This is a genomic window from Anabaena sp. 90 (genome assembly GCF_000312705.1).
Classification (GTDB): Bacteria; Cyanobacteriota; Cyanobacteriia; order Cyanobacteriales; family Nostocaceae; genus Dolichospermum; species Dolichospermum lemmermannii.
Map to the genome: position 1 here is coordinate 3,509,014 of NC_019427.1, position 230,686 is coordinate 3,739,699.

Genomic DNA, 230,686 nt, shown 5'->3' on the forward strand with positions numbered 1-230,686 from the left:
TAACCACACTGTTCTTAACCACTACATTAGCATCTACTCCTGTTTTTGCTCAAGAAGACGCTAATAATCAAATTCGCTTTATCTGTTCTACAAGTCGTTACTCCGAAAATGGAAAGTCTGTTCCTACCACTTTTCTTTGGACACCAAATTTCCAAAAAGCAATGGTGACTTGGACATCTGTTTTAGGAGGAGTTAAACCACAACAACGTTGTAAAATAGTTTCTCAGAACTTCCAAACAGCTTTTAATAACGGCAGTCTTAATTACGTTACCAATGGTGTTCAAAATGGGAGCAAAGTAATTTGTTCTGTGAGTTCAATTGATGGTGGTTGTGATACTGTATTATTTACATTGCGACCTCAGGACAAGTCTAGGGATGTTCTCAAACAGTTAAACAAACTCTGGTTTGGCAGTGCTACGACAGTACCTATTGCACAAAGTTCTGGAGAAGATAAATTTTACATTGATATTCGCCAATTCCTCAATACACCACCAGCGAATAAAATGCAATAAAGAAGATTCTCAAAAATTGTAGGTTGGGTAGAACGAAGTGAAACCCAACTAATTTAAGGAAGTTATCAAGAAGTGTTGGGTTTCTTTCCTCAACCCAACCTACTTATATTCATCTCCTAATTTACTCAAACAAAAAAAGATCATGAAACACCTATTTTTTACCCTCATTTGCACAACTGCTTTATTAACTATTCCTCAGCAATTGTTATTGATTTCTCCTCAACCAGTTACCGCACAAGAACCTACAAAAAAACTATTAACCTCAGCAAAATTACAAGCTTTAGCCAAATCAATCACGGTGAAAATATTAACTAAAAATGGCAGTGCTTCAGGAACTTTAATTGCTAAAAATGGTAATAATTACACTATTTTAACCAATGATCATGTGATGAATCCAGGTGCATCTTATCGCATTCAAACACCAGATGGAAAAATATATCCTGCTACTGTCATTAAAGAAAAACCAGCATCTTTAAAAAATCAAGATGTGGCTTTATTCCAGTTTGAATCAACAGCAGAATATACGATAGCTACTTTAGGAATTTCCGCACCTATAGCAGTAGAACAAAAAATTGTCGCGGCTGGATTTGTGAGTGATAGTGCTAAATTGGTTTTCACAGAAGGACAAATTTCTCTATTACCAGATAAAAGTTTTCAAAGAGGTTATCGCATAGGTTACAGCAATAAAGTTCAACCAGGAATGAGTGGCGGACCCATATTAAATTATCAAGGTGAAGTTATTGGTATTAATGCCGTTCATGCTTATCCTATTTCTGATAAAATATATACTTATATTGACAATAGTAAACCCAGTGCAGCCGAACGTCAGCAAATGCGTCAATATAGTTGGGGTGTACCAATTTATAGTGTCGCTAAAGTAGTCAATGAAGTTATTGCTAAATCGCCTAAAAAGATTGATGATTCTGCTTTGATAGCGAAAAAAGGTTTGATTAATGATATTGATAAAATTGCCCAAGAAATTACGGTGTTAATTCCTAATGCTAACCCCACAGATATCGGTTCTGGGGTAATTATTGCCCAGAAAGGTAATATTTATTATGTGTTGACTGCGGATCATGTGATCTGGAATCGTGATGAAAAAAAATTAAAAGATAAGTTAGAAATAGTCGCACCCGATAATCAACGATATGCTATAAATGTTAGCAATGCGAAAAGAATGCCTGGAGTTGATTTAGCCGTTGTTCAATTTACCAGTAATCAAAAATATCAAGTTGCAACTTTAGCAAATTATAGTTTAAATACTAAAGGTCAAAAAGTGTTTGTTTCTGGTTTTCCTGGTAATAAACAACAAAATAAAAACAAACTTCACCGGATTTTAACAGCGGGAGTTTTGAGCCAACAGCAAGTCATTAAGTTAAATACTTATCTAAGTTTCAATAATCAAAGAACTGAGAAAATACAAACTGTTTTAAGTGATGGTTATGATCTACTTTATAGTAATATTACTAAGAAAGGAGTGAGTGGCGGTGCGGTTTTAGATACCCAAGGAAGATTAATTGGTATTCATGGCAGAGCGGAAGGTGAAATATCACTCGATTTTGATGGTGAAATCAATTTAGGTAGTAGTTCTGGTATTCCCATTAGGACATTTTTAAATTTGGTTGAACAAGGAGGAATAGATTCAGATTTAAAAGTCGAAACTACTGTACCAGCTACACTGAAAAAATCGGAAGAGGATGTAATTAGTGAATATTTATTACCATTGGATCAAGTTCCTAAAAACAGCGATAATGAAATATCATGGCTAAATTATGCCAATCAACTATGGCGTTCTCAAAAATATGCAGAAGCGAGAAAAGCTGTTAATAAAGCGATTGCGAAAAAACCGGATTTTTATCAAGCTTGGTATTTCAAGGGGGTGATATTTGATAGTGAGAAAAAATACCCAGAATCCATTGCTGCTTATGATAAAGCTCTTAAAATTAATCCCAACTTTGCTCAAGCTTGGAAAGATCGGGGTAGATTGCTGTTTACATTAGATAAATATTCTGAAGCCTTAACATCTTTTGACAAAGCCATTACTCTGAGTCCTAATCAATTTGATCTTTATTACTGGCGAGGTTTTACGCTTCATTACTTAAAGCGGTTTCCTGAAGCAATTGAGGCTTACAATCAATCTATTAAAATTAATCCTCTGTTCAAATTTGCTTATAATGTGCGTAGTTTTTCTTATGTAGAGTTAAAAAACTATCGCCAAGCCATAACTGATCTTACTCAAGCGATTCAACTTGACCCTAAAGACGCTGTATCTTACAACTTCAGGGGTTTGTTGTACGGACAATTAGAAGAATACAAACAAAGCATAGCTGATTCAACTCAAGCCATTCAACTTGACCCTAAAAATGCCAAATACTACAATAGCAGGGGTATTGCTTACGAGGGATTGAAAGAATACAAACAGGCAATTAATGATTATACTCAAGCCATTCAACTTGACCCTAAAAATGCCAAATACTATAATAGCAGGGGTATTGCTTACTCACAATTAAAAGACTACAAACAAGTCATAGCTGATTATACTCAAGCCATTCAACTTGACCCTAAAGATGCAACATACTATGGTATGAGGGGTGGGGCTTACTCAGAATTAAAAGACTATAAACAAGCCATAGCTGATTATACTCAAGCCATTCAACTTGACCCTAAAGATGCAATCTACTACTCCTTGCGGGGTCTTGCTTACTCAAAGTTAAAAGACTATAAACAAGCTATATCTGATTTAACAGAAACTATTCGTCGTGACCCTAAAAATGCACCATACACTATGCAAGGTCTCAGATACTCTGAATTTAAAGATATTAAAGGCTTCCTTAGTGGTTACACTGGTTTCATGAGTACAGTTTACAGAACCAGGGGAGGTATTTACTATGAGTTAAAAGAATACAAACTGGCAATTGATGATTACACTCAAGCCATTAAAATTGATTCTCAAAATGCAAATTCTTATGCCATTCGTGCTGGTATTTACTATAAGTTAAAAGAATACAAACAGGCAATTGATGATTACAATCAAGTCATTCAAATTGACCCTCAAAATGCAACATACTATGGTGCTAGGGGTTTTGCTTACTTTAAACTAAAAGAATACAAACAAGCAATTAATGATTGGAGTCAAGTCATTAAATTTGATCCTAAAGATGCAACATACTATGGTCTTAGGGGTAATACTTACTTATTATCAAAAGAATACAGACAGGCGATTAATGATTACACCCAAGCCATTAAAATTGATCCTAAAAATGCAAACTACTATAGTGGTAGGGGTATTGCTCACCATTTCTTAGAAGACTATAAACAAGCGATTGATAATTACACTGAAGCCATTAAAATTGACCCTAAAAAAATAATCAATTTAAGGGGTGCTGCTTATTTACAATTGAAAGAATACAAACTGGCAATTGATGATTATAATCAGGCCATTCAACTTGATCCTAAAAATGCAATATACTATGGTACTAGGGGTGATGCTTATTTACAATTGAAAGACTACAAACAGGCAATTAATGATTATACTCATGCCATTCAACTTGATCCTAAAAATGCAATATACTATGGTACTAGGGGTTTTGCTTACTTACAATTAAAAGACTATAAACTGGCAATTAATGATTATACTCAGGCCATTAAAATTGATCCTAAAAATGCAACATACTATAGTGCTAGGGGTGATGCTTACTTTCAATTAAAAGACCACAAACAAGCAATTGATGATTATACTCAAGCCATTAAATTAAAACCAGACTTTACCGAAGCCTACTATGTTCGGGGTATTGCTCACTATTTCTTAAAAGACTACAAACAAGCGATTGATGATTGGAATCAAGCCATTAAATTAAAACCCGACTATCCCGAAGCTTACACGAACTTAGGTATAGTTTCCTATGAAATGGGAGAAGTAGAAACAGCAATTAATTATTGGCGAAATGCGATCAAAATCAATAGCAATTTTGCAGAAGCACATTTAGCATTAGGTGTAGCTTTGTATGGGAAAGGTGATCAAGAAGCCGGTTTGAAATCGGCAGAAACGGCATTAAAATTAGATAAACGTTATGGAAAGATTGAGTTTCTCAAAGAAAATGGTTGGGGTGAAAAGTTGATAAAAGATAGTCAGGAGTTTTTGAATAATCCTCGGATAAAAGGTTTGATTTAGAACCCACCTTCCGCACCCTTAGAGGATGTTTGAAAAGTGGTATTCCGTAATTTTCATCACATTGCTACCCCCCTTTCCCCTTGTAAAGGGGGGAAACAATAAAAATCCAGTTCCCTCCCCTTTACAAGGGGAGGGTTAGGGTGGGGTAAAAAATATTTGATACATCAACCATAACTTTTCAAACACCCTCTTAGTATCACAATCGGTAATTTCGGATTTTTCAATACTTAAAAGGATGATTTTTATACAAAAATGTGAAAATTTCAGATAGCTATAGCGAAGTGCTGCTGTAAGCATTTCGCTAGTCCCAAATTTCCCAACGACCAATTTTCCTTGTGTGACAGTTTAGGGTGCGAAAGGTGGGTTATCACCAAAAAAAGCTACTTATGCTTAGGTTGAAAATTCGGTAGTTCTACAGATGCTAAAGATTTGCGTCCCTTGGGTGGTCTTTGGGGATAAATCAATGGTGAAGGCGATTTATGGTCAGATGTATTTTCATCCAATAACTTTGGCAAAACATCATTAGTGGGTAAATTTGATTCCGTTGTCGGGGAAATATCCAACCAATAATCTTCCATTTCCACAGTATTGATCTGATGGCTGAGAGCGGTGGAAATGATTGGAAATTCCTCTATTAGTGATAGTGGAAAATCTTCCTTTCCAGAATTTTCAGTAGTACCATAAGGATCAATTTCCATCTGCAAATCCTGTTGAATAATTATTTCTGGTTGTGGATGATTTTCCGAAGTAGATACTAAAGTTTCTAAAACAGATATATCACCTTGATGAATATTTACTTTTGCCTGGGTCCCCTCCTCCGTTGCTTCAGATGATGGTGTAATAAAAAACCGATGAATTATCCCTTCTAATTGCTGGTCTAGGGATAATACCCCAGAATCATCTTCAGTTGTTGATGCAGTTGTTGATTCATCAACTTGTGTAGGCTGAGAGATTACTGGTTCTGGATGATGGGGATAATTTTCAGAAGTTGTTGCTGTCGGCTTAACCCAGGAATTATTTACAGACTCATTCACAGAATCTGTCTCCCCTGTCCAAGGTCGAATAGGTTGAGCATTGGGAAACAAAGACCGGGCTTTTCTGGAGAATCGCGTTTGTTTGTGAATCACATCATGGGGATGATGGATATGATCTTCTAAATTTTCATGGCTAGGAATGGGAGTATCTAGACATTTTTCCAAAGCCGATTTAAATTGCATAGTCTGTCGTTGTTGACGCATTAGCCGAGACCGCAATTCACGACAAGTATTTTCCGAGTGTAATAACTGTTGAGACTCTTGACTGTAGTTAGCTTGCAAAAGAGAACATTCTCTTTCCAAATGCGCTAACCGCTGTTGGCTAACTTGCAAATTAGCTTGATAATTTTCAATACAAATTTCTTGTTGTTGAACTGTTTGGACAGCAGTTTCTAACTGCTGATACAGGGAATGAATTTGTTCTTGACCAGCGGAAAGTTCTTGATTTTGTTGGTTAAACATAGATTCCGTCACAGTAGACCGGGTTTTGTGCCATTGCAAAATCTTTTCGGCTTCAGCTAATTCGGTTTTTAACTGCTCTACCTGAGCATAGAGATGATTATTAGCTGTAGTTAATTCTGTATTTAACTTGAGTAATTGCTGAAATTCTAAGTTGATCTGTGCTTGTTGATCAATATTAGGTTCTGCAATCCAGTCTTGTTGGTTACTGTCTTCCAATTTTTCCATAACTACGGTTTCACATTGACAATCTATAGTTGGCCGATAGCGTGGCGTTAGCTTTATAATAGGTAAATTTGTCACGGTCATATTATTATTATCCACAAATACGTAGCCGTTATCAGTTATTTACACAATTGACACTCCCCGGTCTAAAGACACGGGGATTCTACATTCACCGTCAAAACTTGGCTTTTCCAGGTTTACACCAAGCAGAGTAGTGGCTTCAACTCCTGTAGCGTTAATTTGGGGATGCCCTCCCCTATTTTTTGCAAGATTAAGAATGTTAATTGCGGCGTTTGTATCTCTATGAAGATATGATCCACAACTACAATTATGGGTACGAGTTGATAGAGATTTTTTGACAATTACGCCACAGCTAGAACACTTTTGAGAAGTGTAATGAGGTGCTACGGCTATAGCAATCTTGTCAAATTTAACCGCAAAATATTCAATCCATTGTCGGAACAAATACCAACTAGCATCACTAATTGATTTTGCTAAACAATGATTTTTTACTATGTTTGAAACACGTAAATCTTCATAGGCCACTAAGTCGTTAGACTTGCATACGTTACGCGCTATTCTTTTAGCGTGTTCATTCCGTTGCCGTACGGGCGAAGCATTCGCGCTGTTGAGTTGTCGGTTGGTCGCATAATTTTTATAAGCGAATGCTTCGCCCCTACCTTTTAAGTGTTTTTTAGCGTAAAGTTTTCTAGCTTTTTTCCTACCGCTAGAACCTTTGACTTTTTTGTAAATCCGTTTTTGAGAATGTTTGATAGATTTTTCAGCTTTCCTCAAAAACTGAAGGTTAGGCTCATGATGTCCATTAGAATCGGTGTAAAACGACTCAATACCAACATCCAACCCGATTTCATTACCTGTTTTCGGTTGAATATCTACAACATCAATGCCGATACAAAACTGAGCATAATATCCATCTGCACGACGGATTAAACGTACTCGTTTAATATCTTTAAGTTCGTAGGATTGAATATCCCATTTACCTAATAATTTGAGTTCACCAATCCCTTTTTTATCAGTAAAAGTAATCCGTCGCTTAGTTTTGTGTAATTTCCATCCTGATGTTTTATATTCAACAGAACGGCAATCTTTTTGAAAACGTGGATATCCTTTCTTTCCAGACTTTTTACATTTACAATTGTCGTAAAACCTTGATATAGCAGACCATCCTCTTTCTGCGGCTGATTGTACTGCCATTGAGTTTAATTCAGCAGCAAAGGTAAAGTCTGAGCGTAGTTCTGTTGAATACTTGTTAAGAGCAAACTTGTCAATTTTGAGTTCCTGCGGGGCATCCATCCAATATCTTATCGCTTTGTTACGAATGAATTGGGTGGTACGAATTGCATCGTCTATGGCGTTGTATTGATCTTGTTTACCTTTAACTTTGTATTCTAGGACTAACATTGATTTAACCTTGAACAATCAACTTGATTTGGTTTCGACCTGCGTTTATTATACAATATATACAAAATGTCAGTGCAGGATAAATCCTGCAACTAGCCTTCATCCCGCAGCTGTTGCACAGGTGTGTCCTCCTGAGTCGGACACGCCTTCAAGGGTTTTCGGCATTCTCCTTATAATTAATAATTGTCAATTGTCAATTGTCAATTGTCAATTAATTAGGGTAGCCAATGGGGATGAAAGCCCATGAGAGGTAGTTGTTCTGGTTTAATGTCAATATTGGTATTATCAGCTATAGGTAGCATGGGCATTAACCAGAGACTACTACTAGCAATGGGTTCACCATCATCAGTTTTTAAGGTGTTTGCGGGTAATGGTGTGGTGTTATTGGCAATGGGAACTACTTGGTCAAATAAGAAGCCTAAACCGTCAGGTGCTAAACTGGTTTGCACATTACGTTGAGCCGGAGGCAAGATTAACAATGGTTTTTGCTTGCCTGTTTTCAAGTCAATGGATACCAAGTAAGGTTGTTCTATGTATTGTTCTTTAGAAATAAGTTGGGTAACTAAACAGTAAAGACTAGGGGAAGCCGGATCAAACTGACAGCTAAGAATTGAGCCTGTAGTTTTTAATAATTGTTTTTGTACACCTTGGTTGGTGACTAAAAACAAATCTCGCGTATAATCAGTATTAAATTTGACCATCGCTGCCTGGGAACCGTCCTTAGAGAAAGCTTGGACTAAGCCAAATTGAGGCAGAAAATCGAGAGGTTTGTTGCTATCACCGTCTAAAGATACAATTGCTGTCCCCTGTCCTTGGGAAACTGCTACGGCTTTGCTATCGGGTGTAATCAGAAAATCTCCACCAGGCTGCCCTTGTAACCGTTTTGGCGTGGGTTTTTCGGCGGAATTATCATTGCTGGTTGATAAGTACCAGAGAGCAAAATCACCGGGATTATCTCGTTTACCTCTTTGAATAACAATAATTTTGCCATCGGCTGAAAGGTCAAATTTGAGATTTTGATATTCTTTGTTATCTAAAATTAGGTCAACTTTCCCTGCGGCGGCTATTTCTGTCCCAATTTGACTAGAAATACCTGTGCTGACTGTATAAAGTTGGGCGGAAAGTAAATCAGGATTTTTAGCAGAACGAGCCGAGAAGAGGATTTTTTCACCATTGGGGAATGGTTCAAAATCCATCACAATTAAGTCTTTGGGGGTAAGAACTTTTTTTTGTTCTTGGGTTAAATTATAAAGTACCAACTGCCCTTGGACTTCTGGTGCCGAGCCAATATAAAGGATGACGCGATTGCGGGTAGAAAAGCTACCTGTAAAGGGCTGCATGACGCGGTTTTTTCCTTCCGCTTGGGAATATTTATCTTGACCTTTTTCTAGTTTGACTTGGTAGTTTGTGCCGTAGGGGGCTGGGGTAAGGAGTGTGTACACCATTCTTCTGCCAGCCCAACTGGTTTTACCGGCTAGAGGTGGATCTATTTTTAAATTCTCCTCGATGCTTTTGGAGTCCATTGGCCGACTAAAGGTGAGGGAGAAGGAGAGATCCTCAGCGCCAATTTGTTGATTTTCCCAGGTAAAGGTGCGAACCATAGGTTTGACTACATCACCTTTCCAGATGATTAACCCAATCAACACACTCAGTAGGAGCATGACGGCGATCGCAATTCCGTCTAATGGTTGAATAAGTTTATAGGATTTGTTCATCTAACAATTTTATATTTTGGATTTTAGATTTTAGATTGATCATCTTTTGTGTATTTAAGGGCAATCAGCAAAAGTTACACTTATCATCTACTCCTGACTAAGTAGGTGAACACAATAAAACCAATCTGTGTAAAGAAAAGTAAAATTGCCCAAAACTTCTTCACTCTTGCCTCTTGCCATAACGACAATTTTCAACGCCAACCTACTTAATAACTGTAAGGATTTTGCGGCTGAGGAATTTTTTTCAGGGAGTTGGCTTTGATAGTGAGTTGGCGTTTCTCTCCGACAGTTTGTGTTGTCATTTGTCCTTCTATTTCTAACCATGTATCAGGGGGGTACTGTTGACGTGATCCAGATATTTGGACTGGTAATCCCACGGGATAAGCGTCTGCGGCACAACAACTGAGAACAAATCTGGCTAAAAATATATATTCTTCACTGACGTTAGGTTGATGAATCACAAATCCCTGGACTTTTGCCTTTTGCCCTGTGTATGCGTCCGGTTCGGGATAGACATTCAATGTGCGGACCCAATCTACAAGCGATCGCTCTTCTGGGCGAACTGTAGCCCGAAATGCCTGGGGTTGAGTGCGACTAGCACCTGTTGATTCAGTCACACCCCGATCTAGGGCTGTTTGACTCGCAAAGACACGAGGTGTAATCATTAATCCTAAAATTGCCGTTGTTAGTAACAGGAAACTGCCCCAACCAGGGGGAAACAAATTAATATGCCCAGCACTAGGTATTTGGGGAATGTGACGGTGTTTCCACAGTTGCAATCCCTTAGAGAAACCAATGATTAATAAGGCTATGCCGGCGACAACTACTAACCAAAAGAAATCCGGGTGAATCAATAAGTAGAGTTTGCCCGTTAGCCAATATTTCAACATCAGAATACCCCAAGCTGTAATGGCTAATACATCTAGCCAAGGGATGAGTTTATTTGGGGCTTTAGTTTGGGAATTTAGCATTAAAGTTATTTAGGTATCATAAGGAATAGGTAAGAGGGAATAGGGAGGAGGGAAGGGGGAACAGAAATTATTTTAGAAAATTACCGACTACCTTTTTTTCAATCTCCAATTACTATATTCCCACCTTCCCAGGATTTAAACCCCATACCTCACACCCCACATTTGAGGGGGAAAAAAGAAAATTTTGCTCAAAAGAGACCCAATCTTGATTCAGATCACGTGCAGATTCAGAAATAGGGTGAATAAAAGTGTCAATTGTCCAGCTAATAAAAACAGATATATCAAGGCTTTTGGCTTAAAAATTGAGAGCATTAAACCAATACCTTTAATATCAATCATCGGTCCAAAGACTAGAAATGCTAACAATGACCCGCTAGTAAAGGTGGAAGCAAAAGACAGGGCAAAAAAGGCATCAACTGTGGAGCATATTGATACAACTGCTGCTAATACTAGCATGGCTAAAATCGAGCTAATTGGCCCAGCCCCAAGACTAATAATCAGGTCACGGGGGGCTAAAACTTGGGTAGCGGCGGCGATCGCACTGCCTAATACCATGACTCCGCCCAATTCCCGGAGTTCTTGGATAATATTATCTAATAGGGAGCGGAGTTTCTCTGATAAGGGTTTACTGAAGTTAGAAATTGCAGCGACTTCACTGTAACTATCATCTATGCGTTTCGACGCTCCCGTTGTGCCACCAAGAATATATGTTCCTGATTGCAATAAACTCGGTGTATTAGTTTGGGGTTGTACTTGAGATTGTCGTCCCCTGCGGTTTGTTTTCGGTGGTGCTGGGGGGTTAAATTTAAGATAACGGGCGATTGATGGTTGCAGAAAGGGAACTAAATCCGGTTGAAAGCTGAAGATAAAACCAATAATAGTGGCAATGGCTAGGGAAAATACCACTCTTAACACTACTATTTCTGGTTGATCGCGGAATGCAGTCCAAGTTGACCAAATCACAATGGGGTTAATTGTTGGCGCTGCTAATAAAAAGCCAATCGCTACTGGTGTGGGTACTCCCTGCATCAATAGCCGTCTGGCCACAGGCACATTACCGCACTCACAAACTGGAAACAAAAAGCCGATCATACTGCCAAATAAAGCCCCCAATAGGGGATTTCTGGGCATTTTCTCCACCAATTTACTTTCATCGACAAATAATAGTAATAGACTGGATAAAAATACACCCAGCAGTAAAAATGGCATCGCCTCCACTAGTAGACTGAGAAATATTGTAAAACCATTGTTCAGTTGATTCATGGGCGTTGTATTCAACAGCAGTTCTGAGTTTTAGAGTTTTGTGTTGTCATTTCATTTAATAGGGTAGCGAGAAATATGGCTAACACCAACCTATACTAAAGCGATACGGGGATCATTGATTAAGCAGCTAAAATTAAATCCCATTATAGTGAGGAAATTATAGCAGTCCTCAATAATTTATGAAAAAATTGCTTGTCTTTTGCCTACCATTGCTAAATTTACAACTTAAACTGGCTAGATAAGTTATTAGACATATCGGCACAAAAATATAGAGACGTTCCATGGAACGTCTCTACAAGCAAGTTTTAGGTTGATTCCGTAATCTCTAATTAGTTCAATAAGATATTAGTCTTTCGGACACTCTTTAACTTTGTTTTCTACCCAATTTTTACAAGATAAGAAACCCAAAAAGCCGCTACCTTTTTCTGCACAGTATCCTTTATCAACCTCTACTTGTTCTCTAGGAATTTCTGACACAGTAGAACTTCCACGGACAAATGAAGAAAATTGTCCCCTCTCAACTACTGAATTATCTTGTCTAATCTCGTATTCAAATTCATTGGCATCTCTCTTCACAACAAATGCACTACCACTATGCCGAGTCCCGATACTTATTTTGGTGGACTCTGAGCCTCTCCCTTTACTATAATCTCGATCAGTGTATGGGAAATTGTCAGGAGACATTCCCCGAGAAATGTTTCTGATAATTACTCTCCTGCCATTTTTTGGTGGTTCACTTGAGGATGTAAACCAAGCTTTAGTGTCACTTATATAAGTTGTAGCACTAGGACATTCACCCACATATTTAAACAAAGGCAAAACTATCTGATTAAGTTCTGATTGTCCCTCAACTTCAAACCCAATCTCAGGTGCAGCAGGAGCAGATTGTCCCCAACTCGGCAAGGATTGCATGAATACTAATGGAGTGGACAATACAACAATCTTCATCAAATAGGATATGCAGCGAGTTCTCTTTGACATTTTTCTCACCATAAAGTAAAGAATTTGTAGGTTACAGCACTTCCCGGTGTTATAAGGTACATATCTAGCGGGCAAGATGCCCGCACTACAAGAGTTTCATGATTCAACTTTGTACCTCATAAGAGCGGAAACCGCTGTATTTAGTCAATAAGCTTCAGTTAACGAAGGATATTAACTTGGATTGTTGAGTTCAATTCTTGATATTGAACCGGATTGAACTATGAGGTTAGTAAGCTTGGCTCAATTTATAGCTATATATACCCGCAGCAATTAATAAGCAATAGTTTTATGCTTTTCAAATTGTATGCAGATTCATCTAGGTATGAAATTACTTTATCTTACAACCATCAAAATACGCAATGAAATTTCCCCAAACAGGTCCATCTAAAAATGCTCTAGGGAGATATCCTTTAGGCGCATCTAAAGAGTATTTAAGCTGATTATTAGATAAATATCTACCTCGATAACGCCAACCTAAATCAGTAGCAAAATCTTCAAAATGCTCGTTAGTTGGTTCAAATTTATTACCAAATAAACTCTTCCATTTTTGTGCTTGTGCAGAAAAACCAAAGCGACCTTGGCTTTTAGTTTGCCAAATTTGATTAATAAAGCTTAATTTTCCGCAGGACAATCGAGAAATTGCCTTATCATTGAGTGATCCAGAAGCTTGGCTAATCTCCAGCATTAGAGACTTTGTTTCCTCGTCAGCCCCTTTCCAATCACCTTGAGATAATAATTGTGATAATTTGTCCATACTAGCGGGAAAGTTTCCAGTATTGCCTATTGTGGCTATTGGTTCTTGTTCTGTCTTTGGCGGAATTACACCCCTACTAGGATTAGGAGTAGGAGGTTTCTCACCAATGAGAGCAAAATAGGTATTAATAGGAATTGCCCCATTAAATCCTGTTTTTCCCTCTGGGGATGTTCCTGTTTCCTTTTTTCCAGGTACTAGTTTTTTCACAGGTATGACTGGTTTCTGTATTCTGGTGGTTTGTAACTCGCTCGGATCACTGCCATCTTCTCCACCATAATCACCTTGTCCGTGAATACCGATAACTCTACCAGAAATATCAAACACTGGTCCGCCACTATTACCAGTTTTAGTAGTGGCATCATATACTAGGGTATAACCGTTCTTCTCTTTGCGAAGTAAAGTAGTCACCTTTCCTCGTGTAACTGAATATTCTCTCTCCGTCCCCCCTTTACCAAAAATAGTAGGAAAGCCAGTAACTTTAATATCTGCCTCCCTTTCTACCTCTTGAGAATTTCCTAAAGTAGCGACAGGATAATTTTCCTGGGCTTCAAAAGTAACCACAGCCAAATCTGGGTCATTCTCATTTTGCTGTAATGCCCGACGATCTTTAATCGGATAATCTTTACCAGTGTAAGTACGAATTGTGTAACTAACGTCTGTAGTACAAGTAATTTTTTTGCGTCCCTTTATGGCATCACAGACAACATGATTAGCCGTTAGAACGGTGTAAATTTTTCCTTTTTTATTAATAATTACACCTGAACCTCCGGGAGAGTTATTACCCTCACTATTAATTTGGACTGTAGTTTGTTGGGCAGTGTCCTCAAGTTTTCCCGCTTGCACGGGAATCAAGGCTACAAAAAATACAAATATTGACACCGTAACCGAGAAAATAGCAGAATTATTTTTCAGTATTTGGTTAGATAGATTCATATTTACATACAAATGACTTAAGTGAGATGGTATCACACCTACTTGGTAGAATCAATGGGTTTAGACAGGGAATTTACTCCCTGCCCATACTTTACCTTACAAGCGTCCTCCAGTATAAGCGCTCATAGGTTCTTTGATAAACCTGATGTAAAGATGCCTAAAAGTAGACTTAATCACACGCGGCATGGCAAAATCTATGGGCATTAACTTTTCGGGTAATTGCCAATCTGTAATTTGTAATAAATCGGGTGATAAATTCGGGAAGTGAATATCACTTAATTCTGGACATATTCCCAATCTTTGGGAAGCTGCAACTGTGGGAACTTGTGCGGGTGCAACTTGGAGAATTTCTAGCATTGCTCTATCTAAAGCAAATACATTACTCCCAGCTGCTAGAATTTCTAATTTCCGAGGTTCTCCCCCACTTGGTCCATTACCTTCATGACCAATAATTCCATCTAAAATTGTTAAAGTTGGATTAATTGCTCTGGCAGTTTCTACTAACATTTCTCCAAATTTGTTAGCATCTTTGCCAGCTTCCATGTGCCACCAAGCTTTCATTTTCCCAGGAACACAACCAAAGAGATTTTTAACTCCTAAAGTTAGGGTTAATTGCATATGAGATTTAACTTTAGGCAGATTAATAATCACGTCTGCTTCCATTGCTTCTTTCGATAAAAGCAAGTGATTAAAATTGTCGTTGACGGTTTGATAACGTTTCCCGTGAAATTCCACCAGTGGTAATTTTAGTTCTTCTAAAATTGGTAATAAACCATTCGCTATGGCCACACCTTTAGCACTACCAAAAGCGGGACTATCTCCTAAAAATGGATTTCCACCCACAGCAATTACCATTTCGGCAACAGCACGCACTAATTCTGGTCTGGTGGTACATTCTTTAGTAGGACGAGAACCTGTGAGCAGGTTGGGTTTGAGTAAAACGCGGTTGCCTGGTTTGACAAAAGCAGCCATGCCCCCTAAAGGTTCTAGCAGTGTTTCTAAGGATTCTTTTAAAGCTTCCTGTTCGTAGGATTTAGCCCGAATGAGACTAACAGATGGTTTTTGTGTTGACATGGAAAATAATTGCGTTATATTACATTCAGCATTAATACTGTATCAAAAATTAAACTATAGTGGAAAAGTTCTTGCTACTTTGACAAAGATGAATCTAAAGAACAGTTATGGTAGGGAGTTTTATGAAATACTAATTTTGCTAATATTTATTTTATTTCTCAGGGTAGATGAAACAGCTAAAATCACGCTCGCAAGATTTACGCGGCCTATTTGAGAAAAGTATCACTATAGAATATGTAGCCGAACCTCTCAAGGCTGTGTCGGTTGATGCTGATGTCAAAGAAGTATTACATTGGATGCAGTTACAAGATTTTGATGTGGTAGGGGTAGAGACAGAAAATATTATTAGTGGTTATGTGGAACGTTCTCATTTAATACAATGTCAGGCTGGAAAATGTAGCGACTACCAACAGATATTTCATCCCCAAGAATTAATTGCTATTTCCACACCTTTGATGAAATTATTGCCTATCTTAGCACAAAAACCCAGATTATTTGTCTTAGATTCTAACCAAGTTAGTGGTATTATTACTTACGGTGATTTACAAAAAGCCCCTGTGCGAATGCTACTGTTTAGCTTTATCACCCTTTTAGAAATGAATTTGTTACGATTGGTTAGGCTTTATTATCCTCAAGATTCTTGGCAACAATTTCTTAAACCTGATAGACTGGAGGCGGCTCAAAAATTATGGCGTGAGAGTCGAGAAAGAAACGAAGCTACAGATTTATTAGACTATTTACAATTTTGCGATAAGCGAGAATTGATATTAAATCAATCAGAACTACTTCCGCAATTAGGATTGAATTCAAAACGCTCTGGGGAAAAGTTTCTCAAGTCTGCTGAACGTTTACGCAACCGTTTAGCACACGCTCAAAACTTAGTTAGTGGTTCTTCTTGGCAAGAGTTAATTTCTTTAGCTGAAGCTATGGAAAAACTGTTAATTTGTTGTGAACAGATTGAATAATATCAATAGTATTTATTGCTGATTTGTTGAATAGACAACGCGCAAACTTTGGACTAAGATGACCAAAGATGCAATCGCCATTAATAGCCCCCAAAACCAATAAGGTAAAAACAAATATCGCTGCATTTGTCCTGTATCTGATAGTCCTAATGGACCCGCAGTATAACTAAATAAATAATCAAGTTGGTGATAGGTACTTACACAAGCCTGCACACCTAAAAATTGAATTGCAAACCCTTGTACCCAAAGAGGTGTTTTTAAGGCAATTCCCAATATCATCAAACCTAACAGGGGAATGGCCACAAAGCCAAACCAAGAACGCACCCAAATTAATGTGGACAGCAGTAAAAATCCCCCTAAAATTTTTAAACTCAAGGAAGTTGTTTTCAAACTTCGAGAAGCAAGAATTAAGCTGGCACCGGCAATAGGTGGACCCATTGGACCGGCAGCCGCTACTAAGCCAATCCCCAGGTATCCCCAGGTGTTACTTAAAGTATAATGAGCTACGCCAGAACCGTTACCAAAAATTTCTAATTTTTGAAATTGTCCCCCCAACATCAAGGCCATTAAACCGTGACCCATTTCATGAAACCAAGTTGCTAAGATAGAAAATGGGTACAAAATATAATTACCTATGGGTATCTGCCACATAATTGCTGTGACTATAGCCGCTGCTACTAACCAGGTTAGCCCCATTTGTTCTACTTCTGTTGGTGTTTCTTGAGTAAATAAAGGTTTGAAATTTTTACTGGGTTCTCTCATTAGTGACTCTCCTGTCCATAATTACACTAATTAGCTGAATATTCTTACTTCTCTGAGAAAGTAGGAATAGCAAATAAGAGGAAATGGTAATTTATTCCCAAGTGGCTGCATTCCGTAACACAGTAGGAATTTCACCTTGTGATAAGGGAAACTCTAACATTGTTTCTTTATAACCTAAATACCCAGATTCAGTAAATGATAAAAGCATTCGTTCTAGTGCTAACCAAACTTCTGATTCGTATTCCCAATCATGATAACGTCTAGCACGTCCAGCAATGGAACGTAAAGCCCAAAAGTAGGAATTTCTAACTACAGAACCGCCTTTTTTAAATTCTGGTACGTCTTCATGGTGAATAAATAAAATGTTATTTTCAATTCTGGATCTCATAATTATGTGCTGATAACTGAAAGGGGCTGTATACCCTCATAATTCTTTACGGTGTTTGCATCTGCAAATTCTTTAATGTCCTCTGTAAAAACTTAGCCCATTCTGCTGCGAGGGGAACTTCTGTAAATGGAACACAAATTGATTTAGGAGTAGTTAATAAAAACTCTAATTCAATTTTTCGACCTTTGGGGGGGGGATTTTCTATATCTACGGCATTACCATTTACTAAAAAACGAATTTCTTGAACATCCAACAAAGAAAAAGTTTCTAATTCAATTGGTCCTTTAGTTGTGGGTTTTCCCCAAGTGATATCATCACCTTTTTGAGCTAACACTGCATAAATATCATATTTAGCCCGTTCAAATTGTTCTGCCCAAATTTGATAAGCTTGAAGTTTCTTAAATTCCTGTGAACCTTGCCACGCTAACCAGAAAAATGCTACTAACAGAGGCAACCATAAAAGACCACGTTCCATAATAATTCGTAATTCCTCTTTGAGAGGAGCGTCGTTAATTTAATTAGAAAACAGGTAAGAAGATAGAATTTTCTCTAAAATCTCCCAAATACCATTTTACAATATCCAATATAAATATAGGTCATAAGCAAAGATACAAAATTTAATGTATTATCTAATATTAGTAGATTGACTAATTTATCATCAGATTTCCCTTAACTCACGCCATCATACCCCGGAATTGATTGAATGTACCTACTAAGTAGGTGAACACAATAAAACCAAACTGTGTAAAGAGATGTAAAATCGCTGAAAACTTCTTTACTCTTGCCTCTGGTTACTGAGCGAAGTCGAAGTATTGCCTCAAGCCTAGTGCTATGACGACAATTTTCAACGCCAACCTACTTATATGAGCTATGGTAGTAAGAAAATTCCCTCTCCGTGCTGTCTTTCTTTGAAGACGGGGATATAAGAGAAAAAAATGAAAAAACTGCTATTGTTGTGCTTGTTTCTCATTGGACTGACTGCTGCTGTGTTTGGGTTTCTGAATTTTCAGGGACTGGCAGCTAAAGGTGAGTTTGAGACAATTTTGCTAGATTTTCGGGAAGATGTGGCAGAAAATGTGATTGAGAAGGATCTACAAGCGATCGCTCAAGAATATCATGTTACCCCCCAATTGGATAATAAATATTCAGCAGCGGATCATGTGTATATTATCAAAGGCGATCGCCAAAGACTCAACGATTTAAGAAAATCTTCCTTTGCCAAAGTTACAGAATTTATCGAGCCAAATTACATTTACAAAATCGTCCCCCAAGGACAAGCCACTTGGTTAGGAGAACTGTTAGCACCGCAGCAAAATGAAGAACCAAGTTCGTCTTTAATTGGTCCAAATGACCAGTATTATAGCAAACAATGGAACTTACACAAAATCGGCGTAGAAGCGGCATGGACTCGGAGTAAAGGTAGTGGTATCACTGTTGCCGTAATTGATACTGGCATTACCAAAGTCCGCGATTTATATGAAACCAAATTTGTCAAAGGCTATGATTTCGTCAACGACACAGAGGCAGCCAAAGACGACAACGGACACGGAACTCATGTCGCTGGTACAGTTGCCCAAGCCACCAATAACGCCTATGGTGTCGCTGGAGTTGCCTATGAAGCCAGCCTCATGCCCTTAAAGGTATTAAATGCTGACGGTGCAGGAACAGTAGCCGACATTGCCGAAGCCATCAAATTTGCGGCTGATAACGGCGCAGACATCATTAACATGAGCTTAGGTGGTGGTGGAGAAAGCCAACTCATGGAAGATGCGGTTAAATATGCCCATAACAAAGGTGTAACTATCATTGCTGCCGCAGGTAATGAAAACACCAACGGCGTAAGCTACCCTGCCCGTTATGATCATGTTATTGGCGTTTCCGCTTTTAGACCTGACGGTGAAAGAGCATCCTATTCTAACTATGGTGCGGGTGTGGATATTTCTGCCCCTGGAGGGAGTGAAACTGGGACAATTCTCCAAGAAACTATTAATGAACAAGGTGAAGGCGTATTTCTCGGACTTCAAGGCACAAGTATGGCTTCTCCCCACGTTGCGGGTGTAGCGGCATTAATCAAAGCCTTGGGAATCAAAGAACCCGATGAAATTTTGCAAGTTCTCCAACAGTCAGCCAGAGTCATTCAAGACGACGGTTTGAACTATTATGGGGCTGGACAACTCAACGCCGAAGCCGCAGTTAAATTAGCCAGCGACGGTATAATTAGTGTTCCTGACTTTTTCCGGTGGTTGCGAGAACAGGGTTATCTTAATCCCGGCTTTTGGATAGATGGCGGAGCGATCGCTTTAGTGCCTAAAATATTCATGGTAATAGGTTCTTATCTTCTAGCTTGGTTCTTACGGGTTTACTTCCCCTTCACTTGGAGTTGGTCTTTATTCAGCGGCTTAACTTTCGGCAGTTCTGGCTTATTCTTCCTCAAAGGATTTTATATCTTTGATCTTCCTCAATGGCCTTTCCGGGTTTTAGGTAGTTCCATTCCCGAACTAGGTAACACTTTACAGGGAACAGACGCATTAAATCCTCTTTTTGCCAGTGTTTTAATTCCTTTTGTTTTAATAGCCTTATTTTTAGGACATCCTAGTTGGAAATGGTTTGCTATTGGTGCAACTTTAGGAATAACAGCTTTTCTGACCGTTAGTGCTGTTTATGATCCTGCCGTTTGGGGTTTAGGAAATAGTAACCTAGCTCGAATTTTCCTTCTTGTTAATGCTGTACTTTGTTATGGACTAGCCCGGTTAGCATTGAAAAAAGACGGACAAACTGCTTAATTAGGTAATTGGTAATTGGTAATTGGTAATGGGTAAGATTTTTTCCTATTATCCATTGCTAACAACTGACAACTGACAACTGTACGGGCGAAGCATTTGGAGAACTATTTTTGGCAATGACCGATAATTTATCTTCCAAATGCTTCGCCCCTACTAACAACTAACAACTGTACGGGCGAAGCATTTGCAGAACTATTTTTGGCAATGACCGATAATTTATCTTCCAAATGCTTCGCCCCTACTAACAACTAACAACTGTACGGGCGAAGCATTTGCAGAACTATTTTTGGCAATGACCGATAATTTATCTTCCAAATGCTTCGCCCCTACTAACAACTAACAACTGACAAATGACTATTACAGCTACAGGTACTATTGAACGTCGGAATATTGGGCTTGGTGCTTGGGCTTTTGTGACAGAAGATGGTGTTACATACGAAATCTCAAAAAGTGCTGATAAAAACTTACTTAAATCAGGACAAAAAGCCAAAATAACCGGAAAAGTTCGAGAAGATTTAATGACAGCAGCGATGATTGGTTCTATTCTAGAAGTTCATTCTTTTGAAGTGATGACATAATTTACGCCTATAGCTATCCTAAATCAGTTATGAACAATTATATCCCCGACTTCTTAGAGAAGTCGGGGATATAACTCTTGCAATATTCACAAATTAAAGTTAATTTCGGGAATTATGCTGACTTTTACCCAACGTCAACCACCTAATGCTGATGCTATAGTGAATATCACTCTTTCACTAACTGCGGAAGAACGAACTCGTAGCCGTCATAAATTTATATTAGCAGATGGTCAGGAGGTTTTTTTGCGGTTAGCTAGAGGTACAGTATTACATGATAGCGATATTCTCACAAATGAAACCGAAAGTATTTATATGAGAATTATTGCTAAACCTGAACCTGTTTTAACTGTATTAGCAGAAATTCCTTTATTATTAAGGGCTGCATATCATTTAGGAAATCGTCATGTTCCTGTAGAAATAACTTCGACTTATTTACGCTTATCTCCAGATGCAGTTTTAGCTGCTATGTTAATCCAATTAGGGTTAGAAATTAAAGAAGAAATCTTACCTTTTCAACCAGAATTAGGGGCTTATGGAAATCACTCTCACGCATAGCCATTTTTTGACAATTTTACAATTAGCAAGTCCAGCTTTACCCGTTGGTGCTTATGGCTATTCGGAAGGGTTGGAGATGTTAATAGAAAATGGTACTATTACGAATATAGAAAATCTCAAAGATTGGCTAAAATCTGAATTAATTTATGGCTCAATTCGCCTAGATGCGGCGATAATGATGAGGGGTTTTCATGCTGTTAAATCAGGTGATAGGTCGGCTTTAAAGCGGTGGAATTTATGGTTATCTGCTGCGAGAGATACGGAAGAATTACGGGCTGCTAGTTGGCAAATGGGACGTTCTCTAATGCAATTATTAGGGAAGTTAGAACCGGAAATTTTGCCTGTGGTGAATGCTGTGGGTTATCCTGCTAATTATGCGATCGCATTTGCTATAGCTTGCGCTCATTGGGATATAAATATTCAAGCTGCTTTATTAGCTTATTTACACAGTTGGGCTAATAATTTAATTACCGCTGGTATCAAACTTATTCCGCTGGGACAAACTGCGGGACAGGAGTTATTACTGGGTTTACAACCTTTATTAATTACTACTGTGGGGGAGATTTTGACAATGGAAGATGATGATTTAGGATGTTGTAATTGGGGTTTGTCTTTAGCGAGTATGCAGCACGAAATCCAATATACTAGATTGTTTAGGAGCTAAGAATCATGACGGCTTTAAGAGTAGGCGTTGCGGGTCCTGTAGGTTCGGGGAAAACGGCTTTGGTAGATGCTTTATGTAAGGGTTTACGGGAAAAATATCAGTTAGCTGTGGTGACAAATGATATATATACTCAAGAAGATGCTCAGTTTTTAGTCCGTTCTCAGGCTTTGTCAAGCGATCGCATTTTGGGTGTAGAAACAGGTGGTTGTCCCCATACTGCTATCCGTGAAGATGCTTCTATGAATTTAGCCGCAATTGAACAATTAGAAGAAAAATTTACCAATTTAGATTTAGTCTTTTTAGAGAGTGGTGGAGATAATTTAGCTGCTACTTTTAGTCCTGAATTAGTAGATTTAACCATTTATGTCATTGATGTGGCTGCTGGTGATAAAATTCCCCGTAAAGGTGGACCGGGTATTACTAAATCCGATTTATTAGTGATTAATAAAACTGATCTTGCTCCCTATGTGGGTGCTGATTTGAATGTCATGGAAAGAGACGCAAAAAAAATGCGCGGTGATAAGCCTTTTATTTTTACAAATCTGAAAACTCAAACTGGTTTAGGAGATGTGATTCAGTTTGTGAATGCAGCTATTTGTTAATTGTCAGAAATGGCTAACGCCACGCTTCGCTATCAGGATTTACAGGATTAAAGGATTTTCAGGATGTTAGCTTGTGATTGATATTATAATGATACGATGTAACTAATATATAGTAATCACAAGTTATCTTACAAACCATGTTTGAATAATTGTCTATCTTAATGTATAATTTATGATACTCAAATTTTCAACAGGTAATAAAAACAAATTGACTACTATCGGAAGTTATCAGGTAAAAGTTTTAATTGAATCTAACACTGAAGAAATTGCTTTTATTTCTCCAGCAAGTATTAATGATCTACCCACTGACTGGACTTGTGACTGGTTGAATATATGGAATAATACCAGTTTTCACTGCCAAAATATAGTTAAGCTTGTTTATAAGGGTAAAGTTTGGGGATTGGTTAAATATAGTCTTTATCCATATTTTTATCCTGAACCCGCTCCTCCCATATTTATGGAAATAAACAATATAGAAGCACACCCTACCAATCGTGGAGATGTTACTTCAAGGTTAATTGAACCTATTGGTAAATGGTTAATTTGGTATGCAATAAAGGTTGCTTTCGAGTTTTGTCCAGTAACATCAGTAGAATCATTCGTTTCGCTGGAAGCTTTGGATGAAGCTGTGGCATACTATAGGGATAAGGTACAGATGGAATATCTTGGTTTTTTAGGTAGCACTCCTAGTGGAGAAGACTTATATGTGTTCAGATTTTCACGAACCGCAGCAGCAGAATTTTGTCAACGACATGAAACCAGATGGGGAAACCCAAAGTTATATGAATAGTAATGAAATAATGGCAGGATCAAAAGAGATAATGACTCATGCTCAAAGACAGGCTTTTTTGAAAACATCTCGTCTAGGTAAGCTACTGGGAGTTGCACATTTACTTCCTGAAGTTGAAGAAGTAAAAGAAGAAATCTCGAAAAATTTACCACACGTAAAACGAATGCGTGGACTATTTAAACCTGGGGAACAAAAAAATCAACAACTTTATTCTAAAGATACAGAAGTTGCTAAACATGGAAATTAGGAGTTAGAGCAGCACCAGTGATTAGAAGAGTTTTATTAGACGATGATATTATTCTAGATATTTTGCTAGATAGAGATCCATTTGTACAAGTTTCCGTAGAAATTTGTAATTTAATCGAATCTAAAAAAATAGAGGGTTATGTAACACCAATAACCCTTAATAAAATCTTCAATGTTGGTAAACAAAACGGAGGAGTTGAAATTGCTTGGCAAGCAATAGCCGAGATTAGAACTATACTAAAAGTCTAGTGAGGTGACAACGAAGTTATTACCGCTAAATTGGCCAGATGAAGAACTACCAGGAATTCTCTCATTTTGTCAGGCATTACCATTGCGATCGCCCATAGAAATCAGAGAAGATCTCATAGTAGAATTATTTCCCGCAGGTCATTTACCCGGTGCTGTGGCGATTCTCCTCACTTACCACACCCCCAACCGTGATTATAAATTACTTTACACAGGTGATTTTTTCCTATCCAACTCCCGTTTAGTCGAAGGGTTGCGACTAGATGAACTCCGGGGTTTAAATTTAGACGTGCTATTAATTGAAGGTAGTTATGGGACATCTCGCCATACCCATCGCCGCAATCAAGAAAATCAACTAGCAGAAAGGATTCATCGCGCCATTAGTGCCGGTAGAACAGATGAGAGTTATTCAGTAATTTTACCAACTCCGGCTTTAGGTTTAGGTCAAGAATTACTCATGCTGTTACGTTCCCATCACCACTTTACAGGTAGAGATGTAGACATTTGGGTTGATGGTGCTGTAGCTGCTGGTTGTGATGCCTATTTAGAACTTTTACCACATCTTCCCGCCGCAGTTCAAAATTTCGCCCGTCACCAACCTTTATTTTGGGATGAACGAGTAAAACCCCGTGTAAGAAGATTAAAGCCAGAAAATCTAGCAACTTTAGGGACATCACCTTGTATTGTTCTTACAGATTCTTCCTCAGATTTACGTAAATATTGTCAACCAAACACAGGCAATTGGTTAATTCTTTTACCTGAAAAAATTGATATTCCAGTTAATCCAGAATATTTAGCACCGACAAAATTTGAAAGTTATCTGTTAGCGCAACATAGTGATGGACCAGGAACAACCCAGCTAATTCATAATTTACGCCCGCAACACGTGATTTTTGTGCATGGTTCTCCAAGTTATCTGGCTGACTTAACTTGTTTAGAAGAGTTACAAAATCGCTATCATGTCCATTCACCAGCCCCAGGGACTCTAGTAGAATTACCGATTGGGGAAACATTTTTACAACCTGCTGCCCCAGAAATTAATTATGAGGGGGAGGTGACGGAGTTGGGAACTGTTATTACCATCACTCTTCCCGATACGGTGACAGCAGATCCCCGGTGGCGACAATTTGCTGATACGGGTTTAATAGAAGCGCGTTGGCAGGGTGAAGACTTGGTATTACGGGGGTTATCTCCGCGAGAACTCTTAAACCCGAATAACCTTCGCCCTAATTCTGGTGATATTGCCTGCTGTGGTAGCTGCCGACACCAAAGAGGGCAACGGTGTTGGAACCCCGCTGCCCCCTTATATAATTTCAAAGTTACCCTGGACGGATACTGTCCTGCTTTTGAACGCTTGACGTGAATTTAATTTAGGAGCGTTTAATCTGGATTTAGGTCAGTATAAGGGTTAGGAATACGCTCTGCTTCTGGACAGTCTTCAGTTGTCAGCGGATCTATGTTACCGCGTTGCACTGAAGCTAATTTTTGAGTAACAGATCCGATACTTTCGAGACGAACCATTTCCTCCCAAGAACAAACTTCATCTTCTTCGTCTGTTTCATAGCGTAAAGTCACTAAATCGCCTTCGATATCAATGATGCGGGCCCGCTCTATCCAGCGTTGCTGATCCCGCAAAAAAACACATACCTCCCGCCCGTCGCAACACAGTTGATAAATCTTGCGGTGTAGCATGTAGTGCTTCTGCCTTTTTATACAACGTAGTTAAACCTGTCAAATTCGGGTTTCATCCCCATAATATCAGCCTCTAGGAGGTGAATTTCGCGGTGAGAACCCGGTAAGTTCAGTGACTCAATTTTACCACTTATTTTTAGTCATTAGTGTTAGATGAAATTTTGGGTCTTAAGCTTTAGTTTACCGCATTAGTTGAACAGCTATAGCAACTGTTAACATCTACAGACATTTTTCTTTGATTTGGCGTTTCCACAGGGAAAGTTACTTATCCCTGGCAGGACTGCTTTAGCAATAAAATCGTCTGAACATAACATAGCTTTTTACCTTTTAACTAGACTATCTAGCCAAGTACAGACAAACCAGTGGCTGATCTCCAAAAGATTTTCGCCAGGGTTAAAATCTGTATTATAATGATAACATTGTTTCTAATTTCTTAACCGTGAATAATTTTTTTGTATAAATTTTTGAATAAAATCCCCAGGGCGTTACGGAAGCAAGATGTAAGTATTACTTGGTTTGGATAGTTTAAGTTGATCTAACTAGGGTAAAAACTGGCGGAAATCTTCATCTTGCTGGCTCAATTTGACCCAATCTAAGTTAAGGGCTTGAAATTTCTGGACTAAGCGATCGCACGCTGGGCGTTCTGTGGCATAATGTCCAGCATCAATTAATACAATACCACGATCACGGCTTTCTTGAAATTGATGAAATTTACAGTCAGACGTTAAGTAAACTTGGGCATTAGTTTTAACTACGGCTGAAATATAACCTGCACCAGAACCACCTAAAACAGCTACCCGTGAAATTTGCTGTTGTAAATCAGCCATTGGGGAGAAAATTAAATGGGGCGGATTTAATTGAGTTTGAATATTATTAATTACCTCTTGTAATGTCAAAGTAGGTTTTAGTATTCCTACACGCCCATAACCTAAACCTGCTTGGGTAGGAACAATAGGTGATACTTCTTGAAGTTCCAGAAGTTGCGCTAAAACGTCAGCAGTTCCATCTGCCACTTGGTCAAAATTAGTATGGGCGGTATAAATTCCAATATTATGGGTAAAAGCTAACCGCACCATTTCTGTTAAGGCTTCCCCAGTGCGGAAAGATTTGGGAGGGTAAAAAATGAGGGGATGATGGGCAAATATTAGGTTAGCATGGAGAGCGATCGCTTCCTGCATTACGGCTAAAGTCGGAGTTAAACACACTAAAACCCGCGCTTCTGTAGACAAAACACCGGGTTCAACCTGCCAACCGCAATTATCCCAACTTTCGCACCAAGCGGGATTTGCCCATTCTTCAAACCAGGTAATTAAATCAGCAACTTTCATTAAATTTAAATAAATCAATAGTAGATCAAACGTATTTAATTATAATCCTATTGGTGGAGATGCGCGAAAAAAATGTTTCTTGATCCAGAAAGATACACTGACTAAACTAATTAAGACTGGCACTTCTACCAATGGTCCAATCACAGCAGCAAAAGCCACACCAGATTTAATCCCAAATACAGAAATAGCTACAGCTATTGCTAATTCAAAATTATTACCAGCAGCGGTAAATGCCACACTAGCAGCTTTGGCATAGTCAGCTTTAATTTTCCATGCTAGGTAAAAACTACTCAAAAACATGAATAGGAAATAGATAATGAGGGGAATGGCAATGCGGACAACATCGAGAGGAATCTGCACAATCAAATTGCCCTTTAAACTAAACATTACCATGATTGTAAATAAAAGAGCAATTAAAGTAATCGGACTGATTTTGGGAATAAACTGCTGATGATACCACTGCTTACCTTTAGCTTTCACTAAAATAAAGCGAGTCATAAATCCAGCCAGAAAAGGAATACCTAAATAGATAAAAACGCTGTTGGCAATTTCCCCAATACTGATATTGACAATAGTTCCTTGTAAGCCAAATAAAGGCGGTAAAATCGCCAGAAAAAACCAAGCATAAACGCTGTAAAAGAGAATTTGAAAAATACTATTAAAAGCAACCAGTCCGGCTGTATATTCAGTATCTCCTTTAGCTAAGTCACTCCAGACAATTACCATAGCAATACAAGGGGCTATTCCCACCATGATTAACCCAGTCATATATTCAGGTTTATCGCGTAAAAAAAGAATAGCAAGTGTAAACATTACAATTGGGGCAATTATCCAAGTTAGCGATAATGATAGTCCGAGAATTTTTTTATTACGAAATACATCTCCTAATTCTTCATATTTTACCTTTGCTAAGGGTGGGTACATCATCAAAATTAAACCAATAGCAATGGGAATGTTGGTTGTTCCTATTTGGAAATGATTGATAAAAACTTCTATTGTGGGGAAAAAATAGCCTAAACCCACTCCAGTTGCCATTGCCAGAAATATCCACAATGTCAAAAAGCGATCCAGAAAAGAAAGGCGTTTTATAGTTGGTTGTTTAGTTACATATTCCACTTAATTAACCTCTATAAATTTAGTTTCAGATCCCCGACTTCTCTAAGAAGTCGGGGATCTTGTTGTCATTATAAAATCTGTATTTATTACAAATTAGTATTTAGGCAAGAGGCAAAAACTGTCACCAATTGCCCACTACCATATTTAAACTCAAATAAATTTTGGGGTCATCTCACTACAGTAGGATATACCTGTTTGCATAGCATATCTTTAGACTGGGAAATATTATTCTCCGTCTCCAGCTTTCCAAGCTATAGCTTTACTAGGTTGAGGATTAGGTAACTTCAGAGAAACTAAACCTGCTGCGAATACGAAAAACATTGATGTCCACAGACAACCAACTAAGCCAAATATTTGATAAACCAAACCGGATAAAACTGTACCCACAAGACGACCACCGGAGTTTGCCATATAGTAAAAACCCACATTTAAAGCGACTTTATCATCATCAGTAAATGCTAAAACCAAATAGGAATGGACAGCGGAATTGAAAGCAAATACGACACCAAAAACGAGAAGTCCAGCAATAATTACGATATTAGCGGGTAAACCTAATTGTAGTGCTAGAGCGATCGCACCGGGAACAGCCGTTAATGTAAATGTCCAGAATCGAATAGTTTGAGATTGAGGTGGACGACCAGAACCAAATCGCTGCATGAGTGTTGGTGCTAAAAATTGAATAATCCCATAACCAATCACCCAACAAGCTAAAAATCCCCCCACTTGATAAAAAGACCAGCCCAAAGTCCCACGTAAAAACACTGGTAAAGCCACAACAAACCATACATCTCTAGATCCAAATAAAAAGAATCGCGCCGCCGAGAGAATATTTATTTCTGCGCTTTTAGAGAAAAGTTGGCTAAATTTGACCTTTTTCTTGATTTTACCCATGGCTTTGGGCAGCATTAACCCAGAAAACATAATTAAAGCCAGTCCCCCAGCCATAATCCATAGGGAATGAATAAAACCCACAGAACTGAGAAGGGCGCTACCAAGAAAGAAACCAACACCCTTCAAAGCATTCTTAGAACCTGTGAGTACAGCCACCCACTTAAACAAAGAAGATTGGGCATCTTGAGGCACAACCAAGCGAATGGCGCTTTTAGAACTCATCTTCGTTAAGTCCTTAGCAATTCCCGAAAATGCCTGTGCAACCATCACATAAAGGACTGAAAGCCACTGCGCCCACCCTGGATTCAGAAAAGACAGCATAATTAAAGAAAACACCTGTAATCCAATCCCAGTATAAAGAGTTACTTTTAACCCAAACTGGGAACCAATCCAACCGCCGAGAAAGTTTGTAACAATTCCAAATACCTCGTAAAACAGGAACAGAGAGGCAATTTGAATAGGTGTATAACCAATTTTATTAAAATAGAGCAAAACCAACATTCGCAAAGCCCCATCAGTCAAAGTGAAGCCCCAGTATGCCAGTGTCACCAGAATATAATTCTTGAAATTAGAATTAGAAGCAGTAGTAGAAGCCATGATTAAAAGTTCAAAATCGTAAATACAAACTAAAATTCTCTCTCCGTCTCTGCGCCTCTGCGTGCAAAAATCCTTATGGGGTAGGACTGAAAACCCACCCCTAGAAAACCATTATTTCTGCAAACTTAACGCCACCTTTCGTGCTAATTCAGTCATGCGGTTAACATAACCCCATTCATTGTCATACCAAGCCAATATTTTCACCTGAGTTTCGTTGATAACCATTGTCGAAAGGGCATCAATAATTGCAGAATGAGGATCATCTTTATAATCAATAGAAACTAAAGGACGTTCTTCATAACCCAAAATTCCTATTAATGGTTCTTGTGCAGATGCAGTTTTCAATAAATCATTAACTTCGGCTATTGTGGTCGAACGTTCAACTTCAAATACACAATCTGTGAGAGAAGCATTTAACAAAGGTACACGCACTGCTAAACCATTTAATTTACCATTTAATTCTGGATAAATTAAACCAATAGCTGTAGCTGAACCTGTGCTAGTAGGAATTAATGACATACTTGTAGCCCTAGCCCGACGCAAATCTTTATGAGGTGCATCTACAATAGTTTGAGTATTAGTATTGTCGTGAATTGTGGTAATTACTCCATGTTTAATTCCTAAACCTTCATGAATTACTTTTACGACTGGGGCTAAACAATTAGTAGTACAAGAAGCTGCTGTTAATAAATGATGTTTATCAGGTTCATAGAGGTGATCATTTACCCCCATGACAATGTTTAAAGCCTCTTGTTTAACAGGTGCGGCAACAATTACCTTCTGCACGCCTCTTTTAAAATAGGGGTCAAGGGTAGCGGGGGTTCTAAACTTACCAGAACATTCCAAAACTATATCAACCCCAAAATCTTCCCAAGGAACTTCACCCGGTTGAGAATATTCAGTAAAACTGAGAGATTTACCATCAATAACAACTTGGTTTTCGACCGCTTCTACTTCTGGTGTCCAACGCCCATGTACAGAATCAAATTTGAGTAAATGTGCTGCGGCTTCTGTTCCACCTTTGGTTTCATTAATGTGGACAAATTCTATTTCTGGGTAATCCCAAGCAGCACGAACGGATAACCTGCCCATGCGCCCAAATCCATTGATTCCTACTCTAATTGTCATGATTTTTATTAATTACTAAAATTGCTTTTGTTTGCGTAACAATTGCCCAAGACTTAGGTTAAACTCCGATTTACCACCAAATACTGTTCCGGCTTTGCCTTTATACAAGTGGATAGAATTAAGTTTGTAAGCTTCCTCTGATAAGGGAACATAGCCAACAGAACTGACTATTTTTGCCGCATTTTTAATGTAGAAATCCGCAAGGTTATACACCAAAGTTTTGTTTTTACTAGACCGAAGATTGACATATATGAATAGAGGTCGAGAAAGTGGTTGATATTTGGCTTTTTCTACTGTTTCTGGTGATGGTAAAACGGCACCTTTACCACTATTAACTGCTAAAACTTTTAACTTATCTTTGTTTTCTTGGTAGTAGGCATAACCAAAGTAACCCAAAGCATTAGGATCTTTATTAACACCAGTAACTAAAACTTCATCATTTTCACTGGCTGTGTAATCTTTGCGACTGGCTTTGGCTTTACCGACAATTGCTTCGGTAAAATAATCATAAGTTCCAGACTTACCACCAGGACCATATAATTTAATTGGGCGGTCTGGCCAAGAATCTCGGACTTGATTCCATTTTGTAATTTTTCCTTCAGCCGCAGGTTCCCAGATTTTTTTCAATTCGGCTACTGTAATGTCTTTTGCCCAAGTGTTTTGGGGGTTAATAGCAATGGTTACGGCATCAAAAGCTATGGGTAATTCCATGTAACTTACGCCATTTTTCTTGCAAGCTGCCATTTCTGACTGGTTAATTGGTCGAGAAGCATTACTGATATCTATTTTACGAGTACAAAATTTTTCAAACCCACCGCTAGTACCGGAAATATTTACTTGTATTTGACTATTATTTTTTAGGTTGGCTTGGTATGCTTTAGCTATGGACTGGGTAATGGGATATACGGTACTAGAACCATCTACTTTGATAAGTGCGTCAGTGGCAGAGTTAGTAACTTTTGTCGCTTCATTTGGTTTTTGAATATTTTGGGCAAGACCAAGCGTATTTGTAAAACTGCTTGTCAATGCTAGTATTCCGAAAGTTAAGACTAATTGGCTTGCTGTTTTATTCACTGATTTCACCTGTATAATTAGTGAGCAGACTATTTATCCTATCTACCTGTCATTTCAAGAAAAGTTAATATGTTAACATTGACTTTATCACTAGATACAACAATTAATTAAGAAAAATTGATGTATTGTTTATACATAGCAAAAAGAATGCTTTTAGCCGCTTGCGAGTCTTCAAAATCAAAAGACGTTTGTTCACCAACCTCAATCCGAGTAGCAGGTTTTGGAGTGACGTACTCCACACACTCCCTTATGCCTTGCGGCACGCTTGCGCGAACAGGTGAGTGTGGGCTTCTCGGCGACTCTTCTATGAAGACATTGACCGAGCTTTAAGACCGTGCGCCCCACGGTTCTTGATATTTACAGCCGCATTTAGATCCCGGCACAAACTGACCTTACAGTTAGGGCAATTGTGTATTCTTTGGGATAGCGGCTTTTTAACTTTTTGACCACAACTAGAACATTCTTGACTTGTACCATTGGGATTTACAGCGATTACTTGGAGTCCAGCATTTTCGGCTTTGACTGTTAGTATTGAAATAAATTGTCCCCAACCAGCATCGTTAATACTTTTTGCCAATCTTGTTTTAGCGAGTCCTTTTATATTGAACTTTTCAACAGCTACTACATCATACTTTTTGAGTAAATCGTTTGCAGTTTTAAAGTGGAAATCTTTGCGGGTATCTGATACTTTCTTATGTTGAATACCCAGTTTTTTTATCGCTTTTTTACGACGATTAGAACCTTTCTTCCTACGAGAGACGCGGCGCTGTGCAGCTTTTAATTTGCGTTCAGCCTTGCGTAAAAACTTAGGGGCTGCAATTCTGGTATTATCAGAAGCAACAATAAAATCAATTAATCCTACATCAATACCAACAATATTATTAGCATTAAAATCAGGTTTAACCGTTGGAACTCTTTTATCATCAAGGCTTAGAGTGATATAATACCCGTCTGCTTTTTTAGTGACAGATACAGTTTTAATCTCAAATCCATCTGGAATTTGACGATGAACAATTACTCTAATATCACCTATTTTTGATAACGTAATTCTGTTATTAGTAAAGTGATGCTGCTTGAATTGGGGGTAGGTAAAAGTTTTGTATTGACCCGCACCTTTGAATCTAGGCTTGCCTGATTTTTTACCATTCACATCACCTTTTAACCATCGGTCAAAGGCTATCTCGACCTTCTTGGGGACTTCTTGTAGCACCTGAGAATGAATTGTTGTGTACCAAGGACGGTCTTTTTTAAGTTTGGTTAATGATGCTTTTTGGCTGTAATAATTCGGTTTATCCTTGAGTTCTGGTAAATGACAAACGAAAATGGAACATCTATCAATAGGAGAACGGTTTTGTTCGTACCAATGGAAGCGTTGAGCCAGTTGATAATTGTACTGATACCGTAGCATATCTAATGTTTTATCAATCTTTTCGGCTTGTTCTTTCGTTGGTTGCAAACGGTATTGATAAGATGTTCTCATGTTTTTTGTTTCCTTTCGACCTGTTTATAGCATAACATAAAGGATAGCCATTTGCCACCTCTTTATGAAAAATAAAAGATTAAGTCTGAGAATCAGCGAAAGAAGGATGCGAGTATTGCAAACTTACGCCGCAGTCAAAGATAAAACTATTACGTCCTTAGTCGAAGATTGGATAGATTCTCTCAAAGCGGAAAATGTTCATTCGTCATTGACCAACGATCTTGATTGAACTACGTTCAATTTCGCCCGTTGGGCAATTCCTCACTCGCGCGTATTGTATTCATCCCACGCTCCGGTATAGTGAGCGTGGGGCTTCTGTCGGTTAAGCTAAAGTGAGGTAAAAGCTTTTTCCTCGCGTGGAGAATCACAATTGTGAAGTTACAGCGACCGATTTTAGTGGGAGGACTAGGACTATCGTTCTCCCTGTGGATGTTAGACAGTTGGCATGATTCAATGGTGCAAGTGGGAGAATTCGGACTCCTGAGTGCTTTGGCTGTCGGTGGGGGTTTGTGGTTGTTCAATAAAAATCAGCCCCAATTAGGTGAACAGCTAAATGATATAGTTGTCAATCGGGCAGATGTGGATAAAGCGATCGCTCAAACCCAAGTAATAATTAATCAACTGGCACAAGAAGCAGTCAATCATCCTCACCTAGCAATTCTCCGCGAAAATCTCGCTAAATTGCCCTTAGAACTGGATAGAAAGGAAATTAACCTGGCCGTTACTGGTGGTAAATCTGTAGGTAAAAGTACAGTTATTGAAGTTCTAAAAACTGCCCCAACTATTCCGGGAATGTCTTTGCATTTTGCGGAAACAGCGCCTTTATTTTCCGTAGCTGGTGAAAATTCTGATGTTGTCACTTTATCGGAAATGCAGAAATCTGATTTTGTCTTATTTCTGACCAACGGTGATTTAACAGATTCAGAATTTCAGGTTTTACAACAGCTAAAAGCCACAAAACAACCAAGTTTGCTGGTTTTCAACAAACAAGATCAATATCAACCTGATGAACGCGCTACAGTTTTTCAATCATTAAAACAGCGCATTGGTGCAAATGTAGTTGCGACTGCGGCTTCTCCCGTACCTGTGAAAGTGCGGAAACATGAAGAAGATGGTTCTTGCCAAGAATGGATGGAACAACCAACGCCAGATATCCAGCAATTAACACAACAATTAGCAGCGGTTGTGGGACAGCAAGGAGAACAGCTAGTTTGTAATACCACAAATCGCAAGGTATTATTACTCAAAGCCGAAGCCAAAAATTGTTTAAATGGTGTGAGAAGAGATCAAGCCACACCTTTTATAGAACAATATCAATGGATTGCAGCGGCGGCAGCTTTTGCTAATCCCGTACCAGCTTTAGATATTCTCGCAACTGCGGCGATTACTGCTCAAATGGTGATAGATTTGGGTAATATTTATCAGCAGAAAATTTCCTGGGAACAAGCGCAACAAGTAGCGGGAACTATGGGAAGTTTGATGTTGAAATTAGGTTTAGTGGAACTTTCAACTAGGGCTGTAACGGGTATTCTGAAAACTAATGTTGCTACCTTTGTCGCTGGAGGAATGGTAGAGGGAGTTAGTGCTGCTTACCTGACAAGAGTAGCGGGATTAAGTTTAGTGGCATATTTTGAACAGCAAGAAATTGCTTTAGAATCGGGAAGTGCTTTAAATCTCGACAAACTGCGTCAAGTTTTGCAAACTGTATTCCAGCAAAATCAAAAAATGGCTGTTTTGGAAGCTTTTGTCAAGCAAGGTGTGAAGCGGTTGTTACCGGAAGCCAAACCAGTGGAAGTTGTGGCTTAATCTTCCATATCCCCGACTTCTTTAAGCAGTCGGGGATATGAATCTCTCAATTGTCAGAATCAGGATATCCAGGATTTTAGGATTTGCAGGATGTTGGTTTTAAATGTCATATTTTAAATATTCATTTAATATTTAATAATCAATTTTCAAATTGAAAATATGAGAGTTTAATAAGACAAATAAAATCACCAACTTCCCACCAAAAATCATCCAATAACATCCTGTAAATCCTTTAATCCTGAGTATCCTGATTCAGACAAATAAAAAACTATAGAACAATACAGCTTAAATCATAAAATCATATACTAAACAATAAAATCCACATCCTGGTAAAATAAGTGACTCTACTGGCACTTCTGCAATACTTCAGCCTAAGAACTTTGCTGTTCTTATCTCTATCCTTGTAGACAAGGTTATTGTTACCAAAACCTTATATACTGTACTAAGCTTTGATAAGCTGGAAAGTTGTGTTAAATGCGACACTATAAACTATGTATTCCTAGATTAAATTCTAGAGTGTCTATGGTTTTTAAGGTTTAATCAAGACTAAATCTAGTATTATTGAAAAGTCCGAAATTAGGTGTGGTGTGCAAATCAAGAGAGGAGTGAACAAAATGGATTTACGTGGAGATGCGTTGCAAATCCTTAAAGACACTAGTAGAACTTTTTATATCCCAATTAGTATTTTACCATCAGGATTACAAGAAGCAGTGGCATCAGCATACTTGTGTATGCGCGCCCTTGACCAAATTGAAGATGATCCAAATTTGGATAATGGGACTAAAAAACGCCTATTGCAGAATATTAGCCTCACATTGCAAGCGGGAATAGATGGTTTTCCGCTGGATGCCTTCTCTGTAGGATTTAAAGGTTGCGAAAATTCTTTACAAGAAGTCAGTTTACGCATTAGAGAATGGTCAATATTAGCACCTGAAAGCATTGCCCCGCGAATTTGGGATGCAACAGCCGCAATGGCTGATAGAATGGCTTATTGGGCAGATAGAAATTGGCAAATAGAAACAGAGGCGGATTTAGACCGTTATACCTTTGGGGTAGCTGGTGCTGTGGGCTTGTTGCTCTCAGATTTATGGAATTGGTATGATGGAACTCAAAGCAACCGCACTCAAGCCATAGGATTTGGTAGGGGTTTGCAAGCAGTAAATATTCTGCGAAACAATGGTGAGGATTTAACTCGTGGAGTCAATTTTTACCCAGCAGGTTGGGATAATGATCATCTCCAAAAATATGCCCGTCGCAATCTCATCTTAGCAGATGCCTATACGAACTCTTTGCCAAATGGACCGGCTTTGCAATTTTGCCAAATTCCTCTGGCTTTAGCTCATGGTACTCTAGATGCTTTAGCTAGTGGTAAGGAAAAACTCAGCCGTAGTGATGTTGTTTCCCTGATTGAAAACCTCATGGGTGTGAACGCTAAAGCTAGTTAGGAAATAGGGTATGGGGAACAAATCCGCCCGGAACTTAAGTTCCGGTCTAAAAGCTAAAGTGCGTTAAAACGCACTCTGGTTAACTCAAGATCAAAAACTATCCTATTTATGTCAAAGTAGTCGGTTTTAACCGAGTTTAGCTTTTAGACAGGGAATTCATTCCCTGGTTGGCTTAAGTTGACAACTAACAACTAACAACTAACAACTAACAACTGACAAGAAAAATATTCATGAAAACTACTTTATTTTTGAGTCCACCTTCTTTTGATGGTTTTGATGGTGGTGCGGGGGCGCGGTATCAAGCAAAACGAGAAATTACTTCTTTTTGGTATCCGACTTGGTTAGCACAACCTGCGGCTTTAGTTCCTGGCAGTAGGTTAGTTGATGCACCTCCTCATGGGCAGACAGTGGATGATGTGCTGAAAATTGCCAAGGATTACGAATTGGTGATTATGCACACCAGCACGCCTTCTTTGGCTAATGATGTGAAGTGTGCAGAAACGATCAAAGCGCAAAATCCCAATGTGCAAATTGGCTTTGTAGGGGCGCACGTTGCGGTTTTACCAGAGGCAACTTTACGGGAAAATCCGGTTATTGATTTTGTCTGCCGCAATGAATTCGATTATACCTGTAAAGAATTGGCAGAAGGGAAACCTTGGGATGAAATCAAGGGTTTGAGTTACCGGGATAAGTTGGGAAATATCCACCAAACGGAAGAACGTCCTTTAATTCATGACTGGGATGCTATGCCCAGTGTGTTGCCAGTTTATGCCCGTGATTTAGATATTAGTAAATATTTCATTGGCTATTTGCAACATCCTTACATTTCTTTTTATACTGGGCGTGGTTGTCCAGCAAAATGTACTTTTTGTTTGTGGCCGCAAACTATTGGCGGACATTTATACCGTCATAAAAGCCCCGATGCCGTAGGTAGAGAAATGGAAGAAGCCAAGGTTCTCTTTGGGGACAAGGTGCGGGAGTATATGTTTGATGATGATACTTTTACCATTGACAAACATCGAGCGATCGCTATTAGTAAACACATGAAGCGACTCAATTTAACTTGGAGTTGCAATGCCCGTGCTAATTTAGATTATGATACTCTCAAAACTTTACGGGATAACGGATTACGCTTGTTATTAGTAGGTTTTGAATCTGGTAATCAAGAAGTTCTCAATAATATCAAAAAAGGTATTAAGCTAGAAGTGGCGCGAGAATTCATGAAGAATTGCCACAAACTTGGTATTACTGTCCATGGAACTTTTATTATCGGTTTGCCGATAGAAACGAAAGAAACTGTAGAAGAAACAATTCGTTTTGCTTGTGAATTAAGTCCCCATACAATTCAAGTTTCTATTGCTGCACCTTATCCTGGTACAGAATTGTATGAACAGTCCAGAGAAAAGGGTTGGTTTGCGAATGAGTCTTTAGTAGCAACTTCTGGTATTCAAACTTCAACTTTGCAATATCCAAGTCTTTCTAGTGCGGAAATTGAAGATTCGGTTGAAAAAATGTATCGCAAATTTTACTTCCGTCCCAAAGCGATTATTCCCATTGTGCGGGAAATGCTGGCTGATAGACAAATGTTAGTGCGTCGTTTGCGGGAAGGTAAGGAGTTCTTTGGTTATTTGAATGACCGTCGGACTCAAGCTTTAGCTAGGTAAATCGTCAGAATCAGGATTTACAGGATTTAAGGATGTTCAGGATTTAATTTAATTGAATTATCTGCTGAGTATTTTTTAATTAATCCTGTTAATCCTTTAATCCTGGGTATCCTGATTCTGACATTTTTTGATTTCAATCACTTTTTACCAATGTCTTATTTAATTATTAATGCTGATGATTTCGGGTTTTCCCAGGGTGTAAATTCAGCGATTATTAAAGCCCATGCGGAAGGGATTTTAACTAGCACTAGTTTAATGGTAACTGGTGATGCTGCACAAGAAGCGATCGCACTGGCAAAAGATCATCCTCAGTTAGCAGTTGGGTTACATCTAGTTTTAGTTTGTGGTAAATCAGTTTTACCACCTTCGCAAATTCCCCATTTAGTAGACTCTCAAGGTAACTTTTCCAGTAATCCCACCCAAGCAGGATTAAGTTATCAATTTAATCAAGCTACCCGTGCAGAATTGCGGTTAGAAATATCTGCTCAATTAGAAAAATTTCGGGATTCTGGTTTAAATCTTGCTCATGTTGATGGACATTTACATCTTCATGTACATCCTGTAATTTTGAATATTTTAACAGAATTTGCCGCGGAATTTAAGATTAAATTTATTCGTCTACCTTCAGAAGAATTAAGCAAAAACATCAAAATTGATAACCGTAATTTATTCACTAAAATAATTTGGTCTATTGTTTTTGGACAATTACGTCGTTATGGAGAAGGTTTATTAAAAGCGAATCAAATTAAATTTGCTGACAGGGTTTATGGATTGTTACAAACTGGTGACATGAGCGAAGAATATTTACTCGGTTTGATACCACAAATAGAAGCGGAATTAGTAGAAATTTATTCTCATCCTGATTTAGTGAATACCGAGATAAATAACGGTGGTGAGGTAGAATTAGCGGCTTTGTTGAGTCAGCAAGTGCGAGAAATGTTGACTTTGAAAGGGTTTGAGTTGAGTAATTATCTGAAAATGACTCATTGATAATAAGGTATTAATCAAAACCTGAAAAAACAAGAGTACATTTGTTTGCCCTATGTTATTTTACTTAAAAAAAATTATTATTATAATACAAGAGATATATACTAGTTATGGTATATCTGATTTATTCCAGTTACATTTCTACTTATGGCAGACAAAATTTTACTCCCCTCTACATGGGATAATTTAAGTGATGAGGATAAAGAGTTAGCAAAAGAGTTAACACAATCCATCTTACGAGGTGAAGAATCTATTCGACTTTTATCGCAATTACTAAGCGGTGAAGAAATAGATGATGAATTTCACACAACAGCAAACAGTATTGGTAATCACAAATTTGATTTTGAAGTTACTACTCCTGACAAACAACAAACAAGTAGTCCAACTTTAATGTTAGCTACTTTGACTGCACCCTCAAGTTCAACGGCTTCAACTATAGTATTTGCTGCTTTAAAAAGGCAGTGTGATAATATTTGTCGTAATGCTAATACCCAGAGAGAAATAGAAATTTGTAAAGGATGTCGAAGACTTTTTCCATAATCAATAGATATCTAGTGAAAAATAATGTAGAGACGTTTTATAAAACGTCTTTCTTAGCATTTAAAATTTTGGCATAGTCTTAAAAAATCACGAGGATATATTTGAGCAATGAGTACAGATAAATCTAAACAACAGAATAGTTCTCAAGTGGACAAACATTTACATTTGCAAGAAATAGCAGAAGTTAAAGAATTGCGAGAAAAATTTTTGATTATTACAGAAATTTCTGATCCTTTAACTCGTGAATATCACTTTGCATTGTTAGAAAAAGAAGCAGAAAAAGTTGGGTTATCTACCGAAACTTACCGCCGTTTATATGAAACATATATTTGTAATCATAAATTCATTCCCCAATATCCACCAAAATGGTGGATTCTCAAAGAATGGGTAGAGTGGGGTTCAAAATTTCCTAAAGCAGTTTTATTTAAAAAAATCCTGATTACAGCTTTAGAAAAAGGAGTTATAATTAGTTTAATTTTTGCAGTATTTAAATATTACTGGGAAGCACCACAACGAGAAAAACAAGCAAATTTTCAAACTTTACAAGTTTGGTTAATGGTTAATTCTGCTATTGAGCAAAAAGCTACAGGTGTTAGTATAATTATTGGTTTAGAACATTTGAATAAAAATGGTGAAATGTTACGAGATTTAAAACTTGATGGATTTGATTTAAGTGGTATTAATTTGCAAAATGCTCAACTAGCTAATGCAAGTTTTAAAGGTTCAATATTAGAATGTAAACGTGAAAAAGAATGTAGTAATTTAAGGAAAGCAAATCTTTATAAAAGTAATTTTTATACTGCTTATTTATCTGAAATAGATTTTCAAGAAACGAATCTTATTGATGCTAATTTACAAAAAGCAGATCTTAAACAAGCTAAGTTCCAAAATGCTTATCTTTCTGAAGCTAATTTGGGAGAAGCAGAACTTAGAGATGCAGAATTTCAAGGAGCAGATTTAGAAAAAACAAATCTCAAAGATGCTATAATGTGCGGTGATGTTTTTGTTTTTGATCAAGCTACAAGTTCTAAAAAATATATTTGTGCTAAGTTTATTGGAGCTAAAAATCTAACTGCTGAACAAGTCAAATCTGCAAAAAATTGGGAAAAAGCCTGTTATGATCGAGAACTAAGGATAAAACTAAATTTACCACCTGAGAACCCTGATTATTGTCAAAATTAACTTAAAATAATAAAATAATAAATGTATTTCTTTTATTAAACCTAAACTTAATTGCATCTGCTATGGTACGCAAAACAAAAACAGTATCCTCCACAACAGTAATTCCCCTAGCTCTTTCTGACTTACATCTCCAGTTAGCGGGTTTAGAGAAAGAACACCAATCTCTATTAAAGCAAATTAAGAAAAAGCGGACAGAATTAAATAACTTTGTCGAAAAAATGCGTTCGTTAGCGACAGAGGTATTTCATCGAGTTAGTCCGAATATGAAAACAATGGCCGAATTAGATGCAGAAATTCATGCTTTGTTTGCCGAAATTTTAACTACGAAAAAAATGGGTAAACAAACCCAGAAAAATATCCAATCATTGTACAGAAGTTTACAAATGGGAGGAATTATTAGTTATAAACCTATTGAAGAAGAAGATGATGATGATGAAGAATTAGATGAACTATTTGAAGATAATGATTCTCAAGAAAATCATCAACGTCGTCGTCAATTTTGGGAAGCAGAACAAGATTCAGAATCTCCCACAGTAGCGAGAACAGATGAATCTAGAAAAATCCGACAGACATTTTTGCGGTTAGCGGAAATTTTTCACCCTGATAAGGTTAAAGATAATGAAACCCAAATGACTCACACGGAAATAATGAAGGAAATTAATAAAGCTTACCAAGATGGAGATTTAGCGCGACTTTTGGAAATTGAACGTAAATATGAAGTCGGAGAAACAATTGATAATAATAGCGAAGATGATTTAAGTCGCAGATGTAGAAATATAGAACAACACAATCAAATTCTCAAAAATCAATATGAGAAGTTGAAACAGGAACTCCGGTTAGCAAAAAATACCCCGGAAGGATCAATGGTTGCGGATTACAAAAAAGCAGCTAAACAAGGTGTTGATTGTATTGAATTGATGCTGGAAACCATGCAAGCTCAAACTAAGATAGTTGTGGAAATTCGTGATTTTGTTCAAGACTTTAAAGATAAAAAGATCACTATTAAAGAATTTCTCGCAGGACCAGAAAGTCTCCGTTCTATGAAAGAGGATATGATGGAAGAACTACTGGAAAGAATGATGGAAGAATTTGGGGGGATGATGGATTTTAATTAGCAAATAATTTTAAGATTTATTAAGAATAATTGACACTACTATATAGTTTCATATTAGTAATGTGTAAGTATTCACAATAATACTCAAATACTAGTGAGATTTCAATGATGTTAAACCTCTTGTCTAAAACCATCAATGTTCAAATTTGTAAAAATTTGCATGAATTTCGGTGCTTAATTTTAGCAGCGGAACTATTTTTCATCACCACTCTATTTAGTCCCAGTTTAGTGAGTGCAGAGGAATTTTTACCTTTCTTTGACAATACAAAGAATCCTGTCAAGGTTAAATTTGGTGGTGTACAAGATTTAACTCCTCCCCCTCCTGTGTTGAATAAGTTTGATATAGCAGTTAATCAACTGTGTCGAGAAGTGGGAACAGTAGTTAAACCCGCTAGTTTTAAAACCATGTTTAACAGTTTTCCCGATGTTTTCAGCAATATTAAAAATAATCTTGGGGGTTATATTTTTCCCAAAAGAACTTCTAATCAAGAATTTCTGGAAGATCTAACTAATCTTTGGTTTAATGCTAAAGGATTTGATCATGTTTTTTGTGGTGAACCAGAAAAAAATAAAATTGGTGGTTTACATTTTGCTGGACGTTATTTGGATTTACAAAATAAACGTATTGCTGGAATTTTACCCAAGTCTGTGAGTACATCTGAAGTTAAACCAGGTGCTGTTTATTCCTTTGGTGTGAGAATGAAAGTTGGTGGAAGCACTGTGAATGATCCACTAAAAGGATATGGTTACACCCTCAATGCAGAAGAGATTTTAACAATTGCAGCGAAAGCATACAAAAATAACCCCAATTCAGAACCTACATCTAAAGCTTGTTTGCTGACTGTAACTGATGACAACAAAACATTTGTTAATGTTTTTGTTGCTAAAAAAGGTGGTATTCGTACCTTTTATCCTGATGCTACTCCTGATTATCAAAAAAATCCAGAATGTCAGGTTTAGTAACTTTCAATTAATAAACCAGGAAAACTAAAATGATATACAGCACTTTGCGCGAGTGAGACAGGTTTCATCTTGATTTTGCAAATTATTCCTTTAATTATTGTATTTAAATGTTACGCAAAGTGCTGTAATCATGAAGATATAACCGGAAACTGTGATGATATAATTGATATTTAGTTTCCTTATTTGTGTGTATTTCTTGCAGAAATTCTAACCAAGTTTCCATAATTTCCGCCACATCAAAAACATCAGCCTTGATAATTTTACTAATAGCTACCGTTGACATTGGTTGAGTTTCTTCAGCAGTTAAAACCCGCAAAATATCCATCGCAACATCAGATAAACCATCACCTTGCATCTTTTGCCAATGTTGCTGATAATAACTTTCTAAATCTGGGGGAATTTGCTCAAAATTATTGACAGAATAAAAACCATCAGCCATAGCTTTTAAAACTTCCTGCACATACATAAAATTATCTTCATTTTCATTAATTAATTCAATTATATTTCTCTGCGAACTCTGCGTCTCTGCGGTTCGTTTCTTCCGAATATATGCTTTAATATCCTCCCGATTTTCCACCGGATAATCTGCTAAATCTAAAATCTGTGAAGGTGCTTCAATTAACAAGCCACTATGGGATTTTTGATAGGGACGACGAGCGAAAATAAAATAAATTTGATCCGGTAAATATCGCGGTAGATAAAATAAATTCGTGCCTACAGCTTGACTATTTATATCAATTCCATCCAAACCATCAATCACAATAATTATTTTCTGATCTGGTAAATTCTCGCTGACTTGTTGCAATAAAGTAGAAAATAACCAACTTCCCTCATGTGCATTGATAAATCCTATCTCCGTCATCGTTTGCGGGGAAGGTTGGGGAGGGGTGCTAGATAAATTCTCTAACAATAAATTTAACTGTGTACAAACCTCTGGAAAAAATGCCTCAACTCGATTTTTACCAGCAATTTGGGCATTGTAATAAATAGTATGGGGATTTTGGCGCACAAATTGGGCAAGAATGGCACTTTTACCGCTACCGGGAACACCGACAATGGTGAAATAACCCTTGGGGTAACGGTGGAGAAAATTATTAATAGCAGTGAAGACAAAATCACGACCAACAAAATTTTCACTCTTTGCTGAAGCAGAGAAAGATAAACTATTCATCTGTCACCTTTCAAAGCAATTCTAACTGTTGATGTTTAGCATTTTTTATCTTACCTTTTTCTTTACCAGGACGATTAGTAGGTATTAACAATATTGAATCTTCATATTGTTCAATTTGTCGTTCAATTATTCCTGCAAAACGAAACCAAGAAAGTAATCTGCTAGTATAATGGTCAAATTTATCCCTTTTCTGTACCTTCTTTTTAGTCTTTTTAGTAGATATTGTTAATAATGGGAGTTCAATATCTTCATATTCATCTTCATCTTGAAGAGATTCACTAGAATATAATGTTTTTAATAAGTCTTTAAGCATATCCTTTTTAAAATATTCTCCAGTCTTAATTTTATGTTTATTTTTACAGATTTCTTTAATAACTAGATGTTCTTCCAATTGTTCTCTTAAATAATCTGAGATTTCATTATCATCTTTATCTAATAAATCTTTTTTGATTTTAATTGATTTGGTTTTTGTATCATATTCAACCTGGAAAAAATGACGTAAATCGCTAATAATATTATTAACATTATCAATATTCTCAGGTTTAGTGTTATTTTTATTTCTTTTATTTCTAGATTGAGATTTATTTTCTGTTTTTATCAGATTATGTTCGAGCAGTTTATTGATTAATTGCTCCTTAGTTATTTCCGTTTCCAGTAAACGGAATACCTTTAATATAGAATCTACAGGACGTTTAGGGATGTAAGTTATACTCAAATCTGGTAATGTAATGTCCTTGTTTAAAATATACTCACGCAAAATATCATCTCTAACTATGTATTCAGTATCAGATTCAATAATCAAGTTTTTCTCTATTAAAACTTGTATTTCTTTTTCATAAGATTCCAATATATTAGACTCAAAATTGGCTATTTTCTCTAAACATTGACGTTCTCTGAGTTGTAAATTCTTCTTTAAATCACTTTCAAGCATATTAATCACCAATTTATGAATATCTTGTGTTTTTATAGGAAAATTAGAATCTAACGGAGGATTACAAAATTTAGTTAATAACCTTCTAAGTAACCATGGGAAAGCAGAATATTTATTTAAAATCCAGTCTTCTAATTGTTGTATTTTTTTTAATTCTTGAGATTTATTTCGTTTCTCTTTTAACCATTTTTTAAAAATTTCAATGCAATTTTTAGGTTCTGCATCTAAAAGCTGACTGATTGTAACTAATTCCATTTTGTCTGTTATCAATTTTTCCCACCTAAATCTTATATTTGGATCTAAACCTAAAGATGTTGCACTTGTCCAAGAAAACCCTAATACTATCAATACTGTAGCCAAAAAAAGAGGATGAAGAGAGAGGGCTGATGTAGTAGAGTTATAGTCTTCCAAAACAAAAACTCGAAAACCACATACAGCCCATGTTTGATATCCTAACACTCCTGCAATGCCTGCTACCAGAAATAAAAGTGACGACTATGCGGCAATTGAGTCAGATCATCATGGCCATGTTAGCAATGAGCGGACGAGTAACGATGTTGGGAATTTCGCGTTGGACGCTTAGTGGTGGTAGTTATCGGACGGTAATCAGATTCTTTCGGACAGTCATACCGTGGGCAACGGTGTTCTGGGTGTTTTTTCGGCGGCATTTGTTTTGCCCAAATGATGTTTATTTGTTGGCAGGAGATGAAGTAGTAATAAGCAAAGCCGGGAAAAAAACCTATGGATTAGATAGGTTCTTCTCAAGTCTAACAAGCAAACCAATATCGGGGCTATCTTTCTTTACCTTATCATTAGTAAGTGTTCAACAAAGACACTCATTTCCGATTCAGATAGAACAGGTAATCAAGAGCGATGTAGAAAAAAGTATTGTCTCACCAATTCCAGAAGTAAAACCTCAAGAAAAACCTGGACGGGGACGACCAAAAGGGAGTAAGAACAAAAATAAACAGGAGGTGATTTTTACATCTGAACTACTAAGAATTCAGAAAATGATTAATGAGCTATTTAAGTTAATAGCTAACTTTATCCCCCTCACTTACTTGGTTGTAGATGGTCACTTTGGGAACAATAATGCTTTGCAAATGGCTAGACAGGTAAAGTTACACATAATTTCCAAATTACGCCACGATTCGGCGTTATACATACCTTACCAACATCCTGACCCTAATCATCGTTCTCGTCGTAAATACGGAGATAAGCTGGACTGGCGTAATATTGCTGGGGAATATTTACGTCAAAGCAGTATTGACGAAGATATCAAAACTGATATTTATCAAATGACTCTACTGCACAAAGAATTTGCTCAATCCTTGAATGTAGTGATTTTGGTAAAAACAAATATCAAGACGAATGCTGTTAGTCATGTGATTTTATTTTCCAGTGACTTAGATTTGTCTTATGAGAAAATAATCGACTACTATAGACTCCGCTTTCAAATCGAATTTAATTTTCGTGATGCCAAGCAGTTCTGGGGATTGGAAGATTTTATGAATCGGGGTCAAACTGCGGTGACTAATGCGGCCAATCTTTCTTTTTTTATGGTCAACTTATCTCATTATCTTTTAGCTCAATTCCGTCAAGATAATCCTGGTGCTGGAATTATTGATCTTAAGGCTTACTGTCGTGGTTTTCGATATGTTCGTGAAATGTTAAAAATGCTTCCGGAACAACCAGAGCCTATTTTATTAGCCCAGATTTTTGCCAAGCTTACCTCTCTTGGTCGTGTTCACAATGCTCCTACAGCCGTTGAACCCTCGTAATTTGGCTACAGTATTGACTATACTTGTTTTATCATAGGCGAATTCATGAATTAATTGCTCGAAAAAATCAAATGTACTTTCTCTGCTTGGTTGTCTTAGTAGATGATCAAAGTGATCAAAGAATATCACAATAACCTTATCATTTTCATTTAAGTAGTTTAATACTTTTTTTATCGCTGGTTGTCGCAAGAAGAGTGAATATTCTGCTGGTTCTATTTCATCATATATAGATGGAGGTAGGTCAATGAATTTTTTATCAATTGCATTATAAATAGCTTTTTTAATTGCTACATACCCAAAATCAAAATGTTCAGTTTTTGTAATTTTTGTATCAAACTGCTCAAAAAACACATTTTTACTATTACTTTCTGATTGTAATTTCAAAATTAAAGATGATTTTCCCATACCATAATTACCTTCAAAGCAAATAAGGTGTTTTTCGGCTTTACCTTTTCTTATGTTGTCTATAAAGTCCCAAAATTTTTTTTTCTCTCTATCTCTACCAACAAAATGTTCAGGGTTACATGAATAACTATTAGTTTCAAAATTTTCATCAAATTGGACTGGTACAAGTGCATCACTATATTTTTGTTTAGATGATTCATTTACAATCTGGTTTTCTCTTGTGAGTGTTTCTTTATTGATTATCTCTTCAAGAGTTTTTTTTGTAATTTTTTTGGCTTCAATCTCTATCTTAGATTTTTGATCACTCGGACTACTGAAGAGATAGTAATATTCAGCTTCTAGAGGACGAACAAGCGAACTAGCTGCATTACACTTTGAAATAAGTTTGTCCTTAATATCATTAACTTGTGGATTGGTTATATTTGTTAAATTTTGATTTGTTAAACACTCTGATAATCTACTAAATAACCTATGTTCTACATCATTTAATCCTGGTATATCCTCTGGATCTGGAAGTTCTATTTTTTTTAATACCTTTATAATAGTTTTTTCGTCTGTTTCATTATTAAATTTATCAAGAAAAGTCTTTAAATATTTATGATGTATATCTAAATTATCTTTATCTATGTCAACCTCCCCAGCTAAAATTAATAGATATGCTAAGTTATTTTTATGGTTTGTTTTGTCATAAAATCCACAATTAGCAGCTATTATATATTTTTCAAATTTGTCAGGATTTTTTAACTCATGTTGTATAAATCTTCTAATTGATTGAATTACTTGATCATCATAACTTTTAAATGGGTATTGTTCTTTCTCTTTAGTTTTAACTTGAATACCAATACATTTACCGTTAACTTTCTGTATTAAAATATCTTCATGGTGTTCACAATATATAGCACTTATTTCAGTCTTGTCTTTTAATAATGACAAAGATAATATTGCTGCATAAGTATGTTGATAACGAAATCGTCTCGATGTGTCGTCACCTCCATCTTGACTTATAACCTCTGCTGGTGTTTTTGATTTATTCATAAACTTTAATAAACTGTAATATCAAAACTCCAAAATAACCCCAGAACAACAAAAGCAAGCTTTCAATGCGTACATTCGGCAAAGTCAGCTAGGATATAACGTTAACATTGCCATCGGTACAATATCAGCAATTTTACCATTTGCAAGCATCATTTTATTTTACAGTGGCAAAATTGAACAAACCCGTCTTAACATCGGTATGGGTGTAATTTCTAGTGTGGTTGGTTTTAAATCTGCCAGTAATAGCAAGAATGAATTAAAGGCACTGTTAGAAAGCTGTGAAATCGTCAACGGTGGTAAATAAGGGTATTAGTTTGATATCATAGCTGTAAGGGTTTAGCAATGCTAAACCCCTACCCAATTTTACAATTTTCTATTCTTTAGTCATCTTTAGATGACTTTTGCTATTAGACTGGGAATTAATTCCCAGTTGGGTTATCGGTTTTACTAATAATTATTAATTAACCATTTTCCTGATTACGAATTACCCGATGTTTTTGCAAATCTGCTAGATTACAAACTTCTAACGCCCTAGCATGGGTAGCTTCTAAAACTACGGTCGGTGCAACACCTGCTTCTAGTGCTTCTTGCCACCTTGCAGCGCATAAACACCAACAATCACCGGGTTTTAAACCAGGAAAACTAAAATAAGGTGCAGGTGTACTCAAATCATTACCCTGGGATTTAGTATATTGCAAAAATTCCTCTGTGACTTGAGCGCAAACAACGTGCATTCCTGTATCTTGTCCACCTGTGGTACAAAATCCGTCGCGGTAAAAGCCAGTCATAGGAGAGGTACAGCAAATTTCTAATTTTGTACCCAGTACGTTTTTAGCTTCTGTCATGATTAATTCCTCACAATTATTATTTATTAGGGAAAACGAACCGCAGAGGCGCAGAGGACGCAGAGAAAGAGGGTTTGAGAGATATTTTGCGTAGGTCTTGATTTTTTAAGTTTGTGGGAGTTTATCAAATTCAATTTTACCATAGTTTAATTTAATAATTCTATCGGCTAAATGAAAATAATGATCATCATGACTAATTACTAAAATTGTTTTTCCCTGTGTTTTTAATTCTGGCAGTAATTGAGTATAGAATATATCTTTGAATAAGGGATCTTGATCAGCAGCCCATTCATCAAATAGATAAATTTGCCGATTTTCTAAATATGCTGTGAGTAATGCGAGGCGTTTTCGTTGTCCTTGAGAAAGAGATGTGGTGGAAAGTTGCCCATTTTCGATTTTGACTTTATGATCAAGTTGCAATTTTTGTAAATATTTTTGGGCTTGAATATCTAAGTTATTATTTTCTAATCCTAGTAGTTCTTCAAATAAATAAAAATCAGAAAAAACTACAGAGAAATGTTGACGATACCATTCACGGTTATTTTCTGTAATCAAATTTTCATCTAAAATAATTTCGCCATTTTCAGGAATGTATAACCCTGTAATTAATTTGGCTAAAGATGATTTACCGCTACCATTGCCACCCACAATAAAAACTAATTCTTGGGGATAAAGGGTAAGATTAATTGGACCAAGAATAAAACTACTATCTTCTTTATCTGTGTAATAAGTGTGAGTAATATTTTGAAGTTGTAAACTGTGCCAATTTGTGAGAGCATGAGGTGGTGCAGTGGCAACTTCTGCACGACTGGCTAAAGATAAACCTAAAGATTCGATTTTTTGTAAAGCAACACTGGCTTTACTAATTAATGGTAAATTATTAGAAATATTATCCATGGGCAACATTAAATAAGTAAATGTGAGAATATAACCTGATAAAGTTTCGGCATCAATGGCGAATAAATGCGGTAAAATAAAGAGGACAAAACCAATGGCAAAGAAAAATATTAATTTACCCCAACTGGTAGTTGTGGCAAACAAAGTTAAACCTTGGACATTATGATTTCTAAATCTGCTGGCTGTGGCTTCTAGACGATTGCTGAGGAAAAATTGTCGGCGTTGATAGTGGAGTTTGAGTTCTTTGATTCCGGCTGTAATAGTGCTAAAGTTATTAAACAAGGCATCTTGATCTTCACGGGCTAAAGCTAATAATTTTTCTCCTCTATCTAATAACCATTTACAACTAGCAATAGCAGCAATCATTAAAACCACAACCATGATAAATACTAACCAAGATAGCCAAGTTATATATAGTAAACACCCCAAAGCCATGGACATATCAATACATAAAAAGGGAATGACATAGACAGCATTAGCTACAGCTTGGACATCTTCTGTTAAAGTTGCTAATAAGCGGGGATTTCCTAATTGTTCTAAATGACTTAATTCCGAGGCTAATATTTGCCGACTTAACCGCATTCTTAATTGCAAAACCGCATTTTGAGATAAGCGAATTAACATGATTTGGGACATTACGCCGGTAATTAAGGCCACGGTGACTAAACCGACGAAACCCCAGGCTATAGTTGTCAGAGGTGCAGCATTGCTTTTACTCGCAGCACTACTAATGAGGGCAATTAATCCCGCGCTACTACCACCACTCAAGAAACCTGTAATAATGGCTATTGCTACCATTGTCCAAGAAGAACGCAAAAGAAAGTAAATTAGATTCATTATGTCAATTGTCAGTTGTCAGTTGTCAGTTGTCAGTTGTTTTACTCCCTGATTTCCTATTCCTGATGTTAATTTTTTGTTTATCAGCCGTTTTATTTTACACCTATGGGGTTTATACAGCGATAGCGAAGCGCTCCGTAGGAATCGCTTTTTTGCGTGACTCCCCTCCCATAAACCCGAAATTTCATCCCCCTGTCACTATCCTGAAACCGCTGTGTGGTGTTGATAAGGGGACTTACACCAACTTAGCTTCATTTTGTCAACAAAATTATCCCCAATATCAAATTATTTTTAGTGTCCGCAGTTCTACAGACCCTAGTATAGAAGTAGTTGAGAAACTAATTCAACAATTCCCAGAAATAGACATTAGTTTGGTGGTGAAAGATCATATTCTGGGTGCAAATTTGAAAATTAGTAACTTAGCTAATGCTGTCACCGCTGCCAAACATGATATTTTAGTAATTGCTGATAGTGATATTCTCGTCGGTTCAGACTATTTGCAAACAGTTATTCAACCGCTAAAAGATGAAAAAGTTGGTGTTGTTACCTGTTTATATCGTTCCACAGCCCAAGGAATAGCTACTATTTTAGAAGCTATTTGTACAGCCACAGATTTTCAACCCGGTATTTTAGTTAGTAATCAATTAGAAGGGATAAAATTTGCTTTAGGTTCAACTATTGTTATTCGTAAAACTACATTAAAAAAAATTGGCGGTTTTGCGGCTGTAGCTGATTATTTAGCAGACGACTATCAACTCGGTTATTTACCAACTCAAGCCGGGGATAAAGTAGTTTTATCTAACTATATAGTAGAACACGGATTAGGACATAGTAATTTATTAGATTCTATCAATCGCCAAATTCGTTGGGCGCGTTGTATTCGTGTTTCTCGTCCTGGGGGTTATGCAGGATTAATATTTACTTTTGGCACAGTTTCTAGTTTACTATTATTAATAACTAGTGGTGGTTCTATTCTCTCTTTGTTGGTTGTATCCATAACTTTACTCATGCGATTAATTATGGCTTGGGTAATAGGGGTAAAAGTTCTTAATGATGCAGTTACTAAAAAGTATTTTTGGTTAATTCCTGTTGCTGATATAGTGAGATTTATAATTTGGTGTTGTGGCTTTTTTGGTAATACTATTGAATGGCGAGGGACAAAGTTTAAATTAGTTAAAAATGGTAAATTGGGAATGATAGAAAAAGAGAAGTCAGAAGTTCAGTAGGAGGAAGGAACAAGAAAGACGGAAATTTCTCCCCTGTACCCCTGCTAACTTTTTGACTACGGTTTTAACACATTAGCGGGAAACTGCCCTTGGACATTACCAGCGGGTGCATAATGGCAGACGACATAGAAAGCTTTGTATTTAGTACCGTTTATGGTTTTAGTGCCTTGTGCTGTACCACAACCTAATTGGGTACTACTTTTCCACACAACCTGGGTAAAATGCCCAGTAGCCGAAGAAAACCCTGGACTATTATAGTTATATAATTTGACTTCATCGTACCATGACTTAACTGCTGTGTTAGCCAGGGCGGCATAGTTTACTGAGGGTGCTGTAGTATAGGAGACATACAAGTTTTCTCCAGCATTGTTCCGTTGATTGGTTGCGCTGTGTTGAAACAATCCATTGGTTGCTAAGTATTGCGCCCAGGCTTGAGCAGTGTTGTTAGCAGAACTACTAATAGTCATGTTAGGACTACGGTGAGTAGCTCGATAACTGTTATGTTTAGATAAAGAAGTGCTACGCAAAGTCGTTAGATCAATAGATGTTTGTGCTAAAACTGGTTCGCTACTCATGGGAATTATACTGGCAAATTGAGAGGGAGCTATTCCCATTAATATGAGAGTTAAAGCTGTACCTGTTGTTAAAGTGAGAGTTGAAAAGAATTTATTCATGTTTTTATCTGTCCTGTGACTAGAATGAATTTTGGTTCTTCCGTACCTGTTATGCCAAATATGGGTTTATTTACCCCATAACCCATATAAATAAAGGGTTTCATTGTGTTTGATGCCAAATTTATGTCAAATTAACCAATGAATTAACGTAAAATCCTTATATGGCAAGGATTTTGGGATTTAAAACAATAATTTAGCATAGTAAGTACGGAAGAGCCTGAATTTTTGACAAGTTAGGTTATCGGCAAGAAGTTTATGTCAACAAAATAAAACACATAAAACGCCTAACAATATGATAGTTTTTTAAAGCCATATTTTTTAACAAAATGATTCAACCCCGTAAACAGTTTGCTCAACATTGGTTAAAAAGTGATAAAGCTCTCAACTCAATTGTCCAAGCGGCTAATTGCCAGGAAACTGATAAAGTTTTAGAAATTGGCCCCGGTACAGGAATTCTCACTCGGCGTTTATTACCGCTAGTAAAATCTTTACTGGCAGTGGAAATTGACCGGGATTTGTGCAAATTACTAGCTAAACAATTGGGTGAAAAAGAAAATTTCTTACTTCTGCAAGGCGATTTTCTGACTCTTGATTTACTATCCCAATTAACAGCATTTCCTAATTTCCAAAAGCAAAATAAAGTTGTTGCTAATATTCCCTATAATATTACTGGGCCAATTATTGAAAAGTTACTGGGGACTATTTCTCATCCCAATCCAGAACCTTTTGATTCTATCGTTTTATTGGTACAAAAAGAAGTAGCGGAAAGATTATATGCTAAACCAGGTTCGAGAACTTTTGGGGCGTTATCGGTGCGGGTACAATATTTAGCAGATTGTGAGTTAATTTGTACAGTTCCCGCTGCGGCATTTGTGCCACCACCAAAGGTAGATTCCGCTGTGGTACGGTTACTTCCTAAACAAATAGAAATTCCAGCCCATGACCCCAAGAAGCTGGAAACTCTAATTAAATTGGGATTTGGGTCAAAGCGAAAAATGTTAAGAAATAATTTACAATCGGTAATTGACCGTGATCAATTGACGCAATTACTGGAACAATTAGAAATAAATCCCCAAGTCCGCGCTGAAGACCTCGGAGTTGCCCAATGGGTATCACTGGTAAATATGATAGGAAATGCTGAATAGTTGTCTTTACTGTTCCCTATTCCCTATTCCCTGTTCCCTGCTTTTATAACCGTTATGCGTTCTTACAGTTTAATTACACCTGCCAAAATCAATTTGTATTTGGAAATTATTGGTAGTCGTCCCGACGGCTATCATGAATTAGCAATGATTCTCCAAAGTATAGATTTATCTGATCAAATTGATATTCACCCTGCCAGTACAAATAATATCCGCGTCTACTGTGATCATCCCCAAGTACCCACAGATAAAACTAACCTAGTTTATAAAGCTGCGGAATTAATGGCTAAGGAATTTCCCAATGCTTTTAGTAATTTTGGGGGTGTTGATATTACCATTAAAAAGCATATTCCTGTTGCTGCTGGTTTAGCGGGAGGTTCTACCAATGCCGCAGCGGTGTTAGTAGGAATAGATTTACTTTGGAACTTGGGATTAACTCAATCAGAACTAGAAGAATTAGGCGCAAATCTCGGTTCAGATGTGCCATTTTGTATTGCTGGAGGAACGGCAATTGCTACGGGTAGAGGTGAAAAACTCGCTCCTTTACAAAGTTTGGATAATTTACATATCGTATTAGCCAAATATCGCAGTTTAGAAGTTTCCACACCTTGGGCATATAAAACCTATCGAGAACAATTTGGGATTAATTATATTCAAGATTCAGAAGGTTTAGCGGCTCGTGCTAGTGCTTTTCATTCAGAAGGCATGGTAAAAGCTATCTTGAATAAAAATACCGAAAAAATTGTCCAAGAACTACATAATGATTTGGAGAAGATTGTCTTACCAGCTTATCCCCAAGTATTGCAACTGCGGGAATTATTCGCCAGTCAACCAGGGGTTTTAGGGACAATGATGTCAGGTTCTGGCCCTTCAGTCTTTGCCATTGTTGAATCTCAAACTCAAGCAGAAATAGTCAAGCAGCGAATACGTGCAGCTATTCCTAATGAGGATTTAGAATTGTTTGTAACGCGGACAATTAAACATGGAATTAAAATCGCCTAATTTATTATGAATCAACCAAAAGAAACGTCATCAGCAGATAGTTCTACTCAAGTACAAGCAACTCCATTACGCTGTATAACTGGAGCTACAATTTCGGGTGGATTTGCCTTTATTACCTATTCTCTCATGATAGCGATCGCTACTACTTTTGCCAATAAACCCAACCATTCTGATAACCAAACCGTCATCAATATCGCTGCCGCTGTCCGTACCCTAGTAGTAGGTATAGTCGCCTTGGGTGCGGGCATATTTGGATTAGTTGCATTAGGCTTATTAGCCTTATCAGTACAACTTTTTATCCAAAAATTAAGCAATCCTAAAAGTAGTTAGTTTTAGCTAATAGGGAATAGGAAGTTATTTTCTTCTTCCTGCTTTCTTCTCTAACTCCTCACTTAATTCCTCCCGACAGCTACAGGTTTAACTAATTGTGAGCGATTTTTGATAAATTGCAAGTTAGTATTTTTCAAACCTGAATTTAACTGATTTTTTTTGCGCCAATCTGTGGGAGATGTATGATTATATTGGCGAAACTGTCGGGAGAAATGACAAGCACTTTGATAGCCAAGATTTGTAGAAATTTCCTCAATTGTTTGATTAGTATTTTTCAGTAAAGGTAGGGCTGCTACCATTCGTCTTTTGATAATCCAAACATTTATGGGATCTCCTGTTTGTTTAGCAACTTGATTAGTTAAATATGCAGAAGAATAACCAACAGCTTCAGCAACATCCGATAAAGTAATTCCTTCTTGATAATTAGCTTCAATATAATCAAAAACCTTTTTCAAATGGGGAATATTCGGAAAAATTGACTGAGAATTTACTGGTGTATTGGGTAATTCTGCTAATGTGACTTGAGGAAAATTAGTAGCATACCAAGATCTAAAAAGATCCTGTTTTTGTAATCTAATTGCGATTGCTCGCAATAATTCATCAGTTGTTGCAGGTTTAGTTAAATAATCATCTGCTCCGAATTCCATTGCTTTTCGCAAAGATGCCTTTGTATTAATAGCAGTTAGAAAAATAAAAGGAATAATTGCCGTTAATCTATCCTCCCGTAGATTCCTTAATACAGTATAACCATCCATGTCTGGCATTACCATCTCACAAATTACTAAATCAGGTAAATATTCTTTGATTAATTGCAGTCCAATAATACCATTTTCTGCACCTATCCCATGATAGCCCTTAGCCTGAAGATAATCTAAAACAAAATTGCGATTCACAACTTCATTGTCAATGACGATAATTTTTTTTGTTGCGTACATAATTATTCCAATCACTAGATTTTGGTGTTTTTAGCCATTACTAAAATCTGTACCGATTCACGGACAAATTTTAGATATAAACTGAGCAATAGGAAAGATAAAATTATAGCGAAGAGTTAATACAATCTTGATAATTGCTATTATCTCAATTAGTAATTAATCTTGGCAGATTCGCATTTAAGATTGAATAATTTTAATTTTATCAATAAAAAGTAAATACTTTCAACTTAGTTGCATAAAACAAATAATTTTTGTTTATATTGCTTTTTAATTGAGCTACCCTAAAATCTGAACGTAGAAACATAAAATTGCGCTATTGTCAATTAATATTTGTGTATATTTGGAGGTTGCGAGATTTGATAAATAGGTAAATTGTGAGTTATTTACCTGATTTTACCAAATTTAGTCTCTTTTGCATTCAACTACGAAAGAATATACAAAGTCATCTGCCCCCAGGAATATATTTTTGTCTCAAATTGGCTACTAATCATTTAGCATCCTCCCTAGGGAAGAGAAATGAATGCAGTAAATACAGCACTTTCCGGTGTTATGTGGGATATATAGCGGGCAAGATGATATATAGCGGGCAAGATGCCCGCACTACAAGAGTTTCGGTAATAATCCTTTATTTATAGGTGTTTCAGGAGTTTTCTGCACGACCAAGCTGTTGTTATAACCTTAAGTATTGAAGTAGAGTCAAATTCAAGATTTGCTTGCAAGCTAACCAGATAAAAGCTGGGATAGTTGTCATATATCTTTTAAATAGTCTGGATGGTTCTTGAGTCAGACGATATAACCACTCCCCACCTAAATGACGAACCCAATAGGGCGCTCTTTTCTGACTCTGAGCAAAAACAGGAAATGCTCCCCCTAAACCAATCATTACAGCCTGAATTTTATCTTTATGTTGATTCATCCACAACTCTTGTTTTGGACATCCTAAAGCCAATAAAACTATGCCTGCACCACTATCGTGAATTGTTTTGATCATAGCTTCATCCTCTGTAGATGTGAGTGGACGAAATGGTAAAGGCTCCATACCAGCAATTTTCAGGTTCGGAAAAAGATCCATTAAGTTCTTTCGCATCTTCTCTAGAGTTACTGTATCAGCACCTAGGAAAAAAAGAGGAATGTCTCTGAGTGGGGCTAATTTGCATATAGATAACAGAATGTCCAAACCAGCAACGCGGTTTTGAGTACCTGCACCCATTAGTTTTAGCATCCATACTAGCGGCATACCATCGGGAGTAACAATATCTGCATTCTTTAAAACAGAGGAAAATTCAGAATGCCAATAAGATTCTACTAGCATATGAGTATTAGCTACGCAAATAACTTTGCTGACTTTGCTCATAGCCCATTCTAAAATGATGTTTATTTGTACCTCAAAAGGTAACGCAGTCACAGGAGAGCCAATTATATCAATTGTTGGAGTTTCCAGGTTGAGATATGGACTGACATCTTGAATTTGACTTTGTTTGTTTACGGTTAGCATATATTTTTGATATTATTGTGTTCACAAAAATCTGCACAGAATGTTTAAAAAATCAAGGCTATTAGACAATTATGCGAGTTACTTTCTAGTAATAGTAATTTCGCATTTTATCGAACAGAATTCAGGAGTCAGGAGTCAGAATGAATTCTGTGCGAGTGGCGGATGAATAACTGGGTTTAAGACCCCCCACCAAATCTACGATTTGGTGGTCTTTAATCAGTCGCAGGTTTGAATCCTCGACTGATTGATTCTGACTCCTGGCTACTGACTCCTGACTCCTTCTTCAACCTTATGAATCAATAGTAATTGCTCCCAAAATAGGAGTAAAAGAGAAATTTAATTGTTCTAATACTTTGGTTAAAACAGAACATTTTGTTTCACCTATTTTTACAGCTAAAATACTTACATCTGTATGTTTCATCAGGATACTAGTATCTGCAAAACCTAATAGATTTGATGTATCATAGATAATTAAGTCAAAATTTTGCTTAAATTGTTCTGTCAAATCTTGGATCTGAGGTGATGAAAGTAAAATTGTCGGATTTGTGGTAATTTGACCAGTAGTTAAGATAGACAAATTATGCTCTAAAGATAATTTTCCTGTATTTTTTACAGTTCTTTTCTTAGGGTCATAATTTTTTTCTCTGATACCGCTAATGTTTTTGTGGATAACATTTTCAAAATTTAAACCTTCAGTAATAATGTTGCTTAATCCTTCTTTATTCGGTAAGTCCAACATTTTATGAATACTAGGATTACGCAGATTTGCATCCACCAGTAACACCCGTTTACCCATAGCTGCTGCTGTCTGAGCTAAGTAAAAAGCAATTGTTGATTTGCCATCTCCAGCATCACCTGAAATAATTGCTAGAGAGCGGATATTATTATCACCATTGAGCAGAGAAATATTTGTGTAAACAGAGCGAAAAGATTCCCAAAAGTTGGAGGTATTATGGTTTTGAAAAGGCTGACCACTTTTAGCAAACTTAATATGAGGAATGTTCCCTAATATTGGTAGTTTAGTTTTATCTTTCACTTCTTCAATATTATAAAAAACGTTATTAAGCTTGTCTATAAATAAGGCAAATCCCGTACTTAATAATGACCCCAAAGCTATTCCTAAAATTAAATTTCGGATGGGACTCGGTGCAAGATTCTCCGGCTGACTAGGAGGAGTAAGTATCTGCCAAGGTATCTGCTTTTGGGCTGAATCTATGCGTAATCTTTCCCGCTCAGTTAAAAAGTGATTGAGGTTATCAACAGCAATTTTTAATTGTCTTTCTAAATCATCTTTTTCACGAATAAGAGCCGGAAACTGTCTAACCTGCTCTTGCAAAGAACTTTCAACTTGACTAAGAGATTGGATTTGGGTTTTTAATAATTGAATTTGCTTAGTCGTATCGAGGAATTTTTGAATTTCTCGCAAACGAGCCGAATTTGGTGGGGCTGAATACAAAGAATTCATAGTTGTATTTGCAAATTTTATGCCCAAAATCTGCAATCTTTCCCTGATAATTAAAGCCAATAAATTTTGTTTTTGAATGAGCAGGGTTTGAATATTTGGGCTATTTTCTGTATATTGAGATGATTTTATGGCGATTGTAGCTTCTATATCTTGAAGTTGGCTCAATAGCTTCTGATAATCAGGAGACTCACTCAAGGCTGAAATAGCCTCTGCTTCATGACTTTTTAATTGCAACTGTTCTTGCAGACTATTATAAAGTGCTTGAGTTCTAGTCAATTGTATTTCATTATCTACCCGTTTTTGGACAATTTGATCAAATTGATTAGCAAGTTGCTGTCCTTGAATTTCAGCATTAATAATGCCATATTTTTGCCGAAAGTTTTGTAGTTTTGATTGGAGGGTTTCCACATTCTGTAATAGTTGCGGCAATTGCTTTTCCACAAAATTAATTGCCAATTTAGTTTCTGTTTGGCGTTCGTCTAAACTGTATTTTAAGTATGATTCAGATGCTTGATTTAATACAAACAAAACTTTTTTAGGGTTGCTATCTTGATAACTAACTTCTAAAATTTGAGTATTGGGTAGGAGGTTGATATTGAGTTGAGGTGCGCTGCTACCTGGGTAATGCTTTTGCACTTTTTGAGTGAGAGGAGACATCAATTTAGGACTTTGTAAAATCTTCAACTTAGTTTCATCAATTTTATTAGCAGTCTCATCTCTTTTTGATCTATCGTCTCGTGCAACTTTATCTTCAGCAGTTATCGGCTCAGTTAAAAGTTCAAATTTACCGACATAAGTGGGAGTGCTAGTCAAAGCCAATCCTATCGCCGCAGCCGCAATGGTAGTTGTGCCAATGATAATTATTGGTATTCTGCGCCGAATAACTGCTAATACTTCACCTAAGTTCAATCCACCTTCATTACCTTCTTCAGATGGAACTTTATAAATCAAAGGCTTAGATTGACGTTGCTGTTCATTTATTTGAGCTAAATTTTGCAGAGAATAGCGTTTTTTTCTCATCTCAAACCTTAGATAATTTCTAATTTAATTCAATATCTTTGCCAAATTCAAAAAAGCCTTAATTTATGGGTTGAGCAAAGTAAAACCCAACCCACAAAAAAATTGCACAGGTATTGATAAAATAATCAGAATATTTGGACATGATTTGACTTCAACAACTTAAACAGTTGATTAAGTTGTAAAGTAACACTGTTTCATGGGTTAAAGTGGACAATTTGGCAAATATCTTGAAGCTTTCAATTTGGTAAATATATTATTATCGTTTTGAGCTTAACCGACAAGTATTGATTCGCAAGCCTACAAACCTTCTGCCAATTTGTCTACAATAAACCATGCAACAATGCTAATTTACAACATAGTCTAGTTTTAAAAAATGTAGGTGCAAAAAAACAGGGTTTTTAGTTCATCAACTAGATGTTAACTTTTTTGGTTATGAAACTTTTGACAAGCATGGGATACATCCTAGATCAGTTCTTTACGTAGTTGAGAAGTGATCTGACTATTAAAGTACCCTAATTTACTTATCTTCCTGAGAATAAATCCAATGATAAATCAACTTTCTGAACTTGCATATTTTGGTGGAGAGCCAAAATTTAAAGAAAAACTATTTGTAGGTCGTCCAAATATTGGAAATCGAGATATTCTTCTCAACAGGATTAATGATATGTTAGATCGCCGATGGTTATCTAACAATGGGGTATTTGTGCAAGACTTTGAACAGCGGATTGCTGATTATTTAGGAGTTAAGCACTGTATCGCTGTTTGTAACGGTACTATCGCCCTAGAGTTGGTCATTCGTGCCTTAGAGTTAAAGGGAGAGGTAATTATTCCTTCTTTTACCTTTATTGCCACAGCCCATGCTTTACAATGGCAAGAGATTACACCGATTTTTTGTGATGTTGACCCTAAAACCCATACCCTTGATCCGGAGAAAGTAGAGTCTTTAATTACACCGCATACATCAGGGATTATGGGTGTCCATGTTTGGGGACAGCCTTGTGACGTTGAATCTTTGACCGAAATTGCTGACAAGCACCAACTCAAACTAATGTTTGATGCTTCCCATGCTTTTGGCTGTTCTCATCAAGGAAAAATGATTGGTAATTTTGGTAATGCTGAGGTATTTAGCTTTCATGCTACTAAATTTATCAATACCTTTGAAGGAGGTGCAATAGTCACCAATGATGATCAGTTAAATCAAAAATTGCGGTTGATGAAAAACTTTGGTTTTTCTGATTTTGATAAGGTCATTTACTTAGGTACTAATGGTAAAATGTCCGAAGTATCAGCCGCTATGGGGTTGACTTCTTTAGAAAATATGGAAGAGTTTATTGAGGTCAATCGCCGTAATTATCATTATTATCAAGAGGGTTTAGCTAACATTCCAGAAATATCATTATTTCCAGTCAATGAATCTGAGAAGCATAACTATCAATATATTATCTTGGATATAGATGAGGAGAAGACTCAGGTTAGTCGAGACTTATTAATTAAGATTCTTCATGCTGAGAATGTGATTGCTAGGAGATATTTTTATCCTGGTTGTCATCGCATGGAACCATATCGCTCTTATTTTCCTCATGCGGGTTTGCTGCTACCTGAGACAGAGAGATTAGCGCAAAGGGTTCTGATTTTGCCGACAGGAACAGCGATTTCAGAAGATGATATTAGTAAAATATGTCAAATTATTCAAATTGTAGTTGCAAACGAAATCAAAGAGACAAATAGAGATTCTGAATAATTATGAAACTGGCAATAATGCAACCATACCTTTTTCCGTACTTTGGATATTTTCAACTTATAAACACAGTAGACAAGTTTATCATCTATGATGATGTACAGTATATAAAAGGTGGGTGGATAAATAGAAACAGAATTCTCTTAAATACGCAAGCCCATCTATTTACATTTAGCATCAAGAACGACTCTACTTTTTTGAACATCAATCAGAGATATTTTACAAATAAGTTGGATAAGGAGAAAGAAAAACTCTTCAAAATAGTTGACTCTGCTTACTCAAAAGCTCCCTTTTACTCAAATACCAAAAAATTATTAGAGTGTATACTATTGACTGACGAACTGAATATATCAGATATGATCACACAAAGCTTAATACTGATTTGCAATTATTTAGATATAGGGACACAATTTTATATTTCTTCAGAAATTGATAAAGATAATACATTGAAAGGAGAAGAACGAGTTATTGCTATAAATAAATGCTTGGACTCGAAACATTACATAAATTCAATTGGAGGAGAGACATTATACTCAAAAGATGTATTTAAAGAAAATGGTATAACATTATCTTTTATCAAACCCAAATTAGTAGAATACAAACAATTTGAAAATCAGTTTGTTCCTTGGCTTTCAATTATTGATGTTTTAATGTTTAATTCAGTTGAGAAAACAAGAGAAATGCTACAGGAGTATGAATTAATATGAATGCAATAGGTGGATATTTTGGCTTGGAACTTGATAAGAAAAATGAATATCATTCTGAAGCTATCCGTTTAAATACTGGAAGAAATGCCTTAGAATATATCTTAATCTCAGGATTTTACAAGAAAATATATTTACCTTATTACACTTGCGAGGCTCTAGTAGAGCCGGTAAGAAAATTAGGTTTATTACATGAATTCTATTTCATTAATGAAAAATTTGAACCCATATTTGACTTTTCATTAATTAAAGAAGACGAATGTTTTTTATATACTAACTACTTTGGGCTTAAAGATGACTTTATCTATACGTTAAAAATGAGGTGTGCTAATTTAATCATAGATAATGCCCAAGCCTTTTATGCAGAACCTTTAGAAGATACTGATACATTTTATTCACCTCGAAAGTTTTTTGGTGTTGCTGATGGAGCATATTTATACACTACTAAGATTATTCAAAGAGAATTGGAACAAGATATTTCTTATGAAAGGTTTGCACACCTACTTCGTAGGATTGATATGAATGCGGAAAATGGTTATTCATTCTTTATAAACAATGATAAATCATTGTCTAATATGCCTATTTTGAGGATGTCAAAGTTGACTCAAAGAATGCTGAGTTCAATAGACTATCAAGATGTTGCTGCTTGTAGGAGAGACAATTATAATTATTTATATATTGCTCTAAAAGATTTAAATAAAATAGATTTTAAACTCAATTTGGATCAAGTTCCTATGGTTTATCCATTTTATACAGATGATTTAACTATTAGGAAAATCTTGATTGAAAATAGAGTATATACAGCACAATATTGGTCTAATGTTTTGGATTGGGTTGATGAAGATAATATTGAATATAAATTTACTACTAATATAATTCATCTACCAATAGATCAAAGATATTCTGAAGATGATTTAAGCAAAATAGTAACGATTATATTTGAACAATATTAAAGGTAGAATTGAATGAACATTCACGGTGAAAAGGTTATATTAATAGCTATAGAAGCAGAAGACTTAAAACAACTTCAAGTATGGGCAAATGATCCAGAAATTCAATATATGCTTGGAGGTTGGCATTTTCCAACTAGTATGAATGATCAACAAACTTGGTATAAATCTCTTTCATGTAATTCTAACAATCAAAGATTTATCATTCTCAATGAAAATAATGTTCCAATTGGAATGGCAAATCTTATTAATATCAATTATAAGGATGGTAATGCTGAACATGGTTTATTATTGGATAAAAACTATCGGGGTAAAGGATACGGTTATAATGTAGTTGTGGCTATAATGAATTATGCCTTTAATGAATTAAGATTAAATAGATTAGAAACAACTATTATTGCCAATAATCAGCCATCTTTGAATCTATTCATGAATAAATGTAGATGGAAAAAAGAAGGTGTTTTAAGAAATTGGTACTTTAGGAATGGTGAATTTGTTGATAAAATATTTTTAGGTATTTTAAGAGAGGAATTCATGGACATATATGGAGCAAATAATCATGAACAGCCATAAAAATAGTTTACTAGAATACGGATTTACTATCATAGATTCTGTCTTCGATGATAAGTTTGTTGATAAAATTAATCTCTCTCTTGCAAGAAGTTATGATTTGTGTAGAAAGATTCAGATTAAAAATGGCATAGATGCTGTTACAGATGGAACAGTTCATCATTTAATTGCATCTCATGACATGGTTTATATAAAAGTGATTGATAAAATATGCCAATCAGAAATATTTAATTTTATTAAAGATTATTTCAATGGCAATTTTATTCTTAATAGCTATGGAGGTGTTATAAATCTACCTGAAAAGCCGTCTTATGTAGCAAATATTCATAGAGATGTCCGATTTTTTTCAGGTGAATTTCCATTGATGCTTAATTTGTTAATCATGCTGGATGATTTTACTTTGGAGAACGGAGCTACTTATCTGTTAGCTGGATCTCATAAGCAGGACGAAAAACCAACTGAAAAAGAATTTTATGATATATCGGATAGAGCTTTAGGCAAAAAAGGAGATATTTTATTTTTTAATTCAAATTTATGGCACGCAGCAGGGATTAACAAAACTGATCAGGCAAGAAGAGCAATAACTATAACTTTGACAAAACCATTTATGAAACAACAGTTAGATTACCCAAGGGCTGTAGGGTATGATAAATTAGAAAAAATGAGTTCTCGGTTACAACAATTAATAGGTTTCTTTTCTCGAACTCCATCAACACTTGATGAGTGGTATCAAAAACCGGAAAATCGTTTTTATCGTCCAGGACAAGATTAATAATCACCGGAGTTTAAAACTATGATTACAAACAGAGATTACAACCAAGAATGGAAAGACACATCTAATCACAAATATATTTATGATTTCGATTTAGATGTAATTCATCCTTTCATGATTAAGTCATTTACTCCATTTTTTCGTTTAGGCAATATAATGGAATTAGGAAGTTTTAAAGGAGATTTTAGAAGGAGATTGTTAACTCTTTTTAAAGATATTACCTGTGTTGAAGCCTCAAATGAAGCTATTGATATTTTAATTCACCGCTCTGGAATATTTTTTAAAGCACTTGCCAATTTTTAATGGGATAGATTATTAAGTACAGATATAATTTCCCCAGAATATGTGGAAGGGTGTTATCAACTGGGACAACAATATCCTGATTTATGCTCAAGTATTTTTCTAATGTGTGAAAAGGGTAAATAAGATGGACGTTCCTTTACTATCAGTTTGTTCGACAACATACAATCATGTGAATTTCATAAAACAAGCAATTGATGGGTTTCTTGTGCAAAAAGTTGATTTTGCATGGGAGATAATTATCGCAGATGATTTTTCGACAGATGGTACAAGAGAAATTTTATTAGAGTACAAGAATAAATACCCTGACTTGATAAAACTAATTTTACAAGAAAAAAATGTAGGAGCAGCACAAAATTGTATTGACTTAATTACCACTCCCAAATCTAAGTATATTGCCCTCTGTGACGGTGATGACTATTGGACAGATCCTCTTAAACTGCAAAAACAAGTTGATTTTTTGGAAGCTAACCCTGACTTTGCCATTTGCTTTCATAACGCCGCAGTTATTAATGAGTATTATCCCGAAAAAAATCGACTAAATAGTGATGATTTAACCCCAGAAGTTAGCACTTTGGATAACCTCCTTAAAGGAATCAACTATATTGCAACTGCTTCAGTTGTAATCAAGACAAATTTGATTCAAAATCTGCCTGATTGGTTTGCTTCTCTTCCTTTTGGAGATTATGGACTATACCTAATCGCAGCACAACACGGAAAGATAAGATATCTCAATGAGATAATGAGTGTTTATCGCATTCATCAAGGAGGTGTATACTCGAACTTATGCAACACGCCCAAGGGTATGACACGAATCCATCAGCAAACCTATGAGTTTTGGAAAATAATTAATAAATCTGCCACTATAAGTCAATCAAGTCTAAGACAAGCTACTTTAAGATCAATCAAGAACGTTGTTTATAGTGCAGCTAACTCAAAACAAATAAAAGTCTTCTTAATATACCACTATCTTTTGTTAATTCACAGCCATGGTGAAGATTATAGGCAAGTACCTAAAAAAATTCTTAGGCTTTGCCGTTCTGCTATCAGAGAATTGCGCGACCATTTGGTACACATATAAAAACAAAATCCTTTAGTCTGTACACGTACATAATTAAGTAGAAAGGCATATCTTTGGGTAAGTCTCCCCAATTACATCCGGTTCTGAGTTGATAGAAAATACCATCTAAGATTTTAAGATTTCTCGTTTAGTCCATGTCTGCGGACGAGTCAGCTTTTTCTTTGGCAATGGCGGTTCTATGATTAACCACTCTTCATCCGTCAAGCTACTTGAGCATATTTACCTCACCTTTTGGTTTGATTTCTCTACATCGTAAAAGATACCAAATAGGTTCTATAAATCATAAAGAAAGATTCCCCAATTTTCTGAATAACCTAATTTTAGATACCTCTTTTTATAAATCAAATTCATCAGGTATTAAGCACTAATGACTCATTTTCTCTCCAAGCTGTTATATATCACAAAAGGAAATCATAAGTCGCTGATAGCGATGCTTTTCCTATTCATCCTTGTTTCTGGCTTAGAAGTTTTTGGAACTGGAATGATTTCTCCATTTATTGCGATCGCTGTCAGTCCAGATGCAATCAAAAGTATTTACTGGTTAGATTTAATTTACAAACAGTTGCATTTTAACTCTGAGCAGCAATTTTTGATCATTCTAGGATCTGTAGTTATTATTGCCTTTTATCTAAAAGCATTCTTGGCTTTTAATGCTCAAAAAGCAGTGTTCAAATTTAGCTCTAGTTTAAAAAGAGAACTATCTTGTAAACTCCTAAAATCATATATCGAAGCTCCTTATGGCTACCACCTACAGATTAATTCAGCAACACTTATTCAGAATATCACTAACACAACAGATGCCGTTTCTATTGGTGTAGTATCTACATCTTTGACATTTATCTCTAATACTGTAATCGTCCTGGCATTAATGCTGCTTTTAATCAAAACTAATGCGATCGCTTTAATTCTTATTGCGGTGCTGCTACTTATTTCTTTTGGATTGTTGCATCCAATGAAAGACCGTTTAGCTCGTTGGAGTAAAGAGGGGTTTCATGCTTATGGGGAGATGATTCGGATTACAAATCATGGATTAGGGGGATTGAAAGAAACTCGTATTATTGGTTGCGAATCCTATTTTGAGGATCAGATGGAGGAGCAATCAAAAATTTATGCCAAAAGTAACACTTTAGCTTCATCCTATGGTAATCTTCCCCGCTTTGTACTTGAGCCATTAATGATGAGCTTCTTAATAGGCTTTACATTTTTATTTATCACCTTAAATCAAGATAAAACGCAAAATCTGACTGGGGTTTTAGGAATTTTTGCGCTCGCTTCGGTTCGTCTGCTACCAGCAGTTGGAAATTTAATCTCTGGCATTAATGTAATTAGAGGTAACAGTTATTCTCTTGATCAGCTATTCTTTGACCTTAAAGAATTGGAAAAAGAAAAGCTGATAAGTAACTTTGATTCTGCTAGAGTTTCTAACAAATTATTGCCAAAAGGGCAGCAAACATTTCGGTTTGCTGATAAAGTTATTTTAGATGGACTCACTTTTCAATATCCTAACACTGACAGAAATGTACTAGAAGATATTTCCCTATCTATTCGCAAGGGAGAGTCTATTGGACTAATTGGTAAATCTGGTGCTGGTAAAACCACTTTGGTTGATGTTATTCTCGGTCTTTTTATCCCTCAATTTGGAGATATCAAAGTTGACGGAGTTTCAGTTTATAGCGATTTACGCTCCTGGCAGAATATGCTTGGCTATGTTCCCCAATCTATATTTTTGATTGACGATACCCTTGAGCGAAATATTGCTTATGGAGTTGCTGATCATTTAATTGACAAAAATAAATTAAAGAAAGCAATTGCAATGGCTCAACTTAGCGAAGTAGTCAAACAACTTCCAGATGGAGTGAAAACTATTATTGGTGAACGGGGAGTTCTTTTATCAGGAGGACAACGCCAAAGAGTTGGCATTGCGAGGGTGCTTTATCACGAAAGAGAAATACTGGTTTTTGATGAAGCCACCGCCGCTTTAGATACTGAAACAGAACATCTGATTACTGAAGCAACAAAAGCTTTAGCTGGTAGTAAGACAATCATTATTATTGCTCACCGTCTTTCCACAATTGAGCATTGCGATTGTATTTATCAACTTGAACAGGGTCGAATTCTCAAATCAGGCAGTTACCAGGAAGTGATTGTAGAAAGATAAGAAATTATGTCATTTTTCATCCGATTTAAAAATTATCTCCGTGTCAAGTTATTTATGTGGAAGGATTTACACCTGCAAAATCCTTGTATTTAATGAGTCAATGTAAGCATTTTGTGATTGCAAACAGCACCTTTAGTTGGTGGGGTGCTTGGTTATCAGAGCATAAAGATAAGTTGATAGTTCGCCCCGAACCCTGGAATAATCAACAATCTATTTTATCTGACTTTCTTCCACCTGGTTGGATTGGATTACCTAAACATCCCATCCTTAAGTCTTCGGCAATATCTAAATCACTTTTTTCGGGCGGCTAAAAAACTCTTGGTTTTCCTTCAACAATACCTTTGCCAAACAAAATAAGACTCTATAATAAGAGGATTAAGTAATATGGAACCCCTGGTAACAATCATTGTCACTGTTTTTAAACGAGTTGAATTTATCCGAGAGGCTATTGAGAGCGTTTTAGCACAAACATTTGAGTCCTATGAAATTATTGTTACAGACGATGCAGATAGCGAAGCTGCAAAAACTATTTGCGAATCAGTTAGTAGACCTGATCGAGTTCGTTATCGGTCTAACAAGCGGAGACTTGGTGTAGCATTAAATCTCCGTGTTGCCATATTGCAAGCAAGAGGGAAATATGTGGCTATTCTCAATGATGATGATTATTGGGAACCTAATTTCTTGTTTCGACTAGTATTGCCATTAGAGCAAGATTCTGGACGCGTATTAGCATTTAGCGATCATTGGATCATGCTTCAAGATGGCAAAATTGATATGCAACAAACCGATAGAAATACAAAGATATTCAAAAGAGATAAACTTTCTGAAGGTGAGTTAAGAAACACAACCGATCTCGCGCTCAACAAAACAATTCCCCTTGTACAGGCATCTGTTTTCCGAAAAGAGTTTCTAGATACCGATTTACTCGTTACTAATGTTTCTGGAGCTTATGATTTCTGGATTACTTGTTTACTCGCAGTTAGTGGTCAGCCATTTTACTATGTTGCGGAACGTTTAACTCGTTATAGAACACATCCCCAGATGGAAACGCTTAGACTGGCTGCTGATAAATTTGAGCCAGAAGTTTTCATATACCGTAGTTTGCTGCAAGCGAATTACTTTCCTGAATGGCAAAAGTTTATTGAACAGCAGTTAGCATATATGTTGTATAGGTGTGGTAGGGCCAGATTGGAATTTAACGATATTCAAAAAGCTCGCCAATTATTTAAAGAATCATTACGCTTATTTCTGTCCTGGAAAGCTGTACTAAGGCTGAGTATTACTTACCTTCCTAAACCAATCCGTTTAGGCTTGTCCTTCACTCAAATAGTTAATTAATTTCATCACTATCTCAACTTAAAAGTAACTACTCCTCTCAAAATTCTTAGATGTTTCTCATATTCACCGCAATATTAATTAATAAGCATTACAGTTATGGATAAGAATTTGATTGTAAGTATCATCATCAACAACTACAATTATGATCGCTTTCTGTCAGAAGCAATCAATAGCGCCATTAACCAAACCTATCCTCATACTGAAATTATTGTTGTTGATGATGGTTCAACTGACAATTCCCGTAATATTATTGATGGATATGGCGATTGCATCATTCCCATCTTTCAAGAAAACGGTAAACAAGCTGCGGCTCTAAATAGTGGCTTTGCATCCAGTCATGGTGATATTATCCTTTTTCTTGATTCTGATGACTGTCTCTTGCCTAATGCAGTTGAGCAGGTTGTAGAGGCATGGAAACCGGGAGTTGGCAAAGTTCACTACCGCTTACAAGTCGTAGATACCGAAAAGCAACCATTAGGATATTACATTCCTACGACTGAAGCGAAGTTATCTTCTGGAGAGGTATGGCGACATTTGCTCCAAACCAGTGGCTATACAAGTACGCCCATGAGTGGTAATGCTTACAGTCGAACTGCTCTAACTAATGTTTTCCCAATTCCCGATGACTATAAGACCACAGCAGATGACTATTTGATGATCTCAACACCATTTTATGGTGAGGTTGTGGGCATTGAAGAACCACTTGGGTTATATCGCATTCACAACAGTAACCAATGGGCGTTGACATCAGTTTCCGGCAGCCGATTTCGCCGATTTGTGCAACATGACTTGCAAAACTTTTCTCTGCTGCTACAACGCGCTAAGGAGTTCGGTCTAGAAGTTCCTAATGACTTGGAAAAGAGATCCCTGGGTCGTTTGTGGTCACGTTTAGCATCGCTGCGTCTAGAACCTCAAGTCCATCCTGTTGTTTCAGATAATTCACTTCAACTTATTTATTGGGGGTTTCGGTCTCTCTGGAAATATTCTGACTTTAACTGGCAGAAACGATGTATTTATAGCATCTTTTTTCTCTGGGTTGGACTGATGCCAGTTCCACTAGCAAAATTGGGTTTTACCTGGTTATATGCTCCCCACCTTCGTCCAAAAACAATTGATCGGATATTAATTAAAATTCGCACATTAGTTAAATAAGCCGCCAATAATTATTGATCAAAGATTCAGATTTATGAAGACTCCATTTCGTTTAGGCGTTGTTTTTACCCATCCAACTCAACATCACGGTCCTCTATGGAAAAAGCTCAATGAACAAGCGGGTCTTTCAGTCAAAGTATTTTATCTGTGCAATGAAAACCAAGCGAGTGGTGACGTTCTACTGGGTGGAAATTCTCAACCTTGGGATGTTGACTTATTGAGTGGCTACGAGTATGATTACCTCAAAGATTTTTCTGGAAGAGTACCATCCGAACAAAAAAAGAACGCTATCAGCCCAGAGTTGTTCAATAGTCTCACTCTAGATAACTTAGATGCCATTTTTATGCAGAGTTTTGTTAATTACTCTTACCGATTAACTGCTCTGCTGTGTAAACTTCGTGGCATTCCTTTAATCATGCAGAACGATGCAACCATCATGTCCGATTGTCGCTATAGTCGCTCGCGGCAAATTATGATGGCGATTCTTTACCCCTGGATGCTTAACTTAGCAGATTATTGGCTTTCATGCGGCGACCATAATGAAATCCACCTGCGTCATTATGGTGTTGCAGACGAAAAAATTGTCCGTGGGTGTCACCCCGTAGATGGTGAACGATTTGAGCAATCAATTAGGCAAAACCAAGACGAAATTCGGAAAATTCGCCGAGACCTTAGTTGGAATGAGGATACTTTAATCTATGGTTTTGCAGGTAAATATATAGAGCGGAAAAATCCCTTTGAATTTATTGAAGCTATAGAAAAAGCACATCAACGTGATCCGCGTGTCAGAGGAATCATGATTGGTGGAGGTGACTTAGAATCCGAGATTAATCAACGTCTTAGTCAACTTCGCAATGCAGAGGTTATCAACCTTGGTTTTGTGAATCAAACCAAAATTCCGCTTTACTATGCAGCGATGGATGTTTTTGTAGTCACATCTTGGATCGATCCTCATCCCCTTGTAGTTTCAGAAGCAATGGTCTCAGGTTGTCCACCTATTTTGAGCGATCGCTGTGGTAATTGGGGGTATAACGATACAGTTCGGCATTGTTACAATGGTCTGGTCTATCCTTGTGGTAATTCTGATGTCTTAGCAGACAGGATGCTAGAAATGATTGATATTGAGACTCGCAAGCAGTACAGCACAAAGTCGAAAGAAGTCTTTTACGGACAAGATATCTACTGCGAAGTCAAAGCTTTTTTGAAAGTGATAGAACGAATCAAACAAGGCGTTGAAGATAGCTATCATTAGAATCTGTTATTTTTCAAATTTAAATTGGCATTTTTGTCAGTTAAGGAGTTTCTCTCATGGTTAAGATAGCCTACTTAGTGTTAGCTCATCATGATCCAATTCACTTGGAAAGATTAGTCAAATCTATTGATTATAATGCTCATATTTTTATCCATTTAGACCAAAAAACAAACATTGATAGCTATATACATATTGCTGAAATGAAGTCAGTAGATTTTATTTCCGAGAGAATAAAAGTCTATTGGGGAGGGATTACAATGATCAAAGCAACTTTGACTCTTATTAAAGCTGCATTGGCTGCCAAAGAAAATTTTTCACATTTGGTGCTGCTCTCTGGTTCTGATTATCCGATTAAACCTGTATCCACATTCTATGATTTTTTGCAAAGTAATCCTGATAGAGAATTTATTAAGCTTACTGACCTCAATGAATCACCATTCCCCTCAAAAGAACGACTCACTAACTACTGGTTTATGGAACCTTTCCAACCTTTTTATAATGATAGATTCTTGAGACGAGTATTACAAAAAATATTCCATTTAGGAGTGACAAAAAAGCCTCTAAACAATGTTTCAATAGTTTGGGGTAGCCAATGGTGGGCAATTACTCCTGAATGTGCAGCTTTCATTTTGCAATATCTAGAAGAAAATCCAGTTTTTATAAATTTTTATAAATATGCTCACGCACCTGATGAACATTTTTTCCATACAGTTGTAGCTAACTCTCCTTTTCTGGAAAAAGCAGGAGGGTTTCGAGATGAAATTAGGTGGCCTCACGAAGTTTCAAATATTACGCTAAACTTTGAGGGGAGAATTTTTGCTGAAGATGATTATGAGTTTCTTGAGGACTTGTCTTTAAATAGAAAACCAACCGAACAGCGAATGTCTAAAGAATTGTGCAACCTAATGGATACATCATTAATCCGCGGAGCTTTTAGTTACTATGACTTTTTCTTTGCTAGAAAATTTACAACAAACAAATCTTCTCGCTTACTTGATCTGATAGATAAGAATCTTCTTTGTTGAAAATTGAATTTAAGGACACCTCGAAAAATTCAAACTGCAAGGTTTTGAAAATTTATTGGCATCAAAAATATCGAGAAATTTGAAATCCACAAAAATAGTTGATTTATTGGAAATTTAGTAGAGGCTTAGAGATGAAGATTGCATTCATTAGCTACGATTACCCGCCAGATACTGGAGGTGGGGGGATTGCCACCTATGTGGGGCAAGCCGCCAATATGTTGCAAAACAGAGGAAATCTGGTAGAAGTTTTTACAGCAAGTCACCATCGCTCAGGTGTGGAAATTGAAGCAAGTGGTGTCAGGATTCATCGGATTCAAGTTCAGAATAGAAAGCTATTTCCTCACGAAATTGCTCCAGTTTTTGCCAAACATCATGCTTTAGTTCAATTTGATGTCTTAGAAGGACCCGACTTTGGTGCTGAAGCGGCTGGAGGAATCCACCTTGTTCCTGAGCTTCCCCTAGTCGTCAAGCTTCACACTCCTAATGGAATTTTCCGTCAGGTTCAAGCAGCGACCATAACGGAGTTTCTCCCCAAGCTCAGAGCGAAGCTTGGTGCCTGCCATCAATGGCTTAATCCCCATTCGATTGAGAACATTGAGAAGAGCCATGCTCATGATGCTGATGTAATTGCTGCCCCCTCAAATCTGATTGGTGAATTGTTGATTAAGCAATGGAAACTAGATCGCCAAAAAGTACACATCTTTCCACTTCCATATATTCCCTCTCCTGAGACGCTAAGTATTCCCATTGAACAAAAAGCCAGTCAGGTTGTCACATTTGTTGGGCGCTTGGAAATTAGAAAAGGTGTACTCGAACTTGCTCAAGCAATTCCAGATATCCTAAAACATTGCCCGGATGCAAAATTTCGTTTTGTTGGACAAGCAATGCAATCACCTAATCCTAAGCAAAATATGCAGCAGTATCTTGAAAAACTTTTACATCCTTATTGCCACTCACTCGAATTCATTGGACCCGTTCCCAACACTCAAATCCCATTCATGCTTAGTCAGACAGATGTATGCATTTTTCCCAGTTTGTTTGATAACTTCCCTTTAGTTTGCTTAGAGGCAATGGCTGCTGGTTGTGCTGTGATTGGCAGTGTTACTAGCGGTATGGTTGAAATGATCAACACTGATGCTTGCGGAAGATTAGTAACACCAAATTCCCCACAACAAATTACTCAATCTACGATCGAACTGTTGCAGAATCCAGAACTACGCTTTCAGATTGGAATAGCTGCTCGTGAGCGAATTTTACAGGAATATAATCTTGAGCGCATTGGAGATTTACAGGAGAAGAGTTATCAAGTTGCAATTGAAACTAGACAAAGATTGGGAACTCGTCGAAAATTTTCAATCTTTGCCTAATAGATAGGCATTGCTTGTGTGGAGATATCAAATCAATTTATTTGGAGATATGCAATGCGGTTAGTGATTGTTCGCAGAGAACCTGGTGTTGCTCTGAGTATGGATGTCTATGCTGACAATTTAGTTACCGAATTAAAGGCAATCCGTCCAAATTGGGAAATTGTCGAGGTTGCACCCCATCCTTGGAGCAAAAGCCAAGAAAACCTGTGGCACTCTGGCACTGGTATCCGCAAGTATTACGAACGCTATTGGCATCATCCCCAACAAGTTTGTCAGGTAGAAGGAGACATTTATCACATTATTGATCATACCAATGCTCATGTTGCCTATTGGTTGAAAAAGAAAGGCAAACCTATTATTATTACCTGTCACGACTTAGTGCAATTTGTCTATCCAGAAATTCTCAAAGGACAATCCCGTTTTCCCGCTTTCAGTATGGCATCTTGGCAATTTTCAGTTAAAGGAATGTGTTATGTTGATTGTGTCATTGCTGTTTCCTCAAATACAGCTAAGGATGCTCATGAAAGGTTGGGTATTGCATTAGATAAAATTGTGGTAGTTCCCAACGGAGTTGAAGCATCGTTTCAGCCATTACCATCAGAAGAAATAAAATATTTTCGGCAAAAATATCAGAGATTACCTGAAGAAATCTGTTTACTTAATGTTGGTTCAACTCACCAACGAAAGAACATTATTACTGTGTTGAAAGTGCTAAAAACTCTAAAACAGAGAGGAATATCAGTGCGTCTTTGGCGCTCAGGAGGCAAATTTATGGCAGAGCAAACAGCCTTTATCAAAGAACATAATCTTGATCAAGACATTCTTGATTTTGGTATTGCTGATAAAAATATTCTGCTTCAAGTTTACAATGCAGCCGATGTTCTCTTAGCACCATCTCTTTATGAAGGTTTTGGTTTGACGGTTCTAGAAGCAATGGCTTGCGGATTACCCGTAATTACTTCAAACATTTCTTCTTTACCAGAAGTTAGTAAAGGTGCGGCTATCTTAGTTAACCCGATGAACATTGAAGCAATGCTAGAAGCAGCCCAGCGAATTAAGCAAGATCCTCTCTATCACCAGCATTTAGTAGACCAAGGGCTATTAAGAGCAAGGTGTTTTAGCTGGGAAAAAACAGCCAAGCAGGTTGCCGAAATTTATGAAAATATTACACACCAAGGCTAACTAAAGAGGTTATATGCGGTTTTCACTGGTCATGGCTACGATCAATAGAGATCAAGAAATTAGCCGTTTTTTAGCAAAGCTAGACGCTCAAACCTATCAAGATTTTGAATTGATTATTGTTGATCAAAACTCAGATAATCGCTTACGTAGGGTTATAGAAACCTATCAAAATCACTTTACGATTCGTCATTTGCGTTCTTCTGTTCCTGGTGCATCGCGATCGCGAAATCTAGGTCTAAGAGAAGCAAAAGGAGATATTATCGGCTTTCCAGATGATGACTGCTGGTATCCTGAAGATTTGTTGGCACAAGTAAACAGTTATTTTAAGAATAATTCTGAATGGGATGTAGTGTCAGGTTCTTCTGCCGGAGAAAGTTATTGGGATCGACACCCAGGGACGGTAAATCAATTTAATGTTTGGAAGCGAGGAATCGAATATTCCGTATTTTTTCGCCGTGACCTAGTTCTAAAAATCGGTGAATTAGATGAATCTTTCGGACCAGGATCAGGTAGTCCATGCTGGGCTGGGGAAATCACAGATTATATGTTGCGTGCGCTGAATATTGGTTGTCATATTTACTATGATCCCAATCTGGTAATACATCATCCTGGTCCAATTTATACTAATCAAAGCAGCAAATTAGATGTAATCAAGCCCTATCATTATGCCATAGGTAAAGGCAGAGTTTTACGTAAATCAAATGCCCCACTTTGGTTTTTTGCCTATCAATGTATCAAACCTTTAACAAAATCATTATTGGGATTAATTCAGCAACGTCCAGAGCAACAACAGCTTTGTTGGGCAGTTTTTCAAGGAATTTTACAAGGATGGAAGGCAGAGGTTTAACTTCATGAAAATATACCTTTATCTAAAACATTTTCCGTCTCATGATCATAGTTTAAATGATGGCACTAGTAAGGCTGTTCATGGTCTTGCTGCTGGCTTGACAGCTTGTGGATCTGATGTAACAGTCCTTTGTGAAGGTACACGTAAGGATGATGTATGTCAAGCGCAAATGGGATATCAGATTGCATCATTTGCAAGTGAGAGTACCAAACCATCCTTCAAAGTTTCCTCCAGTTTGCAACAGTACATTTCCCTCAATTCCCAACAAAGTCTTTTTATTCTCAATGGCATTTTTCATCGCAGTGTTTATATATTATCGCGATTTCTAAAAAGACACTCTTTACCCTATGTAGTCGCACCTCATGATCCTTACCATCCGACAATTTTTCATAAAAATGCCTACATAAAGTGGGTATACTGGTATCTTCTAGAGCGTCCCATGTTGAACCAAGCTTGTGCAGTGCAGCTTTTAGATAAACGTCATGGTGAATGGCTGCATCGGCTTAATATCAAAACACCCATTATTGAAGTGCCTAACGGTTTTTCACTAGCTGATGTTCATCCAGAATCTACTCTGAGTTGGAATGCGGATGATGTGCCTAAGTTTTTGTTTTTGGGGCGTTTAGATGCCTATAACAAAGGACTTGATATCTTACTCAATGCTTTTGCCCAACTTACCGAAGTTCCAGAATGGAAACTAACAATTCAAGGACCAGACTGGGGCGATCGCGAAACTCTTAAACAGCAAGCACAGCAACTCGGCTTATCTCAGCAGATTACTTTTCTCGAACCTGATTACAATCTGTCCCCATCAGCCATTATTGCTCCCTACGATGTCTTCTGCATTGTATCCCGCTTTGAAGGATTCAGTTTATCTGCAATGGAAGCAATGTTGGCAGGTCGAGTTTTGGTGGTTTCAGATATTGCCGGCATAGCACCGTATGTTGAGGCAAGTGACTGTGGTGTTGTCGTCAAGTCAGAACCACAAGCAATCAAATCAGGAATTTTGTCATTACTTGCTCGTCGTTCTGAATGGAAAGAAATGGGATTGAGAGGAAGACAGTACATTTTAGAGAATTTGCACTGGCAAAAGATTGCTGCACGAGCAATGGAGGAATATCTTTACTTACAAAAATGAAGCGGAATATTAGTAGAGAATTAATGAAAGAAGAGTTGGCTAATGAAGTAGTTTTGAACGAGTAGATTAGATATATTTTCAAATAGGTAAATTTTCTATTGCGGAAGAGTAATATAAAAGGTTTATTTATCTATTGAATCCACATCTAAAAATTTTAGATTTGCACATGAATAAGTTGATTGGAGAAAAACAGATGACCATAGGAAGAAAAATTTTGGAAATACTTCAAGACGAGCGTCCAATACGTCGCTTAATGGCAGGTTTCATTGGCAGATCTGGGCTTGCGAGGCTATTTAGAATTAGGTTTCAGGTTCAGGACTATGAAATTTTTTTTAATCCAACTGGCCTTAGTAGTCTTTATTGGTACAAACCAACTGTTGGAAGTAAAGATTATGAGTTTATTTCCAGTTTCTTAAAAGAGGGTGACACATATATAGATATAGGAGCAAATATTGGAACTACTTTGATACCAGCAGCTAAATGTATTGGAAAAAGTGGTAAGGCAATAGCCTTTGAGCCTCATCCTAAGACATATTCATATCTTCGAGAAAATGTAGATTTAAATAAGTTGGGTGACGTGAAAATTAACAATTGTGCTGTGGGAAATAGCGATGGATATATTTACTTTACCAATAAGTTTACAGACGAAATAAACCAAGTTTCAAGTACATCTGAAAATAGCATCGAAGTTCCCATTGTATCCCTAGATAATTATTTAATGGAGATTAGTAACATTTCTCTTTTGAAGTTAGATGTTGAGGGGTATGAAAAATATGTTCTTGAAGCTGCTCAGGAAACTCTTGAAAAAGTAAACTGCATTTACTTTGAAGTGTGTCCCAAAAACTACGAGAATTTTGGATATCAATCTTCAGATGTCCTGACATTGGTTGAGAAATCTGGGTTTAGACTTTTTCAGAGAAAGGATGAAGCAAAAGAACTTGTACCTGTGAGTAATCAATATGTGCCTTTATCTGGTTTAGAAAATCTTTTTGGCATCAAAAATATAGAGGATTTTCAAAATAGAACTCAATGGAAAGTAAAGTTTGAATAATGCAGAATGTTGACAACATTTTACAAATAATACAAATAACTAGATCGCATATATTAATCTAGTTACTATTCTCTATCCCACTAAGCTTTCTTTATTGCATCAAATGGAAAAATTCTATATACATTCTCCAGTCATACAATAGGCAAATTATGTATTTGCATTCACCCACAACTAAGAAACCAAAAAAGAAAGGATGGATTGATAATACAAGCTTAATTATCCTTGCCTTTTCCGTAGTTTTCTACTCCCGAATTTTTTGTGCAATCACTCGCGCTCCTTCAATCCTGAACCTTGCTCACTTCGCAGTTGTTCCCTTTGTTTTAGGCGTTGTATTATTTACCAGTCGGGCAAAAGATCGCAAACAAATTAATATTGCCTATTCTTTTGTATTAGGACTTTTGATTTTTCTGGTCACAGTTTTAGCTAGTGCATTATGGAATAACACAGGCTTAATTAATGCCGTCGTCTCTTTCATGATGCTTTGCGAACCTTTCATTTTTCTGTTAGCGATAGTCTGTATTCCCATGTCTTTTAAATCCATTACCCGCCTTAAAAAGTGGTTGATGTGGTCTGTTTTGATTAACTTTGTTCTCGCTGCTGTTCAAAAACCCCTAATTGATGCAGGGAAACTCTATGCGAAGGGACTCAATGGAACGGACGGATGTGGTGGAGTCTTTTTCCCTACAGGGGCTGGGAATTATGTATCGGCTTCGGTATCAGTTGCCTTTGCTTTATATTTCTTCACTAATGAAAAAACTTTTCCATTATGGATGAGAATCGCGGTAATTATCGCTGCTTTTTGGCAGATTCTATTTTCTGATTCCAAACAACTTCTGCTTGCATATCTAATCGCCTGGGGTCTTTTAGTTTTAGCAAATTCCCATGATATTGGTAAAAGTATAAAATTGCTGAGTGCGATCGCTCTCTTCGGATACGGGTTCCTTTGGTGCGTACAAAACCTAGAAGCATTTGCTGGATTTACAGCTTGGGCGCGACCGGAACTTTACGGACCAGATGGTTATGCTTGGTATACCAAATTCTACTCGGTGCGTTCCATTTTATCTCATTATCAATCCCCTCTGGATTGGTTCTTGGGTCTTGGTCCAGGACATACTGTAAGCCGTTTAGGAGTATGGTTTCTTAGAGATTATTGGTCTATACTCGGACCACTAGGTGCTACCACCAATCCAATTAGTCAGGAAGCAATGGAATTTTGTGGTAATTCTTGGCTTTGTATGGGTTCTACTCTTTTCATGCCCATTTTTGGTTGGGCTGGAATATGGGGAGATTTAGGACTTTTGGGTGTAGGTACATACCTATTTTTATCCTACTTAGCTTGGCAACATTTTGGTCTAGATGATTCTTTAAAAGTTACTTTACTAACTGTTCTCGTCATGGGTTTGATTTTTACTCAAATGGAAGAACCCGGCTTCATGCTTTCTATCGCCTTTATTTTAGGACTAGCATGGCAAGAACGACAACTGAAGAAACAGATACGACAGAGGCAAGAGAGAGAAAGAATTTCCCAATTACCAATTACTAATTCCCTATGAAGATTTTAATATCTGCTTACTCCTGCGAACCTGGTATGGGTTCTGAACCTGGTGTGGGTTGGAATATTGCCCGCGAAGCTGCTAAATACCATGAAGTTTGGGTACTCACCCGACCCGATGAAAGTCAGGATATTATTAACGCAGAATTGGCACGCCACCCCATTCCCAATCTTCACTTTGTTTACTTTACTTTGCCCTTTTGGCAAGATAGCCGACGCTGGGGACAGTCTGGGGGAATGCAGTTTCACTATTACCTCTGGCAAATTCAAGCCTATTTTGTCGCCCGTGACTTACATCAGAAAATTGGCTTTGACTTGAGCCATCATGTTACCTTTGTTAAGTATTCCAGTCCTTGCTTCCTCTCACTCCTGCCCATTCCCCTAGTTTGGGGTCCTGTAGGTGGTGGAGAATCAGCACCAGCAAGCTTTTGGCAAGATTTTAGCTTAAATGGCAAAATTTACGAAATTGCTCGTAGCGGCGCTCGCTGGCTAGGAGAAAAAGACCCCTTTGTCCGTCTGACTGCTCAAAGAAGTGCTGTAGTCCGAGCCACAACTAAAGATACAGCCCAGTGTCTCTATAAAATGGGTGTGAATCATGTGCATATTTTGCCGGAATCAGGGTTATCAGCGGCAGACATAGACCATCTAAATCAATATGAAATCCCTAATGAGCCAATAGTAAAATTTATTAGCATGGGTAGACTTTTGCATTGGAAAGGCTTTCATTTAGGATTGCGTGCCTTTGCTCAAGCAAATCTACCGAATACAGAATACTGGATTGTGGGAGATGGACCCCAATGGCATCACCTGCAAACTTTGGCATCAGATTTAGGAATTGCTAAAAAAGTTAAATTTTGGGGTAGGTTGCCTCGTGAAAAGGCTTTAGATTTATTAAAAGATTGTCATGTGCTAGTTCATCCCAGCTTACATGATTCTGGTGGGTGGGTCTGTATGGAAGCAATGGCAGCAAGTCGTCCTATCATCTGTTTAGATTTAGGGGGACCTGCTGTTCAAGTTACAGATGAAACTGGTTTTAAGATTACTGCTAATGAACCATATCAAGCTGTCCGTGATTTAGCGGCCGCAATGATTCATTTAGTTCAAAACCCAGAACTAATAGTGAGTATGGGTCAGGCAGGTCGGAAACTAGTCAATGAAAACTACAGTTGGCAGATTGTGGGAGAGCGTTTGCACAAACTTTATTTAGAGATTGCCAGCAAGAAGGTATCACAAACTGACGTTATATCTCAAGTTTTTTGAACCTAAATTTAACTAATTAATTTTTCCCATTTTCATAATATGCACATATTAATTGCTGCTTTACACAGACCAACAAAACCAACGGGTGTTTGCCGACACGCTGCAAATCTAGCTCAATGTTTGGCTGATACTCCAGAGGTTAGCAAGGTGACTTTAATTGTCGGAACATGGCAGAAAGATTACTTTGAACAATTTTTTCATTCCCCAAAAATTCAATTAATTACTGTAGATATTAAAAATAGTTCCTTGGCAAGAAATATCTGGTTTTTATTTGGTTTACCAAGGTTGGTAAAGCAGTTTAGTCCTGATATTGTCCATTTATCTTTTCCTTTTCCTTTTTTACGACCACTTTTTCCTTGTCCTGTTGTTTCGACAATTCACGATTTGTATCCTTATGAAAAACCAGAGGTTTTTGGATATCCAAATGTGATCTTTAATCGCTTGTTTTTAAAACAATGTATAGAACATAGTGATGGTCTTACCTGTGTTTCTAAATCTACTTTAAGCAGTCTTAATTCCTATTTTCCCAAAACTCAAACACTCAAACCCATTGCTGTTATTTATAATTACGTGGATTTTAGTAATATTGTTGCTGAACCACCTCATAATTTAGATATTAGTGATCATGATTCTTTTCTGTTATGTGTCGCTCAACATCGAAAAAATAAAAATATAGATTTGTTAATTCAATCATTTTCTTTTTTAAAGAAAAATGGTTATTTAAAAGATGAGACTAAGCTAATAGTTGTTGGTAGTACAGGACCAGAAACAGAGAGTTTAGTTAATCAAATTCAGCATCTATCTCTTCAAGATCAAGTGCTGCTAATTCATGCAATTAAAGACCATGAATTATGTTGGTTATATCAAAAATGTGAAATTTTTGTAGCCGCTTCATCTCAAGAAGGATTTTGTTTACCATTAGCAGAAGCTCTATATTTTTCTTGTGAAGTAGTTTGCTCAGATATTCCCATATTTAGAGAAATTGGTAGTTCTAGCTGTTGTTATTTTGATGTTGAACGTGATACTGTCAAAAATCTCTCACAAGCCATTATTTCTACTTTAGAACAGCCTGTAAATAGAACTGCTAATGATCTTCAATTTTCTAAATTGGATGTAGCAAATCAATATCTAAAATTTTACTCTACATTTTCCTTTATTAGTCAGTAGGGATTTTTAACTGAAAAGTATCCCGGAGGGGCTTAGTATTTCTAAACCCCTTGCTTGCCACGCAACTGAAAAAATAAAAAAATTAACATAAAAAAAGAGAAAAATATTATATAATTATTCCCGTTAAATTTACACGTTAATTAAATGTAAAAAATAAGAGCGAAAAAATCATCAAGTTAATCAAAAAATAATTCATGTATTAGGAGGGTAATTTTCGGTAGTCTTAAAAAGAAGCCTTTGCTGATAGGTATCAGGAAAGTCTTCAAAAAAATTGGATGATTGTTGTTACCAACAGGAGTGCAGATTATGAGTCAAAATTTTAACGATTATAATTCATCTGTTCACAAAAAAATCAAGACTGAACAAATAGAGCAAATAATCAAAGCGATTATATCTGGTAAATATTCTTGGGCTTGTGTTCTAGTTTTACAATTTGCTGGTTACAACCCTATGGACTATATCCCCTATCGTACTTATATCAGATTACTTAAAACTAACTGCTTGCTTGGTAATTCTCAGCAAAATTAACCACCTATCAGCAAAGTTGACAGGTTTGATTTGAAATTAAAGTAGTTGCGTTTTAAACATGGATTTGTGAGAATTTTTTCTGAAAAATAAGAAGGAAAGGTGAAGATTCATCAATAAAAATTTATGACTATCATGCCGATTTTATGATCTACCCAACCACAAGTTATAATCATCAAATGCAAGCAATTATTCAAGAAATTGTGTGGCAGAAAAAACTAGAAGTTGCACAAATACAAAAAGATATGTCTTGGGCTTCCTTGCAACGTCAGTTAACTGCTGCTCCTACTGTCCGGGACTTTTTTACGGCTTTGCAGTTGAGTATTTATAAACCTAGTTTAATTGCAGAAGTGAAAAAAGCATCACTTTATCATAGTGTAATTAGACCAGATTTTGATCCAGTTACTATTGCTCAGGCTTATAAAAAAGGAGGAGCATCTTGTGTATCTGTTGTCACTGATCAAAAGTTTTTTCATGGTGGGTTTGATCATCTTCGTGCTATCAGATATCGCGTAGGAATACCTCTACTTTGCAAAGATTTTATCATTGATCCTTGCCAAATTTATTTAGCCCGTTCCGCTGGTGCAGATGCAATATTATTAATTGCTGCTATTCTGACAGATAAGCAATTACAAAACTTCTTACGAGTGATTCACTACTTAGGGATGAATGCTGTTATCCAAGTTCATAACTTAAATGATTTGGATAGGGTTCTCGCATTAGAAGATGTCAGGATAGTTTCCATTGATAACCAGAGTTTAAGTGATTTTAATATCAATATTAACACTACTCAGGAATTATTGGCAGCTAGGCGATCGCAACTTCAAAACCTAGGAATTTTAGTCATCAGTGAATCAGGAATAGAAACCCCTGATGATTTATCCTTTGTTGCTGAAGCTGGTGTCCAAACAGTGATTATGGGAGAATCTTTGCTTAAAGAAAATGATTTAGAAGTAGCTGTCAGAAATTTACTCCAATCCAAATTTCCTATTCATTATTAAGAAGAATTAAGGATTGGCTAGTAATTGACGAATTTCTCATAACAAAGGTTTCCACCAATCATGATTATTCAGATACCATTCTACAGTTAAACGTAACCCTTCATTAATTGTCACGGATGGAGTCCAACCAAATTCTGTTTTTAGCTTGTTGGCATTAATAGCATATCTTCGATCATGTCCAGGTCTATCCTTCACAAAAGTAATTAATTTTTCCGCTGGATATACTGGTAAATCTGGTGCTAATTCATTCATGATTTCACATAAACTTTGTACCAGACTGATATTTTCAACTTCGTTATTACCACCAATATTATAATTTTCTCCTGGTTTTCCTTGATGGATTACCACATCTAAAGCCCGACAGTGATCAACTACATATAACCAATCTCGAACATTTTTTCCATCACCATAAATAGGTAATTCTTTACCAGTTAAAATATTAATACACATCAAAGGAATTAGCTTTTCGGGAAATTGAAAAGCACCATAATTATTAGAGCAATTAGTGATAATTGTCGGTAATTTATAAGTATGATAATAAGCCCGAACTAAATGATCACTCCCAGCTTTTGAGGCTGAATAAGGACTATTGGGACTATAAGCTGTAGTTTCTGAAAACGCTGGTTCATCTGCAGTGAGACTACCATAAACTTCATCTGTAGAAACATGAAGAAATAGGTAATTATCAGGTTGTGTTTTTGCTTCCCAATGTTGACGAAAAGCTTCTAAAAGAGTAAAAGTTCCTACTACATTAGTTTGGACAAATGCAGCAGGTCCAGTAATTGACCGATCAACGTGAGATTCGGCGGCAAAATGGGCTATAGTATCTATATTTTCTGCTAAGAGTAATTTATCAACTAAAGAGCGATCGCATATATCCCCTTGGACAAACCGGAAATTCTCTCTTTCTGCAACTGATGCTAAATTATGGCGATTTCCAGCATAGGTAAGAGCATCCAATACCACTAATTTATCATTTGGATAAGCTTGACACCAATGATGGACAAAATTCGCTCCAATAAACCCAGCTCCCCCTGTCACCAATAATCGTCTATTCATGATTCCTTAATTACTTTGTAAATATTTCTTTTTAATTTTACCAAAAATTCTCTGTATAAACAATTTTGCTAACCGGATTTTTGTCAAATTGGCAATTGGATTTGAGTAATTATTTTCATGAGTAAAGAAATCATTAATTTCTGTTAAAATTACCCGCAAGCGTTGGATAATATTCTCAGTTCTATATTCTGCTAATACATTTTCAGATAAAGTCAATGATGTAGAAGATGCTAAAACTTTCAAAATTCTATCTACGTCATATTCCAAAGCATAACCAGCGATTTTATAACAATTAAATCCTGGATCTAAATAATCAGATAATCCCCCATTGACACTAGAAAACACCTGACAACCACAAGCTAATGCTTCCATTGGTTGTAAACCAAATCCTTCGCTAACTCCTTGTAATTTCCAATATTCTGCCGAATCATAAAGATAAACTTTAGTGCGATTAAATAAAGCTGGTAAATCTTCTACATAACTATCAATAACCAACACCTTACATTTTTTTTCTAAAGCTGGAATTAATGACTTAATTAAATATTCTGAGGATTTCCGCGTTTGAACTAAAACATCAATATCTCGATTTTGATGTAAATTAGTAAATTCCTGACTAATTTGATTAGGTAAATAATAAATTAGAGAATTTGGTGCTTGTTGTCCCCAATAACCTAGAGAATTTCTGCTAACTGTAATTATGGGAATACTTGATGGTAAATTAATCTTATAACCTGCACTGTGAGCATGATAAATTACATGATATTTTTGCAATTTAGATGCAAGTTTACCAACATCAAATCCCCAACTAATCACAAAAATTACATCATCTAAATTTTCCTCTCGCAATAAATCGTCTAAAAACAATTTACCTGATTCCCGCTGACGATAAGTAACTACTTCAGCAGCACAAATCTGTTGAGCTAAAGTAACCGTTTTCAACTCCGCCCAAAGACCACCACAAGCAAATTTACCATCTGTCCCCGGAACTAAAAAGTAAAGCTTTTTCATAATACTAAATATTAAATTTTCTTCCTTCTTTCTTCTTCCTTCGTGTTCTTCGTTCCTTTGTGGTTCATTAACTCCTGATTTATTAACTCCTGATTTATTAACTCCTATTTTTCCCAAGATACCTTAACAAAATGACTTTCCTTTCCCCAAAAATCACGAGCAATAGTAATATTTTCAACAGCCAAATTAAAAGGGATAGAAGTTGTAATATAACGCTGAGTGAGCATTCCTAAATCCGGTGCAATTCCCGCTGCGGCCATTGCTGCTAAACCTAAGCCAATAAGTTGTTCAATTGGTCGAAACGGCAACATAAAAGGTACAGTTACCGATAGTCCAGCAGTTAATAACATAGCCACAGATACATTTGTGCCACAACGGGGATGTATAGCTAAATCCCATTCTCCACTGGTAAGACGATGTTTAGCTAATGTTACCGCGCGGCGCAAATCATTAATATTCACATCACCATATAGAAAAAATCCCTGTTCGGTAGACAAACCACCTAATAATTCATCATCTAATTGCGTATTAGTGCTTGTTCCTGGTGGTGAATAGGGTTTTTTATTGTCCCCTAATACCCAAACCGTAGCGTGTTCTAGAGCGTGAACTTGACGTAACATGAGAATTTCTTTCAACCCAGGAATAAAAGATAGCTGTTGGAGTAAATCAGCATCTTGGCTGGGGTGAGGTGCAAGAAAGTCAAAGCTAAAGGAAGATGATTCGTCCAAATAAGCAGTATTCATAAAACCTCACGGTAATATATGTTTTTTAACCAGGACTATGGCGGGCTAGAAGCCGACCCCACAATAAATATATAACTTTTGTGGGGTGGGCATCCTGTCCGCCAATCTTATATATTGTGTCTATCTACCTATTTAATGCCTAACAATTCCACATCAAAAATTAAAGTAGAGTAGGGGGGAATCACACCACCAGCACCACGGGCACCATAACCTAATTGTTCAGGGATAATTAATTGGCGACGGCCACCTACTTTCATAGTGATTACGCCTTCGTCCCAACCTTTAATTACTTGTCCTACACCAATTTTAAAGCTAAAGGGTTTACCGCGATCGCGCGAACTATCAAATTTAGTCCCATCTTCTAAAGTACCGATATAGTGAACCTCAACGGTTTGGCCAGTTTGGGGAATTGCGCCCGTTCCCTCGACTAGTTCCACATATTTTAATCCAGAGTCGGTAGTAACAACTTTAGCTTCAGACATAGTATTGCTCTTGATTAGAGTATTGTTTTCTTGAGTGACAGTGGTGGTTGGTTGTGTTGGGGAAGAATTACCGATTGCAGTATCTTTTTGACCACTAATTTGGGTAAATACTAAAACACCAACACATACCAGCATTAACACCACGCTGAGGAAAATTCCTTTCAAAATCAGCCCTCTCTGTTTTAATTACTGATGATCAGATTACCGATAGAACACAAATTAGTTTAAATCAGAAATGACCGTTTAGCGCCACAGCTTATTTTCCAAATCCCGAACCTGACGCTCTAAACGGTCAATTCTTCCCCGTAATTCATCTACTTCTGACTGACGGGCAACTCCCAAGTCCTGCATCATATTCCGCATTTGTCGGTGCATTTGCTCATCCCAATTACCTTGTTCAGACTGTAATTGGGTAACAAGATCATCCATTACCGCCTTAGCTTGCTCAGGATTGAGTTTACCGTCTTTAACCAGTTCATCACTGACTTCTTTCAGTTTGTCTGCAACTAAAGAAGTTGTGCCAATACCCAACATCATTAACTGTTGCAACCAATTGTTACTATCCATACTCCCTTCCTCTGACTAAAAGCTTCGTAATTCTAGCCTACACATTTATTTTGTCAGTTGTCAGTTGTCAGTTGTCAGTCGGAAAAATCTTATTCCTACCTCCCCTACCTCCCCTACCTCCCCTACCTCCCCTACCTCCCCTACCTCCTCTACCTCCCCTACCTCCCCTACCTCCCCTACCTCCCCTACCTCCCCTACCTCCCCTACCTCCCCTACCTCCTCCCCCCTACATCCCCTTGCTCTACTAAACCTCTATCCAACCGTGCATTGGTGCTATGGCTTTAGTGACTGATTCAATGATGTCTGGAGGTGCTTCTGAAAGCATGACACTGGGATAAACAGCAGTTCCCCATTGAGGATGCACAAGAACATGGCATTTATTTTCAATTGCGGGATACTTGAGTAAGGCTTGGGCTACTGCTGTATCATCGTGGGGAACTAAGCCAGAATGAGACAGTAATGGATAACCTGTCCGGGGATCTATCAAGTCTGTTAAATACCCGCGGTCGCGCAAATTAAATGCCAAATCGCAACCAAAACGCATAAATTTTTCCCGCAGCTTTTCCTTTTCTATTTCTGTTTCTGTGGTCATTTCTTCTAGAGAATATTGTGATTGCTGTAAAACAACCACTACCCACAAAAACTGCTGCTGTTTCCAATCTGGTAAGATCTGTTCGCAATTGGCACAGATATATGGACTGGGAGTATGAATAGAAATCTCTACAGCTTGTCCTGTTTTGCCAACTAAATGAATAGGACAGCTAGGCTGTGAAATACAAACTGGGGGATAAGACACCACATTAATTCGGTTTATGAAAGTTTTTAAATTTATCTTTGCTAAAAATAATAACTCTTAAATCTCCAAATAAATCATCAAATTTTGCGAATAATTAGATTAGGACAATTATTTACTCTAATGGAAGCACCCAAGCAAGTTGAGAAAGTTTAAAGAGAGAAAATAAAAAACCCCCAAAGAGAGGGGGATTGTAGGTTATTCGAGTGGAGTGAACAACTAAGTAATAAATACCTAGAGTAAATACAGTAATCCGAACAAAATAATCCAAATTACATCTACAAAATGCCAGTAAATTTCCGCTGCTTCAATCCCGAATCGTTTTTCATTGCTGTAGTGTCCGGGGGTACGCGATCGCCACAACACTGCTAAAATCGCTAAAACACCGATGGTAACGTGCAAGCCGTGAAACCCAGTCAACACATAAAACGTACTAGCGAATAAATTGGTAGTCAGACTAAACTCTAAATGAGCATATTCATAAACCTGACCCGCCAAAAAAATCGCCCCCATAACTGCGGTAATTGCCAACCAAACCCGCATTCCCTTAGTATCATTCTTTTTAATAGCAGTATCAGCATTGTGCATCACAAAACTACTAGCTATCAAAATAGAAGTATTCACAGTAGGTAACAACAATTCTAAATCCGGTGTCCCTACTGGTGGCCAAACCGGAATAGTAGAACGGTAAGTCAGGTATGCACCAAACAAACCCATAAAAATCATTCCCTCAGCCACAAGGAACATAAATAGACCAGTCAAACGATGATCTGGATGTTCCTCATGATGAGAAACAGTTGTGTGGTGACTTAATTCAGTTTTCCCCGTGTCAATAATTTGACCTTGCATAAATTAGTAATTGGTAATGGGTTCAAGGCAGGGCTATTTCATTTTTATCTAGTAGTCTGTCAAATTTATTTTGACGGGTTTTTGGTAGTGCGGGCATCTTGCCCGCGTGAGCGAGACGCTCACACTACAGTCCATCATTTTTATCTTGACAGACTACTAGCCCGCCTCACAATGAATTCTGAGTCTAATAGCGAAAGTCGTCTAAAGACGACTAAAAGAAATTTCTAGTCCGTTTTAACGGACTTTAGTTATTAGCCCGGAACTTCAGTTCTGGGCGGGTCATGTCAATCCCCTAAAGTGCTGATTCAGTTTGGGGAGTTAACACAGATTCAGTTTCCACCCGTTCCTCACTCACCCCATAATCGTAGGGGCCAGTAGTCAAAACCGGAAGAGTTTCAAAATTCTCAATACTGGGAGGAGAAGAAGTCATCCATTCCAAAGTTAACGCTTGCCAAGGATTATTACCGGCTTTTTCGCCATAGAACCAAGACCAAACGGCATTGATGATAAATGGTAACGTCGAAACCGCCAATATATAAGATCCGTAGGTACAGATTTCATTCAAAGCCGTGAACTTAGGATCATATTCAGCAATCCGGCGATTCATCCCCATGAGTCCGAGTTTGTGCATGGGTAAGAAAGTCATATTTAAACCAATCATGGTTAAGGCAAAATGCACTTGACCCCAAAATTCGTTCATTTTCCGTCCCGTCATTTTCGGGAACCAGTGATAAATAGCCGCAAAAATCCCTAACACACTACCACCAAACAAAACATAGTGGAGATGTGCCACCACAAAGTAAGTATCGTGAACGTGAATATCAAAAGGAACAGCAGCCAACATTACGCCACTAATGCCACCAATCACAAAAGTTGCTAAAAAGCCGATAGCGAACAACATGGGACTATTGAGGCGAATTTTGCCACCCCAAATAGTAGCTAACCAACCGAAAATTTTAATCCCAGTGGGGACAGCGATGATCATGGTAGTGATCATGAAAAACATCCGCAACCAACCGGGAACACCGCTGGTAAACATATGGTGCGCCCAGACGATTAAGCCTAAGAAACTGATAGCTAGGGATGAAAAAGCGATCGCTTTATAGCCAAAAATCGGTTTGCGGGCATGAATTGGCAGAATTTCCGAAATTGCCCCAAAGAAAGGCAAAATCATAATATAAACCGCTGGGTGAGAATAGAACCAGAACATATGCTGATAAACAACAGGATCTCCGCCCCCAGAGGGATTAAAAAAGTTTGTTCCTGCCAACAAATCAAAACCCAACAAAATCAAAGCCGCAGCTAATACTGGTGTAGATACCAACACTAAAGCCGAAGTTGCTATCATCGCCCAACAAAACAACGGCATTTGAAAGATGCCCATACTAGGAACACGCATCTTCCAAATGGTGACGAGAAAATTCATCGCCCCCAAAATCGAAGAAGTTCCCAATAGCAAGATACTCATAATCCAAATCCCCTCACCCACCTGGCCTGTCACCAAACTCAGCGGCGGGTAAGAAGTCCAACCAGCATCCGGGGCATCACCTACCGCCAAACTAGCAACCAGTAATACACCTGCTGGGGGAACCATCCAAAAAGCTACCGCATTCAGGCGCGGAAATGCCATATCTCTCGCCCCAATCATCAGCGGGATTAAATAGTTAGCAAATCCCGCCCCTGTTGGCACAATCCACAAAAAAATCATGATTGTGGCATGGAGGGTAAACAGGCTGTTATAGACTTCTGGCGTGACAAAATCTACCTCTGGAGTCCGTAATTCTGTCCGCACTAAATCAGCCATTACGCCGCCAATGCAGTAAAAAACAAACGAAGTGACCAGATATTGAATTCCAATCACCTTATGGTCGGTACTAAAACCGAAAAAGTCTCGCCAATGCCTTTCCTGGTGTTCTTCCGTTGGTTTGGGGCTATTATCCGTTTCTTGTAACTGTGCTTGTGTCATATTTTAAAAAGGAGTCAGGAGTCAGGAGTCAGGAGTCAGGAGTCAGGAGTCAGGAGTCAGGAGTCAGGAGTCAGGAGTCAGGAGTCAGGAGTCAGGAGTCAGGAGTCAGGAGTCAGGAGTTCAGAAGGAAGGAAGAAAGAAGACAGAAAGAAGACAGAAATTTCTCCCCCTACCTCCCCTACCTCCCCCGCCTCCCCTGCCTCCCCTACCTCCCCTACCTCCCCCGCCTCCCCTACCTCCCCTACCTCCCCTACCTCCCCTACCTCCCCTACGTGAATGTATAACTTAAAGGTTCAAAATCTTTTTTTGTAACCACTGCAACTCAAGTAATTCTTAAACTACTTAATTTGATGCAGAATTTCTGAGTGAATGCCCATATTGTGAGTGTAAGGAGAGAGAAATTCATCAGCAGTCATGGCCATGGAATTCACAGCTACGGCTTGATTGGGAATATCTTTACCAGCAATTAGCTGTTCTTGCATCCAACTATCAAAAGCTTCCTGTGACTCCACAACTACTTGGCTTTTCATCACCCCGTGATATGGTCCACACAGTTCAGCACAAATAAGTTGATAATCACCCGCTTTTCTGGGAGTAAAACGCAAATTGGTTTGTCTACCAGGAATGGCATCCTGTTTCACCCGAAATTCTGGAATCCAAAAGGCGTGGATAACATCACTGGCTGTCATGTTGATTTCCACTGTTTTGCCAATGGGTAAATGCAATTCACCTGTTGTTACGTCATTATCTGGATAGGTAAATAACCAAGCATATTGCATTCCAGAGACGTTAATGGTTAATTCTGCTGGTTTTTTAACGGCATCAGCATCGGTATCTAATTGTGATACTTGTCCAGATGCTTCTGTACTGATGAGGGTGGCAGCCATTGCCGTTCCCGGCATATTCATGGCATTTTCCATCATCGGGGCAGCATGAGCCGAATGGGGATCAAAGCCACCCATGTTGTTATATACATCAAAACTGTAGAGAGAAATACCGATAACGATAATTGCGGGGATCGCTGTCCAGAGTATCTCTAGAGGCACATTACCTTCAATTGCTGGCCCATCTGCATTGTCACCAGCCCGACGACGATATCTAATAACAGCGTAAATTAAAACACCTTCAACAATCAAAAATATGCCTGTAGAAACAGTCATCATGGTGTTGAATAGACCATCTACCAAGGGGGCTTCATCGGAGGCCGCTATAGGTAACAGACCGTGATTTTGACCGTACCAGAGACTGGCGAGGGTGAGGACAATGCCAATGAGTAATGTCCAGATTGCATTTGGAATTTTCACGGCTGATTTCTTGATTAATTGACTATTTTATCTGTAAGTTACTTCACTTGTTAAAGTAACTCTACATACTAAGGTAGTGCAGGCAATGAGATATAGTATCCGCTGGTCTGAAATCTTTATTAATTTTTTCGATTAAGAACACAATTTTGAGTACAAGGGAGATAAGTTGTCTTGCCCAGGTTAGATGACAATTAGGCAAAAAATTTTCAGAAATTTCCATTAATTCCCATTAATTCCCATTGATTAATTATTTCTATCTGCAAAACAGCACGAAATCTTACAGCGGAAACTAGCTAAAGTGATCCAAAGTGTAAGGGAAAGCTGATTTCTATATTCTGACCTATAGGTTAGGGTAAGTAGAAGTCGGGACTAAATCAAAATAGAAAATTTTCAATTTCCAGCACAAGCGGTCCAAAGGTATTGTTAATGAACGAATTTGTCCTAGAACAACAAAATAAAGCGGCCACAGTAGCACAACAGCCCCAGGAGATGATTCGTCGCTTGGTGTGGAAAATATGCGTAGCCACCTTAATTTTGATGGCTATAGGCAGTGCCACCCGCGTTATGAATGCTGGACTCGCTTGCCCTGATTGGCCTTTGTGCTATGGGGAGTTAGTTCCAGCCAAGCAAATGAATCTCCAAGTGTTTTTGGAGTGGTTTCATCGCCTCGATGCAGCTTTAATTGGCTTTAGTGCGATCGCCCTTTGTGGTTTATCCTGGTGGCATCGTCAACATTTACCCAAGTGGCTACCCTGGGCTTCCACATTTGCCCTGTTTTTAATTGTCTTCCAAGGGATTCTGGGAGGACTGACTGTAACTGAATTATTGCGGTTTGATATCGTTACCGCCCATTTAGGAACAGCGTTACTATTTTTCACTACGTTGTTAATTATCGGTACAAGTTTGATTCCCTATCAAGGCACGGGAACAGTAGGAAAGTTGCCTTGGGTGGGTTTAACTGCTGCTGTTTGCGTCTACTTACAAAGTTTATTGGGTGCAATAGTAGGTTCTCGTTGGGCTTTGCACCAATGTTTGTCCGGGGAACAACTTTGTGATGTCATGTACAGCCATATTTTTGGCTTAGTACCGCCAACCATCGCTACTTTAGCAGTTGTTTTAATTTCTTGGCGCACACCAGCCCTACATCCGGCTTTGCGAAAACTGGCAAATCTGGCTGGTGGCTTGTTGATTTTACAACTTCTTTTGGGTGTGGCTACCTTCCGTTTACATTTACAAGTTGAACCCCTTACCGTTTCTCACCAAGCTATCGGTGCGACTTTACTGGGGACTTTGGTAGTATTTACAGTTTTATCACTGCGGGATGGTTTGCTTCCTCCCTCACCAACACAGTAACTCCTTCTTCCTCTTTCTTCCTCCTTCTTCCTCCTGACTCCTGACTCCTGACTCCTGACTCCTGACTCCTGCTTACAGCGGTTTGCTGACCAGTTCTTGAAAAATAAGGAAAAAGACCTAACATGATTGAGACTAATGTCTCTCGTCGTCAACACGACACATTTCTCCAAGTCGTTCAAAGTTACTACCAGCTAACCAAACCCCGGATTATTCCCCTACTATTAATTACCACTGCTGGGAGTATGTGGATAGCCGCTAAGGGTGAGGTAGATCCCTGGTTGTTAATTATTACAATGATTGGCGGAACTTTAGCAGCAGCCAGCGCCCAAACTATTAACTGTATCTATGATCGAGATATAGATTATGATATGGAGCGGACACGCAACCGCCCCATCCCTTCCGGGAAGATCCAATCCCGTGATGCTTTAATTTTTGCGATCGCTCTGGCTGTACTTTCTTTTACCCTCCTCACCGTTTTTGCCAATCTCCTGGCAGCATTTTTAGCCTTTTCTGGCATCATTTTCTATGTTTTAGTCTATACTCACTGGCTCAAACGCCATACCACTCAAAATATCGTCATTGGTGGTGCAGCAGGGGCAATTCCCACTTTAGTCGGTTGGGCAGCAGTAACGGACACTTTAAGCTGGTCTGCGTGGCTAATTTTTGCCATTGTCTTTTTGTGGACACCTCCCCATTTTTGGGCTTTGGCTTTAATGATTAGTGATGATTACGCTAAGGTGGGGATACCAATGTTACCTGTGGTAGCGGGTAATAAAGCCACCGTCCGGCAAATTTGGTTTTATACGGTGATTACTGTCACTGCGACTATCTTGCTGTTTTATCCCTTACACGCCAGCGGGATTGTCTATGCTGTTATTGCCTTGACTTTAGGGGGAGTATTTGTCCATAAGTCTTGGCGCTTATTGCAAAATCCCGAAGATAAAACCATAGCGCGGGAATTATTTTTGTATTCCATTTCCTACATGATGCTGTTGTGTTTGGCAATGGTGGTGGATAGTTTACCCATTACTCATCATTTCCTTGCTCAACTGCATTTGTAATCATGCTCAGGACATAGATCCCCGATTTCTTTGAGAAGTCGGGGATCTGATTATTTTTTTTTACAAAAAACCCAACAAAAATATACCCAGACGATTTTCTCATCATTTCTTGTATTAGTGCGTTTTGTTACGAAATTATTACAGTGGGGAATACCTCACCTCTTTGAGGGGCATACACACCAGAAAATAATTTGCAACTTCTGTTAACAATCTGTTATATTTATTTACATAAGGTTACAAAAAGTAAAAAACGAGGTTCTCGAATGGCTATTTTAATTTCTCTATTGGTTGTTGCTTGGGTAGCAGTTTCCGTTATCGGTTCTCTAGCTTATTTCATGGGTGAACAAAGCAAGCCCATTCACGAACGCAATTGGGCTTCTGACAAATTTGCAGCTTTGGCTAAATCTATTACTGGCGTAGATATAGACTATACCCAACGCACACCCGCCTATGCTATTGATGCTTACAACAGCCGCAACTTACCCAGATAGTATTTACTGGCAATTTGACAAGATGTGTATAAAAATAACCCCCAGCATTGTGACTGGGGGTTTTGCTTTTCTAGATATAGATCCCCGACTTTTTCAAAAAGTCGGGGATCTGGGAACTACTTAAAATGCTGGCCGATAAACACGATAGTTAATATTGGGGAAAATATTATCCATTGATTCGACTTTTTCCAACCAACCACTATCAACCTTACCAACTTTCACATCTTCATACAGCTTATTAAAACGCATTAAATGCGATCGCGTTCTTCTGACTGCATAGGGAACCATTGTTCCTGTCCGCATAATAAACGCCCAGTCAGAAGATTGTGCTAATAACAATTCTCGCGCAGCTTGGTTAAGTGCTTTTTCCTGTAATTCATCTTCAGCTTCAATTTGGGAAATTTCAATCATCCGTTCCGCAGCTTTGTGCAAATGTGGATAAACCCAAGCATTAGTATCATTCAACCAATATTCATGGAAACCCTTAAAGCCCCAACTCGACTGAGCAGGACGACATACTTGTTGCTGAGGATTAGCCCGTAAATAATCGGCTAAATGGGTCATTTCATAGGTTTTCTGGTCATACCATGACTTACGGAACAGATAATCAATGAACCAAGGACCCTCATACCACCAATGACCGAATAACTCCGCATCATAGGGAGATACAATAATTGGCGGCCGACCCATGATATTGTGTAAATGCCCAGCTTGCTGCTCACGATTATACATGAAGTTAGCAGCGTGTTCTGCACTTTTTTCCTTTGCCCAGTAAGGATCATAAAGAGCTTTATCGGAAAGACCTAAGCCCCGTCCGGTAATTTTATGATACTTAATACCTGTATTTTTGCGCTGACCATTGGGCATAATATAGGGCTTAATATATTCATATTCCGCTTCCCAACCCAAATCTTTATAAAATTCCCGATATTCGGCTGCACCAGGATAACCCACTTCAGAAGACCATACTTGCTGGGAAGATTCATGATCTCGACCAAAAGCCGCTACACCCGGTTCTGTAAAAATTGGGGCATAACTACCGAAGCGCGGACGGGGACGAGCGTATAAAATGCCATGACCATCAGTGAGGAAATAACGTAAACCAGCATCCGCCAGCATTCGCTCCACACCTTCATAATAGGCGCATTCTGGCAACCATATCCCTCTAGGGGCTTGGTCAAAGGTTTCCTCATAATGTTCACAGGCTACCTGAATTTGCGCCCACACAGCTTGGGGATACATTTTCATTAATGGTAAGTAGCCGTGAGTCGCACCACAGGTGATAATTTCTAAGTTATTACTATCTTGGAACTGTTTAAACGCTGTAACTAAATCACCCTGATAACGTTCCCATAACTCCCGCGCTTGATTAAATTCAGTTGCATAATGTTCTGCTAAATACCGCAGATGACCATTATGAATATTGCGCTCAGATTCTAGTTCTATAAGCTCTTCTAATTGTGATAAGTGAGCATCATAGCGTTCTTGCAGTAAAGGATCACGAAGCATAGAAATCAAAGGCGGAGTCATACTCATGGTGAGTTTGAAATCAACACCATCTCGTTTTAAGCCTTCAAATACTTTTAATAAAGGAATGTAAGTTTCAGTAATCGCTTCATATAGCCATTCTTCCTCTAGCACGTAGTCACTTCCGGGGTGACGAACGAAGGGTAAATGTGCATGAAGTACAAGCGCGACGTAGCCTATAGCCATAATAGTTTGAGGGTGGTTTGTAAATTGAAGGTCGAGAATTGGTAGAAATTAAGAATATTTTAAGATGATATCGGGATCATGAAAGAAGTTTTATCAGAACAACCAATCTAGGGCTAGATACTGATCATGACTGGGTGCAAAGTAACTTACTTGACTTTTTTTCGCTCGTTTTCACTAATATATCTTTTTTTCGCTTATTCCTAGTACCATAATATATTTTTTTTGACAAGTATTTAAATCACTAAATCTATTCAAATTATTTTAGGCAAAAAGATTTTGTATTAATTTAACTAATACATAAAGTTTATATAACCAATCAGCGATACTAATGTGTTAATCTTTGTAAAGAACTTTCATGAAATTTCATTATTTACTCACAAGCTACTAGCCAAGATGAGAAAACTTAATTTTTTGTTACTTTTTTGATTAAGGTTAAGAGTAAATCTGCTATCCAGCTAACTGGTTAGCGAAAATTATCATGTGAAGTTTCAAGTATCAATTCATCTTGGCAATTTTGTTAAAAGAAAGAACTGTTCAAGTTGAGCTATTCCAGGAAAAGCAATTTTTTCAATTCCATTTTTGCAAATATCAATAATCAGGATAAGGCATTTGAAATGAGTTTACAAAGCATATTACCAACTTCAGAAATCACAGATGAATTAGTAGTAGATACAGGAAAATTTGCTAATCAAACAGAACCAAATATTATTAAACTCACTCATGGGGAAAAGTATCTAACATCCAAGTGGTACACGGGTTCAGGGGAAATAGCACATAAAAAAGATGGGCGTTCTTTTGAGGTTACTGCTAATTTCACGCTCACCTCAGAAGTGAAGGTTGTAGAAGGGATTTTTAAACCTGAAAATGAGATATTAGCTAATATTTATAACAGTCTTGGTCGTTGTGTAGCAGTAATTGACCAAACAGTTAATGAGTTGTATGGTGAGCAGGTTCGCAAATATTTTGATGCTCATGAAATTCCTTTAGAAATGATGGCTTTTCGGGCTTGGGAAGTAGATAAAACCCCAGAAACAGTCCATCGCATTCTAGGGTATTTAGGGAAAGATGGTTGTGATGTTTCCCGCAGCGAACCTGTTCTAATTATTGGTGGTGGTGTTCTTAGTGATGTCGCTGGGTTAGCTTGTGCTTTACAACACCGACGGACTCCTTATGTTATGGTCGGGACGACTGTAGTTGCAGCTATTGATGCTGGTCCTTCACCTCGCACCTGCACCAATGGTAAGCAGTTCAAGAACAGTATTGGTGCTTATCATCCTCCTGTACTCACTTTAGTTGACCGGAGTTTCTTCCGCACTTTGGCTACTGGTCATATCCGTAATGGAATAGCGGAAATTATTAAAATGGCCATTACCGATGATGCTGTTTTGTTTGAATTGTTGGAAAAATACGGATCTCGTTTAATTGAAACTCACTTTGCAACTTTAGGAGAAAATCAGGAGTTAGCAGAAATTGCAGACGATATTATTTATCGAGCATTGTTCTCTTATATGAAGCATGAGGGAACGAATATGTTTGAGACTTATCAAGATCGTCCCCATGGTTATGGACATACTTGGAGTCCCCGATTTGAACCTGCGGTGAAAATGATGCACGGTCACGCGGTGACTACTGGTATGGCTTTTGGTGCAACTTTAGCTGTGGAAATGAATTGGTTAAAATCAGAAGACCGCGATCGCATTATTGCATTATGTCAGTCTCTAGGTTTAACTGTTTATCATCCTATTCTCGAAGACATAGACCTGATGATTGAAGGTCAAAAAAATATGCGTCGCAAGCGGGGAGAAGGTGGACTTTGGGCGCCTGTTCCTAGAGGTGGTATTGGTGCTTGTGACTATATTCAAGAAGTCTCACCCGAATTACTCGAAACTGCTGTCGCAGCCCATAAAGCCGTATGTAGCACATTACCTAATCACGGTGCAGGAATAGAAATGTATCTTAGTGATTTGGGTTTGGAATAGGAGTTGGAAATAATAAAAATGACTGAAACTTTAGTGAAATCTATTACTCCTAGACCGGTTACTCCCTTGGGTATTTTAGTTGAAGAACTAGAAACAACTTTGAAAATAGCCAAGCAGGAAAATGTTTCTGATGAACTTGCAGCTTCTCTACAAAAAGTCTATGACTTAGCATCTGGAATTGATCCTTATTTGGATAAACATACAACCAATGAATCTCCAGCTTTAGCAGTTTTAGCACAAAAAACAGCTTCTGAAGATTGGAGTCAGAGATTTGATGATGGAGAAACAGTCCGTCAGTTAGAACAAGAAATGCTTTCTGGACACATTGAAGGACAAACTTTAAAAATGTTTGTGTCCATGACTAAAGCTAAACGCATTCTAGAAATAGGAATGTTTACCGGATATTCGGCTTTAGCAATGGCGGAAGCATTACCCGCAGATGGTGATATTATTGCCTGTGAAGTGGATGATTATGTAGCTGAGTTTGCTAAAAACTGTTTTCAAACTTCTCTCCACGGTCGTAAAATCACAGTTAAAATTGCTCCCGCTTTACAAACATTACAAGAATTAGCAAATGCAGGAGAAACCTTTGATTTAGTCTTCATAGACGCTGATAAAAAAGAGTATGTTGATTACTTCAACTTACTTTTAAATACCGGACTCCTGGCTGAAAATGGTTTTATTTTTGTAGATAATACCCTACTCCAAGGACAACCTTATTTAGTCCCAGCAAAGAGAACAGCTAACGGAGAAGCTATAGCACAATTCAATCAAATTGTAGCCGCAGATCCAAGAGTTGAACAGGTCATTTTACCATTACGAGATGGTTTAACCATCATCAAACGTAAATAACACAAAATTGTAGGTTGGGTTAAGCGACAGCGCAACCCAACACTCTACAAATTTCATAAAATGTTGGGTTTTCTTCCGTCAACCCAACCTACATAATTCTATTTACCACAAAATTATGAATTCGATTATTTCTCTATTTCAAACTCTGGGAACTTTGCTTTTACTCTCTTTGATTTTACCGATTAATTTAATTATTGTCCTCATTTCCTTAATTATTAATTTCCTCACCCTTCCTTTTCAGAAAAAGATTATTTGTGAAAATCCTCAAAACATCCTCTTAACAGGAGGAAAAATGACAAAATCTTTACAACTTGCGCGTTCTTTTCATCGCGCTGGACATAAAGTATTTATGGTAGAAACTCACAAATATTGGTTATCAGGACATCAATTTTCTAACGCAGTGACAAAATTCTTTACAGTACCCGCACCAGAAAAAGATGCAAATGGCTATTTGCAAGGATTATTAAATATTGTAAAAGCAGAAAATATAGATGTATTTATTCCTGTTTCTAGTCCCGTAGCAAGTTATTATGATTCCTTAGCAAAACCCATTTTATCTCCCCATTGTGAAGTATTTCATTTTGATGCTGAGATGACCAAAATATTAGATGATAAATTTAGTTTATGTGATCAAGCGCGGAATTTAGGTTTAACAGCACCAAAAGCATTTTTGATTACTTCCCCAGCACAAATCCTCAATTTTGACTTTACAAAAGATCATAGTCGCTACTTACTCAAAAGCATTAAATATGATTCTGTAACTCGATTAGATATGACAAAATTACCATTTGAAGGAATGGAAGAATATATCAAAAGCTTACCAATTAGTGCAGAAAGACCTTGGGTAATGCAGGAATTTGTCAAGGGACAAGAATATTGTACTCACAGCACCGTTAGAAATGGAGAAATTCGTTTACATTGTTGTTCTAAATCTTCTCCTTTTCAAATTAATTATGAACAAATTGATAACCCAGAAATATTTCAATGGGTTAAACATTTTGTCAAATCATTAAACTTAACCGGACAAATTTCTTTTGATTTTATTCAAACAACAGACGGTAAAGTTTACCCGATTGAGTGTAACCCCCGCACTCACACCGCAATTACTATGTTTTATAATCATCCAGGGTTAGCAAATGCTTATTTAAGTGAAAATGAACTACATATAGAACCTTTAGCAACAAGTAAACCAACTTATTGGTTATATCATGAACTTTGGAGATTTACAGGAATTCGTTCTTTTAGTCAATTCAAAGCATGGATAAATAAAATTACTGAAGGTACAGATGCTATTTTTCAAGGAGATGATCCTTTACCATTTTTGATGGTTCATCATTGGCAAATTACTTTATTATTACTCCAAAATCTATTAAAATTGAAAGGTTGGGTAAAAATAGATTTTAATATTGGTAAGTTAGTAGAAATTGGTGGTGACTAGTAATTTTAAACAAAATTCAGGCTGAAGATCATAATTAGAGATGAGAGAGGAAAATAAATTATGTCAAAACTGCGTATTCTTCATTTAGTTGGATCAGCACACAATGATTTTTACTGTAATTTGTCGCGTCTTTACGCTCAAGATTGTTTAACAGGAATAGCAAATCAATCCCTCTATGATTTTGAAATTGCATACATTACACCTGATCTTTTGTGGAGATTTCCCCCTTCTCTAAGTTCAGAAGATATTGCTATCACAAAACCTATGTCTCTATTTAAAGCTATAGAGTTTCTAACAGCGCGAAACATTGATTTGGTATTACCACAAATGTTTTGTATCCCGGGAATGACTCACTACCGCTCCCTATTGGATTTGCTCAAAATTCCCTACATAGGTAATACTCCAGATATTATGGCCATAACAGCCCACAAAGCCAGAGCAAAAGCCATTGTTGCCGCAGCAGGGGTAAAAGTTCCTCGTGGAGAAATTCTGCGTTCTGGAGACATTCCCACCATTAAACCTCCAGCAGTCGTTAAACCTGCAAGTTCCGATAACTCTCTAGGAGTAACTTTAGTTAAAGATGCTACTGAATACGAAACTGCTTTAAAGACAGGGTTTGAATATGCAAAGGAAGTGATTGTAGAAGAATACATCGAACTTGGTCGAGAAGTCAGATGTGGTATTATTGTTAAAGATGGAGAATTAGTGGGTTTACCATTAGAAGAGTATCTAGTAAACTCTCACAAACCCATCCGCAACTATGCTGATAAACTCCAACAAGGAGATGATGGCAACTTATATTTGACCGCTAAAGATAATATAAAAGCTTGGATTGTAAATACGCATGACCCCATCACCCAAAAGGTTCAGGAAATGGCTAAAAAGTGTCATCAAGCTTTAGGTTGTCGTCATTATAGTTTATTTGATTTTCGCATTGATCCAAACGGAGAACCTTGGTTTTTAGAAGCTGGTTTATATTGTTCTTTCGCGCCTAAAAGTGTCATTTCATCTATGGCCAAAGCCGCGGGAATCCCTCTCAATGAGTTATTAATAACTGCTATTAATGAAACATTGGGTTAATCCTCACTTTCTCGATATAACTCCTGTAAGTCTTGTAATTGGGTTTTACGGGCAATTCGGCGATATTTTTTACTTTCTAGTTTTGGTTCGTACTGACTTTGACCTTTACCTTTAGATATTAATTTCAGATTTGATTCGGGGTCAGCTTGTTGGTTAAGATGGCTTTGATGGGCTAAAGCATCTTCTAAAAATTCTAAATAATGCTGATATCTTTCCCAATCACCACTAACAGCACAGTCTGGCTCATCTTTATGGATACAATCACTAAAGCGACAATGGGCAACAGCTAGGCGTTCTCTTGCTTCTGGGAAATAGTGAATTAACTCTTGGGGGCTACAATCTAAATCTGGTTGATTAAAACCGGGAGTATCTGCTAATAAACCACCTTTCGGCATTTCAAATAATTCTACATGACGGGTGGTATGACGACCACGGGCTAATTTACCGGAAACTTCACCGACGCGCAGGTTAATATCGGGAATCAAACTATTAATTAAGCTGGATTTTCCCACACCAGAAGGACCAGCAATCACAGTAATTTTATCCTGCAAATATGTGGCTATTTGGTTAATATTAATGTTGTTTTGAACGCTAATAAATAAAGGTTGATAACCCCAAGCCAGGAGACGGTCATTAATTTGCTGTTTTTCTTCTAAAGAAACTAAATCACATTTATTCAAACATAACAGCACATCAACGCCTGTAGACTCAGCCTTAATTAGAAATCTACTCAATTGAATAGGTTCTAAAGGCGGGTCAGCCACCGCAAAAACCAGGAGAATTTGATTGACATTAGCGATCGCGGGGCGATTTAATTGACTATGACGCGGTAAAACCTCACCCACAGCCCCTCGTCCCCCAGTCCAATCTGGTTCTTCCACAATCACGCGATCGCCCACCATCACCTGTTGACCAATCTTTTTTAAGCGCGTCCTTCTTGTGCAGAGAAGGATAGGGGAAGAAGGGGACAGGTGACAGGGAACAGGTGACAGCGAAGAAGGGGAAGAAGAACTTTCTATTATTTCTGAACTCCTGACTCCTGACTCCTGACTCCTGACTCCTTCTTCTTCATCCATCTGCACTCGATAAAAATTCGCCTGTACAGCTACAACCGTACCCAATAACTGTTTAGTAGAAACACTTTTCCCTGTCATGCCGCAGCAACCGGACGGCGAATAACTAGGGAAAAATAGCCAGCGCAATCTGTCACTTGTTCTATTTGATAACCAGCCATTGTCAGACTATCAGGAACTTGTTCTATCGGTTCACCTGGATCTAACCAAACTTCTAGTAAACCCCCAGGGGGCATTTTTTCCAGATATAGTTTTGTCCGCACAAAATTAATCGGGCAAGGAGTCCCACGCAAATCCAGTTGAGCGTCAGGGGTTAATATCAAAGAGCCACTCATGACTTAAATAAGTTTCCTATGAATCCGTCGAAACCACCTTTACCTGTCCTGTCTCCCTTAATCTTAGCTAGTTTCTCTAGCAATTCCCGTTCCTCTGGGATGATCTTCGTGGGGATATCAATTAACACCGTCAACAGATGATCACCGCGACTCACAGGATTACCCAGACGGGGAACACCACGATTTTCCAATTTCATCACCGTATTCGGTTGAGTTCCAGAGGGAATAATTAACTCCACAGGTCCATCTACCGTATTTACCTCCAATCGGCAACCTAAAATCGCTTGTAAGTAGCTAATTTTAATTTCCGAGTTAATATTAATGCCTTCACGATGAAATTCTTCATCTTCATTGACAAACAAGTAGACGTATAAATCACCCGGAGGACCATTGCGTTGACCCGCATCTCCTTCTTGGGAAATCCGTAGTCTCGTGCCATTGTCTACACCAGCGGGAACATTGATTTTGAGTTTCTTTGTAACCTGATTTGCGCCCTTACCATCACAAGCATCACATTTATCTTCTACAACCGTTCCTGAGCCATCACAGGTGGGACAAGTTGACACTTGGGTAAAACTACCAAATGGCGTTCTTGTTACCCTTCTAACTTGACCTGAACCACTACAAGTGCTGCAAGTCCGAGGACGAGTTCCTGATTTAGCACCAGAACCATTACAAACTTCACAAGTTTCTAAATGGGAAATGCGAATTTCCTTTTCCCCACCAAATACCGCTTCCCGAAAATCTAATTTCAGGTCTAGGCGCAGATCATCACCGCGGACTGGTCCACCACGCCGTCTTTGTTGGGGTTGTCCACCTGGAGCCCCAGCAAAGCCGCTGAAAATACTTTCAAAGATATCGGCAAAACCACCCATATCTCCCATATCTTGGAAACCAGCGCCAGCCGCAGCCGCACCGGAAACACCAGCTTCACCAAAGCGGTCGTAACGAGCGCGAACCTCCGGCTCTGATAGCACTTCGTAGGCGCGGTTAATTTCTTTGAATCGTTCCTCTGCCCCAGATTCTTTATTCACATCTGGGTGATATTTTCGGGCTAGGCGGCGATAAGCCTGTTTAATCTCTTCTTTGTCGGCGTCACGAGAGACACCCAGGGTTTCATAATAGTCTCGGGCCATATAGCAAGGTTAAGAATTATAAGGAAGCAGAAGTACGGAAAACAGTAACTAATAGGTTTAAGGTAACACTTTAACAAGAATACAGAAATTTAGGAATGCAAATAGCGTGGGGTCACGCTAAGTCATGCTCTTTAGTTTAATTTTTGTTAATAATTAATTTTACCAATATTTTTTTGCTAGTGTTTGCTATCACCGATGATTAATCTTTTATTATTGTGCTATTCAGATGTCGAAAAACCCACCTCTTGATTATAGGAACTAGCCGTACCATTAAATGTGGAAAACCCGACCTATACTTTTAGTTCTATCTGTGATATGCGCTCCTGTGTTCCCTGGTAGATGAAGAAAATATATCCTTGCTTCTCTAAATAACTACTTGAGAAACACATTTCTTTACAGTAAATTTATACAAGTATTAAATAGATTAGGAGGTCTATTCTTCGGTAAGATTTATTTGCGTGGCAGCTTCTGATTTTAAATCTTCATTATCAACCTGGTTGTAAACATTTGTACCAATAGCAAAGATAGTTTGCTGGAAATCCTCTAAAAGGGTCTTCAACTGTGTGGGGGACATATTCGGATTGTTCATTGCCCTTTGCAATTGTTCAACTTTCTGATTAGCCAAAGCTATCAACTGCTCACTGACTAAATTGGGATTATCCCGTAATGTTGAAGCATAAGTAAACAAGAGATTATTCGCTTGGTTTTTGAGTTCCACCAGTTCTTTACGTCTTTGATCTTCTCCGGAAAATAACTCAGCTTGTTGCCGCATTTGCTCAATTTCGTTGTTACTTAAACCGCCTGTACTTGTAATCCGAATACTTTGTTCTCTACCTGTACCTTTATCTTGAGCCGCAACTTTGAGAATGCCATTCACATCAATTTCAAAAGCCACTTCAATTTGGGGAATGCCGCGAGGAGCAGGAGGAATCCCACTGAGGAGAAACTGCCCTAGACTTTTGTTATCCTTGGCCATGGAGCGTTCTCCTTGGAGGACATGAACTTCTACGGATGTTTGACCATCAACGGCTGTAGAAAATATTTGAGCTTTGCTAGTGGGAATAGTGGTATTCCGGTCAATAATTTTGGTGAATACTTCTCCTAGTGTTTCAATCCCTAAAGATAGAGGTGTGACATCTAACAGTAATAGGGTATTTAATTCTCCTCCCAAAACTCCGGCTTGGATAGCTGCACCTAGTGCTACTGCTTCATCAGGGTTGACGGAATGATCTGGGATTTTGCCATTGAAAAATTTGATCAGGGCGTTTTGAACAGCAGGAATGCGGGTAGAACCTCCTACTAAAATAATCTTATCTATATTCTGCGGTTTGACTTCTGCATCTTTGAGGGCTTGCATCATTGGGGCGATAGTCTCCTTGATTAAACTCCCTGTTAGTTCTTCAAATTGAGAACGACTGAGTTCCATTTCCAGATGCTTTGGTCCAGTAGCATCAGCAGTGATAAATGGCAGGTTAATGGAGGTAATAACCATACTAGATAGTTCAACTTTGGCTTTTTCCGCGGCTTCTCGCACGCGTTGGAGTGCCATTTTGTCTTGGGTAATGTCTATTTTCTCTTCTGCTAGGAATCGCTCTACCATCCAGCAAACAATGGCATTATCAAAGTCGTCTCCGCCGAGATGATTATTACCACAGGTGGCTTTAACTTCAAAAACTCCATCTCCTAGTTGGAGAATAGATACGTCAAATGTCCCCCCTCCTAAGTCAAATACTAAAATTAATTGCTCTTGATCTTGTTTGTCTAGACCGAAGGCTAGGGCGGCGGCGGTGGGTTCGTTGATAATTCTTAATACTTCTAGTCCAGCAATAGTACCTGCATCTTTTGTGGCTTGTCTTTGGGCATCTGTAAAATATGCTGGTACGGTAATTACGGCTTTTGTCACTTCGTCACCTAAGAAATTTTCCGCGTCTTGCTTGAGTTTTTTCAAGACCATAGCGGATATTTCTTGGGGTGTGTAATTTTGTCCGCGAATTTGGACATCAACGGTATTATCTTTTCCTTTGATGCAATTATAAGGGACGCGACCGCGCTCTAATTCTGTATCTTCCCAGCGACGACCGATAAATCTTTTAATACTGTAGACTGTGTTTTCGGCATTAGTTATAGTTTGTCGCTTTGCTAATTGTCCGATGAGGCGATCTTTCCCTTTACCAAAGGCTACAATGCTAGGGGTAGTGCGTCCACCTTCGGAGTTGGCAATTACTTTTGGTCGCCCAGATTCCAAAACAGCTACACAACTATTCGTAGTCCCTAAGTCAATCCCAATAACTTTTCCCATACTTGAATTATTTTTAATAAAATACTCCACCGTAATTATTCACAAGCGGTTGTGTTTTAGCTGAATAGGTTGGCGTTAAAAATTGTCGTTATGACAAGGGAACAGGGAACACTATGGCTTACGCCACGCTTCGCTATCGACAAGCTCAGTGCATCCCAGGGAACAGGGAATTCCAGAAAAGGTTTTGAGCAACTTTACTTGTCCTTACATATTACTCTTCGAGAAGCCGCTCCACGTCTACGGTTTTTTTCCGTTCACCTACTTACAGGCAATAAATTTATGCAACCTTTATGCAAACTTTATGAAAAACACATTTATTATAGGCGATCGCACACACAGAGTCCACAGTTTTAAAAATTAGTATTACAAACAAGGGAATAGGGAACAGATACAGGGAAGAGATACAGAACTTTCCGGTGTTATGAGGTACATACCCAGCGGACATACTATGGTTAACGCCACGTCGCGCTATCGCCAAGTGTTACAGTGAGCTGGCGATGCCCTGAGCTTGTCGAAGGGTCGAACTGCTCAGTACAAGTCTTGCCCGCTATATACGTACCTCATGAAACTGGAAAGTTCTGTAAGTAAGTATCAACAACCTTATAGCGGTTATTGGTTGGGTGAAATACAAGAACCCCAACCCCCTACTTGCTTGCAGGGAGGGGGGCTTATGACTGTATCTCATTTAAGTGCATACCGCTATATGCTGTTCATGTTAACCGTTATCTTGGCTAGACAAATCTTCTGATTCTAAAGATATATATTCTCTGGGAGCAGCTACTTTCACCATGGCATGGCGGAGGACACGCTCACCAAAATAGTAGCCGCGAACTAACTCTTCTAAAACTGTTCCTTCTGGATGTTCATCTGTCGGTTCTCGCATGACGGCTTCATGCAAATTCGGGTCAAATTCTTGACCTTCAGGACGCATGGGTGCTACACCTAGACGTTTTAGACAATCTACCAACTGTTTGTAAACCCCTTGATAACTCTTATGAATTGTCATTTCACCATCACCTTGGGGTTTGAGGTGCGCTCGCGCTCGCTCAAAATTATCTACAACAGGTAGCAATTCTGTAATTGTATTTCGCTTTACCTGTAAGTCAATTTCTTCTTTTTCTTTGGCAGTTCGTTTGCGATAATTCTCAAAATCTGCGGCAATTCGCATATACTGAGTGCTACGGTCTTCTAGTTGGGTTTTGAGCGTTTCAATTTGTTGATTTAACTCTGCTAAAACAGCGATATCTACTTCAATAGGGTTGGCTGTAGCATCACCATGTTCTTCAGTGAGTATGTTATCTCCCTGTTCATTTATTTGGTTTGCTACTTGCTCATTAACCTCGCTGCTAGATTCATTGGAGTTAATTTCGGACGGGGAGTCACTTTTCATAAGAATATGTGGTATGTGGTAAATTCAGTCACTTAAGTGCTGAGAGGAATGGTTTGAGGTAAACTTAGGTGTGTTCGGTGACTTTAGCAACTGCTGGCTATATCTTGAGTTGATTAGCCTAATTCCTGGCTTATATAGTGTACCTGTTTATTTTCGTTTACTATTATTTACTCATTCCAGATGCTTTTAACAGCAGAAATTTAACGATCATTCAGCTAGTAAGCTAATTTTGGGTTTAAATCCCCCTTTTCAACAACCCGCTGACGACGGACTGCTCTTTTAATTACCAATATTTTGGCAGGAAGTGATACCACTAAGCTGTCACGCATCTAGTTTTTGAACCCAATCTGGGCTATAGGCGGGTTTCTACCTCCAAATTATACATGAATGAAATTTCATACAGAATGAGAATTATCTGCCACAGTATGGGAATACTTAAAAAAGAGGTTTCTCTACCCTAACCCAATTGCTTATGACTTACTCATCACCACAACGGCGTAGCACTGCGCTGACTACAAGAACTGAGTTTTCGCCTTTCGTTAATAAATTAGTAGCGTCTGGCTATGTCAATAATGAACAAATGAAGCAGGCTGTAATTGCCAGCCGCAAGTCCGGTAAACCACTGACAGAAGTATTAGAATCAATTACTGAGCGAAAATTATCACCTGAGTTTGTCACCGAATACAAAAAACAACATTTATTTGAACTCACAATTTTATACGGCGTTGAGTCTCTTGATCCCGCAATCTACGAAATTGATCCAACAAACGTGGGGAATTTAATTCAAACCCTCATTCCTATTGATATCTGTCGTCGGCATCAGTTAATCCCATTGTCAAGAAATGATAACCAAAGCCCACCTTATGTGTTGGTGGCTATGGTTGATCCAGATAATTTAGATGCTTATGATGATATTAATCGGATTTTGCGTTCCCAAGGCTTGTCTTTTCAACGCAGGGTAATTACCCAGAAAGATTATCAGGACATCATTAACAAATTTTTAAATGAACAAGCAGCACGCCAAAAGACATTAGAGCAGCAAAAAAATTATGATGTCAAGGGTGATTTAGACAATCTAGAAACTCTGGACATAGATGAAAGTAGTGATAATGATGTTGATTTAGATAATGCTATGAAGGGTGCTGATCAGGCACCAATCATTAAACTTGTGAATCGGATTTTGTTGAAGGCTTTAAATGAGGGTGTTTCGGATATTCACATTGAACCGCAGGAAGAATATTTACGGATTCGTTTCCGTAAGGATGGGATATTACGTGAGGCATTTGATAATATGCCGAAAAAAATTATCCCAGCGGTAACAGCCCGATTTAAAATTATTTCTAACCTGGACATTGCTGAAAGACGGTTACCTCAAGATGGCCGGATTCGCCGGATATTTGCCGGAAGAAAGGTGGATTTCCGGGTAAATACTCTACCTAGTCGCTATGGAGAAAAGGTTGTTTTACGGATTTTAGATAACACTGGAACTCAATTAGGTTTGGATAAGTTAATTACTGACCCAGAAACCTTAAATATTGTTAAGGATATGGTTAGTAAGCCATTCGGGTTGATTTTAGTGACCGGACCAACTGGTTCGGGTAAAACTACTTCGTTGTATTCGGCACTATCAGAAAAGAATGATCCGGGGATTAATATCAGTACAGTAGAAGATCCAATTGAGTATAGTTTACCGGGGATTACTCAAGTACAGGTAATTCGGGAAAAGGGGTTGGATTTCTCGACGGCCTTGCGGGCTTTCTTGCGTCAAGATCCAGATGTGTTGCTGGTGGGGGAAACACGGGATCGGGAAACTGCGAAAACGGCGATTGAGGCAGCATTAACCGGTCACTTGGTATTAACTACTTTACACACTAATGATGCGCCAGGAGCGATCGCTCGCTTGGGAGAAATGGGTATTGAACCTTTCAAGATTTCCAGTTCCTTAATTGGTGTTTTAGCACAACGTCTAGTTCGTTGTGTCTGTTCTGAATGTCGTATAGCATACACTCCGACCATTGAAGAACTAGCTCGCTATGGTCTATCCGTTTCCCAAGAAGCTCAGGTAACTTTCTACAAAGCCAATACTATCCCACCAGAAGAAATAGCCAGCCATAAAAATCTTTGTCAAAAATGTGGTGGTGTTGGCTACAACGGGCGTTGTGGGGTTTATGAAGTAATGCGGATGACTGAAGAATTACAAACTCTGATCAACAAGGAAGCACCTACAAAAAGGATTAAAGAAGTAGCTGTTGAAGAGGGGATGAAAACCTTACTAGCTTACAGTTTGGACTTAGTTCGTCAAGGAACAACTACCTTAGAAGAAGTAGAGCGAGTAACACTTACAGATGACGGTTTAGAGGCTGAATTAAAAGCTAAACGCAAAAGTGGTCTGACTTGTCTGACTTGTAGTGGGGAATTACAACCAGAATGGTTAGATTGTCCTTACTGTATGACACCTCGCTTTACAGATTAGCCGCACATTTTGAATTGAGAGTTTTAAGTTTTTTATTGTTAATTAATGGGAGCGAAATCAGACTATGGAAATGATGATTGAAGACTTGATGGAAGAACTAATTACTAGAGGTGGGTCAGACTTGCACCTATCCGCTGGATTGCCTGCCTATTTTCGGATTAGTGGACATCTGACACCTATTGGTGAACACATATTGACGGCTGATGAATGTCAAAGGCTAATTTTCAGTATGCTCAATAACACTCAGCGCAAAACTTTAGAGCAAACATGGGAATTAGATTGTTCTTACGGTGTTAAAGGATTAGCTAGGTTCCGGGTGAATGTCTATAAAGAACGTGGTGCTTATGCTGCTTGTTTACGAGCATTAAGTTCTAAAATTCCTAACTTTGAAAAATTAGGTTTGCCAGATATAGTCCGGGAAATGACGGAAAAACCTAGAGGACTAATTCTCGTCACAGGTCCAACTGGTTCTGGTAAGACTACTACCCTAGCGGCAATGATTGACTTAATTAACCGCACTAGGGCAGAACATATTTTAACAGTTGAAGACCCTGTGGAATTTGTTTATGAACCTATCAAAAGTCTAGTTCACCAACGCCAATTAGGAGAAGATACGAAGAGTTTTGCTAATGCTTTAAAAGCAGCTTTACGAGAAGATCCAAATATTATTATGGTAGGAGAAATGCGGGACTTGGAAACCATTATGTTGGCGATTTCCGCCGCAGAAACAGGTCACTTGGTACTTGGTCCACTACATACAAGTTCTGCCGCACAAACCGTTGACCGGATTATTGACGTTTTTCCCTCAGAAAAACAAACTCAGGTGCGGGTGCAGTTGTCTAACTCCTTAGTCGCAGTTTTTAGTCAGACTTTAGTACCTAAGAAAAATGTCAATTCAGGTGAATATGGGCGAGTAATGGCTCAAGAAATTATGATTATCACTCCCGCTATTTCTAACTTAATTCGGGAAGGAAAAACAGCACAAATTTACTCAGCTATTCAGACGGGTGGTAAGTTGGGAATGCAAACTCTAGAAAAAGTTTTAGCTGATTTGTACAAAGCTGGAACTATTTCTTTTGAAGCAGCAATATCTAAAACTTCTAAACCAGATGAAGTCGAACGTCTAATTGGTGCAACAGCCCCAGTAGGAGCTAAATTACGTTAACAGGCAGGGGGCATGGGGCAGGGGAATATTTCTTCCCAATGACAACTGACAACTGTACGGGCGAAGCATTTGGAGAACTATTTTTGGCAATGACCGATAATTTATCTTCCAAATGCTTCGCCCCTACTGACAACTGACAAATTCTAAAATTTTAAATAAATATTATGCCTACCTACGTTGCTCGTATTCGTGATTCTCAAGGAAAATCCAGGACTGAAAAATTTACCGCTGATTCCTTGACTGATGCCCGCAGTAATATTAGAAATCAAGGTTTTGTTATTCAAGATTTAAAAGAATCTCAAAACTTGGCTTCTCGGTTCGATATCCAAAAGATTCAGAATTCCTTTGTCAAGGTTTCTGTTAAAGATAAAGCAATTTTTTCCCGTCAATTTGCTGCTTTAGTAGATGCGGGTGTAGCCATAGTCAGAGGCTTGACTGTACTTTCTGAGCAATGTAGTAATCCTAAACTTAAAGCTGCTTTAGTAGAAATTTGTGGCGATGTTCAGACTGGAATTAACCTCTCAGATTCCATGCGTAAACATCCTGAGTGTTTTGATGGTTTGTATGTGAGTATGGTACAAGCTGGCGAAATTGGGGGTGTGTTGGATGAAGTCTTAAATCGTCTAGCTAAATTATTAGAAGATATGGCAAGATTACAGAATCAAATTAAATCAGCTATGTCTTATCCAGTGGTTGTGGGTTTTTTAGCAACTGCTATCTTTGTGGGCATGACAGTTTTTCTGATTCCAATTTTCGCAGATATTTTTGTATCCATAGGAGCAGAATTACCACCACTTACATTATTCTTAATGACCTGTAGTCAAGTCTTACGAAGCTATTGGTCTTTGTTGGTTATTGGGATTTTATTTGTATTATGGTTTCTTTATAAGCAGTATTACAAAACCCCTGTTGGTAGGTTACAGATTGATAGTATTGCCCTAAAGCTACCTTTATTTGGTGATTTGATTCAAAAATCTGCTATTGCCCGTTTTAGTCGGACTTTTGGTTCATTGACTCGCTCTGGAGTCCCGATTTTAACTTGTTTAGAAATTGTGCGAGATACATCAGGAAACCAGGTTATTGCTAATGCCATTGACGCTGCCCGTGAAGAGGTTCAACAAGGGGGGATGATTAGTGTTGCTTTGCTCACAGAAAACGTTTTTCCAGCTATGGCAATTCAGATGATGAGTATTGGTGAAGAAACGGGACAACTAGATGCAATGTTAATGAAAGTTGCCGATTTTTATGAAGATGAAGTAGAACAGGCAGTTAAATCACTCACCAGTATTTTAGAACCAGTAATGATTGTGGTAGTGGGGGGAATGGTGGGGATAATTTTGCTGGCTATGTATTTGCCGATGTTCAAAGTATATGACAATATCGGTTAAGGAAAGGTCGCCAGAAAGTATTTGAAAAGTTTCCGGCGATTATAAATCGCTACTACACAAGCAAAGTCCACCTTCGTGAACTAACACAAAATTAAGGTTTTCCAACCCACGCAGGTGGTCACTGAGCTTGTCGATAGCGTAGCGTGGCGTTAGCCATAGTGTGGGTTTCGCCTGTGTAGCCGCGACTTTTAGTCGCTAGGGGTATAATAAATTAGACTTTTCAAACACCCCCTTAGAGAAAGAAGCAGCCGCAGGGAGTAGATGGTAGATTTCTCCAACTGACAACTGACCTAAGTAGGTTGGCGTTGAAAATTGTCGTTATAGCAAGGCAATAGGCAATAGGCAAGAGTAAAGAGTAAAGAAGTTTTCAGCGATTTTACGTTTCTTTACACAGTTTGGTTTTATTGTGTTCACCTACTTATTTCACAAATTTAGGCATGATTTCCGCAGCCGTGAATAAGCCAGAAATGCCGCGTTGATGCAATTCCTGAGCGGCTTTGAGATAACCAAAGGCAGGACCACAGACATTAGCGGCCATGCTGGTTTCATCGCCTAATGTAAAGGTGTGAGTGGATATCTTCCCCTCAAAGGTACGTCCTGTAATTTTCACATTGGTACTTAGGGGCTTTTTGGAGTTGCGGGTATCAACAACACCACCAACTGTGACTCTATCCCGTGAACAAATTCCCGCGACTTCTAGCATGACATCATCGGCGTGTTCCATGTTTACCAAAGTTAACACACCATTAGTTTGATCGAGTAATGCTTCTACTTCTGCGTCTGTCATGGCTCTAGCGGCTTCTACACTATAACCTGGCATATGACCAATATCTTCCCGAACAGTGGCGCGGTAGGCTTCCCAGTTAGCAATTCCCACACCAAAGGTAATTTCCACGTTGTGAATTTCGGCGTAACTTTGGGCAGCTAAAGCGGCGGCGGCGGTTAACAGTCCAGGAGTAGCACCACAGCCAGTCATGTATGTAATTCCCGCTGCTTGCAGTTCGTCTTTCATGGCCAGGAGTTGTTCGACTGCACTGGTGCGTTTAATGGCATCTACCAGAACACCGCGCCAACCTGCTTTAATGAACTCTTTGGCTACCGAGGGAATAAAGTCATTAGGAAGGTTGGGTAAAGCCAGAAAATAACCATCTACAGGTTGACCGGTGGCGATTAAATCCTGAATACTGCTATTGCTTAATGTCCCAACTGGTTCTAAATAACCGACTGTACCTTGATTTTGGTAAGTGGTAATACAAGCTTGGGTATTTAAGCCTTGGGTGGAATAAGCGTAGCCCTTTTGGTCTGCGGCTGCAACTAAGATCATTTCTCGTTTGCTGACGAGGAGTTTTGCTGCTGCTTGTCCGAGTCCACCAAATCCCAGAACTCCGACGCGAATAGGTTGGTTTGTTGGTTGTGTGTTCATAGTTAGTTTAGTAAGGTGGCATAAACCTAAATTTTCAGATAAAACCACTATTATATCAATACCTTTACCAAATTGAAAAAAATATTGATTTATGGATTGGGTTGTGGAACGTTTACAAAGCAATAGCATGAAACCCAACACAGCAGAAAAATGGCCAAGGTATTGAGGGTTAATTATGCTTGATTTACATTTTTTCGGCAATAATTACCAATTGTGAAAGTGAGATTACGGAATGTGGGATATAGGTAGTTCACTTAGTTTCCATCCAATTATCCCCCGCATGAATATCAACGACTAAAGGAACAGATAAAGAAACAGCATTTTCCATTAGCGACTTAATTTGTGGTTGCAATTGGGACCACTCTTGGGGAGGAACTTCAAAGACTAATTCATCATGAACTTGTAACAATAACCGCGCTTGATAGTTCTTCAGAACTTCATGTAATTGCACCATTGCTATTTTGATAATATCCGCACTAGAACCTTGAATTGGTGCATTGGCAGCAGAACGGAGTAACCCAGCATCATATTGACCTAAATTCTTTAATTTCTGCAAATTAATATCTTCTAACTTACTACCTTTTAACTGCCGTAAACTATTACTAGTAAACTCAAAATAACGTCGTCTACCCAAAATAGTTTCCACATAACCATAAGCAATAGCTTCTTTTTTCACTTTCTCCAAATATGCAAAAACATTAGCGTATCTTTCATTAAATCGCTCAATAAACAATTTCGCATCTACCGGATTTATTCCCGTTTCTCTGGCAAATTTTTGCGCTCCCATACCATAAATTACCCCAAAATTAATCGTCTTCGCAAAACGTCTTTCATCTGAACTAATATCTTCTTTCTCAAAGACTAATTTTGCCGTTACAGTATGAATATCTTCATTTTGCTGATAGGCTTGAATTAATACAGGTTCTTGACTCAAATGCGCCAAAATCCTTAACTCAATTTGTGAGTAATCAGCCGCTACCATTAACCAACCTGATTCCGGTAAAAACGCCTTTCTAATTTGTCGGCTAAAAGCAGTCCGAATGGGGATATTTTGTAAATTGGGATGAGAAGAAGATAACCTACCCGTAGAAGTTGCAGTTTGGTTAAAATCAGTATGTAATCTTTGGCTTTTGGGATGTACCAAAGCTGGTAAAGCATCTACATAGGTAGATTTTAATTTTGATAAAGTCCGATTTTCAATAATCGCTTCTACAAATCCAGTATTATCAACTTCTTGAAGTTTTTCTAAAGTTGCAGCGTCTGTAGAATAACCAGTTTGAATTTTGCGAGAATATTTCGTACTTAAACCTAATTTCTCAAAGAGAATATGACTCAGTTGTTTAGGAGAACCTAAATTAAATTTTTCCCCAGCAATTTCGGTAGCTGTTATTTCTAACCTTGCTAATTCTATTTCTAACTGCTGTGAAAGTTCTTTGAGATAAGCTGAATTAATGCGAACTCCTGTATATTCAAGTTCCGCTAAAACTGCTTCTAACGGTTGTTCAACTTCATTCAACAGTTTATATAAAGTTGGCGTTTCTGCTAACTTCTCCCGTAATTTTGGTACTAAGCCAAATGTGGAATAAACATCCATTCCGCAATAATCAGCAACCGCAGAAATACTAATATCAGCAATAGTTTTCCCTTTGGGAACTAAATCTCCATAACTTTTTCCACTTAATCCCAAATATCGCAAAGATAAATCAGTTAAATTATGACTGCTATCGGGATTAATCAAATAACTGGCTAACATAGTATCAAACACCACTCCAGCCAAATTAATGCCTTGACACCGCAGAATTAACCGATCAAATTTAGCATTTTGTAAAGCTTTGGGATAATCAGCACTTTCCAAAATTGGCCGCAGTGCTGCTAATACCAAATCTCGATTTAAATTATCACCATTTTTATGACCAATGGGAATATAAGCAAGTTCATTTGGTTCTGTTCCCCAACAACAACCAATTCCTACTAAATCTGCATCTCGTGGTTCTAGTGCAGTAGTTTCTGTATCCCAAGCAACGGGATTTTCTGGATTTGTGAACTTTCTTAAAAGTTCTACCAATTCCGTTAATTTAGCTTCTGTATTAATAATGCGTGGTTGAATTGGTGAAGCATTTTGTTTTATTTCTTGTGCTGTGTCTTCTGCACTAAAAAACCATAAATCATCCTCTGTTTCGGCGATTATTTCCGATACTTTATTTTCTACAACTTCTCCACCAAACTTTAGTTGAATCTCATTAATTGTCTCTAAAAATCTTTTAAATTCTAATTTCTCTAAAATTGGGATGAGTAAGCTATTATCAAAACCTGTTAATTGACAATCTTCCCAATCAATTTCTAAAGGAACATCACAAACTATCTTGGCTAAATAGCGAGATTTTTCCGCGTCTTCTTTACCAGTAATTAGTTTTTTCTGAGTTGCACCTTTAATATCATCTATAGCTGCATAAATTTCTTCCAGGGAATTATAAGTATTTAATAGTTGTACTGCTGTCTTTTCACCAATTCCTTTTACTCCCGGAATATTATCTGATTTATCACCACATAAGGCTTTAAAATCAACAACTTGTGTCGGGAATACTCCTAATTTTTCTTTAACTTCTTCTGCTTTAAATTCAGCAATACTATTTGTAGAACGTTTTAAGGCTTCTGGAGTAAAATTTAAAACTGTAATTTCTTTATCAGCATCAATTAATTGAAATAAATCTCTATCCCCAGAAAGTATTTTAACTCGATACCCAGACGCTGCGGCTTTTTGTGCTAATGTTCCCAATACATCATCTGCTTCATAACCAGGTGCAGTAAGTATAGGCAAATTCAAGCTTTGCAGTAACTCATAGAGATTTTCTAAATCGGGAATAAAGTCTTCTGGAGTTTCTGCACGTCCAGCTTTATAAGTATCATCAGCTTGATGACGAAAAGTAGGTGAACCCAAATCAAAAGCCACAGCTACTGCTTGGGGCTGTTGTGTAGCGATTACCTCTAACAAACATTTAAAAAAACCAAAACAAACACTGGTAGGAATGCCAGCTTTTGTACGAAGTCCACCATCTCTACCTTTAGCAAAAGCAAAATAGGAACGAAAAGCTAGTGAGTGTCCATCAATTAAGATGAATGTAGGCTTGTTGATAACTGAAGAATTAAAAGTCAACTGCTTAACCGAATTGGGAAACTATAATCTATTTTAATTTTTTTTATGCGTTATGTTGAAGAAGCTAAGTCACCATTTTTTGATCCAGTTATGCTTTGTTGAAAGCTCTTCATCTCTATGTTCCAGGTATCGCTCCCCCAATCGCTTCAGAAAAACCTACCCTTCACTGCTCTTGCGCCCATGCAAGATGTGACAAACCTGTGGTTCATGAAAGTTATTGCCCACTACGGCAGTCCTGACTACTTCTTTACCGAGTATTTCCGCGTCAATGATACCTCACGGCTCAATTCTAAAATTCTGGCAGCAATTACCGAAAATGATACCGGTCGCCCTGTTTTTGCACAAATGATTGGCGAAAGTATTCCCGATTTAGTGAGAACAGCAAAGGAACTCTGCAAATATAATATCGCGGGAGTAGATTTAAACATGGGCTGTCCCGCGCCGAGAATCTATCGCAAAAATGTTGGCGGTGGATTGCTGAGAGAACCGGAAAAAGTCGAGCGGATTTTGGGAGAACTGCGTGCTGCTGTGAATGATAAACCTTTAACCGTGAAGATGCGTGTAGGCTTTGAAAATACAGATAACTTTTCCGAAATTCTCGATATAATCAATCGCCACAATATTGATTTGCTCAGTTTACATGGTCGCACGGTGAAAGATATGTATCACGGGGAAGTTAAGTATGATTTGATTGCGGAAGCGGTAAGACGGGTAGATTGTCCAGTGCTTGCCAATGGTAATATCAATTCGGCGACAACTGCCCTGGAAGTGCTTTCGCAAACCGGTGCAGCGGGTGTGATGGTGGGACGCTGGGCAATTGGCAATCCTTGGCTGTTTAATCAAATTCGCCAGGCTTTGCGAGGAGAACAGATCACACCTGTTCCTTTAGCAGATGTACGCAATTATATTGATCGTTTATGTCAAACTCCCACAGCCTCAACTATGCCAGAGCGAGCGCGGGTAGGTTACCTGAAAATGTTCCTTAACTACATTGCTTTAAGTGTTGACACTGAAGGTAATTTCCTGCGGCTGATGAGACGGGCGCAGACTGAGGTAGAACTGTTTAACCTCTGCGATCTCGTTCTCCTTGCTGATCTGACAAAAACTTTAGCCCTAGCACCCTCTTTGGGCGTGTAATTATGGCAACTATTTAGTTTGGATTTATCAGTACAGCATAGAGACAATACCTTGAGAGTGTCAACTACTCAGTTTCAACTTCAAATTCCTCACCACTGGGAAATTTAGACTTATCAATTTTTAAAGCAGCCTCTTTAATTAAATTTGCTTTTGCACGAGTTTCTAGTATTTCTTGATAATATTCTTCAGGTGTTAACCCATAATCTCTCTTGACATAGGCAATTTTATCTTTAATGCAGTCCTCAATCATTAATTTGACATCAGCGAGATAGTAATCTTCATTGAATGATTTAATATGTATCTTATGAGTTATGGAAGGAACTGCGAGTTTTTTTAGACCTCTTGCTTCTTTTAATACCCGACTCCCTAATAAATTGTCATCAACATCAGAAAAAGTAAAAATTGTTTTGCCTTTTGTATTTCTTTTTAAAGCTGGTTTAAATCCTATAAAAATATCAACTGATGGGAATACATTGGTCAAAAACGAAAAATTATCCATTGTTATTTCCTGCTGGTTTTTGGTAATTGTCTATTCTAATTTTTTTCTCCAGATTTAATATACAACATAGTGATTTAAAGGTTTTATATCCAACCGAAAATTACTCTCGCTTATCATAAAATATTCTGTATGTCAATAGTATATTTGTTCTATATAATTCTTTGGATAATTGCTGTCTAAAAATTCGTCTCGGAACTTGCTGTTAATTTGTAAAGTTTTGTATTATTTTTCGGGATTTATTTCTGTAATAACCATAAATAAAGGCTTTTCAAAATAGCCTTGTCAGTCAATTAGAAAATTGACAAGAATAACCCAATTATGAAATTCTCGATAATTGTAGCAAACTCTCAAAAGTATTGCAAGCTCGTTACTAAATAAAAATTATTCTCAATTAATTCTTAAGAAAATCTAAAGCTGAATTATCATAAGTTATGAATATTAAAACTATTATTGGGTTTCTATAAGTTTTAGTTATATTGTAATTGGAAGTCCCTTAGTTAACAAATTACATTCTTGAGGGATTTCGTTAAGGAATAAATCCTGATTCTGCGGTAATGCGAATCAGTTACTTGCGTTTATACTCAAAACGGCTTGATTGTTTGATTCTAAACGTAGGGGTTTAGCTCTTGCTTTACCCCTACACATCTGGGTTCTTTGTCATTTGGCAAAAGTTTAAATCTCACCCGTGTTTAGTATATCAATGAAATGGCTTATCTCTAGGGCAAATTTGGGATGGTGTTGGGTTAAATGAGCTATTTATACCCGTATAATTTTAAACAATACTAAAAACTGGGGAGTTTATGGATACAATGCCTTTAAATCAGAGTCAAGACGAAAAAGATATTAAACTGTTGGTTTTAGATATAGATGGGACAATTGCGGGACAATCCAATACTCTCAGTCATCCTGTCAAGGAAGTGATTGCTGCTGTACAAGCCAAGGGAATTAAGGTAGCTATAGCCACAGGAAGGATGTATTGTTCAGCTTTGCGGTTTCATCAAGAAATTGGCTCTACGCTGCCTTTAGTAGCTTATCAGGGAGCTTGGATTCAAGATCCAAATACTCAGGAAATTCACCGTCATTTATCTGTATCTAGAGAAATTGCCCTGCAACTCCTAGAATACTTTGAACAGCCAGATTTGCGATCGCTCCTCTCAGTTCATTTTTACATCAACGACCAGCTTTATGTGCGAGAAATTACCAAAGAAACGGAAAGTTATCAACAACGCTGTGGTGTGAATGCTATTCCCGTTGGTGATTTACGTCAATTATTAGATCATGAACCCACTAAAATTTTAGCTTTGTGTGATGATACGAGTCTAATTCAACAACTTTTGACTAATTTACGCCATAGATATAAACCCACAGAATTATATATGACAACATCTGTAGCCACCTTCCTAGAAGCAGCTAACACTCATGTTAATAAAGGCAATGCTGTCCGTTATCTAGCTGAAGAAATGCTAGGTTTAGAAAGTCATCATGTCATGACTATCGGTGATAATTTCAATGATGTAGAAATGCTCAGTTATGCTGGCATTAGTGTCGCTATGGGTGACGCACCAGACCAAGTGCAAGCGATCGCTGATTGGGTAGCACCTAGTGTAGAGTTAGATGGTGCAGCCATAGCAATGGAAAAATTCTTACTTAAATAAAAATCCAAAAACAAGAAAAGACACCGACGACTGGCCGTGTTTCGTCTCGGTGTCTTTCCTAATTTCGCTCCTCACACACCTGCGATTGTAGTCGGAGATATTTATTTTGTCAAGAGAATTTCTCAAAGTTTTTGTAAAATTCCGACAAGATAGAAAGATAGATCCCCGACTTCTCAAAGAAGTGGGGGATCTGAATTTTTGAATTTCACATATTAAAGTTCTACAGGTGCGACAATCCCCAATTTGTCTTCTAACACAGACCTTAAAACCAATTGAGTCGCTATCAGCAATCCTAATCTTGCTTGAGCTAATTCTGGATCATGAATTTTCACTTCCCCCCAAATCCGACAATTACACCAAAACCGCTCAAAAGCTTGACTCAAATTCTCACCTGCTTTTGACCAGTTAATGGAACTACCACTATCAGCACAAACCAAATCATCTACCACTTTGACTAATTGGTAAATCAGAAAACTCTCATCAGCGTGATTAATGCGAAGTTTTTGATCACAATTAAGCCAAGATATAGCGTTTACAGATACAAAACCTTTAATATTTGTTCTATCAAGTTCAATTAATCCTTCCTTTTCTGCTATACACAACAAAGAACAGCATCGTGAATGAGCGTATTGAATTTTAAAAATTGTTAATGAGTTGGTTAATTGGCGATTAGGAACAGAAATTTTACTTTTTGCCTGTTCACTTTGTTCTAGTGAGCATTCCTCATTTCCGCTGACAGTGAGACAGTGTAACCAAGCCGCTAAGGTAGAGTCAACGAGTTCTATATGAATCCAACCGGGGGGAACTACTTTAACGTTAAATAAACTAGCACTATTTCGGGATAAATGCTCAACAATCGCCTGAGCAATTTCCATCGCTGGTGAATTCTGAGATTTTGATATGCTCATAGCCATACCAGAGATATATAAAATTTTCTGATTATATCCTCCCTGATAGAGAGGAACTTTTTTCCCTTTTATGCTTGTAATTTCCCCACTATTGGTAAAAATACTGAAGAAAGACACTAAATATCCAGTTATTAAATGCTCAATTGCTTTATTTTGAGCTAAAAGTAGTCTATAACACACGTATTTCTTTGTAAAAAATTTATGGTGTGCATCATTTTATCCTGTTCCATCTATCTTCAGACAGAAGTTTAGTCTATGTAAGGAAAAATGAGAGTAGGATAAAATTTGATGAATAATGTATAAAAAATGGGTAATCTTTACTACCCTTGTTGTACAGTAGGAAGTATAAGAAAAAATAGAGAGCAATTTAGCTTTCTATCCCATTGGAGGGCTGACGCTGTTAGGCGTTATGCCTACCCCGTTAACACAAAGACACTCCTTGCACTTTTCTTATCACGTCTTTGTTCTCAGCCAAACACTCTTTGTTACCTATGCAATCTCAATCCTCCTTTTCCGAAGCTTCACGTCCTTTCTTAACTTGGCAGCGAATCCTTGACTGGGCCCAAGAACACTACCGCTGCCGCACCTTCAGTAAAGATGAGCGGATTCCAGCTAGACCTGGTTTGCTCTATTTAGTCCAAAGAGGTGCTATTCGCATGGTAGGAACTGCCCAAGTCAGTGCTACTGCTAGTCAGTTAACATCTAGACGGATTAACAGAACTCCAGAAGAAGCTTTCTTGGGTTTTGTGGGAGCAGGTCAACCTTTTGAAATTGTTGCTCAATCTCCATTTACACTCCAGTCCTACGCCCACGTTGACCAAACAGCAGTGCTGTGGATGTACTGGCATGACCTAGACAACTGGCCTCACTTCCGCCGTGAAGTTATGGATGCTTTTAGATATCAGCACCAGCGCAAGTTGCTATGGTTGAGTGCTTTAGGACAACGTCGGACAATTGACAGACTCTTAGGATTTCTCACCCTACTGATTGAGGAATATGGAGAGCCTTCAATGAGCGAAACTGATCCTGATGTCATTCGTGGTTATTCCTTGCCCTTCCCCCTCACCCATGCCCAAATAGGCAGCGCCATTGGTTCAACCCGTGTGACTGTCACTCGTTTAATGGGTAAATTACGTCAACGGGGCTTAATCCTGACCCAAGGAGATAATCTGATTTGCCTACCCGCTGAATCTATCAATAGAGTCAGCTAGGATCTAGTTCAAATCTTTAATGAGCAGCAAATTGATAGATGTTGACTGAGAGCTTGCCACTCTCGGACACACCAATGGCAGGTATCAGCGGATTCTAACTAGTCCAAATTGGGTAATTAGTTCTGTGAACCTGCTCCTCATAATATCTCGCGGTAAGTCGGAAACTCAGGGGCTTTAGCCCTGAGAGTGTCAATTTTACGAATCTGTTTGACCACCACAAACAGATTTTGGGTAATCGGGTATGAAATGAAGATGTCCTGGACAAAATGTTCTCTAGTGCCGCATTTATGATGAAGGCACTCATAACGCTAGATCAGCAAATTGGGGCCACCCACCTGGTTCCAATTATTGATCTCGGCTTTTGGTATCATGAAAACTCAGGCACTTTTCCAGGTTATAGATAATTCTTTTCTTTCTTTCTTCTTTCTTCCTCCTGACTCCTTTTATTTGATTCTGACAAATCCAGCTTTTTCAATCAGTTCTTGACCTTGAGATGTAACTAACCAATTTGCATACACTTCCCCGGCTTGTTGGTCTGATTGACCATTTTGTTTTATAATCACAAATAAATTGCGGGTGATTGGGTAGTTGCCACTGCGAAAGTCTTGAGAATTCAACTGGTTAGGCTTGTTGGCACATTGAGATTGAGTTATTTCTGGTTGTTGGTAAGGTGCTATTAATTGCTCACTTGTCCGTCCTATTGGTAGGGATTTGATTGTACATTGAGGGACAATCTCTGGAGCAGAACCATAATAGATAGCACCAGGAGCAATAGCTACTTTGCGGATAGCTTCTGTGGTTGTACCAATGTAATTAATATTGTTGCCAAATTTATCTTTATTGAGAACGTTTTCGACAAAAAAATCTACTGTGCCACCGGCTTCTTTGCTGCGAGATAGGGGAATAATGGGTAAATTTGTACCACTTACTTGTTGCCAGTTAGTAATTTTGCCAGTGTAAATATCTTTAAGTTGAGAAACTGTTAATCCTGGAATATTTAGGTTATGATTAACAGCGATCGCAATTCCATCAATGGCTACAGTAATTTCTTTTAAGCTAAATCCTTTGGTTTTGGCAGTTTCGTTTTCTTCTGGTTTAACGGGACGAGAAGATTGAGAAAAAGCTAGTTGATTTGCTATCAACATTTTAATCCCAGTTCCTGAACCTGGTTTTTCGTTAATGGGTTGGGTATAACGTAAATCAAACTGAGGACAACTATTTTTGAGGACTGAGTCTACATCCCGACGGATAGGAGCCCATGTTGTACTACCACTATAACTAAATATACCTTGTGGTAAATTGGGGATTTTACAATTACTGACTGGTGGCGGATTACGGTTAATAATGTTGTTACTGGGGTTCTGAGTGAGATTCTGATTAGCAGAGTTAGTGGTACTAGAATTATTGTTAATTCGTCCCCAATGTTCCATTAAAGAAAGCAACAGCAAAACCAAGCTTAATCCAGAGGTAAGAACAAGAGATAAGAGCAGTGACAGAGTTTCTTTTTTTTGAGACATGGGTGGTTTCCTTAGTGCTTTTTTTCTAAAGAATTGAAGACATTAATTTATAAATAAGTCGAAATAATGTTGTTACTGCTAATACCTTTGTCATGGATGAACTGGAGAACTGGGAGAATTTCCCTGAGTATTTTTAGGATTTTTATCTCAGAAAAATTGCCCTGTTCAACTAATTCTTCTTCTAGAGTTTGTCCAGAAATATATTCTTGAACTAAATAAAAAAACTGCTCTGACTTATTTATTTTTAGGTTAGGAACTGTAATCGTAAAAAAAGCAAATAATTTAGGTATTTGCTGATGTTCATTACCTATTTCTTCTAAAACTCCTGCTTCTTGTGTAAATAAAATTCTGGCTTTTTCTAAGGCATCTTCCGTTAAATTACCACTTGGTTGAAATTGCTTAACTACACATTGACGCATTCTCGGAGTATCACGATCAATTGCCAAAAAAGCAGCACCAAATCCTCCGGTAGCCAAAAGTTTAATTGGCAAATAGTGGTCACGTAAAATCAGGGGCATACCGCAGCTAGTACAAAATTTTTGCGGTACTGTTTTTAGTGTTTTAATATCATCTAAATCAGGAAAGTGATTTTTAGGATGTTGACAGTGGGGACGAGTGCAGCAGACTTCCATATTGTTTGTTATTCAAATGAGTCATTGGTCATTAGAAATTTGTCGTTAACTAATGACTTTTGACTGGTAACAAGGTTTTTAATTGGCATCAGAACCGTTAGATGTTGCTATATCCAATGTACTATTTATCACTTGATTGATTTGTGATAATTTTAACACCTCCTGTGTCCAGGCTGGGTTAGCAAACTGAGGTAAAATTTCCTGACTAAAAGCTTCTGCGGCTTTGGATCTATAGCGATTGGGGTTACATATTAGCCAGAGTGTCCGCTTCACCACTACTCCTTCGATGGGGGCACGATGGAGAACACCCATTTGTAACTCCTTAGCGATCGCTGAAGTAGAAACAAAGGCAGCACCTAAGCCAGATTGGACAGCGTTTTTAATAGCTTCTATGGAATTTAGTTCCATTTCAAACTTAAACCGCCTAGTGTCAATATCACAACGGGCTAAAACCTGATCAATGACTTTGCGGATAGTTGATTGGGAGTCAAGAGCAATGAATTGTAGTTTATATAGGTCTTCTTTTTGAATTGTTTCTAATTTAGCAAAGGGATGGGATGTGGGTAAAATGAGTGCCAATTCATCTTCAGCATAGGGAACAGTTTCTAAAGATTCCGCTAATTCAGTGGGAATTTCCCCACCAATAATTGCTAAATCAACCTGGCCATTAGATACACTCCAAGCCGTGCGACGGGTAGAATGGACGTGCAATTGTACGGCTACATCTGGATATTTTTGGCGAAATAAGCCGATCATTTTTGGTAACAGATAAGTGCCAGTGGTTTGGGAAGCACCAACAATCAATGTACCTCCTTGGAGATTTTGCAAATCTTCAATGGCGCGGCAGGTTTCCTGACACAAGCTGAGGATTTTGTCCCCATAGCTCAGAAGTAGATGTCCCGCTTCAGTCAATTGAGCGCGACGGCCTCCTCTGTCAAATAGGGGAACATCCAGTTGTCGTTCCAGGTTTTGAACTTGCAAACTCACAGCAGGTTGGGAGACGTAAAGGCTATCAGCAGCCCGCTTAAAACTCCCTTCTTGGGCGATCGCTTTGAGAATTCGTAACTGATCTAAAGTAAAAGGAAGGTCAGACATAAGGCTTAACCCACAACCTGGGATTCATGAGCAACTTTAAAAATAAATCAAAATGAATAGTTTGGTGACTAAGCATGATTTATGGCATTGTTAAGATTTGAACAACTAACTAAAATACTTACCACAACATCTTGACAAAAATCTTCCTGTGTATAATCAAGCATTCAGCCGTCAGCCTTCAGCTATCAGATTTTAAGACGGAAATACAGGTAATTAAAACTAATTGCCTGGGTGTAACTTCAAGAAAATGAATAATTCGTCTTCTTTACTCCTGTTCTTGGCTGACTACTGATAGCTGATAGCTAATAGCTTACACCAGTCAAGATGTTTACCAATAGTAGCTTCTTTGAATTTGAATTTTGAATTGAGTTGTATATATGATGTCCAATCCTTGGTTTACCTCCAGTCATTTTGTCATACTAGGGTTACAATTAGTTTTTGCGATCGCCCATAGCGGGGGGGCTGCTGTGCGTCCTTGGGCAGAAAAATACCTTGGACCGAGGCTTTATCGCATTATCTTTGCATTAATTAGCCTGCCTTTGGCTGTGATCTTAATTGTTTACTTTTTTAATCACCGTTACGATGGCTGGCAACTTTGGCAGGTACAAGGTATACCAGGAGTGGGGGCATTAGTTTGGGTACTATCAGCTATATCCTTTTTATTTTTATATCCTGCTACCTTCAATCTACTAGAAATTGCGGCTATTCAAAAGCCCCAAGTTCATCTTTATGAAACAGGGATTATCCGTATTACCCGTCATCCCCAAATGGTAGGACAGGTTATTTGGTGTGTAGCCCATACCCTGTGGTTAGGAACTAGTTTCACTCTTGTTACCTCAATCGGTTTAGTAATACATCACCTATTTGGAGTATGGCATGGCGATCGCCGTTTAAGTCAACGCTATGGAGAAGCTTTTGAGATGGTCAAACAACGGACTTCGATTATCCCCTTTCAAGCGATTATTGATGGACGTCAATCTTGGAACTGGGAAGAATTTCTCCGCCCTGCTTATTTAGGAGTTGCCATTTTTACTGGTCTATTATGGTGGTCGCACCCCTTGTTATTAGTGGCAACAAGTAGGATAATGTGGTAGTTTAGTCTGATCCCCAAGATCAACAAAACATATAAATCTAATAAAACTTTGTGCTGATCACTTGCTACCAAAACAATGTATGATAGACTCAAACATATATCATTAAACTGTTGAGAACTGGGATTGGGGAAAGAATTTATCCGCCAGGCTGAAGTGGGTTTTATGGACGTAGACAAAAAGTCACTATCTACCTTAGTCGAAACGGTAAATAAATATCAATGTATAGACTGCACCCAGCCGCGCTCTCAGCATTGTAAAATTTTTCAGAAGCAATAGCAATCAGGATTGGAAATGGAGAACAGCCAGCGCGACAATCACGGTGGCTTTTTTGTCAGCAGAAAAACATGAAAATCCTCAATTTAAAATTTAAACCCCAAAATGGGATAACTTACCAATTTGCTGCTGCTGACAGCTAATTTTGAGATAAAAACCTTATAATCACGAGAGGCATCATGGTGTTGTCGGTTAATGAACGGACATTTACTCAAGAAGTTTTAGAATCTTCAGTTCCTGTTTTAGTTAATTTTGAAGCACCCTGGTGTGGACTATGTCGCATCATTCACCCGCTATTATTACAATTTCAGGCTGAATGTGGTGATGAACTTAAATTGGTGGGAGTCAACGCTGACCAAAATTTTAAGTTGTCTAATACCTATAGACTGAAATCACTACCGACTTTACTATTAATTGAAAAAGGTATAGTCAAACAACGTTTAGAAGGTTTTCCCGGTAAAGACGATTTACGTCAAGCTTTAGAAGCAATTAAATTCACCTATACAAGTCACGAGAAAATAGATATAGCAGGAGTCAGGGTGCAGGGAGCAGGGGGAAAGAATTATTCCAATCACAACTGACAACTGACAACTGACAACTGACAACTGTACGGGCGAAGCATTTGGAGAACTATTTTTGGCAATGTCCGATAATTTATCTTCCAAATGCTTCGCCCCTACTAACAACTGACCAAATATAAAACCATGCTTAACACCCCACCTAAAGGGTATCAGGTGGGGTATTTTATCCTCAAGGGTGTGTGTCACAATTATTAGCAGTTCTGATTATTCAGTTAACTCAAGTTTGAAGTGGGAAAATTCAAGCTAACTTGAAAGTATTGGGCTATCAGAAGTAGCTTATTTCTTTTCAATCAGCAATCCCCAATTGAATTTTCATTTTTTGGGCATCTTCTCAATTCAATATATTTGTACAGAATTCTAAAAGTAGGCGTTAGTGATGGAAGTAATCTATCAGTATGCCTGGCTGATTCCAGTATTACCTCTCTTGGGAGCAATGCTGGTCGGTCTAGGGCTAATCTCGATAAATCAGGTGACAAACCGCCTGCGACAGTTGAATGCTGTAGTTATTATCTCCCTCATGGGAGCTTCTATGGCACTGTCGTTGGCTTTGCTGTGGAGTCAATTTCAAGGCCATGCGTCTTATCTTTGGACTGTGGAATGGGCATCAGCCGGGAATTTTCACCTGACGATGGGCTACACTATTGACCACCTGACATCTCTAATGCTGGTGATTGTCACCACAGTAGCCGTTTTGGTGATGATTTACACCGATGGCTACATGGCGCATGATCCGGGTTATGTGCGGTTTTATGCCTATCTCAGCTTGTTTGGCTCTTCCATGTTAGGTTTGGTGGTCAGTCCCAACCTAGTACAAGTTTACATTTTCTGGGAATTGGTGGGGATGTGTTCCTACCTCCTAGTGGGCTTTTGGTATGACCGCAAAGCCGCAGCAGATGCTTGTCAAAAGGCATTTGTCACCAACCGCGTCGGTGACTTCGGGTTACTATTGGGCATTTTGGGGCTGTTCTGGGCGACAGGCAGCTTTGATTTTATGGTGATGGGCGATCGCCTATCTAACCTAGTAGAAACCGGCTCTATTAGCAATTTCCTCGCCATTGTGTTGGCGATTTTAGTCTTCCTGGGACCTGTGGCTAAATCTGCCCAATTCCCCCTCCATGTCTGGCTACCAGACGCAATGGAAGGTCCTACCCCTATTTCTGCCCTAATTCATGCGGCAACAATGGTAGCGGCGGGTGTATTCCTAATTGCCCGGATGTACCCAGTATTTGAAAATGTCCCAGCCGCAATGAACGTAATTGCTTATACTGGCGCATTTACAGCGTTTTTAGGAGCAACTATCGCCATTACCCAAAACGACATCAAAAAGGGTTTGGCTTATTCCACCATTTCCCAACTTGGTTACATGGTCATGGCTATGGGTGTGGGCGCTTACAGTGCGGGATTATTCCACCTCATGACCCACGCTTATTTTAAAGCGATGCTATTCTTGGGTTCTGGTTCGGTAATTCATGGCATGGAAGCAGTTGTTGGTCATGACCCTGTATTAGCGCAGGATATGCGCTTAATGGGGGGACTGCGGAAATATATGCCCGTGACAAGTTTCACGTTTTTGATTGGTTGCTTGGCCATTGCGGGGATTCCTCCCTTTGCTGGTTTCTGGTCAAAAGATGAAATTCTCGGTGCGGCTTTTGCTGCTAACCCTTTCCTGTGGTTTATTGGTTGGGTGACAGCAGGGATTACAGCTTTTTATATGTTTAGAATGTATTTCTCAACATTTGAAGGTAAATTCCGGGGTAATGACGAGAAAATCAAGGTAAAACTCAAAAATGCGGCTGCTGCTTTGGCTGAAAAGTCAGGGACAGCAGAATTAGTGCCTAATTTTGGTCCTGGGGCGATGAAAAAGGGAGAATTGGCCAGTCACTCCCATGACTCCCACAGCCATGAGCCTCATGAGTCTCCTTGGACGATGAGTTTACCGTTGGTGGTGTTGGCTATTCCTTCGATGTTGATTGGTTTGGTGGGGACTCCCTACGCCAATTATTTTGAGCAGTTTATCTTTCCTCCTACCGAAACTTTGGCGGAAGTTATGGAAAAGGCTGCGGAATTTGACCCCCATGAGTTTTACATTATGGCTGGTAGTTCTGTGGCTGTTTCTGTGATTGGGATTACTTTGGCTGTGTTGATGTATTTAGCCCGCAAAATTGATCCTAGTGCGATCGCTAAAAACATTCAACCGCTATACGATTTATCTTTGAACAAATGGTACTTTGATGACATTTATCATCGTGTCTTTGTTCTCGGTTTGCGTCGTGTGGCTAGACAAGTTATGGAAGTTGATTTCCGCGTTGTTGACGGCGCTGTTAATCTCACGGGTTTCTTTACTCTTGTTAGTGGTGAAGGTTTGAAATACTTGGAAAATGGTCGGGTTCAATTCTATGCCTTGATCGTTTTTGGGGCTGTTTTGGGCTTGGTGATTGTTTTTGGTGTTACCTGATTTTAATGGGGGCGGTTTGTCCGCCCCTGGATTATGAAGGTTTCGCGCAAAGTCGCTAAGGAGCAAAGGCGCAGAGTTAATGAACCACGAAGGGACGAAGGAAGCGAAGGAAGAAATAGGGTGATTGCGTGATAAACTTAAATTACTAATGTTACTGAACTTTAACTTGACAAAAATATCAAAAGGGTAAAATACATAATGAAAAGTATGAAACAACTAGAAAAACATGGTTTAGATTTTGAAAAAATTAAAGCCTATCAGGTACTTTGTTTACCTGAGAATATAGAAACAGCTTCAACAGAAGAAGAATTAATAGATACTGCCCATAATGCAAACTTTTGCAAACTTTTAAGAGAAGCAGGAATTAAGTGTGCAAATTCTTATGATCTGGGGTTAGAAACGGTAGAATTGGAACGTAGAGGTATAGAATTATGGTTTGGTGTAACCTATATTTTAGATAAACTAGCCATACCAGTCTTAACTGCGGTTATATCCAGTTTATTAACACTTGAACTTCAGAAAAAGCAAAATTTTTCAACAAAAAGTATAGAAGGGGAAAATAATAATAAAATTCATATTGAATTGAGAATAATAGAAGGAAATAATATATATCGTTCTATAAACTATGATGGAAATTTTGAAGACTTTCAGAAAATTATCAATGATATTAAGAATGTCAATCCAAAGGATAATAACAACTAAAATCAATGAAGATAATTTAGATGAAGAAACTTATAAATATTTCTATAAGTGGTATAAATTAATTATAAATAAAAAATATGAAAGAGCAAAAAAATTATGCCTAAATTTTATTAATTTTTGTAAAACTACTATTGAACTTAGTTATTGGGGAGAAATAAATATTAATTATAACAAACTTCTTATTTCTGCAATTCTATTTAGAGGTTTGCAAGAATTTTCATATCTCAAACAAATAATGAGAGATAAGGAATGGAATAAGTCTCACAAAGAAGTTAATTACAATTGGATAGTATTGCAAGACTGTAAAGATAGACTTGGCTTTGTCTATCAGTACCTAAGTGAAACTGAAATAATAGATATTGTGTTAAATGATATACAATCAATAGATAAATTTTTTGAAGTTTCTTTTGGAATTGGAAAATATATAAGCCCGGAGATTTTGATGAAGAAATCAATCTGTAATATTTGTAGTCAAGACGTAAGGTCTTGTCATCATATAAGTGGAAGGATTTACAATGGAAGAATTTGTTATGGTTCACCAGTTGATCCTTTGATTAGGGCTATTTCTTTAGTTGATGTACCCAGAGATTTAAGGTGTAGAATTTGGGACTGGCAAGTAGAAGGCACAATACTAAAAGATGTATGTATAATGACATCTTTTGCCGTAGATGATTTCCTTAATCAGGATAAATATCAAAAGGTAGGAATATTTTGTTCATTAGTCATCAATAATGATGGAGTTAGTCTTATTGAAATTAATACAAAAAAATAGTTTGTAGGATGCGTTAGAAGCGCGAAAATATTATGAAATATAGATTAAATTATGAGCGCGACGTAACTCACATTAATTCATGAGATTAAATTTAATCAATTTTGGTGCATTACGCTTCGCTTAGAGGATGTTTGAAAACTTTCTCGTGTGGGATCTGACACCCGCATATCCCCCTAAATCCCCCTTAAAAAGGGGGACTTTGAGGAATTTAGCCCCCCTTTGTAAGGGGGGTTGGGGGGATCTCGATTAATTCTGATACTTTTCAAACATCCTCTTACACACCCTACTGTCTGAATCAGGATATCCAGGATTTAAGGATGTAGAGGATGTAGAAAAAACTCATCTTTAAAACCTGAAATATTCTCAGATAAATATTCATAAAAAATCCTGTAAATCCTCTAATCCTGGAAATCCTGATTCAGACAACTAAGCATTTTCAGGATGAAGAAAAAACTCATCTTAAAAACCTGAAATATTCCCAGATAAATATTCATAAAAAATCCTGTAAATCCTCTAATCCTGAGCATCCTGATATGGCTTGCGCCACGCTACGCTATCAGACAATTAAGCATTTTCAGGATGTAGAAAAAACTCATCTTTAGAATTTTATTTACTTAAATTTGGAGGAAAAGCAACATCCTCATAAACATCAGCGAGAGGACAAGAAAAATTCACACTGGTTAATTCTAATTGTTGATTTCCTCTATAGCTATAAAGAACCCATCTTTCTTCGGAATTGCGCCGGAAACAATCAATTCGTTGCCGATTTTGACTAACTGAAACATATTCTTGTAAAGTGTCTAATTCTTGATAATCACTAAATTTATCACCTCTATCTAAGGCTTCTGTAGAAGGTGATAAAACTTCAATAATTAAACTCGGATATCGTTTAAAATATTCAAACTGTGTATCTCTTGAATCACAAGTTACCATAATATCAGGATAATAGAAAATATCTAGAGATTCAATTCTTGCTTTCATGTCAGCGACGTAAAGCCGACATCCTGTACCACGAATATGATTTCTTAAAAGGGCAACTAAGTTAGCGGTAATTGTTACATGGGCATCACTAGCACCAGCCATTGCGTAAATTTGCCCTTGGATATATTCATGTTTAATAGGGCTAGATTTTTCAGCTTGTAAGTATTCTTCTATGGAAATATAGGGTTGAAATTGGCTAAGAGTCATATATTTTTACGGTTACTATGAGATAGTTGTAATTTTTCTAGTATAGCAATTATTAATATTTTTTATTTCTTGCAAAGGCAAAGGGGCAAACTAAAAATCAAACCCGAAACAAAGGTATTTTTGTCATTTACCTATTGACAAATGATAGATTTCCAGGATTTAAGGATGTACAGGATGTAGAAAAAAACTCATCTTTAAAACCCGAAATATTCCCAGATTCATAAAAAAATCCTGATGTCTATTTATGCCAAGTGTACAGACTGAAACATCTGAAACACCTACCTCATTGTCAGTTTATTTATAATTACACTTTCTCTTTTGCTGGTGGCACAATACCCAACTTATTTAAACCTGAATCAATATCTCTCAATAACTTAAAATCATCCTCCGGCAAAGAATAGCTATTGCTACTAACTAAACCCCCAACAGGCTGTTTTTCTAAAAACGCAAATGCTTGACGAAATTGTTGCGGTTCGACTTTAATCGGGGCATTAAAATGACAGGGAATAATCCATTGAAAATCCCAACTGGCAACTTTATTAGCCCAATTTATTGTTTCTGTGGGTGCGCGATTTAAAATCAAACTTTGTAAAATTGGGGCAACAAATATCCGCCCATTTCCTTGTAAAATATCAAATGAATCTTGCCAATTTTCCCGCCATTGGAAGGGGAAAAACCCGAAATAGGCTTTTCTCGAACGTTCTGGAGCTTTTTCGGCATCACGCCATACTTCACCCCATGTAGGTACTTCTAACACACTGGGACTGAAATACAAGGCAAATAATGTGATTCGCTGCCACCCTTTACGGCGGTTTGCTGAGGTATCTGCAACGATGTCAAAGGCTTTATCCTTCGCGTGGTAGAGTAAGGGATAGGGGTCAAGTTGGACAATTGCAGGTGGCTCTGCTGGTACTGAAACTATGGTATCTGTAACTAAGAGAATGTGCGATCGCTTGTGGAAAAAAACCACCTCTGCAAACTTACCCAAACCCAAATCAATCGGTCCGATGGTTGCATAATCAAAATCTTCAGCAAAAGGGGCTTCCTGGCTATTTTCAGGCAGTATATGAGTCCGTTTACCGGGTAAACCCAACCAACTCAAAGGCAGATTGATCGGAAAACTCCATTGTCCGGGAGCGACAAATACCTGTGCAGTGGGAAAGCGTCGCGCAAATGGACCAACGAATACTTTATGTTCTATTCCTGATATCGTGGGCAAAATAATATACTTAACATCACCGTGTTCTGCTACCAACTCATTCAGCAAGCGAACACATTCTCCCGTTGGTGCGACAGGTGCATAAACCAGCAAACCGCCCTGTTCCAGCTTAACTACAGTCATGCGAATTGGCACAACTACATAGAAAATTCCCTGCAATTGATCAAAGGTCCAGATGGTATCTTTGACAACTTCTTTACGGATAGTATGCCGTTGACCATAAGGGTAAATTGGCACAACAGGCCAAAACCGCCATGAAAAATCCTGGGGATAAATTTGTTCTACGTCTTCACTTTCCACCACTTTGCGAACCTCTCTCAATTCCCAATACTCAGATTTTTGTTGCCTTGACAAAATTGGAGTTTAGCAAATTATGGGGGTGATCAACATAAGATTTCTGACTTCTTAGAGAAGTTGGGTTTCTAAGCATGAGAGATTTTTATATTTATTTCATATCCCAGCTTGAGTTAATACCTCACTTAAATCAACAACTAAATCTAAATTTTCCGCCCATTCTGTTAAATAACCATAATCCAAAATTTCTGCTTGTAACTTAATTATCCCCAAAACATCGCGCCATTGTTTTTCTGATTTACTTCCCTTTCCCCAGCGAAGTTTCTGTAAAATAATATCTTCTGCTGAAGCTATCCAAAAAGCAGGTATTCCATCTAAATCAACTAATATTCTCCGCTGCATTTGAGATATTGCAAAAGGTGAATTGTCAGTAATATATATATCAGCATTAGCAATAGTTTCTGTATGGGTAATATTCAACATATTTCCCAAACCTTGTTGCAAATCTTCTACCGCACCTGCTGGACAATAATATCCAGATGCTTCTAAAGTTTTTACCAGTAAATCTATTTGATTTGGTTTAAATTCTATCACCAAATCTAAATCACGAGTAGAACGTGGTTCTCCATGAATAGAACTAGCAACACCTCCACTTACATAATAATCAATATTAATTGATTCAAAAAGTTGATGTAGTTCTCCTGCTAAAGAAATTGAATCTTGAATCCACATATTTTCCTTAATACCTTTTGGTTGAAAATCAGGAGTAAATTTTTCTCCTAACACAGCACGGGTAAATAAATTACGAATTTCCTGTATAGTTGAATTGCGATTTCGAGATTTAATTCCTATCAGACATAGTTTTTTTACTCCTCGTTCATGGCTAATAAATCTTTCTATGCGTTGTTTTAATGATAGTTGTCGCCATTTTTGAAAGAAATAAATATCAGCTTCTATTGCTGTATCTTGGCTTTGGGGTTGATACTTGGATTTGGTAAGAGTTGGGAAATATAATCTTGATTTTTCTAGCATTGCTAATTTTATAGTATTCTTGAATATTGAGTATTTAACCTGTAACTTACATTATACTCAAAATATCACGTTTTTCTGATGTAGTGCTTATGTGCGTGTGATTGATGCTTGAAAAGTTAAATTATTAAATTTTATTGAGAGAATGTTTTAAAAAATACAAAACCTGTTACACTGAAATACATAATTAGAGATTAAATTTAAATTGCATAAAGTCACATGAAATTACGAGCAATATCAGACCTCAAAAATAAAATTATTCTTGGGGATAATTTATCTGTACTCAAACAAATAGAAGATGATACTTTTGATTTAATCATTACTTCACCACCATATTTTCAGCAACGTAATTATGGAAATGGTGATTTAGGTATTGGTAATGAAACAACTGAATCAGAATATTTAAAAAATATCCTCACAGTTTTTGGGGAATGTGTGCGCGTTTTAAAAAAAACTGGAGTAATAGTTTTTAATTTAGGAGATAAATATATCAACGGAAGTTTATCTCTAATTCCTTATAAATTTGCAATTCAAGCCACCCAAAATCAAAATATTTTTCTTATTAATCAAATTACATGGTCAAAACTCAATCCTACACCACGTCAAGATAAAAGAAAATTAATACAAGCTACAGAACCTTTTTTCATATTTGCTAAATCAAAAGATTATTATTTTAATTTGGATAATTATTTACAACACTTGGATAGTTTTAACAAAAGCGTTAAAAGTAAACCCTCTGATAAATTAGGTAAAAAATATGTGGAATTAATCAAAAATTCTGATTTAAGTGAAGAACAAAAAAATAATGCTATTAAAGCATTAAATCAAGCTATTTTAGCAGTACACAATGGAGAAATTGAAGGATTTAGAATGAAAATTCATGGTGTACATAAATTAGCTTATGGTGGACAAGATGGAGGAAGAAATAACCAAATCAAGAATAATGGTTTTACTATTATTAGAATTTTAGGAAACACGATGAAAAAAGACATTATTGAAAGTCCGGTAGAGATTACTAAAAATAATCATCATCCAGCAGTTTATCCGATGTATATTATTCAAGAACTGATTAAATTATTAACTCAACAAGGTGATTTTGTCCTTGATCCTTTTTGTGGTAGTGGTACAACTTGTATCGCAGCTAGAAATTTAAATAGAAATTATTTAGGAATTGAAATCAATCCTGATTATGTAAACTTAGCTAATAACCGTATGGAAGAATCTGATTCTCAGCAGCAGGAATTATTTATATGAAAAATAAAAATAAATATAGTCAAGAAATTGCCGCATTAGAGAAATGCTATCAGCAAGCACTTGAATTAGTTAAAAATCAATCATTTACAGAATTTGATCAAGAAATAAGAACTTGTGTAGATATTTTTATTCAAAAAATAGAAACCGATAAATCTTTAATTCAGGTAATTATTACCAGTTTACTCAAGAAAATAATTAAACCAGAGCAAGATATCAGATTACATCAAAAGAAATTTCCTAATGGATATTATGCTAGAGGACTTGATAACAAAGTAACTATTCCATTCTTTAAAGAATATTTTCCAAGATATGCTAATAAGGAAACTGGTTTTTTAACTAAAGCAACACGCGCAGACATTATCTGGAATTTTGAGGAGGGATTTAAATTACCATTAAGGAGTAAAAGCTTAGTTACACCTTTTTTACAACTAATTGATAAAATTGAAAATCAAACAATTGATATTGAAAATTGTTTAGTTTATATCTTAGCACAATTATATCTTATTTCCCAATCTCAAGAAATAGTTTTTACAGAAACTTTAGAAATTGTTAATTCTGTAAATATTATCAATATTAATACAGTGCTGAAAATGGTAGAAAGACATTTTGAAGAACCTTTAAGTTCTAGATTACCAGTAATTGTAATTTTTGCTATCTATAAACAAATATTTAAAACTGTCCGCAGATTTGAAAATAAAGTATTACTACCTTTAAATGTTCATACTTCTGCTGATAAACATGGTTATGGTGATATAGAAATAAGGGATAACCATAACAATCCCTTTGAAATATTAGAGATAAAACACAATATTCCTATTGATAGAAATATGATATTAGATATAGTAAAAAAATCTGCAAATACAACAATAAAAAGGTATTATATTCTAACTACATACAAAGACTGTTTTCTTAATAAAGATGAAGAAAAATATATTAATGAATTGATTTTGAAAATTAAAAGAGAACGTGGGTTAGAAATTATTGCTAATGGTATTGTGAACACCTTAAAATATTACCTGCGTTTTATAGAAGATTATCATGAATTTATCAAAACATATACAGAAGAATTAGTAAAAGATGCTAAAAATTCAACAGAAGTTAAAGATTCTCATATTCAAGCTTGGCAAATAATTTTACAAAAATATATATAGTAGTGTGACCCACAATCAGTATTACTAATAAATAGTGGATTAGGACGCATTAACATTATTCTATTTTTTAGATATTTGTTTTTATCTCACCTTGTCTGAAAAATATTCTGCACCATTTTCTTCTCTACCCTATCAGCAGCATTATCCAACTCTACCACCTCACCATCACTCAAAACCCACCCCAAAGCCCCAATATTCTCCTTTGCTTGTTTCAAACTTTTAGCCCCAGGAATGGGAATTGTGCCTTTACTAATGCACCAATTAATAGCCACTTGAGACATAGTTTTATTTCTCGTATTTGCTATTTCTCCCAAACAGCCTAAAAGCGGCTTCATTCCTGGTAATAGCTGCTTACATAAAAAACCGCGAATACCTTTAGGAAAACTGCCATTTTCCGAAAACTTCCCGGTTAATAAACCCAACCCTAAAGGACTATAAGCAATTAATGCAATTCCCAAATCATCACAAACTTCCTTTAAACCTAATTCCGTCACAGGATAAGTAGATAAAAGCGAATATTGTACCTGCAAAGTTTTAATCGGTATACCTCTTTCCTGAAATCTTTTATGTACCCATAAAAGTCGTTTTGTACCATAATTAGATAAACCCACACCTTTAACTAAACCTTGCTCATATAAATCACCTAAACCATCTAATAAACCCACCTCTTGCCAAGGTGCATAATTAGCAGTAGACCAGTGCATTTGCACCAAATCAACATTGCGTCCTAATCTTTTTGCCGAGGCATGACAAGCTGATATAATTGAATTTCTAGTCCATCTCCAAGGGTATGCAGCTAACTTAGTAGCAATGCAAATATGCTCTTGATTTAAGCCTTGATATGCTTGGGCAAATTTTCCTAAAAGTAACTCACTGCGTCCCTTTAACTTGCCAGTACCGTAGGAATCACCCGTATCAAATAATGTAATACCATTGCCAATACAGAGATTAAAAACCTCTTGTAATTGGTTATCCATACTTTCATCGTACCCCCAGAGTAGTTGATTACCCCAAGCCCAAGTACCGCAACCCATGAGAGGGAGATTTAATAAATTGTTAGTTAGCATATTTAGGCAGTTGTTTAAAGTTGTCCCAAAACTCATTATCAAGGAATAAATAGGTCAATACTATACCACTCATGTAATATATTCTTACAGCAGTTTTCATGTATTAGACCACAATCTGAGTTAATCTCTTTCTTTGCGTCTTTGCTCCTTTGCGTCTTTGCGCGAAAATACCTTTAATTTTTTGCAGACTTTTCAAAGATAAAAAATAAATGCCCATTATTATTTGTCCGGGAATCCATGAACCAGAATTAACTAAAAGCTTTATCCAAGGGTGCTTGAATCAAAGTCATCAAAACTCCGTAGATATACTGGTTTATCCTGAACAGGGTTATTTAACTTTATCAACATTTCATATTTTACATTTTTTGCACAATCGCCTCGGTAATAAGTTAAAATCGCCTGTTATATTCTTATGTTTTAGTGCTGGTGTAATTGGAGGCATAGGTGCAGCCACAGCGTGGCAACTTTTGGGCGGTCATGTGCAAGCCTTCATTGCTATTGATGGTTGGGGAGTCCCTCTAGCGGGCAATTTCCCGATTCATCGTTTAAGTCATGATTATTACACCCATTGGACTTCAGCTTATCTCGGTATGGGAGAAAACAACTTTTATGCCGAGCCAGCAGTTGACCATTTATCAATGTGGCATTCCCCCCAATCTGTCCCAGGCCAATGGGTAAATCCATCATTGGGGTTCTCTCCCACCAAAAACTACCTCAGTGCATCTGAATTTCTCAATTTCCTCTTAGAACGCTATAAAGAGAAATAGTGACTATTTATTCCCCATTCCCAAGTATCTGATGTTTCCCACTGAACCTACTGCTGTTAATAACGGTTTTACCGGACTGCTGAAAAACCGGGGTTTTATGCTCCTGTGGATTGGTCAACTAATTTCCCAATTAGCTGATAAGGTATTCTTTGTCTTAATGATTGCCTTACTGCAACTCTATTTACCCCCGAATCAGATAGGCGGTGATGCACGCTTCTATTTGTATATGGCATTTACCGTACCCGCAATATTGTTTGGTTCTGCCGGTGGTGTGATCGTTGACCGTGTGCCAAAAAAACTGATTATGGTGGGTTCAGATGTGGTACGGGGGATATTCATGCTGTTAATTCCCTTCCTGCCACGAGAATTTGGGATACTTTTATTCTTCACCTTTTCTATCTCCACCGTTACCCAGTTTTTTGCCCCAGCAGAACAGGCTTCAATTCCCCTGTTGGTAAGAAAAGAAGGTTTAATGGCTGCCAATGCCTTATTTAGCAGCACAATGATGGCTGCATTAATTATTGGTAATGCGGTGGCTACTCCGATGTTGAATTGGTTTGAAACCTTTAATAAGGGCTTTGGTAAAGAATTGGTCGTTGGCTGCTTATATCTAATTTCTGCCGTGATTATGATGCCGATTCAGTTTCAAGAACACAAACGGATTCACGAAGAAACAGCCGCAATTAATCCCTGGGCTGAATTTTTGTTAGGACTACGCTATCTCAAACAAAATCGGCTGGTATGGAATGCTATGCTACAAATAGTTACATTATACTGCGTATTTGCCGCCCTGATAGAATTAGCCATTGGTATGGCGGCTAGGTTACATTTAGCACCAGAAGAATTTAGCTCTTTCGTAGCTGCGGCTGGGGTGGGTATGGTAATAGGTGCGGCTATTTTGGGGAATTTTGGTCATCGTCTCCATCATAAACCCTTGCCTTTAATCGGATTTTTGATGATGGCGGTTTCATTAGGTTTATTCATTTTTATTGATAACCAACCCCTAGCATTAGGACTTTGTATTTTCTTAGGCGTGGGTGCAGCTTTTGTCAACGTGCCAATGCAAACTTTGATTCAACAACAAACACCACCAGAAATGCACGGTAAGGTATTTGGCTTTCAAAATCATGCCATTAATATTGCTCTTACAGCACCCTTGTTAATTACCACAAAGCTAGTTAATGCCTTTGGATTATCAGCGGTATTGTTGGGAATGAGTATAGTTGTCGGGGCTGTTGGTGTCTGGACTTGGCAAAATACTCGGCGGGTATTGCAAGATGTGATCTAAAAATTGTACAATCATAATCCATTCTTAACGCTAATAAATCCGGCTTTCTCTGCAATTGTGAGAATTTTTACATTAAAATGAAGTTTTAAATACAGAATCTAAGCGTTAATTTTAGCTATACTTTGAGGTTAACTGTGGTTTCGTCTTCTCAAATCAGTCTCCCAAAATCTGAAAATAATCAGCAGTCTCCCGTATCTAATTCGTCAGTTCCCTCACCAAAACGGGCATCTGGCGGTTTCGCGTTGATAGATAGTCTTATCCGTCATGGTGTTGAGCATATTTTTGGTTATCCCGGTGGTGCGATTCTACCGATTTATGATGACCTCTATAAAATAGAAGCTGGGGGTAATGTTAAGCATATCTTAGTTAGACACGAACAAGGTGCTTCCCACGCCGCCGACGGTTACGCCCGTGCTACTGGTAAAGTGGGAGTATGCTTTGGTACTTCCGGTCCTGGGGCAACCAATTTAGTTACGGGTATTGCTACGGCTTACATGGATTCTATCCCCATGATTGTGGTTACGGGACAAGTACCAAGAGCTTCCATTGGTACAGATGCTTTTCAGGAAACAGATATTTATGGAATTACCTTACCCATTGTTAAGCATTCTTATGTAGTCCGTGATGCCAAAGATATGGCGCGGATTGTGGCTGAAGCTTTTCACATTGCCAGCACTGGTAGACCTGGACCTGTTTTAATTGATGTTCCCAAAGATGTAGCGTTAGAAGAATTTGATTATGTGCCTGTGGCACCGGGTTCAATTAAGTTACCTGGCTACCGTCCCACAGTCAAGGGAAATCCGCGCCAAATTAATGCGGCAATTCAATTAATTAGAGAAAGTCGTCGCCCATTGTTGTATGTTGGGGGAGGAGCGATCGCCGCTAATGCCCACGAAGAAGTCAAACAACTGGCAGAATTATTTAATCTCCCCGTCACTACTACCTTAATGGGTATCGGTGCATTTGATGAACATCATCCCCTGTCCTTGGGAATGTTGGGAATGCACGGCACAGCCTACGCTAACTTTGCCGTTACAGATTGCGATTTATTAATTTGTGTTGGGGCGAGATTTGATGACCGCGTGACAGGTAAATTAGACGAATTTGCCTCTTTAGCCAAAGTCATTCACATTGATATTGACCCCGCAGAAGTCGGTAAAAACCGCGTTCCCCAAGTTCCCATTGTGGGGGATGTCAAAAACGTCTTAAAAGACTTATTACGGCGATGTCAAGACGCAAATACCAAAGCCACACCTAACCAAAACCAAGAATGGTTAAACTTAATTAACAGTTGGAAACAAGATTATCCTCTGATTGTCCCCCATCATGCCGACAGCATTTCTCCTCAAGAGGTAATTGTTGAAGTTGGTAGTCAAGCCCCCCACGCATTTTATACTACAGATGTTGGTCAACATCAAATGTGGGCAGCCCAATTCCTCAAAAATGGTCCAAGACGCTGGATTTCTAGTGCGGGTTTAGGAACAATGGGTTTTGGTGTTCCTGCGGCTATGGGTGCAAAGGTGGCATTCCCGGACGAAGAAGTAATCTGTATCAGCGGTGATGCCAGTTTCCAAATGTGTTTGCAGGAGTTGGGAACGTTAGCACAATATGGCATTAATGTCAAGACTTTGATCTTAAATAACGGTTGGCAGGGCATGGTGCGGCAGTGGCAGGAAGCCTTCTATGGACAGCGTTATTCATCTTCTAACATGGAAGTCGGAATGCCTGATATTGAGCTTTTAGCACAGGCTTATGGCATCAAGGGGATGGTAATTACTAAGCGGGAAGAATTGGCAGATAAAATTGCCGAAATGCTGGCACACAATGGCCCTGTAATTGTGAATGTCCACATTACCAGAGATGAAAATTGCTATCCCATGGTAGCGCCTGGTAAGAATAACTCGCAAATGGTTGGTTTACCTAAGCCAACACCAAGAACCGCAGTTGAATCAATTTCTTGCAGCAATTGTGGGACTCAAAACCAACCTAACCATAATTTCTGTTCTGATTGTGGAACAAAGTTGTAGTTAGATTTTGTAGGGGTTTAGCATGATGCTTTACCCTTATACAGAATTGTAATTTATGATTTTAAGCAACATCAATTAAGTAGGTGAACGGAAAAAACCGTAGACGCGGAGCGGCTTCTCGAAGAGTAATATGTAACGAAAAGTAAAGTCCAAAAATAGAGAACCTTTTAAGGTTTTGATACTCCTGACTCTGGCTGAATTAAAATAGGTATTCCTCCCTTTTCAGAACCGATAACGACAATTTTGGAATAACATAAGGAAGAATTTACAGCATATTTCATCTGAGTTAGGTACAGAAATTAGGAGCTTAGTTTGCTTTTCCAGAAGTTTTTACAGATGATCTTCCAAGGGAAAAAACTAACACCTCAATTAACGAAGGCATCACAATTTTCCCATAAATAATGTATAATGTAATGTATACACTAAATATACTTCTAAATTGTGTCAACCAAAATTCGCAAGCAGATTTATATCCAACCACGTCAAGAACATCTACTCAAAGAGATTGCACAACAAACAGGTATAAGTGAAGCCGAGATTATCCGTCAAGCCATTGACCTTCATCTTGGTGAAATCACTGTCCCCCAAACCGATATCTCACTGTGGGAAGCCGAAAGAGAATTTATTGCACAAATCAAAACTCGACCTGTTCAAGCTGGAGGTAGAGACTGGAAGCGGGAAGACCTTTATGAACGGTAGAGTTTTTATTGATACTAATATTCTAGTGTACATCTACGATCCATTAGATACCACAAAACAGGAACAAGCGATCGCAGTTGTTGATAGGTTAATTCGTTCGGGGAAAGCAGTAATTAGTACCCAGGTGATAGGGGAGTTTTTTATGGCTACAACCCGCACTAGACGCTCGCTTTTAACTCCTGCTGAGGCATTGGTGCGAATGCGTAACTACTTAGCTATTTGCCATATTGTTGATATGACAAAATTAATCTCCCTAGAAGCGATTCGTGGACTAGAAACCCATAACTTTAGTTTTTGGGACGCGCAAATTTGGGCAACAGCAAGACTCAATCAAATTGAAGAAATTTACAGTGAAGATTTTCCATCAGGTGCAACTGTTGAGGGTGTAAAGTTTACAAATCCTTTTAAACTGAGTCAGTAACTCAGGGCTAAAGCCACTGAGCTTGTAAGAAATTGCAAGCTGTACTGACCAGACCACCCTGAGCGTAGTCGAAGGGTAGCCGTTATTTGAGTCACGACACCTCGGAATGCGTTGCTAGTTCCCCGCTCTGTCGCTGTAAGCTAAACAGTTTTAAAGTCACTGAAACAGTGCTTACAGCCTAACAAGCTCTTATAACAGGTCGAAGCTAACATTACCCAGAAATGGAGGGACTTATGTCCAAAACATTAGTATTAGACACAAACAAAAGACCATTAGATCCAATTCATCCAGCGCAAGCTAGACAACTATTAAGAAACAAAAAAGCAGCCGTATTCAGACAATTCCCATTCACAATTATCCTCAAAGAATCACGTCCAGATTCACCAGTATCACCTCTAAGATTAAAGATTGACCCTGGTGCAAAATTCACAGGAATGGCATTAGTTAACGACTCGACTGGAGAGGTTGTATTTGCAGCCGAATTAAAGCATAGAGGTTTTGTAATTCGAGATGCTTTAACTTCTAGACGACAACTAAGACGTTCTAGACGTGCCAGGAAAACCCGTTATAGACAACCAAGATTCTTGAATAGAACCCGTCCAAATGGATGGTTAGCACCAAGTTTACAAAGTCGAGTTGAGAACATCAAAACTTGGGTTAAGAAGTTACGGAAATTCGCACCAATTGAAGCTATTAGTCAAGAATTGGTACGGTTTGATATGCAGTTAATGGCTAATCCTGATATTCAAGGTAAGGAGTATCAGCAAGGTACTCTTGCTGGTTACGAAACTAAAGAATACTTACTAGAAAAGTGGAATAGACAATGTGCCTACTGTGGAGTGAAAGACGTTCCCTTCCAAGTAGAACACATTCATCCTCGTGCAAAAGGAGGTAGTAATTCAATTACAAATCTGACATTGAGTTGCGAGAAATGTAATACCAAAAAAGGAACTAAGGATATTAAAGACTTCCTCAAAAAAGACCCAACAAGATTACAGAAAATCTTGAAACAAGCTAAACGTCCTTTGGCTGATGCAGCCGCAGTAAACGCGACTAGATGGGCATTATTTAGAGTTTTGAAAGATACAGGACTACCAGTAGAAACAGGTTCAGGAGGTTTAACAAAGTTTAATCGTAGTCAACAAAATCTAGCAAAAACTCACTGGATTGATGCGGCTTGTGTTGGTCAATCAACCCCAATTCTAACCATCAAGGGGATTAAACCATTGTTGATTGCTGCTAATGGTCACGGTTCTAGACAATCTTGTAGAACAGACAAGTTTGGTTTTCCTTCTAGATACGTTCCACGGTTTAAGTTTGTTAAAGGTTTTCAAACTGGCGACATTGTAAAAGCAGTAGTAACAGCGGGCAAGAAAGTAGGTGAATATTTTGGGAGAGTTGCTATTAGAACTAGTGGAACTTTTAATATCTCGACCAATAGCGGATTAGTTCAAGGAATTAGTCACAAATATTGTTTAGCAACTCATAAAAAGGATGGATATAGTTATGCCAATTAAAAAGACCACGGCGATTAAAATCGCTCGTGTCGCTTCCCTCTCAGGTCTAAAGACGCGCTCGTTTCCCACTTACCGCGAGGTCTTATGATTAATTATCGAAAGTCCAAGTTTACCAGAACAACATTGATTTTTCCTGATCTTCCTTTGCGTCTTTGCTCCTTTGTGCCTACCCTGCGGGATCTCTAAGAGAGATTGCGCGAAATAAATCCATGAAATTACCATTAATTAAATATCCTATTTTGGGGATAATCAGTCTGTTATTATTAAGTATTAATATTCAACCCGTATTTTCCAATTCTCCCCCTACTCTAATACTGGCACAAAACTCAAATAGCAAAGCAGCTACAGAATCGTTAAATCAAGGACTACAAGCAATTCAACTAGGACAATTAGAAGCAGCAATTACCGCTTTTCGTCAAGCTATTAAACTAGATCCTAAATTAGCAGCAGCGCACTATAATTTGGGTTTAGCACTACGACAATCGGGACAGTTACAACCTGCGGCAGATGCTTTTTATCAAGCTACCCAAGCCGATCCTCAATTTGCTTTAGCTTTTGCAAATTTAGGTGGAGCGTTATTAGAAGGAAATAATTTAAAATTGGCGCAAGATTATTTAAATCAGGCTTTGAAGTTAAATCCAAATCTGGGTTTTGCCCACTATAACATGGGGTTAGTTAAGGAACAGGAAAAAAATTGGGAAAGTGCGATCGCCTCTTTTCAAAAAGCCAGAACAATGAGTCAAAATGCTCCTGAACCAGCCTATCATTTAGGGATCTGTTATTTGCAACAAAGGAAAATTGAGCAAGCAAAAGCAGCTTTTAATCAAGCAATTAAAATCAATCCTAAATACGCAGAAGCACACTATAATCTTGGTTCAATTTTATTTAACCAGGGTAAATTAAGCGAAGCTTTAGCAGCTTTCAGAAAATCAGCCGCAGCTAACCCTAATTATGCTAATGCTTATTATGGTGCAGGGTTAGTTTTTATGCAATTAAAGCAGCATAAAGAAGCTGTGCAAGTCTTCCAATATGCCAGAGATTTATATAATATTCAAGGTAATTTGCAGTGGGTGAAAAATTCCCAGCAGTTATTACAAGAAGCGCGAAAATTAAATAAGTAGCGGCATTTTGACAAAACGTCTCTACTCACAACAGAGGATTTTATCAGCTTTTAGACAGATGAATAAATCTCAGGGAATAAGTAGAAATTAATTAAATAACCAACAGAGTCGAAAAATGACTAAAACCAAAACTCAAGAACCCATTAGTAACTTAGAGTTTGATTTTATTAGTGTGCTGCATACTGAATCGGTAGCAGTTCAAGCTTGTCAGTAACCCAACCCTAAAGGGACTGGGCTTGTAAGAGAAATCAAGCAAGCCGTACTGACCAGACCACCCTGAGCCTAGTCTAAGGGTAGCCGTTATTTGAGTCACGACACCCCGGAATACGTAGCTAGTTCCCTGCTCTGTCGCTTGTGATTAAACAGTTCTAAGGTCACTGGAACAGTGTTGCAAGCTCAAGCAAGCTCTTATAACAGGTCGTTCGCGCCAGCGTGCCGGAGGCATCTAGCTAACATTACCCCAGAAATGGGAGTTGGTTTCCAGGTTCCAATCAAAAATCTGGTTTCAATTTTAATATCCACAGCGGTTAAAACCGCTCGTGTCGGAAGCTAATTCTCAACCCTGTGTAGAACTGTTCCAAAAATTACGGCAATCAGAAATTGAACAAGCACACGAAATTCGTCATCATCTGCAAGAAGTTATGCAGCAAGGCAAGATGTAGTTAATGCTGGGGGCAGGTTCATACCCACCCCTAACAATTAACGAATATACTCTTTCAGTACACTATTCCGATTAGGATGGCGTAGTTTACGGAGTGCTTTAGCTTCGATTTGGCGAATGCGTTCGCGGGTAACATTGAAAATCTGGCCGATTTCTTCCAGAGTTTTCATGCGACCATCATCTAAACCATAGCGAAGTCGGAGAACGTCTCTTTCACGGGGACTGAGACTATCTAGGACTTTTTCTAGGTCTTCCCGCAGCAGGTTCTTAGAAACTTGATCTTCTGGTGTTTCGCCATCAGATTCGATAAAATCACCTAAACGGGAATCTTCTTCTTTACCGATAGGTGTTTCTAAGGAAATTGGTAACTGGGCAGATTTGGCAATAAACCGCAGTTTCTCGATGGTCATTTCCATACGAGTTGCAATTTCTTCTTCTGTGGGTTTGCGTCCCATTTCTTGGGAGAGGAGTTTGGTAGTTTTCTTAATCCGAGAAATGGTTTCGTAGAGATGAACCGGTAAACGGATAGTGCGGGACTGATCAGCGATCGCTCTTGTAATTGCTTGACGTATCCACCATGTAGCGTAGGTAGAAAACTTATAGCCTTTTTCGTGATCAAACTTTTCAGCGGCACGAATCAAACCCAAACTACCCTCTTGAATCAAGTCTTGGAAGGACAAGCCCCGATTCATGTATTTTTTGGCAATGGAAACTACAAGCCGCAGGTTAGATTGTACCATTTTGTCCTTCGCTCTGCGGCCAACGTGCAGCCGATAACGAAAGGTCGGTAATGGTAAGGATACTTCTGCTGCCCATTCACTGTCTCTAGGATCGCGTTCTAGGCGTTCACAAAGCCTTTCCCTCGCTCGTTCTAGTTCCAGTAATTCAGCAATTTTCCGCGCTAATTCAATTTCTTCGTCTGCGCGTAACAAACGAATCCGCCCAATTTCTTGCAAATACAAACGAATGGAATCTTCGGTGTAGTGCTTTTTCTTGGCAATTGGTGTCCGACGACGCGATTTAGCGGCTTTTCCAGACTTTGCGTCGTCCTCATCAGACTGAGGCTCTAAAAAATCATCAATTTCGCCGTCATCAGTCAGCAATAAGTCCTCTTGTTCTTCTATTAAGAGTGCTTGTAATTCGATCTCAGGCGGATTTATCATTTCTAGGTCAGGCTGATAAATATTATCGAGTACGTTGTTAGCCTGGTTCATGCCGCGTTCCTCATGCTCCTTGCAGAATCAGTTACTCAAGACATTTTGATTACTTTTGGCATTAAGTAATCTCTAAAACCGAAAATTAGGGTTTGGCTGATTACCCTCAAAATATTTTCGGTGATTTTTTTCCTGTTTTATGCAGGATGGTTTAGTAAAAGTGGCAAATATCACTTTTTAGTGAATTGCTCGCTTTTTAAATTGTCATTCTTGGTAATTCCCCATGTCACTTTTGATTGAGCAAATCTATAGCCTAGATCCATTTTTTTTCAAAAAGTTTCCTGATGGAGATACAAGTATATGACATTTGGCAAATTTAACTGTAAATACTGTTCCAATTGTAGCCTGTTTCACAAAAATTGCCCTCTTTTTGTGCATTATTTATGAACTCATTTACTAAGATTAAGCCACCTTTATCAAAAAGACATTAAAAATGGTGGTGATACCATTAAATCTTGTTGAAAACTTTTTGGTTTGACAGTGGCATTCTCATTAAATTAAAAGGTAGGCACACTTTTATAAAACTTACACAAATTGTTCCCAACCGCACAAATAGTATTTATGTTCTGTTGTAACTTCACCCGAGGACGGGTAATTGTTTACAGAAATTAGTTCTGGTTGAACTAATTGGACATATTCACTTTGGCGCTAGTGATTGGTTTTTGTTTCCAGGAACTAACCCTTGTATATGCTATACCAAGAACCTGAACTAAGGAGTTAAAGTTATGGCATATTTTTAGCTGGGTAAAAGATGAATTGAGATTTCTCTCAATTTAGCCTTATTCACACATTAGCGCAGAGTTGAGATTTCTACCCTGTGCAACTTGACAAACTGTTCCTATTGTATACAACGATATTTTAATCAGGTGATAAATAATATTGTTGCTAAAGTTACCTAATGATCTATTTAAGTAATTTTGCGTATGCCAATTGTGATTCTGAATACTTCTGATTTTAAGAAAGCGGCTGTCATCTGGTTATGAAAAGTTTTGTGTATGCTTACCAATCTTTGCTTTGTAGATAATATCTAGTTGCGCTTTCTAAGCATAGCAAATGCTTTCCCTATTTGTGGAGAAAATTTGTGATTTTTAGTGAAAAAGTTATGGGAACAGGGAACAGGGAACGGGGGAGGTAGAAACTTAATTACCAATTCCCCATTACCCATTACCTTAGATATCTAAATCTGTCATATTCAGTTTAGAACCATAAGTTTCAATGAATTCCCGTCTTGGTGCGACGCGATCGCCCATTAAGATGGTAAAAATCCGATCAGCTTCGGCTGCGTCTTCAATTTCCACTCGTTTGAGGGTACGGGTTTCTGGATTCATGGTGGTTGTCCACAGTTGTTCTGGCATCATTTCTCCCAAACCTTTAAAACGTTGAATGGTATAGTTAGCATTGCTGGGAAGAGTACCTAGATGCTGTTGCAATTCCCGTTCGCTGTAACAATACTGATAATTTTTTCCTCGTTCTACTTTGTACAGTGGAGGACAAGCAATATAGATGAAACCTTGTTCAATCAATGCCCGTTGATAACGATAGAAGAAAGTCAACAACAACGTGCGGATGTGCGCTCCATCTACGTCAGCATCGGTCATCAAGACTATGTGATGATATCGTAATTGTCCAGCATTAAATTCTTCACCTTTTACACCTAAACCGAGTGCAGTAATTAACGATTGAATTTCGTTATTTTTATAGATTTTAGAGTCGTCGGTTTTTTCGATGTTGAGGATTTTACCACGCAAGGGCAGAATTGCTTGGGTGCGGCGATCGCGTCCCTGCTTGGCGCTATTGTGAACAAATACACCACTGGACAAAGCGAAGTTATGTGTTTGCGGAACTTCGATATCGTAAACGTCTACCTGTTCTGCTAAACGTTCAATACTGACAATGCGGTGATTGTAATTAGCAACAGCTTCATAAGCTAATGCTGGATTACCATCAAAGTAACGTTGACAAAAACTATCAAACCGTAATAAAGACTTGTCTTTTGTCTGTTGACGGTAAGTATTATAAGCTTCTAAATCAAGCTTACCTTGCTCAACTTCAATCTGCTTGAGGACAGTAATAGTTTTGCGATAGTAGGTTTGCTGCAAAGTAGCATGACGTTGGGCGCGAAATTCAGGTGTCCATTGTTGCTGTGTTTTTTCTCGCCGCCATGTCAATAAAGCTTCATTTTCCCATTGTTCCTTAGCCAAAACTGATTGAGTTTCACGGGCTTGGGGATTATTCGCAAAATAGGTGCTAACTCTTTGGGATTGGGCTAAACGGTTGGCTTCATCACTCCAATAGTCTTGCTGTGCTTGATTGAGGCGTTCATGGTTTTCCTGACGATAAGTTTCGTTATTGTCATAAAACTCTCTCCATTTGCCCAGCATATAGCTTTGATAAGCTTCATCTTGCCATTGTTCCTTAGCTTGTGCTGACAAAATTTGCTGCGTTTCCGGCTGCTGCATTCTTTGACTCATCTTGGCACGAAATTCTTTACCTTGACGAGTTTTCCGGCTCTTTTCAATTACATCTTGACGATGTAATGTTTTTTCAATATGAGCGCGATGCAAAGCTAAGTGGGACTCAACCGATAACCGCTGTAAATTGGTAGGATTGTTATTGCGTTTGTTGAAATCAATATGATGGCAATGTTCTCCGTCTGTTAGCTGATAAACACCTAAATAACGGTTATACCAATCCGCTAAGGTATGGGTGAACAACCAAGAATCAGAACGGGGATTCCAAACCATTTCATAACCATTAATGGTAATCCCTGGATTGTTTATATCAGATATTTGCTGATATAGGGGCATGAGGGAATCATCAGGGGTTAAAAATGCAGCTTGCTTGTAGCTGCCATCGCGTAACATGAAGCGATGATCCGGTGTGCAAACAATTGTTTCGCCATTATCTAATGTTACCTTAATGACTTCAGCATTGGCTTTAGTCATGCGGGGGTTAATAATCCGTTCTACCCCAATAGTGCCATCATTACGAATGGTGTAGCAAAAATGCTCTTTGCCGATTGCTTGTTCGGCGACGATTTCTTTAAAACTGAGCGATCGCCCATCAACTAATGCTACTAATGTATCACCATGAAAACAGCCACCAGCAGAATCGCCTTCCACGATGTATATTTCAGACTCGGCAGGGTCACGAGAGCTACAATCTGCTAATTTACCAGGTAGAGGAGAAGATTCTAATACTGATTTCCGACGGACTAATTCCCGCGCATGACGGGCAGCTTCAGCAGCTTTAAACGCTTGGATAGCTTTATCTAAAATAGCATCAGCGATCGCGGGATGAAAGTCTAGATATTCAGTGAGAACTTCACCCACGAAAGAATCAACAATCCCGCGAACTTCAGTATTTCCCAGTTTAGTTTTAGTTTGTCCTTCAAATTCAGGATCAGGGACTTTAACAGAAATTACAGCCGTTAAACCTTCACGAACGTGTTCACCACTGAGGTTAGATTCACCTTCTTTAATTTTATTGCGTTTGCGAGCGGTGGCATTTAATGTCCGAGTTAAAACTGCCTTTAAACCTTCTAAGTGCGTACCACCATCAATAGTCCGAATATTATTAGCAAAGCCGAGGACATTATCTGTGTAAGCATCCGTACACCACTGCAAAGAAACTTCTACCTGGACGTTGTTACGTTCCCCTTGCACATAGATAATTTCTTCATGAAGTGGTTGCTTTTCACGATTCATGTAGGCGATATATTCCTTAATACCGCCTTTATATTCGTAAGTTTCTATTCTCGGTGTGTCGCTTTTCAGGATTTCTAAACGATGATCCGTAAAAATAATTCTGACACCTGCATTCAAATACGCCAACTCGCGCAAACGACCTGATAAAGTAATGTAATCAAATTCTATGCTGGTGGTAAAAATTTGTGTATCTGGCTTGAAGGTAATAGAAGTACCCGTTCTATCTTCTTCATAAGGCGTTGCGACCAATTCCGTAACGGCGAAACTGCGTTCATATCGCTGGTTATGTACCTTGTGATCACGCCAAACCGTAACTTCTACAAACTCAGACAGGGCGTTAACAACGGAAATACCCACCCCGTGTAAACCACCGGAAACTTTGTAGCCACCACCACCAAACTTACCACCAGCGTGGAGAACAGTTAACACTGTTTCTAAAGCTGATTTCCCGGTTTTTGGGTGGATGTCTACGGGAATACCCCGACCATCATCTGTTACTGTCACAGAACCATCAGCATTGATATCCACTTCAACATGGGTACAGTGACCAGCTAAAGCTTCATCAACAGAGTTGTCCACTACCTCGTAAACTAAATGGTGGAGTCCTCGCGGACCTGTAGTACCAATGTACATCCCTGGTCGTTTGCGGACGGCTTCCAGACCTTCCAGAACTTGAATCTGATCGGCACTGTAACTGCTCGTCATGAAAATTCTCCTGATGCTTGGGGTTAATATCGCCAAAAGGCGAAAAAAGTTAAATCACCCCAATAGTATATCACAAAAGCCTTCCTGCCGTCTGTAGCGCAATTTAATGAGAAGTTTATATAGGGGTTATCACCCTAGTACCGCAGGGCGGAAGTCAAAAGTCAAAAGTCAAAAGTCAAAACTAATATACAGTAGGCTTTTTGGCGATTGAATATGGTTGCTTTATTTACGCCGTGATGTACTAGTGATAATTGGCAAGAAAATTCCCTATTTTTCGTTCTTTTCCCCACTGACAACGAACAACTGACAACTGTACGGGCGAAGCATTTGGAGAACTATTTTTGGCAATGACCGATAATTTATCTTCCAAATGCTTCGCCCCTACTAACAACTGACAACTGTACGGGCGAAGCATTTGGAGAACTATTTTTGGCAATGACCGATAATTTATCTTCCAAATGCTTCGCCCCTACTAACAACTGACAACGAACAACTGACAACTGACTAATGACTAAATTAATTGTAATTTGTGGGGCAACAGCGACGGGTAAATCTGGTTTGGCTTTGAGTTTAGCGAGGAGATTAAATACTGTAATTCTTAGTGCGGATTCTCGTCAAGTGTATCGTGAGTTTGATATTGGTACAGCTAAACCAAATGTGATTGAACAAAAATCAGTTCCCCATTATTTGATAGATATCTGTGAACCAACTGAAATAATGACATTAGCAGATTATCAGGAACAAGCACAAGCTTTAATTGCTAGTTTGGGAGTTGAAACACTGTTGTTAGTTGGAGGGACTGGTTTATATATTCGTTCCATTGTGCAAGGAATGAAGATTCCCCGAGTTGCACCACAGCCAGAATTGCGATCGCAATTAGAATCTCTTGGGCAAATTCAACTTTACCAGATATTGCGACAAGTTGATGCGATCGCTGCTCAAAAAATTCATGCTAACGATTTGGTGCGAACTTTAAGAGCTTTGGAGGTTTACTATACAACTGGTATTCCCATTTCTGAACAACAAGGAGAAAATCCTCCGAATTATCCAATTTTACAAATTTGTTTAGATTCTGATGCCGAACATTTAGATGTGAGAATTCGCAACCGCACTGAACAAATGATAGCTGATGGTTTAGTTGGTGAAGTTGAATATCTTTGTCAAAAATATGGTACTGATTTATCTTTATTAAATACATTAGGATATCAAGAAATCAAGCAATATTTAACTGGTGAACTTGCTTTAGATGAAGCTAAAGAATTAATTGTTTTACATACCAGACAATTCGCCAAACGTCAACGAACTTGGTTTAGACAATCTCCTGATCTTGAATATGTTGACATGAATAATCCTGATTTATTAGAAAGTGTTTGGCAAAGAATTAATCAATTTGTCTGATAGCGTAGCGTGGCGTTAGCCATATCAGGATATCCAGAATTTAAGGATTTTCAGGATGTTATTCTTTATTTTTTTGTTGATATCAGGATTTTGATAATTTAGGTATTTAGGGATTTACAAGATATTATTTTTCTTAATTTGTTATTCTTAATATCTTACTATTCTTGAATAAGATACCAATAACAATCCTGTAAATCCTTAAATCCTGGATATCCTGATATGGCTAACGCCACGCTACGCTATCAGACAAAAATTCTGTAAATTTTTGAAAAACCGCACTCTAAATAAATAAACTAGGAGACACTTTAAAATATTCTCCCAAGGCTTTAGCTTGTGCTTTACTAATTGAACGTTTACCGTTGACAACCTCTGAAACTACACCGCTGCTAGAACCAAGAATACGTACTAAGTCAGCTTGACGAATTCCGCTAGATTCCATGATATGTAGCAATATATCATGAGGTGTAGATTCATCCATTGGATAATTTTCTTCCTCATAATCTTCAATTAGTTTGACTAGCAATTTATCTAAAACTCGCTCCTCTGGAGTAAGATTCTTTTTAAAAGTTAGAAATTCTGCAACTTTTAAAAGCCGTTCATACTCTGCTTCAGTTTCAATTACTTGAGGAGCTATTTCAGCTAATAATTGACTATAAGTTTTATCGTCAAAAGTAATAGTCATTTTTCCATTTATCTTTATTGTATTCGGCGTGAGTCAACAAGTATTTGTAGTGAACCTTTTTTGTTTCATAATTAATCCCGACAATTAAACGATAATCATTACCTTTAATATTAAAAACAGTGAAATTACCAACAGCTTCAGCATCTCGGTAATTCTTGCGGACATCTTCTAAATTTTGCCATTCTGCTTTTTTAACAGTTGCATACCAACTCTCAATTTGTTTTTTGATATCAGGGTACTTTGCTGCTTCTTCGCGGAGGTTGCGAATTGAAATTAAGTGCATAATATATTTGGGGTTTGAAATAATATTGATTGGTGTACATAGCTTGACTCCTTGTTTGTGCTTGTGTATTCTTGTGTTTGTGCTTGTGTATTCTTGTGTTTGTGCTTGCCACCTGCCCTATTCTCTCAAAATGAGAGTAAATTGTCAAGTCCTAATTAGGACTTATACAAAATTTCTCTGTAATTAAAAACTCCACAAAGATGAAAAATCCTTGAGGAGCTTGAGAGAGTATTAACAGCTTTTACCGAGCCATAAAGAATTAAGCCATAACACACCAAATAGTAAATTTACTAATTATCTGGAAGTTGCTTTTTCAACGCATCTAATAAAGCCCAACGGCTATCCGTAGGTGGTTCAGAAACAGCAGTATTTAAAATACCCGGACAATTAACATTGCATAATTGACGCTGAGGTAATGCTAAACACATCTGCTGATAGAGCCATTCACTGGGATCAAAATGACCATCAGGTGCTAAAGTTTCCAGTAAATCCTCTACAGCGACTTCCATTTCTAAAGGCAAATCTTCCGTTTGATTAGCGGTTTCGTCTAACCAAATAACTTCCTGAGTATTCAGAACCAAACGATGGTTATACTGCTGCAAACAGCGGTTGCAAGTACAGGTAACAATTGTTTCTGCCTGAGATGAAACTTCTAAATAATTACCCTGATGTTTAACCTGGATAACTCCGCGAACTGGTGTCAACGTTTCTAGTCCAGGCAGAAACTCTTGAACTTGAATTTCCTCTGTCCGCTCCGGGGCTTTAGTTAGCTGCGGAATAAAAATAGCGTCCATAGGATTTGTGAAATACCCTTAAAATTGAGCATGGGTAGTTGGTAATTGGTAATGGGTAACTGGTAATATTCTTGTCTGTTCCCTGTTCCCTATTACCTAATTATGGTGTAACTGCTTGACGAACAACTAAATAACGATAAGGTTCTTTACCACGACTGAAGGTTTCTAAATCAGAAAATTCCTGCAATAACGTGTGGATTTGGCGACGTTCTGAAGAACTGAGAGATTGAAGTTCTACCTCTCTGCCCGAAAACCGGACTTCTGCGGCAGCAGTTTCGGCTAAAGTGCGGATTTCAGATTCTCGTCTCACCCGATAACCACTTAATTCAACCGTGTAAGCCGTTTGATTGTCTTCTGGTTGGTTTAAGTTGAGAACGGAATTTGCTAGATACTGAATTCCGTCTAGCACCGAACCACCAGCACCAATTAAAATCCTAATTTGTTCTGATGTTAAATTAGTTTGATCTATTGTCAACCAGTAGCTTGCTCCTGCTGGGACATCTTGCTCAGAAGATGGGGTAGTTTCTAAATTAGCCCGTACTTGGGTAGATACACCAGTCAGAAGTAGCAAATTCTGTAACCATTGTTCACTACTTTGCATAGAAATGTCGCTCATAATCAACCATTAGCCTTTTTCTTAGAACTTTTGGGTTCAAATGGCAACGCTTTTACTTCGATAGTTTGGGCTTCTTTCTCTTGTAAATCTACGATTTTTTGAATTTCTTCTGGTAGAGGTTCACGGGAGAGAATATAGGTTTGGACGGTTTGGAAAACGTTACCAATTACCATATACATGAGAACTCCAGCCGGTAGAGGAAAGAATAAAAACATCCCAGAAAACAGCACAGGGGTAATTTTATTTACTGTATCTTGCTGAGGGTTGCCACCGCTGGAATTTTGTCCAGACAGCATTTGGCTCACATAAAGGCTGATACCAAAGAAGACAATCATCCCCACAATATCCCAGTGGACTGTGTTATCGGCATCAATAGCTCCGACTCGACCCAAAGCATCAATAAAGAGAAATCCTTTCTCTGCGGCTAGTCCGGGAATTGTGCCTTGAATGGTCACGTCTCCGGGTTCTAGAGCCTCTATATTGCCTTGGGCATCAATTTTGACCCTCTCTTCCCCTTTCATGATTTTCCATTGAGGAGTTAACTTAGCTTCTGGGTGTTCTACTAAGAGGGAATCAAATGATTTACCTTCTACGGTTTGATATTGAATCTTAGTTTTTTCTCCCACTGTTAACTTATTACCGCCTGGTAAGATGGCAGAAATGGGAGTATGTTCTCCATCAGCAATATAAATATTTTGCGGAGAAGTGGCAAAGGCTTGGGGTTGAATGCGCTCAATTTGTTCTTGAGGGAAGATTTGCAGATTAACGGAATAGTTAACGCCGGAAAAAGGCGACCCCCGCAAAGTGGCAAACAGTGCTAGTAATACTGGCATCTGCAAAAGTAGAGGGAGACATCCTGCTAAGGGATTACCAAATTCATTTTGGACCTTGAGCATTTCCTCTTGTTGCTTTTGCTGATCGTCTTTATAGCGTTCTTTGATTTCTGCCATGCGCTTTTGCATCAGCGGTTGCACGACTTTCATCCGTCGCATACTACGGATAGAACCGGCACTCAGGGGATAGAGTGCAAAGCGGATAATCAATGTTAAGGCTACTATCGCCAACCCATAGCTAGGGACAAAACCATAGAAAAGGTCTATGATTGGCAACATCACGTTGTTCGAGAGAAACCCGATACCAAAATCCATTATTCTGAATTCAACCTGCGGTACTTTGACACTCCCACCCCGGTGAGGAATGGGATGCTTAGTTGAGCCTATCCTCTGACTAGAGGGGGTTCTCTCCCAAGCTTTTGCTCTATATTGTAGAGGTTTTTGTTAAGCATTGCTGTGACTATCCACAAGCTACGCCAGCGAGGGAAGCTACGGATAGCCGCACATTATCTAAAAATCTGAATGTTGCCGCTCTGGACAAATGACTTATTTAGAACTGCTATATTGGGGATTTTTAGCAGCAACTTTTTCGTTAATGTAGTCATAGACTCCCCGAAAATTGGGAACAGCCCGCATTTCGATGAGAGTACCATTTTTGAGAGTGATTGCCATATCTCCCCATAGGCCGATGGCACGGGGAACTTTGACAACTTTTACCACTTCTGAATAAATTACATCAAAGCGATCGCGTCCCATCCAACCGCCAGTTACACATATCCTTCGATCTGTGATCCGGAAGCGCAGCCATATAGCCCTGACTATTGCCCCCACAGCTAAGGGGATACCCACCACTGTCAGTCCAATCAGCAGATTGAGAATTAAATCCCCAATGTGGGGACCACCCTCATAAAAAACTTCTTCACGAATGCCCATTTAATACCTCAGTTTGTGCCAACAACTGCTCTAATTCTTGCAGAAATTTCTGAGTTTCGCACTCAGATTCTGTTGTTGTTGGTTTCACAATTAATACTAGCCGCCATCCTGGGACTAATTTAGGTAGCAATTGATGTAATGCTGCTGTCATTTGTCTTTTGATTTTGTTACGAACAACGGCGCGTTTACTGACCTTTGTACTAATGGCGATACCAATTTTTGTGGCAGGGGGGGCAGTATCCAAAGAAGGTTCTGTCAAAAGAGTAGGTTTTAAAGCTCTCAAAGTGAAATGAGAACTATGTCGCCGAATTCCTTCCCGGAAAACTGCCTGAAAATCCTGACGGGATTTGAGACGATATGCTTTGGGCAAAGCCACAACAGTTCTTAATTGCTGAATTTTACCCTACACGCTCAAACGATGCCGTCCTTTTTTTCTTCTAGCACTAATCACGTTTCTGCCGTCTGGTGTCCGCATTCTGGCGCGAAATCCAGATGTTCTTTTTCTCTTACGGCAAGTGCCGCCCAGGGTTCTTTGCATACTGTTCTCCTTTTAGGCGATTTTCATAAAAAGTCACAATCTGATATTTTACCACTTTACAGGCAACAAAAACATATTTCTGGATGGAGTTGTCAGTTGTTCGTTGTCAGTAGGGGCGAAGCATTTGGAAGATAAATTATCGGTCATTGCCAAAAATAGTTCTCCAAATGCTTCGCCCGTACAGTTGTCCGTTGTCCGTTGTTCGTTGTCAGTTGTTCGTTGTCCGTTGTCCGTTGTCAGTAGGGGCGAAGCATTTGGAAGATAAATTATCGGTCATTGCCAAAAATAGTTCTCCAAATGCTTCGCCCGTACAGTTGTCAGTTGTCAGTTGTTCGTTGTCCGTTGTCCGTTGTCCGTTGTCAGTAGGGGCGAAGCATTTGGAAGATAAATTATCGGTCATTGCCAAAAATAGTTCTCCAAATGCTTCGCCCGTACAGTTGTCCGTTGTCCGTTGTTCGTTGTCAGTTGTCAGTTGTTCGTTGTCCGTTGTCAGTTCCCTTTTTAAGTAATACTGATAATCCATGAGCCGAGGTAACGCAATAATGGCACATCTCCAGGGGAAAGCACTTGACAATTAAAATAGAAAACTCCCCCAAAAGACGGATTTTGAACGTTAGATAAGACTACCTCTACTTTTTGACCGGCTGGAACTGGTTCTTCGGGAAATATTTGAATCGCTCGGCCTTCCTTATCCCATTTCACTTCAGACAGGGGGACTTTTTTGCCTTTAACTAAGACTTCAACACTTTTGGTATCAAAACTTCCCTTGTAATAATCAGGATAGGTAATGGCAAATTGAGCTACTGCCAATTTCATTTTTTTGGCAGGAACTCTTAGTATATAACGATCAGTGCTATTGGTTTGTCCGCCAAAATCCAAGCGGTAAGGCAGTTGATTATCAGCTTTGACACCGCTAAAAAGTGTCAAACCAGGTAAGCTTTGCGCCCAAGTTGTAGCGGAAAAACTTGTTAATAAACAGCTAGTAACAGCTAAGGCAGAAAGTAAGCGTTTCATAAATTAGGTTTCCGCTAGTGGATAGTTTTTAACTAAGCGTTAGTATTTGTAACTAAACTTTACTACTATATGCTTGACAATAGACGTTAGTTAAAGGTAAAAGTGCCATTCTTGTGAAAAGTTCCATCTATAAAGCAAAATTACTGTTATTTAGCATTTAGTGTAAACATTCTTAATTTTATTATCTAAAAGAATAATTTTTGTTGCTAATTATGAATATTCAGATATATCGCAAATGATTAAAAATTCCATAATGAATCAAAAAAAGAGTGCGAATTTTCCAAAATATAAAATAATCTAAAGAACAATATCCAAAATGTAGAAATCGGCAGAGGATGTGCGATAACTAATTCTACTTATAGCTGTTTTGTGAGGATGATATCTGCATACTGTCAAGTTGAAGTTGTGACTAGAGAACGAAGATAGCAAAAACAAAATTTGGAAATTCTATCTACAAAGGTAATTCATGGTTAATCATCCCATCAGCTTAATGATACTAATTTGACATAAGAAGTATTAAAAGTTAACGGGTGATGTTAAGTATTTATATCCAGGAGATTGCATGAAAATAGCAGTTGCGAAAGAAATAGAAGTTTGTGAACGGCGTGTAGCTTTAATTCCTGACACCGTGGGAAAATTAGTCAAACAAGGTTTAGAAGTTTGGGTAGAAACAGGTGCGGGAGAAAAAGCATTTTTCAGTGATGCTGACTATGAAGCAGCAGGAGCAAAAATTAGTCATGATTCTGCCCAATTATGGAGTGAAGCAGATATTTTACTCAAAGTTAGCCCACCGCAAACCAGAGAAGACGGCCGAACAGAAATTGAATTACTTAAATCTGGCTCTGTATTAATTAGCTTCCTTAATCCCCTGGGAAATCCCGTAATTGCTCAACAATTAGCAAATCGGCAAATTACCGCTTTGAGCATGGAATTAATCCCCCGTACCACCAGGGCGCAAAGCATGGATGCCTTGTCTTCCCAGGCTTCACTGGCGGGCTATAAAGCCGTATTGATTGCGGCGGCGGCATTACCGAAATACTTCCCCATGTTAACCACCGCTGCGGGGACAATTGCTCCCGCCAAAGTATTTATTATGGGTGCAGGTGTGGCAGGATTGCAAGCCATAGCGACGGCCAGAAGGCTAGGAGCAGTAGTAGAAGCCTTTGATATCCGCCCAGCCGTTAAAGAAGAAGTGCAAAGCTTAGGGGCGAAATTCGTCGAAGTCAAACTCGAAGAAGAAACCGTAGCAGCCGGTGGTTACGCCAAAGAAATTTCAGAAGATAGTAAAAAGCGTACCCAAGAACTAGTAGCCAGCCACGTCAAAAACTCCGATATTGTCATTACCACCGCCCAAGTACCAGGGAGACAAGCCCCCAGACTGGTGACAGAAGAAATGGTGGCACAAATGAAACCCGGTTCAGTAATTGTGGATTTAGCCGCAGAACAAGGTGGAAACTGCGCTTGTACAGAAGCGGGTAAAGATATTATTTGGAACGGGGTAACAATTATCGGACCAATTAATTTACCCTCATCCATGCCAGTACACGCCAGTCAACTGTACGCAAAGAACGTTACCTCATTAATGCAATTGTTAATTAAAGACAAAGCCTTAGAAATCAACTTTGGTGACGATATCGTTGACGCAGCTTGTGTTACTCATGGTGGAGAAATTAGAAACCAACGAGTAAAAGACGCTTTGCAAGCGGTAGCGGTTTAGTTGATACAAACAAAGCCCAGGCGAATATAATTCGCGGCTACACAGGCAAAGTCCGCCTGCGCGGACTAATTACGGAATAACGAACCACAGAGGCACAGAGTTCACAGAGAAATGAGTGTTTGAGGGATATTTTCCATGATTGTTGTAAATCTTCTCTTTGCGTCTTTGCTCCTTTGTATCTTTGCGCGAAACCTCTTAAATCCAAAATTAACATGACACAAGCATTACTTCCGGCTTTATTTGTACTCGTCCTAGCCTCTTTTATTGGCTTTGAAGTGATTAACAAAATTCCCCCCACGTTACACACTCCGTTAATGTCCGGTTCAAACGCGATTTCCGGGATTTCCGTAATTGGTGCAATCCTGGCTGCGGGGGAGAAAAACACGAACTTATCAGTCATTCTCGGTTTAATCGCCGTAATTTTGGCAATGGTGAATGTTGTCGGTGGTTTTTTAGTCACTGACAGAATGCTGCAAATGTTTAAAAAAAAGGAAGTTAAAGCATGAGCGACTTTTTACCAACTGGGATTCAGCTAACTTATTTAGTCGCTGCGTCATTATTTATCTTAGGTTTGAAAAAGCTGGGTTCTCCCGCTAGTGCTAGAAATGGTAATCTTGTCGCTGCGGTGGGAATGCTATTAGCTATTGTCGCTACAATGCTAGATCAGCACGTATTAAATTACGAGATGATTTTGATAGGTTTGGCTATTGGTTCGGTAATTGGCGCTGTTATTGCTTACAAAGTGCAAATGACGGAAATGCCCCAAATGGTGGGTTTATTAAATGGTTTAGGTGGAGCATCTTCCGCATTAATTGCCGTTGCTGAATTTTGGCGGTTATTAGATAGTTCACAGCCTATCCCCCTCGATGTCAACATTTCCATGTTATTGGATGTGTTAATTGGTGGCGTGACTTTAACAGGTAGTTTTCTCGCTTTTGCCAAATTGCAAGGTCTAATTAGCGGTACTCCCATTACCTTTCCTTTGCAACAACCTTTTAACCTCTTGCTTTTGGGTTCTTATTTAGCTGGAAGTGCCTATTTAATCATGACACCAGATAGCCTCCCCGTATTTTTGGGAGTGGTGGCTGTTTCTTTGGTCTTGGGTGTGATGTTCGTCCTCCCCATTGGTGGGGGTGATATGCCTGTTGTCATCTCTCTGTTAAACTCCCTCTCCGGTGTGGCTGCGGCTGCGGCTGGGTTTGTGGTGATGAACAATATGTTAATCATCGCCGGTGCTTTGGTGGGGGCTTCTGGTCTTATCCTGACGGAAATTATGTGTAAGGCTATGAACCGTTCTTTGTTCAGTGTCTTATTTAGTGCTTTTGGTTCTGTCTCTACTTCTAGTGGTGGTGCGGCTGCTGGTGCTAGTGATCAACCTGTTCGCAGTATTGATGCGGAAGAAGGGGCGATGATGTTGGGTTATGCCCGTTCTGTGGTGATTGTCCCAGGTTACGGTATGGCGGTTGCTCAAGCACAGCATAGCGTCCGGGAGTTGGCTGATCAATTAGAGCGCATGGGTGTGGATGTGAAATATGCGATACATCCGGTTGCGGGGAGAATGCCGGGACACATGAATGTATTATTGGCGGAAGCTAATGTGGCCTATACGCAGTTGTATGATATGGAGGATATTAATCCCCAGTTTGAACAGGCTGATGTGGCGTTGGTGATTGGTGCTAATGATGTGGTCAATCCGGCGGCGCGTAGTGATAAGAATAGTCCTATTTATGGGATGCCGATTTTGGAGGTTGATCGCGCAAAGCAAACTATTGTGATTAAGCGCGGTATGAGTGCGGGTTTTGCTGGTGTTGATAATGAGTTGTTTTATAAGGCTAAAACGACGATGTTGTTTGGTAGCGCTAAGGATATGGTGGCTAAGTTGGTTAGTGAGGTGAAGCAGCTCTAGATATAGGCTAGGGGTGTAGTTTGTTGACTATGCCCTTTTTTCTCACGCAGAGGCGCAGAGACACGGAGAGTTTTGTTTCGCGCAAAGACGCTAAGGAGCAAAGGCGCAAAGAAGAGGTAAGATTAAATTCTTTCAAACCATCTACGTAAAGCTTCATAAATAAAGATATTTAAACTTCGATTTTTAGCATCTTCCTTTGCAAATTTAATACGAGTTGGATTTACTTTACCAAGTCCTCTGGAGACAGGCATAACAATAGCTGCATTCTTCCAATCTGTCCAAATTCTGAATCTAAAAATATTACCTTGTTGTTCCCATAAGAAATTGCGAGGTAGCCATAAAAATAGCACAAGTTCTTTTTTGCTATCTAGCCTTAATTCAGCACAATGTTTAGTTTTCGCGTTACCATAATAAATACCACCATCTTGGGATATTTCTTGCATACGATCATCAAATTGTAAAATTGTTTCTCGAAATGTGAGTAATTTACCTCTTTCTTGAGGTGTACATTTTTCAATTAATTGATAAAACCGTTTATGAGGACTAGGAATTTCTTTTTTAAGATGATTTTCTCGTGAATAATCAAAATCTAATTTCCAGTTGAGAGTAGTATCTACATTAATTATGTTTAGACTAAATTTTTGCTCTTGACAAATAATTTTAAACTGCAAGAAGTTAAATTTTAGTTGATGATATTTTCGATCAGTATAGTTATCTCTATGAAAATTCGGAGTAACAGCAATTAAAACTATAGGAACTTGAAAATTTATATATTCAGGAAAAGGTTTTTCATCTAAAAGAGCATCATAATAACGAGTAAGTTGTTGGACAATATATCTATCTTCAGAGTTTTTTAACTCTATGATTACAAGTTCCTTATTTTTACCAAAAGCTAAAATATCACAATATTGTCCACTGACTTGATACTGTCGCTTTAAAGGTTTATATCCAAATATCTTTTCTAAGTTGTTCCAAACCAAATTTTCTAAATCTTTTTCGCTTTCAAATTCCCATCCGCTTGCTACTTGTCTTAATTTCATCTGTATCAATCTGTAAAACTATGAGTGTGGGTATATTTAGATATTTTACCTCAACCTGTTTCATTTGATACGATACAGTAAGCTATGCGATCGCTCTTTTCTTCTCTTCTTCCTTCGTGTTCTTCGCGTCTTCGTGGTTCGTTAAAAAAGGATATTGGGGAAAAGTGCGATTCTTTGCGTCTTTGCTCCTTTGCGACTTTGCGCGAAACTCTCTGTGTCCTCTGTGTCTGGAGTGGTTCGTTAAAAAAGGATGTTGGGGAGTTGAGGGTGTGCGATAGCGAAGCGCTGCTGCAAGCAGTTCGCTTTTTGGGAGGTTGAGGGGGTGCGATAGCGAAGCGCTGCTGCAAGCAGTTCGCTGTTTGGGGGGTTGAGGGGATGCGATCTCTCTTTCTCTGTGTCCTCTGTGTCTGGAGTGGTTCGTTAAAAAAGGATGTTTGGGAAGTTGGAGGGAGTGCGATAGCGAAGCGCTGCTGCAAGCAGTTCGCTATTTGGGAAGTTGAGGGGGTGCGATAGCGAAGCGCTGCTGCAAGCAGTTCGCTGTTTGGGGATTTGAGGGGGTGCGATAGCGAAGCGCTGCTGCAAGCAGTTCGCTGTTTGGGAGGTTGAGGGGGTGCGTCGCTGTTTGGAAGGTTGAGGGGGTGCGATCGCTCTTTCTCTGTGTCCTCTGTGTCTGGAGTGGTTCGTTAAAAAAGGATGTTGGGAAGTTGGAGGGAATGCGATCGCTGTTTGGGGATTTGAGGGGGTGCGATAGCGAAGCGCTGCTGCAAGCAGTTCGCTGTTTGGGAGGTTAAAGGGAGTGCGATCTCTCTTTCTCTGTGTCCTCTGTGTCTCTGTGGTTCGTTAAAAAAAGAATGTTTGGGAAGTTGGAGGAAGTGCGATAGCGAAGCGCTGCTGCAAGCAGTTCGCTGTTTGGGAGGTTGAGGGGGTGCGATAGCGAAGCGCTGCTGCAAGCAGTTCGCTGTTTGGGAGGTTGAGGGGTGCGATAGCGAAGCGCTGCTGCAAGCAGTTCGCTGTTTGGGGGGTTGAGGGGTGCGATAGCGAAGCGCTGCTGCAAGCAGTTCGCTGTTTGGGAGGTTGAGGGGGTGCGTCGCTGTTTGGAAGGTTGAGGGGGTGCGATAGCGAAGCGCTGCTGCAAGCAGTTCGCTGTTTGGGAAGTTGAGGGGATGCGATCGCTTTTGGGAAGTTGGAGGGATGCGATAGCGAAGCGCTGCTGCAAGCAGTTCGCTGTTTGGGATGTTGAGGGATGCGATCGCTCTTCTCTTCTTCCTTCGTGTTCTTCGTGTCTTCGTGGTTCGTTAAAAAAGGATGTTGGGGAGTTGAAGGAGTGCGATCTCTCTTTCTCTGTGTCCTCTGCGTCTCTGCGGTTCGTTAAAAAAGATGTTTGGGAGTTTGAGGGAGAGCGATAGCGAAGCGCTGCTGCAAGCAGTTCGCTGTTTGGGAAGTTGGAGGGGTGCGATATTAGTATTTTACTAATTGCTTTTATCCTCAGTCATTACAACACTTTTAATCTTGCTGAGGATAGGGAATTATCACAGATAATATACTAATGACTTCAGTAACAAATTCAACTGAAACTTTTTCAATAAATTCAGCTTTTCTTGCTTTCCAATCAATGCTTTTAAGATGATCTGCTAAAACAACACCTGTAGTATTTATACCGCTAGGTATAGGAACTTCAAAAGGATAACCTTTTGTACTGTTAGTTATTGGGCAGACTAGAGCAAGACCTAAGTCATTATATATCATAGGAGAAATAATTAAAGCGGGGCGATGACCAGCTTGTTCACGCCCCTCTTGAGGGCTGAAATTTAGCCATACAATGTCGCCGCGCTCCGGCACATATACCTTACTACCAAACTTCGTTACCAATTGCTTCACCCCAGTCACTTTCACCATGAGAATTTAGAGGAGTTATTTTTACTAAGAACTCTTCCAAATTATACCTCTTACATGGTGTTTTTTTCTGCTGGCTAGGATTATTTTCAGAGGTATTAGAAACTATTTGCTCATATTTATCTATTAACTGAGGTAACCGTACACCAACATCAGAATCACTCAATACATTGAGAAGATAACTCTTGAATTGCAAAAACGAATCTTCGTGTTTTTTGCAAACAGCTTGAGAAATGCCAAGTTCAGATAAAGAATATTTTCCTTGAGCCAATAATTCTTGGATATAACCAAACAAAATCAAATCCTGAAGCTTCTCAGGAAGATAGTTCCAGTAATTCTCTACGATTCTGGAGTGAACATAATTAATTTCAGAAACTCTTTCGACAAACTTCTGAAAAGCCATGTCCAAGAATTTTTCTTCAAGCGCGTAACTACGCTTTAATTTATTTTCAGAATCAGGAGCAGGAATACGTTTAGTAAGCTCCTTGATTTGTGAACCTGTAATAACAAGCTGTTCTTGAAGCTCAAACAAAATTATAAATTCTTGAAGAGCCTCAGAGAGCTTATATTTTACCTGATCTATGTTTATGCCTTGACGTTGTGCAATATTTCCAAGAAATTCATAAAATTCAGCATTGGAAGAATCACAGGCTAAACACTGCTCTAAGAATAATTGAGCTTCTTCAAGCCGAAATTCTTCAAAATAACCAGGTTTGATAGCCTCTAGGATACCCATTTGCAACACCTAAGCTTATAAAGCGCATTATATTTTAACTCTACCTTAGCTTCTCTGACGAAAAATAACAAGACCTTTGACTATCAAGATTACTAAACTAACCAGTATAATTAATAACAGCAAGTAATAACACTAATTTTCTGAATGAGTTTGGCTTTATAGCTAACAAACTTCACCGATAGCATACTGTAATTTACTCTGTGAAGAAGTACAGTAAAAACGTAATTAGATGCGAGCAGTCTTTGCTGAAACGTAATTATTTTGGTGATGATTGCAATACACTGTGTCTCTTTGGTTCGTTAAAAAGAGAAGTTGAGGGAGTGCGATAGCGCAAGCGCTGACTTGTCAGTTCGCTGTTTGGGGAGTTGAAGGGATGCGATAGCGCAAGCGCTGACTTGTCAGTTCGCTGTTTGGGGAGTTGAAGGGATGCGATAGCGCAAGCGCTGACTTGTCAGTTCGCTGTTTGGGGAGTTGAGGGGGTGCGATAGCGCAAGCGCTGACTTGTCAGTTCGCTGTTTGGGAGTTGAGGGGATGCGATAGCGCAAGCACTGACTTGTCAGTTCGCTGTTTGGGGAGGTTGATGGAGTGCGATAGCGAAATTAATCTAAATCTTCTTCAGTTAAACCAGCATCTTTCAAAATACTTTTCAGTGTACCCATAGGTAGATCACGATTTCCATGAACAGGTATAGAAAGAATCACACTCATACCTTCCTTAACATAGATATGATGACTACCTGTAATCCTTTTTAGATTCCATCCATAGCGTTCCACAATCTTACACAGAGATTTACCAGAAACGGATTTCATAAAGATAACTCAATTAATTGTTTTTCTGGTTCAATTTCTTCTTGCTGACTAGCAACTTCTAACCAACCTTGAACAGCATCTTTCAACATTTCTAATAAATGTTCATAACTTTCACCCCAGGTATGACACCCTGGTAAAGCTGGTACAGAACCACACCATACACCATCTTCTTCCCAAATAATTGCTTTTATTTTCATAGTCAATTCCTTGAACTAAGGATATTTTACCGCAGGGGGAGTCAGACGTATCAGTTTAATAAAGATGAATAATCGCTTTTGGGGAGTTGAGGGAGTGCGATAGCGAAGCGCTGACTTGTCAGTTCGCTCAACTTAAACCCCAAAACCCAAAACCACATCCAAAGCAGTACGAATTTCTTCCCAATATTCAACTTCTAACCCACATTCCGCACTTCAATTTGTAGTACACATACAAGTATGATAAGCAGCATAGCTGGTTAAACATAAATACGCAATTAAGACAGTAAAAATATAGACCTTAATTTTCATTTGACTACTAAAGAGAAATTCATAAGGCATTGATAATAAATTCAGGAAAAAATGAGAGAATGAGACTGAATTACCAAAAAATGCCTTCATAATATGAATTACCAAAAAGAAGAAATGGAGAGTAAAAACATAGATCACTTAGGAATAATAGCAGGAATAATAGATGAGATAGGAATAGTAGAAAAAATTAATGGGATATTCCCAATAGATAGTAGATAGAAAGTAAATTATTGAGAAGTAGTTAAAGCAATTATTCTCAATGGACTAGGCTTTGTATCAAGACCACTATATTTATTTCCAGAATTCTTTAAAGACAAAGCCGTAGAACATTTAATAGGAGGAGGGATAAAAGCGGAAGATTTAAATGACGATAAAATAGGTAGAGTCATGGATAAACTTTACAAATATGGCTGAACTAAATTATTCTTAATCATTGCCTTAGAAGTAGTAAAGAAATATGGAATAGACACAAAATATTCCCATTTAGACTCAAGCTCATTACATTTACATGGAAAATATGATAATTGCCTCAATAATCCAGAAAAAGAATTAGGAATAAATCGAGAACATCCAATTATGATTACACAAGGATATTCTCGTGACCATCGCCCCGACTTAAAACAATGTATATTAGATTTAATAGTAAGTAGTGATGGAGATATACCATTATTTTTCAGAGGAGCATCAGGAAACGAATCAGATAAAGCAGTATTCGCTCACATCTTAGTAGAATATTCTAAACAAGTAGATTTTGAAAGTATCATGGTGGCTGACAGTGCATTGTATAGCGAAAGTAACTTAAAATTAATGTCGAACATGAAATGGATAACTCGAGTACCATTATCCATTAAAAAAGCGAAAAATTTAGTGAAAGCCTTCATAAATAATGACCTAAAAGCCTCTAAAATAAAGGGTTATAGCTATCTCGAAGAGAAAGTATATTATGGAGGAATAGAGCAAAGATGGTTATTAGTAGAAAGTGCAGAGAGGAAAAAAGCAGACTTAAATAAACTAGACAAAAAAATCCAAGAAGAGTTTTTGAAAGTTAACAAACAAGTAGCGAAATTAGAACAGGAAGAATTTACAGATAAATCTTTGACAGAATTAAAAATCAAAGAAATAACAACCAAATTAAAATATCATCAAATATCAGACTGGGAAATTACTGAAACCAATAAAGGGAAAACAACAGTTTATAGAGTGAAATGTAAATTAAGAGAAAATCAAGAGTTAATTACACAACAGCAAAACTCTTGTGGCAGATTTATTTTAGCCACCAATATTTTGGATACGATTGAGTTAGAGTCAGAAGAAATCCTCAAAATATATAAAGAACAACAATCTACAGAAAGAGGATTTAGATTTATCAAAGACCCGTTATTTTTCGCGGATAGTCTGTTTGTGAAAAATCCCGAAAGAGTAGAGACAATGATGATGTTAATGGCATTATGCCTTTTGGTTTATAATTTAGGACAAAGACAATTAAGAATGTCATTGAAGGCACAAAAAGCCACAGTTAAAAATCAACTGAATAGACCCACAGAATCTCCTACATTAAGATGGATATTTCAATGTTTCCAAGGTATTCATATTTTGATGACACAAGGATTTCAACGAATTCTTAATTTAACGGAGTCGCATTGTCATATCTTACAATTCCTACCTACTACTTGCCAAAAATATTATTTATTATCTTAGTTATTATCTTTATTTTTACAATTTCATCGGTTATCTTTTTGAGAACTGATTCCACACCTTGAATTAAATATTGTTGTTGAAATAGCTTTTAAACACCGATAAAAGCTCTACTTTGTGTATCCATAATTTTGTTTTACATTGATACCTAATTGTTAAAATCATAAATTTTAATTGACCGTCAATGTAGTTTACTTGTGCTACTTTTTGAAGTGCGGAATGTGGGTTATATTATGGTGCAAAAAACCAACTCTCGCTCATAATTTGATACAGAGAGAGCTGTGTTGTATCTTTTTTGACTTTTTAAACATCCTCTTAACCCGCAGAACTTATAAAAATGTAGTGGAGTTGCATTTACTTGGCTTATAGTGCTAGTTTAGCATCTAAATAGATTCAGTTAACATCGTAAATGATTCAATCTAGATGTTTTTTGTAATAAACAGTGAATTAGTTAGTAGAATATTGGTGTAAAGGAGATTCTATATAGATGCAAATGAGTAAACGATTTAGCGTTACACTTCCAGATGCTGTATTTGAAGAATTGGAGAAACTTGCTAATGAACAGGGTAGAACCACAGCTAACCTTGCAGCTTTTATAGTGGAGTCTGGTATTCGTGAAATTAAAAAAACACAACTACGCAATCCAAAGGCAAGTTAGAACGTTCTCTACTCCAAACTCTGACTTGAAAACTGAATAAAGAACCTAAGTAAAATCAGCATGGCAGATGACATCAAACGTTCTAAGGGGAAATTTGACTATCTAGCAGAAACTAGAGATTGGGGCGCAGCTACAACTGAGGGGCGTTGCAAAAAACTTGCTAGAGGGAAAGGTAAGCGATTAGTCGAAATTATCGACACTGAAACTGGAGATTTACCAATTATTTGTATTTTTGAGGATTACCCAGATGAGTGAAACAGCTACTCAAGTTCCTATCACTACTATTGTTCCTATGCTGACTGCTATTAGCGATCGCAATTGGGAGCAATTCAAAAAGTTAGAGCGTGATTTTGTTAATCAGTATGGTGTGGATGTATGGGAGGACGTTTTTAATTTTCGGCTTAAACCTGCATTAGACAAGGATTCTGACCGATGGCTACTAATTCAATGGTGTAGCAAGGGTATCAAATCAGTAAAAATCGTTGCTTAGTTAGTGAAGCAGGGGGTAGAAACAGCTAGATAATTTCTACCCATAACTATCCTTATCTTACTGTTTGTCTAAGTCTTCAATAAGTTGATCAACAAAATCCCTTAACCGTTGCGGCCAGTCAGGGACGGTTTTAATTTTCTCCCTTTGCCCTTTCCGACCTTTAAAACAAATTGGTTGAGCGTCTAACTCAGCTTTGAGGATTTTTTTAGCGCCAAGTTTATTATTTTTCTCAAATCTCATTGACATTAACCTTAATCGTTGGTATACTTACTATAATATAACATTGAAAGGTCGAATCAATGCTTTTATCATTCAAAACTGCACTAATTCCAAATAACCGACAGATTACAGCTTTTCGCAAGGCTTCTGGAGTAGCTAGACACGCCTATAACTGGGCAAATGCTCAAGTTATAGATATTTTAGCTACTCGCAAAGAAGGCGAAAAACTTAAATTACCATCAGCGATTGACCTGCATAAAAAGTTAATAGCTGAGGTCAAATCTGAACACGCTTGGTATTACGAAGTTAACAAAAATGTCCCACAAAAGGCGTTAACTGACTTACGCCAAGCATGGGACCGAGGTTTATTTCTGTCAAGTACGAGATTGAAAAACCTCCTATACTTGCAGACAGACCGACCATCGGCGTTGACGTAGGAATAAAGGAGTTAGCAGTTTGCAGTAATGGTGAAATATTCAAAAACCCCAAAGCCTACCGCCGGATGAGTAAACGCATGAAACGCTTACAGCGTAGCGTTAGCCGAAAGGTGAAGGGGTCTAATAATCGCAAGAAAGCTGTAAGAAAATTGGCTAAATTACACGCCAAAGTTTCTAATATTCGCCAGGATTCCATACACAAATTAACCTACTATCTAGCTAAAAACCACAGCGTGATAAAGATAGAGGATTTGCACGTTAAGGCATTTTTGAAGAACCACAAATTAGCGGGTGCTATCGCCGATTGTGGGATGTATGAGTTCAAACGACAGTTAGAGTATAAAACCGAGAAGTTCGGGAGTGAATTAATCCTTGTGGATAGGTTCTTCCCCAGTTCTCAAATATGCTCTAACTGTGGGAATCATCGTCATAAAATGCCATTAAAAAACCGCTTTTTAACTGTGGCTTTTTGTGCCTTCAATGACATTCTTAATTGTCTTTGTCCTAAATTATAAACCAAAAGGCATAATGCCATTAACATCATCATTGTCTCTACTCTTTCGGGATTTTTCACAAACAGACTATCCGCGAAAAATAACGGGTCTTTGATAAATCTAAATCCTCTTTCTGTAGATTGTTGTTCTTTATATATTTTGAGGATTTCTTCTGACTCTAACTCAATCGTATCCAAAATATTGGTGGCTAAAATAAATCTGCCACAAGAGTTTTGCTGTTGTGTAATTAACTCTTGATTTTCTCTTAATTTACATTTCACTCTATAAACTGTTGTTTTCCCTTTATTGGTTTCAGTAATTTCCCAGTCTGATATTTGATGATATTTTAATTTGGTTGTTATTTCTTTGATTTTTAATTCTGTCAAAGATTTATCTGTAAATTCTTCCTGTTCTAATTTCGCTACTTGTTTGTTAACTTTCAAAAACTCTTCTTGGATTTTTTTGTCTAGTTTATTTAAGTCTGCTTTTTTCCTCTCTGCACTTTCTACTAATAACCATCTTTGCTCTATTCCTCCATAATATACTTTCTCTTCGAGATAGCTATAACCCTTTATTTTAGAGGCTTTTAGGTCATTATTTATGAAGGCTTTCACTAAATTTTTCGCTTTTTTAATGGATAATGGTACTCGAGTTATCCATTTCATGTTCGACATTAATTTTAAGTTACTTTCGCTATACAATGCACTGTCAGCCACCATGATACTTTCAAAATCTACTTGTTTAGAATATTCTACTAAGATGTGAGCGAATACTGCTTTATCTGATTCGTTTCCTGATGCTCCTCTGAAAAATAATGGTATATCTCCATCACTACTTACTATTAAATCTAATATACATTGTTTTAAGTCGGGGCGATGGTCACGAGAATATCCTTGTGTAATCATAATTGGATGTTCTCGATTTATTCCTAATTCTTTTTCTGGATTATTGAGGCAATTATCATATTTTCCATGTAAATGTAATGAGCTTGAGTCTAAATGGGAATATTTTGTGTCTATTCCATATTTCTTTACTACTTCTAAGGCAATGATTAAGAATAATTTAGTTCAGCCATATTTGTAAAGTTTATCCATGACTCTACCTATTTTATCGTCATTTAAATCTTCCGCTTTTATCCCTCCTCCTATTAAATGTTCTACGGCTTTGTCTTTAAAGAATTCTGGAAATAAATATAGTGGTCTTGATACAAAGCCTAGTCCATTGAGAATAATTGCTTTAACTACTTCTCAATAATTTACTTTCTATCTACTATCTATTGGGAATATCCCATTAATTTTTTCTACTATTCCTATCTCATCTATTATTCCTGCTATTATTCCTAAGTGATCTATGTTTTTACTCTCCATTTCTTCTTTTTGGTAATTCATATTATGAAGGCATTTTTTGGTAATTCAGTCTCATTCTCTCATTTTTTCCTGAATTTATTATCAATGCCTTATGAATTTCTCTTTAGTAGTCAAATGAAAATTAAGGTCTATATTTTTACTGTCTTAATTGCGTATTTATGTTTAACCAGCTATGCTGCTTATCATACTTGTATGTGTACTACAAATTGAAGTGCGGAATGTGGGGTCCAACGAGCATAACCAGCAGGCGATTCCCCACAACGCAAGGCAATTAGTTTTGCTTCCACCTCTCCATCAATAATCGTTTGACGAGGCGGCGTTTTACTGGGTTTGCGGTTTAATGCTGACTCTATGCCTTCTTTTACCAATCGCTCTCTAAGATTTGCAACTGTGTTTCGGTGGCAACTGAAGGCGGTCGCAGCTTCTTCATCCGTCCATCCTTGTCCATTGACATCAATGTTTAACAGAATATTGGCGTGCTTAATTTTGTAAGCTGCTGCTTTGCCTGTGGATACCAAATCTTGTAGGGTCTGCCGTTCTTCTTGACTTAACCGGACAATATAGGTCTTAAACATAATCAGTTATTAGAATATCTGCTGAGGTTTACTGTAAATAGCCTTTCTATTTTCCCTCAAACTCCTCAAACTCACAACTTTTAGCTTGACAGACCACTAGTCTAATTAACTACAAAATTATCTGCGTCCATCTGCGTCCATCTGCGTTTAATTATTTCCGCTTCTAACCCGATAGAATGGGAATTATTATATTGTTAAAAAAATAAGCAATATTTCGGTTTAATAGATAAGTAAGTAAACGGAAAAAAACCATAACAAAAAGTCAAATTGCCCAAAACCTCTTCCCTGTTATCTTGTCATAACGACAATTTTCAACCCCAACCTACTTAGTAATTAAACGACTCCTACGATCATCTCATCAACTCACGGACTCTTGCGCTTCCCGATACAATCTTTTAGCTATCCGAAATAACTCTTGTCCCGTGTGTAAATAGCGATGATCATAACTTAATGGAAAGTATGCTAATTCCTCAATTCCATCTCCCACTTGACTCATACAATAGTAAATATGGGCTGCTGCTGCTGCAAAACTAGCGGGATTTGGCAAAGAACGAAATTTAATTTGTGCGTCCTTCAAATCTTCCCGACAGGATGCTAAATAATCTTGAAATTCGTCTAAAAGATCATCATCAAAAGGATCGGCTGCTAACTCCTCAATTTGTGATTCTAAAGAATTAAGAATTGTACAAAGTATCCGATTTACTGGTTTATAAACTAACCGTATCCATTCCTCAATATTCTCATCAATATCTTTTCTTGTTTTCCTAGTTGCTTTGTAATGTTGTTGAGCAGATTCTGCACGTTTTTGGCGAACATGATGAAATTGTTGCTGACTGTGACGAAGTTTTTCATCATAATCAAGACGACTTTTACTATCACTTAAAACCTCATAGGCGGCATTAACACGAATAATTTGCTCATTATCTGTAATGTCTTGATTACTATCAGGATGAAAAATTTTCACCAAGCGGCGATAAGCTTGTTTGATCTCCGCTTGACTGGCATGATTACTAACTTTGAGGGTATCGTAGTGGTTAAAATCGGACATGAATCCAATAGATTGTTAATTGGTACTAGTTGCGGTTTTCGCTTCTAGGTCTTGGAATAAAGGTGTACTTAAATATCTCTCACCGAAACTAGGCTGAATCATCACAATTAAGCGTCCCTGATTTTCAGGACGTTGGGCGACCCGAACCGCCGCACAAAGGGCTGCACCAGTGGAGATTCCAGACAATAATCCTTCCTCCCTGGCTAATTTGCGACCAAAAGCGATCGCCTCCTCATCAGTAACCGTAATTACCTCATCAATCAATTCTAACTTTAACACTTGGGGAATAAAACCCGCCCCAATGCCCTGAATTTTATGGGGACCCGGTTTACCTCCCGATAATATCGGGCTATTAGCTGGTTCGACAGCGATCGCCTGAAAACTCGGTTTCCGGTCCTTCAAAACTTCCGCCACCCCAGTAATCGTCCCCCCAGTCCCCACACCCGCCACAATCATATCCACCAATCCATCCGTATCCTCCCAAATTTCCTCCGCCGTAGTTTCCCGATGAATTTGGGCATTAGCCGGATTGCGGAACTGTTGCAACATATAAGAGTATGGTGTTCTATCCACAATCTCCTGCGCCCGCCGAATCGCCCCACTCATCCCCGCAATTCCCGGAGTGAGTTCCAATTGGGCCCCATAAGCCCTTAACATCGCCCGCCGTTCCGCACTCATCGTTTCCGGCATTGTTAAAATTAATTGATACCCCTTGGCCGCCGCCGCCATTGCCAAAGCAATGCCCGTATTTCCCGATGTTGGTTCCACCAGAATCGTCTTCCCAGGGGCAATTAATCCTTCCTTCTCAGCCGCAGTAATCATACTTACCCCAATGCGGTCTTTCACCGATGACGAAGGGTTCATACTTTCCAATTTCACGAGAATTGTAGCCACACAACCTAATTCTTGAGGAATCCGGTTTAACTTAACTAGAGGTGTCCGTCCCACCAATTCCGTAATATTTTCAACAATCCGCATGATAAATTCTTATGCCTTCAAATGTAGTACATGATATCCAACTGCTTCCGGGAATCCCGTTTTTCACAAAGATCCTGAAGCGAATAATTTTGTAATACTGAATTTGCTGCCTGACGTGCTTCTTGCCAAATTTCTGACACCACAGAATTATCTAAACTTGTGAGGTTAGTATTTTGTTCACCAGTCTGCACATCTAAACCTTCCAAACATTCTAAAATCTCAAAGATACTAATTTTCCGAGGTTCTCGCGCCAATAAATAGCCGCCTTTTGAACCCCGTTGACTTTTAACTATACCCCCCCGCCGCAAAGTTGCTAACAGTTGTTCCAAATAGCGATCAGGTATCTTTTGTTGCAGAGCGATTTGCCGAATTTGCATCGGTTCACCGTTTTCGTAATGAGTAGCCATCTCTAATAACGCCAAAATTGCGTATTCAGATTTACATGATAATTCCACAAGCAGTAGTCCAAGATCAAAATTGAAGGATGAAAATGAGCAAAACCTCACAGTTAGAGACTTCCAAGAAATAAATTATCCTAAGAAACGAACCACAGAGGCACAGAGTACACAGAGAGAGAATTTCTGCATCAGTTTTGGGACATTTTTTTATTTGGAAGTCTCTTAAGCTCTTTTCCAGTATACTCCGGTTCTTAACTGGGGTTTTTCTCTCCACAAAAAAACCCCGCCATGAGGCAGGGTCAAATCACGTTGAAACTTATCAACAAACTTTTAACTATTTAGAAGCTAAAAGTTGTTCTGAGTGTACCAACAAAGGCATCATTACTGGTATTATTTTGTCCAGGAGATGTCATCCAAATAACTCCAGGAGTTACGGATACATTTTCAGAAACGCGATACTTATAAAAGCCTTCAACTTGGTATGGAGTCTCTCTACCAGTCGCACCTAGTGAGTAAGGTTGAGCGCCACCGAAGATACCCAAGACGTTACCTTTCTTACCAAAATCAGGTAAAGCTAAACCTGCACCATAGCTCCAAGCTTCCTTATCATCATTAGCTCCAAAGCCTGTAACATCATGGTAGGAAACGAAACCACTCAAAGAGAGTTTATCGCTAGGCTTGATAGCTGCGGAAATACCGTAGGAGTTGCTGGAAGAGGCACTAGTTGATGGAGCATTGAGAATTGTTCTGTCCGCACCTAAAGAATTCGCTTGTGCTGTACCTACCAAAGCACCACCATCAAATCCTGAATCAAATAAGGTGCTACCTGCTTTTTGATAACCATGCACATAGGTTGCAGCCAAAGCAACGCGATTACCAACATTAAAGTTCAACTGACCTAAAGCCGCATAGTTACCGTCGAACAAGCCATTACTTGGGGCAGGACTAGCAGCATTTGAGACCGAGTTATTTGAAGCCAAGTAACCTAATGTGATTGAACTTGGTTTCAAGAAACTACTACCAGGTTTACCAAACGGGACATTCAAGGCAATACCAGAACCACCACCAATCCGGTAGATGGGGTTTTCAGAAGCAAAGGTACTTAAAGCCCCTTTACCACCATCTGTTTTATCAAAAAAGTAAGGATTGTTAACAGCCGCATAATCACTATGTTGCCCACCACTAGCTGAAAGATAAACTCTTGCAGGTCCTAAAGGAGCTTCATAAGTTAATTTGTCAATTTCAACGCTGTTAGCAGGACTAGTGCTACCGACTTCAAAGGTTTGCTTACCAACTCCACCAGCATTAATAGGATTACCAGTTTTATCTCGGAGACTAAAGCCTGTGGCATTACCAGCAGCCAAACGGGTTGTTAATATATCTCTACCCGTAAAGCTGGTTTCCAAGCCTAAACGGACTCTATCTTGGAATACTGCCCGGTTAGCTTTGCCTGTCTCGCTGCCAAAAGCATCAGTGACAGCAAAAATAGCTTCACCTTTTAATTTAGTGGTAGTGGAGAATTGATTGGCTTCTAATTCAGCAGTCCGTCCTTCTAAAGCATCTACCCGGCCACGTAAAGTTGCCAATTCCGCAGAAAACTCTTCTTGCAAACGCTGTAATGTTGCTAGATCCTGTTTTGTCACCATATCAGCCGTTGCTGTGGCAATCAATTCATTCACACGATCTAAACAAGCATTCAAACCAGCCGCAAATTCGTAACGGCTTAAAGCCCGATTACCACGAAATGTGCCATTGGGATAACCCGCAATACAGCCGTAGCGTTCAACCAAGGACTGCAAAGCTTGGAATGCCCAATCTGTAGGTTGCACATCAGAGAACTGGGAAACTGATGTTACCTGATTTATGGAAGTATTGTTCTCGTTGCTGTAGCGGTTGACCTGAGCTAAAACTTGAGCTTCTTTGGTTTCTGTCGCCAATACTGCTGGCTGTTGGGAAACTTCTGCTGTAGAGGAAGTTTCAATTGATGATGCTCCCTTGGTGGTACTTGGTGCGGCTATCGCTGTTGAAGATACTAACAACGCTGCTCCCAAAATTGCTGGGCTAACCACCAGGGATTTCCACAAAATATTAGACATTTTTCCTTTTCTCCTCACACCTTATATGGATAACATGAGTTCGCTATAGCTAACTGTTTACAAACGCGAAGTCTTGTTGAAACCTGTGCAATAGGTATGGCTGACACCAATTCCACAATCATAGCTTTCACAAGGCTAACAATTGATTAATTAATCGTTAAACTTCCATGCAATTAACTTATGCAAAAACTTTCTGACCATATCCTGCCATTATATTATAGTTTTTTCTAATAATCAACATAAGATTTTTTGATTAAGTAGATGTCAATTTTTCTAGTAGTATATTATCAGTTACACCAAGTAGATTTGACTTCTTTAAACTCATATCGAACTTTTCTTACACTGAAGATTAGCGAATAAGCTTCGGCATTGAAGAATTTAGATAGGTTTTGAAATATACTTTCAATCAAAACCTTTCCACATTAATTATCATTTGTTCGCAATGGGTGTTTTGTTTTCACTCCAAAAACCTGACAAATATAAATGATAGGCGATCGCTAACAAATGTTCCACAACAATAATTTACAGTATTACGTTGCAAATTGTTGTCAGCAAATATCTAAATATTGCCTTATGCTACTGGTTAAAAATTACTACTTAGTACCATAAAACAAAATCAAAAAATTAGATCAAACAAGCTTTTTCGGCTTTTTAAATAGTTAATTCACTGACTCGGTTGTGTACTGGTTTCAACCAAAAACCACCCTTAAAAACTATCCGCCCTGATTTAGATCAGATAATCTAAGTCAGGGCGGTCTAGCGGGTCTTCAAGTTGCAACCAGACTGCCGGAAGGAACTCCGATGTTAAGCCTAGTTAGTTGAGCTAACTTAGTATCTCAAGAGAACTAAAGCTAACTTTTAGAGAACAGCCCCGGCACACAGCCGGCTAACTGCAACTTGATGACCCATGGGTATACTACTTTCTATCATGGGCATCACCTCCTTGTTGCCTAAATGGTCTTAGTTTCAAAAGGGGCAAAGCAAAATGCTTTGGGTTTTTAACCTGAGACTACCATAACACAATCACAAAAATTTGCAATACCTGAATTTAAATTTCTGCCATAAAAAAACCCCTACCAATAGGTAGAGGCTAATTCAAAGATGATAAGTTCTAGAGAGCGTTACCGCGTGGTAATACTTCTTCAGGGAATACGAACTGTTCGTGGGGTTGATCTTGAGGAGCCATCCAAGCGCGGATACCCTCGTTTAGTAAAATGTTTTTGGTATAGAAAGTTTCAAACTCTGGGTCTTCTGCTGCCCGTAATTCTTGGGAAACGAAGTCATAAGCCCGCAGGTTTAATGCTAAACCAACGATACCAATGGAACTCATCCACAAGCCTGTCACAGGGACAAACAACATGAAGAAGTGTAACCAACGTTTGTTGGAGAAAGCAACTCCGAAAATCTGTGACCAGAAACGGTTTGCTGTCACCATGGAGTAGGTTTCTTCAGCTTGGGTGGGGTTGAAGGCGCGGAAGGTATTTGATCCTTCACCATCTTCAAATAGGGTGTTTTCTACTGTCGCACCATGAATGGCACAAAGTAAAGCTCCACCTAAGATTCCCGCTACACCCATCATGTGGAAGGGGTTGAGTGTCCAGTTGTGGAAACCTTGTAGGAATAGGAGGAAACGGAAAATTGCGGCTACTCCAAAGCTAGGTGCAAAGAACCAGCTAGATTGTCCCAAAGGATACATCAGGAACACGCTGACGAATACGGCGATAGGACCGGAGAAAGCAAGAGCGTTATAAGGACGCAGACCGACGAGACGGGCGACTTCAAATTGGCGTAACATGAAGCCAATCAAACCGAATGCGCCATGTAGGGCTACGAAAGGCCACAAACCACCGAGTTGAATCCAACGGGTGAAGTCACCTTGAGCTTCAGGACCCCACAGGAACAACAGGGAATGCCCCATGCTGTTGGCTGGTGTGGATACTGCTACTGTTAGAAAGTTAGCTCCTTCTAAGTAAGAAGATGCTAGTCCGTGGGTGTACCAGGAAGTGACGAATGTTGTACCGGTCAGCCAACCGCCTAATGCGAGGAAGGCACAGGGGAATAATAATATTCCTGACCAACCTACGAATACGAAGCGATCGCGCTTTAGCCAGTCGTCTAATACGTCAAACCACCCTCTACTAGGGGCGCGTCCAACTGCGATGGTCATGAGAGCAAATCTCCAAAATGTTTTATAATTACGGATTTTATGCGTTTATAGATGGCGAATATGAGCCGCCTACACAAAATTAACCAGATTGTCAATCTAGTTTACAATTTTTTACGCTCTCTATCATAATAGGTGAAAATCTCTAATTTTGCTAGTGCGCTAGAAAGAAAATTTTATTTGAGGATTGGAAGGGTAGGAAGGTAGGGAAAAATTTCTTAGCAACTGACAACCGACAACTGACAACTGACTAATGACGCTAGAATGGGTTTTAAAGTGAAAATTCATTAATTCTAAATGTTTACCATTGACTTAAGCATCAGAAATACTGCTTTCCCTATATCAGTACAACGCAAGTCTACTGAAGATGCCGAAGCTGTTTATCAGCTAATTTTGGCGGCCATGCGCTCTGGCAATCCTGATCTTGTGGAACTCAAGTGCGAAGGCAAAACAGAGAAAAAAATTGCTGTTCGTGCTAGTGAAATTTCGGGAGTCCAGATTATCCAAAAAGATAGTGCAGCTACTAGCAGTGGTAGAGCGCCTGGCTTTGCTGCTTTTAGTGCTGAGTAACCCAAGGTGTAAACATGACAGCAGTGGGCATTGAAGTTAATAATTTAAACTTCTTTTGGCCTAATGGGGAGCAAGTGATCAAATCTTGCTCTCTTCAAGTACCTAAAGGTGAGTTTTGGATGCTTTTGGGGACCAATGGCAGTGGTAAATCTACGCTTCTGAGATTAATAGCGGGTTTACTAGCTCCTCAATCTGGGGAAGTTATGGTTTCACCTCCTGTTGGTTTTGTGTTCCAAAATCCTGATCATCAATTGGTCATGCCAACGGTTGGTGCAGATGTGGCTTTTGGCTTGGTGGCGGAAAAGTTACAACCTGCTATGGTGAAGGCTAGGGTTGAGGAAGCTTTGGGGGCAGTAAATTTATTGTCTCTACAGCGACGACCTATTTACGCCCTTTCTGGGGGACAAAAACAACGGGTGGCTATTGCTGGAGCGATCGCTCGTCACTGTGATGTTTTATTATTAGATGAACCCACTGCTTTACTAGATCCAGATAGTCAACTCGATTTAGTCGCTAGTGTGCGTAATTTAGTTAAAAGTCGCGGGATTACGGCTTTGTGGGTAACTCATCGGTTAGAAGAGTTAAATTACTGTGATGGTGCTTTTTTATTGGAAAAAGGCTGTTTAGTTGATTCTGGTGCAGCAGAACGGCTCAAACAGCGATTAATTCAAGTACATCATTAGGTTGAGTAGGAGTCAGGAGTCAGGAGTCAGGAGTCAGGAGTCAGGAGTCAGGAGTCAGGAGTCAGGAGTCAGGAGTCAGGAGTCACCGAGTCAGGAGTCAGGAGTCAGGAGTCAGGAGTCAGGAGTCAGGAGTCAGGAGTCAGGAGTCAGGAGTCAGGAGTCAGGAGTCAGAAAAAAGAAGAAGAAAGAAGAAGAAAGAAGAAAGAAGAAAAAAGAAGGAAGAAGAAAAAAGAAGAAGTAAAAGCCCTAATTTTGAGAAATTTTTGACCAGATGCCAGAATACAGGATGCTGTATAGGTATCTGGTTTTTTACTATAGCGAAATATAAAATTTTGCAGATTGGGCAATACTATTGCCAAAATAAGAGCCTTGATAATTTTTGGCAAAAACGGCAAAAATAATCATATATAAGCGTTTCGATGAAAAGGTAGTTTAGAATCTAAAACCCTTATCCTACCGTCAATACATTTAAAAAATCCTTGTCGGAAACCTTTAAGGAATTTTTAGGGGTGATTGTTTTTGCCAAGCAAGAGCGAGGAACGGGAGTTCATGGTTAAAGCATTATCATCTCACCCTCGTAATTTGACTAAGGTATTGATTGGGAAAAAATATTTTTTTAGAGAAAACAACTTCAGCAAGCCTGATTTTTAGGGGTATTTCCGGAATTATGGCTTCTATCTTAGGGTCTATTTTTGATTGAAAGAAGCATTTTTTATTTTTTGTAACATGGGGTTACAAGCAATGCTTCATTTAATATGAGTCTTATGAATGATTTTTGTTAACTCTAGATAATTGTGATTAAAAACCATGTCTCGTTCCATAGTCCCGGCCGTTCTCTTAGTAGACGGTTACAATATTATAGGCGCTTGGCCTTGCTTGATAAAAACCCGTGATTATGCCGGACTCGAGGCTGCACGGGGTGAGTTGGTGGAAGCAATGACTAATTATAGTGCTTTCCAAGGTTATGACACTCAGGTGGTGTTTGATGCTCAATATCAAAACACTCCTAGCAACAGAGAAACTATTACAGATTTTTTAACAGTACATTATACGGATTTTGGCCAGACCGCAGACACATATATCGAAAAAACCTGTGCGTCTCTCCGTCACCAAATAGCCCAATCTTTACTTTCTCGCATGATTGTCGCTACATCAGATCGGGCGCAGCAGTTAACAGTTCAAGGGTATGGTGCGGAATGGTTGTCAGCGCATCAGCTATGCGGTGAAGTGGAAACTACTGTTTGTCGGATGCGCCATAGGTATCAGTCACAGAAACAACCTAAAAGTAGATTTCTGATGAATGGAATTGATGCTAAAGCCAGACAAAGACTAACGGAATTACGCATGGGATTATAGATTTTATAATTGATAAATCTCTGAATGTCGCTGCTGGAAAGGGTTTGGGGTATTAAAAGTGAGAGGTTTCAGCAGCAACCAAAAAAAATTTAAAAAATTTTGCCAAAACCACTTGCATTAATTTGGATTTCGGTTTATTATAGCTAAAGTTAAGAGCGTTCCTCAGTAGCTCAGTGGTAGAGCGATCGACTGTTAATCGATTGGTCGCTGGTTCGAATCCGGCCTGGGGAGTTTAAATAAATAAAGCATGAGGCAGAAAATAATCAGCTTCATGCTTTGTTTTTTGTCTGCAAACAAATATGACAGCTTGTCTTTTGACATTGTTGCTATTAATACGAGAAAATCATAATCAGTAATTGTTGTTACCGGGTGTGAGTTCAGAAATATGAATAAGAGTTGTTTTTTTCTGCCAGTTTCTTTACTAAGTTTACTGGTAGTTGTTCCTGTCGTGGCTGCTGATAATCAAAATAATAAAAATGCAGTAAATTCAGATATTCCTAGTTTAAATGAAATCGAATTACCCACCACAAATGCTGAATTATTAACTCAACAACCAGCAGTAAATGAAGTTAAACAAGAACCTACGTCAGAACCAGATTTAAATCCTACAAATGATCCGGATATATCTATAGAAACCATTGGCGAAAAAGATATTCTTCCCGAATCTACTCCTACTTATGTAATTGAAAAAGCAGAAATTCAAAAACAGGGTGCAACTAGCGTTGCTGATGTTTTAAAAAAAATGCCCGGTTTTGCTATCAATGATGTTGGACATGGTGCAGATATTCACACAGGTACATACTATCGAGGAGCTTCAATTAATCAGTCTGTATTTCTGATTAATGGCAGACCAATTAATAGTAATATCAATACATATCATGGTGGAACAGATTTAAATAGTATTCCTGTAGAGGCTATTGAAAGAGTTGAATTATATAGCGGTACGGCTTCTTCTTTATATGGTTCTTCAGCCTTTGGCGGAGTTGTCAATATCATTACTAAAGAAGGTTATGGTAAACCTAAATTAACTGGTAGTGCAGAATTTGGCTCATTAAATTTAAATAATCAACAGGTAACTTATGGGGGTTCAACGAATAAAGTTAAATACAACTTTAGCTTTGAAAGATTTTTTATAGATAACCGTTATCTTGTTCCTGTTGGTGCAGCAAATCGTGATACCCAGGGATATTTATTTAATGCTGATACAGCTACAAGCACTTATTTTGGTAGTGTCGGAATAGATTTAGATCCTAAAAACTCTTTGAATTTAGATGTAACTACACTTAGTAGTCGTCGGGGGTTAATTTATTTCGGTTCTCGATATTCTGGCTTACAACTACAAAAAGACCGATTAGATCATGATGGTTTAAATCTTGGCTTATCTTGGAAAACTCGACTTGGTAAGGAAGAAAATTCTAATTTAACAACTACATTGGGTTATAACCGAGACTATTTTAGCACTTATGGACCAACTGGGGCAACATTTTACAGAACCGGAATTTTAGATACTCAACAATTCAAAACTCGGATAGATCATGAATGGAAAATTACTCCAAATAATCAATTACGATGGGGGTTGGATTTAAAAAATACTGATTTAATTGGTGATGTTATTAGTACAAATCCTGACCTAATTTCTAAAAACGAAAAAGAAGATAGAAGTGTTTTAAATACGGCCTTATTTGCTGTGAATACTTGGAAAATTAGCGATGCTTTCCAAACTGATTTAGGAGTAAGACAAAACTTTGATAGCCAATTTGGGAATTATTTTCATCCTAGTTTTGGTTTAAGTTATGCTGTTAATCCAGCTATTGCATTGCGTGGAAGTTGGGCAGGGGCGCAACGCAATCCTGGGTTGGATCAATTATATGTTTTTGATACGGTTCATAATTGGAATCCTAACCCAGATTTAAAACCAGAAATTGGTTCTACTTGGACTGCGGGAGTAGATGTCAAATTCTCGGAAAAACTGTTAGGACAATTTACTTATTTTGGTAGTAGTTTAGATAATCGTTTAGCTGTTGACTCCAAGACCTCAACATGGACAAATATTGGTTTAGTTGATACCAATGGTTTAGAAGCTGCATTGCAATTAAAAATTGCCCGTGAGTGGTCAACTTTTCTCAACTACACTTATACAGATGCTCAAATCAAAACTGGCACTGAAACAGGATTACAGTTAGGGTTAATTCCCTACTCTTTGCTGCAAACTGGAATTGGTTATCAAAACAATGGATGGCAAGGCAATTTATATGCTACTTATAATAGTGGTTCTCGTCGGTCTGTTTTTAGTAGAAATCTACCGGGAGAAAGAAGTACAGATTTTGCACCGTCTTTCTTTAATTTAGATTTTAGTGGCCGGATTCCTGTCAGTAAAAATTTGGGACTAACTTTTTACCTAGAAAATATTCTGGGTGAACAATATGAACGAGTTAATCGGATTTATAGCCCTGGTTTTACTTTCCGTGTGGGTTTAAATTCTAGTTTATAATTAGTATGTTTGGGTTGAAAATTAGCCACTGAGTTTTTCGCTTACCAAGTGTTCCTATAAAAACAAAAACCCCAGAAGTAAAACTTCTGAGGTATAAAGAGTTTTAGGAACGATTGAGAACAATAGCAATCTTGTGATCAGTTGGAGTAGGCAATCTTTAGACTGATCACAAGCTGGCTTTGTCAGCATCTCAAACTAAGAACCTAAAAGCCCACAGGTCAACTACTTAAATACTCTAGCAGGGGTCTTTTTATCACAGTAGCCAAGTTGGCGTTTTTTTAAATAATTTATTTCATGCTTCATGTGGTATTAACGATTACCTAATTTAAATTTCTATTACTAATAATTAAATAACATCTATCAAAAGGTAGATATTACAAAAGGGGTATGACTAACCTGACGTTATCAGAAGAATTCCGCACTTCTGAAAATACTTGTTTAAGGGTTGAAGGAGCGACAATAGACACTACCACATTTATAGAAACTAAAATTTCGGTAGCTATCAAAGTTAGGAAAAAAGAGTGAATCCAGAAATACAGATTTTTTTATTTGAGAGTAATATTGTTAATTGCAATGGGATAAAGGTCATTTTCAATACTGTTCATCTAAGAACATTTTTGCTTTATTAAATCTAAATTAACCATTGTATTAAATGGAAAACCATCATAAATATCGACAAAAAACTGCGCTGATTACAGGATCAGCACATGGAATTGGCTACCAATTAGCTTATGTTTTTGCTAGTCATAGTTACAATCTGGTTTTAGTAGATAAAGATCAAGAAAAACTTGCGGTAATTGCTGAGGTGACAAAATCGCTAGATTTTTTAGAGGCATTAATAGATAATAGGAAAATTACTTTATCCAGTATTGTTAAAAATGTGAATTCTCTGGTGATCGCTTTAATTAGTTCCCATCAAATACGACAAAAAAGTTCAAATAATCCTGATATTTTACAAGGTTCTACAGCCCAAGCTTTTTGGTAAATATTAAGATTATTCTTGGATTAGGTAGGGAGCATCCACTTTTTGTAGATCGCCTTTTTCAACAGTGGATACTCCCAGTAAATAGGGGAATAGAGCTTTTAAAGCTGTAAGCTTTTTGAATTTCTCCTATTTTAGTCAAAGATAGCTTGATAATTTACCCATTTCCTGAAGTTGTCACTCATGATCAGAGGTATTTTGATATCAGTAGCTACTTTGGGAGTTTTTAGAATCTGCTTGACCAATTTACTAATAATTAAATAACATCTCTCTTTTCCCCGATGTTAACTAATTCGTAGAGCTTGTTTTCAAACTTTTGTGTACAAGCTGACCAATCAAATTCAAGAATTGAAGGACGAGCTTGTGCAGTCAATTGATTTTTGAGGTCAGGATTTTCCAAAATTGTGATGACTTTTTGAGCAAAGTCTTGAGGGCTATTAGGTGCAGCTAGAAAACCATTCACTCCAGAAATTACCTGTTCAGCGGTTGAAGGGGCAACAACAGCCACTACGGGAGTTCCAGAAGCTAAGGCTTCGTTGGTTGTGGTACAGAAATTTTCGGTGACAGAAGGGTTGACAAATATATCTGCTTTTGCAAACCAACCTAAAAGTTCTTTACCATGAGATTCACCCCAAATTGTGACACCATTGGGGAATTTTTCAGCCCGACGGCGAATTTCTGCATCCAAGGGACCACTACCAACAATTACTAAATGCACATTAGGAATTTTGTCAGCAATGAGCGGATAAATGTCTAAAAGTTGATTAACATTTTTTTCTGCGGTAATACGTCCTACAAATAAAATAGTTGGGCGTTTATCATCAGGAATTGGATCATAAGAAATATTGCGGGGGTGAAATTTCTCGCAATCAATTCCTTGATAGGGGAGATATTCACTCCGTTGAGCTTTTAGTTTTTGGTATTTAGTTAATTGCTCACGGGATGAAAATAAACTCAAATCGTAAGTTTCACTAAATTGTTTAACTAGAATTGGTAGGAGAGGACGCACCAAATTAAAGAACATATTACCGAAGTAATATTGGATATAGGCAATGATATCTGTGTGAAAAATGGAAATAATAGGTGTGTTTGTTTTTTTGGCATATTTCACTCCCACAGAACGTCCATAACCTTGTAAGAAACCAGAATATAAACCTCTCATTTGTGGGGCTTCTTCCACAACAATAATATCAGGTTGGAAGTGATTAAGTAATTTTGTATCACTCCAATGACGATAGCTTAATGGTTGAGGTAAGGATTTATAAAATATCAGTGGTTCTGTGGGAAATGAGTAAGAAGAAAAATTGATAAAAGATTCTAGTTCCTCTATTCCCGACATGGGACGATTACCAACTTGTTTAGGGTATTTATCATTAATTTCTGGGTGAATTAGAAAAACTTCATGCCCTTGTTTTAAAAGCCAGTGAACTCGTTGATGTACAGCAACAGAAACTCCTGTTAAAAACGGAGCGTATAATCCTGTAAATAAGGCGATACGAAGAGGTTTATTGTGCATAATGATGACCTAATATTGGTGATACTCTAGTTTCCAATGATTCTTGAAATGAGGACTTTTAGATATTGAAGCGAAAATAAAATATCTAAAAATTTCCCGATTTCCCTATAGAGAAGCTGTTAAAATAATGGGAGGTTATCAACCATTCATGAGGAGGTTTTTTGACCAAAAGAACATTCTCATACCTGAACAGAAACTCCTATTAAAAATGGAGCGTATAATCCTGTAAATAAGGCGATACGAAGAGGTTTATTGTGCATAATGATGACCTAATATTGGTGATACTCTAGTTTCCAATGATTCTTGAAATGAGGACTTTTAGATATTGAAGCGAAAATAAAATATCTAAAAATTTCCCCCATTTCCGAAAGAGAAGCTGTTGAAGCTGTAGGAACTTCTTTAGTCTTGATCAGGAGGGTATTTAAACAAAGAAACATTTTCACACCTGAACATAAACTCCTATTAAGAATGGAGCGTATAATCCTGTAAATAAGGCGATACGAAGAGGTTTATTGTGCATAATGATGACCTAATATTGGTGATACTCTAGTTTCCAATGATTCTTGAAATGAGGACTTTTAGATATTGAAGCGAAAATAAAATATCTAAAAATTTCCCCCATTTCCGAAAGAGAAGCTGTTGAAGCTGTAGGAACTTCTTTAGTCTTAACCAGGAGGGTATTTAAACAAAGAAACATTTTTACACCTGAACATAAACTCCTATTAAGAATGGAGCGTATAATCCTGTAAATACAGCACTTCCCGGTGTTATGAGGTACATATCTAGCGGGCAAGATGCCCGCACTACAAGAGTTTCATGATTCAACTTTGTACCTCATAAAAGCGGAAACCGCTGTAAGGCGATACGAAGAGGTTTATTGTGCATAATGATGACCTGATATTGGTGATACTCTAGTTTTCAGTAATTCTTGAATTGGGGAATTTTTAGATATTGAAGCGAAAATAAAATATCTAAAAATTTCCCCCATTCCCTAAAGAGAAGCTTTTGGATCAATTGGTTGATCTAGCCATTGGTAAGGACGGTATTCAATTAACCGAATATTTTCACGTCCTTTAATGCGATAAGTAATTCCCCGCCAGGTAATACTTGATGTCCACAAAGAAGATAGCATAATTAACCCATAAATCCACTGTGTTAAGGGAATTACTATCAACATTTTCAGGATAATTAAAGGCGATAGTTTAGGTATTTTTTCACCTTGATTGTGCAAGATTTGATGTATTCCTAATTCCATCAATAGCATTAGTAAGACTAAGCCAATGGTATAGGAAATATAGGTGGAGAATAGTAAAGCCGCAGCGTCCCATTGAGCCTCAAATAATAGCCGAAAAATAACGATAATGACTACATTGGGGACAATAATACTAGAATATGCTTCACTGACTATAGCTAACCACCGGGGGTGATAAAGTTTAGAACCAATTATTAAACGTTTTAATGATTCTTGTAAGTTATGTAAACTACTTTCTTCCCGATTTAGCATCAATAAAGAAGGAACAAATTTAATTTGTAACTTCTGTTGTTTGATAAGTTTATGAAGAAGCATATCATCTGTTAATACTTCTCCCCACTTATCTAAAAGTTTGATGCGGTTTAACACTTCTGTTTTGATAGCTAATGTTCCACCCCAAGGAATCTGAAAGAGAAACATTTGCACAACAGTAGAAACATTACCGGAGTAGCGAACTAATGAACCCCAATAATTACCTGTGGGAACATACCAACGATTTCCGGTTGTTAGTCCAACTTGATCATCAATGAGGGGGGTAACTAATTCTCGTAACCAATTAGGATGAGCTACGGTATCAGCATCTATAAAAGCTATAATTGGATAGGCATTATCCAAATCAGAAACAGCTTGAACTAAGGAACTGCATTTAAGGCTACAATTATGACGAACTGTTCTTAATATGCTAATTTCAACGTTGGTTGCACCTAGTTGATTGATTGTTTCGGTGGCAATTTTCAAAGCTGGATCTTCTTTACTATCAATGATCAACTTTAAATCATATTCTGGGTAATTTTGTTGTAAGAGCGATCGCAAACAATTAGGTAAAAAAGGATCAGCACCCCGTAAACAGAGAATTACTGCCGTTTTTGGTAACTGTTCATCTGGTAATGACTTGGGTTTGTGTGAACGTAAATACCATAAAAATACTAACGTTAAACAAGTTTGAATTACCAGCCAACCGAACAAAGACTTAGATAGAAATATCATAAAATCTGGCATTATTTCTATAGTCTTAGAAAGGAGTCGGGAGAAAGGAGTCAGAAGAAAGAAGGAATTAAGTATACAGCACTTTCCGGTGTTAGGAGGTACTTATGTAGCGGGCAAGATGCGCGCACTACAAGAGTTTTATAATTCAAGTTTGTACCTCATTAGAGCGAAATCTGCTGTAAATCCTAATTCCTAATTATAAATTCTCAATTAAGGATCAAGAGAATACTTTAAAAAGATATTAATGCTAGTATTCTTGTCAACTTGAAAACTGGCATTATTGAACTTAGGTGTTCCCGTGCTGATAGAAACAGGAGGATTTTTAGAAATCCCAAAACCCTCTTGAGGAATGCCAAAAAAGTCTTTATTGAGTTTGCGATCGCCATTTTGATCATCAACTACAGCTACAGCATAAGTTCCCGGTTTTAATCCAGAAAATACCCGCTTTATAGAACTACCTGTAATTTTAGTACAACCACTTTTAACTTCACTTTTAGCATTATCGGGAAATCCTTTTTCAGAGTTATAAACTCTCATACAAATTTCCCCAGTTTTGTTAGTAATACCATTAACAACCACAGTTAAAGATCCTGTTGATTCAGCATAGGCTATGTCTGTGAAGTTAACAGTTAGTAAAGTAGCAAGCAAGAAATTACTAACTTGGAATATTTTCAACATAGATCAATATTTCACCCGTAATAAGTTTAGAGGAATTTAATAGTAGTTTTTTACTACTAAAAGTGATTTGTTGTCCAATAAATTGCTAAGTAATGGGACAGAATTAATTACACAACTGATTTTTCTGTTCCCTGTTCCCTGCGATGCACTGAGCTTGTCGAAGTGTTCCCTGTTACCTCTCTCAACGAGTGAATTTAATTTTGTCCGACTAAGTAGGTGAACACAATAAAACCAAACTGTGTAAAGAAATGTAAAATCGCCCAAACCCTCTTCACTCTTGCCTCTTGCCTCTTGCCTTTTGCCTTGCCATAACGACAATTTTCAACACCAACCTACTTACTTAATATTGCTATAGTTCAGGTTTGATAACTAAACTTACGCAAAAACAACATTTTGGCAGCCATTAAGAAATCTTTCACCAATAACCATTCTGTACCTGATAGCTTTTTAGCGATGCTGATATGGCACAAAATTTGCTCATACCAATTAAGTTGACTATGATGAATAGAAACCCAATATTCCTGTAAAATTCGCCAATGAGGTAACAAAATTTTTCCCTTATTCGTTGAATCAAACCAGACTGCATAATCATAAAAATTAGGCAACATATTCAATGAATACTGGGGATTATTTTGATTAAATGACAAATAATCAGGAAAGAACATACTCAGGGATTGTTGAGGATGGATTCTGGCAAAGAATAGATATTCGGGAATTTCATAAAATTTTCCCAGCATCCCTAGCCTTAATAATAAAATTCCATCTGCATTCCCATAACCACCCATAGGAGGTATTTGTCTTAATGCACTACTGCGAATAACTCCGTAAATTTGATAACACAAATGTTTAGTTAGTAATTCATGAAATCTTTGATGAGCTTTTAGAGAATTAGTATTGAGTTTAATGTCATAATTTTGGATAAATTCTCCCTGCTCATCAATAAAATATGTGTGGGAGTGACATAAAATGTATGTTGGATCTTTTTCCAATACATCCATACATTTCTCAATAAAATCGGGGGCGTGCAAATCATCATAAGCAGCCCATTTAAAATACTCACTGTGAGATAATTCAAAAACACGATTGAAATTACAAGCACAACCAATATTAGTTTCATTACGATAGTAACGAATCCGTTGATCTTGGGCTGCATAAGTCCTACAAATAGCCTCAGTATTATCTGTAGATGCGTTATCCGAGATAATTAACTCAAAATCAGAAAATGTCTGTGCTAATAGCGAATCTAGGCATTTTTCAAGAAATTTCTCCCCATTATATACAGGTAATCCAATACTTAACTTTGCTTGAGAGTTATTCATGCACAAATTCCTAAAATCTAGGTATTATTTCATTAATTTTTGAAGGTCAGTTTTTTGCAACCATTCATGAGTGCGGCGCATTCCTTCCGCTAAATCAACCTTAGCTTGGTAATTCAAAACACTTTCTGCTTTAGCAATAGAATAGGCATAGGGACGACTCATAAAATCAACTGATTCTGGCAGAATATCTGCCTTTTTCCGAAATAGTTTTTGCCCCTGAAGACGCACTTTTAGAAATAATTTCATTTCCTCTTTAGGTAAAGACATTGGCGCTGGTAAATTTTCCAATGATGCTAAATGAATAAAATACTCCTTCCAAGAAGTTTCTTTACCATCGGTAATATTAAAAACCTCTCCATAAACCGATTTTTCTATGGCTAAAAAGATGGCATCAATTAGGTTATCTACATATAGATGATTCATCACACCCTTGCCTTCATTAGCATAGGCAAATAGTTTTTGTCGCATCATCTGAATTGGCCGCACAATCCAAGGAAGACTTCCTGGCCCATAAACATCTCCAGCCCGAATAACAATTACTCCAAATTCTGGAGCATTATTAAGTTTTAAAACTTCGATTTCCGCTTCAATTTTTGTTTGACAATAAGCATTGTTTTCACCAGAAAGCGTACCTGATTCTGTGACTTTCTCAGGGTAGTCAAACCCATATACTAAAGCAGTAGAAAGATGGACAAATGTTTTTACACCAGCTTGTTTAGCAGCCTTAGCGATATTAATAGTACCGCTAACATTTATTTCCCGAAAATGCTTAATGTCCCCGGCTTCTTCAGCAATTTGAGCATTGTGTAAAACTATATCTACTCCCTGACAAGCTTTCGAGCAAATTCCAGGATCAGTGATATTACCAACTAGAATTTCCACACCTAAATTTTGCGCTGTTTGATCCTTGACTTGGGAACTTTGTATACCTCGGACTTTCATCCCTTGAGCGATCGCTAATTCGGCTGCACGTAAGCCAATAAATTCATCAATTCCAGTAATCAGCAGAGTTTTGTTTTGGAAGTTCATGGGGATATAGATAGGTGTTTTGTGATCGTGTGGCGTTAGCCATACGGTTGAGAAAGTTATACAATCTAAGTTTAAGAATTGCGATTAAATGCAACTATGAACTGTTGTACTTGCCAGAGAATTCTACTGTTGTTAATAACATTAAACTTCTATCTTTAGTTGGTTTTAGTCTAGAGAATATTTGGCAGAATTTGATAAATTGAAATGCAACAAATTCCTAGAAACTATCAGCCGGATCAGCAGAACGGAGTTTATTAATAGCTAACGCTCCAGATGTAATGCAAATTAGAACTGTAGATACTAAAACAAGTGAGGCATTATTACTTGTCATCATGATCGGTAATTTAGTTACTTTCATGGCAAAATCATATAAACCAATCGAAACAATAAAGCCAGGAATATAACCTAACAATGCTAAGATTAATGCTTGTTGAAAAACCACATTTAATAAATATCCATTAGCATAACCAATAGCTTTTAAAGTGGCATAGGCAATAAATTGAGTGGCGATATTGCTATACAAAATTTGGTAAACAATTACCACACCCACAACAGAAGCCATAATTAGCATCAAGTTCAGAATAAAACCAATGGGGGTTCTTACTGACCAATATTGTTTTTCAAAATCAATAAATTCTTGACGAGTAAATATTTGAACATCCTTTGGTAGATTGGCTTTTAAATTGGCTAAAACCTGTTTTATATCAGCACCATCTTTGACTTTAATCAACCCCATATCTATTTTTTCAACTGGACGGTTGTTAGGATTTATTCTTAGAAAAGTTGAGTCGCTAACAATTAAATTACCATCCACACCAAAGGAAGGGCCTAAACTAAATAAACCACCAACTCTCACTCGATAACCCTTAATAGCATCAAAGGGAAAGATTTCAATTGGCTGTTTAATATTTCCCTGATTAAATAATTCGGCTATGGGTCCAAATTCTGGACGGGCATCTCTATCAAATAGCATGACATCAGGAATTTTTATTTTGTCTAAATTTTGCTCAACTTCGGCAATATCTAATACAGATTTTCCTGGGTCAAAACCAATGACATAAATTGAATATTTTTCACCACTAACGGGATTTTTTAATTTTGCAAATTGCAAATAAATTGAACTAACTGAATCAACACCATCAAACCCTAAAGTTTGGTATAACCGAGTGCGAGAAAAACTTTGAATTGCTGTCAAAGATTTGTATTGAGAACTAACTAAAAACAAATCACCATGCAATCGTTGATGTAGTGCTGTAGCGCTAGAATATAGTGCATCTTGAAAACCAAGTTGGATAAACATTAACAGCACAATAAAGCCAATTCCGGCTACAGCTATCACAAAACGAAGTTTCTGCTGGACAAGCTGTAGCCACCCCAAAGGAATTTTGAAATTCATATTAATTGTTAATTGTTAATTGTCAGTTGTCAGTTGTTAGTTGTCAGTTTTCAGTTGTCAGTTGTAGAAAATAACCAATAACCAATAACCAATAACTAATCACTAATAACCAATCACTAAATCTGGATTGCAACATCAACTTGCAAGTTAGTTAATCTCGATATCTTTTGACTATCGGTGGGATTATCAATAGATATTTTGACTTCAATTACTCTGCGGTCTGCATCAGAATTGGGATTAATACTAAAGATGCCTTGTTTATCAACTTGCCAACCAACTTCTCGGACAGTTCCTTGTAATTTGCCGGGAAATGTGGTGCTGGTAATGATAGCTTTTTGTCCAATTCGAACATTTTGAATATCAGTTTGATACACTTCTGCTAGAACTTGCATTTTTGATGTATTGCCAATTTCTGCAAGACCGGAAGTACCAATTACTTCGCCATTTCTGGCATGAATTCGCAAAACTGTACCATTTATAGTAGCAGCAATGTAAGTTAAATCATGGTCAGCTTTGGCTTGTTGCACTGCCGTTTCCGCGCTTTTGATTTCACTTTTTGCTAACTCTACATCTACGGTTCTAACTTCTTTAATACTATTAAGTTTGGATTTTCCTTCTTTGATTTGATCTTGGAAAGTATCTTGTGTCCGTTTAAGAGTAGCTTCAGCTTCTTTTAACTGCTGTTGTGTAGTTTTGAGAACTAAATTTTTACTATCAAAAACAGAAGCAGAAACAGCACCGTCTTTTGATAATTGCCGATAGCGATTACTCTCTTTTTGAGCATTTTCAACTTCAGCCCGAATGCGGTTAATTGTTGCTGCTTGAGCCGCAATGTCTCCTTTAAATTGAGAATTTAACCTGGTAATTGTGGCTTTTTGAGCATTGATATCTCCAGTTTTTGCTCCAGCTTGTACCTGTGCAAGTTTAGTTCTGGCAATTAACAATTTATCAAATGCCTGTTGGATAGCTGCTTGAGAACGAGCATAGTTTTCTAGATAAGCTAATACTTGTCCTTTTTTAACATCATCTCCTTCCTTGACCAACAGTTTTTCTACTCGTACACCATTGATAGAATTAGGAGCAGATAAATAAGTAATTTTATCTTGTGGTTGCAATCTTCCTAAGGCAGTTACGGCAACTTTAACGGGAATGGGTTGATATTTAATAATGGGAGCAATAGCAGAAGATTGAGTCTGGGAATTTATCTTTAATTGATGAAAAATGTATAAAGATACTAAACCCGTAGAGAAAGTTAGAGAAGTTGCTAGAATTATTCTCCACTTTAACGCAGTTAGGTTGAATAATTGGCGTTCTTTATTTACTGCCATATTTTTATTCCAATGGTGTTATGTCGGAAAATACTCGTAATGGTTATAGACGGATTCTCTGTTACTTTTATAAAAGAGATATGTCTAATTATTTATGTATGAATTGTTGTCAGCATTTTTAGTTGTTATAAATACCTAAATTAGCGGTGTTTTTACTTCTAATCATCCATGAGGAACGCCACGCTACGCTATCAGTTTTATCTTGAATTGGCATTTAATTAAGTAGCCTAAAATACGATATCTCTAGGGAGAAATAAAAATCTTCAATTCCCAAGTGGTGATGATGCTAATAACTTGGGGAATGAATAAACTTCTCTGCAATTATCCCAAATAACTTTGATATTGTCAACTAAATTTAGTTGCTTTAATTAATAAAATCCTTGACTAGATACTATATTTAATTACTCATAAATTAATCTAAAAATCTGTATTTTTTTTAGCAAATTCTCGTAAATAAATGCAAATTGTCCATATTTCATCACAATTGATATGGTTACAGGTTAGTGTTCAATATCCAACAAATTAATGTTTGGTTTATAAATAACCAATTGTCTAGAAAAGGTGAGTTATCTTATAAATTCATCAAAAACCAAGACTTGATTATGATAGTTTGCTCAAAAAACACCCAATTATGTGCAAATATTTCTATTGTATATTTATTGATTAGTTACTTATGAGACAATTTAGATAAAATCCCTGAATTATCAGGAAAAGATTGATGTTAAATCCGTAATTACCCAAGATATGTTATTCACAAATTCGGTTCTAGATTATACTCAGATAATTATGTTTTATTTAAAAGGAGATCAATTAACAAATATTTTCCTCCAAAAATTAGCAAAAATGAACTATTCCATTTTCATAAGCTGTGCTAGTCTTTTTATTAATTCAACATTTATGAATGAAAAATAAATTGTTGAGTTTATTTCTATAAACAGAAGAAATACTAAAATCCACTCAGCTTTGTACAGCAGAATTGCCTAAAGAAACAAAACCTATTCTTTGATAAACCGGGGTTTTGCATCTCACTAAGTTACAAACTGCTAGACTATTGAAAAGCTGTTTAAGTATTTTTTCACTATTCACAGAATTTGCCACAGAGTGCTGATTATTTTGTAACGATTTTGGCAGCTTTTATCAGTCTAATCATCTAAAATAGGTTATCCTGGACTTTAAAAACTGGCAACTGCTATATCAACATACAGAACATTATTCCTCCATAGGTAAAACATTCAATGATTAAGAGATAAAACCGTTTCTGTATTCATACATATCCTTCAGATTAAGTATGTTCTATTGCCAGTTCGCTTGGTGTTAAGGAAATGTAGCTTAGTAACACCCAAGCAAAATTATGAAATGTTGGGTTGCGTTCCTTAACCCAACCTACCTAAAGCTTCAAAAATGAATTATCAATTATTAATTGGTAAATATGCTGCGGTGCTGATGTAAATTCAAGCATTTAAACTTACCTGCGGTGATTGGGTGAATGTAGATAGTTATTCTATCTGCTAATAGCTTAATTTACTGCACAATTTACGGTACTCAAAATTAGTCTATGTCCTATGTCTTCCCCCCTTCAAAAGATAGACACGATAAATAGTTCTTTGACGGAATTAGAAGCCCAAATTAATAGTTTTGAACAGGCTGTGCTGAAGTTTATAGAGGAAGGAAAAATGAATTCAGGAAACCTAAAAAATTCGATAAATTCCATGTCAACTAAGGAAATTAATAGAAAACTACACACAACTCCCATAGCTATTATTGGTATGGCTTCCTTAATGCCTCAATCGAGAACATTAAGGGATTACTGGCAAAATATTGTTAATAAAATTGACTGTATCACTGATGTTCCTTCTACTCATTGGAGCGTAGAAGATTACTATGATCCTAATCCGAGAACAGCAGAAGATAAAACCTATTGTAAACGTGGTGGTTTTATTCCTGAAGTTGATTTTAACCCTATGGAATTTGGTATTCCTCCCAGCATTTTAGAAGTTACAGATGTTTCTCAACTATTAAGTTTAGTAGTTGCTAAAGAAACAATGGAAGATGCTGGTTATAGCGAATCCCGTGAATTTAGCCGCGAAAATATCGGCGTGATTTTGGGTGTAGCTATGGGCAAACAATTGGGAATGCCATTAACTGCCAGATTGGAATATCCGGTTTGGGAAAAAGTTCTCAAAAGCAGTGGTGTATCTGACGAAGATACTAAAAAGATTGTTGATAAAATCAAATCTGCTTATGTGAAATGGGATGAAAATGCTTTCCCTGGAATGTTAGCAAATGTGGTGGCTGGCAGAATTGCTAACCGTCTCAACTTTGGCGGTACAAACTGTGTAGTTGATGCGGCTTGTGCTAGTTCCTTTGGGGCATTAAAAATGGCCATTAGTGAATTAGTTGAACATCGTAGCAATATGATGTTAACCGGTGGAGTAGACACCGATAACACGATCATGGCTTACATCTCATTTAGCAAAACTCCAGCAGTTACTCCTAGCGAGAATGTGAAACCATTTGATGCTAAATCTGATGGGATGATGTTAGGTGAAGGGATTGGGATGATTCTCCTCAAACGCTTAGAAGATGCCCAAAAAGATGGGGATAAAATCTATGCGGTAATCAAGGGAATTGGTACTTCTAGTGATGGGCGTTATAAGAGTATTTATGCCCCTAGAAAAGAAGGACAAGTTAAAGCCTTAGAACGGGCTTATGATGATGCTGGATTTTCTCCGGCAACTGTGGGTTTAATGGAAGCACACGGTACAGGAACAATGGCAGGAGATCCCATAGAATTCAGTTCTTTAAGAGATTTCTTTGGTAAACATGACACCCAAAAACAACATATTGCTTTGGGAAGTGTAAAATCACAAATTGGACATACAAAAGCCGCCGCAGGTGCAGCCAGCCTTATTAAAACTGCCCTAGCATTGCATCATAAAGTATTGCCAGCAACCATCAATATTACCGAACCAAATCCCAAATTAGATATTGAAAATTCCTCCTTTTATCTCAATACTCAAACTAGACCTTGGATCAAGGCAGAAGGTGAAACTCCCCGACGTGCGGGGGTGAGTGCCTTTGGTTTTGGTGGCACAAATTATCACGTTGTTTTGGAAGAATACGAACCAGAACAACAAAGTTCTTATCGTTTACATGGTGCAGCCGGTGAAGTGCTATTATTTGGTGCTACTCACGCGGAATTAATTAGCAAGTTAGAAGCAACTTTAAATAATTTGCAAGCTAACGACGGCGAAAGATTCTATTCTCAATTATTGTTATATTGTCAATCTTTAGCTATTCCTACAACTGCCCTAAGAATTGGTTTTGTATCTGAGAATTTACAAGAAGCTTGTAAGTTACTGCAAGTTAGTCTTGGTTTACTCAAAAGTAAGCCTGATGCAATTTCTTGGGAACATCCTCAAGGTATTTATTACCGTTCTTCGGGAATGGATTTAGGTGGAAAAGTTGTCGCTTTATTCTCTGGACAAGGTTCTCAATACTTGGAAATGGGCAGAGAAGCGGTGATGAATTTCCCCAGCTTGCGACAGTTATATGGCAAGATGGATCATCTGTTCAAGCAAAGCAATTTACAACCAGTTTCTGAAGTTGTTTTCCCTCATTCTACCTTTGATGAAGTTGAGAAAAAAGCCCAAGTTGCAACTTTGCAAAGAACGGAATATGCACAGCCGGCAATTGGGGTTTTTAGTGCTGGGTTGTATGGAATTTTGCAACAAGCTGGGTTTAAGGCAGATTTCACCGCAGGACATAGTTTTGGTGAATTAACCGCTTTGTGGGCTGCGGGAGTATTGAGTGAGGCTGATTATTTGTTCCTAGTGAAAGCTAGAGGACAGGCAATGGCCGCACCCAAAGACCCAGATCATGACGCTGGTAGTATGTTAGCGGTGAAGGAAGATATCAGCAAAATTGAACCGGTGCTGAAGCAGTTTCCAAAAGTAAGTATTGCTAACTTTAATTCTCCTACCCAAATTGTTTTAGCCGGTCCAAAGTTAGAAATTCAAAAAGTTCAAGATGCTTGCGAAAAGTTAGGATATAGTGCAGTTTTATTGCCTGTGTCTGCGGCTTTCCATACTCCATTAATAGCATTCGCGCAAAAATCCTTTGCCATTGCTACTAAATCGGTAACTTTCCACAATCCCCAAATTCCGGTTTTTAGTAATGTCACTGGTAAACATTATCCCCAAAATGCAGCGGCAATTCAAAAGAACTTAGAAAGCCATTTGGCTAGTTCTGTATTGTTCAAACAAGAGATTGAAAATATCTATGGGGCTGGTGGTTATTGCTTCGTAGAATTTGGACCAAAACGGGTTTTGAGTAACTTGGTAAAAGATACATTAGGCGATCGCCCCCATCTTACCATATCTCTAAATCCCAGCGCCTCCAAAAACAGCGATCGCTCTTTGCGAGAAGCCGCAGTTCAGTTGCGAGTTATCGGCATGAATTTGGGCAATCTTGACCCCTACAAACTCCCTGCCGTATTGCATCCCATTTCCAGCAAAAAGACCCTCAGCGTCAAATTAACCGGGATTAACTACATTTCTGATAAAACCAAAAATGCCTTTACAGAAGCATTAGCGGACGGACATAAAATTTCCGGAATTCAGGAGTTCAGAAGTGCCTCCTCTGGAGGAGCCTCGCTAACAGAAGTTCAGGATTCCAGTAGGGGTTTAGCAATGCTAAACCCGTCTATAAATTTAGAAATAGAAACCCCTGTAATTGCCAAAATTCCCCCAACTAATGGACATAACGGCAACGGTAACGGACATAAAAAACAACCCCTCATTGAAACCCAGTTACAGCCACAGATGACTACTACTGCAACCATCATAAAAGAACCTCAAAAAGAACCCAGAGCAGAATTGTTCACGCAGCAACTCGAAGGGAAGATGCAAACACCAGATAAACTGATAAATTGCCAACAAATTCTCACCAGCTTAGGAACACTTTTGAGCCAGTTCCAGCACAACCAAAGCGAGAATTTAGAAGTTCACGGCACATATCTTAATAATCAGATAGAATACGCGAAAACCTTCTTCCAATTAATGCAGCAGCAAAACACCTTATTTGCTAATGCTAAATCTTCCGCTGAAGCTGCTCAAATTAAGCAAGTGATCATGGAAAGCTTAGAGCGGAGTATGATGCAGTTTCATTCCCAACAAGGTGAAACCCTCCGCATTCATGAACAATATCTGCGGGAACAGATAGAATATACCAAACACTTTTTCCAACTCATTCAAGAAGAATATTCTCAACTCATTTCTGATACCCAAGCAGCAGCACCAGCAAATATATATGCTGCTCCAGAAGAAGCACCTGTAGCTCCTACTGTCACCATAATTCCCCCTCAAGCATTACCAGTAATTGAGCCAAAAGTTCAATTAGCAGCACCTATTCCCCCAGTAATTGAAGTTGCAAAACCTGTAATTGCTGCACCAGTAATTGAACCTGAACCAATTATTATTCCCCAGTCCCCAGTTGCATTCATACCAGAACACGCAACTAGCAGCCTAAATCTTGATGATCTAGCTAACAATCTATTAAGTATCACCAGCGAAAAAACTGGTTATCCTATCGAAATGCTAGAACTCGATATGGACATGGAAGCCGACTTAGGTATTGACTCCATTAAACGGGTAGAAATTCTGGGAGGATTGCAAGAATTATACCCCAACTTACCTAAACCAAACCTGGAAGAACTGGCAGAAAAACGCACCATTGGTCAAGTTGTCGAATATCTGCAAGGACAACAACAGGTAACAGCAGAAATCACACCAGAACAAATTATCATTCCTCAAGTGCAAACCCAGGTAATAGAGGAAGTAATACCAGAATCAATTTCCATTCCCCAGTCCCCAGTCCCCAATCCCCAGTACCAAGATTTAGGACAAACCCTGTTAAACATCACCAGTGAAAAAACTGGTTATCCAGTGGAAATGCTGGAACTGGACATGGACATGGAAGCCGATTTAGGCATAGATTCCATCAAACGGGTAGAAATACTGGGAGCAATGCAGGAAGCGTATCCTGACTTACCCAAACCCAATATAGAAGAATTAGGCGACTTACGGACAATCGGGCAAATCGTTAACTACCTCCAATCACTGGTGGGAGGTGAAAAAAAAAAGTCGCAGTTTGATGTTAACTCGATAAACTCCCTTAATCCCCCCTTGTCAAGGGGGGAAACCACAGAGGTGGTTGATTTAACCCCACCTCCTATCGTAGACATCAATCTTCCCCGTCGTCCAGTTAAGCTAAGAACCTTACCCAGACCGGATTTTTTGGAAGCGCAGTTACCCCAAGGACACATTGGTTTAATCACTGATGATGGTTCTTTAACTACCACCAAACTAGCCCACGCACTGATAGAACAAGGTTGGAAAGTTGTAGTTTTGAGTTTCCCCCAATCATTAGTTCCCGAACAATTGCCATTACCCGCAGGTGTTACCCGCGTCACATTGGCAAACATGAGTGAACAACATCTGCAATTATTATTGCAAAGTGTGACTACTAAACATGGAGCGATTGGGGCATTCATTCACTTACATCCTCAATTTACTCCTGAAAAACCTGGACATATTTCCTATCCAGAAGCAGAAAAGGCAATTATTAAACAAGTGTTTTTAATGGCAAAACATCTGAAAACAACTTTGAATAATGCGGCATCTTTAGCAGGAAGAACAAGCTTTTGCACAGTTGCCCATCTGGACGGTGAATTTGGCTTAGGACATCAAGGTAATTTTAGTGCAATTAGTGCTGGTTTGTTTGGTTTAACGAAGAGTTTGCGCTGGGAATGGCCACAGGTATTCTTCCGAGCAATTGACCTGAATCCCACTTTAGATCCTCACGAATCTGCTGAATATATCGTTGCTGAATTGCACGATTCTAATCGCTATATTGGCGAAGTTGGTTATGGTAATCAAGGACGGGTAACGCTGGTGGCAAAAAGTGAGTAATGTCTAAACTGTGATTTGTTTGATTAGTTTGATTTTTTTGATTGAATTATTTGCTGAGTTTACTGGATTCATTTCTTGTTTATTTTCTCATCAATCAATAAATCATCCCCATCAAACAAATCACATAAATCATAGTTTAGACGAATTAATCATCCAAATCAAATAAATCCCATAAATCATAGTTATGACTGCAACTGTTCAAGTTAGCCCATCTTCTGTCTTTGTTGTCAGTGGTGGCGCAAAGGGAATCACTGCTCAATGTACTATTAAATTAGCTCAACATCAACCTTGTAAGTTTATTCTTTTAGGTCGTTCGGAAATTACCACAGAACCAGAATATGCTCATAATTGTTTAGATGATTCGGCTTTGAAAAAGCGCATTATGGAAAATTTGATTTCTCAAGGTGAGAAACCAACACCCATGATGGTACAAAAGATATTTAATCAGATTAATTCTAGTCGGGAAATTAAGAAGACTTTAGCAGCTATTGAAGCTACAGGAGGAAAGGCTGAATATATTAGTGTTGATGTCACTGATACTGTAAAATTGCAAGCCAAACTTCAAGAAATTTCTGATAAAGTTGGGCAAATTACCGGCATTATTCACGGTGCTGGTAACTTAGCAGATAAGTTAATTGAAAAAAAGACAGAAGATGATTTTGAGAAAGTTTACACTGCTAAAGTTCAGGGTTTAGAAAATCTCCTATCTTGTGTTAATCCCCAGCAATTACAACATTTAGTATTGTTTTCTTCCGTGACGGGATTTTATGGTAATATCGGTCAAAGTGATTATGCGATCGCTAATGAAATTCTCAGTAAATCAGCCCATTTGATGAAACAATATAACCCTAATTGTCATGTAGTCGCAATTAACTGGGGTGGTTGGGATAGTGGCATGGTGACACCACAATTAAAAAAAGCATTTGCAGAAAGAGGAATTAGTATTATTCCCGTAGAAGTTGGGACACAAATGTTAGTTAATGAACTACATCCAGCCTATCAAGATCATCCACAAGTTGTGATTGGTAGTCCCATGAAACTACCACCTGCTCCTTTAGGTTTAGAACTTCGTAGCTATCGCATTCGCAGAAGAATGACATTAGCAGAAAATCCATTTTTGCATGATCATACAATTGCAGGTTCACCAGTTTTACCAGCAACCTGTGCTAAATCATGGATGGTAAATGGCTGTGAAGAAATTTATCCAGGTTACACATATTTCAGTTGCCAAGACTTCAAAGTTTTAAAAGGAATCACCTTTAATTCTACCTTGGCTAAAGAACATATTCTAGAAATCCAAGAAGTTGCCAAAGTTGATGGTAATTTTGTCGAATTTCAGACCAAAATATTGAGCAAAACCCCCGAAGGTAGAACTCATTATCACTTTAGTTCTCTGATAAAACTGGTAAAAAATATGCCAGAAGCGCCCATTTATGAAGCAATGGATCTCAGAGAAGATAATATCGTCACTGATACAGCCAAAGACTTCTATCAAAATGGTGATTTATCCCTATTTCATGGACCAGCTTTCCAGAAAATTACCAAAGTTTTAAATATCAGTCCAGAAAAACTCACAGCCGAATGTTGTTGGCAAGAAATTACAGCCAAAGAACAAGGACAATTTCCCGTAAAATGGCACAACCCTTATATAATTGACTTGAGTACCCAAACATTATGGCTATGGTTAAATTATATCCATAAAGAAGTTTGTTTACCAGGACAATTAACATACTGTGAACAATATCTAGCAGTACCATTTAACGTCCCCTTTTATGTGTCCTGTGAAATTATAGGCAAAACCGACACAGGTGCAACAGTCAACTTCATTATCCATAATCGTGAAGGAAAAATCTACTCCAAAATCTTAGGAGCAAAAGCCGTAATCTGGCCAATGAAAATGTTAAATAAAAAGTAAAATAATATGAAACTCTAATTCTTTGCGCCTTTGCTCCTTTGTGCCTTTGCGCGAAACAAATTCATATTATTAATCCTTGCCGATTGGGGGAATAGCGTAAATCCTTTTCAGTCACGTCTTATGCCCCAACGAGGATTTCAAAAGTGGAAAAAATAGCAATCATCGGGTTATCTTGCCTATTTCCCGATGCTAATAATCCTGAAGAATTTTGGCAGAATCTCACCGCAGAAAAAGATTCCACATCATCTATAACTGTAGCGGATTTGGGAATAGATCCCGCTATATTCTACGATGAAACCAAAGGTAAACCGGAAAAATTCTACTTTCAAAAAGGTGGATTTATCCGCGACTTTAAATTTGATGCCAACGAGTATAACTTACCTGCGGCATTTGTTGAAAGCTTAGATAATACCTTTAAATGGTCATTGTACGCTGCCAAACAAGCCATTATTCAAAGTGGCTATCTGGGAAATCAAACTGCACTTGCAAAATGTGGCGTAGTTTTAGGAACTTTGGGATTACCAACCAAAGCTTCTAATAGTCTATTTGCTCCTATTTATCAGCAAAATATTCAACCTGCAATTAGTGAACTATTACAGGAGAAAGACTTTCGTTTAGGAGGTTCATCAACCTGCACAAAAGTCTCTCCATACAATGCTATGGTTTCCGGTTTACCCGCTGCTATAGTTTCCAAGGCCTTTTCTTTATCTGCAACTCATTTCTGTATAGATGCTGCTTGTTCGTCATCATTTTACGCCATTAAATTAGCATCCCATTATCTACAATCTGGCAAAGCAGATTTGATGTTAGCTGGTGCAATTAGTTGTGCAGATCCATTATTTGTCAGAATGTTATTTTCTGGTATTCAAGGATATCCAGATAATGGCATTAGTCGTCCTCTCGATAAGTCATCACGCGGGTTAATTACCTCCGAAGGAATTGGGATGGTAATGCTCAAAAGACACAGTGATGCTGTGAGAGATGGTGACAAAATCCTGGCAACAATTTGCGGTAATGGACTATCTAATGATGGTAAAGGTAAACACCTTCTTAGTCCTAATCCTCAAGGGCAAACTCTGGCATATCAAAGAGCTTATTCAGAGGCTAAACTTAACCCCCAAACTATTGATTATTTAGAGTGTCATGCTACTGGCACTCTATTGGGAGATCCCACAGAATGTAACTCAATTGAAGGCTTTTTTAGTCCATATCAAGCAGCACCATTAGTAGGTTCAACCAAAACAAATGTTGGTCATTTACTTGTGGCTGCGGGCATGGTAGGCATAACCAAGACAATTTTAAGTATGTCTCATGGGGTTATTCCTCCAACTATTCACGTGACTCAACCCATAGGTTCTGAAAACAATGTTGTCTCTCCAAAAAGCATTGTCAGAACGCCTACAGAATGGCCGAGTCAAGAAACTAAAAGAGTAGCTTTAAGTGCGTTTGGTTTTGGTGGAACAAACTCTCATATCATTCTAGAACAAGGGAAGTAAGCAAATGAATATTCAGCAACATAAGACTGCAAAAATGGCAATTGTGGGCATGGATGCCTTTTTTGGTGAATGTCAAGAATTAGATGCCTTTGAGAGCAGCATTTATGATGGAAAACAGCATTTTATTCCTCTACCAGAATCAAGATGGCATGGTATTAATGAACAAGAAACTTTACTGCGCGAGTATGGTTTAGAAGCAGGAAAAGTCCCCCAAGGAGCATATATTGATAATTTTGAAGTTGATACTTTAGCTTACAAAATTCCTCCTAATGAAGTTGAAAAAATCAACTCTCAACAACTTTTATTATTAAGAGTTGCTGACCGCGCCCTCAAAGATGCCGGACTTTCACCTAATAGTAATGTAGCGGTAATTATCGCCGCAGATGCAGAATTATCTGTACATCAACTCCAACAAAGATGGAATTCATCTTGGCAAATAAAAGATGGTTTGAATGGGGCAGAAATTGCCTTATCACCAGAAAAAATCAATCAACTAGAAGGCATTGTTCAAGATAGTATTCACAATCAAGTTGAATTGAGTGAATATCTGAGTTACGTTACCAATATTATGGCTAGTCGGATTTCCTCTTTATGGAATTTTTCTGGTCCATCTTTTACCATTAGTGCCGTCGAAACAGCCGCTTTTAAAGCCCTAGAACTAGCGCAAATGCTGCTAGATACTAATGAAGTAGATGCTGTAGTTGTGGGTGCTGTTGACTTAGCAGGAGGGGTAGAAAATGTCTTATTGCGAAGTCAATTTGGCACAATTAATACAGGAGTCAATACTTTAAGTTTTGACGAAAAAGCCAATGGTTGGAATGTGGGAGAAGGTGCAGGTGCAGTTGTTCTTAAACGTCATGATACGGCGTTAGCAAATAACCAACGTATCTATGCAGTAATTGATGGTATTAGCATTGGTCAATCTCCCTCAATGGCTGTAGATAGCCATACCATTAGCCAAGTATGTCAACAAGCTTTTCAACAAGCCGGAATTGAACCCACAAAAGTCAATTATTTGGAAGTCTGCGCTAGTGGTATTCCCGCAGAAGACGAAGCCGAAATTAGCGGTATCCTTCAAGCTTATCCTGCCGTTGGTGATGGTTTACACTGCGCTATAGGTAGCGTTAAAGCAAATATTGGTCATACCTTCGTTGCATCTGGAATTGCCAGTTTAATAAAAACTGCACTGAGTATTTATCACAGATATATTCCCGGAACTCCCAATTGGTCTGGTGTCAAAACACCGCAAGTATGGGAAGGTAGTCCTTTCTATGTTGCAACTGAGTCCAGACCTTGGTTTTTGCAAAAAGAGGTCAAATCTCGAATTTCCGCGATTAATAGTATTGGTTGTGACGGTTCTTTTGCCCATATCATCTTATCAGAAGAAACCGCACAACCAGAACGTACCAGCACATATTTAGAATCAAGACCTTTGCATTTATTACCCATTGCAGCAGATGATCAATCTAGCTTATTAGCAGCGTTGGATCATTTGCAAGCAACAATTGAAAATGCTGATTCTCTCAAAAATATTGCTAGTCAAACCTTTGTTAAATTTCAACAAAACTCTGAAAGCAAATATACACTTTCCCTAACTGGACGCAACCAAAAAGAATTAATTAAAGAAATTAATTCTGCCAAAAAAGGTGTAATTAATGCCTTTGCAAATGGCAAAGATTGGCAGACTCCCATAGGTAGTTATTTCACCCCCAAACCTCTGGGTAAAAATGGAGAAATTGCCTTTGTTTATCCCGCTGCTGTTAATACTTATTTAGGAATTGGTCGGAGTCTTTTCCGTTTATTTCCTAAAGTCTTAGATGATGTCATTATCAAAAGTCTTGACGAACGAGCAGCAGATGTGGAAAAATTGGTATTTCCGAGAAGTTTGAGTAAATTATCAACTCGACAATTAGAAACACTAGAAAAGAAATTGCTGGATGATTCCTTAGCAATGTTTGAAGCAGAAGTGCTTTTTACCAGATTAATCTCCACAATTATCACCGAGGATTTTAACATTAAACCTAAATATGTCTTAGGATATAGTTTAGGTGAAACTAGCATGATGGTTGCTCAAGGAGTATGGAGCAATTTTTATGAAGTTAGTCATACCTTTAATTCATCAGCTTTATTTGGAGATAGATTATCTGGTTCCAAAAACGCTGTCCGTGAGTATTGGGGACTACCAAAAACTGACACAAATCCAGAGAATAAGTTATGGGCTAACTACGTTCTTATGGCTACTCCAGCCCAAGTTAGAGAATGTTTAAAAAATGAAACCCGTGTTTACCTAACACAGATTAATACCCCAGAAGAAGTATTAATTGCTGGAGAACCAGCAGCTTGTGAGCGAGTAATTAAAACCCTGGGTTGTAATTCTTTTCCTGCTCCTTTTGATCATGTGATTCATTGTCAAGCAATGCAATCAGAATCTCAAGAACTAGAAACCTTATACACATTACCAGCACAAAAAATCCCCGGAATCAAGTTTTACTCCGCTGCTGAATATCAATCAATTGAAATTGAAAGCAACCAAATTGCTCACAATATTGCCACAGGATTATGTCAACAACTCGACTTTCCCCGCTTAGTTAATCGCGTCTATGGTGACGGAGCAAAAATCTTTATTGAAGCCGGTGCAGGTGGTATTTGTTCACGCTGGATAGATAAAAATCTGGGTAATCAAGAACATCTTACCGTATCCCTAAATAGACGGGGTACAGATGACCATAGTTCCCTAATTAAAGCATTAGCAAAACTATTGAGTCATCAAGTAAACTTAAATCTCGCTCCTTTATATAACCTATCTTCAGAAAACACCCAACAGAAAAAAGCTGCACTGAGGAAAGTTACATTAGGTGGTAATTCCATGACTTCTGCAATTTTGAATGCAGAAAATCGCCAAATATTTGCTAATAACCAAAAGCAAACAATTTCTACTCATCAAGAGTATAAAATCATCAATTCCCTACAGACATCGGAGAAAATAGCACCCACAGAAATTTACCCCAAACCACAGAAAAATACCATGAAAACGATCATGGAGAACGGTTTGGAATTGTCAAAGAAACTAAAATTCTTTGAGTCAACAAAAATCATTAAGCAAAACATAAATCAAGAATCTAGTGGAAAAATTAGCATGAATGATTTAAAAATTGCTCAGTATCAAAACCTGAGTAACAACACCGCCAAATTAACTAAAACACACACAAGTTTCTTAGCAGCTAGACAAGATTTTAGTCAACAAATGAGCGAAATCATTCAATTGCAACTAGCTTGCGCTCAAAACCTACTCAACGAAGAAAAATAACCAAAAATCGGCGTTGCTAAATTGACGTGAAAAATATGGCTACACCATGCAAAATCTCAAACTTTGCGCCTTAGCTCCTTTGCGTCTTTGCGCGAAACATATTCATATATTTGATCAGCAACGCCAATTTTTTTACTTCATTTCAAATACCCTGCTTATAAATTGAGGAATAACTACCGTGACAACAATCGAGACGGTACTAAATAAACATGATAATGGACTGGGTTTTTTTACCTGTAATCATCAAAACCAAATTTGGAAAGGTTCATTAGATTGTGTTAGCTTTGAAAAAAGTGCCATCAAAGATAAACTATTAAGATCAGATAAACCCTGCTATATTATTAAAATATCCGGGAAAATTGGTGCTACTAATGATGGTTATTTAGCACCTGCTGATCATAGTTCATCTGGACAAGCAGAACTTTTAATCTCACTCCCTACCCTACGATTACAACAACTTGGCGACCCTAGTTTTCTCGCTGCTTATGGTGTAAAATACGCCTATATGACCGGAGCAATGGCTGGGGGTATTGCTTCCGAAGAAATGGTAATTGCTCTGGGAAAAGAGAAGATTTTAAGTTCCTTTGGTGCAGGTGGTTTACTTCCAGAACGGTTAGAAAGTGCGATTAATACTATTCAACAAGCATTACCTCATGGACCCTACGCTTTCAATTTAATTCACAGTCCTAATGAACCAGCTATTGAACGTCGGGCTGTAGATTTATATTTGAAATATGGTGTCAGAATTGTAGAAGCATCAGCATTTTTAGACTTAACTGCTAACATCGTTTATTATCGAGTTGCTGGGTTAAGATTAAATGCAGCTAATCAAATTGATATCAGAAATAAAGTCATTGCTAAAGTTTCCCGTCGGGAAGTAGCAACTAAATTTTTGCAACCAGCACCAGAAAGAATTCTCAAAGAATTACTTGAACAAGGACTAATTACAGAACTGCAAGCTAATTTGGCAAGACAAGTGCCAATGGCTGATGATATTACCGTTGAGGCTGATTCTGGTGGTCATACAGATAATCGTCCTTTAGTATGTTTATTACCTTCAATTATTGCCCTCAGAGATGAAATTCAAGCCCAATATAATTACTCAGTTCCTATTAGAATTGGCGTGGCTGGAGGCATTGGTACACCAGAAGCAGCTTTAGCTGGTTTTATGATGGGTGCTGCTTATATAATGACGGGTTCAATTAATCAATCTTGTGTGGAATCTGGTGCTTGTGAACATACTAAAAAATTATTAGCACAAGCCGAAATGGCAGATATGACAATGGCTCCCGCAGCCGATATGTTTGAAATGGGAGTCAAATTACAAGTTCTTAAACGGGGGACAATGTTTCCCATGCGAGCGCAAAAATTGTATGAATTATATCGCACTTACGACTCTATTGAACAGATTCCTCAAGCAGAAAAAGATAAGCTAGAAAAACAAATTTTCCGTAAAAGTCTTGCGGAAGTTTGGGAAGGTGCAGCGGCTTATTTATCCCAAAAGAATCCTGAAAAATTGGGTAAAGCTGTTAATAATCCTAAGTTGAAAATGGCTGTAATCTTTCGCTGGTATTTAGGGTTATCTTCCCGCTGGTCTAGCACTGGTGAAAAAGGTCGGGAAGTTGATTATCAAATATGGTGTGGACCAGCTATGGGTGGCTTTAATGACTGGGTGCGTGGCTCTTATTTGTCAGAACCTAATCAGCGTCATGTTGTTGATGTTGCTGACCAAATTATGAAGGGGACAGCATTTTTATATCGTAGTCACAGTTTAAAAATGCAGGGTTTACAAATGCCTGCTTATTACAGTCAATATCAACCAATTCCTTCTACATTGGAGAAGTAAAAAATGAATTTAAAACAGTCTTATAATGCTGAAAGTATTCGAGCATTTCTAGTTTCTCATCTTGCGGAAGTTGTCGGAGTCGAAACCGCAGAAATTGACGTTGACGAAAACTTAGAAAATTATGGTTTGGATTCTGCTCAAGCCATGATGATCATTAGTAAATTAGAAGAATTACTAGGATTTAAGCCCTCTCCTATTTTACTTTGGCATTATCCTAACATTGCTGCCCTTTCTCAGCGATTAGCAGACGAATCAAGTGATGATTCTCAAGTAAAAGATGCAGGGTCTGGGACAAATTCTCCTGTTAATTTTGCTCCTCCTCTGCTAGATTTGGGTGCGGAAGCTGTTCTAGACCCCACTATTCAACCCGTAGGTACTGCTGTTTCTGTTACTAACCCTAAAAATATCTTTTTAACCGGAGGAACAGGTTATTTAGGCGCTTTCATGATCAAGGAATTACTAGAAGTATCGGACGCAACTCTTTATTGCTTAGTCCGTGCTAGTAATTTGGAAGAAGGTAAAAGCAAATTAGAAAACAATTTGCAACAATATGGCATTTGGCAAGATCATTATAGTGGCAGAATTATTCCTATAATTGGTGATTTAGCACAGCCACATTTGGGGATTAGTGCAGAACAATTTGAAAATCTAGCTGCTAACATTGATACTATTTATCATAGTGCCGCTTTACTGAATTATGTTTATCCTTACTCAGCATTAAAAACAGCGAATGTTTTGGGTACACAGGAAGTTTTGCGGTTAGCTTGTCAAACTAAAGTTAAGCCATTGCATTATGTTTCTAGTGTGGCTGTTTTTGAATCAACGGCTTATGCTGGTAAGTTAGTTAAAGAAGATGATGATTTTCATGACTGGGAAGGTATTTTCCTCGGTTATTCCCAAACTAAATGGGTAGCAGAAAAATTAGTAAAAATTGCTGGTAGTCGAGGATTACCTATTACTATTCATAGACCTCCTTTAATTTCTGGAGATAGTCAAACTGGAATTTGTAATACCCATGATTTCATCAATTTGATGATTAAAGGTTGTCTGCAAATGGGGTCTTTCCCTGATGTAGATTATATGTTGGATATGTCTCCTGTTGATTATGTCAGCAAATCTGTTGTTTATCTTTCTCGACAAGAAACATCTGTAGGTAAGGCTTTCCATTTACAACATCCTCAACCTGCTTCTTTAAAATCTTTAGTTGATTGGGTACGTTCTTTCGGATTCTCACTGAAGATGATTCCCTACGAAGAATGGCAAGCAGAATTAATTAATAATGTCACTTCTCAAGACAATCCTTTATATACTTTGCGGCCATTTTTACTAGAACGTTGGTCAGATGAACAAATCACTATTCCTGATTTGTATTTACAAGCGAGAAGACCAATTATTAGTTGTGAAGAAACTCTAGAAGCACTCAAAGGCAGTTCTATTGTTTGTCCACCTATTGATTCTCAATTGTTGATGACTTACACATCTTATTTAGTACAGACTGGTTTCCTAAGTCTTGCCTAATATCAATTTTCCATGAGGCTGCATATAATTATGAAATCCATTATTTTATCCGTATTTATCCGCGTTAATCTGCGTTTATCTGCGGTCAATTATTCTGGAAATCTTAATTATAAGCAGCTTAATTTTTATTTAGTATAATGGTGTTGGTAAGATTTATCCGTGCCAATTCCAGCTAATTCACTTTTTTGTAAAATGAACATAAAATGCCAGGGAACAGTTTTAATTACGGGTTCAGCTAATGGTATTGGTTATCAGTTAGCCCGGATTTTTGCTCATAATAATTATAATCTTGTATTAGTAGATAGAGTAGGAGAAAAACTCACAAAAATAGCTGTTGATTTTGCAGAAGAATTTGGAATTTCTGTTAAAACTATTATCAAAGATTTATCTATATCTACATCTCCTCAAGAAATTTTCTCGGAATTACAAGAAGCTGGTATTAAAGTTGATATCCTGGTAAATAATGCCGGATTTGGTACTTATGGGTTATTTAATGAAACTAATCTTAATACTGAACTAGAAATGCTGCAAGTAAATCTAGTTTGTCTGACCCATTTAACAAAATTATTTCTCAAAGACATGGTTAAACAAGGTTATGGGAAAATATTAAATGTTTCTTCTGCCGCTGCTTTTCAACCAGGTCCATTAATGGCAGTTTATTTTGCCACCAAAGCCTATATTTTATCATTCTCCGAAGCGATCGCTAATGAATTAGAAGGTACAGGTGTCACCGTCACAGTTCTTTGTCCAGGTTCAACAGCATCTGCTTTTCATGAAAGAACCGGCATGGCAGATTCTAAAATGCTCAAGGGTAAAAATATGATGGATGCGGCAACTGTAGCTCAGATGGGATATGATGCTTTAATGAAGGGGAAAATCATTATTATTCCTGGTTTTATCAACAAACTGATGTCAAAATGTGTGCGGTTTATTCCTAGGAAAATGGTGACGAAAATTGTGAGAAGTATGCAGGAAGACAAGTAATTTAGTTTTCAATGCTAACCTACTTAACTTTGACATTGGGAACAAAAATGACTAGAACGCCCACCTAACTTAATTCGCTGGATCACGTTACCACAAACCTTACAAGGTTCGCCAGTGCGATTATAAACCCACGCTTCACCGCCATAATTACCGTTAACGCCTTTAACACTCAAGAAATTACTAAAAGTTGTCCCACCTACCGCAATACTCGCTGATAAAACTTGAATAATTGCAGTTCGCAAAAGTTCGATTTTTGGAAGTTGCAATTCTGTACAAAGAGTTGTTGGTAAAATCCCACTTTTAAACAAAGCTTCATCTGCATAAATATTACCTAATCCTGCCACCATTGACTGATCTAATAATCCAGTTTTAATGGGACGACGGGATTTTTTTAATTTATCGGCTAAATACTCTACAGTGAACTCTGGGGAAAAGGGGTCAACTGCCAATTTCGCCAAACCTGTCATAATACTTTCTACAGCTACATCATCAGGAACATACCACATTTGCCCGAAGGTGCGCTGGTCAACAAAGCGTAATTCTTGCCTTTCCCCAAAAAATAACCTGACTCTGGTGTGTTTGTGTAAAGGTTGATCTGGGGTTAACCAAAGTAACTGACCGGTCATGCGGAGGTGAACTCCTAAATAACTGGGGGAAGGGGAGGAAAGTTCAGCGAGGAGATATTTACCACGACGATGCCAGGTAGCAATGGTATTGCCTTTAATTTTATTAATAAATTCATCAACAGAAACTGGGTAGGCGATGGTGCGTTGTAGCAACACATCTCCTCCCGTGATTTCTTGACTCAGGGTTAATTGATTTAAACCCCGACGGACTGTTTCAACTTCAGGCAGTTCAGGCATTCAAGCAAATAATATTTTTAGGGGCAGGTATGGTCAACGAGAGGAAATGGGCAAGATTTTCACCTTGACATCTCCTCCTATTATCCCATTAAACAATCCCCTTGATGCTTGGCTGTTTATTTTGCTGCGGCTTTGGGTTTAGGTGCTTCGACCTCAATTAACTCATCTACAGCAAAGTTGTTGGTATTGAGATCAGAATAGTTAACTTTCTCAAAGCGAACAATTACAGGGTATTTGATGGCGGTTTTGTCAACAGAAACCACTGTACCAAGATCCTGAAACCAGTAGGACTCAGGGCGGAGAATACGTACTTTAGAACCACGTTGAACCATGATGGATCTTCCCTTTTGAAGTATGAATGCCGTTAAAGTAGGGCTGATTGTTCTCACTCTACATCCTGAAGGTGTTGGCTTGTGGTTTTGTTAAGTTATTTGTCAAATTGGTGAATTTTCATGGGGAATAAGTTGTTAATCTTCTTAATTTACCCCTTGACAAAGTACCTATAATAGATTAACCTCATTCCCAAGTACCCCTTGCAAAATGTCTTATGTCTTACTTAATACAAAAACACTACCTTCGTTCCCCCTGCCAATCCGGAGATCATCATCTATATAAGTAATATCTAACCAACCTTGTTGTTCACTTTGAATGGGAAAATCAAAAGCTGTAAATTTTTGCCCCGATTCAATTTGTTGGATGAAGTTTCCTGGTGTTGTATAGCCAATTAGGCTTTGTAACCCGATGATAGAACGTTGGAATTTTACTTGTACACGCCGTTCTGAGACTGGTTCAAATTTAGCAACAACGCTAACTAATCCTGCAAATAAAGGAATGCCATAAATCTCAGCTATATTATAAATACTGTTGGTTTCTTTGCGAATACATTGGTAAATTTGACCAAGTTTACATAAGGGTAAACGATCTATGTTTAATAGAGCTTTGCTTGTGGTGTATAGTAGTCGCCAGTTGCCTTCTAGTAAATTACTAGCTGCTAATGGCCGTGGTGTAGGATTAAAATCTTCTAAGTTAGCGATCGCTGCTAGAATAGCTTGTTGTTGTGGCTGACTTGCTAATAAACCGCGATTAGTGCCAACAATTAGATCAATAAGAGTTGATTTGCCTATCATTACCCAATGCCTCAAGAGAGTTTACATGATTAAATAGCATTAATAAAATATTAATGTTCTTTGTCTATAACCAGACAATTCATGAATAATGCCTTTTTGACTACCGTTCGGTAATTAAATGAAAATTTTCTTTGATTCGGATTCAGCAGTTAAAGACCTGTATGAAGGAATAAATTAACTCGTATCAAGTCAGTATGATAGACTCTTAGTGTCTAGTTATATAAACCCTCGTGTGTGATTGTTAATATGTTAGATTCTCCCCTCCGTGAAGCCCCCCGAAACCAGCGAGCATCAGTTATTCCCTTAAAACAAGAGTCCTCTATGTTGGACTGGTTGCGGCTGAGTGGCAGACTGATAGCCCGTGATATCCATGACACCGACTCGCGGGAAGATGTAGAAGTAATATCCGATTTTCTGGGCGTGGACGACGGAATTGGTGATACTGACTATGATGATGACGATGATGTAATTGCTGAGGAGGACTAGTACCGCAGGGCGGAAGTCAAAAGTCAAAAGTCAAAAGTCAAAACTAATATACAGTAGGCTTTTTGGCGATTGAATATGGTTGCTTTATTTACGCCGTGATGTACTAGTACCGCAGGATCTTGTGAACTAGTAACCAAAACCGGGTTGGATTATTTTGTTGAGGTTTTTTAAAGTGTGGAGTGAAGGGACTTTTTTTTGTGGACGCTAAATTATCTCCTAATCAAAGTTTGAATTTTTCGGGAATTGGGTTAGCCTCCTTGCTGGCCTTGCTACTCAGTACGACAGCCTTGATTTCAGATTGGATGGGAAATAGAACCCCATGGGCTACTACTTCCCTCACCCTACCTCTTTTATTATCTGCTGTGGGTGTGGCGATTTTGGGACAGTGGGTAATCCCTCTGCTACAAACGCTCAAAACCGGGCAAATCATCCGGGAGGATGGACCCCAGGCACATCTCAAAAAGGCGGGAACACCAACTATGGGGGGTATATTTTTTATCCCTGTAGCGGTGATAATTGCTTGTATATTATCCGATTTTTCAGAAAATGTGCTGGCAGTTTCGGCTTTAACACTCAGCTACGGCTTAATTGGCTGGATAGACGACTGGCAAATTTTGCGTCGGAAGTCTAACAAAGGAATTTCTCCAAAGATGAAGTTGGCTTTGCAAGTTATCTTTGGGGCGGTATTTTGTGCGTGGTTGGTATTTAAGGGTGATTTTAGTATAACTAATATCCATGTACCTTGGGTGGGTTTATCCTTACCTTTAGGACTGTTGTTCTGGCCTGTAGCCGGATTTGTCCTAGTTGCCCAGAGCAATGCTACTAATTTAACAGATGGGATTGATGGTTTGGCGGCGGGAACAGTAGCGATCGCTATTTTCGCATTAGGTGTGATCATTGCGCCAACTTCTCCCGACTTGATGGTTTTCTGTGCTGCTGTCAGCGGTAGCTGCTTGGGCTTTTTAGCCTACAATCGCAACCCGGCTAGTGTTTTCATGGGTGACACGGGTTCTTTAGCCCTGGGTGGCGCTTTAGCTGCGGTTGCACTGTTAACTAATACTTTAGTAGCACTGTTTATCCTGAGTGGTATCTTCTTTGTCGAAACTCTCTCTGTGATGGCACAAGTTGGTTATTATAAAGCTACAAAAGGACCAGATGGCAAAGGTAAGCGATTATTTAAAATGGCTCCTTTACATCATCATTTAGAATTAACTGGTTGGTCAGAATTGCAAGTAGTGGCTGTGTTTTATATGATCGCCACTTTTCTAGCTTCCGTTTGTATTATGTCCATAAAATAATCAGTTTTGTTTTAATCATCAGATTTTTCACAAATAAAAATTCACAACCTCCAAATTTGGGGGTTGTTTTTGTTTTGAGATTGGGGGTTCTGTCCAGAACGTAAATTACCCCAATTCCCAATACTCAAATTGTCATTTACACCCTTGAATTTGGAGTTTAAGTAAGAGGTTATTTGAAAACTTTTTCCTGTGGGATCTGATCCCCCTAAATCCCCCTTGAAAAGGGGGACTTTGAGGAATTTAGCCCCCCTTTGTAAGGGGGGTTGGGGGGATCTCGATTAATTCTGATACTTTTCAAACATCCTCTTAGAGGGTGTTTGAAAAGTTATGGTTGATGTATCAAATATTTTTTACCCCACCCTAACCCTCCCCTTGTAAAGGGGAGGGAACTGGATTTTTATTGTTTCCCCCCAAAGCATAGGGGAAAGGGGGGTAGCAATGTGATGAAAATTACGGAATACCACTTTTCAAACATCCTCTTAATTACCAGATTGGATTTGTGGATTTTTCAGATGTGGATTTTTCCAGTCTAAAGGATTTAATTATGGTGTCTTCCACAGTTTTCGCAAACTCTGGATAGGATTTATCTTCAGCGCGATAGGTGAGAATATAGGCTTTTTTACCATTAACAATCCATACTTGCATTTCTTGGAAATTTACCTTGTGGATATTATCTCTGCTTTCATAAACTACTTGATAACCTTGTGTTTCACCAAGTTGTATTTGTCCAGATTTGATAATTTTCGCATTTTGTCCTAATGCTTCAATTTGTCCGATAGAAAACTTAGTATAATCTTCCAAAGACTCCGACTGAAATAACTCATCTATAGTGATAAAAAATTCTGGAGTTAGAGAAGATGAAATCGTATTTTTCGGGATAATTCGCGTTAATTTATCTGTTACTGGTGTTTCTTGCCAATTTTTAGGATATTTAAATTTAACTCCAGCTTTTGCATATTCTACTACTTTAATTGGTGGTTGCAAATAACTATTAATACCCATCACACCAATAGTTATTAAAGTTATTAAAAAAGCCGATTTTATGAGTAAAAATTTTAAATTGTGAGATGGTTTATTGATGGGCTTTGTATTATTATTATTATTGACTGAATGATCTGGTTGTGTGGTTATTTGAGATTCATTTACAGCCGTCATAACTTCTGCTGCTGATTGAAACCGGTGTCTAGGGTTAATCTTGAGCATTTTATCTAAAATATTAGCTAGAGAAGGGCTAATAATTATACTAGCTTGTTGTCGCCAATTTCGGTAATTATTGTCAAGGTAATCAACAGGAGTTGTACCTGTGAGTAACTCCAGACAAGTAACAGCTAAACTATATAAATCACTAGACGGATAAATTTCTCCTATTCTTCCTTCTTCAGGTCTTTGTTCAGGAGAAGCGTACACTTTTGTAAAAATAGGTACAGATTTTTTTATATTTGTTTCACCAGAAACAACTTGTTTAACCGCGCCAAAATCAATTAAAAATAGTTTTTGTGTTGCTGTTTCTCTAACAATATTACTGGGTTTAATATCTCGATGGATAGAATTTTGGTCATGAATAAATTGTAAAATCGGTAAAATTTGCTTTAAAAAATCTAAAATATCTGTTTCGGAAAAACGAACTTTTCTTCTGAGTTCCTGAGACAGATCTTCACCTTGGATATATTGTTGTACTGAATATTTAAACTCAAGTTCTTCTTGTTGACCAAAAGCGGGAGCGGTCAGGGAAAAATAATCATATAATGTGGGAATATTCCCGTTATTGTCACCTAAAAATTCTAAAACCTGAGCTTCTCGATCAAAAGCTGCTTTGATTGCTTCAACAATTTTGTCAGCAATTTCCGGGTTGTCATTAATATTCAATCGTTTGATTACACATTGACGCTGATTCACAGAATCTAAATCAATAGCTTGAAAAGTAGCACCAAATCCTCCTTTTCCCAGAGGTTTGATAGTTTGATAATGTCCTTTTCTCCCCTTTAATATTAGGGGCATTCCACAAGCTTGACAGAATATTTCCGAGGTAGTATTAGAATCTGGAGAGTCGGGAAAACGGTTTTCTGGACTAGGGCAGTGCGGTCTGGTACAATAGTACATGATAGATAAAATAGTACATGATATAGTTACAGTGTTGATCCATTAACCAAAAACAGGTATTTATATAAGTCTGTTCACTTCACCTATTAAACAGGATTGTATCATAAAGTTAACTTCTGGGTAAACGCCTTAATCTTTGATAAGAATTAGTATATAATCAGTTAGGGGCGTGCATATTCTTACGCCAAGTATAAAGTTTAGATAACATAAATCTAGTTAAATACTACCATAATCACCAAAGTTCAGTAATCAAAGGTCAAGCATTATGCAACTACCAGCATTAACTAGTGTCTTAGCATTCACCGCATTGACAGTTACCCTTAGTGTTAACCCTGGTTTGAGTCAAGAGATTCCCAAGCAAGAAGTTAGTTTTGCTTGTCGTTCAATTTCTTACAAAAGTAATACGGAAAGAGTTCCCACTACCATGGCCTTCGTTCCCGACAAAAAACCTGAGCCTTATGTACCCATTATTGCTTGGAAATCTGACTCTTTTCCCCGTAGCGAATGGACTCCTAAAAAACGCTGTGAACAAGTAAGTAAAAAATTCCAGCAATTTCACCAACAAGGCCGATTAGATTATTTAACTACCGGTAAGTTGAATGGTTTGGGAGTTATCTGTGCGGCTAAACCTGGTGAATGCAATAAAAACAATATTTTATTTAGTGTCAGGCCAGGTGTAAATCCCACTACAGTTTTAGCCGAACTTAATGACATCAGAGAAGGTAGAACTTCAGACCTAACTTGGCAAAATTCAGGTGAAAATACTTACTTGAATCTGGGTGAATATCTCAAAAAAATCTCTAAATAACAAAATACCCCACCCTAACCCTCCCCTTATAAAGGCTACGGTGTACACACATCTCTAGACAGGATGCTAAACGTGATCCGATCCCCCTAAATCCCCCTTAAAAAGGGGGACTTTGAAGAATTTAGCCCCCCTTATAACGGTGTACACACATCTCTAGACAGGATGCTAAACGTGATCCGATCCCCCTAAATCCCCCTTAAAAAGTGGGACTTTGAAGAATTTAGCCCCCCTTATAAAGGCTACGGTGTACACACATCTCTAGACAGGATGCTAAACGTGATCCGATCCCCCTAAATCCCCCTTAGAAAGGGGGACTTTGAAGAATTTAGCCCCCCTTATAAAGGCTACGGTGTACACACATCTCTAGACAGGATGCTAAACGTGATCCGATCCCCCTAAATCCCCCCTTAAAAAGGGGGACTTTGAAGAATTTAGCCCCCCTTGTAAAGGCTACGGTGTACACACATCTCTAGACAGGATGCTAAACGTGATCCGATCCCCCTAAATCCCCCTTAAAAAGTGGGACTTTGAAGAATTTAGCCCCCCTTATAAAGGCTACGGTGTACACACATCTCTAGACAGGATGCTAAACGTGATCCGATCCCCCTAAATCCCCCTTAAAAAGTGGGACTTTGAAGAATTTAGCCCCCCTTATAAAGGCTACGGTGTACACACATCTCTAGACAGGATGCTAAACGTGATCCGATCCCCCTAAATCCCCCTTAAAAAGTGGGACTTTGAAGAATTTAGCCCCCCTTATAAAGGCTACGGTGTACACACATCTCTAGACAGGATGCTAAACGTGATCCGATCCCCCTAAATCCCCCTTAGAAAGGGGGACTTTGAAGAATTTAGCCCCCCTTATAAAGGCTACGGTGTACACACATCTCTAGACAGGATGCTAAACGTGATCCGATCCCCCTAAATCCCCCTTAGAAAGGGGGACTTTGAAGAATTTAGCCCCCCTTTTTAAGGGGGGTTGGGGGGATCTAAACGTTTTGGGGCAACCATAGAAGACTTGTGTGTACACCGTAGCTTGTAAAGGGGGGATTAAGGGGGGTAAATCACTACTAATAAAAACACTATTTAACTAATCATGAAACGTCAAATCGCCATTATCTCCTGCTTACTGCTGCTACCTTATCCAGTGTCAGCTATAGAAACCCAAATTAAGACGACAAAACTACTTACACAGTCCTCCCAAAGGTGCAAATTACGACCAGCAAACCCAGAAAACGGTATTTATTCAGAACCACAATTACAAACCATTGCTAAACAAATTACAGTTAGAGTCAGAGACAAAGAAAGAGGCGCTTCCGGGACAATTTTCGCTAGAAAAGATAATTCTTATTTAGTAGTGACTAATTCCCACGTTGTCAGAAGAATTAATAATATCAATATTATCACAGCCGATGGTCAAAAATATGCAGGTAAAATTTTACCTAATACTAATTTTGATAAATTCGATTTAGCTATAGTAGAATTTACATCTAATCAAAAATATTGTTTACCATCAGAAATTGCTGACAGAATCGCCTCTTTTGATATTAACTTAGAAACACCAGTTATGGCCGCAGGCTATGCTGTATCTGAGGATAAATTAGTATTAACAACAGGAAAAATACAACAAATAATTTCTCAACCCAGTTTAAAATATGGTTATGAAATTGGCTATACCAGCGATATTCAACAAGGAATGAGTGGCGGTGCAATTATTAGTAATACAGGAAATTTCATAGGAATTAATGGCATTAGTTCCTATCCTTTGTCCAATTCTGCTTATACTTATACCAACGGAAAACGCCCCACAAATACAGAAATTCAAGAATTTAGAAAACTCAGTTGGGGAATACCTATTAAAACCGTTTTAGGTCAGGTCAAACTAGAAGTTCTCACCGCTTATAACTTACCTATACCAGATATTAAACAACAAATAGCAGAAGTACCATTAACAGGTTGGTTAGGAGAATTAGAAGCAAAAGCTAAACAAATTACCGTCAGAATTGATAGTAGTAGCGGTGCTAATGGTTCAGGAATTATTATCGCTAAAGAAGGTGATATTTACACCGTTTTAACTGCGGCTCATGTAGTTTGTAAACCACCAGATAAAGTAGGACCATGTGAGCCAAATACCTATAAAATCCTCACAGTAGATGGTAAACAATATCCTGTAGAACCAAGCACGATTAAATTAGAAGAGGGGGTAGATTTAGCAGTAGTTAAATTCACCAGTCGGGAAAATTATCAAGTTGCGACTTTAGCCAATTATCCCATAAAAGATGATGAATATATGTTCACGGCGGGTTATCCCAGATTAGGAGAAAAATCACCTTGGCGGTTTACATTAGGACAAATTTATAGTAAGGAAACAGGATTATTAGCTACTACCCAATCAGATTTTAACAATAACAGTTCTGGTACAGCCCAAAGTGCAATTTCTTTAACAGGAGGATATGAATTAGTTTATAGTAGTATCACCTTTGGCGGTATGAGTGGGGGACCTGTTTTAGATTCCCAAGGGCGAGTCATTGGTATTCATGGCAGAACTGAGGGACAAGCTGCTATTGATAATAATAGTAATAGTAAAGAAACTATCCAATTAGGTAATAGTTTGGGTATTCCGGTGAGTACATTTTTGGCATTAGCTACCCGACTGAATACCCAAGCCCAAAAGATAGAAACCACCCCACCACCAGAACTAAATCAACAAAAAGTTAAGTCTATTCAAACAGCGATTTTATCAGTAGATGTTTCCCAAGGCAATACTACCGCCAGTCAATGGTTAGAAAGAGGAAATCAACTGTGGCGGTTACGTCGTTATCCAGAAGCAATACAGGCTTTTGACGCAGCAATTAACCAAAAACCAAAGTTTATTCACCTGGCTTATTATGGTAAGGGTTTGGCTTTAGGTTCAAGTGGAAAATATCCAGAGGCTATAACTGCATTACAGCAAGCGGTGAAGTCTCAACCTGATTTTGTGCCGGCTTGGGATTATTTAAGTTCAGTTTATAGAGAATCAAACCAACTGGATAAAGCCTTAGCAGCCATAAATCAAGCCATTCAACTCCAGCCCAATAATCCTAATTTGTATAATCAGAAGCGGGGAGTTTTAAGTGATTTAAAAAAATATAAAGAAGCAGCAGCAGCGATAAATAAAGCCATTGAACTCAGTCCCCGTGCAGCATTTTACTACAACCAGGGAATTGTCCGTTATGAATTAGGAGATAAGCCAGGAGCAATAGATGATTACACCCAAGCTATCAAGATTAATCCTAACTATGCCAAAGCCTACAACAACCGGGGAATTGTCCGTAATGAATTAGGAGATAAGCCAGGAGCAATAGATGATTACAACCAAGCTATCAGGATCAATCCTAACTATGCCTTAGCCTACTACAACCGGGGAAATGTCCGTTATGAATTAGGAGATAAGCAAGGAGCAATAGATGATTACACCCTAGCTATCAAGATTAATCCTAACTATGCCAATGCCTACTACAACCGGGGAATTGTCCGTTATGAATTAGGAGATAAGCCAGGTGCAATAGATGATTACAACCTAGCTATCAAGTTTAATCCTAACTATGCCCAAGCCTACTACAACCGGGGAATTGTCCGTGATGATTTAGGAGATAAGCCAGGTGCAATAGATGATTACAACCAAGCTATCAAGTTTAATCCTAACGATGCCCAAGCCTACTACAACCGGGGAATTGTCCGTTATGAATTAGGAGATAAGCCAGGTGCAATAGATGATTACACCCAAGCTATCAAGTTTAATCCTAACGATGCCAATGCCTACTACGGCCGGGGAAGTGTCCGTAATGATTTAGGAGATAAGCAAGGTGCAATAGATGATTACACCCAAGCTATCAAGTTTAATCCTAACGATGCCAATGCCTACTACGGCCGGGGAAGTGTCCGTAATGATTTAGGAGATAAGCAAGGTGCAATAGATGATTACACCCAAGCTATCAAGTTTAATCCTAACGATGCCAATGCCTACTACAACCGGGGATTTGTCCGTAATGAATTAGGAGATAAGCAAGGAGCAATAGATGATTACACCCTAGCTATCAAGTATAATCCTAACTATGCCGCCTACTACAACCGGGGAATTGTCCGTAATGAATTAGGAGATAAGCAAGGAGCAATAGATGATTACACCCTAGCTATCAAGTATAATCCTAACTATGCCGCCTACTACAACCGGGGAATTGTCCGTAATGAATTAGGAGATAAGCAAGGAGCAATAGATGATTACACCCTAGCTATCAAGATTAATCCTAACTATGCTGATGCCTACTACAACCGGGGATTTGTCCGTAATGAATTAGGAGATAAGCAAGGAGCAATAGATGATTACACCCTAGCTATCAAGTATAATCCTAACTATGCCCAAGCCTACGTCAGACGGGGAAGTGTCCGTTATCAATTAGGAGATAAGCCAGGAGCCAAAGAAGACCTGCAACGAGCAGCGCAATTATTCAAAGACCAGGGAAATACTGCTGCTTATGAACAAACAATGGCTTTTTTAAAAGAGTTGTAGGGAGTTTCTTTGGTGATGTTAATCCCTCGTTCCCTGGCTCTGCCGGGGAATGCCCACAGGAGGCTCTGCCTCCATTATATTCACTGTATTTGAGGCAGAGCCTCAAACTCCCATTCCCAGCCGGAGTCTGGGAACGAGTTCAGGATTAACAGGATGTGATTTTTCCCTCGTTCCCTGGCTCTGCCGGGGAATGCCCACAGGAGGCTCTGCCTCCATTATATTCACTGTATTTGAGGCAGAGCCTCAAACTCCCATTCCCAGCCGGAGTCTGGGAACGAGTTCAGGATTAACAGGATGTGATTTTTCCCTCGTTCCCTGGCTCTGCTGGGGAATGCTCACGGGAGGCTCTGCATGACAACAATAATATTTTGTCAGAATCAGGATGTCCAGGATTTAAGGATTAACAGGATGTGATTTTTTGATTGTCTATGAACCATTGAGATTTGAGGATGAAAAATCATCTTCACATTATAAAATGAATTAGATCCCCGACTTCTCTAAGAAGTCGGGGATCTGTCACCTCACGACTAAGATCAATTTATCATTTATGTTTAATTCTGCAAATTTAATTGTTTTACCAAATGCACCAATTCCGGTAAAATCAACTTTTCCATCCCCAATCGCACAGCATTACTAGAACCAGGAAGAGAAAAAATGATTTTGCTTTGATAAACACCAGCGACAGCGCGGGAAGCCATAGCGCGAGAACCAATTTCTTGATAACTTAACAACCGAAATAATTCCCCAAATCCTGGTAAAGTCTTTTCTAATAGCTTTTCTAAAGCATCATAAGTAGTATCCCTGGGAGCAATTCCCGTTCCTCCATTAAAAATCACAGCATTGATACGAGTATCTTCGCCCAAGGCTGTCATTTGGGATTGAATTTCTTTAGGCTCATCTTTGATAATCTGATACAATGACACAGTGTGATCATCAGCTAAAAGTAGTTCTTTAATTAATTGACCACTTTTATCTGTATCCGGGGAACGGGTATCGCTAACGGTAATCACCGCACAAGTTACAGAAACTTGCTGTGTATTGGGGTGTGGTTGAAATTCCATGATAGATGTTATGTATTTTAGCCAATGACCACTGTACGGGCGAAGCATTTGGAGAACTATTTTTGGCAATGACCGATAATTTATTTTCCAAATGCTTCGCCCCTACTGACTAATGATTAATTAAGATTTACTCAATCCTAGTCCATTGTCCTCAGCATAACGATTCATGAAGCGCATAAAACGATCCCACTCATCATTAGAATTCATCACATAAATTGCTTCTAGAGATTCTGGTTTACCGTTGACAAATTTACCCTGAACGTTACGAATAACGATTTCCCCTTCTTCGTCAATCAAATATAAACCAGTAACTTCATCTGTGCCATCTTGCGCCAATATATCAGGATTGGTGAAGATAAATGTTGCCGTACCGCTTTCACCTTGTTTTGCTCTTGTCAACCGAACATCTGGAACTACTGTTTCTTCAATACCTTTAGCAAACTGAATTTTCGCCATGATGAGTCAATTTAAAGTTTTGTGATCATTTTGTAATATTCTCTCATCATAGAGCAATTTCCTAGCAGGCATTTTACCAATGGTAATTAAATCTAGTTCACAATTCCGATTTAAACGCCGTTTATTTACTACAGTGTTGATCATTGTAGTTGGTATATTCATCACTCTGACTAACCATTCTAGCCCCGCTACACCTGTCACTAAAACCAAAAACGTCATTCTGATGATTGGGGATGGTATGGGCTGGGAAATGGCTCGCGCTGGGGCTATGGCTAAAGGATATAATTATACTTCTGGTAAGGGGGAAGGACTGAGTTTTCAAACTCTGGATAATTACGCCCTTGCTACCACCTATGGTACTACCATTGCTCCTGGTAATGGAGTTTTCAGCACGGGTAACTCTGCGTTATCAAACTCTAATCCGATTACAGGCGCTAGTCCGATTCTACCAGGGTTTAAATTCCAACCTCAATTTAATCCTGGCGATAAACCATCTGGAGGGGGGAAAAATCTTAATCCTAATGCGGTAGGTAATTTAGTGGGTTATGATCCTCAACGTGGGGGAATAAATCCTTGGACACCGGGTAATGATCCTGAGTATATTAAGTATAGTTATCCTGATTCTGCCAATACGGCAACTACTTTGTACACAGGAGTCAAAAGCTATAACAATGCTATTTCCGTTGATATATTTGAAAAACCTTTAGAAACTATTCTCAAGACTGCGGCTGATCATGGTAAATCTACTGGGATTGTCACTTCTGTTCCTGTAGATCATGCTACACCTGGTGCAGCAGCAGCAAACGTGAATCGTCGCAATAAATATGATGGTGATTATCCAACTTTAGATAATATTCTCCAGCAGGAACTTCGCATATATCAACCAACTGTAATTTTAGGTGGTGGTCATCCTCTCACGGGTGCGAGTAGTCAACCTCTGCCTACGGGTGTAGAACCGCCAACTAAATTTGAATATATCACTAAAACGACCTATGCAGAATTGAGTAAAAACCCCAATCAAAACCGCTATAACTACACATTTTTAGAACGGGGAAAAGATGCGGCTGATAAGTTAGCGACTACTGCGGCTAAATTAGATCCAAATATGGGCGATCGCTTGTTAGGATTATATGGAGCTAGGG

205 protein-coding genes, 1 tRNA gene and 3 pseudogenes (2 of these 209 running past the window's edge) are annotated in these 230,686 nt (G+C 38.1%); 112 read left to right on the forward strand and 97 right to left on the reverse strand.

Translation table 11 applies throughout. The annotated features are described in order from the left end of the window. Both ANA_RS15225 and ANA_RS15230 read left to right on the forward strand, forming a co-directional pair. On the forward strand, nucleotides 1–512 hold the 3' portion of the coding sequence (locus ANA_RS15225) for a COP23 domain-containing protein (protein ID WP_015080935.1). The gene continues 19 nt to the left of window position 1, outside the view; 512 of the gene's 531 nt are visible here — the last part of the coding sequence; its start codon lies beyond the left edge, outside the window; it ends in the stop codon at nucleotides 510–512. 142 nt (nucleotides 513–654) lie between these two features. After that, a complete protein-coding gene (locus tag ANA_RS15230) occupies nucleotides 655–4,683 on the forward strand; it encodes a serine protease (protein WP_015080936.1) in 4,029 nt (1,342 codons plus the stop codon). A 380-nt stretch (nucleotides 4,684–5,063) separates the two neighbouring features. Here the strand turns inward: ANA_RS15230 and ANA_RS15235 are convergent, their stop codons facing one another. From ANA_RS15235 to ANA_RS15270, 8 genes are all read right to left on the reverse strand, one after another. After that, on the reverse strand, nucleotides 5,064–6,485 hold the full coding sequence (locus ANA_RS15235) for a hypothetical protein (RefSeq protein WP_148279063.1): 1,422 nt from the start codon (nucleotides 6,483–6,485) through the stop codon (nucleotides 5,064–5,066). A 39-nt stretch (nucleotides 6,486–6,524) separates the two neighbouring features. Beyond that, the gene (locus ANA_RS15240) at nucleotides 6,525–7,823 is read right to left on the reverse strand and encodes an RNA-guided endonuclease InsQ/TnpB family protein (RefSeq protein WP_015080937.1); all 1,299 of its coding nucleotides are present in this window, start codon (nucleotides 7,821–7,823) and stop codon (nucleotides 6,525–6,527) included. A 215-nt stretch (nucleotides 7,824–8,038) separates the two neighbouring features. Further along, nucleotides 8,039–9,538, reverse strand: a complete 1,500-nt coding sequence (locus tag ANA_RS15245) for an Ig-like domain-containing protein (RefSeq protein ID WP_015080938.1) — start codon at nucleotides 9,536–9,538, stop codon at nucleotides 8,039–8,041. A 206-nt stretch (nucleotides 9,539–9,744) separates the two neighbouring features. After that, nucleotides 9,745–10,509: a TIGR03943 family putative permease subunit gene (locus ANA_RS15250; RefSeq protein ID WP_015080939.1), complete on the reverse strand. Its 765-nt coding sequence runs from the start codon at nucleotides 10,507–10,509 to the stop codon at nucleotides 9,745–9,747. A gap of 210 nt (nucleotides 10,510–10,719) precedes the next feature. Then, nucleotides 10,720–11,772 (reverse strand): permease, encoded by a 1,053-nt coding sequence (locus tag ANA_RS15255; RefSeq protein ID WP_015080940.1) that lies wholly within the window; start codon nucleotides 11,770–11,772, stop codon nucleotides 10,720–10,722. 345 nt (nucleotides 11,773–12,117) lie between these two features. After that, nucleotides 12,118–12,684 (reverse strand): hypothetical protein, encoded by a 567-nt coding sequence (locus ANA_RS15260; protein WP_148279064.1) that lies wholly within the window; start codon nucleotides 12,682–12,684, stop codon nucleotides 12,118–12,120. A 397-nt stretch (nucleotides 12,685–13,081) separates the two neighbouring features. Then, a complete protein-coding gene (locus ANA_RS23645; RefSeq protein WP_051155196.1) occupies nucleotides 13,082–14,440 on the reverse strand; it encodes a GUN4 domain-containing protein in 1,359 nt (452 codons plus the stop codon). 96 nt (nucleotides 14,441–14,536) lie between these two features. Beyond that, nucleotides 14,537–15,514: a DUF362 domain-containing protein gene (locus ANA_RS15270; protein WP_015080943.1), complete on the reverse strand. Its 978-nt coding sequence runs from the start codon at nucleotides 15,512–15,514 to the stop codon at nucleotides 14,537–14,539. 167 nt (nucleotides 15,515–15,681) lie between these two features. Here ANA_RS15270 and ANA_RS15275 point away from each other — a divergent pair, with 167 nt between their 5' ends. After that, nucleotides 15,682–16,479 carry a hypothetical protein gene (locus ANA_RS15275; RefSeq protein ID WP_015080944.1) on the forward strand — a complete coding sequence of 266 codons (798 nt, stop codon included), beginning with the start codon at nucleotides 15,682–15,684 and terminating at the stop codon, nucleotides 16,477–16,479. Nucleotides 16,480–16,491: 12 nt separating this feature from the next. Here the strand turns inward: ANA_RS15275 and ANA_RS15280 are convergent, their stop codons facing one another. The 3 genes from ANA_RS15280 to ANA_RS15290 all read right to left on the reverse strand — a co-directional run bounded on the left by ANA_RS15280 (nucleotide 16,492) and on the right by ANA_RS15290 (nucleotide 18,104). Continuing rightward, nucleotides 16,492–17,241 carry a M50 family metallopeptidase gene (locus tag ANA_RS15280; protein WP_015080945.1) on the reverse strand — a complete coding sequence of 250 codons (750 nt, stop codon included), beginning with the start codon at nucleotides 17,239–17,241 and terminating at the stop codon, nucleotides 16,492–16,494. 91 nt (nucleotides 17,242–17,332) lie between these two features. Next, nucleotides 17,333–17,629, reverse strand: a complete 297-nt coding sequence (locus tag ANA_RS15285) for a hypothetical protein (protein WP_015080946.1) — start codon at nucleotides 17,627–17,629, stop codon at nucleotides 17,333–17,335. A 46-nt stretch (nucleotides 17,630–17,675) separates the two neighbouring features. Continuing rightward, nucleotides 17,676–18,104 (reverse strand): hypothetical protein, encoded by a 429-nt coding sequence (locus tag ANA_RS15290; protein ID WP_015080947.1) that lies wholly within the window; start codon nucleotides 18,102–18,104, stop codon nucleotides 17,676–17,678. A gap of 460 nt (nucleotides 18,105–18,564) precedes the next feature. On the opposite strand from ANA_RS15290, the gene ANA_RS15295 reads away from it, so the two are divergent. The 9 genes and pseudogenes from ANA_RS15295 to ANA_RS15335 all read left to right on the forward strand — a co-directional run. Further along, the gene (locus ANA_RS15295; protein WP_015080948.1) at nucleotides 18,565–20,412 is read left to right on the forward strand and encodes a S8 family peptidase; all 1,848 of its coding nucleotides are present in this window, start codon (nucleotides 18,565–18,567) and stop codon (nucleotides 20,410–20,412) included. A 350-nt stretch (nucleotides 20,413–20,762) separates the two neighbouring features. Further along, nucleotides 20,763–20,990 (forward strand): hypothetical protein, encoded by a 228-nt coding sequence (locus tag ANA_RS15300; protein ID WP_015080949.1) that lies wholly within the window; start codon nucleotides 20,763–20,765, stop codon nucleotides 20,988–20,990. A 114-nt stretch (nucleotides 20,991–21,104) separates the two neighbouring features. Then, complete coding sequence (gene ureE / locus ANA_RS15305) at nucleotides 21,105–21,545, forward strand: urease accessory protein UreE (protein WP_015080950.1); 441 nt, start codon at nucleotides 21,105–21,107, stop codon at nucleotides 21,543–21,545. Beyond that, the gene (locus ANA_RS15310) at nucleotides 21,523–22,209 is read left to right on the forward strand and encodes an urease accessory protein UreF (protein WP_015080951.1); all 687 of its coding nucleotides are present in this window, start codon (nucleotides 21,523–21,525) and stop codon (nucleotides 22,207–22,209) included. Before ureE ends, ANA_RS15310 begins: the two co-directional genes overlap by 23 nt. Before the next feature lie 5 nt (nucleotides 22,210–22,214). Beyond that, nucleotides 22,215–22,811, forward strand: coding sequence for an urease accessory protein UreG (ureG, locus tag ANA_RS15315; RefSeq protein ID WP_015080952.1), 597 nt, complete (start codon nucleotides 22,215–22,217; stop codon nucleotides 22,809–22,811). A gap of 208 nt (nucleotides 22,812–23,019) precedes the next feature. Continuing rightward, nucleotides 23,020–23,601, forward strand: coding sequence for a hypothetical protein (locus tag ANA_RS15320; RefSeq protein WP_041458476.1), 582 nt, complete (start codon nucleotides 23,020–23,022; stop codon nucleotides 23,599–23,601). Then, complete coding sequence (locus ANA_RS27765; RefSeq protein ID WP_235081860.1) at nucleotides 23,594–23,848, forward strand: hypothetical protein; 255 nt, start codon at nucleotides 23,594–23,596, stop codon at nucleotides 23,846–23,848. Before ANA_RS15320 ends, ANA_RS27765 begins: the two co-directional genes overlap by 8 nt. Nucleotides 23,849–23,865: 17 nt before the next feature. Next, the gene (locus tag ANA_RS26870) at nucleotides 23,866–24,096 is read left to right on the forward strand and encodes a PIN domain-containing protein (protein ID WP_051155197.1); all 231 of its coding nucleotides are present in this window, start codon (nucleotides 23,866–23,868) and stop codon (nucleotides 24,094–24,096) included. After that, nucleotides 24,092–25,456 (forward strand): annotated as a pseudogene (locus tag ANA_RS15335) (MBL fold metallo-hydrolase RNA specificity domain-containing protein); the annotation flags it as partial. The gene ANA_RS26870 and the pseudogene ANA_RS15335, both read left to right, overlap by 5 nt. A gap of 17 nt (nucleotides 25,457–25,473) precedes the next feature. Here ANA_RS15335 and ANA_RS15340 read toward each other — a convergent pair. The 7 genes from ANA_RS15340 to ANA_RS15370 all read right to left on the reverse strand — a co-directional run bounded on the left by ANA_RS15340 (nucleotide 25,474) and on the right by ANA_RS15370 (nucleotide 33,399). After that, entirely contained in the window at nucleotides 25,474–25,785 is a 312-nt protein-coding gene (locus ANA_RS15340; RefSeq protein WP_015080955.1) for a DUF6679 family protein, read from the reverse strand. A 539-nt stretch (nucleotides 25,786–26,324) separates the two neighbouring features. Further along, on the reverse strand, nucleotides 26,325–27,113 hold the full coding sequence (locus ANA_RS15345; RefSeq protein ID WP_015080956.1) for a Nif3-like dinuclear metal center hexameric protein: 789 nt from the start codon (nucleotides 27,111–27,113) through the stop codon (nucleotides 26,325–26,327). A 39-nt stretch (nucleotides 27,114–27,152) separates the two neighbouring features. After that, nucleotides 27,153–28,229 (reverse strand): ACR3 family arsenite efflux transporter, encoded by a 1,077-nt coding sequence (arsB, locus tag ANA_RS15350; RefSeq protein WP_015080957.1) that lies wholly within the window; start codon nucleotides 28,227–28,229, stop codon nucleotides 27,153–27,155. A 225-nt stretch (nucleotides 28,230–28,454) separates the two neighbouring features. Then, entirely contained in the window at nucleotides 28,455–29,717 is a 1,263-nt protein-coding gene (gene arsJ / locus ANA_RS15355; RefSeq protein ID WP_015080958.1) for an organoarsenical effux MFS transporter ArsJ, read from the reverse strand. Between the two features lie 111 nt (nucleotides 29,718–29,828). After that, nucleotides 29,829–30,845 (reverse strand): ArsJ-associated glyceraldehyde-3-phosphate dehydrogenase, encoded by a 1,017-nt coding sequence (locus ANA_RS15360; RefSeq protein WP_015080959.1) that lies wholly within the window; start codon nucleotides 30,843–30,845, stop codon nucleotides 29,829–29,831. A 15-nt stretch (nucleotides 30,846–30,860) separates the two neighbouring features. Further along, nucleotides 30,861–31,919, reverse strand: coding sequence for a PstS family phosphate ABC transporter substrate-binding protein (locus ANA_RS15365; RefSeq protein WP_015080960.1), 1,059 nt, complete (start codon nucleotides 31,917–31,919; stop codon nucleotides 30,861–30,863). A 304-nt stretch (nucleotides 31,920–32,223) separates the two neighbouring features. Continuing rightward, nucleotides 32,224–33,399 (reverse strand): RNA-guided endonuclease InsQ/TnpB family protein, encoded by a 1,176-nt coding sequence (locus ANA_RS15370; protein ID WP_015080961.1) that lies wholly within the window; start codon nucleotides 33,397–33,399, stop codon nucleotides 32,224–32,226. 64 nt (nucleotides 33,400–33,463) lie between these two features. Here ANA_RS15370 and ANA_RS27125 point away from each other — a divergent pair, with 64 nt between their 5' ends. From ANA_RS27125 to ANA_RS15410, 9 genes are all read left to right on the forward strand, one after another. Further along, complete coding sequence (locus ANA_RS27125) at nucleotides 33,464–33,628, forward strand: hypothetical protein (RefSeq protein WP_168651906.1); 165 nt, start codon at nucleotides 33,464–33,466, stop codon at nucleotides 33,626–33,628. Nucleotides 33,629–33,828: 200 nt separating this feature from the next. Continuing rightward, complete coding sequence (locus ANA_RS15375; RefSeq protein ID WP_083881477.1) at nucleotides 33,829–35,205, forward strand: slr1306 family protein; 1,377 nt, start codon at nucleotides 33,829–33,831, stop codon at nucleotides 35,203–35,205. A 614-nt stretch (nucleotides 35,206–35,819) separates the two neighbouring features. Next, the gene (locus tag ANA_RS15380; protein ID WP_015080963.1) at nucleotides 35,820–36,650 is read left to right on the forward strand and encodes a squalene/phytoene synthase family protein; all 831 of its coding nucleotides are present in this window, start codon (nucleotides 35,820–35,822) and stop codon (nucleotides 36,648–36,650) included. A gap of 230 nt (nucleotides 36,651–36,880) precedes the next feature. Next, nucleotides 36,881–38,314: a hopanoid biosynthesis associated radical SAM protein HpnJ gene (gene hpnJ, locus ANA_RS15385; protein ID WP_015080964.1), complete on the forward strand. Its 1,434-nt coding sequence runs from the start codon at nucleotides 36,881–36,883 to the stop codon at nucleotides 38,312–38,314. Between the two features lie 150 nt (nucleotides 38,315–38,464). Continuing rightward, nucleotides 38,465–39,304, forward strand: a complete 840-nt coding sequence (gene hpnK / locus ANA_RS15390; RefSeq protein ID WP_015080965.1) for a hopanoid biosynthesis-associated protein HpnK — start codon at nucleotides 38,465–38,467, stop codon at nucleotides 39,302–39,304. A 144-nt stretch (nucleotides 39,305–39,448) separates the two neighbouring features. Then, entirely contained in the window at nucleotides 39,449–39,841 is a 393-nt protein-coding gene (locus ANA_RS15395; RefSeq protein ID WP_015080966.1) for a hypothetical protein, read from the forward strand. A gap of 108 nt (nucleotides 39,842–39,949) precedes the next feature. Beyond that, nucleotides 39,950–41,023: a pentapeptide repeat-containing protein gene (locus ANA_RS23650; protein ID WP_015080967.1), complete on the forward strand. Its 1,074-nt coding sequence runs from the start codon at nucleotides 39,950–39,952 to the stop codon at nucleotides 41,021–41,023. Between the two features lie 62 nt (nucleotides 41,024–41,085). After that, nucleotides 41,086–42,138 (forward strand): J domain-containing protein, encoded by a 1,053-nt coding sequence (locus tag ANA_RS15405; RefSeq protein ID WP_015080968.1) that lies wholly within the window; start codon nucleotides 41,086–41,088, stop codon nucleotides 42,136–42,138. Between the two features lie 104 nt (nucleotides 42,139–42,242). Beyond that, the gene (locus tag ANA_RS15410) at nucleotides 42,243–43,097 is read left to right on the forward strand and encodes an EndoU domain-containing protein (protein WP_015080969.1); all 855 of its coding nucleotides are present in this window, start codon (nucleotides 42,243–42,245) and stop codon (nucleotides 43,095–43,097) included. Nucleotides 43,098–43,203: 106 nt separating this feature from the next. On the opposite strand, the gene ANA_RS15415 is transcribed toward ANA_RS15410, so the two are convergent. Both ANA_RS15415 and ANA_RS15420 read right to left on the reverse strand, forming a co-directional pair. Then, on the reverse strand, nucleotides 43,204–44,271 hold the full coding sequence (locus tag ANA_RS15415; protein WP_015080970.1) for an ATP-binding protein: 1,068 nt from the start codon (nucleotides 44,269–44,271) through the stop codon (nucleotides 43,204–43,206). Nucleotides 44,272–44,281: 10 nt separating this feature from the next. After that, the gene (locus ANA_RS15420) at nucleotides 44,282–45,661 is read right to left on the reverse strand and encodes a hypothetical protein (RefSeq protein WP_041458098.1); all 1,380 of its coding nucleotides are present in this window, start codon (nucleotides 45,659–45,661) and stop codon (nucleotides 44,282–44,284) included. Here ANA_RS15420 and ANA_RS15425 point away from each other — a divergent pair. After that, a complete protein-coding gene (locus ANA_RS15425) occupies nucleotides 45,643–46,983 on the forward strand; it encodes an IS4-like element ISAsp3 family transposase (protein ID WP_015078275.1) in 1,341 nt (446 codons plus the stop codon). The genes ANA_RS15420 and ANA_RS15425 overlap by 19 nt on opposite strands. Here ANA_RS15425 and ANA_RS15430 read toward each other — a convergent pair. Then, nucleotides 46,909–48,423, reverse strand: coding sequence for a dsDNA nuclease domain-containing protein (locus tag ANA_RS15430; RefSeq protein ID WP_041458099.1), 1,515 nt, complete (start codon nucleotides 48,421–48,423; stop codon nucleotides 46,909–46,911). The genes ANA_RS15425 and ANA_RS15430 overlap by 75 nt on opposite strands. A gap of 73 nt (nucleotides 48,424–48,496) precedes the next feature. Here ANA_RS15430 and ANA_RS28565 point away from each other — a divergent pair, with 73 nt between their 5' ends. Continuing rightward, nucleotides 48,497–48,727 (forward strand): TRADD-N-associated membrane domain-containing protein, encoded by a 231-nt coding sequence (locus ANA_RS28565; protein ID WP_371260409.1) that lies wholly within the window; start codon nucleotides 48,497–48,499, stop codon nucleotides 48,725–48,727. 157 nt (nucleotides 48,728–48,884) lie between these two features. Here ANA_RS28565 and ANA_RS15435 read toward each other — a convergent pair whose 3' ends face one another. Further along, entirely contained in the window at nucleotides 48,885–49,268 is a 384-nt protein-coding gene (locus tag ANA_RS15435; RefSeq protein ID WP_015080971.1) for a DUF2237 family protein, read from the reverse strand. Nucleotides 49,269–49,373: 105 nt separating this feature from the next. Then, entirely contained in the window at nucleotides 49,374–51,002 is a 1,629-nt protein-coding gene (locus tag ANA_RS15440; RefSeq protein WP_015080972.1) for a cyclic peptide export ABC transporter, read from the reverse strand. A 29-nt stretch (nucleotides 51,003–51,031) separates the two neighbouring features. Here ANA_RS15440 and hpnI point away from each other — a divergent pair, with 29 nt between their 5' ends. Further along, nucleotides 51,032–52,228: a bacteriohopanetetrol glucosamine biosynthesis glycosyltransferase HpnI gene (gene hpnI / locus ANA_RS15445; protein WP_371260347.1), complete on the forward strand. Its 1,197-nt coding sequence runs from the start codon at nucleotides 51,032–51,034 to the stop codon at nucleotides 52,226–52,228. 56 nt (nucleotides 52,229–52,284) lie between these two features. On the opposite strand, the gene ANA_RS15450 is transcribed toward hpnI, so the two are convergent. Then, the gene (locus ANA_RS15450; protein WP_015080974.1) at nucleotides 52,285–52,902 is read right to left on the reverse strand and encodes a CAP family protein; all 618 of its coding nucleotides are present in this window, start codon (nucleotides 52,900–52,902) and stop codon (nucleotides 52,285–52,287) included. A gap of 326 nt (nucleotides 52,903–53,228) precedes the next feature. On the opposite strand from ANA_RS15450, the gene rsmA reads away from it, so the two are divergent. The 3 genes from rsmA to ANA_RS15465 are packed head-to-tail and all read left to right on the forward strand — an operon-like array spanning nucleotide 53,229 to nucleotide 55,376. Then, complete coding sequence (gene rsmA / locus ANA_RS15455; RefSeq protein ID WP_015080975.1) at nucleotides 53,229–54,047, forward strand: 16S rRNA (adenine(1518)-N(6)/adenine(1519)-N(6))-dimethyltransferase RsmA; 819 nt, start codon at nucleotides 53,229–53,231, stop codon at nucleotides 54,045–54,047. A gap of 54 nt (nucleotides 54,048–54,101) precedes the next feature. Next, complete coding sequence (gene ispE, locus ANA_RS15460) at nucleotides 54,102–55,046, forward strand: 4-(cytidine 5'-diphospho)-2-C-methyl-D-erythritol kinase (RefSeq protein ID WP_015080976.1); 945 nt, start codon at nucleotides 54,102–54,104, stop codon at nucleotides 55,044–55,046. A gap of 6 nt (nucleotides 55,047–55,052) precedes the next feature. Beyond that, entirely contained in the window at nucleotides 55,053–55,376 is a 324-nt protein-coding gene (locus ANA_RS15465; RefSeq protein ID WP_015080977.1) for a DUF3082 domain-containing protein, read from the forward strand. A 62-nt stretch (nucleotides 55,377–55,438) separates the two neighbouring features. Here ANA_RS15465 and ANA_RS15470 read toward each other — a convergent pair whose 3' ends face one another. From ANA_RS15470 to ANA_RS15480, 3 genes are all read right to left on the reverse strand, one after another. After that, nucleotides 55,439–56,311, reverse strand: coding sequence for a response regulator transcription factor (locus ANA_RS15470; RefSeq protein ID WP_015080978.1), 873 nt, complete (start codon nucleotides 56,309–56,311; stop codon nucleotides 55,439–55,441). A 670-nt stretch (nucleotides 56,312–56,981) separates the two neighbouring features. Beyond that, nucleotides 56,982–57,806: a WecB/TagA/CpsF family glycosyltransferase gene (locus ANA_RS15475; protein ID WP_015080979.1), complete on the reverse strand. Its 825-nt coding sequence runs from the start codon at nucleotides 57,804–57,806 to the stop codon at nucleotides 56,982–56,984. Nucleotides 57,807–58,095: 289 nt separating this feature from the next. Further along, complete coding sequence (locus ANA_RS15480) at nucleotides 58,096–60,291, reverse strand: GumC family protein (RefSeq protein ID WP_015080980.1); 2,196 nt, start codon at nucleotides 60,289–60,291, stop codon at nucleotides 58,096–58,098. Nucleotides 60,292–60,835: 544 nt separating this feature from the next. Here ANA_RS15480 and ANA_RS15485 point away from each other — a divergent pair. The 23 genes from ANA_RS15485 to ANA_RS15595 all read left to right on the forward strand — a co-directional run bounded on the left by ANA_RS15485 (nucleotide 60,836) and on the right by ANA_RS15595 (nucleotide 84,421). Continuing rightward, nucleotides 60,836–62,032, forward strand: a complete 1,197-nt coding sequence (locus tag ANA_RS15485) for a DegT/DnrJ/EryC1/StrS family aminotransferase (RefSeq protein ID WP_015080981.1) — start codon at nucleotides 60,836–60,838, stop codon at nucleotides 62,030–62,032. 2 nt (nucleotides 62,033–62,034) lie between these two features. Beyond that, nucleotides 62,035–62,736, forward strand: coding sequence for a WbqC family protein (locus ANA_RS15490; protein WP_015080982.1), 702 nt, complete (start codon nucleotides 62,035–62,037; stop codon nucleotides 62,734–62,736). Then, nucleotides 62,733–63,686: a hypothetical protein gene (locus ANA_RS15495; RefSeq protein ID WP_015080983.1), complete on the forward strand. Its 954-nt coding sequence runs from the start codon at nucleotides 62,733–62,735 to the stop codon at nucleotides 63,684–63,686. Before ANA_RS15490 ends, ANA_RS15495 begins: the two co-directional genes overlap by 4 nt. A 12-nt stretch (nucleotides 63,687–63,698) precedes the next feature. Continuing rightward, nucleotides 63,699–64,256: a GNAT family N-acetyltransferase gene (locus ANA_RS15500; protein WP_015080984.1), complete on the forward strand. Its 558-nt coding sequence runs from the start codon at nucleotides 63,699–63,701 to the stop codon at nucleotides 64,254–64,256. Next, on the forward strand, nucleotides 64,243–65,025 hold the full coding sequence (locus ANA_RS15505) for a phytanoyl-CoA dioxygenase family protein (protein ID WP_041458100.1): 783 nt from the start codon (nucleotides 64,243–64,245) through the stop codon (nucleotides 65,023–65,025). The genes ANA_RS15500 and ANA_RS15505 overlap by 14 nt, the downstream gene beginning before the upstream one ends. A 21-nt stretch (nucleotides 65,026–65,046) precedes the next feature. Further along, entirely contained in the window at nucleotides 65,047–65,328 is a 282-nt protein-coding gene (locus tag ANA_RS15510; protein ID WP_051155199.1) for a hypothetical protein, read from the forward strand. A gap of 124 nt (nucleotides 65,329–65,452) precedes the next feature. Next, nucleotides 65,453–66,406 (forward strand): glycosyltransferase, encoded by a 954-nt coding sequence (locus ANA_RS15515; protein ID WP_015080986.1) that lies wholly within the window; start codon nucleotides 65,453–65,455, stop codon nucleotides 66,404–66,406. Between the two features lie 367 nt (nucleotides 66,407–66,773). Beyond that, nucleotides 66,774–68,564 carry an ABC transporter ATP-binding protein gene (locus tag ANA_RS15520; protein WP_015080987.1) on the forward strand — a complete coding sequence of 597 codons (1,791 nt, stop codon included), beginning with the start codon at nucleotides 66,774–66,776 and terminating at the stop codon, nucleotides 68,562–68,564. Nucleotides 68,565–68,620: 56 nt separating this feature from the next. Then, the gene (locus ANA_RS15525) at nucleotides 68,621–68,875 is read left to right on the forward strand and encodes an alpha-1,2-fucosyltransferase (RefSeq protein ID WP_015080988.1); all 255 of its coding nucleotides are present in this window, start codon (nucleotides 68,621–68,623) and stop codon (nucleotides 68,873–68,875) included. Between the two features lie 73 nt (nucleotides 68,876–68,948). After that, nucleotides 68,949–69,902: a glycosyltransferase family 2 protein gene (locus tag ANA_RS15530; protein ID WP_015080989.1), complete on the forward strand. Its 954-nt coding sequence runs from the start codon at nucleotides 68,949–68,951 to the stop codon at nucleotides 69,900–69,902. Between the two features lie 96 nt (nucleotides 69,903–69,998). After that, a complete protein-coding gene (locus tag ANA_RS15535) occupies nucleotides 69,999–71,054 on the forward strand; it encodes a glycosyltransferase family 2 protein (protein WP_015080990.1) in 1,056 nt (351 codons plus the stop codon). A gap of 34 nt (nucleotides 71,055–71,088) precedes the next feature. After that, a complete protein-coding gene (locus ANA_RS15540; protein ID WP_015080991.1) occupies nucleotides 71,089–72,306 on the forward strand; it encodes a glycosyltransferase family 4 protein in 1,218 nt (405 codons plus the stop codon). Between the two features lie 56 nt (nucleotides 72,307–72,362). Further along, complete coding sequence (locus tag ANA_RS15545; RefSeq protein ID WP_015080992.1) at nucleotides 72,363–73,331, forward strand: glycosyl transferase family 14 protein; 969 nt, start codon at nucleotides 72,363–72,365, stop codon at nucleotides 73,329–73,331. A 131-nt stretch (nucleotides 73,332–73,462) separates the two neighbouring features. Next, complete coding sequence (locus tag ANA_RS15550) at nucleotides 73,463–74,698, forward strand: glycosyltransferase family 4 protein (RefSeq protein ID WP_015080993.1); 1,236 nt, start codon at nucleotides 73,463–73,465, stop codon at nucleotides 74,696–74,698. Nucleotides 74,699–74,752: 54 nt separating this feature from the next. Continuing rightward, nucleotides 74,753–75,880 carry a glycosyltransferase family 4 protein gene (locus ANA_RS15555; protein ID WP_015080994.1) on the forward strand — a complete coding sequence of 376 codons (1,128 nt, stop codon included), beginning with the start codon at nucleotides 74,753–74,755 and terminating at the stop codon, nucleotides 75,878–75,880. 31 nt (nucleotides 75,881–75,911) lie between these two features. Next, entirely contained in the window at nucleotides 75,912–76,727 is an 816-nt protein-coding gene (locus tag ANA_RS15560; RefSeq protein ID WP_158310540.1) for a glycosyltransferase family 2 protein, read from the forward strand. A 4-nt stretch (nucleotides 76,728–76,731) separates the two neighbouring features. After that, nucleotides 76,732–77,865: a glycosyltransferase gene (locus ANA_RS15565; protein ID WP_015080996.1), complete on the forward strand. Its 1,134-nt coding sequence runs from the start codon at nucleotides 76,732–76,734 to the stop codon at nucleotides 77,863–77,865. Nucleotides 77,866–78,031: 166 nt separating this feature from the next. After that, nucleotides 78,032–78,916 carry an FkbM family methyltransferase gene (locus tag ANA_RS15570; protein WP_041458102.1) on the forward strand — a complete coding sequence of 295 codons (885 nt, stop codon included), beginning with the start codon at nucleotides 78,032–78,034 and terminating at the stop codon, nucleotides 78,914–78,916. 149 nt (nucleotides 78,917–79,065) lie between these two features. Further along, nucleotides 79,066–80,469 (forward strand): hypothetical protein, encoded by a 1,404-nt coding sequence (locus tag ANA_RS15575; protein ID WP_015080998.1) that lies wholly within the window; start codon nucleotides 79,066–79,068, stop codon nucleotides 80,467–80,469. After that, nucleotides 80,466–81,728 (forward strand): glycosyltransferase family 4 protein, encoded by a 1,263-nt coding sequence (locus ANA_RS15580; protein WP_015080999.1) that lies wholly within the window; start codon nucleotides 80,466–80,468, stop codon nucleotides 81,726–81,728. The genes ANA_RS15575 and ANA_RS15580 overlap by 4 nt, the downstream gene beginning before the upstream one ends. Before the next feature lie 39 nt (nucleotides 81,729–81,767). Then, entirely contained in the window at nucleotides 81,768–82,895 is a 1,128-nt protein-coding gene (locus ANA_RS15585; protein WP_015081000.1) for a glycosyltransferase family 4 protein, read from the forward strand. Between the two features lie 306 nt (nucleotides 82,896–83,201). Next, nucleotides 83,202–83,423 carry a HetP family heterocyst commitment protein gene (locus tag ANA_RS15590; protein ID WP_015081001.1) on the forward strand — a complete coding sequence of 74 codons (222 nt, stop codon included), beginning with the start codon at nucleotides 83,202–83,204 and terminating at the stop codon, nucleotides 83,421–83,423. A gap of 86 nt (nucleotides 83,424–83,509) precedes the next feature. Then, on the forward strand, nucleotides 83,510–84,421 hold the full coding sequence (locus ANA_RS15595) for an indole-3-glycerol phosphate synthase TrpC (protein WP_305727983.1): 912 nt from the start codon (nucleotides 83,510–83,512) through the stop codon (nucleotides 84,419–84,421). Nucleotides 84,422–84,457: 36 nt separating this feature from the next. Here ANA_RS15595 and rfbB read toward each other — a convergent pair whose 3' ends face one another. The 5 genes from rfbB to ANA_RS15620 form a co-directional block, all read right to left on the reverse strand. Next, a complete protein-coding gene (gene rfbB / locus ANA_RS15600) occupies nucleotides 84,458–85,480 on the reverse strand; it encodes a dTDP-glucose 4,6-dehydratase (protein ID WP_015081003.1) in 1,023 nt (340 codons plus the stop codon). A 6-nt stretch (nucleotides 85,481–85,486) separates the two neighbouring features. Continuing rightward, nucleotides 85,487–86,488, reverse strand: coding sequence for a glycosyltransferase (locus tag ANA_RS15605; RefSeq protein WP_015081004.1), 1,002 nt, complete (start codon nucleotides 86,486–86,488; stop codon nucleotides 85,487–85,489). Between the two features lie 104 nt (nucleotides 86,489–86,592). Continuing rightward, nucleotides 86,593–87,231, reverse strand: coding sequence for a DUF6391 domain-containing protein (locus ANA_RS15610; RefSeq protein WP_015081005.1), 639 nt, complete (start codon nucleotides 87,229–87,231; stop codon nucleotides 86,593–86,595). A 128-nt stretch (nucleotides 87,232–87,359) separates the two neighbouring features. Further along, entirely contained in the window at nucleotides 87,360–87,878 is a 519-nt protein-coding gene (locus ANA_RS15615) for an FKBP-type peptidyl-prolyl cis-trans isomerase (protein WP_235081861.1), read from the reverse strand. 78 nt (nucleotides 87,879–87,956) lie between these two features. Then, entirely contained in the window at nucleotides 87,957–88,280 is a 324-nt protein-coding gene (locus ANA_RS15620) for a phasin family protein (RefSeq protein ID WP_015081007.1), read from the reverse strand. Between the two features lie 71 nt (nucleotides 88,281–88,351). Between ANA_RS15620 and ANA_RS15625 the strand changes: the two genes are divergently transcribed. After that, the gene (locus ANA_RS15625) at nucleotides 88,352–88,528 is read left to right on the forward strand and encodes a hypothetical protein (protein ID WP_158310541.1); all 177 of its coding nucleotides are present in this window, start codon (nucleotides 88,352–88,354) and stop codon (nucleotides 88,526–88,528) included. On the opposite strand, the gene ANA_RS15630 is transcribed toward ANA_RS15625, so the two are convergent. From ANA_RS15630 to ctaD, 3 genes are all read right to left on the reverse strand, one after another. Next, nucleotides 88,525–89,079: a methylmalonic aciduria and homocystinuria type D protein gene (locus tag ANA_RS15630; protein WP_015081008.1), complete on the reverse strand. Its 555-nt coding sequence runs from the start codon at nucleotides 89,077–89,079 to the stop codon at nucleotides 88,525–88,527. The two genes, ANA_RS15625 and ANA_RS15630, sit on opposite strands and share 4 nt — an antisense overlap. 228 nt (nucleotides 89,080–89,307) lie before the next feature. Continuing rightward, a complete protein-coding gene (locus ANA_RS15635; protein ID WP_015081009.1) occupies nucleotides 89,308–89,922 on the reverse strand; it encodes a cytochrome c oxidase subunit 3 in 615 nt (204 codons plus the stop codon). A 292-nt stretch (nucleotides 89,923–90,214) separates the two neighbouring features. After that, complete coding sequence (ctaD, locus tag ANA_RS15640; RefSeq protein ID WP_015081010.1) at nucleotides 90,215–91,888, reverse strand: cytochrome c oxidase subunit I; 1,674 nt, start codon at nucleotides 91,886–91,888, stop codon at nucleotides 90,215–90,217. On the opposite strand from ctaD, the gene ANA_RS27130 reads away from it, so the two are divergent. Beyond that, nucleotides 91,882–92,172, forward strand: a complete 291-nt coding sequence (locus ANA_RS27130; RefSeq protein WP_200863828.1) for a hypothetical protein — start codon at nucleotides 91,882–91,884, stop codon at nucleotides 92,170–92,172. The two genes, ctaD and ANA_RS27130, sit on opposite strands and share 7 nt — an antisense overlap. 54 nt (nucleotides 92,173–92,226) lie before the next feature. Here ANA_RS27130 and ANA_RS15645 read toward each other — a convergent pair whose 3' ends face one another. Continuing rightward, nucleotides 92,227–93,192, reverse strand: a complete 966-nt coding sequence (locus ANA_RS15645) for a cytochrome c oxidase subunit II (protein WP_015081011.1) — start codon at nucleotides 93,190–93,192, stop codon at nucleotides 92,227–92,229. A gap of 426 nt (nucleotides 93,193–93,618) precedes the next feature. Here ANA_RS15645 and ANA_RS15650 point away from each other — a divergent pair, with 426 nt between their 5' ends. Next, nucleotides 93,619–94,545: a COX15/CtaA family protein gene (locus tag ANA_RS15650; protein ID WP_015081012.1), complete on the forward strand. Its 927-nt coding sequence runs from the start codon at nucleotides 93,619–93,621 to the stop codon at nucleotides 94,543–94,545. Here ANA_RS15650 and ANA_RS26655 read toward each other — a convergent pair. Further along, nucleotides 94,493–94,669 carry a hypothetical protein gene (locus tag ANA_RS26655; RefSeq protein WP_158310542.1) on the reverse strand — a complete coding sequence of 59 codons (177 nt, stop codon included), beginning with the start codon at nucleotides 94,667–94,669 and terminating at the stop codon, nucleotides 94,493–94,495. The genes ANA_RS15650 and ANA_RS26655 overlap by 53 nt on opposite strands. On the opposite strand from ANA_RS26655, the gene ANA_RS15655 reads away from it, so the two are divergent. Together ANA_RS15655 and ANA_RS15660 are read left to right on the forward strand one after the other, a co-directional pair. After that, nucleotides 94,668–95,606: a heme o synthase gene (locus ANA_RS15655; RefSeq protein ID WP_015081013.1), complete on the forward strand. Its 939-nt coding sequence runs from the start codon at nucleotides 94,668–94,670 to the stop codon at nucleotides 95,604–95,606. The two genes, ANA_RS26655 and ANA_RS15655, sit on opposite strands and share 2 nt — an antisense overlap. Before the next feature lie 263 nt (nucleotides 95,607–95,869). Continuing rightward, on the forward strand, nucleotides 95,870–96,097 hold the full coding sequence (locus ANA_RS15660) for a photosystem II protein, Psb35-related (protein ID WP_015081014.1): 228 nt from the start codon (nucleotides 95,870–95,872) through the stop codon (nucleotides 96,095–96,097). Nucleotides 96,098–96,217: 120 nt separating this feature from the next. Here the strand turns inward: ANA_RS15660 and ANA_RS15665 are convergent, their stop codons facing one another. Continuing rightward, entirely contained in the window at nucleotides 96,218–97,810 is a 1,593-nt protein-coding gene (locus tag ANA_RS15665; protein WP_015081015.1) for a glycoside hydrolase family 57 protein, read from the reverse strand. A 614-nt stretch (nucleotides 97,811–98,424) separates the two neighbouring features. On the opposite strand from ANA_RS15665, the gene ANA_RS15670 reads away from it, so the two are divergent. From ANA_RS15670 to ANA_RS15685, 4 genes are all read left to right on the forward strand, one after another. Continuing rightward, the gene (locus ANA_RS15670) at nucleotides 98,425–99,789 is read left to right on the forward strand and encodes a sedoheptulose 7-phosphate cyclase (RefSeq protein WP_015081016.1); all 1,365 of its coding nucleotides are present in this window, start codon (nucleotides 98,425–98,427) and stop codon (nucleotides 99,787–99,789) included. An 18-nt stretch (nucleotides 99,790–99,807) separates the two neighbouring features. After that, a complete protein-coding gene (locus tag ANA_RS15675) occupies nucleotides 99,808–100,641 on the forward strand; it encodes an O-methyltransferase (RefSeq protein WP_015081017.1) in 834 nt (277 codons plus the stop codon). A 115-nt stretch (nucleotides 100,642–100,756) separates the two neighbouring features. Beyond that, nucleotides 100,757–102,079 carry an ATP-grasp domain-containing protein gene (locus tag ANA_RS15680; RefSeq protein WP_015081018.1) on the forward strand — a complete coding sequence of 441 codons (1,323 nt, stop codon included), beginning with the start codon at nucleotides 100,757–100,759 and terminating at the stop codon, nucleotides 102,077–102,079. A gap of 60 nt (nucleotides 102,080–102,139) precedes the next feature. Continuing rightward, complete coding sequence (locus tag ANA_RS15685; RefSeq protein ID WP_015081019.1) at nucleotides 102,140–103,159, forward strand: D-alanine--D-alanine ligase family protein; 1,020 nt, start codon at nucleotides 102,140–102,142, stop codon at nucleotides 103,157–103,159. On the opposite strand, the gene rsgA is transcribed toward ANA_RS15685, so the two are convergent. The 5 genes from rsgA to grpE all read right to left on the reverse strand — a co-directional run bounded on the left by rsgA (nucleotide 103,156) and on the right by grpE (nucleotide 109,392). Next, nucleotides 103,156–104,313 carry a small ribosomal subunit biogenesis GTPase RsgA gene (gene rsgA / locus ANA_RS15690; protein WP_015081020.1) on the reverse strand — a complete coding sequence of 386 codons (1,158 nt, stop codon included), beginning with the start codon at nucleotides 104,311–104,313 and terminating at the stop codon, nucleotides 103,156–103,158. The genes ANA_RS15685 and rsgA overlap by 4 nt on opposite strands. Further along, nucleotides 104,310–104,567: a sulfurtransferase TusA family protein gene (locus tag ANA_RS15695; protein ID WP_015081021.1), complete on the reverse strand. Its 258-nt coding sequence runs from the start codon at nucleotides 104,565–104,567 to the stop codon at nucleotides 104,310–104,312. Before ANA_RS15695 ends, rsgA begins: the two co-directional genes overlap by 4 nt. Beyond that, nucleotides 104,564–105,703 carry a molecular chaperone DnaJ gene (gene dnaJ, locus ANA_RS15700; protein WP_015081022.1) on the reverse strand — a complete coding sequence of 380 codons (1,140 nt, stop codon included), beginning with the start codon at nucleotides 105,701–105,703 and terminating at the stop codon, nucleotides 104,564–104,566. Before dnaJ ends, ANA_RS15695 begins: the two co-directional genes overlap by 4 nt. Nucleotides 105,704–106,136: 433 nt before the next feature. Next, nucleotides 106,137–108,002 (reverse strand): molecular chaperone DnaK, encoded by a 1,866-nt coding sequence (gene dnaK, locus ANA_RS15705; RefSeq protein ID WP_015081023.1) that lies wholly within the window; start codon nucleotides 108,000–108,002, stop codon nucleotides 106,137–106,139. Nucleotides 108,003–108,717: 715 nt separating this feature from the next. Then, nucleotides 108,718–109,392 carry a nucleotide exchange factor GrpE gene (grpE, locus tag ANA_RS15710; protein ID WP_015081024.1) on the reverse strand — a complete coding sequence of 225 codons (675 nt, stop codon included), beginning with the start codon at nucleotides 109,390–109,392 and terminating at the stop codon, nucleotides 108,718–108,720. A 472-nt stretch (nucleotides 109,393–109,864) separates the two neighbouring features. Here grpE and ANA_RS15715 point away from each other — a divergent pair, with 472 nt between their 5' ends. Both ANA_RS15715 and ANA_RS15720 read left to right on the forward strand, forming a co-directional pair. Next, nucleotides 109,865–111,865, forward strand: a complete 2,001-nt coding sequence (locus tag ANA_RS15715; RefSeq protein ID WP_015081025.1) for an ATPase, T2SS/T4P/T4SS family — start codon at nucleotides 109,865–109,867, stop codon at nucleotides 111,863–111,865. Between the two features lie 64 nt (nucleotides 111,866–111,929). Beyond that, complete coding sequence (locus tag ANA_RS15720; RefSeq protein ID WP_015081026.1) at nucleotides 111,930–113,030, forward strand: type IV pilus twitching motility protein PilT; 1,101 nt, start codon at nucleotides 111,930–111,932, stop codon at nucleotides 113,028–113,030. Here the strand turns inward: ANA_RS15720 and ANA_RS27135 are convergent. Continuing rightward, nucleotides 113,017–113,163 (reverse strand): hypothetical protein, encoded by a 147-nt coding sequence (locus ANA_RS27135; protein WP_200863829.1) that lies wholly within the window; start codon nucleotides 113,161–113,163, stop codon nucleotides 113,017–113,019. The genes ANA_RS15720 and ANA_RS27135 overlap by 14 nt on opposite strands. Nucleotides 113,164–113,194: 31 nt before the next feature. Between ANA_RS27135 and ANA_RS15725 the strand changes: the two genes are divergently transcribed. Continuing rightward, the gene (locus tag ANA_RS15725; RefSeq protein WP_015081027.1) at nucleotides 113,195–114,418 is read left to right on the forward strand and encodes a type II secretion system F family protein; all 1,224 of its coding nucleotides are present in this window, start codon (nucleotides 113,195–113,197) and stop codon (nucleotides 114,416–114,418) included. Nucleotides 114,419–114,836: 418 nt separating this feature from the next. On the opposite strand, the gene ANA_RS15730 is transcribed toward ANA_RS15725, so the two are convergent. Together ANA_RS15730 and polA are read right to left on the reverse strand one after the other, a co-directional pair. Continuing rightward, a complete protein-coding gene (locus tag ANA_RS15730) occupies nucleotides 114,837–115,970 on the reverse strand; it encodes a (S)-8-amino-7-oxononanoate synthase BioU (RefSeq protein WP_371260351.1) in 1,134 nt (377 codons plus the stop codon). A 121-nt stretch (nucleotides 115,971–116,091) separates the two neighbouring features. Continuing rightward, nucleotides 116,092–118,995: a DNA polymerase I gene (gene polA, locus ANA_RS15735; RefSeq protein ID WP_015081029.1), complete on the reverse strand. Its 2,904-nt coding sequence runs from the start codon at nucleotides 118,993–118,995 to the stop codon at nucleotides 116,092–116,094. Between the two features lie 117 nt (nucleotides 118,996–119,112). Between polA and ANA_RS15740 the strand changes: the two genes are divergently transcribed. Continuing rightward, on the forward strand, nucleotides 119,113–120,132 hold the full coding sequence (locus tag ANA_RS15740) for a tRNA dihydrouridine synthase (protein WP_015081030.1): 1,020 nt from the start codon (nucleotides 119,113–119,115) through the stop codon (nucleotides 120,130–120,132). Between the two features lie 64 nt (nucleotides 120,133–120,196). Here ANA_RS15740 and ANA_RS15745 read toward each other — a convergent pair whose 3' ends face one another. After that, nucleotides 120,197–120,631 carry a hypothetical protein gene (locus ANA_RS15745; RefSeq protein WP_015081031.1) on the reverse strand — a complete coding sequence of 145 codons (435 nt, stop codon included), beginning with the start codon at nucleotides 120,629–120,631 and terminating at the stop codon, nucleotides 120,197–120,199. A gap of 800 nt (nucleotides 120,632–121,431) precedes the next feature. Between ANA_RS15745 and ANA_RS15750 the strand changes: the two genes are divergently transcribed. Continuing rightward, nucleotides 121,432–122,286, forward strand: coding sequence for a Cof-type HAD-IIB family hydrolase (locus tag ANA_RS15750; protein ID WP_015081032.1), 855 nt, complete (start codon nucleotides 121,432–121,434; stop codon nucleotides 122,284–122,286). Nucleotides 122,287–122,498: 212 nt separating this feature from the next. Here the strand turns inward: ANA_RS15750 and ANA_RS15755 are convergent, their stop codons facing one another. Continuing rightward, entirely contained in the window at nucleotides 122,499–123,311 is an 813-nt protein-coding gene (locus ANA_RS15755; RefSeq protein ID WP_148279124.1) for a DALR anticodon-binding domain-containing protein, read from the reverse strand. Between the two features lie 374 nt (nucleotides 123,312–123,685). Between ANA_RS15755 and ANA_RS15760 the strand changes: the two genes are divergently transcribed. After that, complete coding sequence (locus tag ANA_RS15760) at nucleotides 123,686–124,405, forward strand: Crp/Fnr family transcriptional regulator (RefSeq protein WP_015081034.1); 720 nt, start codon at nucleotides 123,686–123,688, stop codon at nucleotides 124,403–124,405. Between the two features lie 443 nt (nucleotides 124,406–124,848). On the opposite strand, the gene ANA_RS15765 is transcribed toward ANA_RS15760, so the two are convergent. The 3 genes from ANA_RS15765 to ANA_RS15775 form a co-directional block, all read right to left on the reverse strand. Further along, a complete protein-coding gene (locus ANA_RS15765; RefSeq protein WP_015081035.1) occupies nucleotides 124,849–125,922 on the reverse strand; it encodes a PstS family phosphate ABC transporter substrate-binding protein in 1,074 nt (357 codons plus the stop codon). A gap of 47 nt (nucleotides 125,923–125,969) precedes the next feature. Continuing rightward, nucleotides 125,970–126,554 (reverse strand): 4-Cys prefix domain-containing protein, encoded by a 585-nt coding sequence (locus tag ANA_RS15770; protein ID WP_015081036.1) that lies wholly within the window; start codon nucleotides 126,552–126,554, stop codon nucleotides 125,970–125,972. A 78-nt stretch (nucleotides 126,555–126,632) separates the two neighbouring features. Beyond that, nucleotides 126,633–127,649: a LysR family transcriptional regulator gene (locus ANA_RS15775; RefSeq protein ID WP_015081037.1), complete on the reverse strand. Its 1,017-nt coding sequence runs from the start codon at nucleotides 127,647–127,649 to the stop codon at nucleotides 126,633–126,635. Nucleotides 127,650–128,026: 377 nt separating this feature from the next. Here ANA_RS15775 and ANA_RS15780 point away from each other — a divergent pair, with 377 nt between their 5' ends. Continuing rightward, nucleotides 128,027–128,743, forward strand: coding sequence for an NnrU family protein (locus ANA_RS15780; RefSeq protein WP_015081038.1), 717 nt, complete (start codon nucleotides 128,027–128,029; stop codon nucleotides 128,741–128,743). Nucleotides 128,744–129,195: 452 nt separating this feature from the next. Next, nucleotides 129,196–129,597, forward strand: coding sequence for a thioredoxin family protein (locus tag ANA_RS15785; protein WP_015081039.1), 402 nt, complete (start codon nucleotides 129,196–129,198; stop codon nucleotides 129,595–129,597). On the opposite strand, the gene ANA_RS24785 is transcribed toward ANA_RS15785, so the two are convergent. Continuing rightward, nucleotides 129,496–129,783 (reverse strand): hypothetical protein, encoded by a 288-nt coding sequence (locus ANA_RS24785; RefSeq protein WP_085929751.1) that lies wholly within the window; start codon nucleotides 129,781–129,783, stop codon nucleotides 129,496–129,498. The genes ANA_RS15785 and ANA_RS24785 overlap by 102 nt on opposite strands. Before the next feature lie 190 nt (nucleotides 129,784–129,973). On the opposite strand from ANA_RS24785, the gene ANA_RS15790 reads away from it, so the two are divergent. The 3 genes from ANA_RS15790 to ANA_RS15800 all read left to right on the forward strand — a co-directional run bounded on the left by ANA_RS15790 (nucleotide 129,974) and on the right by ANA_RS15800 (nucleotide 133,526). Beyond that, the gene (locus ANA_RS15790) at nucleotides 129,974–132,052 is read left to right on the forward strand and encodes an NAD(P)H-quinone oxidoreductase subunit 5 (RefSeq protein ID WP_015081040.1); all 2,079 of its coding nucleotides are present in this window, start codon (nucleotides 129,974–129,976) and stop codon (nucleotides 132,050–132,052) included. A gap of 207 nt (nucleotides 132,053–132,259) precedes the next feature. Then, nucleotides 132,260–132,754 (forward strand): hypothetical protein, encoded by a 495-nt coding sequence (locus ANA_RS15795; protein ID WP_148279066.1) that lies wholly within the window; start codon nucleotides 132,260–132,262, stop codon nucleotides 132,752–132,754. After that, nucleotides 132,726–133,526 carry a hypothetical protein gene (locus ANA_RS15800; RefSeq protein ID WP_015081042.1) on the forward strand — a complete coding sequence of 267 codons (801 nt, stop codon included), beginning with the start codon at nucleotides 132,726–132,728 and terminating at the stop codon, nucleotides 133,524–133,526. Before ANA_RS15795 ends, ANA_RS15800 begins: the two co-directional genes overlap by 29 nt. Before the next feature lie 606 nt (nucleotides 133,527–134,132). Here the strand turns inward: ANA_RS15800 and ANA_RS15805 are convergent. The 3 genes from ANA_RS15805 to ANA_RS15815 form a co-directional block, all read right to left on the reverse strand. Continuing rightward, a complete protein-coding gene (locus ANA_RS15805) occupies nucleotides 134,133–134,714 on the reverse strand; it encodes a Uma2 family endonuclease (RefSeq protein WP_015081043.1) in 582 nt (193 codons plus the stop codon). A gap of 304 nt (nucleotides 134,715–135,018) precedes the next feature. Beyond that, entirely contained in the window at nucleotides 135,019–136,236 is a 1,218-nt protein-coding gene (locus ANA_RS15810) for a DUF4336 domain-containing protein (protein WP_015081044.1), read from the reverse strand. Nucleotides 136,237–136,383: 147 nt separating this feature from the next. Then, a complete protein-coding gene (locus ANA_RS15815; RefSeq protein ID WP_015081045.1) occupies nucleotides 136,384–137,259 on the reverse strand; it encodes a hypothetical protein in 876 nt (291 codons plus the stop codon). A gap of 216 nt (nucleotides 137,260–137,475) precedes the next feature. Between ANA_RS15815 and ANA_RS15820 the strand changes: the two genes are divergently transcribed. Then, on the forward strand, nucleotides 137,476–138,510 hold the full coding sequence (locus ANA_RS15820) for a DNA-methyltransferase (RefSeq protein ID WP_015081046.1): 1,035 nt from the start codon (nucleotides 137,476–137,478) through the stop codon (nucleotides 138,508–138,510). Beyond that, nucleotides 138,507–139,661 carry a hypothetical protein gene (locus ANA_RS15825; protein WP_015081047.1) on the forward strand — a complete coding sequence of 385 codons (1,155 nt, stop codon included), beginning with the start codon at nucleotides 138,507–138,509 and terminating at the stop codon, nucleotides 139,659–139,661. Before ANA_RS15820 ends, ANA_RS15825 begins: the two co-directional genes overlap by 4 nt. Nucleotides 139,662–139,747: 86 nt before the next feature. Here the strand turns inward: ANA_RS15825 and ANA_RS15830 are convergent, their stop codons facing one another. Continuing rightward, nucleotides 139,748–140,728 (reverse strand): aldo/keto reductase, encoded by a 981-nt coding sequence (locus ANA_RS15830; protein ID WP_015081048.1) that lies wholly within the window; start codon nucleotides 140,726–140,728, stop codon nucleotides 139,748–139,750. 209 nt (nucleotides 140,729–140,937) lie between these two features. On the opposite strand from ANA_RS15830, the gene ANA_RS15835 reads away from it, so the two are divergent. The 8 genes from ANA_RS15835 to ANA_RS28270 all read left to right on the forward strand — a co-directional run bounded on the left by ANA_RS15835 (nucleotide 140,938) and on the right by ANA_RS28270 (nucleotide 149,230). Beyond that, nucleotides 140,938–141,495, forward strand: a complete 558-nt coding sequence (locus tag ANA_RS15835; RefSeq protein WP_015081049.1) for a hypothetical protein — start codon at nucleotides 140,938–140,940, stop codon at nucleotides 141,493–141,495. Nucleotides 141,496–141,526: 31 nt separating this feature from the next. Then, on the forward strand, nucleotides 141,527–142,783 hold the full coding sequence (locus ANA_RS15840) for an MFS transporter (RefSeq protein ID WP_015081050.1): 1,257 nt from the start codon (nucleotides 141,527–141,529) through the stop codon (nucleotides 142,781–142,783). Nucleotides 142,784–142,917: 134 nt separating this feature from the next. Then, a complete protein-coding gene (gene ilvB / locus ANA_RS15845) occupies nucleotides 142,918–144,810 on the forward strand; it encodes a biosynthetic-type acetolactate synthase large subunit (protein ID WP_015081051.1) in 1,893 nt (630 codons plus the stop codon). 441 nt (nucleotides 144,811–145,251) lie between these two features. After that, complete coding sequence (locus tag ANA_RS15850; protein WP_015081052.1) at nucleotides 145,252–145,509, forward strand: ribbon-helix-helix domain-containing protein; 258 nt, start codon at nucleotides 145,252–145,254, stop codon at nucleotides 145,507–145,509. Beyond that, nucleotides 145,499–145,930: a PIN domain-containing protein gene (locus ANA_RS15855; RefSeq protein WP_015081053.1), complete on the forward strand. Its 432-nt coding sequence runs from the start codon at nucleotides 145,499–145,501 to the stop codon at nucleotides 145,928–145,930. Before ANA_RS15850 ends, ANA_RS15855 begins: the two co-directional genes overlap by 11 nt. Nucleotides 145,931–146,163: 233 nt before the next feature. Continuing rightward, entirely contained in the window at nucleotides 146,164–147,447 is a 1,284-nt protein-coding gene (gene iscB / locus ANA_RS15860; protein WP_015081054.1) for an RNA-guided endonuclease IscB, read from the forward strand. Between the two features lie 209 nt (nucleotides 147,448–147,656). Beyond that, nucleotides 147,657–148,568, forward strand: a complete 912-nt coding sequence (locus ANA_RS15865) for a tetratricopeptide repeat protein (protein WP_015081055.1) — start codon at nucleotides 147,657–147,659, stop codon at nucleotides 148,566–148,568. 539 nt (nucleotides 148,569–149,107) lie between these two features. Further along, nucleotides 149,108–149,230 (forward strand): hypothetical protein, encoded by a 123-nt coding sequence (locus tag ANA_RS28270; protein ID WP_256369731.1) that lies wholly within the window; start codon nucleotides 149,108–149,110, stop codon nucleotides 149,228–149,230. Nucleotides 149,231–149,267: 37 nt separating this feature from the next. Here the strand turns inward: ANA_RS28270 and rpoD are convergent, their stop codons facing one another. From rpoD to ANA_RS27770, 4 genes are all read right to left on the reverse strand, one after another. Further along, nucleotides 149,268–150,443 carry an RNA polymerase sigma factor RpoD gene (gene rpoD / locus ANA_RS15870; RefSeq protein WP_015081056.1) on the reverse strand — a complete coding sequence of 392 codons (1,176 nt, stop codon included), beginning with the start codon at nucleotides 150,441–150,443 and terminating at the stop codon, nucleotides 149,268–149,270. Between the two features lie 1,169 nt (nucleotides 150,444–151,612). Next, nucleotides 151,613–154,855, reverse strand: a complete 3,243-nt coding sequence (gyrB, locus tag ANA_RS15875) for a DNA topoisomerase (ATP-hydrolyzing) subunit B (RefSeq protein ID WP_015081057.1) — start codon at nucleotides 154,853–154,855, stop codon at nucleotides 151,613–151,615. A 241-nt stretch (nucleotides 154,856–155,096) separates the two neighbouring features. Beyond that, nucleotides 155,097–155,270: a hypothetical protein gene (locus ANA_RS24795; protein WP_015081058.1), complete on the reverse strand. Its 174-nt coding sequence runs from the start codon at nucleotides 155,268–155,270 to the stop codon at nucleotides 155,097–155,099. After that, a complete protein-coding gene (locus ANA_RS27770) occupies nucleotides 155,215–155,355 on the reverse strand; it encodes a hypothetical protein (protein WP_235081862.1) in 141 nt (46 codons plus the stop codon). The genes ANA_RS24795 and ANA_RS27770 overlap by 56 nt, the downstream gene beginning before the upstream one ends. Nucleotides 155,356–155,362: 7 nt before the next feature. Here ANA_RS27770 and miaA point away from each other — a divergent pair, with 7 nt between their 5' ends. Next, nucleotides 155,363–156,253, forward strand: coding sequence for a tRNA (adenosine(37)-N6)-dimethylallyltransferase MiaA (gene miaA, locus ANA_RS15880; RefSeq protein ID WP_015081059.1), 891 nt, complete (start codon nucleotides 155,363–155,365; stop codon nucleotides 156,251–156,253). 280 nt (nucleotides 156,254–156,533) lie between these two features. Here miaA and ANA_RS15885 read toward each other — a convergent pair whose 3' ends face one another. The 8 genes from ANA_RS15885 to rpmH all read right to left on the reverse strand — a co-directional run bounded on the left by ANA_RS15885 (nucleotide 156,534) and on the right by rpmH (nucleotide 160,932). Next, nucleotides 156,534–156,935 (reverse strand): helix-turn-helix domain-containing protein, encoded by a 402-nt coding sequence (locus tag ANA_RS15885; protein WP_015081060.1) that lies wholly within the window; start codon nucleotides 156,933–156,935, stop codon nucleotides 156,534–156,536. Next, nucleotides 156,919–157,218, reverse strand: coding sequence for a type II toxin-antitoxin system HigB family toxin (locus ANA_RS15890; protein ID WP_015081061.1), 300 nt, complete (start codon nucleotides 157,216–157,218; stop codon nucleotides 156,919–156,921). The genes ANA_RS15885 and ANA_RS15890 overlap by 17 nt, the downstream gene beginning before the upstream one ends. Nucleotides 157,219–157,508: 290 nt before the next feature. After that, nucleotides 157,509–158,012, reverse strand: coding sequence for a YceD family protein (locus tag ANA_RS15895; RefSeq protein ID WP_015081062.1), 504 nt, complete (start codon nucleotides 158,010–158,012; stop codon nucleotides 157,509–157,511). Nucleotides 158,013–158,112: 100 nt separating this feature from the next. Beyond that, on the reverse strand, nucleotides 158,113–158,628 hold the full coding sequence (locus ANA_RS15900; RefSeq protein WP_015081063.1) for a Jag family protein: 516 nt from the start codon (nucleotides 158,626–158,628) through the stop codon (nucleotides 158,113–158,115). A gap of 2 nt (nucleotides 158,629–158,630) precedes the next feature. Continuing rightward, complete coding sequence (gene yidC / locus ANA_RS15905) at nucleotides 158,631–159,776, reverse strand: membrane protein insertase YidC (RefSeq protein WP_015081064.1); 1,146 nt, start codon at nucleotides 159,774–159,776, stop codon at nucleotides 158,631–158,633. Between the two features lie 231 nt (nucleotides 159,777–160,007). Beyond that, on the reverse strand, nucleotides 160,008–160,394 hold the full coding sequence (locus tag ANA_RS15910) for a PH domain-containing protein (RefSeq protein WP_015081065.1): 387 nt from the start codon (nucleotides 160,392–160,394) through the stop codon (nucleotides 160,008–160,010). Continuing rightward, nucleotides 160,381–160,770 (reverse strand): ribonuclease P protein component, encoded by a 390-nt coding sequence (gene rnpA / locus ANA_RS15915; RefSeq protein ID WP_015081066.1) that lies wholly within the window; start codon nucleotides 160,768–160,770, stop codon nucleotides 160,381–160,383. Before rnpA ends, ANA_RS15910 begins: the two co-directional genes overlap by 14 nt. 27 nt (nucleotides 160,771–160,797) lie before the next feature. After that, nucleotides 160,798–160,932, reverse strand: coding sequence for a 50S ribosomal protein L34 (gene rpmH / locus ANA_RS24800; protein ID WP_015081067.1), 135 nt, complete (start codon nucleotides 160,930–160,932; stop codon nucleotides 160,798–160,800). A gap of 103 nt (nucleotides 160,933–161,035) precedes the next feature. On the opposite strand from rpmH, the gene ANA_RS26660 reads away from it, so the two are divergent. Both ANA_RS26660 and ANA_RS28570 read left to right on the forward strand, forming a co-directional pair. Then, the gene (locus ANA_RS26660; protein WP_158310543.1) at nucleotides 161,036–161,197 is read left to right on the forward strand and encodes a hypothetical protein; all 162 of its coding nucleotides are present in this window, start codon (nucleotides 161,036–161,038) and stop codon (nucleotides 161,195–161,197) included. Further along, complete coding sequence (locus ANA_RS28570) at nucleotides 161,145–161,441, forward strand: hypothetical protein (RefSeq protein ID WP_371260410.1); 297 nt, start codon at nucleotides 161,145–161,147, stop codon at nucleotides 161,439–161,441. Before ANA_RS26660 ends, ANA_RS28570 begins: the two co-directional genes overlap by 53 nt. Here the strand turns inward: ANA_RS28570 and ANA_RS15925 are convergent. Beyond that, nucleotides 161,434–161,946: a DUF2808 domain-containing protein gene (locus ANA_RS15925; protein WP_015081068.1), complete on the reverse strand. Its 513-nt coding sequence runs from the start codon at nucleotides 161,944–161,946 to the stop codon at nucleotides 161,434–161,436. The two genes, ANA_RS28570 and ANA_RS15925, sit on opposite strands and share 8 nt — an antisense overlap. Before the next feature lie 562 nt (nucleotides 161,947–162,508). On the opposite strand from ANA_RS15925, the gene ANA_RS15930 reads away from it, so the two are divergent. From ANA_RS15930 to ANA_RS15940, 3 genes are all read left to right on the forward strand, one after another. Continuing rightward, nucleotides 162,509–163,663 carry a Re/Si-specific NAD(P)(+) transhydrogenase subunit alpha gene (locus ANA_RS15930; RefSeq protein ID WP_015081069.1) on the forward strand — a complete coding sequence of 385 codons (1,155 nt, stop codon included), beginning with the start codon at nucleotides 162,509–162,511 and terminating at the stop codon, nucleotides 163,661–163,663. Between the two features lie 212 nt (nucleotides 163,664–163,875). Continuing rightward, nucleotides 163,876–164,169, forward strand: coding sequence for an NAD(P) transhydrogenase subunit alpha (locus tag ANA_RS15935; RefSeq protein WP_015081070.1), 294 nt, complete (start codon nucleotides 163,876–163,878; stop codon nucleotides 164,167–164,169). After that, nucleotides 164,166–165,569: an NAD(P)(+) transhydrogenase (Re/Si-specific) subunit beta gene (locus ANA_RS15940; RefSeq protein ID WP_015081071.1), complete on the forward strand. Its 1,404-nt coding sequence runs from the start codon at nucleotides 164,166–164,168 to the stop codon at nucleotides 165,567–165,569. Before ANA_RS15935 ends, ANA_RS15940 begins: the two co-directional genes overlap by 4 nt. A gap of 122 nt (nucleotides 165,570–165,691) precedes the next feature. Here the strand turns inward: ANA_RS15940 and ANA_RS15945 are convergent, their stop codons facing one another. From ANA_RS15945 to ANA_RS15965, 5 genes are all read right to left on the reverse strand, one after another. Beyond that, complete coding sequence (locus ANA_RS15945) at nucleotides 165,692–166,609, reverse strand: endonuclease NucS domain-containing protein (RefSeq protein WP_015081072.1); 918 nt, start codon at nucleotides 166,607–166,609, stop codon at nucleotides 165,692–165,694. Between the two features lie 1,503 nt (nucleotides 166,610–168,112). After that, nucleotides 168,113–168,505 carry an endoribonuclease MazF gene (gene mazF, locus ANA_RS15950; protein ID WP_051155201.1) on the reverse strand — a complete coding sequence of 131 codons (393 nt, stop codon included), beginning with the start codon at nucleotides 168,503–168,505 and terminating at the stop codon, nucleotides 168,113–168,115. Then, nucleotides 168,459–169,238, reverse strand: a complete 780-nt coding sequence (locus ANA_RS15955; protein WP_015081076.1) for an AbrB/MazE/SpoVT family DNA-binding domain-containing protein — start codon at nucleotides 169,236–169,238, stop codon at nucleotides 168,459–168,461. The genes mazF and ANA_RS15955 overlap by 47 nt, the downstream gene beginning before the upstream one ends. 599 nt (nucleotides 169,239–169,837) lie before the next feature. Then, nucleotides 169,838–170,047, reverse strand: coding sequence for a type II toxin-antitoxin system HicA family toxin (locus ANA_RS15960; protein ID WP_015081077.1), 210 nt, complete (start codon nucleotides 170,045–170,047; stop codon nucleotides 169,838–169,840). Beyond that, complete coding sequence (locus ANA_RS15965) at nucleotides 170,044–170,244, reverse strand: type II toxin-antitoxin system HicB family antitoxin (protein WP_015081078.1); 201 nt, start codon at nucleotides 170,242–170,244, stop codon at nucleotides 170,044–170,046. Before ANA_RS15965 ends, ANA_RS15960 begins: the two co-directional genes overlap by 4 nt. A 402-nt stretch (nucleotides 170,245–170,646) precedes the next feature. Here ANA_RS15965 and ANA_RS15970 point away from each other — a divergent pair. The 4 genes and pseudogenes from ANA_RS15970 to ANA_RS15980 all read left to right on the forward strand — a co-directional run bounded on the left by ANA_RS15970 (nucleotide 170,647) and on the right by ANA_RS15980 (nucleotide 173,396). Beyond that, a pseudogene (locus tag ANA_RS15970) lies at nucleotides 170,647–172,251 on the forward strand (IS1634 family transposase). A gap of 490 nt (nucleotides 172,252–172,741) precedes the next feature. Then, nucleotides 172,742–172,906: a ribbon-helix-helix domain-containing protein gene (locus ANA_RS24810; RefSeq protein ID WP_072033657.1), complete on the forward strand. Its 165-nt coding sequence runs from the start codon at nucleotides 172,742–172,744 to the stop codon at nucleotides 172,904–172,906. A gap of 60 nt (nucleotides 172,907–172,966) precedes the next feature. Then, complete coding sequence (locus tag ANA_RS15975) at nucleotides 172,967–173,161, forward strand: hypothetical protein (protein ID WP_039203721.1); 195 nt, start codon at nucleotides 172,967–172,969, stop codon at nucleotides 173,159–173,161. After that, nucleotides 173,154–173,396, forward strand: a complete 243-nt coding sequence (locus ANA_RS15980; protein ID WP_039203720.1) for a hypothetical protein — start codon at nucleotides 173,154–173,156, stop codon at nucleotides 173,394–173,396. Before ANA_RS15975 ends, ANA_RS15980 begins: the two co-directional genes overlap by 8 nt. A 57-nt stretch (nucleotides 173,397–173,453) precedes the next feature. Here ANA_RS15980 and ANA_RS15985 read toward each other — a convergent pair whose 3' ends face one another. Next, nucleotides 173,454–173,636, reverse strand: a complete 183-nt coding sequence (locus ANA_RS15985; protein ID WP_027401740.1) for a hypothetical protein — start codon at nucleotides 173,634–173,636, stop codon at nucleotides 173,454–173,456. Nucleotides 173,637–173,695: 59 nt separating this feature from the next. On the opposite strand from ANA_RS15985, the gene ANA_RS27775 reads away from it, so the two are divergent. Then, the gene (locus ANA_RS27775; protein WP_235081864.1) at nucleotides 173,696–174,052 is read left to right on the forward strand and encodes a helix-turn-helix domain-containing protein; all 357 of its coding nucleotides are present in this window, start codon (nucleotides 173,696–173,698) and stop codon (nucleotides 174,050–174,052) included. Continuing rightward, nucleotides 173,968–174,567, forward strand: a complete 600-nt coding sequence (locus ANA_RS27780; protein WP_235081866.1) for an RNA-guided endonuclease InsQ/TnpB family protein — start codon at nucleotides 173,968–173,970, stop codon at nucleotides 174,565–174,567. The genes ANA_RS27775 and ANA_RS27780 overlap by 85 nt, the downstream gene beginning before the upstream one ends. Here the strand turns inward: ANA_RS27780 and ANA_RS15995 are convergent. The 8 genes and pseudogenes from ANA_RS15995 to psbD form a co-directional block, all read right to left on the reverse strand. Continuing rightward, nucleotides 174,480–175,598 (reverse strand): IS1634 family transposase, encoded by a 1,119-nt coding sequence (locus ANA_RS15995; RefSeq protein ID WP_200863864.1) that lies wholly within the window; start codon nucleotides 175,596–175,598, stop codon nucleotides 174,480–174,482. The genes ANA_RS27780 and ANA_RS15995 overlap by 88 nt on opposite strands. 15 nt (nucleotides 175,599–175,613) lie before the next feature. Beyond that, a pseudogene (locus tag ANA_RS27785) lies at nucleotides 175,614–175,934 on the reverse strand (DUF4277 domain-containing protein). A gap of 161 nt (nucleotides 175,935–176,095) precedes the next feature. After that, a complete protein-coding gene (locus ANA_RS16000) occupies nucleotides 176,096–176,488 on the reverse strand; it encodes a helix-turn-helix domain-containing protein (RefSeq protein WP_051155202.1) in 393 nt (130 codons plus the stop codon). Between the two features lie 358 nt (nucleotides 176,489–176,846). Further along, nucleotides 176,847–177,536, reverse strand: coding sequence for a J domain-containing protein (locus ANA_RS16005; RefSeq protein WP_015081080.1), 690 nt, complete (start codon nucleotides 177,534–177,536; stop codon nucleotides 176,847–176,849). A gap of 15 nt (nucleotides 177,537–177,551) precedes the next feature. Beyond that, the gene (gene cysK / locus ANA_RS16010; protein ID WP_015081081.1) at nucleotides 177,552–178,514 is read right to left on the reverse strand and encodes a cysteine synthase A; all 963 of its coding nucleotides are present in this window, start codon (nucleotides 178,512–178,514) and stop codon (nucleotides 177,552–177,554) included. Nucleotides 178,515–178,531: 17 nt separating this feature from the next. After that, the gene (locus ANA_RS16015) at nucleotides 178,532–178,969 is read right to left on the reverse strand and encodes an RrF2 family transcriptional regulator (RefSeq protein WP_015081082.1); all 438 of its coding nucleotides are present in this window, start codon (nucleotides 178,967–178,969) and stop codon (nucleotides 178,532–178,534) included. A gap of 281 nt (nucleotides 178,970–179,250) precedes the next feature. Then, the gene (locus ANA_RS16020; protein ID WP_015081083.1) at nucleotides 179,251–181,008 is read right to left on the reverse strand and encodes an iron uptake porin; all 1,758 of its coding nucleotides are present in this window, start codon (nucleotides 181,006–181,008) and stop codon (nucleotides 179,251–179,253) included. Between the two features lie 1,111 nt (nucleotides 181,009–182,119). Next, nucleotides 182,120–183,175: a photosystem II D2 protein (photosystem q(a) protein) gene (gene psbD, locus ANA_RS16025; RefSeq protein WP_015080309.1), complete on the reverse strand. Its 1,056-nt coding sequence runs from the start codon at nucleotides 183,173–183,175 to the stop codon at nucleotides 182,120–182,122. Between the two features lie 294 nt (nucleotides 183,176–183,469). Here psbD and ANA_RS16030 point away from each other — a divergent pair, with 294 nt between their 5' ends. The 7 genes from ANA_RS16030 (at nucleotide 183,470) to ANA_RS26085 (ending at nucleotide 189,257) form a co-directional block, all read left to right on the forward strand. Continuing rightward, nucleotides 183,470–183,742 carry a hypothetical protein gene (locus tag ANA_RS16030; RefSeq protein ID WP_015081084.1) on the forward strand — a complete coding sequence of 91 codons (273 nt, stop codon included), beginning with the start codon at nucleotides 183,470–183,472 and terminating at the stop codon, nucleotides 183,740–183,742. A gap of 14 nt (nucleotides 183,743–183,756) precedes the next feature. Beyond that, nucleotides 183,757–184,425 (forward strand): ABC transporter ATP-binding protein, encoded by a 669-nt coding sequence (locus ANA_RS16035; protein WP_015081085.1) that lies wholly within the window; start codon nucleotides 183,757–183,759, stop codon nucleotides 184,423–184,425. A 1-nt stretch (nucleotide 184,426) separates the two neighbouring features. Further along, a complete protein-coding gene (locus ANA_RS16040) occupies nucleotides 184,427–184,666 on the forward strand; it encodes a hypothetical protein (protein ID WP_041458107.1) in 240 nt (79 codons plus the stop codon). A gap of 566 nt (nucleotides 184,667–185,232) precedes the next feature. Next, the gene (locus ANA_RS16045) at nucleotides 185,233–185,781 is read left to right on the forward strand and encodes an NYN domain-containing protein (protein ID WP_015081086.1); all 549 of its coding nucleotides are present in this window, start codon (nucleotides 185,233–185,235) and stop codon (nucleotides 185,779–185,781) included. A 159-nt stretch (nucleotides 185,782–185,940) separates the two neighbouring features. After that, nucleotides 185,941–186,012 (forward strand) — tRNA-Asn (locus ANA_RS16050). A gap of 154 nt (nucleotides 186,013–186,166) precedes the next feature. Continuing rightward, nucleotides 186,167–188,272: a TonB-dependent receptor plug domain-containing protein gene (locus tag ANA_RS16055; RefSeq protein WP_015081087.1), complete on the forward strand. Its 2,106-nt coding sequence runs from the start codon at nucleotides 186,167–186,169 to the stop codon at nucleotides 188,270–188,272. A 652-nt stretch (nucleotides 188,273–188,924) separates the two neighbouring features. Further along, entirely contained in the window at nucleotides 188,925–189,257 is a 333-nt protein-coding gene (locus ANA_RS26085; RefSeq protein WP_015081088.1) for an SDR family NAD(P)-dependent oxidoreductase, read from the forward strand. Nucleotides 189,258–189,510: 253 nt separating this feature from the next. Here the strand turns inward: ANA_RS26085 and ANA_RS16065 are convergent, their stop codons facing one another. The 7 genes from ANA_RS16065 to ANA_RS16095 form a co-directional block, all read right to left on the reverse strand. Beyond that, nucleotides 189,511–190,770: a glycosyltransferase gene (locus tag ANA_RS16065; RefSeq protein WP_015081089.1), complete on the reverse strand. Its 1,260-nt coding sequence runs from the start codon at nucleotides 190,768–190,770 to the stop codon at nucleotides 189,511–189,513. 991 nt (nucleotides 190,771–191,761) lie between these two features. Beyond that, complete coding sequence (locus ANA_RS16070) at nucleotides 191,762–193,021, reverse strand: glycosyltransferase (protein WP_015081090.1); 1,260 nt, start codon at nucleotides 193,019–193,021, stop codon at nucleotides 191,762–191,764. 198 nt (nucleotides 193,022–193,219) lie between these two features. Continuing rightward, entirely contained in the window at nucleotides 193,220–193,687 is a 468-nt protein-coding gene (locus ANA_RS16075) for a DUF2141 domain-containing protein (protein WP_015081091.1), read from the reverse strand. A 356-nt stretch (nucleotides 193,688–194,043) separates the two neighbouring features. Further along, nucleotides 194,044–195,006, reverse strand: a complete 963-nt coding sequence (locus tag ANA_RS16080) for a glycosyltransferase family 2 protein (protein ID WP_015081092.1) — start codon at nucleotides 195,004–195,006, stop codon at nucleotides 194,044–194,046. Nucleotides 195,007–195,030: 24 nt separating this feature from the next. Further along, entirely contained in the window at nucleotides 195,031–196,035 is a 1,005-nt protein-coding gene (locus tag ANA_RS16085; protein WP_015081093.1) for an NAD-dependent epimerase/dehydratase family protein, read from the reverse strand. A gap of 217 nt (nucleotides 196,036–196,252) precedes the next feature. After that, nucleotides 196,253–197,431, reverse strand: coding sequence for an ABC transporter permease DevC (devC, locus tag ANA_RS16090; protein ID WP_015081094.1), 1,179 nt, complete (start codon nucleotides 197,429–197,431; stop codon nucleotides 196,253–196,255). Nucleotides 197,432–197,547: 116 nt separating this feature from the next. Next, entirely contained in the window at nucleotides 197,548–198,759 is a 1,212-nt protein-coding gene (locus ANA_RS16095; protein WP_015081095.1) for an ABC exporter membrane fusion protein, read from the reverse strand. Between the two features lie 1,562 nt (nucleotides 198,760–200,321). Here ANA_RS16095 and ANA_RS16100 point away from each other — a divergent pair. The 7 genes from ANA_RS16100 (at nucleotide 200,322) to ANA_RS16130 (ending at nucleotide 216,796) form a co-directional block, all read left to right on the forward strand. Continuing rightward, nucleotides 200,322–205,730: a type I polyketide synthase gene (locus ANA_RS16100; RefSeq protein WP_015081097.1), complete on the forward strand. Its 5,409-nt coding sequence runs from the start codon at nucleotides 200,322–200,324 to the stop codon at nucleotides 205,728–205,730. Nucleotides 205,731–205,914: 184 nt separating this feature from the next. Beyond that, a complete protein-coding gene (locus ANA_RS16105) occupies nucleotides 205,915–207,645 on the forward strand; it encodes an SDR family NAD(P)-dependent oxidoreductase (protein WP_015081098.1) in 1,731 nt (576 codons plus the stop codon). Nucleotides 207,646–207,788: 143 nt separating this feature from the next. Next, complete coding sequence (locus ANA_RS16110; protein WP_015081099.1) at nucleotides 207,789–209,141, forward strand: beta-ketoacyl [acyl carrier protein] synthase domain-containing protein; 1,353 nt, start codon at nucleotides 207,789–207,791, stop codon at nucleotides 209,139–209,141. A gap of 4 nt (nucleotides 209,142–209,145) precedes the next feature. Further along, nucleotides 209,146–212,448: a PfaB family protein gene (locus ANA_RS16115; RefSeq protein ID WP_015081100.1), complete on the forward strand. Its 3,303-nt coding sequence runs from the start codon at nucleotides 209,146–209,148 to the stop codon at nucleotides 212,446–212,448. A gap of 178 nt (nucleotides 212,449–212,626) precedes the next feature. Next, nucleotides 212,627–214,294 carry a PfaD family polyunsaturated fatty acid/polyketide biosynthesis protein gene (locus ANA_RS16120; protein WP_015081101.1) on the forward strand — a complete coding sequence of 556 codons (1,668 nt, stop codon included), beginning with the start codon at nucleotides 212,627–212,629 and terminating at the stop codon, nucleotides 214,292–214,294. A gap of 3 nt (nucleotides 214,295–214,297) precedes the next feature. Further along, nucleotides 214,298–215,812, forward strand: coding sequence for a thioester reductase domain-containing protein (locus tag ANA_RS16125; protein ID WP_015081102.1), 1,515 nt, complete (start codon nucleotides 214,298–214,300; stop codon nucleotides 215,810–215,812). A 192-nt stretch (nucleotides 215,813–216,004) separates the two neighbouring features. Next, a complete protein-coding gene (locus ANA_RS16130; RefSeq protein ID WP_015081103.1) occupies nucleotides 216,005–216,796 on the forward strand; it encodes an SDR family NAD(P)-dependent oxidoreductase in 792 nt (263 codons plus the stop codon). 23 nt (nucleotides 216,797–216,819) lie between these two features. Here the strand turns inward: ANA_RS16130 and ANA_RS16135 are convergent, their stop codons facing one another. The 3 genes from ANA_RS16135 to ANA_RS16145 all read right to left on the reverse strand — a co-directional run bounded on the left by ANA_RS16135 (nucleotide 216,820) and on the right by ANA_RS16145 (nucleotide 218,786). Beyond that, nucleotides 216,820–217,659 (reverse strand): DNA-formamidopyrimidine glycosylase, encoded by an 840-nt coding sequence (locus tag ANA_RS16135; RefSeq protein ID WP_015081104.1) that lies wholly within the window; start codon nucleotides 217,657–217,659, stop codon nucleotides 216,820–216,822. A 116-nt stretch (nucleotides 217,660–217,775) separates the two neighbouring features. Further along, nucleotides 217,776–217,991 (reverse strand): photosystem I reaction center subunit IV, encoded by a 216-nt coding sequence (locus ANA_RS16140; protein ID WP_015081105.1) that lies wholly within the window; start codon nucleotides 217,989–217,991, stop codon nucleotides 217,776–217,778. A 213-nt stretch (nucleotides 217,992–218,204) separates the two neighbouring features. Further along, on the reverse strand, nucleotides 218,205–218,786 hold the full coding sequence (locus ANA_RS16145) for a PAP/fibrillin family protein (RefSeq protein ID WP_015081106.1): 582 nt from the start codon (nucleotides 218,784–218,786) through the stop codon (nucleotides 218,205–218,207). A 246-nt stretch (nucleotides 218,787–219,032) separates the two neighbouring features. Here ANA_RS16145 and ANA_RS16150 point away from each other — a divergent pair, with 246 nt between their 5' ends. Next, a complete protein-coding gene (locus tag ANA_RS16150; RefSeq protein ID WP_015081107.1) occupies nucleotides 219,033–219,272 on the forward strand; it encodes a DUF3134 domain-containing protein in 240 nt (79 codons plus the stop codon). 197 nt (nucleotides 219,273–219,469) lie between these two features. Next, nucleotides 219,470–220,570 carry a phospho-N-acetylmuramoyl-pentapeptide-transferase gene (gene mraY / locus ANA_RS16155; RefSeq protein ID WP_015081108.1) on the forward strand — a complete coding sequence of 367 codons (1,101 nt, stop codon included), beginning with the start codon at nucleotides 219,470–219,472 and terminating at the stop codon, nucleotides 220,568–220,570. A gap of 483 nt (nucleotides 220,571–221,053) precedes the next feature. Here the strand turns inward: mraY and ANA_RS16160 are convergent, their stop codons facing one another. Beyond that, nucleotides 221,054–222,670 carry a serine/threonine-protein kinase gene (locus tag ANA_RS16160; RefSeq protein ID WP_235081869.1) on the reverse strand — a complete coding sequence of 539 codons (1,617 nt, stop codon included), beginning with the start codon at nucleotides 222,668–222,670 and terminating at the stop codon, nucleotides 221,054–221,056. Nucleotides 222,671–222,935: 265 nt separating this feature from the next. Here ANA_RS16160 and ANA_RS16165 point away from each other — a divergent pair, with 265 nt between their 5' ends. From ANA_RS16165 to ANA_RS16175, 3 genes are all read left to right on the forward strand, one after another. Further along, nucleotides 222,936–223,478: a COP23 domain-containing protein gene (locus ANA_RS16165; protein WP_015081110.1), complete on the forward strand. Its 543-nt coding sequence runs from the start codon at nucleotides 222,936–222,938 to the stop codon at nucleotides 223,476–223,478. A gap of 1,096 nt (nucleotides 223,479–224,574) precedes the next feature. Next, on the forward strand, nucleotides 224,575–228,027 hold the full coding sequence (locus ANA_RS16170; protein ID WP_015081111.1) for a tetratricopeptide repeat protein: 3,453 nt from the start codon (nucleotides 224,575–224,577) through the stop codon (nucleotides 228,025–228,027). A 49-nt stretch (nucleotides 228,028–228,076) separates the two neighbouring features. Next, the gene (locus tag ANA_RS16175; protein WP_015081112.1) at nucleotides 228,077–228,382 is read left to right on the forward strand and encodes a hypothetical protein; all 306 of its coding nucleotides are present in this window, start codon (nucleotides 228,077–228,079) and stop codon (nucleotides 228,380–228,382) included. Nucleotides 228,383–228,578: 196 nt separating this feature from the next. Here ANA_RS16175 and ANA_RS16180 read toward each other — a convergent pair whose 3' ends face one another. Genes ANA_RS16180 through psb28 form a run of 3 tightly spaced genes read right to left on the reverse strand, consistent with a single transcriptional unit; the run spans nucleotide 228,579 to nucleotide 229,544 of the window. Next, nucleotides 228,579–229,088 carry a MogA/MoaB family molybdenum cofactor biosynthesis protein gene (locus ANA_RS16180; protein WP_015081113.1) on the reverse strand — a complete coding sequence of 170 codons (510 nt, stop codon included), beginning with the start codon at nucleotides 229,086–229,088 and terminating at the stop codon, nucleotides 228,579–228,581. Further along, nucleotides 229,024–229,179: a hypothetical protein gene (locus ANA_RS26665; protein ID WP_158310544.1), complete on the reverse strand. Its 156-nt coding sequence runs from the start codon at nucleotides 229,177–229,179 to the stop codon at nucleotides 229,024–229,026. Before ANA_RS26665 ends, ANA_RS16180 begins: the two co-directional genes overlap by 65 nt. A gap of 29 nt (nucleotides 229,180–229,208) precedes the next feature. Beyond that, nucleotides 229,209–229,544, reverse strand: coding sequence for a photosystem II reaction center protein Psb28 (psb28, locus tag ANA_RS16185; protein WP_015081114.1), 336 nt, complete (start codon nucleotides 229,542–229,544; stop codon nucleotides 229,209–229,211). 79 nt (nucleotides 229,545–229,623) lie between these two features. Here psb28 and ANA_RS16190 point away from each other — a divergent pair, with 79 nt between their 5' ends. Continuing rightward, nucleotides 229,624–230,686, forward strand: partial view of an alkaline phosphatase gene (locus tag ANA_RS16190; protein WP_015081115.1) — the 5' portion only. Its footprint extends 713 nt past the window's final position; the window shows 1,063 of its 1,776 coding nt (coding positions 1–1,063); it begins with the start codon at nucleotides 229,624–229,626; the stop codon falls past the right edge of the window.

Bases quoted from the DNA above. Each gene is read 5' to 3' on its own strand.
- ureE (WP_015080950.1), top strand. From the start codon at position 21,105: ATGCTGACTTTTACCCAACGTCAACCACCTAATGCTGATGCTATAGTG.
- ANA_RS16175 (WP_015081112.1), top strand. From the start codon at position 228,077: ATGCCCACAGGAGGCTCTGCCTCCATTATATTCACTGTATTTGAGGCA.
- ANA_RS15550 (WP_015080993.1), top strand. From the start codon at position 73,463: ATGAAGATTGCATTCATTAGCTACGATTACCCGCCAGATACTGGAGGT.
- ANA_RS16160 (WP_235081869.1), bottom strand. From the start codon at position 222,670: ATGTACTATTGTACCAGACCGCACTGCCCTAGTCCAGAAAACCGTTTT.
- ANA_RS15585 (WP_015081000.1), top strand. From the start codon at position 81,768: ATGCACATATTAATTGCTGCTTTACACAGACCAACAAAACCAACGGGT.
- ANA_RS15590 (WP_015081001.1), top strand. From the start codon at position 83,202: ATGAGTCAAAATTTTAACGATTATAATTCATCTGTTCACAAAAAAATC.
- ANA_RS15765 (WP_015081035.1), bottom strand. From the start codon at position 125,922: ATGTCTCAAAAAAAAGAAACTCTGTCACTGCTCTTATCTCTTGTTCTT.
- ANA_RS15675 (WP_015081017.1), top strand. From the start codon at position 99,808: ATGACTGAAACTTTAGTGAAATCTATTACTCCTAGACCGGTTACTCCC.
- ANA_RS15805 (WP_015081043.1), bottom strand. From the start codon at position 134,714: ATGACTCTTAGCCAATTTCAACCCTATATTTCCATAGAAGAATACTTA.
- ANA_RS15865 (WP_015081055.1), top strand. From the start codon at position 147,657: ATGAAATTACCATTAATTAAATATCCTATTTTGGGGATAATCAGTCTG.
- ANA_RS15530 (WP_015080989.1), top strand. From the start codon at position 68,949: ATGGAACCCCTGGTAACAATCATTGTCACTGTTTTTAAACGAGTTGAA.
- ANA_RS15910 (WP_015081065.1), bottom strand. From the start codon at position 160,394: ATGGGCATTCGTGAAGAAGTTTTTTATGAGGGTGGTCCCCACATTGGG.
- yidC (WP_015081064.1), bottom strand. From the start codon at position 159,776: ATGGATTTTGGTATCGGGTTTCTCTCGAACAACGTGATGTTGCCAATC.
- ANA_RS15510 (WP_051155199.1), top strand. From the start codon at position 65,047: ATGATTACAAACAGAGATTACAACCAAGAATGGAAAGACACATCTAAT.
- ANA_RS15925 (WP_015081068.1), bottom strand. From the start codon at position 161,946: ATGAAACGCTTACTTTCTGCCTTAGCTGTTACTAGCTGTTTATTAACA.
- ANA_RS16145 (WP_015081106.1), bottom strand. From the start codon at position 218,786: ATGATAGGCAAATCAACTCTTATTGATCTAATTGTTGGCACTAATCGC.
- ANA_RS15605 (WP_015081004.1), bottom strand. From the start codon at position 86,488: ATGAAAAAGCTTTACTTTTTAGTTCCGGGGACAGATGGTAAATTTGCT.
- devC (WP_015081094.1), bottom strand. From the start codon at position 197,431: ATGAATTTCAAAATTCCTTTGGGGTGGCTACAGCTTGTCCAGCAGAAA.
- cysK (WP_015081081.1), bottom strand. From the start codon at position 178,514: ATGCGGATTGTTGAAAATATTACGGAATTGGTGGGACGGACACCTCTA.
- ANA_RS15955 (WP_015081076.1), bottom strand. From the start codon at position 169,238: ATGGGTATCCTAGAGGCTATCAAACCTGGTTATTTTGAAGAATTTCGG.
- ANA_RS15935 (WP_015081070.1), top strand. From the start codon at position 163,876: ATGACACAAGCATTACTTCCGGCTTTATTTGTACTCGTCCTAGCCTCT.
- ANA_RS15275 (WP_015080944.1), top strand. From the start codon at position 15,682: ATGAAACAGCTAAAATCACGCTCGCAAGATTTACGCGGCCTATTTGAG.
- ANA_RS16115 (WP_015081100.1), top strand. From the start codon at position 209,146: ATGAATATTCAGCAACATAAGACTGCAAAAATGGCAATTGTGGGCATG.
- ANA_RS15360 (WP_015080959.1), bottom strand. From the start codon at position 30,845: ATGACAATTAGAGTAGGAATCAATGGATTTGGGCGCATGGGCAGGTTA.
- ANA_RS15725 (WP_015081027.1), top strand. From the start codon at position 113,195: ATGCCTACCTACGTTGCTCGTATTCGTGATTCTCAAGGAAAATCCAGG.
- ANA_RS15565 (WP_015080996.1), top strand. From the start codon at position 76,732: ATGAAAATATACCTTTATCTAAAACATTTTCCGTCTCATGATCATAGT.
- ANA_RS15840 (WP_015081050.1), top strand. From the start codon at position 141,527: ATGTTTCCCACTGAACCTACTGCTGTTAATAACGGTTTTACCGGACTG.
- ANA_RS15450 (WP_015080974.1), bottom strand. From the start codon at position 52,902: ATGAATAAATTCTTTTCAACTCTCACTTTAACAACAGGTACAGCTTTA.
- gyrB (WP_015081057.1), bottom strand. From the start codon at position 154,855: ATGACGAGCAGTTACAGTGCCGATCAGATTCAAGTTCTGGAAGGTCTG.
- ANA_RS15500 (WP_015080984.1), top strand. From the start codon at position 63,699: ATGAACATTCACGGTGAAAAGGTTATATTAATAGCTATAGAAGCAGAA.
- ANA_RS16020 (WP_015081083.1), bottom strand. From the start codon at position 181,008: ATGTCTAATATTTTGTGGAAATCCCTGGTGGTTAGCCCAGCAATTTTG.
- ANA_RS15230 (WP_015080936.1), top strand. From the start codon at position 655: ATGAAACACCTATTTTTTACCCTCATTTGCACAACTGCTTTATTAACT.
- ANA_RS15795 (WP_148279066.1), top strand. From the start codon at position 132,260: ATGAAACAACTAGAAAAACATGGTTTAGATTTTGAAAAAATTAAAGCC.
- ANA_RS15820 (WP_015081046.1), top strand. From the start codon at position 137,476: ATGAAATTACGAGCAATATCAGACCTCAAAAATAAAATTATTCTTGGG.
- ANA_RS15235 (WP_148279063.1), bottom strand. From the start codon at position 6,485: ATGACCGTGACAAATTTACCTATTATAAAGCTAACGCCACGCTATCGG.
- ANA_RS15790 (WP_015081040.1), top strand. From the start codon at position 129,974: ATGGAAGTAATCTATCAGTATGCCTGGCTGATTCCAGTATTACCTCTC.
- ANA_RS27780 (WP_235081866.1), top strand. From the start codon at position 173,968: ATGGGACCGAGGTTTATTTCTGTCAAGTACGAGATTGAAAAACCTCCT.
- ANA_RS15610 (WP_015081005.1), bottom strand. From the start codon at position 87,231: ATGAATACTGCTTATTTGGACGAATCATCTTCCTTTAGCTTTGACTTT.
- ANA_RS16130 (WP_015081103.1), top strand. From the start codon at position 216,005: ATGAACATAAAATGCCAGGGAACAGTTTTAATTACGGGTTCAGCTAAT.
- ANA_RS15480 (WP_015080980.1), bottom strand. From the start codon at position 60,291: ATGAGAAAAAAACGCTATTCTCTGCAAAATTTAGCTCAAATAAATGAA.
- ANA_RS15780 (WP_015081038.1), top strand. From the start codon at position 128,027: ATGATGTCCAATCCTTGGTTTACCTCCAGTCATTTTGTCATACTAGGG.
- ANA_RS15720 (WP_015081026.1), top strand. From the start codon at position 111,930: ATGGAAATGATGATTGAAGACTTGATGGAAGAACTAATTACTAGAGGT.
- ANA_RS15490 (WP_015080982.1), top strand. From the start codon at position 62,035: ATGAAACTGGCAATAATGCAACCATACCTTTTTCCGTACTTTGGATAT.
- ANA_RS15260 (WP_148279064.1), bottom strand. From the start codon at position 12,684: ATGCAATCCTTGCCGAGTTGGGGACAATCTGCTCCTGCTGCACCTGAG.
- ANA_RS15770 (WP_015081036.1), bottom strand. From the start codon at position 126,554: ATGGAAGTCTGCTGCACTCGTCCCCACTGTCAACATCCTAAAAATCAC.
- dnaJ (WP_015081022.1), bottom strand. From the start codon at position 105,703: ATGGCCCGAGACTATTATGAAACCCTGGGTGTCTCTCGTGACGCCGAC.
- ANA_RS15430 (WP_041458099.1), bottom strand. From the start codon at position 48,423: ATGAATAAATCAAAAACACCAGCAGAGGTTATAAGTCAAGATGGAGGT.
- ANA_RS15470 (WP_015080978.1), bottom strand. From the start codon at position 56,311: ATGTACGCAACAAAAAAAATTATCGTCATTGACAATGAAGTTGTGAAT.
- dnaK (WP_015081023.1), bottom strand. From the start codon at position 108,002: ATGGGAAAAGTTATTGGGATTGACTTAGGGACTACGAATAGTTGTGTA.
- ANA_RS15285 (WP_015080946.1), bottom strand. From the start codon at position 17,629: ATGAGATCCAGAATTGAAAATAACATTTTATTTATTCACCATGAAGAC.
- ANA_RS26655 (WP_158310542.1), bottom strand. From the start codon at position 94,669: ATGTTAGGTCTTTTTCCTTATTTTTCAAGAACTGGTCAGCAAACCGCT.
- ANA_RS15540 (WP_015080991.1), top strand. From the start codon at position 71,089: ATGAAGACTCCATTTCGTTTAGGCGTTGTTTTTACCCATCCAACTCAA.
- ANA_RS16140 (WP_015081105.1), bottom strand. From the start codon at position 217,991: ATGGTTCAACGTGGTTCTAAAGTACGTATTCTCCGCCCTGAGTCCTAC.
- ANA_RS24795 (WP_015081058.1), bottom strand. From the start codon at position 155,270: ATGCTTCGCCCGTACAGTTGTCAGTTGTTAGTAGGGGCGAAGCATTTG.
- ANA_RS15895 (WP_015081062.1), bottom strand. From the start codon at position 158,012: ATGGACGCTATTTTTATTCCGCAGCTAACTAAAGCCCCGGAGCGGACA.
- ANA_RS15655 (WP_015081013.1), top strand. From the start codon at position 94,668: ATGATTGAGACTAATGTCTCTCGTCGTCAACACGACACATTTCTCCAA.
- ANA_RS15440 (WP_015080972.1), bottom strand. From the start codon at position 51,002: ATGAATCTAATTTACTTTCTTTTGCGTTCTTCTTGGACAATGGTAGCA.
- ANA_RS15485 (WP_015080981.1), top strand. From the start codon at position 60,836: ATGATAAATCAACTTTCTGAACTTGCATATTTTGGTGGAGAGCCAAAA.
- ANA_RS15570 (WP_041458102.1), top strand. From the start codon at position 78,032: ATGAATAAGTTGATTGGAGAAAAACAGATGACCATAGGAAGAAAAATT.
- ANA_RS15395 (WP_015080966.1), top strand. From the start codon at position 39,449: ATGGCAGACAAAATTTTACTCCCCTCTACATGGGATAATTTAAGTGAT.
- ANA_RS15835 (WP_015081049.1), top strand. From the start codon at position 140,938: ATGCCCATTATTATTTGTCCGGGAATCCATGAACCAGAATTAACTAAA.
- ANA_RS15660 (WP_015081014.1), top strand. From the start codon at position 95,870: ATGGCTATTTTAATTTCTCTATTGGTTGTTGCTTGGGTAGCAGTTTCC.
- iscB (WP_015081054.1), top strand. From the start codon at position 146,164: ATGTCCAAAACATTAGTATTAGACACAAACAAAAGACCATTAGATCCA.
- ANA_RS15475 (WP_015080979.1), bottom strand. From the start codon at position 57,806: ATGCTAACCGTAAACAAACAAAGTCAAATTCAAGATGTCAGTCCATAT.
- ANA_RS15560 (WP_158310540.1), top strand. From the start codon at position 75,912: ATGGCTACGATCAATAGAGATCAAGAAATTAGCCGTTTTTTAGCAAAG.
- ANA_RS15680 (WP_015081018.1), top strand. From the start codon at position 100,757: ATGAATTCGATTATTTCTCTATTTCAAACTCTGGGAACTTTGCTTTTA.
- ANA_RS15295 (WP_015080948.1), top strand. From the start codon at position 18,565: ATGAAAAAACTGCTATTGTTGTGCTTGTTTCTCATTGGACTGACTGCT.
- ANA_RS27765 (WP_235081860.1), top strand. From the start codon at position 23,594: ATGAATAGTAATGAAATAATGGCAGGATCAAAAGAGATAATGACTCAT.
- grpE (WP_015081024.1), bottom strand. From the start codon at position 109,392: ATGAAAAGTGACTCCCCGTCCGAAATTAACTCCAATGAATCTAGCAGC.
- ANA_RS26085 (WP_015081088.1), top strand. From the start codon at position 188,925: ATGGAAAACCATCATAAATATCGACAAAAAACTGCGCTGATTACAGGA.
- ANA_RS15960 (WP_015081077.1), bottom strand. From the start codon at position 170,047: ATGAAATCCGTTTCTGGTAAATCTCTGTGTAAGATTGTGGAACGCTAT.
- ANA_RS15685 (WP_015081019.1), top strand. From the start codon at position 102,140: ATGTCAAAACTGCGTATTCTTCATTTAGTTGGATCAGCACACAATGAT.
- ANA_RS15290 (WP_015080947.1), bottom strand. From the start codon at position 18,104: ATGGAACGTGGTCTTTTATGGTTGCCTCTGTTAGTAGCATTTTTCTGG.
- ANA_RS15545 (WP_015080992.1), top strand. From the start codon at position 72,363: ATGGTTAAGATAGCCTACTTAGTGTTAGCTCATCATGATCCAATTCAC.
- ANA_RS16000 (WP_051155202.1), bottom strand. From the start codon at position 176,488: ATGTTTAAGACCTATATTGTCCGGTTAAGTCAAGAAGAACGGCAGACC.
- ANA_RS15650 (WP_015081012.1), top strand. From the start codon at position 93,619: ATGAACGAATTTGTCCTAGAACAACAAAATAAAGCGGCCACAGTAGCA.
- ANA_RS15695 (WP_015081021.1), bottom strand. From the start codon at position 104,567: ATGAGTGGCTCTTTGATATTAACCCCTGACGCTCAACTGGATTTGCGT.
- ureG (WP_015080952.1), top strand. From the start codon at position 22,215: ATGACGGCTTTAAGAGTAGGCGTTGCGGGTCCTGTAGGTTCGGGGAAA.
- ctaD (WP_015081010.1), bottom strand. From the start codon at position 91,888: ATGACACAAGCACAGTTACAAGAAACGGATAATAGCCCCAAACCAACG.
- ANA_RS16075 (WP_015081091.1), bottom strand. From the start codon at position 193,687: ATGTTGAAAATATTCCAAGTTAGTAATTTCTTGCTTGCTACTTTACTA.
- ANA_RS16095 (WP_015081095.1), bottom strand. From the start codon at position 198,759: ATGGCAGTAAATAAAGAACGCCAATTATTCAACCTAACTGCGTTAAAG.
- ANA_RS15830 (WP_015081048.1), bottom strand. From the start codon at position 140,728: ATGCTAACTAACAATTTATTAAATCTCCCTCTCATGGGTTGCGGTACT.
- ANA_RS15900 (WP_015081063.1), bottom strand. From the start codon at position 158,628: ATGAGCGACATTTCTATGCAAAGTAGTGAACAATGGTTACAGAATTTG.
- ANA_RS15405 (WP_015080968.1), top strand. From the start codon at position 41,086: ATGGTACGCAAAACAAAAACAGTATCCTCCACAACAGTAATTCCCCTA.
- ANA_RS15670 (WP_015081016.1), top strand. From the start codon at position 98,425: ATGAGTTTACAAAGCATATTACCAACTTCAGAAATCACAGATGAATTA.
- ANA_RS16105 (WP_015081098.1), top strand. From the start codon at position 205,915: ATGACTGCAACTGTTCAAGTTAGCCCATCTTCTGTCTTTGTTGTCAGT.
- rfbB (WP_015081003.1), bottom strand. From the start codon at position 85,480: ATGAATAGACGATTATTGGTGACAGGGGGAGCTGGGTTTATTGGAGCG.
- ANA_RS27775 (WP_235081864.1), top strand. From the start codon at position 173,696: ATGCTTTTATCATTCAAAACTGCACTAATTCCAAATAACCGACAGATT.
- ANA_RS15375 (WP_083881477.1), top strand. From the start codon at position 33,829: ATGTTAGACAGTTGGCATGATTCAATGGTGCAAGTGGGAGAATTCGGA.
- hpnJ (WP_015080964.1), top strand. From the start codon at position 36,881: ATGAAAACTACTTTATTTTTGAGTCCACCTTCTTTTGATGGTTTTGAT.
- ANA_RS15975 (WP_039203721.1), top strand. From the start codon at position 172,967: ATGGCAGATGACATCAAACGTTCTAAGGGGAAATTTGACTATCTAGCA.
- ANA_RS15410 (WP_015080969.1), top strand. From the start codon at position 42,243: ATGATGTTAAACCTCTTGTCTAAAACCATCAATGTTCAAATTTGTAAA.
- ANA_RS24810 (WP_072033657.1), top strand. From the start codon at position 172,742: ATGAGTAAACGATTTAGCGTTACACTTCCAGATGCTGTATTTGAAGAA.
- ANA_RS16100 (WP_015081097.1), top strand. From the start codon at position 200,322: ATGTCTTCCCCCCTTCAAAAGATAGACACGATAAATAGTTCTTTGACG.
- mazF (WP_051155201.1), bottom strand. From the start codon at position 168,505: ATGGTGAAAGTGACTGGGGTGAAGCAATTGGTAACGAAGTTTGGTAGT.
- ANA_RS15740 (WP_015081030.1), top strand. From the start codon at position 119,113: ATGTTCCAGGTATCGCTCCCCCAATCGCTTCAGAAAAACCTACCCTTC.
- psb28 (WP_015081114.1), bottom strand. From the start codon at position 229,544: ATGGCGAAAATTCAGTTTGCTAAAGGTATTGAAGAAACAGTAGTTCCA.
- ANA_RS15745 (WP_015081031.1), bottom strand. From the start codon at position 120,631: ATGGATAATTTTTCGTTTTTGACCAATGTATTCCCATCAGTTGATATT.
- hpnK (WP_015080965.1), top strand. From the start codon at position 38,465: ATGTCTTATTTAATTATTAATGCTGATGATTTCGGGTTTTCCCAGGGT.
- ANA_RS15255 (WP_015080940.1), bottom strand. From the start codon at position 11,772: ATGAATCAACTGAACAATGGTTTTACAATATTTCTCAGTCTACTAGTG.
- ANA_RS15380 (WP_015080963.1), top strand. From the start codon at position 35,820: ATGGATTTACGTGGAGATGCGTTGCAAATCCTTAAAGACACTAGTAGA.
- ANA_RS15800 (WP_015081042.1), top strand. From the start codon at position 132,726: ATGTCAATCCAAAGGATAATAACAACTAAAATCAATGAAGATAATTTA.
- ANA_RS15620 (WP_015081007.1), bottom strand. From the start codon at position 88,280: ATGGATAGTAACAATTGGTTGCAACAGTTAATGATGTTGGGTATTGGC.
- ANA_RS15340 (WP_015080955.1), bottom strand. From the start codon at position 25,785: ATGCTACACCGCAAGATTTATCAACTGTGTTGCGACGGGCGGGAGGTA.
- ANA_RS15425 (WP_015078275.1), top strand. From the start codon at position 45,643: ATGTTTGATATCCTAACACTCCTGCAATGCCTGCTACCAGAAATAAAA.
- ANA_RS15760 (WP_015081034.1), top strand. From the start codon at position 123,686: ATGCAATCTCAATCCTCCTTTTCCGAAGCTTCACGTCCTTTCTTAACT.
- ANA_RS16070 (WP_015081090.1), bottom strand. From the start codon at position 193,021: ATGCCAGATTTTATGATATTTCTATCTAAGTCTTTGTTCGGTTGGCTG.
- ANA_RS15535 (WP_015080990.1), top strand. From the start codon at position 69,999: ATGGATAAGAATTTGATTGTAAGTATCATCATCAACAACTACAATTAT.
- ANA_RS15240 (WP_015080937.1), bottom strand. From the start codon at position 7,823: ATGTTAGTCCTAGAATACAAAGTTAAAGGTAAACAAGATCAATACAAC.
- ANA_RS23645 (WP_051155196.1), bottom strand. From the start codon at position 14,440: ATGAATCTATCTAACCAAATACTGAAAAATAATTCTGCTATTTTCTCG.
- ANA_RS15300 (WP_015080949.1), top strand. From the start codon at position 20,763: ATGACTATTACAGCTACAGGTACTATTGAACGTCGGAATATTGGGCTT.
- ANA_RS16080 (WP_015081092.1), bottom strand. From the start codon at position 195,006: ATGAATAACTCTCAAGCAAAGTTAAGTATTGGATTACCTGTATATAAT.
- ANA_RS16030 (WP_015081084.1), top strand. From the start codon at position 183,470: ATGTTTACCATTGACTTAAGCATCAGAAATACTGCTTTCCCTATATCA.
- ANA_RS15310 (WP_015080951.1), top strand. From the start codon at position 21,523: ATGGAAATCACTCTCACGCATAGCCATTTTTTGACAATTTTACAATTA.
- ANA_RS15580 (WP_015080999.1), top strand. From the start codon at position 80,466: ATGAAGATTTTAATATCTGCTTACTCCTGCGAACCTGGTATGGGTTCT.
- rsgA (WP_015081020.1), bottom strand. From the start codon at position 104,313: ATGACAGGGAAAAGTGTTTCTACTAAACAGTTATTGGGTACGGTTGTA.
- ANA_RS23650 (WP_015080967.1), top strand. From the start codon at position 39,950: ATGAGTACAGATAAATCTAAACAACAGAATAGTTCTCAAGTGGACAAA.
- rpoD (WP_015081056.1), bottom strand. From the start codon at position 150,443: ATGAACCAGGCTAACAACGTACTCGATAATATTTATCAGCCTGACCTA.
- ANA_RS16085 (WP_015081093.1), bottom strand. From the start codon at position 196,035: ATGAACTTCCAAAACAAAACTCTGCTGATTACTGGAATTGATGAATTT.
- ANA_RS16180 (WP_015081113.1), bottom strand. From the start codon at position 229,088: ATGGAATTTCAACCACACCCCAATACACAGCAAGTTTCTGTAACTTGT.
- ANA_RS15980 (WP_039203720.1), top strand. From the start codon at position 173,154: ATGAGTGAAACAGCTACTCAAGTTCCTATCACTACTATTGTTCCTATG.
- ANA_RS15415 (WP_015080970.1), bottom strand. From the start codon at position 44,271: ATGAATAGTTTATCTTTCTCTGCTTCAGCAAAGAGTGAAAATTTTGTT.
- ANA_RS16165 (WP_015081110.1), top strand. From the start codon at position 222,936: ATGCAACTACCAGCATTAACTAGTGTCTTAGCATTCACCGCATTGACA.
- ANA_RS15505 (WP_041458100.1), top strand. From the start codon at position 64,243: ATGAACAGCCATAAAAATAGTTTACTAGAATACGGATTTACTATCATA.
- ANA_RS15370 (WP_015080961.1), bottom strand. From the start codon at position 33,399: ATGAGAACATCTTATCAATACCGTTTGCAACCAACGAAAGAACAAGCC.
- ANA_RS15250 (WP_015080939.1), bottom strand. From the start codon at position 10,509: ATGCTAAATTCCCAAACTAAAGCCCCAAATAAACTCATCCCTTGGCTA.
- ANA_RS15730 (WP_371260351.1), bottom strand. From the start codon at position 115,970: ATGCTATTGCTTTGTAAACGTTCCACAACCCAATCCATAAATCAATAT.
- rsmA (WP_015080975.1), top strand. From the start codon at position 53,229: ATGATTCAACCCCGTAAACAGTTTGCTCAACATTGGTTAAAAAGTGAT.
- ANA_RS15785 (WP_015081039.1), top strand. From the start codon at position 129,196: ATGGTGTTGTCGGTTAATGAACGGACATTTACTCAAGAAGTTTTAGAA.
- ANA_RS16150 (WP_015081107.1), top strand. From the start codon at position 219,033: ATGTTAGATTCTCCCCTCCGTGAAGCCCCCCGAAACCAGCGAGCATCA.
- ANA_RS16035 (WP_015081085.1), top strand. From the start codon at position 183,757: ATGACAGCAGTGGGCATTGAAGTTAATAATTTAAACTTCTTTTGGCCT.
- ANA_RS16045 (WP_015081086.1), top strand. From the start codon at position 185,233: ATGTCTCGTTCCATAGTCCCGGCCGTTCTCTTAGTAGACGGTTACAAT.
- ANA_RS15270 (WP_015080943.1), bottom strand. From the start codon at position 15,514: ATGTCAACACAAAAACCATCTGTTAGTCTCATTCGGGCTAAATCCTAC.
- ANA_RS15715 (WP_015081025.1), top strand. From the start codon at position 109,865: ATGACTTACTCATCACCACAACGGCGTAGCACTGCGCTGACTACAAGA.
- ANA_RS15945 (WP_015081072.1), bottom strand. From the start codon at position 166,609: ATGAAATTAAGACAAGTAGCAAGCGGATGGGAATTTGAAAGCGAAAAA.
- ANA_RS15885 (WP_015081060.1), bottom strand. From the start codon at position 156,935: ATGACTATTACTTTTGACGATAAAACTTATAGTCAATTATTAGCTGAA.
- ANA_RS15495 (WP_015080983.1), top strand. From the start codon at position 62,733: ATGAATGCAATAGGTGGATATTTTGGCTTGGAACTTGATAAGAAAAAT.
- ANA_RS15855 (WP_015081053.1), top strand. From the start codon at position 145,499: ATGAACGGTAGAGTTTTTATTGATACTAATATTCTAGTGTACATCTAC.
- arsJ (WP_015080958.1), bottom strand. From the start codon at position 29,717: ATGGCTTCTACTACTGCTTCTAATTCTAATTTCAAGAATTATATTCTG.
- ispE (WP_015080976.1), top strand. From the start codon at position 54,102: ATGCGTTCTTACAGTTTAATTACACCTGCCAAAATCAATTTGTATTTG.
- ANA_RS16005 (WP_015081080.1), bottom strand. From the start codon at position 177,536: ATGTCCGATTTTAACCACTACGATACCCTCAAAGTTAGTAATCATGCC.
- ANA_RS15555 (WP_015080994.1), top strand. From the start codon at position 74,753: ATGCGGTTAGTGATTGTTCGCAGAGAACCTGGTGTTGCTCTGAGTATG.
- ANA_RS15750 (WP_015081032.1), top strand. From the start codon at position 121,432: ATGGATACAATGCCTTTAAATCAGAGTCAAGACGAAAAAGATATTAAA.
- miaA (WP_015081059.1), top strand. From the start codon at position 155,363: ATGACTAAATTAATTGTAATTTGTGGGGCAACAGCGACGGGTAAATCT.
- ANA_RS15965 (WP_015081078.1), bottom strand. From the start codon at position 170,244: ATGAAAATAAAAGCAATTATTTGGGAAGAAGATGGTGTATGGTGTGGT.
- rpmH (WP_015081067.1), bottom strand. From the start codon at position 160,932: ATGCAAAGAACCCTGGGCGGCACTTGCCGTAAGAGAAAAAGAACATCT.
- ANA_RS27125 (WP_168651906.1), top strand. From the start codon at position 33,464: ATGAAAAATAAAAGATTAAGTCTGAGAATCAGCGAAAGAAGGATGCGA.
- ANA_RS15825 (WP_015081047.1), top strand. From the start codon at position 138,507: ATGAAAAATAAAAATAAATATAGTCAAGAAATTGCCGCATTAGAGAAA.
- ANA_RS15635 (WP_015081009.1), bottom strand. From the start codon at position 89,922: ATGCAAGGTCAAATTATTGACACGGGGAAAACTGAATTAAGTCACCAC.
- ANA_RS16125 (WP_015081102.1), top strand. From the start codon at position 214,298: ATGAATTTAAAACAGTCTTATAATGCTGAAAGTATTCGAGCATTTCTA.
- ANA_RS15815 (WP_015081045.1), bottom strand. From the start codon at position 137,259: ATGCTAGAAAAATCAAGATTATATTTCCCAACTCTTACCAAATCCAAG.
- ANA_RS15575 (WP_015080998.1), top strand. From the start codon at position 79,066: ATGTATTTGCATTCACCCACAACTAAGAAACCAAAAAAGAAAGGATGG.
- ANA_RS15890 (WP_015081061.1), bottom strand. From the start codon at position 157,218: ATGCACTTAATTTCAATTCGCAACCTCCGCGAAGAAGCAGCAAAGTAC.
- ANA_RS15515 (WP_015080986.1), top strand. From the start codon at position 65,453: ATGGACGTTCCTTTACTATCAGTTTGTTCGACAACATACAATCATGTG.
- psbD (WP_015080309.1), bottom strand. From the start codon at position 183,175: ATGACCATCGCAGTTGGACGCGCCCCTAGTAGAGGGTGGTTTGACGTA.
- ANA_RS15435 (WP_015080971.1), bottom strand. From the start codon at position 49,268: ATGACAGAAGCTAAAAACGTACTGGGTACAAAATTAGAAATTTGCTGT.
- ANA_RS15930 (WP_015081069.1), top strand. From the start codon at position 162,509: ATGAAAATAGCAGTTGCGAAAGAAATAGAAGTTTGTGAACGGCGTGTA.
- ANA_RS16065 (WP_015081089.1), bottom strand. From the start codon at position 190,770: ATGCACAATAAACCTCTTCGTATCGCCTTATTTACAGGATTATACGCT.
- ANA_RS15520 (WP_015080987.1), top strand. From the start codon at position 66,774: ATGACTCATTTTCTCTCCAAGCTGTTATATATCACAAAAGGAAATCAT.
- ANA_RS16170 (WP_015081111.1), top strand. From the start codon at position 224,575: ATGAAACGTCAAATCGCCATTATCTCCTGCTTACTGCTGCTACCTTAT.
- ANA_RS16135 (WP_015081104.1), bottom strand. From the start codon at position 217,659: ATGCCTGAACTGCCTGAAGTTGAAACAGTCCGTCGGGGTTTAAATCAA.
- ANA_RS16055 (WP_015081087.1), top strand. From the start codon at position 186,167: ATGAATAAGAGTTGTTTTTTTCTGCCAGTTTCTTTACTAAGTTTACTG.
- ANA_RS15665 (WP_015081015.1), bottom strand. From the start codon at position 97,810: ATGGCTATAGGCTACGTCGCGCTTGTACTTCATGCACATTTACCCTTC.
- ANA_RS15280 (WP_015080945.1), bottom strand. From the start codon at position 17,241: ATGAGAGAACCCAGTAAAAATTTCAAACCTTTATTTACTCAAGAAACA.
- ANA_RS15465 (WP_015080977.1), top strand. From the start codon at position 55,053: ATGAATCAACCAAAAGAAACGTCATCAGCAGATAGTTCTACTCAAGTA.
- ANA_RS15245 (WP_015080938.1), bottom strand. From the start codon at position 9,538: ATGAACAAATCCTATAAACTTATTCAACCATTAGACGGAATTGCGATC.
- ANA_RS15345 (WP_015080956.1), bottom strand. From the start codon at position 27,113: ATGAAAGTTGCTGATTTAATTACCTGGTTTGAAGAATGGGCAAATCCC.
- ANA_RS15940 (WP_015081071.1), top strand. From the start codon at position 164,166: ATGAGCGACTTTTTACCAACTGGGATTCAGCTAACTTATTTAGTCGCT.
- ANA_RS15985 (WP_027401740.1), bottom strand. From the start codon at position 173,636: ATGAGATTTGAGAAAAATAATAAACTTGGCGCTAAAAAAATCCTCAAA.
- ANA_RS15775 (WP_015081037.1), bottom strand. From the start codon at position 127,649: ATGTCTGACCTTCCTTTTACTTTAGATCAGTTACGAATTCTCAAAGCG.